The organism is Fibrobacter sp. UWH6 (assembly GCF_900142465.1).
GTDB lineage: Bacteria > Fibrobacterota > Fibrobacteria > Fibrobacterales > Fibrobacteraceae > Fibrobacter.
Genome location: NZ_FRAX01000002.1, coordinates 56,640 through 287,325 on the forward strand (window position 1 = coordinate 56,640; position 230,686 = coordinate 287,325).

A 230,686-nucleotide genomic window follows, 5' to 3' on the forward strand; every position below is an offset into this window, starting at 1 on the left:
CCAGTTTCCACGTCAGCCATGGCATGCTCTTGAACATTCTCAGCCGTCCCACCGACGGTTGCAAGGCCATGCGCAACCTGATCAAGGACTGTCACGAAACGGCCGCCAGCAAAAAGCAGTTGAGCAAGCGCGCCTTCCAGCTTTTCCGTGGTCTGGTAGAAGGCCATATTATCGAATTTGCCCCGCAAGTGGCACCGGGCTACAGCAAACTTCGCGTGAACATGGATCTGCAAGATGACTTTTCCATGAACCAGCCCCTTTCACTTTATCTACTGGATACCTTGCCCAAGCTGGATCGTGAAAGCCCCGAATACGCACTGGACGTCATTACTTTATGCGAAAGCATCGTTGAAAATCCCGAAGCCATTCTCCGCATCCAGATGAACAAGGCCAAGAACGCCCGCATGGAAGAACTGAAGGCCCAGGGCATGGAATTCAACCAGCGCATGGAAGAATTGGAAAAGGTGGAATACCCCAAGCCGTTGCGGGATTTCATTTACGACACCTACAATAACTTTGCCGAAACCCACCCCTGGGTAGACGTAAATGTGGAACCCAAGTCTATTGTCCGCGAGATGTTCGAAAACTTCAGCACCTTCAGCGGTTACATCAAGCAGTATGGTTTGCAGCGCATGGAAGCCATCTTGCTCCGACACCTGAACGGGGTTTACAAGGTGTTGGCCCAGACCGTTCCCGACAGCTACAAGAACGAGGAACTCCACGACATGGAAGAATTCCTGGGCGATATGATCCGCAGAACGGACAGCAGCCTGTTGGAAGAATGGGAAAAGATGGCCCACCCCGAAGACTACCAGAAACGTATGGACGATGCAGGCGCCACCGAAATGGAAACCGCCTTCGGTGCCGACAAGGTGGCCGCAGACATTACCTACGACAAGAAGCGCTTTATCAACATGGTCCGCCAGCGCATTTTCCAGCTCATGAGTGCATTGCAGAAGCAGGCTTTTGGCGACGTATTGGATATGTTGGCAGACGACCTTGCAGAAGGCCAAATGCTAGTGGATGGCGAAGGCAAACCCTGGACCGAAAACCGTCTGATGGAAATCATGGCAGCCTACATTGCAGAACACCACAAGTTCCGCCTGGATGTGGAAGGACGTTCCGTACACCACACCATCATTACCTACGAAGGCGAAATCATGCACGTCCAGCAGATGCTTCAGGACGAAGAAGATTTCAATGACTGGAGTATTGACTTCAAGATTGATCTAAAGGAATGCCGTGAGGCAGGCATGCCCCTCCTGAACATGGTCCGCATCGGAGAAGTCTAGAACATCGCGCCGGCGCCTAGCAGTCTTTCACGCAGCGGATAGCAAAGGCGTCGGTCTTGTAGGTATAATCGGCACCGATCTTTCCGCCACGAAATGAAATGCTGCGATATCTAGCATATTCATTTCCCATGCTGGTGGAAGTCCAGTAATAGGCAGACTTGTTCAAGTCATAAAAGTAACCCATGCTATAGCGGCCGCCAGAAGGTATGGAAGCAAAACCTACGCTATCCTTGCCCACCACGGAGCCGTAGCATTCTTCCCAGTACTCGGAAGACTTTAGCATGGTTCCCGGCAGACCGTCCTGCAAGCTTCTGCAAAATTCGCACAGTTCATGCCATTCCTCTTCAGAAGGGATGTGCCAACCTTCGGGTGCGATTCCGCGGAACCTGCCCGACGTAATCAGCGATTCCCCTTCAGCGCCCAATTCGTCTTCGTTATAGCGGGGGCTTAAATTCATGGCGGCGGCCCAGGTATAAAGTCTACCGAACTTGCCCACATTTTTTTCCACCTCGCCGTAGGCGTAACTTCCCACATCGTCGTCGGCGGCACCGCCCTTACTCACATAACGAAGGTTTTCCGCCATCCAGATTTGGTTTCCGATTTTTACCGTACTGTAGATTTCACCGTCACGTTCGTCAACTAAGGAACCATAATCGAATTTCACGCCGTTTTTCATCAAGTATGCGGCATGCTCTTCGTCTTTTACAGTTTTCGTAAATTCAGTACGGTCAAAAAACATAATTTACACCCTATTCTTTACACTATTTGAAATCTTTTCATTTCTTTTCCAATTGGACGTCCCCTATACGCAAAACCCATGCCAAGGGAGGAGAAAGACTAGAGTGAAGAGGAATTATGAGACACAAAAGAAGTATGCTGAGCGGACTGTCATTCTGAACTCGTTTCAGAATCCCATGAACGCATGAGACCCTGAGCGCCCACAGGGCGACGCAAGGCGCCATCGGCGCGATTATGATAATTCGTATCTCGTATCTGATATCTCATATCCTATATCTGGTATCCAATGTCTCGCGGTTCTGGGGTGGGGACGCTGATGGGGTCCGTCTAATTTTTTTATATTTAGGCCATGACCGCAGAAGAACTTTACAATCGTCTTAAGAGTATCCAGCCTGGCGCTGTCCTTTGCACCTATTCCATGGAAAAAGTGGAACAGATGCTTCCCATCATCAACGAAATCAACGAACTGAAGAAGGAACGTGACGCCGTCATTCTCGCCCACAGTTACGTTGCCCCGGAAATCATCCTGGGTGTTGCCGACTACGACGGCGACAGTTTCAAGCTGAGCCAGGACGCCACCAAGGTGGAAGCAAAGACCATCGTCTTCTCCGCAGTCCGTTTCATGGGTGAAACCGCAAAGATTCTGAACCCCACCAAGGACGTCTTGATTCCCGGACCCCTTACCGGCTGTAGCCTGGCCGACTCCATTACCGGAGCCGAAGTCCGCGCCCTCCGCGAAAAGTATCCGGATCACACCTTCGTCTGCTACATCAACACCACTGCCGACGTAAAGGCAAACTGCGACGTTTGCGTTACCAGCTCCAACGTGATGAAGATCGTGAGCAGTCTCGAAAACGACAAGATTGTGTTCGTACCCGATGGACTCATGGGTCAGAACCTGATCGAAGAAATGAAGAAGCGTAACATCAAGAAGGAAATCGTGCTCCACAGCGGTTGCTGCTACGTGCACGAAACCTACGATTCCGAACTGATCAACTTCTTCCGCAGCCAGAATCCGGGTCTTAAGGTGGTGAGCCACCCCGAATGCCACCCGGGCGTAGCACTTCTCAGCGATTACGTGGGCAGCACCGGTCAGATGGTCACCTACATCAAGGACCAGCCCGAAGGCACCCCGTTCCTGCTCCTTACCGAATGCGGTCTCAATGCCCGTATGCAGTACGAGTTCCCCAACAAGCGCTTTATTGGCAGCTGCAGCATGTGTAAGTACATGAAGTCCAACTCCCTGGAAAACATCCTGGAAACCCTCCGTCATCCGGAAGCAGCCCAGCATGTGGAACTGGACGAAGCCACCCGCGTCGCCGCCAAGAAGTGCATCGACGCCATGTTCTACTACGCAGCGAAATAGTTGGAAGTTGGAAGTAGACAGTAGACTGTAGACTGTTTACTGGGGTAGAGTTATGCGAGGTGCCAAACTTTAACTCATTGCTCACCTCTCACAGCCCATCGCTTTTTGAGGAAATTGATGAAGAAGTTTCTTTTTGTTCTGATTGCCGTGGTCGGTATGCTGTTTTCTCAGGCAGCTGCCGACGAGGGATACTGGCCCAAGTCCTACTTTGCAGAAGTAGGTTTCGGCATTATTGCATCTAAGGGCGACTTTAACGAAAGGTCGACTGCAATCACAGATACCGCAGGCAAAAAAGGTCTCATTCACCAGCCCGCCCTGGATTTTCTGGCAACACCCGACCTTACCATCGGTGCCAACATCGCCCAGTTCACCCTAGCCCTGAATTTCCAGTATTGGACATCCAACCAGACCTTAGCCGGTTTTTCCGATGAATCCTACACGGCAGATTCCCGCATTTGGCGTCTCGGCTTTGAGTTTACATACAACTTATTCTGGCCCGACTATTTCCAGATCGGCCTCGGCGGCGGTTACTCCTACACAAGCATCAACACTAAAAATTCTGTCTACTTCCAGGATGGAGGCGTCCAGAGTTCTGAACTGATGGGTTCTGCAGTAGGCTTTATCGCCAACCTCCATTACTACTTTACAGACCAGCTTTCCATGGTTCCGGCAATCAAGGTTTACGAAAACTGGTTCAAGAACGCATACAGCGGAAGAACCGACAATTGCGATCTGGATCCGTACCTGTGGCAGACCTTCGTGCTGGCCTCTGTCAGTCTGCAGTATACCTTCTAGACAATACATCAACCTCGGACTTTTACATTTAGAGGCCGTGCAAAAAAGGTCGTCAATTTCTATCTTTGGCGACCATGAAAACAATCTCTAGAATCGCTTTCGCTTTCAGCTGCCTCGCAGCAACCGCCAACACATTTGCCATGGACGCCAAGGGCTGGGCATCCACCTACGAATCCATGGCCGCCTTCGAAGACAAGGGCGTACTCAACGAGTATTACAACAACCGCCCCGGCTATGTAAAGCCCATTATCGACAATCTGGGCAATGTGCTGAACAGCAACTGGTATGTAAGCGCAAACGTTCCCCAGAGTCTGACATTTGAAGTGGGCATGCCCTTCTCCATCGTCCCTATCGGAGATGATGACAGAAAATTCTCCGAAACCTTTGACATCAACGGAACTCCCATGGCCTTCGATGTCCCCACCATTTTCGGCGAACACGGCAATCCCCAGGAAAACACCGGCCTAGTTTACGGTAACGAGACCTTGAACGGTCTGGGAGTTTTCACTTACCCCTATCTGCAAGTTGCAGGTAGTTTCTACCACGCACGCGTTGTCCTGCGCGGTATGTTCCTGCCCAGCATCAGCAACCTGACCAAGTTCAATCTTTTCGGTTTCGGTCTGCAGTATAGTTTCGGTCACCTGTTCCAGTATATGTTGCCTCCCGCAGCCCAGGGCCTTGACGTAAGCTTTGTCTTCGGCTACAGCACCAGCGGCATCGGCTACCGCCCCGACGAATACAAGGGCTCTCTCGACCTGGATGTTTCCGCCACCACGTTTGACGTTGTCATTGGCTATAAGCCCATCAACTTTATCGAAGTGATGATGACCTTGGGTTACCAGAGCGCCACCATGAAGTCTTCTGGCCACATGTACCAGGTTGCCGGAACAGATCCCTTCACCGGCGCTGAAATCGAAACCAACGTTATTAACCCCAACATTTCTGTAGACGGCAATAACGGTTTCAAGTTCGGCCTGGCCGTGGCCTTCCAGTTCGGTAGTTCCTTCCACCCGGTTCTCGGATTCGATTACGCCGGCAAGTCCAGCTACACAACCAACGTACTTTACTTCCGTCAGCAGTTGGGTCACGACAAGACCCCCGACGAAATCGCAAAGGAAAAGGGTTACGTTCGCGGCGCCGTGAACGAAAAGGAAGAATCCAAGGTTGAATCAGTCCAGGAAGAAGCTCAGGATTCCTACAATGAAATGAATGACTCTGCAGAACAGATTTCCAACGAAGAACCTGTCGCAGATAATTCCAACGACGATTTCGACTCCCCGTCTTACGACGATTAATCAAATAAAACAAAAAGGCACAAGATGATTACTTTCCTAATTGGCGTTGCTATCCTTATTGGCGGCTACTTCACTTACGGCAAGTTCGTAGAACACGTGTTCGGCCCCGACGACCGCAAGACTCCCGCCACCGAAAATCCCGATGGTGTGGACCGTCTGGTTCTCCCCCACTGGAAGAATATGCTGATCCAGCTTTTGAACATTGCCGGTATCGGTCCTGTGATTGGCGTGATTCTGGGCATCAAGTTCGGCGCCATCGTCTTCATCTTGCTGCCTCTGGGAAACGTGCTGGGCGGAGCCGTACACGATTACTTTAGCGGTATGGTCAGCATGCGCAACAACGGTTACAACGTGCCGGCCCTTTCCCGCAAGTTCATGGGCAAGGGTCCTTCCAAGGTGGTAATGACCTTGATTTCCGTAGCCCTGATTTTGGTGGGCGCCGTATTCACCAACACCCCCGCCCAGCTGATCAACACCCCCATCCTCGTCGGTAACGCCGTATCCCCCACCCTGTTCTGGATTGCGGTGGCCTGCATTTTCGTTTACTACTTCCTCAGCACATTCTTCCCCATCGACAAGATTATCGGACGTATCTACCCGGTGTTCGGCGGTTTGCTGATTTTAGCCTCTCTCGCCATTCTCGTGGGTATCGCCCCCAACCTGAACGTACTTGACGAAATCAACTTCAACGACTTCGGCAGCAACTTTACGCAACATCCGGCTCACCAGCCCATCTTGCCCATGCTGTTCGTAACCATCGCCTGCGGCATCATCAGCGGATTCCATAGTACCCAGAGCCCTCTGGTGGCACGTACCGAATTTACCGAAAAGACCGGCCGTCAGACATTCTACGGTATGATGATTCTGGAAGGTCTCATCGGTATGATCTGGGCTGCCGGCGGTATGTTCATCTATCACCTCCATCCGGAACTGATTACTGGCGCCAGCGGCGTCAAGGTCTTGAGCACCCTGGTTTCTACCGTGCTGCCCTTCGCCCCCATTTCTGTGCTGGTCGTGGTTGGCGTGATTGTACTTGCCATTACCAGTGGCGACACAAGCCTCCGCAGCCTCCGTCTGACCATTGCAGAACTTTTGCACATTGATCAGACTTCCGCCAAGAACCGTTTGTTCTTGACCGTTCCCATGTTCGCCATCTGCCTTGCCATTATCTTCTGGAGCAATCTGGACAAGGAAGGTTTCAACATCCTGTGGAACTACTTCAGTTGGAGTAACCAGCTCATGGCCGTCTGCAGCCTCTGCGTTACCGTGGTCTACCTTCGCTGCAAGAAAAAGAATTTCTGGATTGCACTTCTGCCCTGCATGTTCATGACTTTCATTACCGCAGATTATATCCTCTGGGTCAGCCCCACCAACTTGAAGGGAGCTCCCGTAGGTTTCGGTCTGGACTATAACACCGCAAGAGTCATGGCCGTATTCGTAGCCATCGCCCTGGGCGTTTGGCTGGTCCGTCGCGGCAAGGAACTTTCCAGGAGGAACGAATTCAACCCCGACAAGTGGGACCACGAACTGGACAAGAAGAATAACTTCAATCCGCAGTTGCGCAGAAAACAAAAGTAAGCCAACCTAAGTAAAGAGCCGTGAGCTATGAGCAGCGAGCTTAAAGCGGAAAGGTTTAAGCGGAAAGAGAAACTTTAACCTTTAAACTTTAAACTTTTAAACTATGCAAATCCAGGGGACCATTAAATCCATCACATTCCACAGTCCGCAGAATGGCTTTACCGTTTTGCGCCTTAATGAGGCGGAATCCAAGAAGGTGGTAGTGGTCACGGGAACCCTCCCGGAACTGAACGTAGGCGAGAATATAAAGTTCGAAGGAGAATGGGGACGTCACCCCAAGTTCGGCACACAGTTCAAGTGTACATCCTTTGAACTCATCGCCATGGCCGACGACAGCGACGTGGTGGCCTACCTGGGTAGCGGACTTTGCCAGGGTATCGGTCCCAAGACCGCGCAGAACATCTATGATGTTTTTGGCGAAGAAACTTTCGACGTTTTAGACAACGATCCAGACCGTTTTCGCAGCGTAAAAATTAAAGGTCTGCCCAAGGCCAAGGTGGAACTTTTCCTGGCCCGCTGGCAAGAGGCTCGCCACAGCCGCGAAACCATGATGTTCCTGTACAGCCACGGCATCGTAGGAAGCATCGCCAAAAAACTCTGGACCCGATTCGGCCAGGGGACTGTCCCCAAGATCCGCGACAATCCCTACATGCTCTGCGAGGAAGTTTTCGGCATCGGCTTTTTAAAGGCTGACGAAATCGCCATGAAGCTGGGGCTCCCCAAGGACAGTCCCACCCGTATGCAGGAAGCCTTGCTGTACACCCTGCAGGAAGCCTCCATGGGAGACGGCCACGTATTCCTCCCTAGGGAACAGTTGCTGAGCCGCGCCATCAAAAATCTGCGAATTGACATTTACGATGAGGATTCCGTAAACCGTCTTATTGACCAGTTCGACATCCTCTGCGGCAACGAAAGAATCAGACGTATAAACGACGACTGTTTCCACCCCCTCCTATTTAACGCCGAGCAGCGAATTGCAGACAACATCAAATTCCGTTTATGCAATACCGCCTACGAAGCCATCGGCGAAGAATTCGCCAACAGGGAATTACGGGACTGGGAAAGGGCACAGAAATTTTCTTTTGACCCCATTCAGCGCGACGCCATTATCCAGGCTCTGAGCCACAGGATGTTCATCATCACGGGCGGACCCGGCACCGGTAAGACCACCATTCTAAAGGGCATCCTCCATCTGGCCAGAAAGCTGGGCGACAACATCCTGCTTGCCGCCCCCACGGGCCGTGCCGCCAAGCGCATGGGCGAATGCTGTGGCGAAAAGGCAAGCACCATCCACCGCCTTCTGGAAATGGATCCGGTTTCCAGGAAATTCTCGAAAAACGGTTTGAACCAGCTGGATTGTAACCTGCTGGTCATTGACGAATTCAGTATGGTGGATACCTGGCTTGCCGCCTCTCTGTTAGACGCAATCCCCATGAAGGCCCGCATCGTCATTGTTGGCGACGCCGACCAGTTGCCAAGTGTCGGACCTGGCAACGTATTGAACGATTTACTCAGCAGCCCCGGCTTCCCCCATATCCGTCTGCAGCACATTTTCCGTCAGGCCAGCGACAACGACATCGCCGAAAAGGCAAGCAAGATTAACCAGGGAATCACCCCCACTCCCCTTGACGGCCCCAACTTTCACTTTGTCCCCTTCGAGACTCCCGAAGAATGCAAGGCCCATCTGGAGCAGTTAATCTCCACCGGCATCAAGAGCAAACTGGACATCAATCTCACCGAGCAGATGCAGGTCCTGGTGCCTATGCGCAAGGGTCCCCTTGGTATTTTCGAGTTGAACCCCTTCCTGCAAGGTTTGCTGAACCCCAATGTTCCCCGCCACAAGATGATGGGCGTCGAATGGAGCCAGGGCGATCGCGTCATGCAGGTGAAGAACAACTACGAAAAGAACGTCTTTAACGGCGACGTCGGTACAATCTGGCGCGTGGACGCGGTCAACAAGAAGATTACCGTTTTCTACGACGACAAGACCGTAGACTACGAAGACGACGAGTTGGAAGAACTGACCCTAGCCTACGCCTGCACCATCCACAAGAGCCAGGGCAGCGAATACCCGGCAGTCATCGTGGTACTGGATTCCAGCCATTACGTTATGCTCCAGCGGAACCTGATCTACACGGCCATTACCCGTGCCAAGGGCCATGTATGGATCCTCTCGGCACCCGGTTCCCTGCACCAGGCCATACGTACCATCCGTAACGCCCGCCGCTTTACCCGTCTTACCGAAAGGCTGGCTACAGGATTCTAATTTCGGGGTTAAACGAACCAAATTCCCTCAAAAGACGCTTTTTCGCCTACCATTTGACATTGTAAGAATCAAAAAACTTTTTTCTTGAACTACATTTTGCGCGGAAATGCTTTTTACAGTGCTTACATACACAGTGGTTTCACTCCTGGCAGTGTTCTGCCTTTTTTACGCATGGCTCGAAGTGCGCTTTTTCCGCGCGCTGGGTTCTGTGCGTAAGGGCGACTCCGATGTGGAACCCGCTCCAAAGGTAAGCATCCTCATTGCGGCCCGAAACGAAGAAGAAGGGATCCGCGAAACTCTTGAATCGGTCATGAAGCAGGATTACCGCGGTTTTTGGGAAGTCTGGGTCGCCGATGACCGCAGCACAGACAGAACTCCCAAAATCCTGGCCGAGTACGTCGACAAATACCCCGACAGGTTCCATGTCCTGACCATCAAGGACATTCCCGAGGGAGTCAGCCCCAAGAAGCACGCCCTGAGCCTGATGATCGAGGCCTGCAACGGCGAAATCCTCTGCCTGACCGACGCCGACTGCATCGTAAAGCCCACCTGGGTCACAGGCATCGTCGCCGAATTCGAACCCGGCATTGAACTGGTAGCAGGCCACTCCTACATTCCCACGGTCAAGGGTAAGTCTAGCGTTCTAATCTGTATGCAGGCCGTAGAGACTCTTATATATAGAGTGGCAGGAACCGCTGGCTTGGCCATGCACCTGCCCCTGACCAGTACCGGTAACAACCTGGCCTACCGCAAGAGTTTTTTCAAGAGCGTCAAGGGCTTCGAAAACGTCATCAAGATCCAGAGCGGCGACGACGACCTGCTGATGCAGAAACTGGCAGCCGACCGCCCCTGGGCCATGCGCTACTGTATCAACGAAGCCACCTTCGTTACGACTAACGGCAAGGAAACCCTGAAGGAACTTTGGGAACAGCGCAAACGCTGGGCCTCCAAGACCATATATTACACACCGAAAATCGTTTTCGTACTGAGCATGGTGTTCCTGTTCCTGCTGATGGAATGCATCGGGGCGGCCCTTTCACCGTTCAGCTTTACAATTTTCCTGGCCACAGCGATAACATTCGTCGTCAAGTGCGCCGGTGACCTGATTTTAATACTCCGGGGGCTAAGAATCTTTAGGCAGGAACACTTGATCAAATGGTGTATCCCGGTGGAGTTCATCCACGCCCCCTTCACCGTTCTGGCCGTACTCTTCGGCCTCTTCGGACGCTTCAAATGGAAGTAATCTATGGCAACAGCAAAGGCAACTGATACTACTGCGGCAAAGGCTACAAAAACTGCAAAGGCAGCTAAGCCCGCCACAAAAGCAAAGAAATCTGCAGTCCCCGTCGAAGGGAAGACTCTCATTATTGCAGAAAAGCCCAGCGTCGCCCTGGACTTGGTCAAGGTCCTAGGCCAGAAAAACTTCACCAAGGGAAACGGCGTCTACGAAAGTGACACCACCATCGTCAGTCACGCCATCGGCCATTTGGTTGAAATCGCCGACCCCAAGGAAATCGACGAACGATACAAGAAGTGGGAAATGAGCACCCTCCCCATGTTGCCGGAGAAGTTCCCCCTTTCTGCCAACCCCACCACCAAGAGCCAGCTTTCCATCCTGAGCAAGCTGATCAAGCGCAAGGACGTAACCACCCTCGTAAACGCTTGCGATGCTGGCCGCGAAGGTGAATTGATATTCTTCTACATCCTGGACTACGTGCTGAAGGGCAAGTTCACAGGCAAGACCATCAAGCGCCTGTGGATGCAGAGTATGACCCCCGCCGCCATCCAGGAAGCCTTTGACAACATGCGCGACGGCGCCGACATGGAAAACCTGAAGGCCGCCGCCATCTGCCGTAGCGAAGCCGACTGGCTTATCGGTATGAACGGCAGCCGCGGACTTACCGCCTACAACAGTTCCATGGGCGGTTTCCAGATTACCCCCTGCGGCCGTGTGCAGACCCCCACCCTCGCCATCATCGTGAACCGCGAAGAAGAACGCCACCAGTTCGTCCCCAAGAAGTTCTGGACCATCGAGGCCAACTTCGACAACAGCGGCAACAACTATCAGGGCAAGTGGTTTACCCCCAACGGCGACAGCAAGCAGAAACAGATTTTTGACGAAGCCAAGGTCCAGGAAATCCTTTCCAAGTGCAAGGGCAAGACTGGTACCATCGAAGAGACCACCGCACCCAGTTTCCAGAAGTGCGGCCCCCTGTACGACCTGACTACCCTCCAGCGCGAAGCCAACAACCGTTTCGGCTTTAGCGCCAAGACAACCCTTTCAATCGCCCAGGCCCTCTACGAACGCCACAAGGCAACCACCTACCCCCGTACCGACAGCAAGCACTTGCCCGAAGACTACGTAGGTCCCGTCAAGGCCACCCTCGGAAAAATTACAGGCTCCCTGTCCACTTTCGCACAGACCGCCCTCAACAACAACTGGGTCGTAAAGACACCCAAGGTTTTCGACAACAAGAAGATCTCGGACCACTTTGCCATTATCCCCACAGGCATCATGCCCACAGACCTGAGCGAAGCGGAACAGAAAGTGTTCAACATGATCTGTCAGCGTTTTATCGCTGTCTTCTACCCGCCTGCAAAATACCTGAACACCACCCGCGTGACCACCGTCGAAAACGAGACCTTCATTACCGAAGGCAAGATCCTGGTGGAACCCGGTTTCAAGGCCGTGTACGGCAAGGATGCAGACGACGAAGCCAACATCCCGCAGCTGAAGGGCGACAAGGCCAAGACCGTTGAAATTGAAGCCAAGGAAGACTTTACCAAGCCTCCTGCCCACTACACCGAAAGTACCCTCCTCTCCATGATGGAAAGTGCCGGTAAACTGGTGGAAGACGAAGAACTCCGCGACGCCATGAAGGAACGCGGCTTGGGCACTCCTGCCACCCGCGCAGCCATTATCGAAAAGCTAGTCACCGACAAGTACGTGGTCCGCGACGGCAAGGACATGATCGCTACGGCCAAGGCCTTCGACCTGATCAAGGTATTAAAGGCTATGGATATTGAGGCCCTCACAAGTCCAGAGCTAACTGGTGAGTGGGAATATAAGATGGAGCAGATCGAGAAGGGCAAGGAAACCCGAGAGAACTTCATGAACGGCATTGTAGAAATGACCCGCACCATGGTGAAGAACATCAAGGGCTTCAAGGAAGAAAGCACTACAGGCGAAGCAAGTTTCAGCCCGGTGAACGGCAAGAAGGTTTTCGAGACCGTCAGCCGATACACCACCGAAGATGGAATCGTCATCCGCAAGATGATCGGCGGCAAGAGACTTTCCAACGAAGAAATCGTGGAACTCCTGACCAACCACAAGATTGGTCCCCTTACCGGATTCCGCAGCAAGAAGGGCGTAGAATTTTCTGCCGTAGTTATCATCAACGACCAGAACAAAATCGAGTTCGTCTTCGATGATAACAAGGAAGGATCCGAAATTGAATTGGGCCAGCAGGTAGGCAACTCTCCGCTGGACAACTCCGCTGTGTACGAAACCATGACCGGTTACGTCAGCGATAGCTATGTAAAGAAGGAACCTAGCGGCCTGCAGCTGCCCAAGATTCTTCTCGGCAAGGAAATTCCCCTGGAACAGATCCAGAAGATGCTCTCCGGAACCGAAGTGAAGACCGAACTGATCAAGGGTTTCCGCAGCAACAAGACACACCGCACCTTTGACGCTTTCCTCTACATCGACAAGAAAGGCAAGTTAAAGTTTGACTTCCCGCCCAGAGAATTCAAGCCTCGCCGTTGGGGCGCCAAGAAGGCCTCCGCAAGCAAGAGCTCCGATGAAGATTATGTTCCGTAATGGATCGGCAAGTTCCTTACCTTAAAGGGTAACGAGCAAGTCGAGAGGTGTATGGATTTTGAAATTTAGAACAGCAGTCTTTATTGTATCAAGCGCATTCTGTGCCGTTTTCGCACAGCCGGTGCCGTCTGCCCTAGACAGTGCCGTCATGCAGGTTTCCCCGGACACGTCCCAGGATATTGTCCTGCAGGACCTTTCTGCCATGGCCGCCAAGGCCGCCGCAGATTCCGTTACCGTCAACGAGTCCGTCGCAAGTACCGGAACCGACGCAGAATCCACAGCAGGCACCACCTCCGCAGGCGCCGTCTCCGCAGAATCAGCCCCTGAATCTGCCGCAGAGCCCACTGCAACCGCAGCCACCGCAACAGAGTCCATCCAGGACACCGCAGCGGTCCCAAACCCCTACGACCTTCCCGACGCCTTGATGCCCCTATGGAATTCCATGAGCATCAAGCAAAAGGCCGCCCAGATGGTCATGGTCTATATGACCCCCGCCAGCTTCATGATCGATAATGAATTCGGCGGTATCCTTGTAATGCGCAGTCACCTTAAGGATCTGGAAAAATTCAAGGATGTCATCAGCACCATCAACGACAGCCTCGCAATCCCTCCCGTCGTCGCCGTAGACCAGGAAGGCGGACGAGTAAACCGCATCTCCAGCATCTCGCCCCAGTGGGCAAGAACTCCCAGCGCTAAGGCCATGAGAAAAATGGAGGCGGACTCTATCCAGCAACTGGCTCAGCAAATCGGAAACGTGCTGAAGGAAGCGGGAATCAACATGAATCTGGCTCCCGTCCTGGACCCGGCAAAAGACAGCCGAGGCAAGCGTTCCTTCATGGAAGAATCGGACCGCAGCTGGGGCGAAGACACCACCAATGCCTACAAGGTCCGCGCCTTCGTAAAGGGCATGGCCCAGAGCGGCATCGTCTGCGTTTCCAAGCATTTTCCCGGTTATGATTCCTGGACAAATAGCGACCACCAGATTGCCATCAGCACCACTCCCAAAAAGTCAATCAAGAAAAACGTCGCATTTTTCAACGCCCTCGCCGCAGACATTCCCATCACCATGATGAGCAGCGTCCGCTTTGTCCGCGTGTCAAACCGCCCTGCCGTTTTCGAGCCCAAGATTATTTCGCTGGCCCGTCGCATGTCACCAGAAACAGTCATCCTCACCGACGACCTGTGGGGCGTTTCACTCCGCGCCTGGATCAGTGGGACCGAACGAGTCACCAGCAAAAACTACCCCTCTAAGGATTTCAAGAAACTTGTGCAGACAGCCCTCTCCGCCGGCAACGACATGTTCATGATTACCTATCCCCAGAAAGCAGTGGAAATGGTAAAAATCCTTACGGCCATGTCCAATCAGAACGCCAAGTACAAACAGAGAATCGAAGAGTCCTGCGCCCGTATTCTTAAAATGAAATACCGCGCCGGCATTCTAAAGTAAGCGCGACGCGGTTATCAAAAAATTAGAACATCACTTCTGCTTCAGCCTTGGTAATGTTCTTCACTTCCTTCCGGATTTTTTCAGGACCTGCTTTCTGCAGGCACAGCTTCAGCAATTCCGCAGCAGCCATGGCATCTGCCAGCGCCCGGTGGTGATTAAAGTCCGGAAGATTCAAACTCATGATCAGGTTGTGCAGGCTGTAACTCCCCTGCCCCGGAAAATATCGACGGGTCAACTTTACAGTGCAAAGCCTGGGCGGATCAATCTTGATGCAACAACGACGCAATTCAGCCCGCAAAAAACGGCAGTCGAACTGAACATTGTGCGCCACGAAAATGCGGCCCTGCAAAAGTTCGGCAACTTCCTCGGCAACAGAAGCAAACTGCGGCTGCCCCTGAACCATCTCGTCGGTAATTCCGGTTAAGTTCTGCACAAAAGGCTGTATGGGCATTCCCGGATCCAGCAAGACCTGGTACGTCTTCACCACCTCGAAATCATCCAGCAGAACAATCCCGATTTCTGTAATGCGACCATTTTCCGGCGTACCGCCGGTGGTCTCCAAATCCACAACAGCAAACTTCATGAGTCTACTTTACAGGAATTTCAAATTCAATGGTTTCGCGACCGCAAACAGCCTTGGCCTTCAACACGTTTGCCTTGGGGCGAGCATAAAGAGGAGCCACCATCAAGTTCATAATCTTGCTGCTTTCGCTGGGAGTGGCGGCATCATCGCTGGCAGACTGTGTAAAGATGGGATTCTTGCCCTTGTCGTAAATGTAGAATGTCAAGTCGCGGACCATACCCTTCTTGATCTGTTCCTTGGGAACCTGGAAATAGACGATACCACCCTTGGGAACCTTACGCAGACTATCCTTGATTTCTTCTTCAGTGGCAAAGTCCGCTTCCATAGCCATGCGGACATCTTTCTTTAACTTGTCTACACTTTCGTAATCCACAGAAATCTGATACTTCACATCCTCCGGAACGGCGGTCGGGCGCACATCACGAATCTGTGCATTGTTCTGATAATATTCCCAACGGCCATTGTCGTGCAGGATAACGGTAGAGCCATTGGAAGTCTTGGCAATAATATCTTCGGCAAAGGCACCAACAGTCAAGGCCATAGACAGGGAAACAACAGAAACGAAAGCAAATTTATTCATCATAGAACCAAATATATATGAAAGTCAAAAAAAGGACTGCAAACCTTTTGAAAAAATGTTTTTATAAACAGCCTATCTCATCATGTCGCAGACTTCAGAACCGATGACACCATTCTGGATCGTGGTCATCAATAGACGCTGTTCAATATCGTCCGGCGGATCCGCAGGTCCCACAAAGGGAGCCTTACCCGAGGTCCTGTATTCCTGAACAAGACGTTCTCCAAGTGCGGCGTGCAAAGCAAGACTCGTATCGATGTACTTGAGATGGGTAGGTTCATCTAACATGAAGTTCAAGGGAGCCTTGTGGTTCAGCACACGGCTTTCGGGAACGAATTCACCGAACTCATCTTCGACGCCCATGTTTGCCACCACCAATTCCGGGCGGTTCATGATGACTGTCGTCGCCGAGATAGACAGAGCGCCCTTTACGCCAGTAGCGGTCACCAGGAAGTCAGCTTCTTCAACAGCAGCCTTTACAGCACCATCGTTAAAGCAATCCACGATAGTTACATCGTTGCGTTCCAGCACATGGCAAAAATCAGACGAAGAACTTCTGCGGTTTGTGTCGGTAACAGTTGTCACCTGCATTCCGCGACGAACTCCCTGCAGGGCGATGCCGCAACCAACCTTGCCGCTTCCAAAAACAATCAGCTTCTTATTTTCGAAATCATTATAGCCAAGTTGCTCCAAACCTCTAAAGCAACCATCACCTGTTCCCAGAATGGTTTCAATGCGCTTCACGATCCCACTATCAGCCACATACACGGGGAATTCAGACTTTTCAAAGAACTGCACACCGCTGCGAGTCAATTCCACAAAGCCCAGCTTCGGATGGCAAGAAGCGAACTGACCCGCACAATCAAGAATCAGGTCAAAATCATCAGCCACCTTACCGCATTTAATATCATCATCCGTAACAACAGGGACCCCAGATTCGGTCAGAAGTTCGACAACCGATTCATCACAAGGCATCTGGGTATCGCCTGATACCGCATGTCCCACATAGACCTGAGCCCCGCCAGCAATCAGGGTTCGGTATTCCAGGAGAGTATTCCTGTAAATGGGAGTCGCCACAAGAACCTTGAGGCCTTCAAAGGGGCGTTCACAAACCCACTGGTCCGCAAGGAAAGCCAAGGCGGGATACTCACGGGGATCATAATGTTCGTTGATAATCTCTTCAAAAAGCATGCGACAAAGTTAATAATTAGCGAACAGGTCGGTCGGCATTCGCCTCCCTATGAGGCCCGAGGTCGGTAGCTTCGCTACCTAGAGGATTGAGGAGAGTGAATAGTGAATAGTGTAAAGCTTAAAGCTTAAAGAATAAAGGAGATATCTCATATCTCATACCTCGAACCTCATTCGGTGTGATTCATAACTATATTTCCACTTGATAAAAAAGGAACTCTTATGAAACGTATTGCAAGGAAATGGATTGAGCTTAGCCTCATCATTCGTATTATCATCGGACTAATTCTTGGCGCTGTCCTCGGATTATTCGCTCCGCAGCTCAGCGCCATCGGCATTCTCGGCACCCTATTTGTAGGCGCCCTGAAAGGTGCCGCACCCATCCTGGTGTTCGCCCTGGTGGCAAGTTCCATTGCAGGAGCCGGAGAAGGAATCGGCAGCAGATTCCGCAAGGTGATTCTTCTTTACGTCATCAGCTCCATTGGCGCAGCCGCCTTGGCTGTCGCAGGAAGCGAACTATTCCCAGTCACCATGAAATTGTCCGTCTCTGCTGCAGAAGGTGCCGCCCCTAGCGGCATTGGCGAAGTTCTGACGAACCTGGTAAAGAACTGCGTCCAGAATCCCATCGCAGCCCTGGCCGGTGCAAATTACATCGGAATCCTCTTCTGGTCTATCGTATTCGGCTTGGCTCTTAAGAAACTTCCTGTAGACCATACCGTCACCGTCATCACCGACGCTTCCGCCGCCATATCCCAAGTCATCCGCTGGATTATCCAGATGGCACCTTTCGGCATTCTAGGTTTGGTATTCTCCTCCGTTGCCGAAAACGGAATGAGCATCTTCGCCGACTACGGAAAGCTCTTGGCCTTACTGGTGGGCTGCATGCTGGTAGTCGCCCTTGTCCTGAATCCCATCATCATTTTCATCACACTCCGTAAAAATCCCTACCCCCTGGTATTCCGCTGCCTTCGCGATAGCGGCATTACCGCTTTCTTCACCCGTAGTTCTGCAGCCAACGTTCCGGTGAACATGGCACTTTGCGAACGCCTGGGTCTTGAAAAGGACTTCTACTCTGTTTCCATTCCTCTGGGCTGCACCATCAACATGTGCGGTGCCGCCGTGACTATCGCCGTCATGACTCTGGCCGTAGCAAACACCCTGGGCATCCATGTGGACCTTCCCACCGCCTGCATTCTCTGCGTTATGAGTGCCATTGGCGCTTGCGGAACTTCCGGTATCGCTGGCGGCTCCCTATTCCTCATTCCCATGACCTGTTCTATCCTGGGCATCAGCGGCGACATTTCCATGCAGGCCGTAGCTGTGGGCTTTATCCTGGGCGTGGTACAGGACTCCATGGAAACCGCACTGAACTCCAGCAGTGACGTCATCTTCACCGCCACGGCGGAATATCACCACAGGAAAAAGAACTGCTTGAAGATTTAAGGTTTCGCGCAACGCAAGAAATCAAAAATTGCAAAACCTCCCGATTTTTTTCGGGAGGTTTTCTTATTCACTTTTTTAGAATAGAAATTAGATAATACACCATACAGCCTCCAACACAGAGGCCTACCCCCTAGAAACAGATTTCTACTTATCCACACTAATCAATTGTGCGTTTCCACGGCCGGGCAGGGGCTTGAAGATTTTTACCATGGCGGTAAGTTCTTCGCCGAAGGCCTTCATGTTGCAGGTAAACATGTAGTTGGTTCCCGCCATAATCTGGGTGGACACGCTCATGGGTGTAAGCTTCAAATAGCCGTAATCCTTGGTGGCTTCGGCAAACACAGCCAAGTCTTCTTCCGTGGGCTGGCGAGATTCACCATATGCGCCTACGAAATTTTTCTCATCGGTACCAGCGCGGACTGCGGCAATATGCTTTTCAATTTCCTCGGCCACATTCACTTCGGGATTGTTGGCGCGACGATTAGAAATGCCGTAGGAAAGCACCACGTTGGCGTTGGGTTCCAACTGCTTTAATTCCTTGGCACTGGCCAGGCGACCGCCGCTTCCGTAAGTACAGAAGGGCACCACCACCTTTCCGCTCAAGTCGTTAGAATCCAGGAAGGTATACATAGGCGGGGCAAAGAAACCAAACATAATGGGAGCGCCCACATAGAGCGTATCGTACTTGGAAAGATCCTGCTTGGCGTTAGCGAGGGCAGGCCACTTCTTAGATTCGCGTTCTGCACGGACAGCGGCAATGGTGCTGTCGTAAGTGGAGGGATAGGGCGTTACAAGTTGCAGTTCAATGGCATCGGCACCCAGCTGCTTTACAAATTCCTCGGCAACCTTCTTGGTGGTTCCCGTCTGGGAATAATAAATCACAGCGGTTTTCTGCGCCTTTGCGTCAGGTTCCGCAGCAGTTTGATTCTGCGCGATTTTCTGTTCATTGCAAGCGGTCATGCAAGCTGCCACCGCTACGACACCAAATACACTTAAGAACTTTTTCATATAAGGCCTCAACTTTATTTCTAAAATATAAGAAATAAAGGCAGACCTATTTTTATACAAATTAAAAAATATCTTTTTCAAAAGAGCTATCCTATTAATTTTTTTAAATTTGCCAGAACAAGTTCCTCAGTCGGCCCGTCATTAGGCAAGCGCAATCGCAACATAAATTCACGTACCGCTAGACAGAGAATCCATTCCAGCTTATGAGACAAAAGGTCAAACGTTCTATTCAGAAAGTCATCCCTTGATTCACATTCTTCTCCATCAAAATAATTTACCGGTCCATCTTTCACCATCCCCTTCACGAAAAACAAACGCATACTAAGCTGACCATTTTCGTGATAGGAGCACTCTACACCTTCAGGCAAATTTCCATTCTGTTCAACATTCCAAATTCTCGATAAAGACGGTTACTGCGATCATAACAGCGACAACGGCCTTTTTCCCAGTATTCAGAAAACGCAAGAGAGCCGTCCCTTCCAAACACAGGAACAAAGCCATCAATCACACGACCATCCCGAAAAACATGGCGACAAATCCGCAAGCCATTTTCAAAGGTCATGATTCTTGGCCCATCTAGCAAACCTTCCCGATAGGTGGCGGTACTACGCAGTGCGCCAGAGGGATAATATTCCTTGCAGGCTCCATCGCGATAGCCGTTTTTCAGAGGGCATTCAAACCATACTTTCCCATTTTCGTGGTAACGTCTTTCCATGTTGTCCATTGTAGACCTCCTTATGCCTACAATGGACCTTTCGGAAACGCTCTTTAGGTCGCCTGACAGGCGACATCAAAAAACGGAAAATATTCCGTCTTATCTATTCCGGCCACACGAAGGTGGCGTTCAGATCCTTCTCGCCGTTATCGATGAGAATATCCTGACCAGTGCAGTTCTTGTTCACCACCGTAAGGAAGTACACCCACTGGGCAATATCTTCGGGAGACGCCCAGCGCTTTAGGGGCGTTACATCCATGATCTGTTTCCAGAGTTTTGCATCATCCATGACAGGGCGGTTCAATTCCGTGGTAACGCCACCCGGTGAAATGCTATTGCAGGTGGCGCCATACTTGGCAACCCGCAAAGCCACGTTTTTCATGTAAGAAAGAAGTCCGCCCTTAGAAGCGGAGTATTCCGGAAATTCGGCACCGGAGTGAGCGGAGGCGGATGCCACCAGAAGTACCGACTTGATGCCTGCATGAAAGGCATACTTTTCTACAAAGTTGATGGAACCTTTCAGATTCACTTCGATGTCCCTACCGGAATTCTGGACGCCAGCGTTACTGATTACGATATCCATCGGTTCATCAATTGCGGGAAGCGAATCCTTGTCCGAGACATCGGCGATGTAATGTCTATATAGTTTGCTCTGGATACTTGCGGGCCCAATATCCAATCCAAAAACAGCGCAACCATTTTGCAGAAAAAGTTCCGCAATGGCGCGGCCAATACCGCAACTTGTACCGCTAATCAGGACGTTCATTTTGCAGCCTTCATGTTCAGGTATTCACGGCCCACGTCATGCTTTTCCCAGCTGCAGACCATCTTGTAGCCAATGGGGCTAATCAGAATTTCGCAAAGCAGCTCCATCACGGAACCGGTAATGGAACAGACGATCACCTGGGTCATGGTCCAACCGAAGAACACATGGCTCACCACCATGGCGAAAATAAAGTTGTCTACAAACTGGGCCACCATGGTGGAGATGTAGGAACGGAGTGCAAAATTTTTAAAGCCCGTGGTTTTCGTACTTTTGGCAATCAGGTAGTTCACAATGGAGTTGACGCCCGACGAAGTGAACATGGCAAGAGCAGAACCCAGCACCACATACCAGGAACCGCCAAATGTGGCATTCAGCGCCGCGTTGGCTACGTTCGCCATTTCGGGATTGGAATCCACGTAGCTGTAGAATTCGCCCCACATTCCGGGGGTGCGTGAAAGCAGACTGAACAAGGCGCAAGTGACCAGGTTGATAAACAGCGCCACCATGGAAACCTTCATGGCGGCCTTGGGGCCAAAGCGCTTGCAGATCATGTCCATGCAGAGGAAGGAGAACCAGCTCAGGGTAAAACCGCAATCAAGGGCCAGGTACTCCGTAGAGAACAGCTCCTTGTTGGCGAGCAGGTTCATGCAAACCACAGACAGTACAAAAAATGTAACAGCCAGGGAAGGGATATTTCTCAGGAGAACAACGAGGTCTTTCACCTCGTACTTGATTTTTTCAAATAGTGTACGCATAGTTGTTTTTTAAAGAAGGTTAGACAATGACTTCTGTATCACGAAAAATAGAAAATTTTCTATCTTTGGCGCACCATGGTTCCGCATCCCGCGGCACCCAAACTTAACCGGAGGCTAAAATGGCACTTCAATTCTACAACACCGCATCACGCAAGAAAGAGATTTTCACACTTCCTGAAGGCGTTCCCGCCGTGCGTATGTACTGTTGTGGCCCTACGGTGTACCACTTCGCCCACATCGGCAACCTCCGCACCTACATTTTCGAAGACTTCCTGGTCCGCACCTTGAACTACTACGGCTACAAGGTGAACCACATCGTGAACATCACCGACGTTGGCCACCTCACTAGCGATGGCGACTCCGGAGACGACAAGATGGAAAAGGGCGCAGCCCGCGAAGGCAAGTCCGTTTGGGACATCGCTAAGTTCTACACCGACGCCTTCATGAACGACTGGCATCGCCTGAACATTCAGGAACCCACCCGCTGGACTCCTGCCACCCAGCACATCCAGGAACAGATTGACCTGGTGAAGACCCTGGAAGAAAAGGGCTTTACCTACCGTACTTCCGATGGCATCTACTTCGATAGCCTGAAGTTCCCCCGTTACGCCGACTTCGCCCGCCTGGACGTTGAAAACCTCCGCAAGGGCAGCCGTATCGACATGGGCGAAAAGCGAGCCGCCACCGACTTCGCTCTGTGGAAGTTCAGCCCCACCGACAAGAAGCGCGCCATGGAATGGGATTCCCCCTGGGGCGTAGGCTTCCCGGGCTGGCATGTGGAATGCTCCGCCATGGCCATGAAGTACAACGGCCCGACCCTCGACATTCACTGCGGCGGTACTGACCATATCCGCGTGCACCACACCAACGAAATCGCCCAGAGCGAATGCGCCAACGGCGTAACTTTCAGCCGTTTCTGGATGCACGGTGAATTCCTCCGTACCGCCAGCGAAGAAAAGCTGGAAGACGGCACCACCGCCACTACCTTCGGCAAGATGAGTAAGTCTAGCGGCGAATTCCTCACTGTTGACTTGCTGGTGGATCGCGGTTTCAATCCGCTGGACTACCGCTTCTTCGCAGTGGGCAGCCACTACCGCAACTACCTGAACTTCACCTGGGAAGCTCTGGAAGGCGCCAAGGAAGGCCTCAAGAGCCTTCACAAGAAGACCGACGCCCTCATCGGTAAGGCAACCGAAATCAAGAGCGAAGCCGCCAAGGCATTCCAGGAAGAATTCAAGAACGCTATCGGCGACGACTTGAACATGCCCCGCGCCCTGGGTATCATGAATACCATGCTGAAGTCCGACATCGACGACGGCGAAAAGGCAGCTCTTGTCCTGGATATGGACAAGGTATTCGGCCTGAAGCTGGACGAACCCCGTCAGGACTACAAGAAGAAGGCTGACGAAGGTGCCGCTGGCGTTGACGTCGCCAAGGTGGAAGAACTGCTGGCCGCCCGTAAGGAAGCACGCACCAACAAGAACTGGGCCGAAAGCGACCGCATCCGCGACGAACTTGCCGCCATGAATATCGTGATCAAGGACAGCAAGGAAGGCACCACCTGGAGCGTCAAGGAATAAGGTTCTCCGCGTCATCCTGAGCGAAGCGCATAAGCGCAAAGTCGAAGGATAAAAAATTAAACCGCCCGGCGTTCATAGCTGGGGGTTTTCATTTTATACAAAAGAAAATTGCCCTTGGTATGGGCAATTCAAACAAACCATTGTTAATTTTACAACGCCAACGAAGTAAACTCTTTAAAGGGTAACCACCCTATTCTTACCTGAATTCTTAGCCTTGTAAAGGGCTTCGTCCACACGCACACAAATGGCGTCAATGGAATCACCCCATCTCATTTCTGTAGCACCAAGACTGATGGTCTTGCGTCCCACTTCGGGGAACATCACCTGGGCGAATCCGGTACGAACCGTTTCCGCAAACTCAACCGCTTCCTTAATACCCATATCAGGAAGCATGATCATAAATTCCTCACCGCCCCAACGGCCGGCATCTGCATCGGGAGCCTTTTCGTAGGTAGCAATCTGGATTTGCTTAGAAAGGCCCTGAATCACAATGTCACCAATCTTGTGGCCATAGGTATCGTTCACCGACTTGAAGTTGTCGATATCAATCATCACCAGCGACATAGGAGCATCGGGATTTTCTGCATGGCGTTCTGCAATGCGGCGCTGGATTTCACCACGATTGTACAAACCGGTCAAGGCATCCGTAATGGAGTTCTTGGTCATCATGTTGTACATTTCCACCAGTTCGGCAGAAGACACGTTGGTAAAGTTCGCCAAGCGGGTAATCACAGAAACCCTGCCCGCCCGTGAATCGTCATTCACCACGGCAGTCTTCATCTTGGACGTATTCGCTTCGCCTTCGCGCATACCTACCACCACAATGGACAGGTTATGCAGCTTTACAAAATTTCTTGTGCGCAGGAACTGTGCCGTCGCATAAAAACCAGAAGCCGGAGCAATGGTATCGAAGGGAACAGTTTCGTTGTTCACATCTGTTTCACCCCAGAACATTCGGCGGCCCATGCCTGAATACATGTAGATGGCATCCGGGCAGAACTTTGACAGTTTCGTCGTACCCAGGCGCACGCTATCCATAATGGATTGAGGATCGCCATAGGCAAGCTTCGTAATGATCCCGACACCCATGTCCGATGCCAAAAGCAGGGCCCCATTTTCAGAACAGGCCATAGGGCAACGCAACAGGTTCTCACCATCCTCGTTATAGAACAGGGGAAATTCCAGAGTGTTCTGGAAGAAGTAATAGTCGTTCTGGATATTCAGATATTTGGAGAAAGCTTCAAAGGCAGGCTTGCCATCCAGCTCATGAAGAACGTTCCCCTGAGCCTTAGTCACCGTAAACGGTCTACCCAGGGGTTTCCATCCAGAAACCTTGACCGTCTCCACATGGAAATTTTCACCGCCATACAGAACGCAGACGACGGACTCGTTAGAGAAGTCACAGACGTTGGAAAATACATAAGCCGGAGTTTCTTCACAAGTTTGACCTGCCAGCCCGCCAAAAACCTGGACTTCGGGCCGCATGGTACTCAAGCCATTGCAAAAACCGGTAAAGGAAAATCCGGGAGTAGCCGCAAGCATTTCTACAGCCGACACCCAGGGGCGCTTTCCAACTTCTCGGGCCAGATCTTCCGCAATAGGTTCGGCAGACTCCTCCTTCAGCACATACTGAAGAACCTCGATCCGAGTAGCGGGATCTTCAAACACAGAGCAAGTTACAGTCACAGACTCGCCCGAGAACGCGCCATCCACAATATTGCCATTACCCGAACAACCCACACAAAGGGCATCAGGGAAAAACTTGACAATGGCGCTGCAGACAATCTTCAACTGTCTAAAACCAGGCTGTTCCGAGTATATATGAAACAACAACTTCAGCTGCCTGTTTCCGCGGAAACGGGCTATATTCTGAAGTACATCACCCAGGTGTTCCGGGTTAACGTATGCAAACTGAAGCTGTTTCATCCAATATCAATATAGTTTTACTCTTGAAAAGATAACAAAAGTATTTTACAAACTACTGTTCTAATCTCCAACCGCAGTCGTTATGATATACCATTTGGCGGGTCATGCCGCCATCGATGCAGATGTTTTCGCCTGTAATGAACCCGGCCTTGTCACTTGCCAGGAACAGCACCATGTTGGAAATGTCCAGCGGGTTGCCAACGCGGCCTGCAGGCTGTTGGGTAGCGTCGGGACCTTCGTAAACAGTAAAGTCCGTATCGATCCAGCCCGGCGAAATGGAATTCACCCGGACGCCTCGCCCACCGAGGCTTACAGCCAGTGCATGAGTGAGGGCAGCAATGCCGCCCTTGGCGGCCGTATAACTTTCGGTCTGGGGCTGGCTCATGCGATCGCGGGATGAAGAAATGTTGATGATGGAAGCACCTTTTGCAAAATGTGGAGCAAAAAGTTTCGCCAAGTAAAATGGTGCGGTTACCCCTACAGCCAAGGCGTAGCTAAATTCCTCGTAGGAACATTCATCTATGCCCTTCATCAGAGGCAAGGCGTTGTTCACCAGAACATCTACATGGCCAAATTTTTCAATGACAAAGGTCGCAAACTTTTCCAGGACCTCCTTCTTGGAAAGGTCACCTACAAAGGAATCGTTTTCACGAATATCAATAAAAACAACCTTCGCACCTTCACGCTCAAATTCGCTAACGATGGTCTTTCCGATGCCGTGGGCACCGCCTGTCACAACAACTACTTTATCCTTAAAACCGTTCATCATATTTCCTTGCTTCATTCGGCTAAACGATATCTATCAGGCGAAAAAATCTGGATCAAAATATCGCCTTGATAAACCGTGTAATATACCTGTCTGACAAAAGCTGCGTTATATTTTTTTGAACCCACCATAAATGAGGAACCGCTGCTAAACAGCAAGTGGTAAGAGGTTCCACTTTTTGATCCATGGGACTTATACTTATCGACGACGAATTCCTTATGGAGTTTAGGCTCCGCCTTTAACCTTGTGGGGAAATCCAGATTAGGAGCAATAGAGGCCGAAAGGCCTATAACAGGAAACACAATGAGCGCACAACCCAGATTCCATTTTTTGTGTTTCTCTTCAAATCTTGGAAACTTGTATTTGAGGGCGATGTAAATGCAAATGGCTATTCCAAAAGTGACGGCAAGTACAGCGGATGCGTCCTGGATGATTTCATAATTTTTGTACTGAACTAGCAACTTCAAGAAGTCATTACTGATTACATACCCAAGTTCTGGTAAGGAATGAATTTTCAAACTCGTAACAAGAAAGATTACGCAACAGACCGCAATCACCGCAACGTAGGCGATAACAAAATGATCTTTTAAAACGCGATTTTTCATACCATGGTAAATATAAATGTTTTGAATCTGTCGCGGCTGTGCGAAGCCCGTAGAAATTCTATTTTGTGCAATAAGGATTGCAAATGAAAGTTTTTTACCACCTTCCCGGGCTATTCGAATTCTACGATCTGTACAAGGCGTTTTTGCCGCTGTTCCGTGAGCATCGGGAGTGGTTTTACGACTGGTGTGAAATCGGTTCCATTTATGGGGCTCCCGCCGACTGCATCTGGGGCGGCGGCCGCGTTGGCTTTGGCGACGAGCCTGCAGAACGGGTGGCGGAGCTTTTAAAGGAATATGGTATTTCTGCAAGATTGACGTTCAGCAATTCCCTGTTAAGGGAAGAACATCTTTCCGACACTCGTTGCAACGATCTATGCAAAATGTTTGAAGGAAATGCTAGTAGTGAATGCGCCGGGCAAAACTCGGACCGTGCACGAAATCCAGATAGAGACTGCGCGCAAAATGGCATCATCATTCATTCCGACTTGCTATTGAATTATTTAAAGTCAAAATATCCGGGATTCTATTTCGTCTCTTCCACAACGAAGGTCATTACGGATTTCGCGCAGTTCCAACAAGAATTGAGCCGCGATGAATTTCGTTATGTTGTTCCAGATTTTAGACTAAACAAGGAATTGGATAAGTTCGCCACGCTGTCACCAGCCCAAAAACAGAAAGTGGAATTTCTCTGCAATGAATGCTGTTGGTTCGGTTGCCAGGATCGCAAAATTTGTTACGAGAACGTGAGCCGCAAAAACTTGGGCGAAGATTGCAAGGATCATATCTGCAAATCGCCGGGTGCAAAGAAGGGCTACCGCTTTTCCGACGCCATGAAAAATCCTGGTTTTATCGGGATTGACGACATTCAAAATATTTATGCCCCCGCAGGTTTTTCACAATTTAAAATTGAAGGTCGCAGCCTCGGCAGCGCCCTCATCCTGGAATTTTTGCTTTACTACATGATCAAGCCAGAATACCAGCTGAACGTCCGCGAAGAAATTTACCTGGACAGCACGCTGGATTTATTTTAGCATAGCAGCAAAAATTCAGCCGCAAGTCGCTATACTATACACTTTATAATACAAACCAGCAAAAAAACAAAATTTTCATGTAGTAATCTTCTCCACGACCATTCCGTGGAGGTTTATATTTTAGATGTGATAAAATCTGTATTTGAATACGACGACTACCGTTCTTTCATGAGCGATTATTACCAGTGGAAAAAAAGGACTTCCGCTTTTTCCTGGCGTGAATTTGCAAAAGTCAGCGGTTTTTCATCACCAAATTATCTGAAAGTCGTTTGCGATGGTAAAAGTGGGCTTTCCAACCCAGGAACAAAACGCGTTGCAAAGGCGATGGGGCTTGTCGGGGCAGAATACGATTACTTTCAGCAACTGGTCAGATTTGGCCAAGCCAAGAAAGATGCAGAAAAAGAAGACGCCTATGCGGAAATGATCAACATTGTAAGTTCTCACCAAGTCCGTGTACTGGAAGGCGAGTCCATTTCGTTTTATGAGTCCTGGAAATATCCGGTGCTTCGTGAGTTGGTGCCCATGATGCCCGGGGCAAAACCTTCGGATTTATCCAAGGCTTGCAGAGGCGTTTTCTCCGCAGAAGAAGTCCGCAACGCACTGGCATTTCTGACCCGCGCAAGATTTCTTAGGAAAACAGCAAGCGATGTCTATGAGCAAGAGGATCGTTCGCTTCAGGCCTCTGTAGCGGCCATGCCCACGCAGGTTCGCGCCATGCACAAGGAAATGGCAAACTTTGCGAAAGACGCCATTGAAAAATATCCCGTAAGCGAAAGAAATTTTTCTGGAGCCACCATCGGAATCGATGAAGAAGATTACGCCAAGATCGTAGAGGAACTTGACGCCTGTCGAAAAAGGATTATTTCCATAGCGACAGCAAAGAAGGGAGGCAATCGAGTCTATCGAGTGAATCTGCAGTTGTTCCCTCTAACCGAAAAAATTTTAAAAGGTGAATCTGGTTCCGCAAATAAAGGATGTAAAAAAAGATGAAATTCGATAAAGTTGCCTTATTCTGTTTGCTGATTTTATTCTTGTTTGCATGTTCCGAATCAGACAAGGTTGCTGGCGGTTCTATTGAGGACCAGAATGCCGTTTCTGAGGAACGGCTTAACGAATGGTATAGCTATGGAACAAGTCTGCAAGAATCAGCCTATGCTAGAATTGATGGTGGAAAACTAGCATTAGCAGAAGATGGCTCTGGTGCGCGAGCTGAATGTACCGCAGATAGCACAAGTCTAGCAATGACATTCCTAATTCAGGAAGGGTTTGTCGTATCCACGCTTAATGGCGGTCACGTGGGAGTAAAGTGCGATTCCGCCTACAATGTCTTCAAGAGTGAATGTGAAAGCCAAGCCGGCAATGAATTCTTTACTTTAAGTAATGGCTGCAAGAATGGATCTTTCGATGGCGCTTGTCGACTTTCCAATGTACATGCAGATTCAATAAATATCCTGTTCACTCGTTTTGAAAATGCAACCGTTAATCGATGCGCAGAATTATCTAAAAAAGCTCAATCTTCAACGGGACGATTTGAATCTTTGTCGTCGTATCAGGAGCCGACTTCTTCATCGTCTAGTAGTATTGATTCTCCGATAATTACGCCTACCGATACTTCAGTTGCGGTAAACTATCACCAGACCCTTGAGCGCTATGTCTTGCAATATGTTTCCAGTGTTGATGAACTTACTTTTGACAACCATGTGATTGCCTATAACGGTTCTGCATCTATGGAATGTATAGATTTCATGAACAGTTCCTTTGATTTAACAGACAAACCTATCTTGAAGGAAATAGCCCAAACAGATATGGCAAAGTGCTTTCCAATGACGTCGAAATTAATGAGGGATGTTGCTTACGAAAGCAGGGAAAAATGCAAGTATTACGCGACTTTCGTAAATGATGGCGCACAACCTACGGGCCATGTATTAAGTAGCGTTGCAGACAACGAGATAGAATTTACTAGCATTAGCCCGGGTGGATCGTGCATGAAGAGCATGAACTATTTTCCCGTTTATTTCTTGTTTGAAGATTGCGATGGCGAAATCACTTCAATGAAACCCACAAGAAAAAATCAGATATTCAAGAGCGAAATCTGGAAATGTGAGGAAGGCAGTTATTCTCCTTCCGCAAAAGCAGCTTCCTATGGGGAATGGTTTAATGAAAGACTGATTCCTGAAGGATTTAAAATAGACACATCTGCTATTGTCGAAATGAACAGGGGTACAAATTCTACATATCGTGTTTTTAAAACGCCCAAAGAAACGGTATATGAAAAAATGGACCAAAATCAAAAAGGTTGTGTCGTAAACGTCTATCGAGAAGAGTCCTCCCTGCAACAGGTCAAGACCTTTGAAAATGGCGATAGCTATTTAACAGTAAGTTTAAGGAGCTTTGTCGAGGGACAAACTCAACCCGTTTATTCGATTAGTGGAGTTTATGGCGGCAATAAGGGAAAATGTGCAGAAGATCGTGAAGCGTTCCTTAACTTTTGCAAACAGGCCGAAGGCTTTATAGAACATAGCGTTGCGTACATTGGTCTCGGTTGCGAGGAAGATGCAGTTCTTGAGATGCATTGTGCGGCAAATGTTCCTGAGACTTCTGTAGATTATTTTGTACCAAAGCTTAAAGAAAATTGCAAATCCTGACGCTTTTGCCTACGGAGAATGGTTCAAGTCTTCTCTGCTGTAAAAACTAAACGATAACATTATGGTTGAAATAAAAGGAGTGCTAGCGCAACTAGCACGTTACTTACTAGTGGGTGGATTTGCCTTTCTAGTGGATTTTGGGCTATTCGCTTTTTGCCTGTATGTTCTAGGGTGGCATTATCTGCTTGCGAATTTCATCGGATTGGTTGCTGGTCTGGTACTCAACTATGCCCTTAGCGTCAGGTGGGTTTTCTCGGATTGCAAACGCAGGCTTGAAATGCGCAAGTCTGCAGAGTTTGCCGTATTCGCCGTGATTGGTTTTGCAGGTGTTGCGCTTAACGAACTGTTGATGGTTTTCCTGGTTGACTCGCTCCATGGGCAGGAAATGATTTCCAAGATGATTGCCGCGGCAGTTGTTTTGATGTGGAACTTCGGAGCGCGAAAGCTGACCTTGTTCCGAGAAAAAAAGGATTGACATGACCACTGAAAATGAATCCCCCAAAATTGCTGTCATCGCAGGTGCCGGGCCAGCAGGCTTGACGGCCGCATTGGAATTACTTCGCACCACAAATGTAAAGCCTGTAATCTTCGAAGCAGAAAATGCAATTGGCGGAATCTCCCGGACAGTTTGCTACAAAGGCAACAGGATGGATATTGGAGGCCATCGATTCTTCAGCAAGAGCGATGCCGTTATGGACTGGTGGCTGAACATTCTTCCCCTGGAATCCAAGGACGGACCCCATCCAGAAAAAGACGATTTGGTCATGCTTTGCCGTAGTCGGCTGAGTCGCATATTGTTCCTGCGGAAACTTTTCGACTACCCCGTAACCTTGAACGGAAATACCATTCGCGGTCTTGGATTTTGGCGAATGATGAAAATTGGTCTGAGCTATCTTAAGGTGCAGTTGCTTCCTGCCCGTTCCGAAAAGAGTCTAGAAGATTTTATGATCAACCGTTTCGGCGTTGAACTTTATAGAACCTTTTTTAGGGACTACACCAAAAAGCTCTGGGGTGTTCCCTGCAATAAAATCAGCCCGGAATGGGGCGGCCAGCGAATTAAAGGACTTTCCATTACAAAGACTGTGGTTCATGCGGTAAAGCAAATTTTCAAAAGTAATAGACACGCCATTGATAGGGATAGCGCAGATAAATTCCGTCAGAAAAATACCGAAACAAGTTTAATCGGCCAGTTCCTATATCCAAAACTTGGGCCAGGCCAGCTTTGGGAAACCGTCGCCCAGAAAATCCTTGACATGGGCGGCGAAATTGTGATGAACGCAAAGGTTGTGGGAGTAAATCGGATTGAGAACCGCGTGGTAAGTGTCGCCGTTGACAACAGTCAAGGAGTCGAGACAATTCCATGCGACTATTTCCTAAGCTCCATGCCCGTGAAGGAACTGGTGACCGCCATGGATCAGCCCAAGACTTCCGTTCCCGCCGAAGTAAAGCGGGTTGCGGAAGGACTCGTCTATCGTGATTTTATGACCGTCGGTCTGCTGCTGGATAAACTTGAAATAGGAAACATAAAGGACAACTGGATTTATGTTCAGGAAAGCGATGTAAAGCTGGGTCGCATTCAGGTGTTCAACAACTGGAGTCCATATCTGGTTAGTGATCCGTCCAAGGTCTGGATTGGCCTGGAATACTTCGTTAACGAAGGCGACGAAATGTGGACAATGTCCGATGCCGACTTCATCCGGTTTGCCATTACAGAACTGGACAGGATTCATGTGGCAAAGCCGGAGTCAGTTCGCGATTCCGTTGTATTCCGCGTCAAGAAGGCTTATCCGGCCTACTTCGGAACCTATGGCGAATTCCATAAGATTCGCGAATATCTGGACAACATCGAAAACCTGTTCCTGATGGGCCGTAACGGCATGCACAAATACAACAACATGGATCACAGTATGCTGACCGCCATGGAAACCGTAAAGTGTATTCGCGAAGGCTCCGTTGACAAATCGGATCTTTGGGATGTCAATACCGAAGAAGAATATCACGAAGGCAAAAAGAAATGAAAAATGTGCTTAAGAAAATTCTTGAAAATTTTGAATTTCGTTGCATCGTCGGCATTCTTGCGTGTTTCGCATTTTTGCAATACGGGCAAATCCGTGTAGAGAATGTGATTCTTCACCAAGGAGAAAACGACGAAAAGACATCGCTGCCGATTTCCAGAAAAATGATGCAGGGCGAAAATTTTCGCGTTAGCTTTGTTATCTCAAATCCGCTAAATCTTCACTATGACCTGAATATCATCCCCGATGATTGCGCAGAATCGCTAACGATTAACAGCGCAGACATTCCTCTGTCGGATTATTCTGGCAGATGCAATTACAGCAAGGGATTTGTGCTGGCAGATTCTGTTACCGCGCCCCACCGCGTTGGCCCTAGAACGACTTATGAACTTTCCCTGAAAAATGGTGGCGGACCCGGAGGAATCAATGTTTTTCCTAAGGGGACAGGCTTTACGGACGCCCTGGAAATCGTGATTGCAATCCTTGCGGGATTAGCTCTTGCATCCTTATGCAAACGCCGCAAGTGGCATTCATTTTTACTTCTTTGCGTCGTGTTCGGAGTATTCCTGCGATTTGCCATGTTCAGCGCCCTGCCCTACACTCAATTTGCAAATGATGTAGAAGGTCATTTGGCGTACATTCAGTATATTGCGGATAACCTTGCGATTCCTGCAGCGGATGAATGCTGGACCTGTTACCATCCACCAGTTTATTACACGGTGGCGGTACCTTCGCTTATTGCAAGTAGCCTGCTAGGATTTGCATCAAGTGCAGGCGTTCAGCTATTTAGTTTGGCGCTTTCAATTCTCGTATTGATTTGTGGTCTTGCCCTATTAAAAAAACTTGTGGATGGCAAAAGCCTGATTGTTGCCGCAGCCCTTTGGACGGTGTGGCCAACCTTACTTTTAGTCGCTCCAAGAATCGGGAACGATCAGATGTTCATTGCACTGCATGTTCTTTGTCTGCTTTCAGGCTTCAATTACATTAGGTATAGGAAAGGTTCGTCCCTTGTTTTCGCCGTGGTTTGCGCAGCTCTTGCAATCTGGACAAAATCCACAGGCTTTATCTCTTTGGCTCTTGTAATACTGATGGCTGTTGCAGGCTATCTCAAAAATCGTTCGCCAAAAAAAATTACACCAACCAAACCAGAAATCACAAGCTGGATTTTATTATTTCTAATCTTTGTTGGATTGGCCTTCGAAAAAATAATGGGCGAAGGAGGCCTAGTTTCCAACGCAAACAGTCTGCACTCGGGCTTGAAAGTCGGGAACGAAGCCGGAAACTATCTTTATTTTGATCTGAAGTCTTTCCTAACGGAACCTTATACCAGCGCATGGGCCAACGGTCTGGGCAGAGAATACTTTCTCAATTACGCCCTCAAATCTTCCCTGTTTGGAGAATTCAAACTTGTGGAAACCGCATTGGGTAAGACCTTGGCATCCTTCATTAGCGTGTCATTCCTGGGCTTGATCGTATTTGCGATTCGCGGCTGGTGGAATACAAAACTAGATGTTTACCATTGGATTCTTTTTATTCAGGGAATCCTGTTCTTTGCAGCATTGAGTTTCCTGCGTTACAAATATCCCTACGCCTGCAGCAACGATTTCCGCTACATCATGCCTGCGTTGTTGAGCTTTGTTCCCTATGTTGGATTGGGCATATACCAAAAAGAATTTTCCCTCAAGTGGAAAATTCTTGGTATCGCAACAGTACTTGTTTTTGTGGTATGTTCTGTGCTGCTGATGGGTTGTGTATTTGGATAGTAAAATTATATTTCACTCCATGGAACTTCGAACCCTCAAATACTTCTTAGCCGTCGCCCAGGAAGAAAGCATTTCCAAGGCGGCAAGCGACGTGCTGTTCGTTACCCAGCCAACACTTTCCCGCCAAATGCAAGAACTGGAAGAAGAGCTGGGCGTAAAGCTGTTTGCGCGTTCCAACAAGAAGACCATCCTTACCGAAGACGGCATTTTCTTCCGCAAGAGAGCCGAAGAAATCGTGGCCCTTGCAGAACGCACCGCAAACGAATTCAAGGTCGCAAGCCAACAGGAACTTACCGGCGACATTTTCGTGGGCGGTGGCGAAACCGACGGCATGCGAGTCATCGCAAAAGTCTTCAAGAAATTTAACGAAAAACATCCCCAAGTCCGTCTGAACCTTTTCAGCGGAAACGCCGCTGACGTTACCGAAAAACTGGACCAGGGCTTACTGGATTTCGGCATTCTCATCGAACCTGTAAACAAGCAGAAGTACGATTATCTCGCCCTGCAAAGCAAAGACACCTGGGGGCTCCTCGTCCGCAGAGATTCGGAACTAGCGGATCGCAAATTTATAAGGCCCGCAGACCTAACAAAAATTCCGCTGATTGTTTCTAGGCAATCCTTTAGGAGCAACGAATTTTCCGGCTGGCTGGGCCGCATTCCCCTGAATGTCATCGCCACTTACAACTTGCTCTTTAACGCATCCCTCATGGTAAAGGAAGGCGTGGGCTGTGCCCTTGGCCTAGACAAAATCATCAACACCTCTGAAGATAGCGAGCTGAAGTTCATCCCCCTGCACCCCGCCCGAGAAGTGGGTCTGGTGGCCGTCTATAAAAAGAACGCCGCCTTCAGTAAGCCGGCAGCGCTCTTCCTGGAAATGCTCAAGCAGGAACTGGAATAAATTCCAGTAGTTCTGTTATTTCAATAATTTTATTTTCTTTAGGAATGCTTCAACATCTGCTGTTTTCCCATGCTGCTGATCCAAGCCCTCTAAATGTTTTGCCTTGGGCGTCAACTCCACGATTTGATCCAGCGTCGTTTTCGCTTGCGTCGTCCACCAAGTGCAAAATGAAACAACCGTTTTCCCTTTGAATTCCCTGGAATGATTTTTCAGCCAGCGAATCATAGGCGTCGCCACAGAATCATTCCATACAGGTGTCCCAATAAAAAGAACATCGTAATTGGAGGGGGATACGGACGCAGCACCTGTTGAATCCAAAGCAAAAATTTCGCCGTCAACCTTTTCCGAAATTCTCTGTGCCAGTTTTTCTGTAGTTCCTGTTTGACTGTAATAGATGACCAGAGTTTTTGAGTTGGCGTTGCCTGAATTTGGGGCTGCACAAATTGCGACGCAAGCAAGCAAAAGAAAAATCAGTACTTTTTTCATAATCACCTCGAAAAATTACCAGTTTTCAAAACGGCGTCCCGTATCCATTTCACCAATCTTTTTCATTTCTTCAGTAGTCAATTCAAAGTCAAAGATATTGAAATCTTCTTTCAAGTATTTGAGAGAATCAATTCCCGGAATGGTGATGTAGCCAGCCTGAATATGCCAGCGCAAATCCACCTGAGCAGCGGTCTTTCCGTGAGCCTTTGCAATTTCTTTCAGCGTCGAATTGCCAAGAATTTTCTGGGTATTTCCGCGACCGCCCAATGGATAGTAGGACTCCACGACGGTACCATACTTGGCCACATATTTCTGGAATTCCGTATTCTGGTACAACGGATGATTTTCATTTTGAACAACAGCAGGTTTGATTTTCGCACCTGCGGTCACACGCTCAAATTCTTCCGCCGTATAGTAATTGGAAATTCCGATGGATCGAATTTTCCCTGCGGCAACGCCTTTTTCCAAAGCCTTGTAAACGCCATCGTCATTTGGCCCTGACTGATGAACAAGCATCAAGTCAATGTACCCCAAACCCAATGTTTCATTGGATTCGTCAATACCCTTTTCTGGATTACGGTAATAGCCAGGCATCACCTTGGTAGTCACGAAAACATCTTCGCGCTTTACAAGGCCATCCTTAATGGCACGGCGAACACCTTCACCTACACCCTTCTCGTTGCCGTAATATTCCGCCGTATCAAAAAGGCGATAGCCCATCTTGATTGCTTCATAAACAGCATCCGATGCAAAAGAATTGCTCATGGTCCAGGTTCCAAGACCAAGAACCGGCATTGAGTAGCCACTATTCAACTTGATTGTATTTGCAACGGTCACAGATTCACCTCCGCTGACCTGAGTTTCATTTTCCGCAGTTTTGGCAGCAACACTTTCGCTGGAGCAGCCCAGCAAAAACGCTACCGATACAGCTAGAAAACTTGAAAGAAAATTTTTCATATTCATAATTTAACACCTAGAGTTGACTCAATGTCAAATCATTTTTTATAAAAAAAGAAGGCAGCGAACCACCTTCTTTTCAAATGCATTTCGCAGCGGTTCAGGCCAATTACTTCAAATTAGCCTTGAAGAATTCGTCAAGCTTTGCGAAAGGAATCTTTTCCATGTTGTCGTAAAGATCCACGTGAGATGCGCCAGGAATTACCAAAAGTTCCTTGTTGGAAGGATTCGGGTTTGCCTTGATGCCTGCAGCGGGATTGCCTTCCACCATGTACTTGTAAGCATCCTTGCCGAAGTAGAAGGAATGAGCCTTGTCGCCGTGCATCACGAGAACAGCGGAACGGATTTCGTTGGTGTAACGGAGGAAGCGGGCGTTGGCATAAGCCTGGGTACCTGTTGCGTTCCAACCGTCGTTGGAATTGCCGGAACGCTTATGGTAACCACGAGGAGTCTTGTAGTAAGCGTAGTAATCCTTCACGAAATAGGGCGCATCATCCGGAAGCGGGTCCACAACGCCACCGGCACGCAGGTAGGAACCTGCGGCGCGATCCTTTACGCGCTGGGCTGCGAGAGCCTTGCGGCCTTCGTAACGGGCTTCTTCATTGTCTGCAGAATCGAAGTAACCGTTGCCGCCCACGCGAGTCATGTCGTATATGGTGCTTGCCACAGTTGCCTTGATGCGGGTGTCCGCGGCAGCAGCGTTCAGGGCGATGCCACCCCAACCGCAAATACCGATAATGCCGATGCGTTCAGCATCCACATTTTCCCGAGCGCCGAGAAAATCTACAGCGGCCATGAAGTCTTCGGTGTTAATGTCCGGAGAAGCCACGCGGCGGGGCATGCCGCTGCTTTCGCCAGTAAAGCTGGGGTCAAATGCGATGGTCAAGTAACCCTTTTCTGCCATGGTCTGTGCGTAAAGACCGCTGGACTGTTCCTTCACGGCGCCAAAGGGACCGGAAACTGCGATGGCCGGAAACTTACCATTTACAGCAAGGCTTGCATCCTTCGGGATGTACATATCGGCAGCCAAGGTGATGCCGAAGTTATTGGTGAAGGTCACCTTCTTATGATCCACCTTTTCGCTCTTGGGGAAAACCTTGTCCCATTCTTGAGTCAGTTCCAATTTTTCGTTCTGTGCCATAGCGGTCTCGTTTGCGGAGTAGTTGATAGTTGCGTTTGCAGCCTTTGCAGTCTGAGTTGCGTCGCTCTTGTCGCAGCAGGCGGTGAAAGCGGTTGCCACAGAGATTACTGCAGCAGCGGTAACAATTTTACCTAAGGAAGATTTCTTGAAATTCATATTCAATCCTATGAAGATGTTTTTGCAAGATACAATTTAGAACCCAAAAACACAATAAGCAAATACTTAATTTTTATGCTTTGCTATGCTTTTTAGGCATAACTGTATATAAAATCAAAGTATTTGCTATTTCAACGAAACAACGCTATATTTGTGACATGAAAAATTTGTTGAATTTTCTTTTTGCAGGCTTATTACTTCTGCCTTTGTACGCCTGCGCCGATTCCGGGTCAAACGCGGAACAAGGTTCAAACGAGGTTTCGGTTGTCGAAATGAACAAAATCAAAATCACCATCGGCTCTCAAGAATTCATTGCCACCCTAGCAGACAACGCCACCGCGCAAAGTTTCAAGGAAAAACTTCCCCTGACACTTTCCATGACGGAACTTCACGGCAACGAATACTACGTCTACCTGGATTCCGGTTTCAAGACCACAAGTTACGCCCCCGGCACCATCAAGAAAGGCGACATCAAGGTTTATGGTTCCGACTGCCTCGTCTTTTTCTACGAGACCTTCAGCAATCCAGGCTACAGCTACAGCGACATCGGGTCCTTCGAAAATCCAGACAGCTTAAAGGACGCCCTAAAAGCTGGCGCCAAGAAAATCACAATCCAAAGTTTTTAATTCACGCAGCATTTTCATGGAGACACGCAAATGAAAAAAGTTCTTGTTATTTCTTCTAGCCTCCGCAAGGGAAGCAACTCCGACATTCTAGCCAAGGAATTTGCCAAGGGCGCAAAGGACTCCGGCAACGAAGTGGAATACATTTCCCTGCAGGGCAAGAATATCGCATTCTGTCGCGGTTGCCTCGCCTGCCAAAAGAAGGGCAAGTACGTCATCAAGGACGACGCCAACGAAATCACCGAAAAAATGAAGAACGCCGAAGTCATCGCCTTCGCAACGCCCATCTATTACTACGAAATGTGCGGCCAGCTGAAGACCATGCTGGACCGCGCTAATTCCCTTTACATTAGCGAATACAAGTTCCGCGAAATCTACCTGCTAGCCACCGCCGCCGAAAATGAAAAGACCACCCCGAAGAACGCCATAAACGGAATCAAGGGCTGGATCGCCTGTTTCAACAACGTCAAGCTGAAGGGAACCGTTTTCGCCAGCGCCTCCGAGCCCAAGGAAGCCGCAAGCAACAAGGCCGCTCTCGCCGAAGCCTACAAGAAGGGATCTAAGGTCTAATGACTCTGGAAGAATTCAAGAAGGCCATGGCATCCGGCGCGCGAATCATCGCCGGAAGTGAAACCCATTTGCTCATGCACGAAATGTCCCAGCGGGCCTTGAAAATCACTGCGGAAATCAACACAGGCTATCACGAGCCTGCCGAAATCCGCAAACTATTTTCGGAACTGATTGGCGAAACCGTTGACGAAACTTTTGGGCTGTTCCCGCCCTTCAATACGGACTGCGGCAGAAACATCAAAATCGGCAAACGGGTATTCATTAACGCAGGCTGCAAATTTCAGGATCAAGGTGGCATCACCATCGACGACGGCGCCCTCATCGGCCACAACGTGGTGCTGGCCACGCTGAATCACGCTCCCGAACCGGAACACCGCGGAGATATGTACCCCAAGCCCATCCACATCGGTAAAAACGTGTGGATCGGTTCCAACGCCACCATTCTCCCGGGCGTAACCATCGGTGACGGAGCCATTGTTGCGGCAGGAGCCGTAGTAAACAAAAACGTCGCCCCCAACACGGTGGTAGGCGGCGTTCCTGCGAAGGTGATTAAGGAAGTGTAGTACTTGAAATCAAGAACATCGTGGAGAATCTGGCTAGCTCAGCGGCGAAACCGATCGCATTTTGCGACCAGTTCGTCGAATTCATTCTTGTTCAGCCGAATCATGAATTCTTCGGGGTTGACTTTTAACTAAAATTTTGTTAGATTACAGTTATTGGGTCCTAATAAGGTGAAAGCGGGCTTCATGCCATGCGTTTCGAAAGAAACCTAGCCTTATACAAGGGTCCATTTTTTATTTTACCATGGGATTCTTAGAAGAATAATACTTGAAATCAAGAATGTCGTGGACAATCTTGATTTTATCTTTCAAGTAATTATAGAATCGATATTCTTTTTTTTCATAAACACGCTGAATGGTCCAAAGAACATAGTCGGATGCCTGCAGCAAAGGTATTTCTGACGCTTGCTGAATAAAAATCCTTATTGAATTTTTGTTCTCGTAATGCCATTTGCTGCTGAAAGCGTCAATTGCAGAATCAATGGCACTTTGCATAGTGTCCTTGCGAACAACATTTCCCAATGAAGAAAAATAACAGTCAATTTCAGAATATAGGTGCAAACGATTTTCAAGCAGATTTTTAACCGCGTACTTGTAAATTTCTGTATTCTTGAATTCAAAACGCTTTCTGAAGAATTCCTCCCTTTTTTGGAGGACTACACAATAATAGGTGAAATCCAGATTTTTAAGCAAACGGAAAACCCTATCGCGAACTTCAGGGCAATCCTTTGCCGCATGAAAAGCGACTTTTGTTTTTTCCATAGAAGGAATTTCCCGTAAAAGTTCATCTTCACAAATTTCTTTATGCAAAGCGTTTAAAGACTTGGTTAGTCCCTTAGGATTCTTTGTTTCTAGGTAACCTACCATAAAAACCTTGCTTGCAACTCCACTTTCAACAAGGTTCACCCCATGATGACCCAGAATATTTGGATCCCCGGCCTCATCAAAATAATAATAGGCTTTCGCATTCTCAGTTTCTTTCATATCGCAGAAATATACCTATTTTATTTGTTTCAAGCAAGACGGTCAAGGCTTTGCTAGTTTCAGCTAGAACAATCGCTAATACAAATAAAGTAATATCCTTTAGCAATTTTCCATTGTTACTTTTCATTCCAACTGATGATTTCTTGTTCCAACTTTACATTGTTATCCAACATATACTGAACTGTTTCAACATACTTTCCGGATTTAATCAGGCCGTCCGCTTTAACTGTATCGTTCTCTACAAGCGTCTTACAATACCTTTCGTATTTCTTGAGCTGTTCAACGCCCATACAGAATGGTTGAAAGTCAATACCTGTTTTGTACTTAAGATTTTCTAATATCAAAAGTCCATCGGGATCTATATCACCAAAGTGGTAGAATTCCAATGTTTCATTTTGATTTTTAATTAGCTGAATAAATTTTCGTTTTGCAGTATTATGGTAGCCACTCAAATACACGAAGAAAGAATTATCATGTTGGACACGATTGAACGACGTTAAATTTTCAACCGTCATCAACTTTTTTTCAAAAATTTCAATCTTTGTTATTGAGTTCAGAATCGTAGACGGCAACGCAAGCGGTCTATCTCGTAAAACGCTTACAATATCCCCATTATCAAAGATAATCTTCGCATTACCTTTAAAATGCACATATGAAGGATTTGGATAGACGTTCAATTCTTCCAGGATTTTCTTTTCAAATTCTTTGATTTCCGATTCCTGAGAGGCTAGTTCATCAAAGCATCCGCTCTCTCGTAATATCTTGCATACTTGTGATCTATAAGACTTTTCCCACACTTTCGAATCATGAGCAACTTCTATGGAAAGCTCGCGTTCAAGAATTTCTTGCTGGTTATTTAAGATATAATCAAGGAACGCTACAATAATCTTTACTGATTCAAGTGGGTATAATTCTTTCTTACCTTGATAGATTCGTTCAATTTGAACATCGCAAAAGTTTTTTATAACAGCATGTTTGTCAAGGCATGATGTGTAAAAATCTAAGGATTCCTGTAAAAGAATCTTTTTCTCCTTTACACCAAGAATATTTCTGAGTTGATTCCAGACATTTTCTTCGTCAATAGCAATGATCTTGGCAATATGATTATCTTTATAAACGATATCTATCAAGCCAGACTGCTGAAGCCCCGCAACCTCTTGCTCAAAGTTCCTAACTTCATCAAGATCAGCAAAATCATCTTCATATTTCTCAAAGATCTTAGATGGTTCTACAGCAAAAGACTGACGAACAGAATTCTCACCTTTATAGCTTTTACTGTTCTCATATTTTTTTAAAAGCTTATCAAGAATAAGTTTTTGTCGCTTGTTTAAATTCATACCGCAGACTTCCTGATACCTTCTTCTGCATAGGTGTATTTACCATCAGAATACAAAGCCACCGTATTATCAATATGGCTACCGATACTGTCTATTTTTTCTGGAGGTGCAGCATAGAATACTTGGAAATGATTTTCCTCCAGGAATTTCACCATCTGCTCAATACGTTCCTTTGACAGGGCGGAGAAAGCTTCATCAATGAACGCTACACGAGCACAATTTTTTTCCTTGGGATAGAACTGCATCAAGCTGGCGGCAAGAATAATGAAGTACGGAGTTTGCTTTTCGCCACCACTTGCAGAGCCTTGCTTCTGAGAAAGATCCATCTCTTCACCATTTTTACGACGAATGCTCATGTCATAAACAAAATAGTTTCTATAGTCAGAATATTCCATTTCATCAGAACCTTGTTGTAGAATATCGTCTAGGAATTTCTGCACATCTGCGTTAAACTTATCCTGAGAAACCTTCATCGGATTGAAAAAATCCTGATTGATATAGCTTTCAAGATTATTACAAATATCAAAGAAAATTTTTCGGTCTGGTCTTTCTTCCATTTTGAATTGATAAAAATCAATACCAAAAGGAATCTTCTTCAGTTCCTTATTGATAATATCAATTTCCTCTCTAGCTTTTTCGATATTTTCCTTTAATTCTGCAATAAAATCATGGAGGAACGCATTGCGGAGCTTTGTGGAAGCGTCTTCAAGTTTATTTTTCGCCTCATCAAGTTTTGCATTGGCAATATCACGATACTCTTCTCGATAGAACCAGATGTAAGCAACACCACGTTCGTTCAAATCCTTTCCAGCAAGTTTATTGTATTCAAGTTGAATGTTTTCAAGAGTTTTTTCTTTATCATTCAAATCAGATACTGCATTTTTCACCGTCTTCTCAGCAATGACTAAAAAATTGTTTTGCTGTTTCCTCATCTGATCATACTGGTTAAGCATTTCCTGTTCTAGTTCGAGATTTTCTTGTACAAGCTTTTGATAGTCAGCCGTCTTCATGTCTATGCTTTGAATCAAATTTCGAATTGCCAGAGCATTGTTATTTTGGGAAGACTCGTTCTTTCCCAAATCTCTTTCTAAACGCGACCTTTCACGATCGAATTCATCGACTTTCTTCTCTGCCATTTCAATTTCTTGCATAGCGCGTAGCATTTCTGGGCTATTCTTAAGAATTTCGATTTCATTTACAATCTGTCCAAGTCTACCATTCAATAGCCTTATTTTTTCTACAGCCTCGAAATCATATTCATCGGGATCCCACTCAATGTTACCACACAAGCGTAGCAAATCGCTTAATTCGTTGATTTGCTCAGTAAGATTACGCAACTTTGCAAAGTGCTGTTCCCTTTCACTCTCTCTTTTTTTCAAAAGTATTTCAACAGCTTTTTCGCCTAAACAAGGATCAACATCATTAATTTTCATCATAGATGCTGCATAACTCTTTGCTAGCATGCCGTCTTTCATTAATCCACCCTTTGGGTAATCATGAAGTTCTTCGATGGTATGGCAAAGATGAATTCCATTCAGCAAATAATTGGCGTACTTTCGAGCCGCTTTATTCTTGATTTCAAGAATTTCTGCAGCAGAATCTTTTTCAATGTCACTATCCGGAATTTTATCAGACAAAACCACATTTGCATTTGTGAGTTTTTTTTCTTTAAGGATTCTCAGAGCGACATCGCAATATTCGTCATCAACAATCAAGAAATAACGTTTACGGCCAAGGAACGTTTCAATAGCCAAGCGCCAGCTTTCATCCTTGATTTCCTCCACTAATTCGGCAAAAAAGCGAACTTCAGACTTTATGGAGCGGCTGTTAAATTCTTCCTGGATAGAGCATTTTGCATTTTCAGCATCTTTTGGGAAAATAACTTTCTTAGCCTGCAAATCCTTGATATTCCGTTCAATCTCAGCAAGAGTTTTCTTACACTCATCTCTTCTATCTTCTAAACGAACCTTATTTGCAGTATACTCTTCACTAACAGTTTGAATTTGATTTCCTAATTCAATAAATTGAGTCTGCTTTTCAGAAGCATCAATTCCATCTTCCGCTAGATTCTTAAGTATTTCTTGAGATTCTTTAGAAACCGAAATGTCATTTTCAATTTGAGGAAGCAATTGTGTAATGGCAACCTGAAGATTTTTTAGAGCCGCAATAGAGGTTTCACATTCCTTAATCTTTTCTTTGCACTTCTTCAACTCTTCATTTTTATCATCCAGTGAATCACTAAGCGTTCTATTGGAATCCTTAACTTTAGTAAGATTTTCGCGAGCGGTTTCTAATTCAGTTTCAACAGTTTTCTTCTGTGACTCCAATTGTCCCTGTTCAAGTACAAACGTCTTCGACAGAAGCTCGCGCTTTTCCAAATCCTGTTTATCTTTCTGAAGATACTGATAGCTATACATCATCTTACGAATCTTCATATATTTCAGTTGTTTTTCGTAAGAAGATGTTGCTACTTCTATTCTCTCCAAAAGTTCTTTACGCTTCTGGTTATTCTCCAACACCTGAAGTGCTTCAGAATAGTGGTTTTTCTGCTCCCTCAAAGACTGCAAAGAGTTAACGTCGTTCTGAACGAGTACAGAGTCCTTCACAAACTTTTCAACATTCTTTTCTGGCTTGAAAGCCATCATCTTTAAGATTTTTTCGACATACTTCTTAAAGTCTCCATCACTTATTCGAAGGCCTAAAGCTCTTGCAATTGCAGGTTTGGCCTTTTCTCGGCCAAGCATCTCCGAAGCCTTTACAGGAATTCCCTTTCTAGTAAGATTCTTTCCGCTAGCAATGCTTAACCTTCCATTTTCAACAGATCTAAAGTTAAAATCCTCAATCTTTGCATTTTGGAAGATAAACCATTTTGATTCCGCAGAATCCTGTGCAGATCGGGATTCAATATTCACCCCAACGACAAAATCGCCTTCTGTAGGAGAATTGAATTCCATGACAATATAACTGACAACGGCATCTTTTCTAAGATATCGATCAGAGCCATTTGTCTTTCGGTCGCCATGGATATAAGCATTTACCGTTCGTTCCTTGTCGTCAGCAGCACGATTAAACTGCGTATTAGCGAATAGCAAATAAGACATTGCATCAAGAATTGTAGTCTTTCCTGTGCCATTAACACCCGTAAATAGGGTTGAACTACCTAATTCAATGCAAACATTCTGAAAACAAGACCAGTTTAATAGAAGAAGTTTCTTTGCGGTTTTACGGAATTCCATGATTATTCCTCCTCCCCTTCTGCATCAAAGTTATCTTCTACAACATCTTCGTTTTGAGGACCGGCATTCAACATTTTTTCGCGAACACCAGCGACAAATGTGGCGAATTCAGATTCATCTAAAGCGAATTGAATCGACGGATAAAGAACAATCACACGTTCATTATCCGCAGCATTCCAATTGACAAAAATCAAATTATATCTTGCAAAAAGTTGCAACGCTGTTTTAAGATTGCTCTTAATATCAAAAGCACCCTTAAACTCAAACTTCTCCAATTCCGCATTCAGTTCTGGGAAAGTCGTCGTAATTTGCTTGGAAAGTGATCCTGATTGAATCTTGTCCATATACAAGGTCCACAAACAGCAAAGAATGATGCTCTGGAATTTATTGAATTTTTGCTTTGAAACAACAACATCGGAGCTGTCATTTTGGAGCATCACAACCCCATTATCCTTCACAATAATATCAAAGCCAATCAAGTTAAGATAATCCGAGAATAGTCCTTCATTCGATTTAACAAAGAAGAACATCTTGCGGTTATCTTCATCCATATCGCGGACAATGAAGGTTTCTTTCAAAAGACGGCGGCAACATTTTTTGAACAATAATTGTTCCGAGGAAGTAAGGTCATCCCACATTTCATTAATTGTTGACATTTTTCTTTGCCCTCCAATGTCGAACCTTAAATTCTTCTGATTCAATAAAATCTTCGTCGGTTTCTACCAAATAACCATTATCGCGAGCGTAAGTCACAGCTGCCATAGACGCAAGAACATCTTTTTTCTCATTCAATCGAAGATTAGAACTGTCAATCTTTCCATTAATTGATTGGTTTTCTAGGAATTTCGCCATTAATTCCTTGGAATACGGATTATGCGATTCCTTCTGCAATTGAATTTTTTGACGTTCACGCTCTTCTACACTCATTTCGACAAGGTCAGTCTCAATATTCGATTGAGCACTTTGGTTTTTATGCGGATAGTGCAGCGATGATCTGTCTATAAATTCATAATCATGAATATGGAAGAGATACTGAATTTCATCATCTATCTTGTTCAGTTTGTCGTCTTCTAGATTCTGGACCAAATATCGAACCGTTTCTTCAACATTTCCACGGTTATCCCGGCCTTTATTTCGAAGAATTCGTTCACGAGCAACGGCAATCTTGATATACGCATTAATCTGATCCTTAATGCGTTTCATAATCTTGTTATAATCGTCATGGAGAAAACGTCTGGTGCTATCAAGCATCCTTAAAACTTTTTCTTCAGCAAAGGCTCTTGTGCAACCGTCTTCATCCATGACACTTTGGGTAAGAGATCCAAAATAACCAAGACCTTTAAATTCTTCTAACCGTCTGGATATTTTCTCACGATAGAGATGGATATTTTGTTGCTGAACAAGACGAGAATATTCCTTAATAAAGTCCCCATCGCAATATTTGATAATATTTTCAGTCAAACTGACCAGGGTTCCTTCACGGAGCATTCCCTCAATAATCTTTTTGATGGAGGTGGCGAGTTTCTTCAGAGCCGAAGACAGTTTGCGAGCTTCATCATACACCGGGGTCAAAATCAATTTATAAGGATTTTGTTCGCCTTGAGCCCAATGTTCCAAAGTATTATAAATCGTATAGATGGAGACTGAAAATTCAGAGCGAACAGGATTCTTTAGATTTTCAATAAATTGAGCCAAGGCAAGACCGTTATCCGTCATCACAATGGTCTTTTCCAATGAAGAATCATCCGTCTCTTCTTCTAGCCAACCAGCATCCACAAAACGCCGAATAATAAAATTAGCGTTGCCATTCCAATCAGATTCTACAGGAGACACTGAAGAATCATCTTCCTGGATCTCAATGTGGTTTTCTAGTAAGAATGCGGCAATCGTATCACGGACGATATCACGCACGATTCTATACGAAATTTCATCTTCAAAAAGACCATATATTTTCAGTAAAAGTTCTGAATATACAGCCCTGTTGGGGTTGCGACGACCAAGAATTGTGAAGAAATCAGCTGGAATTATGTCAAAAACACTGTGCACAACCTAAATATAACCCATTTTAGCTGTCACTTTGTGTCAAATCGGAATATTCCTTCGCTTTTATGACTTTTATGTATAACGAAAAACATCCGAAGATGTTGTTCGGATTTAAAGAGAAGAAACCGAACCAGAATATCAAATAAAAATCAATTACTTCTCAAACAGGTTCTGCGCATTTTTGTACAGGACCTGTTCTACATTTTGAGGAACAATTTCTTGCAGGTTTTTCTTTAGAATAGACAAGTTCTTTATCAGAACCGGTTCTGCGACGTAGGGATAATCCGTTCCATAAAGTAGATGGTCGGGGGTGGTAATTGTCAAAAGTTCACGAATGGTTTCTGGAGTTGCAGCCCCTGCCAAATCGTAGTAGAAAGCTTCCAAATTCTTGGCAATATCAACGCCTTTCAAATACCCGACGTTATTCATGACGGGCATCAGGCTTTGCATGCGAGGCACGGCCAGCGGCAAGAAAGAACCGCAGTGGGGCACCACGATTTTCAACTTCGGGAACCGAACCGTAATGTTGTGGCCCACCATATTCAACACCGCCCGAGAGGTTTCCGCCAGATATTCGTAGGAAGCCAGCGGCACAACAGAAGTCAATTCCTTATTTACGGCAGAAGGCTTGTGAGGGTGGGAAATGATAACCGCCCCACGTTCATTCAGCACCTTCATAAGTGGGTCAAGCGCGGGATCTCCCAAATAAAGCCCGCGGCTATTAGAGGCTAGCTAAACGCCATCGGCGTGCAAGATGTCAAGAGCATAAATGGCTTCGCGAATAGCTGCATCGACATCAGGCAATGGCAAGGTGGCACAGAAAAGGAATCGGCCTTTATGTATAGCCTTCACTTCAGCCATTTCCTCATGTATTTTGCGGATCAGCTGAGCGCTTTCAACGCTGTCACCAAACCAAGGTTGCGGCGCAGGCAATGTTAAAACGGAAGTCTGTATGCCGGCGGCATCCATAAACTTGATATGCTTTTCAAGACTCCACTGGGGAATGGGAAAATCTTCATCAAGAAGGGCGTCATGTTTTACCAGATAATCACGATAGGATTTCGGAATCATGTGGGAATGGGTATCGAAGGGCTTCTGAGCGAAAGTCATATTTGCAAGAATAAAGATTGGCAGGATTTTCAGTAAAAGCTTTTTCATACCCTCCAATACAACACCTAGAGTTAACTCAAGGTCAAGGGGTAAGACGCAAAAAAATCGCCTCACATTTTCAGCGGGCGACTTTTCAAAAAATGAATCTATGTGCTAGGGCGAAAAGTTGAATCTTATCGCACGAAGTTCATGGGCTGCCAATCTTCTTTGGCTGGTTTTTCGGCGGTGCCGGTGGCAAACTTCTTCAGCATATAAGCCATGTTGTTTGCCAGAGTGCGCATGGTCTGCATGCCTTCTGTATCCTGGGCGGATTCCGCTTCGGCACGGCCGTAGGCGATGTTCCAATACTGGGAAGTAACGATAGGCATGTTCAGCATCTGGAAAGGCATTTGCAAAGTCTGGAATGCAGCAGTTGCACCTCCGCGGCGGCAGCAGCAAACAGCGGCGGCGGGCTTACCCTGGAAATGGGCTCCGGCAGCATAAGCCATACGCTGGATCAGGGAAAGTACGGAACCGTTGGGCTGACCCCAATAAACCGGAGAGCCAACGATCAATGCGTCGCTGGTTTCCATCTTGGCGATGACTTCGTTACAGATGTCTTCGTCAAAGGCGCAGCGGCAATTACCCTTGGTCTTGCAGACGTTACAGGCGATGCAACCGCGAACAGCCTTGTTGCCGATCCATACGATTTCGCTGTCGATGCCGTTCTTCTTCAGCTGTTCTGCAGCCTCGTTCAGGGCGGTAAAAGTGTTGCCGTTCTTGCGGGGGCTTCCGTTAATCAATAAAACTTTCATCTTGTTACCTCAATTTTAAAATGGTTTCCAGTCGTTGGCGTTCCGCTCAGTTCCAACTTGATACGGAGAAGTCGGTTTTGTAAAATCCACATCGTCTTGGGAATCTTTATTTGCAGATTTCTGCGTCGCGGAATCTTGGGTGCTGCGCGATTTCTGAGTTTTCGGTTCCACGCGAACGGGAGAATTCTCTTCGCCACACTCCTTGAACTGCTCACCTTTATACTTTCGTGCGGCAAACAAGCCTGCTTCAAAAAGTAAATAGGTAGGAGCACCCAGAATCAGCTGGCTGATAATATCCGGCGGAGTCAGCAAAGCGGCCAACACAAGGATGCCCACCACCACATAAGGGCGTGCGTGACAGACTGTTTCGTAATAAACAACGCCAGAGCGAATCAGAGCGTAAGTCACCAGCGGGAACTGGAACATACAACCAAAAGCTAGCGACAGCCACAGTGCCAATGTAACGATATTTTCTACTCCAAAAATTGGCTGTAGAGTTTCGCTTTCAAAACTCATACCGAAACGCACCACCAGCGGAAAGCAAATTCCCAGGCAGAACACGACACCTGAAATAAAAAGTCCGCTAGTAATCCACACAATGGAACGAACAAATTTTCGTTCATTTTCATAGAGACCTGGCAGTATAAATTTCCAAAGATTCCAGGCAATGTAAGGAGAACAGACAACGCAATCCGTCAGTGCCGCAATTTTCAACTGCAGCAAGAATACTTCCATGGGTGAGAAATAATGAAGAGTCGCGCCGCTCTGAGCAACAAGCTCCGCGCTGAACCAGTCAAGAATATAGGACGACAACAAAAACATCGGGATAATCCCGATGCCTAGCGCCACAAAACAGTGAATCAGCGCCGTACGCAAGGCCTCCAAGTGAGAGACCAACGTCTGTTCCTGATCTTCTTTTTTCATGCAGGTATGAGCTCGGTGCTACGCACCTTTGAGGTATGAGGTCGGCGATTCTCGCCTTTGAGGTTCATTTTTTCCACCTCAAGGAGGCAAAGCCTCCGTCCCTCACAGCTCAAAGCGAAGCGACCTCAAAGGGCTTTAGCCCTGTTCCTTTTTCGCTTCAGCTTCGCCGACTTTTTCGACAGTCTTCTGCAGGTCTTCTGCTTCTTCCTTCAGGGCGTCCTTTGCCTTCTTGTATTCGTGCTGGGCACGGCCAAGAGAGCGGGCCAGTTCAGGAATGCGCTTGCCACCGAACAGCAGCAAAACCACAACAACAATCAGGATGATTTCTGGAATTCCAAGAGACATGCTAACCTCGGCACTTGTTATAGAAATTTCCGTTCAATGGAAAATTACAAAACTTCCACCAGTTTGTACTTGCGGGAACCCATCTTATGGTGTTCCATGGCGTCAAGCTGATGCAAGCCTTCGCGGGACTCGATGCGTTCCTTCAGGTCAGCAAGTTCCTTAGGCGGAAGTTTATAGACCATATCGATGCTAGCCTGGTCCACAGCAAGAATATCGGTAGATGCAAGGATACCGATGTCACGGCAGGTGGGTTCTGCGGCGCTTGTACCGGCGCAGTCGCAGTCCACGGACATACGGCGTAACACGTTGATGAAGCACATTTTGCCCTTGAAATGATCGCAGGTTGCCTTGGCGGAGTCGCCCATCAGTTCCATGAACTTGGCGCCCATAATCCAGTCGGCAGAGGCGTTCACGTCGGAAGTATTCAGGTGGACTTCACGCTTGCCAATCTGACCGCCGGCACAGCCGATAGCAATGTTTTTCATGGAACCGCCGAAACCACCCATGGCGTGACCCTTGAAGTGGGTAAATACCACCATAGAATCGTAGTTCAGCATGTGCTTACCTACATGCAGTTCCTTCAGCCAATAGCCGTCCTTCACCGGAATAGGAGTTTCGCCGTCTTCGTCCATAATGTCGACGACCGTGAACTTGGTAAAGCCATTGACTTCGAGAGCCTTGCGGTGATCTGCGGTAGTATAGCGGCCGCCCTGATACAGGGTGTTGGTCTCTACGATGGTGCTGTCGGGAATAGCCTTCTGCAAGGCTTCATCCCATTCGCGGGGAATAATGTTCGGGCCGTTGGGTTCGCCAGTGTGGAGCTTGATGGCCACCTTGCCAGAGATGTTCTGTTTCACCTTTTCGTAAAGTTTCAGAACGCCAGCGGCACTGAGATCCTTGGTAAAATAGACGGTAGACACCTTGTCCTCCTTGGAGTTTTTTGCAGGAGCAGCGTTAGCGGCGTTTGCAGCACTTGCAAGACCAGCTACAGCAACGGCACCTGCAGAAGCCTTCAGAAAATCACGACGATCCATAACGGCCTTCTTATTAGAATTCAATAATACGATACTTGCGGTTGCCCATCTTCAGAGCTTCCATGGCAGGGAGCTGATGCAGGCCTTCGCGAGTTTCGATACGTTCCTTGATATCCTTCAGTTCGCCAATGGGCAGCTTGTAAACCATGTCTACGCTGGCCTGGTCCACAGCGAGAATATCGGTGGAAGCAAGGATACCGATGTCACGGCAGGTGGGTTCGGCAGCGCCAACGCCAGCACAGTCGCAGTCCACGGACATACGGCGCAGCACATTGATAAAGCACATCTTGCCCTTAAAGTGATTGACGGTTGCCTTGCCGGATTCAGCCATGGCTTCCATGAAGCGCTTGCCGCTATTGCTCCACTTGGGGTAAAGTTCCGGCTTTGCATTATAATCCGGATCTTCCATCTTTTCGTGAATCATCTTCTTGCCCACATTGGCGTCGGCACAGCCGATGGCGATGTTCTTGAGGGAACCGCCGAAACCGCCCATGGTATGGCCCTTGAAGTGTGTCAGCACCACCATGGAATCGTAATTCACGATGTGGCCGCCCATGCTCATTTCCTTAAAGTGCTTGCCGCCAGGAACAGGGAGCATCACCGTACCTTCTTCGTCCATGATGTCCACGGGGCAGAAAGTCCAGCCGTTTACCTTCAAGGTTTCGCGATGCTTTTCGGTAGTATCGCGGTCGCTGGGATGGTAGTAGGTGTTGGTTTCCACAATGTTGGAATTGGGAATCAGGGCCTGCACAGCCTTCACCCATTCGCGGGGCAAAATGTTGGGGCCATTCTTTTCGCCGGTGTGAACCTTGATGGCCACCTTACCGGAAATGTTCTGGTTCACCTTGTTATAAAGTTTGATTAGACCTTCAGCAGAAAGATCCTTGGTGAAGTAGACGTTGGAAACATCCTTGCCCGCTTCCTTTACTTCCTGATTCTTGGGCTTACCAAAAACGGGTGTAGCCATGGCGCTAATGAGTGCAGCGGAACCTACAGTCTTTATAAAATCACGACGGTCCATTTAAGCCACCTTATGGAAACGACCCTTGGGGTCTTTAATGAGGAGCATGGCAAGCCAAATCACAAGGCCAAATGCCACAGCGGAGAAACCCAGGAAAGCGTCATTCAGCATGTCGCCTGCAGCCGGGGTGAAAAATTCAGCGCGAAGTTCTGCATATTCAAAAATGGCATCTACGAACCACATGAGGGATGCGCCCCAGTACATGTAGCACAAGGGAGAAAGACGCATCTTGTTCTCAACATCGCGGTACCAAAGAGCGGTGCAGATAATCGCTGCAAAAACAGTGATGAGAAGGGTCATTACTTACCTGCCTTTACTTCTGCAGGAACAGCCTTGTGGAACTTGCTGCGGAATGCGGTGAGGGCAGCCCATGCGACTGTTACAAGGCCGGCCATGGACGTACCTACGGTAGCGACTTCATGCCACATCTGGCTCATGGCCTCGGGGCTAGAAGCCGCTGTCAAAAACGGATAGAAGGCCTGCAGTTCGCCGTGCCAGACATGTTCAAAAGCCAACAGAACAGAACCGCCCCAAAGCATCTTGGAAAGGACCTTCAGATTCTTGCAGACAGCCTGCTTTTTGGTGGCAACCTGAAGTTCACCAGCCTGCTTGGCGGACTTGTCCGTGTGTTCCAAAACGATGGTGGTGACGGTGGTAACGATGGCTTCAGCCATGGGGGCGACAAAACAGCACATAAGTACTCCTGTATTAAAATATTTATCACTTGAAATATAATACCTAGAGTCAACTCTAATGCAAGAACTTTTTTCAAAAAAAAGGTCTAAACCCTCAAAAAATTAGGTTAGACCAATCATCTACGATACACCAAAAGTTAAAACAAGCATTATAATAGAAGATATTCAGCAAGGCAGCTAGAACGTCTTTCCTTCCAACTGTTTTGCTCAATATCGAACTCCAAAATCAAAGGCTCAGAATCTTCATTATCTTTGTAGATTACCAATTTCAATCGAGTTTCATCTCCGATAATTTTTTGCTGTACAAATATTCCCGCTCCAAGGACAGTCTCCCTAGTGTAGATATTTGCAGAATCAATTACAACTTCTTCTTGCCCTTTAAAAAACGTCCCCGTTACTTTTTTGGGGAGAGTCTTTCCATATTTGGTACTATCCAAATAAACTTGGATCATTTCAAAGTACCTTTCCAAAATTCCCTCCGAATTCAGGTCTATGTTTCCCCCAGTAATATCTGCAACCTTCACAAAGGTACTGTCGAACTTGACTATTTTCGATCTTTTCTCCACAAATATATAATAACTCTTGGCGTGACCACAATTTCCGCAATTCCACAAAAACAAGCAAGTAATGATTAGTAGTATTTTTTTCATGATCAATCAACTATGAGCCACGGAAGAATGTCAAATTGCAATATGAAAAATATAGTTATTTCCATAGCCCAATTTTTCATAGTTAGGGGTAGCCTCATAGCACCCAATTACATTTGCGACAAACATTTTATTAGACTTTATTCTACTAGGTAGTAGGACCGAAAAAAAAATCATTTTATGCAAAAAAGATTTTTCATCTCTTGTGTTAGAGTAAACTCTAGATTGTATATTTAGGGTATGAAAGATGAAAAGTTTGACGATATCGGTTTTGCAAAGCTGGATGTAAGCCGCGAGAACCGAACCGGCACCAGCGAGGCCATTTTCTGCCCCGGCAAGACCAAGGAACAACTGTTAAAGATTCTTGAAACCTTCGCCAAAAACGGGTGTTCTGTACTGGGGACAAAATGCACTAGGGAACAAGCTGATTTTGTACAAGAAATGTTGAATGGCGCATCTGGTAAAAGCGGGGCCACGAACGCACCGGCAATTCGTTACGACGAGACTTCCAGAATCTTGACCATGAAGGTTAAGAGGACCGCAAAAAGATCTGCGAATGCGAAAGTCGCGAGAGCAGGCCGTTCACTTAAAGATTCCGTAGCCGTATGTTGTGCAGGAACCGCCGACTTGCCCATCGCCGAAGAAGCCGCCCAGACCGCAGAATTTTTCGGAGCCAAGGTTGAGCGCCACTTTGACGTAGGCATCGCAGGCCTTCACCGACTTCTTTCAAAGATGGATGAAATCCGCAAGGCCGATGTCGTTATTGCTGTTGCAGGCATGGAAGGCGCATTGGCAGGCGTTATCGCAGGACTTACAAAAGCCCCCGTGATTGCAGTCCCAACCTCTGTTGGCTACGGAGCATCCTTCAACGGACTGAGCCCGCTTTTGACCATGCTGAACACCTGCGCGGAAGGGGTTTCCGTAGTGAACATCGACAACGGTTATGGCGCCGCCGTCAGTGCAGTGAGAATGTTACGCATCAAAAAGTAAAACGCAGACGAATCAAAAATTTCAATGCGACTGAGAGCGCCGCGGACTTGAAGAATTATGAAATATCTTTATCTTGATGGATCTTGTGGTATCAGCGGAAACATGACTGTTGCCGCCTTGCTAGACTTAGGCGCATCCCGCGAAAGGCTTGAAGATGCAATTCACGCCATGCACCTGGAAGGAATGCATTGTCATATTGAAAGAGGCAATTCCTACAGCATCGCAGGGATGAACTTTGACGTTCATGTCCACACCCATCACGGTGAAGAAAGCGCAGACCATGTGGACGCTCACGAAGAAGGTTACGTGGAATATCACCACGAGCATAATCACGAGCACCATCATGATCATTGCGAAGGGCATCATCACGAACATGGTCACCACCATGAGCACCGCCACCTGGCAGAAGTTTACCACATTCTAGAACATGCCGCCGGACATTGCGCAGAACACAATCCTGCCGCACCCGCATTTTCTAGCAACGCCCTGGATACCGCCAAGAAAATTTTCCGCATTATCGCAGAAGCCGAAGCAAAGGCCCACGGCGTCGCTGTTGAAGAGGTCCACTTCCACGAAGTTGGCGCCATTGATTCCATCGTCGACATTATGGCGGTGGCCGTTCTTGTTGACGACCTGCGAGAAAAATTCGGCATCGAAAAGTGCGTGGTGACAGGGCTTAACGAAGGCTCCGGATTTGTGCAGACTCAGCACGGAATGCTTCCCATTCCCGTTCCCGCCGTTGCAAGTATCGCAGAGGCCGCAGGCATCGCCCTGCACGTTACCGATACCAAGGGCGAAATGGTCACCCCTACAGGCATTGGCATCGTAGCCGCACTACGCACCAGCGAAAAACTTCCGGAGCAGTACAAAATTTTAAAGACAGGCATCGGCCTTGGAAAGCGAGATTTCGGAAGAGCCAATTTCTTGCGGGCACAGATTATTGAAGATGTTGAAGTTCGCGCCGCAGGTTGCGAAAATATTTTCATGATCGAATGTAACATCGATGATCAAAGTCCCGAGGAATTGGGGCTTGCCTTGGAAAAGATTTTTGAATCCGGTGCAAGAGACGTTCATTACGTTCCCTGCTACATGAAGAAGAACCGCCCCGCAGTGATCCTGCGAGTTCTTGCCGACGAAGAAAAGTTACCGCAAATTGAAACCGCAATTTTCCGCCACACAACGACGGTTGGCCTCAGGCGTTATCCCGTAAGCCGCACTTGCATGAACCGCAGTTTCGCTGACATTGCAACACCTTACGGAACCGTCACCGTCAAGAAATGTGAGCTGGGCGACATTGTGAAGTACAAGCCGGAGTTCGATAGCGTCAAGAAAGTTGCAGACCAAGCAGGCGTCACCTACCGCGAAGTTTCCGACGCCGCCAAGGCAAACGCAAAATTCTAAGGTTCAAAACATCAGCGACGTTTTTGTAAATCGCAGCCTACACACAACTTGCAGCTCCCGCAGTTCATAAACGTCGCAAAAAAGGGTCTCATGAATCTACAAGAAAAGAAAGAACGTCTTCAGGAAATTCTCCGCAGCTATGGCAAGGTGGCCATCGCCTATTCCAGCGGCGTAGATTCTACGTTCCTTCTAAAAGTAGCTCACGATACCTTAGGCGATAACGCCATCGCCATTACGGTAAAGTCCCTCCTGGTTTCCGCGGCGGAAATGGACGAAGCGGAAGCATTCTGCAAACGCGAAAATATTCGCCACCAATTCATCATTCACGACGAAATGTCCGTGCCAGGATTCGCAGAAAATCCACCTAACCGCTGCTATATCTGCAAAAGGCAAATTTTCTCATCCATTCAAGCCACCGTGCGAGATGAGTTCGTCGTCTGCGAAGGCAGCAATAAGGACGACGAAGGGGATTACCGCCCCGGCATGAAAGCCATCGCAGAACTTTCCGTCAAGAGTCCCCTGCGAGAAGCCGGACTCACTAAGGCTGAGATCCGCGAACTTTCCCGGGAACTCAGCCTCCCCACCGCAAGCAAGCCCTCATTCGCCTGCCTCGCCAGCCGCATACCCTACGGTCAGATCATTACAAGACAAAAATTGCAGTTGGTCGAAACCGCCGAAAAATTCCTGCAGGATTTAGGTTTCGTGCAATACAGAGTGCGCTGCCGCGAGGCCTCCCCCGCAACCTCCCTTACTGCTTCCATCGAACTTCTCCCCGAGCAATTCAATCTGTTTAAAACAAATCAAGAACTTATCATCCAGACTCTCAAAAACCTCGGCTTCGCAGAAGTTCGTCTCGACGAAAAAGGCTACCGCACCGGCAGCCTGAATGAAGCTCTAGGAATTAAGCACCCAGTCCCATAATCACAAGCCCCCTCCCCGACGCCTCTCACCGGCATCGGGGATTTTTTATTTTCAAGCCCTTTCATATCCAAAGCCCACTCCTTTTTCATTTTATTTTTTGTTATCTTATGAGATATGTGTACCGCAAAGGAACTAGAATTCTCTGTTTTTGTCATTCATAAGTTGGCCTCTGCCTGGGGAAAAACTCCAGCGGAGGTTTATGCAGTTTTGAACGATACGAAAATTCTAGACGACTATTTAATCCCCTGTTACGACACATTACACACGATGGGATCCGAAGCTGTCACGGCTGAACTGACAGACTTTGCTCGTGAACGCGGGGTTGCCGTATGATAGTCTATCATGGTTCCACAAAAATCATTGAAAAACCGCAAATCGGTTTTTCTAAAAAATATCTTGATTTCGGCGAAGGGTTTTATGTCACCACATTTCAGAAACAAGCCGAAAAATGGGCAAAGCGCAAGGCTCTTCGTTATGGTGAAAAAGCTTTCGTAAACGTCTATGACATGAGTGAATCTTTTGAACCTTTAAAAAGCCTAAACTTTGATTCCGCTGATGAAAAGTGGCTAGATTTCGTTTGCGCCTGTCGCCGTGGTGAAAATCTTAATCAGACTTTTGACATCATTTGCGGGAATGTGGCTGACGATGATGTGTTCAAGACGATTGACATGTACTTTCGTGGTCTATGGGACAAAGAAAAAACTTTAGCCGAGCTTCGCTATTTTCAACAAAACAACCAGATCTGTTTTGTGACACAGCTTGCAATTGATTCTCTTTTAAAATTCAATCGAAGCTATGAGGTAAAAGTAGATGGATAACAAAATCCTCACAGCCTTATATCGCGAGAACCTTGAGGAAGATATCATCAAGGAAGTTGCCGCATTGAAGAACATACCTTTAAGAGATGCAATGGCCCTGTACTATACAAGCAACTTGGCAAAGCAGATTGAACAAGGCATGTACGGGATTGACAATCTATCTCCGAAGTATTTAGCAAACGACCTCCTAGAAAACGGCTAATTCTTAAAAAATTTTTCTCTTGACACAATCGTCAGATTTCTGTACTTCACCAAAAGTCCACAAACCGAGCATTTTGTGGATAATTAGGAAAATTTCAAACGCCCTAAAAACTCGCATTCCAGACGGTGATCTTTCTAAAAAAAACAAGAAGTCCCCAAAGCATTTAACTTCGGGGACTTTTGTTTTGCTAGGTTCAGCCGATGCCGAGCGACCTCGGCATGACTTTCGCGACGTTCGCCTTGTTAAGCCTTATGCCTTAACAGTTGTGAAGCTGAATGCCTCTCCGTCAGCGTCGTTAGCTTCGAGGCCATCAGCGGCGGCAGCCCAGGTCAGCTTAACGGCCTGAGTCTCGCCCATGATGTAGGCTTCGTTTTCAGCGACTGCCTGCTTGAACATTTCACTGTCAGAGAACAAGGTCACTTCGATCTTGTCAGTGATGGTGTAGTTCTGTTCCTTACGGCGGTTCTGGATGCGGTTCACCAATTCGCGGGCGACGCAAGCGCGGCGCAGGTCGTCGGTGACGTTCAGGTCCAGAGCAACGGTAAAGTGGCTGTCAGCATCCACGGCAAGGCCTTCCGGCACAATGCGCTGGATCATGAGGCAGTCTGCACCCACTTCGCCAAATTCGAACTTGATAGTCTCACCACCCTGCAAAGCCTTGATTTCGTCAGCGCTCAGGCTGTTAAGCTTTGCAGAGATGACCTTCATGTTCTTGGCGTATTCAGGACCCTTGGCCTTGATACCCAGGAAGTTAGGCTTTGCAGAAAGCTTCACCAGAACGGTTTCGTCTTCCAGGAACTTCATTTCGCGAACGTTTAGTTCTTCGAGGATGAGGTCCTTCATGGTTTCTGCCACATCCTTTTCTACGGCACCGTGGGGCACCACAGTCATGCTAGCAATTGGCATACGGTTCTTTACGTTGTTCGTAGCGCGGATTGCACGGCCCATTTCCACCATGCCGCGGACCATTGCGATACGCTGCACCAGAGCTTCGTCCTTCAAGGATTCGTCAGCGCTGGGGAATTCGCAGAGGTGTACGCTAACAGGTGCGTTGGCATCCACTTCGCGAACGAGAATCTGGTAGATTTCTTCGGCCAGGAGCGGCAGGAACGGAGCAAGAATCTTGCTGAAGTCCACCAGCACCTTGTACATGGTAGCGTAAGCTGCATTCTTGTCGCCATCGTTTTCAGACTTCCAGAAACGGCGGCGGCTACGACGAACATACCAGTTGGTCAGGTCATCCACAGCGGCGATGATTGCAGGCACCACGTTGTACAAACGGTAAGCCTTCATTTCCACTTCGACCTTGGCGGCCAGATCCTGCAGGGTTGCAAGCATCCAGCGGTCCAGTTCGTTTTCGGACTTCACCACTTCACCCGGATTCCAGTTCAGCTGGCCCTTGGCGGCGTCGGCATTGTGGTTACTTACGAAGAAGCTAACGGCGTTCCACAGCGGGAGCATCACCTGCTTCACGATACCCTTCACGCCTTCTTCAGAGAAGCGCAGGTCTTCGGCCTTCAGTGCAGCAGAGTTAATGAGGAACAGGCGGATAGCGTCAGCGCCGGTACGTTCGATAAGTTCGTTGGGGTCCGGATAGTTCTTCTTGGACTTGGACATCTTGGAACCGTCTTCGGCCAAGATGATACCGTTCACGATCACGTTCTTGAAGGCAGGCTTCTGGAACAGAGCGTTAGAAAGAACAGTCAGGGTGTAGAACCAACCACGAGTCTGGTCAAGGCCTTCGGCAATGAAGTCAGCCGGGAAGCTCTTTTCAACCAGTTCCTTGTTTTCAAACGGATAGTGGCGGCTAGCATAAGGCATGGAGCCAGATTCGAACCAGCAGTCAAACACTTCCGGAGTACGCTTGAATTCCTTGCCGTCCTTCTTGATGACAATCTTGTCCACGAAGTGCTTGTGCAAGTCGTCCAGAGTTTCGCCAGTAAGGTCTGCCAATTCCTTGATGGAGCCCACAGCGATCATTTCGCCGTCGTCAGCAATCCATACAGGAATCGGGGTACCCCAGAAACGGTTACGGGAAAGGTTCCAGTCGCGGGCGTTGGCAATCCACTTACCGAAGCGGCCGCTCTTGATGTGGTCGGGAACCCAGTTCACGGTCTGGTTGTTTTCGACCATCCATTCCTTCAAAGTCTTGGTGACACCTTCTGCATTGGTAACTTCGCCATCGATCTTCAAGAACCAAGTCTTGAGGGCGCGGTACAGCAGAGGCACGCCGGTACGCCAGCAGTGGGGGTAGCTATGAACGAAGGTTTCGTGCTTGAACACGCGGCCCTGTTCCTTGAGGTAAGCGATAATGCTCTTGTCGGCTTCCTTTGCACCCAGTCCCTTCCACATGGGGACCTTGTCGGTGAACTTGCCTTCGGTATCCAGCGGGTCAAAAAGACCCAGGCCAAGAGATGCGCCCAGCTGGAAGTCTTCTTCACCGAAGGAAGGAGCGATATGCACAGCACCGGCACCGTCTTCGTCGCTAACGAAATCGGCAACGTAGATGGTATAACGCTTGGCCAGTTCTTCTGCGGTGGCGTAAGCGTCGCTAATGTGGAACAAAGCTTCGTACTTGAGACCAGCAAGGTCAGAACCCATGCACTTGTCCACAATGTTGGGCTGCTTGAAGTAAGCGCCAGCGCGTGTACCCATGACCCAGAACTTCTTGCCGTCCTGTTCTACGCAAACGTATTCGGCGTCAGCCTTCACTGCAATAGCGAAGTTGGAAGGAAGAGTCCAAGGAGTGGTGGTCCAAACCAGGATGTTGGAACCAGCAAACTTAGCGTCGTCGGAAACCAGCGGGAAGATAAGAGTCAAGGACGGGTCCTGACGGTCCTTATAGCCCTGGTTGGTTTCGAAGTTGGAAAGCGGAGTTGCAAGAGCCGGGCTGTACGGCTGGATGCGGTAGCCCTGATAGATGAGGCCCTTGTCGAAGCACTGCTTGAACACCCACCACACAGATTCCATGAAGTTCTTGTCCATGGTCTTGTAGCCCTTGTCGAAGTCCACCCAACGGCCCATACGACGAACCGTCTTGCGCCATTCACCGGTGTACTTCAGAACCTTGCTACGGCAGGTTTCGTTAAACTTGTCTACGCCCAGGTTCTGGATTTCGGCAACGCCAGCCAGACCCAGTTCGTTCTGCACCAGAGATTCAATAGGCAGACCGTGGCAGTCCCAACCGAAACCGCGGGGAACCTTCTTGCCCTTCATGGTCCAGTAACGGGGAACGATATCCTTGATGGTACCAGCCAGCAAGTGACCATAGTGCGGAAGGCCAGTTGCAAACGGAGGGCCATCGTAGAAAGTATAGGGTGCAGTTTCCGGACGGCTGTCCAGAGACTTCTTAAAGCTATCATCCTTATCCCACAATCCGAGCACGCGCTCTTCGATCTGCGGGAAGGTTTCTTCCTTTTGTACTTCGCGGAATAACTTTGCCATTGTTTACCTCGGGGCATACAGCCCCCTATTAAATACGGGCGTAAATTTAGCAAAAGGCGAACATCGTGACATTCACGCTTGCGTGAAATGGCATGATTGAGCCGTACTAAATGCAAGCAAAGCTTGTCAGATAGAAAAAACAAAAAGGGGGGCAGCCGCCCCCTCGCTCCAACTTTTGCGCAAATCAGCCTAAAAAGCAGGCCGCGCAAAATTTTACGCTACCCCCACTCCTAAGGGGACACCCCTTAAAAACCCCGATAAATTTCAATCATCAAAGCACAGGTCCTCTTCTATCATCGGCAAAGAGACAAAGTAATAGCCATCACGGCAGCCCAATCGAGACTAAACAGAAAAATCGTAATTTTGAGCGTCATTTACCAATAAACTACTTTTGTAACCGAAAAGCCACGCAGTGTCTTGCAACGAAATTGCATAAATGTGTGTTTTCCCCATTATCAAGTCGTCAACATCAAGGACATTTATACTGTCATTTTCCTCAACATCAAAATAAACCTTCCCATTCTTTACGGTTGTATCATGTATGACATAACATCCATATACAACAAACCAATCCTCACGTTCAGAATCAATTTTCCCTTCATCATAGGTATAATGATAAAGGAGGTCTTCCTTATTTTTTCTATAGAGTAATTCGTTAACGCCTTCGCAAAGAACTTTGTCGCCTATATATGCTTTAACAGACTTGACCGGCTTTGTTGAAATTACGCTAATCACCGTAATTTAATTTGTATTAATTTCATTAGCGCACTTATAAGGATCAACACACGAGACCAACATGAGCGAACAAAATGCGAATAAAATTCTGCTCTTTCTCAAAAAAATTTCTCGCATTATTTCATCCTCTCTTGTTCTAAAATTTCATTAAACGCACCCATTCCTAAGGATACCAAATCGGAATATTGCCGATCTGATTTTACCGCTACGGGCAAATATTTTCCGACAAAGATTCTGTCAATTTCATCGCTAAACATAACCCGTTCCAATGTATTTAGTAAACTGGCTTCAAAAAGACTAAAATCAAGATTTACTTCAGCATTAAGCTCTCCAATAAGTTCAATTCCCAAAGAGGTAAAAACTGCATAGGGATGCATTTCCTCATACGTCATTTGCGGATTATCATAAAAAGCAATCCACTGATTCTGTATGGCCCGAGCCAGATAGCGATAAGCGGCTCTCTTTTCAGGACTGTCTGGAATTTTCGCATCAATTAGAGAATCCAGGTCATCCCTTACACCATTTCCATCTCTGTCATAACCTAAAATTTTTATTCTCGCCGTATCTGCGGCTGTTGCAACATCGTCGTAGTGCTCATTCGATACAGAGGGATGCAATTCATCTGCATTTTCAAACGAAGAACTAGACAAGTTCCTTCCCAAAGATATTAGGGCAGCTGCTAAGACGCTCAAGAATAAAAAAATCAAGAAAGCTTTTTTCATGCCAAAAAATATAAACAAAGCACCCCCAAGGGAGTGCCGTGTTTAATGACAATGCCGTCATCTCTAGGTGTTTTGCAAGAAGGATATGATTTGTTCTTCATGTTCCGTGAAATAACCACGCCAGATTTTTTCAAGTTCATCAAGTTTGTCATCGGCAACATCGTCCAACTTAGGAATTCTTCCTTATTTTTTCTATAGAGTAATTCGTTAACGCCTTCGCAAAGAACTTTGTCGCCTATATATGCTTTAACAGACTTGACCGGCTTTGTTGAAATTACGCTAATCACCGTAATTTAATTTGTATTAATTTCATTAGCGCACTTATAAGGATCAACACACGAGACCAACATGAGCGAACAAAATGCGAATAAAATTCTGCTCTTTCTCAAAAAAATTTCTCGCATTATTTCATCCTCTCTTGTTCTAAAATTTCATTAAACGCACCCATTCCTAAGGATACCAAATCGGAATATTGCCGATCTGATTTTACCGCTACAGGCAAATATTTTCCGACAAAGATTCTGTCAATTTCATCGCTAAACATAACCCGTTCCAATGTATTTAGTAAACTGGCTTCAAAAAGACTAAAATCAAGATTTACTTCAGCATTAAGCTCTCCAATAAGTTCAATTCCCAAAGAGGTAAAAACTGCATAGGGATGCATTTCCTCATACGTCATTTGCGGATTATCATAAAAAGCAATCCACTGATTCTGTATGGCCCGAGCCAGATAGCGATAAGCGGCTCTCTTTTCAGGACTGTCTGGAATTTTCGCATCAATTAGAGAATCCAGGTCATCCCTTACACCATTTCCATCTCTGTCATAACCTAAAATTTTTATTCTCGCCGTATCTGCGGCTGTTGCAACATCGTCGTAGTGCTCATTCGATACAGAGGGATGCAATTCATCTGCATTTTCAAACGAAGAACTAGACAAGTTCCTTCCCAAAGATATTAGGGCAGCTGCTAAGACGCTCAAGAATAAAAAAATCAAGAAAGCTTTTTTCATGCCAAAAAATATAAACAAAGCACCCCCAAGGGAGTGCCGTGTTTAATGACAATGCCGTCATCTCTAGGTGTTTTGCAAGAAGGATATGATTTGTTCTTCATGTTCCGTGAAATAACCACGCCAGATTTTTTCAAGTTCATCCAGCTTGTCATCGGCAACATCGTCCAACTTGTATTTTTTACCATTTGCAGACGGCGAAAGCACATGGACATTTTCGCGGCCAATGTCAGCCATCACTTCGTAATCGCTACTCTTGCCAGAACGGGCAACCCATTCATTAAGCACGTAGCTACCCCAGCCAAGCAAGGTCTGGTTGTCTTCAACGCGAACCATCATATCCATGTCAGTATCAAAGGTAAGGATACGGTAATCGTCGCGGAAACCAGCTCTCTTCAAGCCTGCATTCAAAACCGCAATGGGAGAATTTGCCCACATGCCACCGTCGGCATACCAAGTATCGCCAAGTTTTTCAACGTCAAAGTAGGTAGGAGCACAAGTGGACGAAAGAACCGCGAACCACTTATCCACATCGGCATCGCCTCTGTCCCAAACCTTTTCTACAGACTTTTTACCATTGAGTCGAGTTGTGGGAATGAAAATCGGTTTTTCCCAATCGCTGCACTTACCCTTCATGCAGTCCATTAGAAGTTCTTTCAAGCGTGCATGATTATAAGTCGGCTTTTTAAGATCCTTAATGCGTTCCCACAAGGAATATTTCTTGAAAATATCCTTCAAGTTATCGCGGTAGAACTTACGGATCTTTTCTGCAGACATTCCCTCATCGAGGCAAGCCGCTACGATAGCGCCGGTAGAGGTACCACCAAAAGCGGCAGCATTCTTAGAAATCCAGCCTTCCCCAAGCTTCTTTTCAATTTCACACATCAGCGCAACCGGACCAATGCCCAGCGCACCACCACCATTAATAGATATAGCCAATTTATCTCTTCTCATAGCGGGCCAATTATAACATTTGTTAATACACCGTATTAACAGAATCCATACAATATGACAATTTTCTTACATCTTGTAATATTGGAAATGAAATTTTTTTGAAAAAAAAACATCCTGAGATCGTATTTTGTTCCCTAGGAATGGAAGAAAATTATGAACAGGATCATCAAAAAAGCATTTTTAGGGATTTCCGTAATCTGCGGGCTTGCTTCAGCAGCTTCCGTCAAAAGCCCCTTCGTAACAGTCCCCTGGAATGGCTATTCTGGCGCGGCCAGCTTTACCTTCGATGACGGATTCTACCAGGCAGAGCCTCTTTCCCAGATTCTCGAGGATATGCCCGAAGTCAAGGTGACTTTCTTCCTTACTAATATGGGTATGAACCTGCTTGACTACTTTGGCCCCACATACGCTGAACTTGCAAAACAGGGGCATGAAATCGGCAACCATACCAACAACCATTTCGACCTCACCTCCATTGCAGAATCCTCCCTGAAATCAGAAATTATCGATTTTGCCGGGGAACTGGAGCAAATCATGGGCTCTTATGGAGCTGAAGTGAGCGTCACATCCCACGCACTCCCCTACAGTCAAAACAGCGACATTGTTTCTAGCGTCATTGATGACCGCCATTTCATCAATCGCAGTGCAGGCGGACCGGGTAAACACGACTGGAATGTGGAACCCAACTGGAGCAATATGGATTCCAAGGTTTGGTACACCACCCCCAACGCCGAAGAAGATTTCCTCAACTCTATCGATGCTTCAGCCATGGCCCCTTCCTGGCTGATTCTTCTCAATCATGGAATCGCCGATCTTGGAGAAGGTTATATCACCCAGGATCTGATGAAGGAATTCATTCAACGTGCCGTAAAAAACAATATGTGGGTTGCCCCCTTTAGCACAGTCGGGGCCTACTACCGCGCCCACTTTACCCTGGATACCGCCAAGGCCGTTGCCGATGGAAACAATCTTACCGTCACATGGGAAATGCCCCACAAGAATATGCCCAAAAGCATTCCTCTCAAGGTCGTCATAAACGAAACTTTCGTCAGAGAAAATTTCGGCAACAATGCGAGCATCTACATCGAACAGGATGGTAAAAGAATCTACCCCGATGAAGACGGAATTTTCATTCTTGAATTCACTTCTTTAAAGGCAACCATCTACGGCTCCTCCAAGACTCCCGACACCAAGCCCTACATGGTTCGTTCCGACCTTAGAACACAAGACGATCCCTTCTCCGAAAAACACAACGTACACCCTCCTGGATGCAAAGGGAAGACGCCTTGGTAATATTACCGAATTCAAAGTCCCCGATTTTATGCCCAAGGGCCCCTACATCATCATCTCAAAGACTCCTGGATTCGCCGCCAAGGTAAGAAAGGTCATCCACTAGAGAACAACAGCTCCTCCAATCCAAAACTTTAAATTAATTTTGAAGAAACGTTTTGGATTTGACTTATGGCAAAAAAGAGTTTAGCGAAATCGGCGGTGAGAACACTCATCGCCACCTTAGGATTAACGAGTTTTAGTATGGCCGTGCCCCCTCTCACTACAGTTCCCTGGAACGGCCATGTCGGCGCCGCCAGTTTCACCTTTGATGACGCCATGGAAAATCAGGTGAAGAACCTGACTCCAATCCTGGAAGAAATGCCAGACGTCAGGGTGACCTTTTTCCTTTCAAACATGGGCGGAAACAGCCTTAGGCAAAACGGTGCAGGTTTCGCCAAACTGGCCAACATGGGCAACGAAATCGGCAACCATACCGACAACCATTTGCAACTCCCCGATCAAGATGACGCCAAGCTAAAATCGGAAATTACTGATTTCGCTACGGAAATCGAAAAAGTCATGGCCGAAAACGGAGCCGAAATCAACATCACTTCCCACGCCACCCCCTTCTGCGCCAACAACGAAAAAGTATCTGGCGAAATCAACCAGCATCATTTTATTAACCGCGACTGCGGCTGGCATGGGCGAAACGACTGGGATGTAGAACCGGAATGGTTAGGCATGGCCTCCCGAGTCTGGAATTCTTCGGAAACGGCGGACACAGAACTTCTAGAAGCGTTAGATACAGCCGCATTCATTGGCGATTTTTCAAATGCAAATCCGTGGGACGTTCAGGTAAAGGGAGGTTCCTGGCTAGTTCTGTTGAACCACGGCGTATCAGATGAAGGCGGTATGAGCATCACCCCCGAAGCCATAAAGAACGCCTTTCAACGCGCCCTAAAGAATGACTTGTGGGTAGCCCCATTTAGCACGGTAGGCGCCTACCATAAAGCACATTTTATAATGGATAAGGCAGAAGGTACCGCAAACGATAAGGAGTACAAGATCAGTTGGGAAATGCCCCACCCGCATATGCCTAAGAGCATTCCTCTCAAGGTAAAATTGAACGAAGAATTCCTGAAGGAATCCGGTTTTACTGCCGATGACAATATCGTTATCGAACAGAACAACAATGAAATTCAGCCCGACGAAAACGGGATCTACACCATTGAATTCTGCAATTTAAGTCTGACTATTAAAAAGTCGGCAGGAACATCTAAACTGAAATCCACCATTAGCACAAAACGCAAAACCGATGGCAATCACAGCGGCATTTTTGATTTGAACGGTAAGCGACTCAACACACGAAATCGCCCGAAAAATTCCACGCCTACTTTCCTTTTTCCTTAGCCTTCTTACGGCGCCAGGTCTTGAATTCGCTATATAACGTGCTGACGGTATAGACGAACAGCATAAACTTGACGGTATTCGCCGGCTGATTCAAGTTGCACATGCCCCAGGCAATGGTCATAATCGGCAGGTGAATCAGGTAAGGATAGAAAGAAGCCTTGCCCACTTTGCGTACAATTCCGACAGTGAAAAGCCTGGCCATAAAGCCCTTGCCGCTCAAAAGCGACACCAGGAACAATCCGTACAGCATCACCGGAACGGAATGGTGTGCAAAATAGTTCCAACCAGGATTGGCCTTGGGACTCATGATAAATAGGCTTCCGTAAATGGCGGCAAGTACCACAAACTGGGCTATGCCACTGACAAAATTCTTTTTCAGGTAGTCAAAGCAACCTTCATTGTACAATCTGAAAAGGACCATGCCGAAAAGGTATTCGAAAATTCGGACCGGAGCAAAAATGTGGAAGAAACGGTATTTGGCGCCGTAGCCATCAAACCAAAGATTTCCGCTAAAGCCAAAGAAAATGGCCCACAAAATTCCCGGAATAAACAGCGTGCCAAAAAGAATCCAGAGAGTACGATTATTCTGCTTGAACAACCAACGGCTAAACCAGGGCGTAATGGCATAACAGACGAAGAAGCTGGTAAGGGACCAGGAAGGTTCATTCAGTTTCATGCCCAGATCGGGAACAATGGACCATGTCAAAGTCAAGTGCAAAATCAAGCTGCGCCAGGGATGCGTCATATTGGCAAGACCCTTGCTCACACAATCTGAAACTTCACTCAAGCCCGGCAAATGGGTGTATCCGCTGAACTTCACGATCATGGCCACGAACATGAGCAAGGTCATAAAGAAGTGAAGGCGGTACAGTTTTGAAATGCGACCGAACATAAAGGGGATAACAGGAATGCGACGGTCGGGATCGCTAAACTTACTTGCAAAAAGGAAACCTGCCAGCACATAGAAAATACCAGCAGCAAACGCAGGAGCGCTAAGAATAGGCATCAGCCATTTATAGTCAGCCAAGTAGCCAAGGGCATTGGAACTGGCCAAGTGAAGCAGCACAATGTTCACGCTAGCCAACAGGCGAAGGCCATCCAAAGCGGGAAAGTAATTTTTCTTAGGCGCAGTCTTTGCAGAGGAATTCGTTACGGAATCGGTCATAATCTTACTGCTGTTGAGTGTCAGCGGAATTTTCGTTTGAAGTTGAATTTTGCGGGCGGGGAACAGCGACGTTTTCGCGAGTCACCACACTTTCGCGGGCCAACGCCGCCGTAGTACGGGTTACAGCACGACGCTGTTCACGCATACTGGCCAAAGCCTTGGAACGCTTACGGGCGGACTCCTGAAGGTCCACCGACTCATCATATTCATCTACGATTTCTCGGCCAAGAATTTCTTCAAGAACATCTTCGAGACTAACGACCCCCGCAATGGCGCCCCATTCATCCACAACGCCGACAATATGTCCACGCTGTTTCAAAAAACGGAGCAGCAACTTATCCAGAGTCAAGGAATCAGGAATCAGCTGAAGGGGACGCATCAACTGACGCAACTTAATATCTCGATGACCGTCAGCCAACTTGTTGTAGGCATCGCGCCTCAAAATCGTTCCAATCCAATTGTCCTTATTCTTTTCGTAAAGGGGAATTCGGGAGAACGGCCAGTTTCCGCGTTCGTCCAGGGATTCACCCAAAGTCTTATTGGCATCCAGCGAGAACACCACCTGGCGCGGTGTCATCACCTTACGCACGGGAACCGATTTCAGCGCAAGAATATTCTTGATCGCCAGGGACTGCTGACGGTCAATCACGTCTTCACGCAGGCCAAGGCTAACAAGGCTGTTTATATCCTCGATACTCACATCCTTCTTTTCCTCGGATTCTCGAGTCCAATGTTTCGTCAAAGTCAGACAGAGCCAGATTAGTCCAGTCCAGGAAAGAATCTTCGTAATGTAGTAGAACGGAACTGCAACTAGGGGGGCTACAATTTTGGCCTGTTTCACGCCGAGAGTCTTAGGCGTAATTTCACCAAAAAGAAGAATCAGGATGGTCAGCACAATAGGTAAGGCCACCTGACCTGCAGGAGGCAAATTCCTTACAGCCAAGGCCGTCGCCAAGGAAGCACCAACAGTATTGGCAACCGTATTCACCACAAGAACCGACGCAATATAACGGTCAATATTATCCTTTACATGGGACATATAGCGGGCCGTAAACTTCTTCTGTTTTTGCAGAAGTTCTATGGTAGCAGGAGGAACGCTATAAAAAGACGCTTCCGTCACAGAACAGAACGCAGACGCCCCAAGACACAGAAGAACTGTTATGACAATACCTAACATTATTCCATCTCCCACAAATTGGGTTCAATGGCCCACAACTGAGTCTGATTCATTTCAGTAATGAAATTCACAAAAGCCTTAGAACTAGGCATCGGCAAAGTATAAGCCTTGTCAGAATCAAGAATCATCAAATCCACATCCGTAGACTTACCTACTCCAGCAAGATCCTTTGCCGCAGCGATGGCATCATCGATACCGCCCAGCCTATGAACAAGCCCCGCAGCAACAGCCTTCAAGCCCAACATAACACGTCCGCCACCATAACTGGAATCTACCGTAGCCTGGGGAATACCAGTCGCCCTCGAAACCACGCCAGTAAAGCGGTCATAGAAATCATCCATGTATTCCTGGAGAGCCGACTTTTCCACATCGGTCCACGGACGGACAAAAGTCTCGGCATCCGCATAATCGTGAGTTTTCACCGGTTCTGCACGAAGTCCTAACTTACTCATGAGTCCCGAGGCGTCAACCTTGCCGCCATAAATACCGATGCTACCCACGATGGCCATGGGTTCTGCCACAATAAGGTCTGCACCACAGGCAATATAATAACCGCCAGAAGCACCCATATGACCAATGCTAGCCACCACAGGAATTCCCCTTTCGCTTACATGGCGAAGTGCCGCCCAAATCTTATCAGAGGCAATAGCGCTTCCGCCAGGAGACGAAATGCGGACAATCAACGCTTCTGCACCAGATCCAGGCAACTTGCGAAGAGATTCCGAAACAGATCGTTCCATGCGATTATCAATGGACCCATCAATATTCAGAACAGCAAACTTTGTGCGGGGAGTCCAACTTTCATTGAAAATCTTCTTGTCTGTAGGACGCCAGGTGCGGTAACTAGCCCAAGGCGCATCAAAACCAAAGAAAGACTTGATTGCATAGGCGGGAACCTGGTCAATATACAGCATGGTATCCACAAGCCCAGCCTTCTGTGCAGCCTTCGCCGTAACCATAGGCTTTGTAGCAAGCGTATCTAGATAGGCCACTGCAGAATCGATCGACATAGTCTTGGCGATTTTACGATTAGCAATAATCAACTCAAGAGTTTTCCACAAATCCCTATACAGGGAATCCATATTGGAACGGGCCTCCACAGACATGGAATCGGCAATATAAGGTTCTACGGCAGACTTGAATTTACCATGACGCAGGAATTCAACTTTTACACCAAGCTTGTCAAACAGACCTTTATAGAATAAGATGTTTCCGCCCAGGCCACGCCAATTCAGATGAGCCGAAGGCTCCACCACAATACGATCTGCATTGGAAGCTGCCAAAAGGACAGATGGACGAATATCATCAAGATAGGCAACCACCTTGCCCCCGCGAGCACGATGCTTCATCACACAACGGTTGATTTCATCGGACACTCCGATGTTTCCCTTATAGCCCGAAAAGTCAAGAATGACAAGACCACTAGAAGGATCGCGGAACATATGCTCAAAAAGATTGCGGACCTTCCAGATACTAATGGAACTCTTGCGGAAAAATGCAAATTCATCCTCCCGTTCAGACACTTCCATATCCAGGGGTACACGAATAATCTGGGCACTCAAACTTGAACGAGGATTGCGGGCAGAATGAAATCCCCAGGCGCCGCCCTTGGGCAACAAATCGTCATACACATGCAAGGCGAAATTGTTGTAACCCCCGATAGGCATCGAAAAACTCAGTCGATACCCGTCATCCCCATAAATGGGTAGCTTAAGTCCCCAGCGGAAACCATAAGATTCCAGTTCTAACAAGAGACGATGATTCTCGAAATTTTCAACGTCATAGCTAAGGCTGAAAAAATACCCCAGACGAAGGGTCGCTCCAAGATTATGAATTCTCTTCTGGGATTCCGGACCGATAAAAAGCAGATTATCACAGGAATAGCCAAGAGAGAGACTGCGGAAAGGGCGAATCAGGACACCAGGCGCATAACTCCACTCCGTCCCACGGAATTCAGAACTGCGGAAGGCCGTAATGCGTGTTCCCAAAAACAGGTAGCGGTTCAACCAGTCAGAACCGTGAGTTAGACTCCAACGTGATTCATCAAGCCCATCGGGCCCCTGCACATAATCAAAACCAGCAGCCCAATGATCCAAATTACCGCCGGCACGAATATTGGTAATTCCATTGTCAAAATCGTAGGAAACCAAGCCGCCCTTGGAATCAAAAGCAGGCACCCCCGCAGGGTTCCCCCAGATTCCATGTTCATTTTCCAGGGATACAAAACCCGACTCGCCAGGAATATAGGCGAAGGCCATCGAAACAAAAAAAACAATAAACACCGCAATCAATCGGGTGCTTTTCAAATAGTCAAATCCATTCTTCATAAACGCCATCACTATATAACATAAAAAATTCACGAATATGTTTTTTTCTAAATTTGCCGTGGAAAGCATAAATACAATTCCCTAACAAGGGGAGTCTAGGTATAATGGCAGACAATTTAAAGAAAAAAACCGCGCACGGAGTCATTTGGAGTGCCATAGAGAGATTTTCTACGCAGGGTGTTCAGTTCTTATTCGGCATCATCCTTGCTCGAATGCTTACACCTGCAGACTATGGTGTAATCGCCATGCTAACCGTCTTTCTGGCCATCAGTCAGACATTCATTGACAGCGGCTTTTCAAATGCAATTATCCGAAAAATTGACCGTACAGAAAAGGATATGGCCACCATGTTCTTCTTCAATATCGGTATGTCTCTGTTTTGCTATGCAGTCATATTCCTGTTGGCACCATTCATCGCGCAATTCTACGCTATGCCAGAACTCACTCTCGTTTTACGAGTTCTTGCTTTAAAGATTATCGTACAATCCTTTAACGCGGTCCAGACAACAACACTTGTCATAAGAATTGACTTCAAGAAACAGGCTAAAATTTCGCTTGTGTGCGCAGTCATTTCCGGCGCCGTAGGCATCTTCTTTGCATACAATGGTTATGGAGTCTGGGCACTAGTCATCCAGGCGCTCTTCAGCACCGTACTCATGTCTACCCTATATTGGCTTGTCGTACGTTGGCGTCCCACCTGTTTTTTCTCCAGGGAATCCTTTAAGTATCTGTTCTCCTATGGTTCAAAGTTGCTCATTTCCGGAATCATTGACACCGTCTACAACAACATTTATCCGCTTATAATCGGAAAGTACTACACCCCCGCCCAGCTGGGAGGATACTCCAAGGCCGAACATTTTGCCCAATTCCCTTCGCTCAACATCACCCGCATTCTGCAGCGAGTATCATTCCCGGTCCTCAGCAAAATGCAGAACGAACCTGAGCGTATGCGCAACGGTTATTTGAAATTTTTAAACATGTCCACCTTTATCGTATTCCCGTTAATGATGGGCCTGTTCGCACTGGCAAAACCATGTACATTACTTTTCCTGACAGATCGTTGGGAAGGTATGATCATCCTGCTTCAAATTCTTTGCCTTGCCATGATGTGGTACCCTGTACATGCAATCAACCTAAATATGCTCCAGGTTCTCGGCAGATCCGACCTTTTCCTAAAGTTGGAAATCATCAAGAAAACGGTTGGATTTACCATTCTCATCATCACCCTTCAAATGGGTGTTTTGGAAATGTGCATCGGCCAGGTCATCTCCACATGGATAAGTCTTTTCATAAACACATTCTATTCCGGTAGGTTTTTGAAAGCCGGTTTTTTCACTCAGATGAAGTTCCTGTTCCCCGCATTCCTGAATGTATCCATTATGGCAGCACTAGTCATAGGGATAAACAGCCTGCTACCTGAGAAACAGTATGCTTTGCAGATTGCAACAGGAATAGCAGTAGGTTGCATTTACTATTTTATCACCAGTTATCTCTTTAATAAGAAGACCATTGACGAACTACTAAGCATGATCAAGAGGAAATAAAATGGACAACAAGCTGATTACAGTTACCTCCCCGCTCCTCCCGTCTCTGGACGAGTTCATTCCCATGCTTCAAGACATCTGGGACCGCAAATGGTTAACAAACAATGGTCACTATCATGAAGAACTGGAAAAAGCCCTGGCAGATTACCTCGGCGTAAAATACATCAGCCTGTTCACCAACGGCACGCTGCCCCTGATTACCGCTCTGCAGGCGATGAAAATTACTGGAGAAGTGATTACCACACCCTATAGTTTTGTGGCAACCACCCACTCAATCTGGTGGAACGGACTGAAACCGGTATTTGTAGATGTTGATGAAGAAACTGGCAACATCGACCCCGAAAAAATTGAAGCAGCCATTACCCCGCACACCACGGCCATTATGCCCGTCCATGTGTACGGAACCCCCTGCAACATGAAGCGCATCCAGGAAATCGCAGACATCTATGGTCTGAAGATTATCTATGATGCCGCCCACGCCTTTGGCGTCAAAAAAGATGGTGAATCCGTATTGAAGGCAGGCGACATGAGCACCCTCAGTTTCCACGCCACCAAGGTATACAACACCATCGAAGGCGGTGCACTGATTTGTCATGACGAAGCCACCAAAAGGCGCATTGACTTCCTGAAGAACTTCGGTTTCAACGGAGAAACAACCGTGGTCGCCCCGGGCATCAACAGCAAGATGGACGAAATCCGTTCGGCATACGGCTTGCTGAACTTGAAGCAGGTGGACAGCGCCATCGAAAAACGTCAGGCCGTAGCAAACAGATATCGCGAAGCATTCAAGAACATCCCGGGAATCCGATTCCTCCAGGATATTGAAGGTGTTCGACACAACTATGCCTACTTCCCCATCTTCATTAGCGAAGAATACGGCATCAGTAGAGACGACCTGTACGCCAAACTGCAAGAACACAACATCTTCGGACGTCGTTACTTCTACCCGTTGATCAGCACATTCAGCGCATACAAAGGCCTGGATTCAGCAAATCCAGCAAACTTGCCCATAGCACACAAGCTGGCAAACCAGGTGCTCTGTCTGCCCATGTTCGCCGGCCTTGACGAAGAAGGTGTGAACAGAGTTATTGACGTCGTAGTCAACAAGAAATAGGTTTATACAATGAACATTCTTCTCACATCTGCCGGCCGCAGAACTTACCTAGTAAAATACTTCAAGGATGCACTGAGGGGAACAGGAAAGGTTTTTGCATCCAACAGCATTCTCACTTACACGCTATTGCAAGCCGATGATTACGTATTGACGCCAAACATCTATGACGACCGATACATTAATTTTCTAATTGATTACTGCAAAGAAAAACAAATCAGCGCTATCATTTCTTTATTTGACATAGATCTTCCCGTTCTCGCAAAAAATCGACATTCCTTTGAAAAAGCAGGAATAAAACTTGTTGTTTCCAGCGTGGAAGCCACATCTATCTGCAACGACAAATGGGAGACCTTTAAATTTTTATCAAATATTGGAATCAAGCAATCTCCAGCTTTTATTCGTCTAAACGACGCAAAAGACGCTCTACAGAACGGCTCTTTGAACTATCCACTTTTTTTAAAGCCTCGTTGGGGTATGGGTTCCATCGGCATATACAAAGCAGAAAACAATGAAGAGTTGGAAGTTCTTTACAAAAAACTTCATAGGGAAATTTTCAATACTTACTTGAAGTACGAATCTGCCGCCGACACGGAAAAATGCATTATCATCCAACAAGCAATCAAAGGGCAGGAATACGGCATCGAGATTCTAAACGACCTTGACGGCAACTACGTCACCGTATTTGCAAAGAAAAAAATAGCCATGCGATCCGGTGAAACAGACGTCGCAGAAACTGTACCCACCAAGCCCTTTGAAAACGTGGCAAAAAACATTTCTTCAAATATAAAGCACATTGCTCTATTAGACGCCGACTGTTTTGTTACAGAAGATGGCGACATTTATGTACTGGAAATGAATTGCCGTTTTGGAGGGCAATACCCGTTCACACACAATGCCGGCGTAAACGTTCCAAAGCAAATCGTGAAATGGTTAAATAACGAAGGCACAGACAGCAAACTCATTTGCCAAACAGACGGCGTAAAAAGTTGCAAAGAACTTTTGCCTGTCACATTCTAAAACCCAAGGATTTACAATGTTAACTATTGCAATTATCGGTGCAGGTGTAATGGCCAAAATCCTAGCAACAAGGGCCAAGGAACTTAATGTAAAAACACTTTGTTTTGCCTGGGCCAAAGGTGCCATAGCAAAGGATTCTGTCGATGAATTTCATGACATCGACATCTTCGACACAAACAGAATTATCGATATCTGCAAAGAAAAAAATGTTGATGGGGTTCTCGCCACTACAGAACTCACTGTAAAAATAGCATCTATTGTCGCGAACGCCCTCGGCCTCAATACAAGTCCTCTCGAAGTCATGGGGAACATCACCAATAAAAGTTGGGTCCGCAACAAAGGGAAGAATTTCAAATTCATCAAGCAACCATTCTATAAGGAAGTCACAAACCTTGACGAGGTCATCAAGGTCGAGTCCTTCCCAGTCATTGTAAAGCCAGCTTCTTATGGTGGCAAGCGCGGCATCACAGTCGTATTCTCGGAAGACGAATTCCAAGGAGCAATCAACTACGCCAAAGAAACTATCGGGACACGAAACAAAGACGGCATCATCATAGAGCAATTCCTTGACAAAGGGCAGGAATATTCAGTCGAGTCCCTGTCCTTCCGCAAAAAGCACTTCGTCATCCAAGTTACGCAAAAGGACAGTTCCGGCGCCCCTCATTGTGTAGAACTTGGGCATCATCAGCCGGCAGCCCTTACCGCTGAAATGCGGAAGAAAGTAGAAACAGCCATCAAGGACATGCTTGAATGCGTCGGCATTGAAAATGGACCGTGCCATACCGAAATTAAAATCATCGATGGCGAAATCTACTTGATTGAAATCAATGCAAGGCCCGGTGGAGATTGCATTACATATCCGCTCACGGAACTGAGCACCGGGTACAAATTCCTCACAGGCATAATCCTTGCTGCCTGCAATGTCTTTTACGATCCTGAATTTTACCATTCAGAACAAAAGTTCGCTGGCATCTATTTCATATCAAAACAAACAGCCCATTTAAAGCCGCTCTTTGACAATTGCGATGAAAAACCTTGGCTTTTCCAAAAGAATTTCGTTTCCGAGGAACTTCAAGAAATCACGCACAACGACGCAACACACCTTAACAGCCTAATCTACTACGCCGACAAGAAAATAGATTTGGGGGATGCATAGTTGCAAAGAGAAATTGGCGGAAACATTCCACTCAAAGAAGATGTGCTAAATCAGCAGCCATCAACAAAAGAAGTATTCGGTTGTTCGAAGTTCAAATACAATCTTTATACATTTTCTGCAAGATCCGCCCTAAACGTGTATCTCGACGAAATCTACAGCGGAGAGAAAAATGTAGTCTTGCCGATTTACACATGCGAGACATGTATAAAGCCTTTCGTTGATCACGGATTCAACATAGAATACTACAGAATCAACGAAGATTTGTCCATCAACGAAGATTCTCTTGTAACCGAACTAGAGAAAATAGCATACAACGGCATTCTCTACGTCCATTCTTATTTTGGATTTGACACGTTATCAAAAGCAAAGCCATTACTGAAGAAGCTTCGCCAGAAAAACGAGCTGACAATTATCGACGATTATACGCAATCCTGGTTAAACAAAAAAAAAGAAATTGAAGCGGACATATACCTGTGCAGCATACGCAAATGGCTATCAACTCCCGATGGTGGAGTTTTGTCTTCCGACACACAACCTCTTCAAAGCAAGAACATTAAGCCCTTTTGTGAAGAACAAGTCAACGAATATATAGAGGCGTCCCTTTTAAAAAATCGTTTTTTAGAAAATGACCCCAGTGTAGAAAAATCGCAATTCTACCCCCTATTCAAGCACACCATTGAATATTTCGAACACAAAGAGGCGTACGCACTTTCCCCAATATCAAAAGTCATCTTCGACACGGCGAATTATGACTTTGTGATTAACCAGCGAATCAAAAACGCAAAATTTCTTAGCCAAAACATAAACAACAATATTGTTGAAAAAATATTCAATGACATTCCACAGGGAATTGTACCTTTCTACTACCCTATTTACATAAAAAATGGCAGACGCGCAGACCTTCAAAAACATCTAATAGAAAACAACATTTTTTGTACTATTCACTGGACTCCGTCAAAAATCATAGCAGAAAGACCCGAAATCGCCCAAATTTACCCCAATATATTATCACTGGTTTGCGACCAACGCTACAGTACCGACGACATGACGCGATTCGTTGAAGCCATCAACAATTTCAAGTGATATTTTTTAGTAAGTTGAAAATATGACACAACAACCATTGGTTTCCATCCTCTGCGCAACATACAATCAAGAAAAATACATTGCGCAAACCATCGAGGGCTTTCTTTTACAGAAGGTTAATTTCCCTATCGAAATCATCATCCATGATGACGCCTCCACAGACGGCACCGCAAAAATCGTACGGGAATACGCAGAAAAATACCCTGACTTAATCAAGCCTATTCTTCAGACCGAAAATCAATATTCCAAAAAAGTCAGCGTCTGGAACACCTTCGTCTATCCCAAAGCTCAAGGAAAATATTACGCGGAGTGCGAAGGCGATGATTATTGGATAGACCCGAATAAATTGCAAAGACAAGTTGATTTTCTAGAAAGTCATCCTGATTACATCTTTTCTCACACGGCTTTCAAATATTACGATCAGACCAACGACAAATTTCTAGAAGATAAATCAAATCAACAGAATTTGGATATTCAGAAAAATAAGCAAAGCGATTTAAGCCTCTATATCCTAGACGCCAATCAGTACCGAGTCCAAACGGTCACCACCGTCTACAGAAGTTCTCTCTGGTCCAAGATTAACGACGACTTCGCAATAAGCAAATATTTCCTCATGGGAGATACACAGCTATTCTTCTTCGCATCGACTCTTGGTAAAATCCACTACGATCCCACAGTCACATCAGTCTATCGTCTGACGCCCAACTCCGCTTGCCACAGAGGCGAAAAGAACAAGGCTCAATACCGATTCAATCTATCCTGCGAAGAAATGCGCGTGTACCTTTCCAAGTACATCAAAGACGAAGCCATCATCCAGAAATTCAAAAAGGATTTTGGAAAGGCCCTTATTCGCTATGCTGTATTCGATCCGACATTTCGCTCTAAAATCAACGAGGGCGTCATTTCGGCAAAGCAGAAGATAGCCTTATTCTGCGCAAGACACAGCAGAATCGCCAGAAGAATCATAAAGAAGAAATGGAGACTCTAGGGAGTATTTTCATTAATCCATCTTCGTCTTCCGACGACCCACTTCCTTAAATTATTTACGGCTTCTCCATAGTTCCGAACACTATTGGAAATCCACTTGCCATGTTCATGAAGGATATCCCAGCGCTTAAAGTTGTTTTGCGCAGGTAATTCTAGGGCTTCCCCAAGAGAATCAATAATTCCCTCAGCCCCTTCAAAAATTGGGCTTAACTTTTTCCAATACCGGTCAACTGTATCTGCAAAAGCCTTATTTGAAAATAATCTTGCATTCCAATAAGCATCTCTAGTTCGCCAATTTTCGCTTAACGCAAGAGCCTCGTTATAAATTCGCATTCCCCCAAAAGCTACATCAAAATCCCAGACAGGCCCCATTTTTATCGGGAAACCATCCGACCAGGTAAAATAGACGCTGGTAAAATAATTCGCATCTGGATTTTTCGCAAATTCCTGAACCCAAAAATGTTTTGAAAAAGCGTCAATGTCAATCCATTCAGAGATTTCCTCTATAGACGCCTCTTCAACCGTCAGCAAGAATCTTTCAAACGATTCAACATGATTTAACAATTTTTCCAAAGAACTGTCCGAAGCATTTTTAGGGTAATGAATTCGGAACGGCTTATTCGTATCTAACACATTGGCAAATACAACTTGTTCTTCTTCGTTATATTTGGCGTCAAACTCCACCAGATAGGAATCCACATCTTCAGGGAGATTTACCTTATTTTTTCGGACTTCGATACTCTCTGTCAACAGGTAAACGCCCAGATATTCGCTATTTAAATAAAATTCAAAAAATTCACTTCGCGGAGAAAATTCCATTCCAATGTCAGATGCCAACCTATAAGCCAAATGATTTTTCATCAAACTTTTATCTGCATAGTTGGCGACAAGAACCCACTCCTTATTTCGAGGCATCCCCAGCATTGATTTTTTTTCTTCAAAAACGATTTTATAGCCCCGTTTCGGCATATCATTCCAGCTGGAGTTCCCACGTCCCTTGATGCGCATCTTTAACGATTCTCCCTGTGCAGAATCTTCCCCATACACACGCATGCTAGCCCATGTATAAACGCCCTTCTCAATATCACGCTCGCAAGAATCCGTCTCTATGACAATACGCTGAAGCCCAACAAAGGGATACTCAGAATTTTCAAATGGAAATTCATCTTCAAGAGCTATACTTTCTACGCAGGAAGCCAACGAAGATTCCGATGCGCCTTGACCAAAGGAATCATCATCCTGTGACGTTTCCGTACAGGACAATAGCATAAACGCTAGAAAAAAAAGGCAGACCGTTCTTAAAAGCAAACAATACCTCAAATAGATTTATGTTTCTACCCCGAACAAGCCAAAACAATAAAACTTATAATTATCTATATTAGTAATAAATACAAAAAAAAATTATGACTTTCAAACAAAAATACCAGCTATTCAAGACAGAAGTCATCCGACCGTGGATACTTTCATTTCCGAGCCGCAGAATTCGTACACGCTACCTAAAAAAGATTCTGGGAAAGATGGGCGAAGGAGTCTCCTTTCTGCGCCATGTCAAGCTGTTATACCCTAAGGGCATTTCCGTCGGGGATCGAGTCATCATCAATCAAGATGTACTTTTGGACGGCCGTGGAACGCTAGAAATTGAAAACGACACAGACATTGCAACAAATGTAATGATCTGGACCATGGACCACGACCCCAATAGTGAAACTCACGAATCCAGGGCAGGCAAGGTTCATATCGGTCACCATGTATGGATCGCTTCAAGGGCAACCATACTTCCCGGAGTAACAATCGGGAACGGAGCAGTCGTTGCATCAAATGCCGTCGTCACCAAAGATGTTCCCGCCAATGCAATCGTCGCAGGCGTACCCGCCAAAGTAATCGGCGAACGAAAGAATTCGCTCCAGTACAAGCACGACTTCCACCCCCTTTTCCGCTAGCCCATGAAGATTTATTTTGGCATTGACGAAAACGATTGTTTCAATCCGTATGTCTCGATTCTTATAAAGCGTCTAAAAGAAATAGACGACACCCTGGAAGTTGTTTCGGGAATTCAAACCTTCTGGAATGAAGAAATATTATCCTGCAACATCATACACATCCACTGGCCAGATATTCTTCTAAAGAACACAAATAGGACCCCAGAGGATCTGAAGTTACGTCTGCAAGCTATCAAGGAAAAGGGCGGCAAGATTGTAGCAACATGTCACAACATCAAGCCACACTTTGCAAAGTTTCCCTGGCAAACAGAAGCCTACACAGTGGTCTACGAATTATGCGACATGATCTTGCACATGGGGAACTACAGTCAAAACCTGTTCAAGGAATTGTATCCTCGCAGCAGACACGAAATTCTCCCCCATCATATCTATGATGACAGATACAAGGATCCCGTCACAAAAGAAGAGGCCGCAAAAAAACTTGGACTAAGCACCAAGTACACTTACATTCTATGCCTTGGAGCCTTTAGAGACCAGCAGGAACGAGATTTACTACTCGGGCTAACCGACTTCCTAAAGAAGAATTCCATCAAGATTCTTGCCCCATCATTCTTCATCGAGCGAAAGACAAAGGGCATCCGAATTTACCTGCGCCACGCAAAGACAAAGCTAAAATGTCTATTGCTGAATTTACTGCACAACATCAAGACAAGTGCAAAAATCATTCCCGAAGAGGAGATTCCCTTATTCGGAGCGATGGCAGACCTGATGCTATTGCAGCGCGTTGTCATTCTAAATTCAGGGAACGCCTCTATGGGATTCTATCTCGGCAAAGTTGTCGTAGGCCCCGATACAGGAAATGTAGGTCCGTTCCTGAAGGAATCCGGGAACCCCGTATTTGAAGTAGGCAGCAAGGAATCTCTGATATCCAGCATAAAGGAAGGCTTGGCGCAGGCTGCCGCCGGGTACGGCCAGAAGAACAAGACTTACGCACAACGGCATCTATCCAGCAAGACCATTTCTAGACAGCTTCTTGATTTTTACAAGAGTCTCCTGTAACTAATTCATTTTTCAAAAACAAGGTCTTTCTTCAAGAGGTCTTTTAGAAATCCACCGTCTTCGCGGAAAATAAAGACGCAGGGAACATCAAAGAAGAACGCCTGCTGATTGAACTTGAATGAAGCAGCTCGGAACATTGTTCCACACACAATGTGGTTTGCGGCATCATAAATAATCTGACCCACAGGATCATTTTGAAGAACTAGAATACGTTCTTTATGTCCGGAAGTCAAATGACCTGTTTTTGCCCCAACCTCCATGAGATAGGCATATTTTGCCTTTTGAGGAAGAATTCCATGATCTATCCATAGCGAGAAAATTTTTCCATGTTCAACAAATTTCGTTGTACCGATTTCACTCCAGTTTCCTTCACGATTTTCAACCTTTACCTTGAAGGTCTGACCGTCTAGACTGCGATAACCAATTCCATTATGCAGAACCATTAACGATTCAAGAGAGTCGCCAACGGCAGGAACAGACTCAAGCGAAAAATCCGTCGACAACAAGCGCTGATCCAGTGTTGTTCGGATCGGAGAATCAATTCTGCTAGAAATATCAGCCCCCAGGGCAACGACAGTGCCATTGATGAACACCCAGGTTTTCTTGGCATAGATTCCCGAACGATCAACAATCATTGTTGCGACGCCAATGTTTCCTTCACTCAAGCCACCAACAAATCGAGACTCATTAGTCACACGTTTTTCCTTCTGTTCGGACTTGTCGTAACAAGTAATCCCAGGAAGCATAGACCAATCCCATAGAGGGTAAATATCCTTAAAATCATCCGGGTGACGGTATACAGACAGGACTCCCGCCCCTAACCAAAACCCCTTCCGATTTTCACGATTGATGCTTTCGCTACCTACCGTTTTCCTTGAAGACATCTTGAGAGAGATGTAATAATCATCGGAACGGCAAACCATCAATTCTCCTCGCTCAAAGTAATGGCAACCCGAAAGAAAATTTTCTCCTTTTATTTCCTTTTTCCACAAGGAATAATCTTCCGCACGGGAGGAATCTACACTTTCCAAATTCCTGATAATATAAACGTATCCCCCTGCATTCTTGTTATCGTCCTTACGAGAAATTTCACGGCCTAGAACCATGGGATCCACCATCCCTTTCCACATCATCCAGCGATTTCCATGCAAGGCAAGAGCGCTCATTGCATCAAGTGTTTCCTGATTAAAGGCATATACCGTCCCACGACAAAAGGACGCCCACTTCGCTCCAATAGACAAAGCCATTTTCCCGTACCCGCCATTATACAACAGATTGCCATGCATAAAAAAGGAATGGTCCTTCTGGTGCCCTTCCCTACTTGTAACAAGCATGGTGGACTCAATATTTTTCAGGCCATCATAAATCAGAGAATCTCTTCGCTCCAGAATTCCACGGATAACGACCAGTTCAGAAATCCATGTTCTGTTAACACCATTCCGACTCGGCAATTCAGGGAAACATCGAATAATTTTGGTCCTCAATGAATCAGGCAATTCATCCCACAGCAACAGTGCAATGGGAGCCAGCTCCCTCGGCACACCGACTTCATTCATCCACCAATTATCGTTTACAAAATCCTCTTCGCGACTAAACCAAAAAAGCAGAGACCTTATTGCGGCCTCCTTTATTTTTAGGCACTCACTATTGGCAGTCGGTCCAGCACAGGCATATGCATAGCTTTCCGCCAACGTTCTCGTCTTTTTCAAATGTTCAATGGGAGTATGCCCCTTCTCATGATATTTGGGGCCAGACCACGTTCCGTCAGAATGTAGGTCCTCAACAATTTTCAGGGATTCTTCCGGAGGAACATTCGAGGAATAGTCCTCTCTCAAACGATCTAAAAGGGAATCCAGGTCACTAGCCATGGCCGTAGATACCGCTAGTAAAATAGCGAAAATCAGTCCACAACCATTCATACGATCCCCTATCGGGAATTTCTAAACTGACGAACTAAACTGGAGAAGCTGTGGGAACGCAACAAGGAAATCAAACCACTGAAAGATTTTTTCCAGTTCGCCTGCTTTTTCTTGGCTCGATATTCCTGCATAAAACTTTCAAAGGCGGTCTTGAAAGATACTTCGTCCCATTCCTTATCCAAATACTTATCGTACATGCAATAAAGGAAACTGTCATATATCTGGCAGCCTTTCATTCCGCTTAAACCGAAATCATTCTGCTTCAGCATGGTGTAATACTTGAAGGCCACATCTACAGAGAACGTGGAAATTTCATTTACCACATTTTTCACCACAAAATTCTTCCAGGATTTTTCAACAGCCTTCAGCTCATCAGCCCTCATGGTCTTCTGTAAAAGACCAAAGGTGTTCAAGGTGCAGGGATAGGCTATATCCGGAGAAATGGACGTAATGGAAGTCCCTGTATTGATGCGATAATGAATAAACATCTTATCGCATACGACCATCCGTTTGGCACGAACATTCGCCATGGTCGAAAAGAAGCAGTCGTTCATGCGAGCCTGTTCCTGAAACCGCAAGCCTTCCGCTTTAATGAAAGAAGCCTTATACAGTTTATCCCAGGCAGCGGTTCTGCAAAACTGGAACAAATCCTCGGCAATATCCTTGCCAGAAAAAACCGTTCCCTTGGGCACAAGACGTTCCTTCAGGGAAAACGACTTTGTGGATTGAACACCTGTTTTCTGGTCAAATGTGGCAGCCTTGCAGAACACAATGTCAGCATCATCTTTTTTTGCCGCAGTCACCATCGTTTCCAGCATATTCAATTCAAACCAGTCATCTGCATCCAAAAATGAAAGGTATTCACCTGTAGTCACCGCAAGTCCTGTGTTACGGGCATGACCTGCATTAGACGCCTCCTGTGAAACAACCTTTATGCGAGAATCGCGGGAAGCGTAATCTTCGAGAATGGCAAGAGATCCATCTGTGCTACCATCATTAACGCAAATTATCTCTAAGTCTTTCAAGGTCTGATTGACAACAGTATCCAAGCACTCCTTTAGATACTTTTCACCATTATGAACAGGGATAACAACGGAAACAATTGCGTTCATATCACACCTTCTTAAAAAGGCTCTTTATCTTTTTGCAGATTTTCTTTCTAAAGATGTAGGACTTCAAAATCATACGTACAACAAAAATTTGAACGGAACTCACACCAGCATAATTCTTATAATAATAAGATTCCGATTCAAATCGGAGCATCAGCCTCTTAGAAAAATCATAATTTTTATTTATGATTTCAGAGTGATTATGAAGAAGGTGTACCGCCGGCACATAGTGGGTTACATACCCCCTGTCATGAAGTTTCCTTGAAAGAATTAATTCCTCGGCAAATAGAAATGTATTGGGATCAAAACAGCCAACTTCTTCAAAGATTCTACGGGGAATCAGGAAAAAAGCGCCCATGACTCGGAAAACCGGATTTTGAACAAAATTTTCTTGCAAGTCACCCGAAGTCAACTTTTTAGGCAAAAAGCGAGCCAAGGGATAGCAAAGATTGTCCAACCCCCAACGTAAAAAGAAATTCTTTTCAAAATAAGGATTCTGCGGACGTCCATCCTTACCGACAATGGACGGGCCGACGATAGCCACATTCGGCTTTTCGGTCTCGGTAATCAGGGTGTCAACCGAAAGAGTATCATCAAGGACAAGCAAGTCATTATTTGTAAAAATCAGATAATCGCTTCCCAGGAACTCGCCTGCAATTTTCGCGCCGGCATTATTTCCCTTTCCATATCCCGCATTGCTAGTATTCTTCCACAAAAGCAGACGGTAGCCATCCACATTCTTTTCTTCCAGAACAGATCCATCATATTCTGTTATCGAAATAGTGGAATAGGCGCTAGACAGTTTCACGAAATTGCCATCGTCAACGCTATTATCAACGACAACAAAAGAAATTTCCGCAGGAGACTTCTTACACTTTTTTATATAGTGAGCAATGCAATTGAGCGTCGCCTCACCAGACTTGTAATCTACAAAGATAAAAGTCAGCATGAAGTTTCTCCGTAAAGTTCAAGCCATTCCTTCTTATGGGATTCCCAGGAATTTCTGGCCATGTACTGCACAGCAAGCGATTCCTTTTCGCCAATCTTACCGCTAACAAAATCAGAATACGCCTCGGCCATCTTTTCAGCAAGAATTTCCACATGTTCGCTTTCGGATTCGTAGTGATAGCCATACAGACAATCAGACTGTTTCAAAATATCCTTGACACATGCAATATCAGGGCAGATCAAAGTTTTCCCAAGAGAGAACGCCAGCGGAATCGTTCCTGAATTCAGAGAAGAACGATAGCTGTAGGGCACAGTCATAACGCACGCCGACTTTACATAGGCAGACAATTCATCATCCGGAATAAAACCAGGATTAAAGACAATGCGTTTACAGTTTCCAATCAAATTACGTATATCGGCTTCATAGGAAGCAGGTTCCACCTTTCCGCAAATCAAAAGAACAGGCAATTCCACATTCTCGTTTTCACCGAATGCTTTCATAAAAGCCTTCACCAGCACCTCTATATTCTTGTAAGGCTGGATAGCCCCCGAGAACAGCATAATCGGAGAACGTTCATCAATCCCAAACTTCTTGCGAACATCAAGATCGCTTTCAGGGTAAGACCCGTAATAATCTCCATGAGGAACAAGCTTAACCTTCCCTGCATATTTTTCAAGATGGGCAATAGTCAGAGTGTCTTCGCACATCACATGAATAACACTTGAAAAACGGGCCAGCAGCTTAAAGAGAATCTTGTTGTAAAAAGGAGTCTTTACATGAGAAACGATATTGTGAATCGTCCAGACAATACGTTTATTCTTCTGTTTCAGAGCAAGTAAAAAATAGAGTCTCTTTAAAAAGGAGAAAAAAGTCTTACTCTGATCAAACCAGTTGATGTGATAAACATCCGATTCAAACAAATTCCCAGAGCCTTCTTTCTTCATTTCTTTGTAGCTCACACATTGAAAATTGCCCGAAGACTCCAGCAACTTCGCCAGATTAAACAGGAAATGATTTGTTCTTTTTTGACATGACGGATAGAAACAAACTTTTTTCATATCGTACCTCAAAAAAGATGAAGAACTTTCGTGGGAATATATTCAACAAAGAAACGGATAACACCGTAATAGAAAGCCTTAGCCTTCATTCCTGCACGCTGGTGACGTCGGAATGCGTCTTTTACCAAAGTTGCATGATAGGCCCAATTTTCCTTGAAGCTCAGTTCATCGTAGAGGGACTGATGCTTATTCCGGATGTATGAAGTATTTTCTGACCAGTTCAGCACGTTATTAGAAACGCGAGCCTTGACATTCACCTCATCTAGACAAACCACAAGGGCTTCCGGCACAAAATGAAATTCAGCCACCTGTGCCAAACGGATGCACAGTTCATACTCCTGCCAAAAAGTCAAACGTTCATCAAAATTTCCAACTTTTTCAAGCAAATTTCTAGGGAAGAAAAGGCATGAAGTGGAAGTCACGTAAGTGGTACGGATTAGGCGAGACAAGTTCCCAGAAAATTTCTGTGGAGGAATGACGGTATGAAGAGTTTCACCTTCACTTGAAACTTTTTTGAAAGTTCTTCCACAAAAAATGACGGAGCCCGGATGTTGATCGTGGAGAGCTAACTGTTTTTCAAGCTTATTAGGAAGCCACTCATCATCATCATCAAGAAATGCAATAAACTTGCCTGTGGCCCGAGCAATACCCTGATTACGGGCATAATTTCCACCTCGTGAATCCTTGGCATCAATGCGAACGTAAACGATGCGAGGATCTACGGCATAAATTTTCTGGGTATCATCAGTAGAGGCGTCATCCACAACGATACATTCCAAATCCCCCGTGGTCTGCGACAGGGCGCTCTGAATTGCCTTTTCTAAAAGTTGACAACGATTTTTTGTCGTAATGACAACAGAAAACTTATTCACTTACAGCCTCCTCTTCAGTAATCTTCTGAGATTCACCGCTTAAACTTTCTTCCCGCATTTCGTCATCTTCTTCAACACGGCATGCGCCCATACAATACCCCATCAGCATGTAGGCAAATACGTTATTGCCGCCAATCTCACCAGACATACAGGCAGACACAAAAAAGACTACCGTAACCAGCATACCTCCCTGTCCATAGTCAAAACGTCGTCGTCTAAAGAAATAGAAGAACGCGAACAGGAACAGCAGAAAATAGGATGAGATTCCACAAAGGCCGTAGTCAATGAGTTGGAAGAAAATCACCGATTCCAGGCCACCAATTTCCTTATCGGTAACGCGGTCATTATAGGCGTCGCGCTCCATCACCGTCTTACTTGTATAACGAACCCCATTTCCATAAATGGGACTGTTCATGAAATGAACATAAGAAAACAGAAGTTGTTCCTGTCTCATCGATATGGAACTACCTTGTCCCTCGACAGAAAATTCTTCAACAAATTTATGTGCAAAATTTGCCACTGCAAACGCAAGCACAACAACGGCAAGGAACTTAATCTTAACATTGACCTTACCTAAGAAGAACAGCAGCAAACCAAGTAAAGAACAAGCAAGAGCCGTTCTTGATCCGGAAAGGCACACTAACAGGAACAGGGCACCCCATACAAACCACACCTTGTTGCGAGGCCACGGAATTCTTTTCATGCAACAGGTAAACATCATCAAGGCACAGCTCATCATACAGCCAAACGCAGAGGGATGAATCGTCGTCACGAATATTCTGTTTCGATAGCTTCTTGAAGCAGAAACGGCACTGTTCAAATCATAAAAGCCATCATAATTCGGGAACGCCTTACAAATCAGGGGGAAGATATAATTCGTACGCAGCACAAACTCGATTACACCCAGCACACATATGACAGCTACAGGATAGAACCACTTTTCCTCAATCTTTATTTCCTTAAAATACAAGCCACCCATATAGGCAACAATAAGGTAGGCATAGCTCTCCATGAAATAGCGGAATGCATTATAAAGGCCCTTCGAACCGTCCCCATTCAATACAGCAGTTCCTGCGAGAGACATCATCAACAAAAACAGAGGGATACGCAAGGGATGTTTGATGACACCATCAACCAGAGCAGAGCTATTCCTTAAAACAGCCAAGCCAAAGAAACCGTAGAGGAAAGCCTGTTGGGGAGAAATCTGAGGGCTTTGGGTAAAGCTGACGCATTGCGGAAAAAGGATAACGCTTGCAAGAATCCAAGGATAACTCTGATTCTTATTCCCAAGAATCATCATTGCAAACAAAGCAAAGAACGCCAGCAGAACCGCAACACTAATCATATTTTAACTCAACAAATCCTGGTAGCCTCTTTCCAAGCAGCCCTTCACAACATCACCTGTAAAATGAGTGCTGGCACGTTCCCAACCCGCCTTTCCCATCTTCAGTCGCAAGGCCTTATCATTAACGATAGTCTCCAAAGCCTTCGTCAGGGCAAGAATGTCTCCGGGTTCACAAAGAATTCCGCAAACTCCATCTTCAACCACTTCTGCAGTTCCACCAACGAAGGTCGAAATCACAGGCAAACCAAAGCCGAGTGCTTCAACCAAACTCATACTAAAGCGTTCTGCATAGGAAGGAAGCACAAGCAAATCATACTTGGGCAACTGTCTGATATAATCCCCATGTTTCATCCAGGGCGACACGCTGATCAGACTTGATTTCGAGGACTTTTCAACACATTCACGAACCTTGTCCACTTCACCATCGCCAAAAAGGAACAACTCCACAGGCACAGAAAAAGAAGACTTATCAAAGGCTTCAATCAAATCATACACGCCCTTACGATTTCCGAATCTTCCTGAAAAAATCACCTTCACAGGATTTTCATGCAAAGAAAGATCCTCCGGAGCACCGGCAATACTTTCGCCAGGATTCGGGATTACCACGAAATTTTCGGAAGAAGGAGACACCGATCTAACAATATCCTTCATTTCCGAAGAGAGAATGAAAATCTTTTCGGAATGAACGAAATAATCCTTCAACATTAGCTTTACAATTGAAGGCGCTCCATTGCAGAATTTATCAAACAGGCTTCCGTGAATGTGACAAACGTACTTTCGACCGCGAAGACGGAGGCAGCGGCTAATCAAATATTTGCGAAAGAAACTTCCATAACTAGAAGTGTGAATCTGAAAGAAATCAAACTGGCTCGGCGGGCAAATAAGAAGACGCAAGCAAAGCAAAAAAAGAACCGGAAGAGACTTCACAAAGGAGCCATTGTAGCTAGCAATAAAATTGCCCTCAGGCAATTTAAAAAGCTTCTTATAACTCACAAGAACAGAACTGATTCCACCCTGAACATAAAGAGCCGGCCCAATATGACAAATTTTTTCAATCATGAAAGCACCTTAATCTTCGTTTCAAAACTTGAATTTCCAGAACACTTCTTTTGTGCGTACAGCACCTTGCAAGGGACCTTTTCCCCAAAGTGTTCAGAATACCACCCCATCACAGGAGATTCTTCGCCAGACACAATACGATATTCCAGCGACGGATCCGTAGTGATTTGCACCTGACGAGCCCCGGCAACAGAGATTACAAAGACACCCTTGGAAGTTTCAACCACCTGCGCACAAGGACTTAAATGGAAGGGTATTTCCGCATCATGAGATCCGTCAGACTTTAAAGAGTCCGTGATTATAAATTCTTCCTGGTCCCGCAAGAATTCGACCTTTCGAGAATGACAGACGCCAAGCTTATCATAACCACTGTGGGTTGCAACAACAGAATCATTTTCAACCTGCAAGGCTCTGCACTTAAAATGATTCAACCACATGGTAGGTCCGGCCTGAGTGGCCTGATCCATAAAATCAACGCGGACTGTATTATGGGCAACAGTTCCCATAAAGTATTTACGCCAAACCTTGTGAGTATGATAAGTAAACGTACCCGAATCCACAACAACAGGGAAACCGTCCACATGCAAGATAATGCTCAATGCATCGGCATGACCATGTGCAGCGATACTCAAGAAGCCCAAAGGAGCCGCATCAAAATGGAGAAATGTTTCCCTTCCTCCAGCCATCTTTCTAAAAATGTAATGACCGCTTTCTGTCAGGAACACATTCTTGTCAGGATTATCGCCGTCGGCGTTCAAAGCGTCAAAAGCAGCCTTTCCCTGATTGTCAAAAATCAATTGGTTCTTATCATCCCAGCTCAAGTCGGAACGTTTTAGGGAAGCATCAGCAAAATAGGTTGCAAAAGATGTCAGCAGCGATCTAAAGTTATTGAAATGACCACCAGCATCAGGACGCAACAGGAATCCATCATCCCCATCTCCATACATGGGATAATTGTAGTTCACATCCAGCATGGCATTCAAGTAACGAGCCATCTGATGAAGGCGGTCCTTATACGACGACGACAACGGACACCCCGCCTCATCTCCCATCACGGAGGCAAGCAAAAAGAAGTCATCAATAAATTGGATGTACTCGGCAGCCTCTTCTCGATTTACGCCATCGGACACATTCTGCAAGAGAATTTCTCTTTCAAGTCCTGCCTTGGCATAAGCACGATATTTTTCACGTTTTGGAAAATCCCAGCAACATGACGCAATAAAGAGGCCAGCATATTCTGCAACAAGGTGATTATTCGCAGACGAATACAGCGACGGATGCTTCCTTGAAAATTCAATATGCTGGTTCACGAGGGGAAGCCATACTTCACGGACAAATCGTCCGAAGTTTTCGTCAGACTTACAAAGATTTTCAGCATCCAACAACTTCCAGCAATACGCCCAGTTAATTAGACGGATGTTTACCTCGATATTGCTGTACCAGTTTACCCCCCGCAAATAGGGATTCGAATCCATCCACGATGAAACATGATAGACAAATAGATCTAGTAAATCACGATTTCCCGATTCCTTAAAAAGTTTTGCAATACACGTCAGGAACAGCATGCGGTTAACTTCCCACACATGCTTGGCGCTGCCAAATTCATCGGAACGAATATTAATCTTATGGGCAAACGTTTCAGGGAACGATCTTCCCGACGAAAGATCACGATGCCAGTCTATCGGCTTATAAATATCAACAGCCGATTCAAAGATAGGATACATCAAGTGAGCATTTTCATCAGCAACCAAACGGGGCGGAACTTTCCCCTCTAAATTGCATTTTGCAACGTTTCGTTTAAACAGACGTTTATCAAGAACATGCGTGCGGAATCGCTGACCTACACGATAAAAAACCTCTTCGGGAGAAAAGGTCTTAATGCGTTGAATATACCATACTAATGACATTCTCTTTCAAAGATAGAAAAATAGAACAAGTCAACTAAAAATGGAATAAACAAAAAAACTTGAAAAAGCCCAATTTCCTTATTACATTATACAGATGATGATTGAATTAAAAAACACACTTTCCACAATATCGACAATGCTATTGACGGCATTTATTCTTTCATCGATATCCAACTGTGCAACATTTGCCTCAGACGAGGAAGACTCCTCCGAGGAACAGCGTTTACAGGATCGGGCTCACATTTCCATATCAGAAATTCAAATTCAAAATTTAGATTTTAAAGACGATGCAGGTCAATTACCTAGTTGGATCGAACTATACAACTCAAAAGATTCAACCGTCAGCCTCAAAAACGTCTACTTGACAGATAACATAGCGGAACCCGACAAATGGAAATTTTCCAGCGAGGAAATTCCAGCCAAATCATACAAAATCGTCTTCTGCGATCAAAAAGATTCAAATTTTCATACAAACTGGAATCTAGGCAAAAAGGGCGGCAGTATATATCTGCTAAATTCCAAATTTGACGTATTGGATTCAGTCACCTACCCTCAGTTGACAAACGGAATCAGTTACGGGAAAAACAATGACGGGATCTGGGGATACTTCTCAAAAGCCACCCCAGAAAACGCAAACGTAGATTCAAACTGGTATTCGGAAATAGCCAAAACCATAAATCTAAATACAAAATCCGGATTCTACAAAGATCCTTTTATCCTGCAGGCACCGACGCCATCCGACAAGGAAACCATCCGCTGCACACAGGACGGATCTGTACCCAGCAAAAATTCCCCCATTTTCAGTAAGAGTCTCCTCATCGAAAAAAACACCATCTTGCGTTGCGCCGGTTTTAAAAACGGAGCACTTACCATAAACACGACAACCAGATCCTACTTTGTCGGCGAAAAAATAAAGATGCCTGTAATCTCCGTTAGCGTAGACCCCATCTTTTTCAAGGAATCCTACTATTACGACAATCACTCATGTTCTGACCCCAACGCGGATGCCGGATATCTCAATGAAACGGAATACCCCGTCCACGTCGAATATTTCGCAAAAGGAAGTTCATCCAAGAAAGTCAGTTTTGAAATTGATGCAGGAATTTCCATTGCAGGAGGCTGCACCCGATACTACCCAAAGAAATCCGTCAACATCAAAATGAGAAAAGTCTATCAAGACGGCAAACTCACCTACACGCTTTTCGACACTCGCCCCAACAACAATAAATTCAAATCTTTCCGTCTTAGAAATCTCGGCAATCGATTCTACAAGGATTATGTAGGAGACGCCGCATTCACAAGCCTTCTGGAAGGGACAACCATAGATTACCAGCGTTCACACCCCGTAGTAGTTTTCTATAACGGCGAATACTACGGAATCCACAACATACGCGAAATATTAAACGCTGATTATATAGAGACCAACTACGGAATCAACTCAAAAACCGTAACCGTCGTAGAACATCACCGCGAAAATTTCAGCGGAAAATCAATTAAAAAATACGTTGATTTCATCAGGTACATCGCCAATTCCGATTTTTCAAGGCAAGACGAATACGACACCCTGCAAACAAAATTGGACATAATAAACTTTACGAACTACATGGCTTTTGAAATTTACAGCCTCAACGACGATTGGCCAACAAATAACGTTCGTGCCTGGAAATCAGATTCCACACGTTGGAAATACATGGCATTCGACATAGATCATGGTTTTAACCTTGATTCCTATGAATGGCAAAAAAGCAACCAGAACATATTCGACTGGATCCGAGACCGTTCAACCCCATGGTCATTTGCCAAGGTTTACACTCAACTCATTCAAAATGATGACTTCAAGAGAGCCTTCATCAATCATTCCGCCATTCTGTTTAGTCACTATCTAACCGCCGAAAAAGTTTCCAATGCAGTTAAGACGATTCTAGCCCAAATTGACTCCGACGAAATGGACCGTGACATGGAACGATTCCCTCGCTCCGTTTCTAAAGACGGCGAGGACATCATAAAATGGGCCGTAGAACGCGACAAATCCGTCATAGAAGATTACAGAAAAGAATTCAACCTAGGCAAGACCACACCTATTTCTTTCGAAGCCAAGGGAGCTGGCTACATAACCATCGACGGAATGCGGCTTCCAGAAAATCATTCAAAAACATTTAGTGGAACATTCTTTAGAGGAAACAAACTCCTAATAGAGGCCATCCCCGAAAGCGGACACAACTTTACCCAATGGGACGACGGCGTTACAGAAAATCCGCGCCTAGTTTCCCCAGAAAAGAAGTCTTCCTATACAGCAAACTTTAAATAAAAAAAGCCCTCAAAGTGAGGGCTAATTTTACTGTTAAACCTTCAGCAGCTTCTTATAGGCCCCGATAAGCTTCGGGCGTTCATATTCCCAGCTTAACTCGCTTTCGACACGCTTGCGGCCAAAGCGGCCCATTTCTGCAGCCTTTTCGGGATTTTCAAGCAACCAGAGAATCTTTTCTGCAAAATCTTCCGTGCTAGTATTCTCTGCATAAAGAGAAGCTTCCTGAGCGCTGAACTTACCTTCCTTCAAGGTGAACTGCACAATCGGCTTTCCAAACGCCATGTACTCCATAATTTTATTCATGGTAGACTTGTCGTTCATTTCAGAGGGCAGGTCCGGATTCACACACACATCCGCAGTATTCAACACATCGGCCAGATACTCGTCCGACACGCGACCCGGGAATTCCACATAATCAGAAAGACCCATGGACTGATTCATCTGACGGAGTTCTTCAAGAGAAGGACCGCCGCCCATAATGCAGAAACGGATATCCTTGCGACCTTTCTTATTTACGATGTAGTCGACAGACTGGAGCAGCAGATCAATACCTTCCTGCTTTCCCATAACGCCAATATAACCAACGAGATGCTTAAAGCCCTGCTTCACTTCAGGCTTGGCCGGGCCCACTTTCAGCTTCTGGATATTGGGACCGCTACGGACAACCGTCACATCTTCTTCCCGCTTTTTACCACGACGGATGGCAATTTCCTTGTAGGATTCATTAGTGACGATAGCGTGTTTAGCAAAATGGTACGTCAAACGTTCTACCAGGAGCATAGCCTGGTAACCCAAGCCCTTCTTACCGAACTTGGCAATCCACAGTTCCGGATTGATGTCATGATGATCAAAGAGGAACTTGCAGCGGGTCAATGCATAAAACGGGAATGCCGCAATGAAAATCAAGTCAGGAGGATTGCAGGCATGGATTACATCCTGCACGCCCTGCTTCCGGAACACCTTCAAGAGCAGTCTAAATTCATGAAAGAGAGCACAGAAATATTCCTTGAAATAATCCAAGGTTCTGTTTGCTTCAGGAAGCGGATGACGATAAATCTTGATACCGTCAAGTTCTTCGTACGCCAAGGGATACTTCTTTGTCTGGGGACAAATCACAGTAACTTCGGCACCAGCATCATGAAGCGACGTTGCTTCCTGCCAGACGCGCCTATCAAAAGGAACCGGCAAGTTTTCAACAACGATACAGACTTTCTTTCCGCACAACTCAGACATAAAATACTACCAGCAGAAGCCCTCATAATTGGGCAAGCATTCTACAGAAGAATCCTTCACACGGTCCAGATCGAAGAAACGTACGTTCGTGTACTTACGGATCATCGCAGGAATATCGGGATTACGCACGGTCACAATCACCAGGGAACTGCACTTCACCACATCCTCGGTGCAGCCCTTCAAAAGGGGCAGCAAATGAGGAATTCGAGAATTCAAATCCTTAAGGTTCGTTTCTTTTTCCAGAGCCAGGTTCAGGAATCTGTCAAAGATACGGACATTGTAACCGGACTTCATCAGAGCCTCGACCATACGAGTAGAAGCAGAATTTCTCAAATCGTCAGTGCCGGCCTTAAAGGTCAATCCAATAACGCCCACATCCTTGCATCCAGAATTCTTGACCAGTTCAACAACTCTATCGATGTGAGCATCGTTACTCTTTTCAATGGAGTCAAGGACAGGTACACTGACATCATTATTTTCAGCAAGGAACTTCAAACCCTTAAGATCCTTAGGCAAGCAAGAGCCACCATAGGCAAAACCGGGCTTGAAATAGTACGGAGAGATATTCAGCTGAGTATCCTTGCAGAACAAGTTCATCACCTGATGGCTATCGATTCCCAGAGACTTACAAATTGCGCCAACCTCGTTACCGAATGTCACCTTGAGGGCATGGTAAGAGTTATTGACAAACTTGATAATCTCAGCAACCTTTTCGGGAACTTCGGCAATTTCACTGCCAAGAGGTTCATACAAGGTACGCAAGGTCTTAACCGCAATCTCGTTCTGAGATCCAATAACGGTAATGGGAGGATTCAGGAAGTCCTTTACTGCAGTCCCTTCACGCAGAAATTCCGGATTGGAAACAACAGCAAAATCCATATTGACCTGCTTGCCGGAAATTTCAGCGATACGTTCTGAAATCATAGCGTTAGTTCCAGGAGGAACCGTACTACGGATAATGACAATATGGAACGAGTCCTTCTTCTTGAGTGCAGAGCCAATACTTTCTGCAGCGGTTATCAGATAAGAAACATCCAGATGTCCATCAGGTGCATTGGGAGTTCCAACGCACAGGAAAGACAAATCCGTATTCAAGACAGCCTCTTCGACAGACTCGGTTGCAGAAATCAACCCAGCCTTGAAGCCTTCTTCCATCAATTCATCAATGTCTCTTTCGACAATGGTCGGAAGACCCTTGGAAACACGGGAAACCTTGTTTGCATCAACATCGCAGCCCACCATCTTGTTGCCCAGTTTCGCCAAGCATGCAATGCCGACGCAACCCACATACCCAAGCCCAAAGACACTAATTGCTGCCATAAAAAATAATCCTTTTTACTCCGCCTTACCCTTACCGATACTCGTCACTTCGAAACCAATCTTGCGAAGAGCATCTGCATCCAAAATATTACGGCCATCAAACACGAAGGCAGGCTTAGCCATGGAACTGTAAATACGGTTCCAATCCAGTTCAGCAAAGCACTTCCATTCAGTGCAGACCACCACCGCATGTGCGCCCTCGGCGGCCTTATACGGATCTTCGTTAAATTCAACCTGATCCAGTACATCCTTCAGGTCACGCTTTGCATCGGGAATAGCCTTCGGATCAGTTACAACCGGCAGTGCATGTTCAGAAAGGAGGTCGCGAACAACCAGGTTTGCGGGACTTTCACGAGTATCACCCGTATTTGCCTTAAAGGCGAAACCGAAGACGGCAATCTTCTTTCCGGCGATGGTGTTGAACATGGTTTCCAGCATACGGTCCACCACGCGATGGGTCTGCCATTCGTTAATCTTTACCACGCTTTCCCAATAGGCAGCCACTTCAGGCAGTCCATAGTAACCGCAAAGGTAAACCAGGTTCAAGATGTCTTTCTTGAAGCAGGAGCCACCGAAACCGATAGAAGCCTTCAGGAACTTAGGACCGATACGCTTGTCCTTGCCCATGACAAAGGCAACTTCATCCACGTCGGCACCGGTACGTTCGCACAGGGCGCTAATGGAGTTGATGGAGCTAATACGCTGAGCCAGGAAGGCGTTTGCAGTAAGTTTTGTCAGTTCAGAGCTCCACAGGTTCGTGGTCAGGATGCGATCACGGGGAACCCAGTGGGCATAGACATCGACCAGCTTCTGGCAAGCGGCCAAGCCGGATTCAGTCTGGTGACTACCGATAAGAACACGGTCCGGTTCAAACAGATCCTGGATGGCGGTACCTTCAGCCAAGAATTCCGGATTAGACAGAACTTCGAAGTGGAGTCCCTTATCATTGGAATTCAGGATGCGTTCCATTGCGGCGGCAGTACGAACCGGCAAAGTGGACTTTTCCACGATAATTTTGCCTTCATCGGCAATTTCAAGAATATTTCGAGCGGTTTTTTCCCAGTACTGGAGGTCAGAAGCCTTTCCGGCGCCATGACCGAACGTCTTGGTCGGAGTATTCACAGACACAAAGATGATGTCCGCTTCCTTAATTGCAGCCGGAATATCGGTACTAAAGAAAAGATTACGGCCACGGGCACGCTTAACGACGTCATCCAGTCCCGGTTCAAAAATCGGGAGGTTTTCGCTATTCCAGGCATCAATGCGGGCCTGGTTAATATCAACGACAGTAACTTTTACATCAGGACACTTGTCGGCAATAACGGTCATGGTGGGACCACCGACGTAGCCCGCACCAATGCAAAGAATCTTTGTAGTAAAACTCATAATACCCCAAATTTAGAAAAAAAACGTTTTGGACACCCAAAGTGCTACCTAAAAGTGGCTGTTAGGGAGGTTATTTCCTCGGGGAGAATTGTTCGGGTAGCGTCCATGACACCATCAGCCCAGCCAGCCCACACACCACCTGACACCGGAGCAGCGGTAAGAGTCACGGGAGTGCCGGCAAAGAACTTGACAGTCATAGAGTTACGATCCAAGGACAACCCATGGACAAGGATGGTTCCATGCCCCTCCACAGATAGGGAAACCTCCGCCACCTCGCCCAGACCGAAGAATTCCTGCAGTTCCGTCACGATTACGGCCTGACGGGTTTTGGCAAAACTCTTAATCTTATCAAATTGACTACTCATGTAAGAGGATTTATGGTTCCAACGATCCTGATCCCTGGAAATTTCCGACTCAATTTCACCCATCATGGACTCGATTCGAGCAAGAATCCTACTGGACTCAAAATTCATGGAAAGGAGAGTTGTCATACGATTTATGAACGCAATTTTAAACGTCTGATTTTTAAGGAGCGTCCTTAAAAGGAACGTAGATTCCGGTCCGTTGGGCCAAGATTTGCCCTCCTCCGTAGTAGTAAAGTCAAAAATATTGCTTTGATCCGTGGAACTGCCACCAAAACCAAAGTCAGTATCGTAAATGAACCATTTCCATTTTGTTGCGGGATTTTCACAACGCCACTTCTTAAGATTGTTGGCAGGCCAGTCCCTATTATTTGCAAAAATTTCCGTCTGCATGTAATTCATCAAGTTGTCTACATCAATCTGTTCCGAAACATAGGCATAATTTTCATCCAAAGACAAATCATGATCTTCCATCCAGGACATCAAATCGGTGTAGCCAATAGCGGACCCAGCCGATGCGGCATTATCCGCCTTCAGCAAGTCAATTTCATCGGGGTCGTATCCATAATGGGTTTCGAAATAATATTCCGTAGAGCGTTCACGGATGTTGTGAATACCGTAGTACTCGCCATTGTAATAGACGATTGCGCCACGCCCTCTCTGATAGTCAACGCCAAGCCCTTCTGAAATAGAACTGGCCAAACGATCTCGAATATAGTCGTTGTTAAAATTGCTACCATTATTCCTTAACAGGAAAACTTTAAACTTAGTTAAATCCGGGAAATCAGGGAACAAGGGATAGTTCAATCTTTTGTCGCCATACTTTTCTCGGAATGTAATTGCCACGGATTTTTTTTCATTCTGACGACTGTAGTTTCCGAAAATTTTCAGTCCGGCGTTCTTGGCAAAAGCAGGAGCGCCCTGCCCCACTTCAAGTAGTTCAACAAAAACAGGAACTTCCTTGTCTTCCCAATAGTTGGCACCGTAGTGAGGTTCCGCATGTTCGGCATTGGGACCTTCCATGTAGATTCCCGTATCAGGGTCAAACAGGGAATCGGGATCGCTAGTTATAAAGACCGTCGGAACACTGGGCGTCGTTTCAAAAAGGTAAGTTCGGTTCAAGACTTCTCCAGGGAGGGCGCCCGGAATAAAGCTGGCGCAGCGAACTACAGCGGAGTTGTCCACCTTCAACGCCAAAACCAGTTGGCTATTCTCCGTAGGAACGGCTCCACCAAATTCACAGCGCACCATACTTTCCTTCGGGAACGACACTACAAACTCATCCTGGTAAAAACCTGACGGAGGCAAATCAGTCAAAGTATCCAAAGCAGGCGACCTTTCCGAAACCACATCGGAAACTGTCACACCATAAGGCGTCGCATCGGCAAAGCCCCAGCGGCCATCACCCAAAGACCAGGTCTTTTCAACAGGCAGTTTGGGGTACGCCACAGAGTCCATAATTTCCAACGCATTTTTCATCAAGTATAGCGAACCACCTTCGTTCTTGATTTTGAAGGACGTATGAGGTTCATGCCCTCTGTTTCGCGCGATGTAAGAGAAGGCCTTCACGGTCACTTCCTGCTTTTCCTGACTTTCCGGGCTCATCCTAGTTCCATAAATGATGGACAAGTCAGGGAACGTCTTCCCCGTAGGAAGCAAGGCGCGATACACCGTAGAAGAATCCCCCGTTCCCGTAAAGACCAATTCGTAACCTTTCCAGTCATCAAGTCCCGTTTGACCCAAACGGAAGGACACCTTTCGATCCCTGGTGATAAAGGCATGAAGCAAAATCTCATTGGTAGCCGAAATGTCCAGCACATCATTTTCGCCGCTACTCCTCGTCCCCACAAAGGACGAAATGGAAGACCAGCCCAGTTTCTCATTTTCGCCTAGACGCATCCGGGCGCCAAACATCCGTCCATTATTTTCCGTAAAGCACAATTTTTTCTGTCCGTCTAACGGTTCAGAATAGCTTTCTCCCGGGGGATCATTCTGGGCATCTGTCCAACTCCAGCAACCCGTTCCAATCAAGCTGATTGAATCATGAGGAGCAACAAAATCAGGCAAATTTTTCCCGGATAGATAAACCAGCATGAAGGAATCTGGCTGTAGAACCACATCTCCAAAAATCCATTTTTCAGGCTTGTCCAGTGAATTGGTCAAAGCCATTCCCTTTAGATTCACCGGTTCGCTGGAAGAATTATACAGTTCAACCCAACCGGCATCACCACCCTCATGATCATCATAGACCGTATTGATGGGATCCACTTCTGTAAAAATAATCGGGCCGCCCACATAGGAAAACTTCGGGGGTTCCGTAACCGTAGAATCTTCCGATGACGAGCTCATTTCAGATTCAACAACCTGAACACTTTTGGTTTCACCACTCTCGCTGGAACACGCTACAAACACCAAGGTCAGCATTAACACCCAGAATTCAATTACCAAAGAATTTAGGCAAATTTTTTTATAGTCTAACATAAGCATACCCGATTCAAATATATACAGAAATGCCCGCCTAAGGGCGGGACTTGCAATCTATATCACACAAGGGCAAACAGATCTTTCACGAATCATTAGGCCTTTTCGCCTTTCTTTAAACGAGGGCGACGAACCACGAACAGGGCCGCTCCCGTAAGAACAAGCGCAACAGAAATCATCTTTCCAAGAGGGAATGCCTCGCTAAAGACCAAGGCTCCCGCAATCGTAGGAACAGCAGCACCGACAGCAGCGCTGAACGGGATAATAAACAGGGCTCTACCCCGAGAAAAAGAAACTTGGGAATACAAGAAGGCAATGCCGTAAGTGACAATATAACCCAAAGTTCTAAAGTCTAGAAGAAGGACTCCCACGGAAGAAAGAGTCACATTGTCAAGGTCAAAATCCATGGCGAGGCTCTTATAGAATGCAGCCGAAATTCCAAAACCCACACCCATAATCAGGGAGTCCACCATTTCGCGATCCTTAACCCAAAGGTGAGCAACAAGGGTAGCACCGCAAACGACCCCGGCATAAGCCCACAACATAGAAACATCCTGTACGCTGGTCGCTTCGCCAAGGGATTCTACAGAATAAAGAAGGCCTACCACCACAAAGCAGATCGCTACAACAATACGGCGAGTCAAAACTTCTTTCAGAATAACAAAACCCATCAATGCCGTCAAAACCGGATTCAGCACCATCATAGGCTGCACCTGACTCAAGTCATAGCGTGCCATGGCTATGTAATAACCAATAGTCGCAAGGCCGGAACAGCTGATGCCCAACCACCAAAAGCCATTACTCAGGACGCCTTTCAGAAACTGCCAAGGATTAGACACACCACCAGTACGTTTGCCCACGGTGGAAACACCCGATTTTTCAAGGATATTTCCGCAGGCAAAAAGAAACGCGGGGCCAATGGTCAAAAGAAGAAAAAGCATGGGGAGTTAATAGTGAAGAGTGATGAGTGATGAGATTCCTTGAGTGTCATTCCGAGCGAAACGAAGTGGAGTCGAGGAATCTAGCGGTTTAGATATCAATTACGAATTATGAGTTAATAAGCTAGGAGCCTTCGGCGCGATTATTTACCTCAAAGGAGCCCCAGGCTCCGCCCTCATACCTCGTACCTGTCGCCTCGCGTCTTACAGTTCGTCGTAAATTTCCTGATAGATCCAGTAATTGCCCATGACGCGCTTTACGTAGTCGCGGGTTTCCCAATAGCTCACATCTTCAGCACGGACATCCCAAGGGAGGCCCTGGCCTGCAGCCTGCCAACGTTTGGTGGGCTTGGGACCTGCATTGTAATTGCCCAGGACATACATATAGTCATCGTTATACTCAGCCTTCAGATCCACAAGGTAACGGATGCCCAGACGGATGTTCATATAGGCATTGTACAACTGCTTCGGATCGAAGTTCTCGATATTTTCCAACTTTGCCAGGGTCTTTCCTGTAGCGGGCATAATCTGCAGCAAGCCGCAGGCGCCAACAGGAGAAGCAATTTCAAAGTTGAAAATGGATTCCTGACGCATAACGCTATACACGAAGAAGGGGTCGATGCGATCACCGGAATGGAACTTCACCTGATCGCGATAAGGAATGGGGAACAGGTAATGCAGGACGGCAATGGGCGGAGCCATAAGACGGCGACGGTCCATATTGTTCTGGAACTGACGAGCCAGACGGTAACCGGCAGCAGTTTCGCCCACTTCATAGAACAGCTGACCATATTCATAAAGGAAGTCCAGACGCTTAGCATTCTTCTTGCGAGCTTCATCGTAAAGAGCGAATGCCTGATCCGTAAAGCCATAATGGAACAAGGTCTTTATGCGGTTATAACGTTCCGGGCTATAAGTAGCGTCAGGCTTGCCCAGCTTTTGAGAGTCACGAATCCAGGCCAAAGTCTGTTCGGGCGACATGGGAATACCATGGGCATAGGGAACGTCCTTCGCATCCATCAGCTTGTATTCCACCAGCTTCATGCGACTACGATGAGCGTAGTAGGCCAGCGGGAAATCGCGGATACAATCTAGGTAGGCTTCGCGGGCCAGGGAATCCTTGCCCAATTTCATGTAGGCATCCCCCAGGAACATACGGGCGCCACTTCCACTCCAGAGGAACTGATCCTTGGTCGCATCGGTGAAAGCATCGATAGCTTCCTGCCACTTTTCCTGCTTGAAGTAGACAAAGCCAATGCGGAACTTGGCCCACTGACGCTTAACATTATTTTTGAAACGCTTGTGAGAAAGTTCGCGGTAGCAAACTACGGCGCTATCATACTTCTGATTCTGCTCGTATTCAAAGCCACGAACCCACAAATTGTTGGCGTTTTCCTTGCTGTACTTGCTTACGTCGGCCAGCAGGGAATCGAACATCTTAATTTCGCGGGCATACTTGCTAGAGTTGTTGCGAAGCAGACGCAGGGTAGACTGAATCCACAGAGGACGCATTTCCACAGAATCCAGCAAGAATCGGAACTGCTTAATGGACTCATCTTCCCGCTTCAAGCCGCGAAGAGCGACAGCGCGTTTTTCCCAAAGGTTAATTCGAGTATCCATGTCCAGGCTGCTCACAGGCAACTTGCTCTGGATAGAATCTTCAGGAAGAGCCACCGCAGATTCCGGAGACTTGGCAAGCAAGGCCGCATCAAGAATCTGAATGGAATCCAGCAAGGTCAGGCAGCTAGCAGCCTCATCCTTGGCGCAGGCCATCTTGGCGTAAGCAACCTTTTCGGGCAAAGACTCCGGAGCGCCCTGCACTTTACGCAGGCGACGAATGGCCGAGAAAGCAGAATCCTTATAAGAAGTAGAACTTGTCAACAACTGCATGTAGACGCGTTTCGCATTCTTCAGCTGCTTGAACTGTTCCAGATACTTGGCATAACGATACTTAAGGGCAGAAGCATCGTCAGACTTAGGATACTTATCAATAAAGGCCTTGATGGAATCTGCATGGGCACGATCACTCAAAGTAGAATCGGCCATGGCGGCCTCGATACGGAGGCGGCTTGCCTGACGGTCCCAGGAGGCATCCTTTTCCATGGCCTTGTTCTTCTGGAGGGTTTCGCGCATCTGCTTGAAGTCACCCTGCTGGAACTTAGCCTTGGCCATACGGAGAACGACGGCACCATCCAAGGCCGTATCACGGCCCATCAATTTGCTGTAAGCGTCAAAAGCACTATCCCACTGTTCCTTATAGAAGAACTGGGCCGCATTGGCAAAGTCACGAACATCCCTAGGCTGGGATTCGTCCAGGCTCAAGGCGCGGGCACGATCATATCGAACCACCATGTCCTGGAATCGATTTGGGGGAATCTGTTCAAGTTCTGCATACGGATTTACAGGTTCCACAGGCATAGAAGCCACAAGGCTGTCAGTTGCCTGAAAGGGCTGCGGAACGGCATTATCTATAATAGGTTTATTCTGAACAGAATCCGTCTGGACGGAGTCAACCTGAGCATATGCGCCCACTGCACACATGCTTATTATTGCAACAAAAACACCAAATTTCACTTTTCTCTTACTTCTTGCTGTTATCGGCCTGGCCCACCACACTAAGCACGCCCAGGTCTCTAATAGCCTGCGCATACTTCTTGTGAAGATAGGCGTTTACGCTTTCGGCATCGTCCATCTGAAGCACGGTCAGAGCCGTTTCCCTGACATCTTCAAAGTTGATGGATCGAATAATCTTCTTCGTAGACATGACGTTCCATGGAGTCATGGAAAGTTCATCAATTCCAAGGCCAACCAGCAGCAAGACGCTCATGGGGTCAGCACTCATTTCACCGCAAACCGCCACAGGAATACCTTCACGATGGGCGGCCTTGACAGTTTCATAAATCATGCTAAGCACCGCCGGATGGTGCGGCTGGAACATGTCTGTAATAAGTTCGTTGGTACGGTCCACAGCGAGGGTGAACTGAATCAAGTCGTTTGTACCAATGCTGAAGAAATCCACTTCCTTGGCAAGCTTGTCAACAATCATGACAGCGGCAGGCACTTCAATCATCACGCCCACCTTCACCTTGGCACACTTCTTACCTTCGGCTTCAAGTTCATCACGGCAGCGTTTGATGCATGCCTTTGCACGGCGAAGTTCCGTCATGCCAGAAATCATGGGCAGTAAAAGTCTCAGGTTGCCCTTGGTATTTGCCAGGAGCAAGGCCTTCAGCTGGGTACAGAAAATATCTTCGCGATCGAGGCACACACGAATGGAGCGCCAGCCCATAAAGGGGTTAGACTCACTCACTGCATTAATGCCACTAACCAGTTTATCACCACCAGCATCCAGAGTACGGATCGTCACTGGGCACGGAGACATTGTCTCGAGAATATAGCGATAGGCATCGCGTTGTTCATCCTGCGTGGGAGCATCCTTGCGCAGGAACAAAAATTCAGAACGATAAAGGCCAATACCCGTTGCACCGAAATCCGTTACTTTATCTGCTTCACCCGGAATTTCGATATTGGCGTGGAGGGTAATATACTTACCATCACGGGTCATAGGTTCCAGCTGTCGCATGGTAAACAGTTCGCGACGCTGGCGTTCAAAGACTTCCTGCCTTTCGCGGAAATCCTTAATGTCTTCTTCGTTGGGGTTTACGACAACCTTGCCGCTAGAGCCATCAACAATGACGACGTCCCCAGCCTTGATAATGGCGGCTGCGTTACGCAAACCAGAGACTAGGGGAATCTGGAGAGAGCGTGCAAGAATGGCCACATGGCTAGTACGGCCACCGGTATCCATGGCGAGACCGCTCACCTGCCCCGGCTTAATGGACATCAACAGGCTAGGCAGAAGTTCATGGCCAACCAGGACAACGCCTTCTTCATGAGCCACATCCTCCAGCACAGGTCCGGAGTCTTCCATGGCGGCCATCAGACGATTGTACAAATCCCTAAGGTCAGCCGCCTTGTCTCTCATGGCCGCAGAATCAATAGATTCAAAGCGGTCAATGTAAGCCCCAAGAACCACATGCACAGCCCAGCGTGCATTCTTACGGTCCTTGCGAATCTTATCGATAATACCATTTACCAACCCGGGGTCCTGAAGAATCATCAGGTGGGTTGCAAAAATCAGGCTATCCTTCATGCCTGCGCGGCTTTCGGATATTTCCTTGATCTGGGCGATTTCCTTGGCCGTCTTGCTAACAGCCTTCAAGAAAAGCTGTTCTTCGTCTGCCAGTCGACTTTCAGGAAGAGTTTCCTCTACTACAGAAATTTCTCGGTTCGAAACCGGGAAAACCCGGCCCATAGCGAAGCCGGGAGAAGCGGGAACGCCGGTCAGTACAGTGCGTCGCAACGAACCGTGAACCGGATTCAAGCCATCATTCTTAGCAGGGTTCTTCGTTGAAGTGGTCATTGAACAAACCTTCCAGCAAGGAAGCTACATTCTCTTCATCTTCACCATCGATTTCGAACTTTACTTCGGAACCAGCGGGAATAGCAAGCATCATCACGTTCAGGATGCTCTTGGCGTTTGCCTTGGCCCCTTCAAAAACGATGGAGATGTCGCTCTTAGCCTGGCCGGTAATATCAACAATCATACCGGCGGGACGCGCGTGAATACCCAACTTGTTTGTGACCACTAATGTCTTAACTATCATTTTTTCCTCAGAAAATATCCACGTTGACGTCCAGACCGTCCTGCAGAATAATACGGAACAGGCTATCAGCCGAATGAACCGTCTTCACGATGTCGTCATGCAGGGCTCTGTCGTTCAACAAAATACCGGCGGTGTTGTCCTTGGATTCCAATTTAGTCTGGACTCTTCCAACCAAATCATCTAGGTGCTTGGTCACACCTTCCAGTTCGCCAATCAAATTATTTGCGTTACCCATCACCTTATCGGTACTTGCAAACATATTGTCAATGGGAGACTTTACACCATCAATAAGGCCATTCACCTTTTCCGTCACCTGGTTCAAGCCTTCCAGACTCTTCTTCAGCTGGGGATCGGTGGTATTCAGCATAAGCATCAGACGGTCTTCCAGCTTTTCAGCCTTAACAAGCAGGGTCTTGAAACGATCCTGGAATTCCGGATTGACGATAGTCTGGTTCAGAGCCTTCTTTACAGATTCCAGAAGGACCTTGGTACTATCGCAAACTTCACCGGCAAGGCCGATGGCTTCTGCAATACCGGCGTCGAACTGGCCCGAAATGGTATCACCCGGGACGAAGTAGCTTGTGGAATCGCCGAGAATCATACCGATCTGACGTTCACCCATGATACCGATATTCTGCACTCTGATTTCGGAATCCTTGGGAATCTTCACGTCGGTACGAAGTCGGATCGTCACCACCACGCGGTGTCCAGAAAGTTCGATATTCTCGACCTTACCTAGACGAACACCGTTCACCTTCACAGGGTCATCCAGCACAAGGGTACTGACCTGGGTAAAACGCAGGTAGTAAGTGTTGAATGTTTCGCGAGGATCCTTTTCGTTCAGGAAAAATACGCCAAATACAAGAATAATGAGCGCCAGTATTACAACCAGGCCCACAGAAAAATACAGTGCAGAATACTTTTTCATTTGGCTTTTAATCTAGTTATTATTCTTCGATACGTTTGATAGGACTATTATTTTCAATGCCATTTACATGGCGATCCAGCCAATCATACAGCAAAGCGTCGCGTTCTGCCTTGGGGAGCAGGAACTTTTCGCGGCCTTCCTTCTGCATGTATACATCCAGATAGGTCATCAGCACGCCACCAGCCACAGAAACATTCATGGATTCGGTAATGCCATACTGAGGCAGCTTGAATTCATAGTCGGCATGGGCCAGGGTGTCCGGGTGGTTACCATGGAACTCGCTGCCCAGGTAAAAAGCGGTAGGCTGGCTCAAGTCCAGATCCAGAACGGAGTTGGTAGTATTGGTGCTGGCCACGGCAATCTTATAGCCCTTGGCACGAAGCTTTTCCATGCAGAGCATGCGCTTCTTGTAAAGGTAAAGGCTCATCCACTTGTAGGAACCCTTCAAGATGGACTTGTTCACGCTATAGGCGTTATCTTCTTCGATCACGTGCACATCCTGCAGGCCAAAGACTTCAGCCGTACGGATCACTGCAGAAATGTTATGGGGATCGAACAGATCTTCCAGCACCATGCAGAAATGCCTTGTACGACGGTCAACGACAGAAGTCAACAGTTCCTTTCGACGGTCCGTCACACGGGCCAGCAGGGATTCCAAGCTTTCCTTTTCGATCAAATCACTCATTTTTTTCCTCTAAAACTTGATTGTCCTTCACTATAATTGGAACTGCGTCCAAATCCTGTTTACGCTGCGCGACGCGTTCCTTCTGAACCTTTTCGAAGTCGCCTAGTTTCCAGGGCGCCCCATTCACCACGCTTTCAAAATCCAGAACATACTGAATATTATCCACTGACTTCAGGGATGCATTTTTCAGCATGGGCTCCTTGTCCCCAGAGAAATACTTGCCGGCAGCCTTCTTCACATCTCCCACAATATGGTCGATCTTTTCATTTACCACTTTCTTGAACACACCCATCTGCATAATGGAATTCAAGACGGAGTTGGCCGGGAACACAATAGCCGTTAATTTGTACTTAAGTTTCATCCTCGAAACGGGATCCATGTCCAAATAGGCAATTGCAGTACCATGCAGGGACCATTTCAAGACCTTGGCATGTCCGTATCCGAAGAACAAGTTGCGCAAGCCCAGCTTAGTACCGGCACTATCCTGCAAGGCCCAGTAGAATTCTCCAGAAAGGCTGCGGCCATTGCTGCCATTAAAGAACCGACGATTCCGATGAGTATACTCGAGGGTGTAGTTTTCATCCAGGTAAGCGTTAATCAGCTGTGCTGTAAAAGGCATATTGTCAAAGAGGTAGCTGATCACATCTTCATTTAGCGGAAGGGTCCCCTCGTTCACGTAAATCGCACGATACTTGCGTCCTAGGCGAGCGAAAACCTCATGCACCATAGGCTGCTTGGGATCAGGGTTGAAACCACGACTTACAATTTCCTTGTAGGGAGCGCAGAATTCATCGTTGTACTTCACCTTAGGCCATGGTTTCAAGTCTTCTTCGAAACAACCTTCAAAATCCACATTCAGGCAGGCCTTGAGCCCCGAGCAAAGAGAACGAACGTCATCTTCATTCCCGAGTTTTTTCTTCAGGAATTCATGTTTACCGATTTTCTTCAAGGAATCTGCCGAGATCGCGGTAACAAAAGAAGCCGCAGAATTCGTCGTTCCAGAATCCTGGGCAAACGCCGGCAACGCAAGTCCAAGGACAAGCAGTACAAAACCAGCAATTTTAAAGAAACCGGCTATCACTAGTTACGAAATTCCAGGCTATCCAGGGGGACAACGGTAAAAGGTTTAATCGATTCAAGTTTTGCCACAGGAGCCACAATGGAAACGGTCATCTTGGACCTGTCAAAGTACTTTGCCACCATGGCCTTTACCTGTTCCGGAGTCACAGCGTTGATTTCCTTGACATAATCCAGATAATGGTCAAAGGACTTTCCAAGCAGTTCGCCCTTGGCAAAAATGATTGCCGTAGAAGAAGGGCTGTCAAACAGGCTGGGCAGGCTTTCGATCAGGGATTTCTTGGCCTGGGCTAATTCTTCTTCGGTAGGACCTTCCTTGGCCAGCTTTTCCACTTCTTCAAAAATCAATTTCATGGCAAAGTCCACCGATTCCACCTTGGTCTGCAAGGCGATGGTGGTCATGGCCGTATCGCGATAATCATTACCGACGGAACTATAGACACTGTAGGCAAGACCTTCATCACTGCGGACTCGATTCATAAGACGGCTAGTAAAGCTTCCGCCGCCCAAGATGAAACTGGCCACTGCAGCCGGATAGTAATCCGCATGGGGACGCTTTACAAAAGGCTGGTTCATGGAAATGTTGGCCTGGGTAATATCCTTGTCCACCACGTAAATTCCAGGCTTGTTCAGGAAGGTCAGCGGTTCAGGCTTCGGGCGAGCTACCTTGGCAGAATCCACCTTCCAGTTCGCAAAGAATTCCTTTAGGGCAACAATTGCAGAATCCTTATCCACATCGCCAGACAAGGCGAAAATGATTTTCTTCGAAGAGTAGACACCTTCTGCCAGACGCTTCACATCGGCAGGAGTGACAGCCTTGTATTCCTCGGCGTTGGCATCCCAAAGTCTTGCGTTGGGGGCATAATTAACCTTGCTCTTCAAGGCAGACAGAACCTTAGCCGGGGTATCGTATCGACGGTCGTAGGCCGTCACATAGTTAGCCTTTATAATTTCAAGCTGTTCCCCATCAAAGGCGGGAGCCGTAAGAACCTGACGGGCCATATTCATCATGCCCGGAAAATCCTTGGACAGGCAGTTGATATCGAACATGGAGCTGAAAGTTCCAACAGAGGAACTGAGACCAGCACTAATGAATTCCAGGGAATCATCCAGGGCATGGGGAGTTATTCCACCACCGCCACCACGGCGAAGCATGGAACCCACCACGGAACTGGCCGCCTCATCCTTCAAGGAGCTAGGCACATCCGATTCATCAAAGTAGACCGTAAAGTCAACCAAAGGCAGACTTCTATCGCTAACGATATAGCCCACGATTCCCGAGGCGATTTCTACGCGGTAATCCTTGGGATGGGGAGCCACATACTGGAACTCGGGGAACTGAACATCCTTATAGCTCCCGGGAAGTTTTTCTTTTGCAGAAACTTCAACCGTTTCTACCGTTTCAGCCTTTGCAACGTCGGTCGCAACAGCGGATTCCACAGGAACCGTTTCGTCAGCCTTTTGAGTTGCCGGAGCAGAAGCGCAGGCACCAAGGGCAATCGCCAGGGAAGACACGCAAACACCGGCGGCACCATAAAAAAATCTGGAATGTCTATTAGCCATTTGCCCCTCAAGATAGCAAAAGAAACGACCGCCCATTTTTCAGGATTCAGTATTTTATAACTTTGGGCCATGTCAGGAAAAATCCGTTTCGCACCAAGCCCCACCGGCTACCTCCACGAAGGCCATCTGCTTTCGGCACTTTACGTCTGGGCCGCCGCCAAGAAATGGGACCTGCACATCCACCTGCGAATTGAAGATCACGACCAGGGAAGAGCCCGCCAAGCCTACATCGACGGCATCCGCGAAGACCTGGAATGGCTCGGTTTTGAGCACCACAGCGAAAGCATCCAGAGCGAACGTCATCACATCTACCAGGCTGTCCTGGAAGAACTTTCCCAGAAGGACCTAGTGTACCCCTGCACCTGCAGCCGTAAGCAGCTGGAGGCCGAAAATCCCAGAAGCGAAACTGGAGAAATTATCTACCAGGGGAAATGCCGAATTTTAGATGAGAGACGAGAGGCGTTTGGCCACCTTCAGGTGGGAGACAAGGAACCGGAAAATAATGGGATGGGGCTTGCGCCCCATAGCCTCAGGGTTAGAATTTCTAACAAAATAATAAACTGGAAAGACTATCGTCTCGGAGACTTCAGCGAGAATCCGTCAGAACAATGCGGAGACTTTCCCATCCGGGATCGCGACGGTTTCTGGACTTACCAATTCGCCGTCTGCGTCGATGATTTGCATCAAGGAATAACCCATATCGTTCGAGGCGAAGACATCCGCAATTCCACGGCACGTCAGATTTACCTCTCAGAATTAATCGCCAACGTCTGTGCCGATTCCACCCGCATACAGATGCCCGCCTACAAGCGCCCCTTCTACCTGCACCATGCCCTAATCGTGGATCCCAACGGCAAGAAGCTTTCCAAACGTGAGCTAGCTCACAGTATTCGGCAAGATAAGGAAGATGGCATAACCCCCGAAGCCCTCATTGGCCGAGTACTTTACAAGGCAGGCTTCCAAAATACCCCCACCCCACAGCCCCTAAATGCGGCAGTTGAACAAATAATCCATACTTTATAAAGTTTACGTAATTTTTACGCGGGGGAAAAAATTTATATTCATAGTATGGCTCAAGTGTCTCCTTCTGCAATCATATCGAAAATTCGTCAAGAAGCAGCTCTTTTTGATTCAAAAGATCGTTTACTGAACTTTTCTACCAAGGGTGACTTCCAATCTCCTCTTATTATGGAGGCTGGCGACCTTTTCTTCGAAAAGTGGAAAAATTCCAATGGCCCGCTGCCGCTGGATTCCTTCTTCCCTGTGAGCGACAAATTTAGCGCACAGCAGAAAGCTGAAACCATTGAATCCGTCTGCACCGTCCTTAAAGAAAAAGACGAAGATTTCGGCAGATCGGACCTGTACCTTCTTCTGGGCTTCCTGAAGTGGGACGGAAACGCACTTGCACCAAGCCTTTTAATCCCCCTCGATGTCGACACGACAAAGAAGACTCTCTACATTTCCAACAGGACTCCTATTGAGAACGTAGTCCTTAGGGAACGCCTCAAGGATTCCGTCCCCCTGCCCAAGGCAGGCGATGCAATCATCAATGGGCAGTTCAGCCTCTTGCTGTACTTCTCCATGTTCGAAAAGTCCATCGCATCCATGAAGAGCTGGAAGTTCACTCGTCATGGTCTTTGCCTGGGATTTTTCAACACCGGTCGACTCCTCCTGAAAAACCGTTTTGAACAGGGATGGAACGACAAGAAAATTGACACAGCCCCGGTACTTTCATCCCTTCTTCGAGAAGACGGCTTTAAGGTAAAGGAATCCATCTTCGAGGAAAAAGATTTCAATCAGGTATTCAATCCCTGTGAACATCACTTCCTCTATACCATCGATTCCCATACTAGCAAGGCAGCCATAGACGCCCTGGATCCAGAAGTAGAAGCCTACGCAATCCAGGCGCTGCCGGGCACCGCAAAGATGAAGGTTGCCGCCAACATCGTAGCCGATTCTGTCGCCCAGGGGAAGAACGTCCTTGTGGTCAGCCGCAGAGCAACCACAGCCAGGGAATTTCTGAACACATGGAAACCGCCTTTCCGCACGTTCGCCAACGTTGACCGCAATGCTGTCGCCCAGGAACTCCATAAGGCCCGCAAGGATTTTTCAGACTACTATGACGCAGTCAACAAGCCCCTGCAGCCATCCGGCATCATGCTTTCGGGCCTTCTCAAGGAATTCATCAAGGCCAGAGCCCCCAAGCAGAAATTCCCGGAGACCATTTTCCAGGGAGTGCCCGAACTTAGCTTCGAAAGGTACGAAGCCCTTAAAAAAGATCTTGCAGAGCTGACTGAGCTATACTTCGAGAAAAACGGCATCGAAGCCCGTACAGCCTTCCAAGGCGTCAAGGTTCCTAGCCTCACACCAGAGCAGAAAAACTCTCTGGCCGATGAACTGAACCGCGCCGCCGAACGGGCCAGTGAACTGGATACCATCCTCAAACGACTTCAGGAAGCAGGCCTGTTCCCCACAGGAATCTTCCTGGCCGGTCTCTCCGATATCCTTGAACTATTCAAAGACAACTTTAGCGAAAGCACACCCACCTACGACCAATGGCAGCTCCGTTCCAGCAACTGGGACGCCTACAGAGAAACATTGTCCATGCTGCCCGAAGCGGGCGACAAGTGGGTCCGCTACCGCCGTCAGACGTCCGACATTTACACCGACAATGCCGTAGACGAAAACATCCTTACCGCACGCGAAGACTTCGTTGAAAGTCAGAAGGCCACCCTAAAGGGTCTGTCAGACCGTTACCGTTCTTCTAGGCGCCAGCTCCTCCAGGTTCTCCGCAACCCCAAGGAAGTCCAGTCCGACGCCCAGCTTATCGACCTGATAGACACCCTTCTGGAACTGCAGGACAACAAGAAGGCATACAAGGAATCAGCCGTTCTGGGCAATCACCTCCTCGGAAAAGATTGGCTCTACGAACGTTCCAACTGGATTGAACTGAATACCAAGATTCAGTACTTGTACGACTTCCGCGACAAGCACAAGGACAATCCTCGTTTTGAACTGCTCCTGCAAATTCTTGAACAGTGGAGTCTCTTCAAAGACCTACAGCCCAAGTTGGGCGATCTTTGCGAAGCCGTACGCAGTCTCCAGCAAGCCATCCGCAAGATTACCAAGGAAATGAACCTAGAGGAACCTCTAGAAAGCCAAAGCATTGAAAAGTGGTTGGGCACAATCAAATCCTGGAACAAGAACTGGGATAGCTTGGACACCCATCTACAACTGTCTGCCCTTACAAAGAAAATCGCAGACTACAACTGCCCCAACCTTTCAGCATTCCTAAAGGATCCCAGCAAGGCCAATCGGGAAATCCCGCAGGCCGTAGCTCATCATTGGGCAGGCTCCCAGGTGCAGACAGCAACCAAGGTTTTCCCGGAACTGTTCTCCTTGAATCCCAAGGCACACGCCCAGAAAGGCAAGGAATACAGAGACATCCAGGACCGTTTCTGCAACGCGAACTTCAGGGAATTACACGACACTCTTCAAGCCTCGCCCGAAAGGTTGACATCCATCAGTCTCAGCGATTCTTTCTGCCTGCCTGAAGACAGACACTTTGACATCGCCATCATTCTTGATGCAGAATGCGTCTCTGTCGTAGAATCCATTCCTACCCTGCTCAGCGCAAACAAGATTATTCTTGTGGGTGACCCCCACTATCCCGCTCTGGAACCGCTCACTTACGACGCCTTCCAGGAACCGCCGATTTCTCATACGACACTGTTCCACGATAGCATTCTGTCAGCCTCTCTTCGCCAGGGCATTTCTACTCGCGAACTGTGGTTCTCGACCCAGTATTCCGACGCGACCCTGGTAAGTTTCGCTAACCAGAAAATCTATAGCCGCGGCATCAGACAATTGCCTGTTCCCAGTCGCGAAAAATTCACCGGTATCAAGCTCAAGGTCGTCCAGAACAAGGTGAATGCAATCGCACAGGCAGCCATCCGCCATGCAGAAAAGAACCCCAGCAAGACCCTAGGTATCGTGGCATTCCATCAGACGACCTGCCACGAAATCGAGGAATGCATCAAGAATATGGTGGCGGCAGGTTCCGCAACGGCACGATTCTTCACACAGCAGAATCCGGATATCCGCTATTACGTCAAGACCCCGGAACGAGCCGCGGGACGTTTCCGCGACGTGATCCTTGTTTGCGCCGAATCCGAAGGCGTTACTGGAGTCAACGGCGACAACAAGATAGCCGTCTGTTCCACTCTGGCAAAGCACGAAACCCACGTCTACATTTCCGAAACGGATCTCGCCAAGCAGGGCAATGCCAAGCACAATCTCTTCTGGGACTGGATCACCTACCTGCAGGCCAAGGACTTCACCGAAAAGAACGACCTTCATACAGCAGGGTCCGACATTCACGATTCCATCGTCGACGCCCTTAAGAAAGAAAACTTCCAGGTCGAAGACTCCTTTACCAAGGGAGGCATTCCTGTGGGACCGGTCGTGGCAGACGCCAATAATCCTAGCCGCTTCCTAGCACTCATCGAAGACGACTGCACTACGGAACGTTTCCGTGAATCCGTGGAAGACCGCGACTATATCCGTCCTACCATCCTGAAACAGACTGGCTGGAAGGTCCTGGCGCTCTGGCTCCCCTTCTGGTACATGGCAAATCAGGATGAAGTCAGCCACCTGGTAACAACGCTCGCCATCGAACAAAGTATCGCTCCGCCTCCCGCCAGCGACGAAGAACCGGAAGATGAAGACGAACTGGAAATGCCCGTCAGCGAAGGACCGCAGGTGGTGGCCTACCAGGTGCAACACCCTAAGATCGAGGGCACGCCCCACGACAAGCCTATTGCTGAACTGCCGGCTGCAGCCATTATCACCCAGCTGAAATTCTACGTAGATCACGAGGCACCGATTCACGAAGAGATCCTGATCCAGCGAATTCTGGAGCTGCATCACGTGGATCGCGCAGGTCCTGTACTCCAAAAGGCACTGACCGAAGCCCTGAACCAAGGTCTTCAGAAAAAGCGCTTCGTCAAGACCGGCCCCTTCTACTATTCCCTCAAGCCCCAGGAATTGGTTCCCCGCAACAGGAGCGGCCGCCCGGACTTCGAGAGGAACCTGGTTTTTGTTGGTCCTGAAGAACGAGCCCTGCTCCCCTCCAGCATGGACGAACACGCTATCAAACAGGCACTCGGCCTGCTAGTGTAAAAAGTCTAACGGTTATACAAGAAAAAGGTACTGCGGACAACCGCAGTACCTTTTTTAATCTTTGCAGCAAGGAATCTCACAGCCCCAAAGGTCCGACAATTCCCTTCTACTTAACCTTTACTACAAACGCATTGATATTATAGGCAGAAAGTTCGCGAGCCTTATCTTCAGCGGCTTTCTTAGTAGTCCATCCACCGCCACGAAGCTTGTAGAACGGAGTATCGAATACAACCTGGATTGCATAACCCGTGCTAGCGGAAAGCTGGGCACGACGACGCTGAGCCGCATCAAAGTCAGCAACAGCTTCGAACTGCAGCATATAGTAACCGTCAGACTTGCCGGACTTGGTATTTGCCTTAACCACGGCGGCATTCTGCTGGGAATCAGCAGAATCTCTGAGGGACGCATTCAATACAGGCTTATATTCATGGCCCCTGAAAAGGGAATCCAGATCTGTGGGTTCGGCAGCAAACGCAGCAGAAACACCCAGAGCAAAAAGCGATACAACAGCTAAAATTTTTCGCATGGAGAAAATATAATAAAAAAGGAGCGGATAAATCCGCCCCTTTTTAAAGCACTTGTTATCAAGACTTAGTTGTTCTTCTTGAAGTCTTCCCATGTGCGATCAATGGGATATGCATTCTTAGACTTCTTGATACCGAACATGGAAGTCTTGTCCTTGCGGTTTTCCTTAGAACCGTTGATTCTGACGTAGGTATCGATCTTGGTGATGTATGCACCAGTACCAACCAAGCGGCCATTATCAGAAGTCATGTTCCAACCGATGTAGTAGTTGGTGCCATGAGTAGTACAGTTCTTGCCAGCACCACCGAAGAAGTACTTCTTGTTGTGCTGGAAGTTCAGATCGTCATCGCAGTAGATCTTTGCAGAGGAACTTGCCACATAAGCACCCAGGTTGGTGAAGTATTCAACCTTGTAGTAGAAGTAGAAGTCACTCATATCAACGTCTTCGTTAGCAACCTTCTTCTTGTCGTACAGAGCCTTCATATCAGACTTGACCAAGTGACCCGGGATACCCCACTTGCTCTTGATGACCTGTTCGTTTCCGTCCAGAGAAGAGACAGGGATCGCGGTAATCGGGCTTGCGCAAGAATCAAGGAGACATTCAGCAGCATTGCCAGTGTAGGCGAAGTTCACATCGTAAACACCCACTTCGGCGTCACCGGTAACCAGCACCCAACGAGAGGGCAGACGCTTGGTTTCGTTGTAACCAGTGGGAGAGTTCCAGTGGTAATCTACGTCAAAGGAAGTACGCATTTCATTTGCACCGTAAGCGGTGGAATCCATGTTATCGCGCCAGATAAGCTTAGTCAGGTCGCCGCCCAGACGCAGGTAGTCACCAGCATGGGGAGACAGAGCGTTACTAGACGTCTTGTAAATCACGTCAATCTTGCCGTAGCCATCTTCACGAGAACTAGGAACAGGAACGATAGAAGAGGTCACCACAGTACCAGTCGGACCAGTTGCAGAAGCGAACTTGGCAACAGAGTCAAGGCTAGTTGCAGAATTCAGGTAGAAGTCGAAGGAAGTAGTGTTGGTCGGATCCAGCAAGGTCACCGGTTCAGAGAGAATCACGGTCAAGTTGTCGTAACCACTCAGTTCACCATCCTTATTCTTCTGGGAAATCACGATTGCTTCGATAGGTACAGGAGCGATACGATCCACGATGTTGCCTTCAAAGCCCTGCTTGATGTGCTTACCATTATCATCGAAGGATGCATAAGAGTAAACCTTACCGGTACCAGCAGTCTTAATGCGGCTAGAAAGGGTCAGGCCGCCAACTTCGAGGCGATTGTCGCAATAGCCAGTAGCAGCATCGAGATTCAAGCAGGAATACTGAGTCTTATTGACGATAACATTGCAGTACTTAACGGAGTCAGCCTTAAGGGTAGACATACCGTCCTTGAAGGGATAAATCGTATCCGCAGCAACAGAATCCCACAAGATGCAGATCTGTTCCGGCAGAGAGTCCTTATGAATATTGCGGTTGAAGTAGATGGCGATAGAGTCACCCACACCGTCCAGATATTCGCTAGCAACATAGTCGCTATAAATCTTCATAGCTTCAACAGGAGCACCCTTTACGTCGAAGATATCAGCAAACTGCGGCACAGGTACCGGCGGTTCACGGAAGTAAATCGGGTGGTAGTGAGCCATGATAGCATCGCTACCGTTACCAGAAATGGAGATTCTGGCCGGGTTGCTGTTAGCAGGATTTTCAGCATCATAACGATAGGTCTTACATTCATTACCGCTGCAACGGATCTGCACTCTTGCAAAGCCATTTTCGAAGGGTTCAGATGCAGAAAGTACAAGACCTTCAGATGCCACGCCGGCAGCCATAGTCAAGCCAACGTTACAATCGTCGCACTTGTAGTAGGCAAAGGAACCATCGGCCTGCTTGGAGGGCTTCAGAATAACCATGTTGAAGTCCTGATCGGTATCAGTCCAACGTTCTTCGAAACCAGGAGCGGCGGGATCATCACCAGTAATTTCCTTCCAGTTGGAATCCCTGGAATCTACGAAGGCAAGCTGCGGCAGGTAGAAGGTCAGAGACAGAGCCTGCTTACCAGATGCGGTAGAAATCTTGTAGGTTTCCATGGAGTAATTCATATCACCAAGGTCAACAGTGACATAGACGGTATCAATACCACCATCGGGGCCAAAGCTGCGAGCAGCACCCGGATCAATGGGGGTAAAGGAGCCATCTGCTTCCTTAACGAAGTACTGCAGGTAGTTCTTTCCATCAGCGCGATCAGTAGTAGACTTCAAGGTGTAGCTAACGCTTCTTGCGTCATTGGGCTTGATCAGCACGGAATCAGAGGATACCTGGATTGCAGAAATATAAACCGGGACCAAATCGCTACCCATAGCGAAGTCAACCACTTCGTACTTGGACTTTTCAACACCCATGAAGCCACAGGTTGCCTTTGTACAGGGGTTTTCTGCTTCGGTAGTATCCAGGGCGGTAGCGTTATTGAAGACAACTTCCACTTCACCCTGAGACTTGTAAGTATAAACCTTGTTCTTGTCGCCATCGATATAGGCCCAGACAGTCCAGGTTCCCGGCGGCAGAGCAATCTGTTCGTAGGTGAACTTGGGCACAGCCGGGTTAGACAGGTCAATACCCGGAATAGAAGCGTCATTGGCCAGAAGCTGTGCAGAAGAGAGATCGGCAGGGAACTTGGTACCAGCGACCAGATAGTACTGGAACTTGAAGCTCGTACATTCAGACTTATTAACGAAGTCAGCACCGCAGCATTCGATGGCCTTATCGTCACCAGAAACTGCAGCAGCACAAGAACCTTCACCAGTCTGAGTATAGCACATCTGGTATTCAGGATTCTTGGGAGTGTAGTTTTCAGTCTTTTCCTTGGTAAGGGCAGTCTTCTGCTGGATGTACATATTGGTCTTGATACGAACGTTACTCATATCAGTACGACGGTCGCAGAAGAAGATGTCAATGTCATAGGTCTTGTTAGCAACGAGAGCACCCTGAGCACCAGTAAATTCATCCAGGTTCACGTAACCAGGAGCGGCAAGGTGGGTACCACCCAGGTCCACTGCCAACTTGTTATCGATATAGACCCAAATGTCATCGTCACCGCGGAAGGAGAACTGCATACCCGGACGGTAAACGAAGTGTGCGTGAGACTCGAAGCAGAACATCTGGTTGTTCATGCCAGAAATACGGGCATCCCAGGAAGTGTTGTCATAAACGTCGGGATTGGTACCGGAGTCGAATTCGCCGGCAGCCACAGGATAAAGGTCGATATAGGGGAGACCGCTCTTGGGTTCCAGGTCAGACCAGTCGGCCACGACACCCAGCTGAGCCTTAGCTGCAGCAGAAACCTTAGCCGGAGTACCGACACCGTATCTGACGTTGCCCAAACCCTTACGAGTAGCAGCAGCAGTAGCGCAAGTACCAACACAAGTACCGAGAGTAACGGAGTCCTTAAGGTCATTCAAAATGGTAAATGCACCGGTGGGTTCGTTATAGCTATCGTATTCCCACATACCGTCAGAAGACTGGGTAAAGAGCACGTCGCGGCAATGCATAGCATTGACATTGGGAGTTTCGCGGAACATCACGTCAAAAGCTTCCTGACTTACAAAGCAGCCAGAAGCAGCATTGTAAGTCGGCTTCTTGGTCAGAGGATCCAGGAAGTCACCAACGATACCCTTGGTCACACCGATACAGGGAACAGTATTTGCAGCACCGCCACCCGGGAAACCATAGGGAGCAGAAGCCACATAGCAACCGTTAGAAGCCACAGCAGGATAAGCATCGCAAGTGAATGCGCCATGGAGGGCGGCATCGGTATCATAAAGGATTGCAGCCAAAGTATAGGAGCAGTTACCTTCGATTTCAGGGTCAACTACAGAGAAGAGCTTGCCATCCGGAGCTTCATCCGGGTCAGCAATAAAGTAAAGTCTATCTACACCGTATGCATCGAAGAATGCTTCAACGTCAATGGCTTCAAGAGTGTTGTTCCAACCGTTGACACCGATTGCGTCGGCCAACATTTCGTCGGAATCCTTAAAGAGAACAAAAGAAGTGGGAAGATCTTCGTCCATCCACACAGCGTAGTACCATCCGCACATGGTGGGGTCAACCTTGAAGGGCTTACCACCAGCGTAGGTTCCATTGTCAGAATACATGGGAACGGAGGCCTTCCATTCTTCATCGTCCGGAACCAAGATGTAGAAGTACTTGATGTTGGGCTTTTTACCGTAAGAGATAAGAGTCTTGCCGGCCTGCTTGGGGTTTTCAAGAATGTAGACATCACCCTTGCTGTTGGGGCAGGCGAAGTCACGGTTGTTCATGGGATAGTTGGGATCCTTGGCATTATCCTTCGGGATACCATTCCACTTGGCCGTCGTAATATAGCGGATCGTAGAATCCGACATCATCGTATACACGGTGAACGTGGAGTCGTAGGCTTCACCACCGATCTTGGAAAGGTCATATTCGTAATAACCAGTCGTTGCATTGTAGGTCATTACAGACGTAACCTTCTGCTTGTTATTCATAGCAGTGTAGAAAGTCACTGTCGGGGCATTATTAGCGCCCCATTCCAGAGGCGGCTGAAAATGCAGCGTACCGGAACAGCTAGACCAGGCGCTCTGCACTCCCATGAGCACCATACATGTACCCAGAATCCACTTAAAGGCTCCCGCGAGGAGAGTATTCTTCTTGTTCTTCATAGTATTATTATCCATCAATGGTTTTCCTTCCAACATTCTTTGGCATAACGGAAAGACCGGCCATTCCGAAATGCCACACCGGCTTGAAATTTATCCTTTTCTAGCGCAGAATGCCACTCATTTTTTGAAATTTAAGTAAAAAAAGCGGTACGTTCTGTATACAAATGGTGGATATGTCGCATATTCGTGCATACATCACGCAAAATCGCGATAACAAAATTTTACATTTCATTTTTAGTTGCTTTTTTGAGCAAACCCTCTCATAAATTGTTAGATTTTCATACGGAATTCCAGGAGAGATTTATGCAGGATATGGACCAGACAATCGCCACCGCTGGCAACACGATCAAGTTTCCCACAGCGGAAATGCGCCCCCACCTGATAGTCCTGTACCCGCCCACTCACTTTAAGCAGATCCCCCTGTCCAAGGGAATAACAGTCCTTGGCCGCGGAACCGACGCAAACGTTCGACTGGACGATGAACTGGTCAGCCGTAAGCACTGTCAACTTTACTTTGACGGCCGTTTCGTTACTGTTTCCGACATGGGCAGCACCAACGGAACCTATGTAGACGGCAATCCGGTCACCACCTGCAAGCTGGAATCCGACAATAGACTGCAAATCGGAAAAATGGTGCTGAAGGTCGATTATAAGGACCCCACCGAAGAAGCTTTTGACCAAAAACTGTATGAAGCCGCCACGAAGGACCCCCTGACACAGATCAACAACCGCAGAACCTTCATGGACCGCAGCCTGGGAGAACTGGCCCTGGCCCGCCGCAATAACTATTACGTCCACTGCATCATGCTGGACATCGACCACTTCAAGAAGGTCAACGACACCTGGGGACACCAGTGCGGAGACGCCATTCTCAAGGAAGTGGCCACCATCATCAAGGATGAAAAGCGAGAATCCGACCTTCTTGCCCGCTACGGCGGTGAAGAATTCGTGCTGTTACTCTCTGGCGTAGGTGTCGAAGACGCAAAGAAAAGTGCCGAACGTTTCCGTTCTGCCATCGAGCGTCACCATTTTTCCTGGAAAGACACGATTGTTCCCGTGACAATCTCCCTAGGTTTGTCAAGCAGACAGGGAGAGCAAATCGGTAAAATGGAAGATCTGATAGCCTCAAGCGATAAACTTCTCTATATCGCCAAGGAAAACGGCAGAAATCAGGTGGTTTCCGAGTAAAGCCCTCCAAATCTTGCCTTACAGGGAGCCTTTTTCTAAATTGCGCTCCCGAAATGACAAAAATACACTCAGAAAGACTGAATTCCTTCGGAACAGCCAGCATCCCCAAGCTGGTTTTGCAGTTTTCCGTTCCCGCCATCATCAGTATGGTGGTCAATGCACTATATAATATAGTGGACCGTTTTTTCGTAGGTCAGGGCGTGGGCAGCCTGGGCATCGCAGGCATCACCCTCTGCTTCCCCATCGCCCTATTCATTATGGCCATGTCCATGATCGTGGGCGTAGGCGGCAACACCCTTTTCTCGATCCGTCTGGGCGAAAAGAAGTACCAGCAGGCAGCCATCATCCTGAACAACTCCTTTGTGCTGCTTATTATAATGGCAGTGGGAGCCTTCGCCTTTGGCGAAATCTTCATGGAACCCCTCCTCAGGCTGTTCGGCGCCAGCGACCAGACCCTCCCCGTAGCCAGCAGCTACATGCGCATCATCTTGCTGGGTGCAGTTTTCCAGACCGTGGCCCCGGGCATGAACCACTTCATCCGTTCTATGGGTCACCCCAAGACAGCCATGTTCCGCGAAATTATCGGCGCCGTCACTAATGTGGCACTGGACTACATCTTTATCATGCGCCTCCACTGGGGAATCGAGGGCGCCGCCTGGGCAACCATCTGCTCCCAGCTGGTCAGCAGCATTCTCATCACCCAGTTCTTCCTGAAAAAGAGTACGCCGGTGAAGATCAATCGACGCTACATGAAGTTGCGCGCCCCCTTTGTGCGCAAGATCTACATTCTGGGCCAGCCTCCTTCTGTAATGCAGATTTGCAACAGCCTCATGAACGCAATTCTCGCCTGGAGCCTGACTACCTACGGAAACAAGAGCATTGAAGCCACCTCCACCATGTCCGGCGGCGACATGGCCATTTCCGCTTTCGGCATCCTGAACAGCATCGTCTCTATTATCGTGCTGCCCCTGCTTGGTTTTGTAAACGGAACCCAGCCCATCGTGGGGTACAATTACGGAGCCAAGCTCTACACCCGAGTCAAGAGCGTGGTCAAGTTTGCCTACCTTTACGCCATGATTTTCATGGTTCTGGCATGGGCTTTGGTCCAGTGGCAGGCCCCCGCCTTTGTAGCCCCCTTCGCCCCAGGCGACCTGAGAATGCAGGAAGTGGCTGCCAAGGCATTGCGCCTGTTCACCTGCACAATTTTCATGGTCCCGTGCGGTATGATTGCAGGTAGCTTTTTCCAGGGAACCGGAAAGGCAGGCAAGTCTATGTTCCTAAACGCTTGCCGTCAGCTGATCCTGTTCATCCCCTTCTTGATGATCCTCCCGCTGTTCTTCGGCCTAACCGGAGTTTTCTGCGCCCAGCCCGTAGCCGACGTGGGAACCGCATTTATCGGTTTGTATATGCTCCGTAAGGAATGGAAGCGAATGGTTTAACCAGCAATCCGTTGAACTAATTAAACGTTTATCAATAGACATGCAAAAAGCCAGCGCCTTTGCGCTGGCTTAATGTTTATCTAAACCGTTAGATTGTCTTTACTTGAACTTCACAATTTCATGGTGACGGCCGGAACGGACAACGAAGGTACCCTTGCTAGGAGCGACCACCTTAGTCTCGCTCGTTGAAACGGTCCCAGAAGCTACAACAGATCCAAGCATATCCATCACCTCGTAGGATTTGGGCTGAGATGCGATCTCTTCGTTAAAGACAATCACGAAAGTAAAGGGAGCAACCATCTTTACGCGGAATGTAGGTTCAGCATAATTGCGGTCTTCATCATCCTTTTCATCACTGCTGTCATTCTTTCCATTTTCCTTAGAACTGGAGCTGGAAGGATCGACATTGCCGTTACCGTTTTCTGCTCCTTCAGGATTCTTACCATCTTCGGTAGCAGAAGCAGATGAACCGGCAACAGGATTTTCTTCGGAACCGCCATTGCTGTTAGAAGAGCCGTCCAATTCGCCTCCGTTGGAACCACTATCGGAGCTGCTGATTTCTTCTTCGAAGGTTCCATTTTCATCAATGGTAAAGGTCATGATCTTCTTTGTAGATTTATTGATTTCAATAAAGATGCTCCAACGGCCGGGAGCCAGCTTCATCTTGTCATAATAGATCATAGGTACCGAGGGATCAGTCAGATCAATGCCACCCACGTTCACTTCACCGGCAGTCAACATCTTTGCGGTAGACTTATCCAGGGTTCCTCCGCTTACTAGATAATAAGACGGAGTCAATCCCAGGGAAGCAAGTTCATTACCGCAAGTTTCTACGTTCTCACCACCATTCAGGGCAGCAGCGCAGGATCCGCCATTGCTTACGCTATAGCATACACCATAAGTGTAAGTTCCGCTGGCAGTTTTTTTCTTGCTCACCGTTAGACTCTTCTTCTGCTGAAGATACATATTGGTACTGATACGGATGTTACTCATATCGGTTCGACGGTCACAGAAGAAGATGTCGATATCGTAAGTTTTTCCAGCAACGAGATTACCCTGAGCCCCCTTAAATTCATCCAGGTTTACATAACCAGGAGCAGCCATATGGGTTCCGCCCAAGTCAACAGCGAGTCGGTTGTCGATGAACACCCAGATATCATCATCGCCGCGGAAGGAGAACTGCATACCGGGGCGATAAACGAAGTGGGCATGAGACTCAAAGCAGAAGTGCTGATTTCCCTTGCTCTTTATGCGCAAATCCCAAGACAGATTGTCGTACACGTCAGGATTCGTTCCCGAATCAAACTCACCAGAAGCCGTGGGGTACAGGTCAATATACGGAAGCCCCGTCGTAGGTTCGATGTCGGCCCAGTTTTCCACTTTACCCAACAACGAAATTGCAGCGCTAGAAACATAGCTCAGTGAACCAGCACCATATCTCACATTTCCGAGTACGTTACGGAGTGTAGCGGCAGTGGCGCAGGTACCAGTACATACCCCGGCAGCAACAGAATCCTGAAGGTCATTCAAAATGGTAAATGCGCCAGTAGGTTCATTCTGACTGTCATATTCCCACTTGCCGTCTGCTGTCTGAGAAAAGGGCACATCGCGACAATGCACGGAATTAACGCCCGGAGTTTCGCGGAACATCACGTCAAAGGCTTCCTTACTGGGGAAACAGCCACTGGCAGGATTATAAGTCGGCTTCTTGGTAACAGGATCCAGATTTTCATTGACGATACCCTTGGTCACACCGATACAGGGAACAGTATTTGCAGCACCGCCACCCGGGAAACCATAGGGAGCAGAAGCCACATAGCAACCGTTAGAAGCCACAGCAGGATAGGCATCACAGGTAAAGGAACCATGGAGAGATGCATCGGTATCATAGAGAACAGCCGCCATGGAATAGGTACAGTTACCCTCAATTTCAGGATCATTCAAGGAAATCACCTTGCCATCGGGGGATTCGCCCGGATCAGCAATAAAGAACAGTTCGTCAACGCCATAGCCTTCATACAATGCGGCAGAAGCGATAGGAGTCAACTTAGAAGCGCCCCATCCATCAATACCAATTGCATCATCAAGAGATTCATCTTCAGCCTTGAAGAAAATCAGATTTTCAGGCAGTTCTTCATCCATCCACACTGCGTAATACCAGCCGCACATATCGGGAGCGACCTTCAGATACTGGCGGTTTTTATAGGTACCATCACCGGAATACATGGGAACGGAAGCCTTCCACTCTTCATCGTCGGGTACAAGGACATAGAAGTACTTGATATCAGGCTTTTGGGAAGAAATCAAAGTAGATCCAGGCTTCTTGGGATTTTCCATCACATAGACATCGCCGTCATCTGTCGGACAGGGAATATCAAGATGGCTAGGAATAAGCATAGAATACATAGATTCGTAGCCGTTCCATTTAGACGCAAGAACATAATACAGTTCAGTACGGCCATAAGCAGAAGATCCCGAATTGACCTTAACCATATGCTGGATACCAAACTTTTCCTCAGGGCTCGAATACACGCTTTGATTTACCTTAATATCATAAAAACCGGTAGCCGAATTGAACATGTCTTCTGTAATGGCAAAAGTCTTGTTCAAAATGACGACATCCATTGCGCCAGACCATTCAGCCGGTTTCTGAAAATGAATTGTTCCAGAACATGTGGCGAAAGCACTTTCGGAGCAAGCAAAAATCGCAGCGACACTCAGCAAACTTTTAATAAACTTCTTCATGTCACCCTCCTATTACAAGAACCAGAAGGTTAAATTAAACTGTCCCTGCCAAGTCTTGGGCGCATCATCAGCATCGTTTAAGGCAGTGATACCCATAACAAAACGCAAGCTCATGTCAAGGGCCTTTGTACCGATGTACTTCGTGGAACCGACACCAATGACTGCATCCATTTCAAACACATCGCTCACGTCATGTTCGCGGAAAGTCTGCTTTCCGAAATCATCTTCGATAACAGTCTTACTCTTGGAATAAAGGGCGAAAGACGCCTGGGGGCCCACTTCCAGGAAAGCCACATTCGGCAAGGCGAAACGAGCCAATACCGGCACATCGATACGAAGCTGCTTGACGTAATATTCAATGGTCATGTCTGACTTTTCGGGAAGTCGATCAGAATCATCCCAAGTAAGAATCACAGATATGTCCGCTTCGCTGCTTGCATAACGATAAGCCCCGCCCACTTCCACATGGACACCGGCAAATTCACTGGGCATGTACAGCACGCTAAGGCCGGCATTATAACCAAGACCCCAGAAATTGCCCAGAATATCATCGGCCCCGGAAGTCTTGATGGAATAGCCCGAAGCACTCTTACCGAGGGAACCGAATCCAAGCTTTGTGTCGTAGAAATCGTTATAGGTTCCAGCAGCAAATACACCCGCGAAGAATTTCTTGCGGTCATCATTTGCGGGAACAGACGAAGTGGAGTTGACCGCAGGTTGTGAACCAAAAGGAACAAAGCTATCGCCATCCTGTGCAGCAGGAACGGCAGCAGGTGCCGCAGCATTTGCATTCCCAGTAAAAGTCCATTGCAGTCCTTCTTGCTGAGCCGCAGCAGGAGCGGCAGTGGCAGGAGCGGCCGCAGTTTTAGATTCGGCAGAGGGAGCCGGGGCGGGAGCTGCCTGACTAGGAGCAGCCGGTTCCGCAATTTCTACAAAACCGTGATCCTGAGGTGAGGGAGGCACAGGCGGAATTTCATCCTCCTGAACCGCCACAGGCGCAGGCAACGCTTCAGCGGGAGCAGCATTCCCATCGGCAACGGCACCCGTTGCAGGAGCGGCGGGCTCATCATCCCATCCAACATCAGCAGAATCCCAGTTTCCCTGGGCAAAGGCGGAAGCAAAGCAAATTCCCAGCAGGGCCATCAGTCGCTTCATATCTTCTCCTTAAAGTTAAAAGTCAACTGTACCCAGTTGACTCCCATCATTATTAAAAAATTTTCTTGGCGTCGGTCAGTTCGCCACCCTTTTCGTGGAACAGAACCAAAGTACCGCCACCCATCTTCCGGAATACGGCAGTCAATCGGGTCACCACATCGGATTCCTCGAAGCCGATCTCATTGGCAGCGGTTTCGCCAATGACCAAACCCACAGCTACCATCTGAGGAGAAACCCTACGCAGGTAGTTCAGCAAGTCTTCGTCGCTATTCAGGATATCTGTTGCGGTAGGCTTTTCCAGTTCAGCGGGATCACGCATGCTCACCAGCAGCGGATACATTTCGTCAGAAACCATCTGCTTGGCGTTCAAGTACAGCGTATTGCCAACAAAAAGGCTAATGGAATCGTTCAGGACCTGACGGACTTCGACAACCACGTCACTCTGGACAGCCATTTCCTGAATTTCCAACTTAGAAGGTCCGCAAGCCACAAGGGCCATAGACAGGGCGGACAGCAAAACAATCGCAAACTTCTTCATGATTCCTCCTATAGAGTTTGCGAGAATATAAGAAAATTATAATAAGCCTCAAAGACCTATTCAAAAAACATCCCCCTCACATCCTTTTATTTTTCGAGGATATGCAAAGCCCTTTCAATCAATTCCGGCTTAAGATCGAACACCCGGCTCAAAGTTTCCACGCGATCGGGCACCTCAATCCGTTCCATACGGGAGCCATTGGCATCTCGGGTTACCAGATTTCCCTTCTGGTAATAGTACTGCACGCCCCGTTCGCGGTCTAGGCGGTTCAGCACCGGATAAGTCATCATTTCCCTATAAAAACTTTCGTTCCAGTGCTGCTTAAATTCCTCTACAGAAACGCCCTCCACCGGATAGTCAAAACGCAATTTCATGGGAGCGCCCGCACCCCCAGTCCAAAGGGACATGGCGTCGGCAGAAGGACGGTCCAGACGGACGCAGTTAGGAACCAGCGGAAAGAACGCAGTTCCCGTTCCAAAGGGAGGCGGCTGGGGAATCGGCAGCGGATCAAAAATCAAGTACCCCGGATCAAAAAGATATTCCGTTGCAGGAGCCAATGGAGACGACGTATTGTCGGGCAGAATCAACGCGCAATGGATATTCCGTTCCTTACGTTTATGGCCCATGACCAGGCGAGGCTTAAAACCCATATCCACAAAAACCTGATACAGGTGCCAAGTCATGCTAAAGCAGGTGCCGCCACCCATCCAGGCGTCCACATCGTTCTGAAAACTATCGTCCAGCTTCTGGGCGGCAGACGAACTTCCCGTCTGTTCAAGACGGATAATCTTCGTCAGGTTCTCGTAAGTCACCTTTGATAGTTTATCGCAAATTTCGCGAATCTTTTTCCACTGTTCAGAAGTCATTTTTTACGGACAGTTAATTTTCGATTTATGGGGTAAAGTTAGAAGTGTACCGCAAACTTTATAAAAACAATAAAAGGCCGTCTACACCAAGAACCGTAACACAAGCCACCACGGCAACGCCAACAAGACCCGCGCCAAACAAGGAAGCCACCACGGCAGCCACAAGAGCGCAGGCGCCAGAAAGTTTGCTATCGGTTGAATAGAATATGGCAGGGACAGTCATGGCCGCAAGAACCGTGTAAGGCACATAAGCCAAAAAGGAACGCCAGAACGGGCTCTTCAATTTTGACTTCAGCAGCACAAAGGGAACGGCGCGCAAAAGGTACGTCACCACAGCCATCACCGCCAGATACATAAAGTATAGCTTCAAGTTCATGTTTCAGCCTCCTCATCCTTGACAGGAAAAAGAGCCGCGCAAATCAGGGAAGCGATCAAGGCGCAGATGATAATGGCAAAGCCCACGGTAACACCGCTTAGGGCCGGCACAAACTTAAAGGCGAGACTACAGCCTATCGCGATAGCCACAGCAAGCATCGTCGGCTTATGTGCCTTCATCTGGGGAACCACGATGGCAATGAACATACCATACAGTGCAACCCCCAGGGCATTAGTCACAATAGCCGGTAAAATTTCGCCACATATGGCACCAGACAAAGTTCCCAGGGACCAACCTATATAAGGCAAGGTGGCCAGGCCCAAAAAGTAAATCGGGGTGACCGGTTCCTTCTGTACCATGGAAACGGCATAAATTTCGTCGGTAATACCCATGGCCAGGAACAATCGCTTTCCAGTACCGAAACTAGGCGCCACCTTCTGGGAAAGGGAAATGGCCATCAGGCTGTAACGCAGATTGATAAAGAAAGTCGCAATAGCCATTTCGATGAATGTGCCTGCCGCATCAGCCATAATCTGCAAACCGGCAAACTGCCCTGCAGAAGTCAAGTTAGTCATGGAGATCAAGGTGACCAGAGGCCAAGTCAATAATTTGGACCCGGCAATGCCAAAAGAAAAGGATACGGCAAAATATCCAATTCCAATGGGAAGTCCGTCTTTTACACCTTTCGTAAATTTCATGAGGCCAAATATACAAAAATGCCCGCTATTTCTAGCGGACACTTCGTCTAACAAATTTAGGGAATGAAGATTACTTCAGCATGATGCGCTTGGTCATGTTGGCAGAGCCAGCACGGACGCGTACGATGTAGCTACCGCCAGCCAGAGTTTCCAGGGCAACATCGCAATTGACGTTGCGGAGACTCATCATGGGGCGACCCTGCATATCGAACACATCAACATTCACAAGGTCAGCACCACCAATCTGGAGGGTACGGCCATGGAGAGCCACAGACAGCGGATTAGCAACAACGGTATTCAGAGCGACGGTAGAAGCAGAAGAGCTGGGATCCTTGCTATCGCTGCTTGCCGGCGGAACAATCTTGAGACCATCGCACTTGAAGTTATCCACATAGAGGTAGTTGGGTTCAACTTCAGCCTTGATTTCCCAGTGGAAAGCAGAAACCAGAGACTTATCCAGAACCACTTCAGCACCCCAGCCATCCTGTTCCAGGTCAGACCAGGCGATCTTGGCAGTAGTCCAGGAGGTAGAAGCCTTCATAGCAACCATATGGCGGTCATAATCAGTCAGAGCGCCCGTGCCATCACCCTTGAGGACAGCCTTGAAGTTATGAGCGGAACCGATGTAGTCGTAAGAAATTTCGGTGCAGCTGGAAAGATCGTAGGCTTCATCTTCTTCGCCCAGGTTCAAACCGAGAGCCACATAAGGATCATACTTGTTATCACCCTGATCCAGAACGACATCCTTAAGGCCAGCCATAGTGGTGGAACCGTTGGTTGCCGGGAAAATTACCACATAGCCACCATTTTCAGCGTCTTCTTCGTTAGCGAAGGTAGATGCGCCCTTGTCGCCCTTATCGTTGTAAGCGAACCAGTAGCCACCAGTGTAAGCCTGGTTGTCGCCATCTTCGAAGTCATCCACTACGCCTGCGGGGGTAGCAACAGTTGCGCTGCTTCCTGCTGTTGCAGAGCTGGAGGAACCGTTCTGGACAGCAGAGCTAGAAGAGGCACCCGCAGCAGCAACGGTCAACTTGACAACGACCTTTTCACCATTGATGGTCAGAGTTTCAGACTTGGAAGATGCCCATTCGGGAACAGTTCCAGAAATGGTTACGGTACCGTTCTTTTCTTCAATTGTCAGGAAGGACAGGGCCCAGTCGCGACTGAAGGAAGTTACGCCGGTAATAGTAACAGTAGCGAAGGTACCGTTCGGAGCAACAGTCTGTTCCAGGTTACCGGAAACCTTGTAGCCGGCAGCGGTAGCACTGGAGCTATTAGCCACAACGGTGCTAGAGGAGGAGTTGGTAACGACGGTACTGGAGGAGGAATTGCCAACGACAATGCTAGAGGAGGAGTTGGTAACGACGGTAGAGCTAGAGCTATTGTTCAAAACAGTAGAGCTGGAGGAATTACCGGTGGTAGAGCCGGAACCAGCAACAGGCTTGATGGCCAGACCGTCGCAACGGACGTCGTCAATGTAGAGATAGTTGTAGGTGGGAGCGTCATAGGTCTTGTTAGCGTTTTCAATACCCTTCACTTCCCAGGTCAGCTTGTTAATGGTGTTCAATGCGGTAGAAATGCTGAAGTGAGTTTCCATTTCTGCCTTGCCCCAGTTTTCCTGGTCCAGATCTTCCCATGAAATTTCGGCCTTTGTCCAAGAACTCTGGGCCTTGAAGGCAATCTTATGGTAGTTGAAGTTTTCAACCTTGGAGGACTGAGCCTTGAAATTGTGTTCGGCACCCTTGTATCGGTAGCTGATAGACTTGCAGGAGGACAAGTCATAATCGGATTCGTCCTTGTTCAGCTTCACGCCGAGAGCTACATAAGGAGCATACAGATTCTTACCCTGAACCAGCTTAATGCCCTTGAGAGCCAGCATGCCCTTAGTGTCATCACCCTTCACCACAACCTTGAAACCGTCAACACCATCTTCATCCTTTTCAGGATCGTTGGTGATGGTAGATTCGCCGGCACCGTTATCGTCCTTGGAGTCATCGTAGGCATACCAGACGCCACCGGTAAAGGCATACTTGTCGCCATCTTCAAAGTCATCGATGTAGTCGGTATAGCCTGCGGCCATAGCGCTGCTGGAAGCAGTAGAAGAAGAGGTATTCGGAGTAGAACCATTTACCCACGGGGCAGTCTTGTAGTTGTTCTGCAGCTGATTGTAGACATACTTACCAGAAGCAGAATAACCGTCTACGCTCCAGTTGGAAGGATTGGTGTAGTTACCCTGATTCATGAATGCGGAAGAGGTTTCGCCCTTGTTACTTACAGACCAGTTGCACCAGGAAATCTTCTTGCTATCCAGGTAGGTCATCCATTCATTGGACTTGGATTCGCTGACGGTACCGTCGCCGCTAGCTTCGGTAGTTCCCCATTCAGTAACAAAAACAGTCATACCATTCTGGAGAGCGGTATTGACACGACTCTTGAAGTTAGAGTAGCCGCTGTATGCACCATCGGAAACACCATGTTCCGTAGCGTAGAAATGGAACGTTACGGCATAGTTGTTGTCGTTAATGTCACCTGCGCTAACCTCTTCGGGATGAGCGGAGTACTGGCTGTTACCCACAATGACCAGATTGTCAGCTCCACCATTTTTACGGATCACCGGAATGATTTCATTGGCGTAATTCTTGATAGTGTTCCACATCTTTTCGCCGGTGGGTTCGTTGAACACTTCGAAAATGACGTTAGGATACTTACCATATTTGGAGGCCATATGGGTGAAGAATTCCTTGGCCTCTGCAACTTCATTCTGAGCGTTGTGAGAATGGTAGTCGATAATGACGTAGATATCGTTACTGATGGCAGCGTCAATGACGGTTTCGTCCAGAGACTTCCAATTGCTATTCAAATTAGTGCCGGTACCATGGGCGACACGGATAATTTCAATTTTCCAGTCGCGAACCAGGGCGTCAATAACGTTCTTCTTATAGAAGTTGTAGCCCACATCCCAGGTATCCCAGAACATGCTCATACCCTTCAACTGAACCTTATCTCCGGTATTAGCAGAATACAGGGCGGCATTTTTTGCCTGAAGTTTTCCGTAGTAGCTTACGGGTCCGGCAAAGGCTGCAGCTGCCATTACCAAGAGAGACACTAATAATTTTTTCATTTGAACATCCTTTGTTAATACACCAATCCCAAGGATCCGGCTCATTATAGATTTACAAAGGACAAAACTCAATACATATTTTGTTTACGTAATAAAAAAAACGTATACGGAGGAATACACCCCCGCCTCCAGAATGAAAAAAGCCCCGCTTTTTACAGCAGGGCGTTTTTAAGGGCTTTTGGAATTCCCCTTTTCAAGACTACATCATTTGACGGCTGGGTGGGAGTCTGGGGGCGGGTCTGCGCCCCGCCTCCAGAATGAAAAAAGCCCCGCTTTTTACAGCAGGGCGTTTTTAAGGGCTTTTGGAATTCCCCTTTTCAAGACTACATCATCTGACGGCTGGGTGGGAGTCTGGGGGCGGGTCTGCGCCCCGCCTCCAGAATGAAAAAAGCCCCGCTTTTTACAGCAAGGCGTTTTTAAGGGCTTTTGGAATTCCCTTAATTAGTTTTCGTTGTTGCGCATTTCGGTCTGTTCGCGGTCCATAGTGTGCTGGAGGTATTCCTTGAAGTCACGGTCGATGTTCACGCCGTCGAAGTCAAGGTCATCGTTTTCCAACACGAACACTGCAGACGGGTTATCGAGCCAGCCGACCACGTCCACGCCTTCGAGCTTCATGGACTTATCGCCAGCAGCCTGAGCGACGTATTCGATCTTGGACTTAGCGACCCAACCCTGACCGCAAGAACCCTTAACGAGCACTTCGGTATCACCATCCTTAACGATGGTCAGTTCTTCGTTGAAGCCAGCGGTACAAACAACAGCGCCGCCATCCTTTTCCTTGGTCAGATCAACGTCGCCAAGCTTGGACTTCACCTTCTTACCTGCGGCGAAAGACATTCCGACCATCAGGGCAAGAGCAATCAACAATACCTTCTTCATATTCTTCCTCAGAAACAGGGTAAAATTCAATTATGCGATAGGAATATACCTTTTATTTTTCCCTTTTGTCATAATTTCTTTTAAATTTTTGCCGTATGAAGAAGATTTTACTTTGTTTTACCCTAATTTTGGCCCTCGCAGCCGGTTTTGGAGCCTATTCCATCAACTCTAGACTCCAGGAAACGGCCCAAAACAAGACTTTAACCCTTATCGAAGTGCCCAAGGGCAGTTCCCCCACCAAGATTTTCCAAATTCTGCAGAAGAACGGAATCTGGTCTGATGAACTGGCATTCAAGATCATCTGCCACAAGCAGAAGCCCAATCTCAAGGCCGGTTGGTTCGAAATTCCCGCAGGTCTTACCCTTCCCCAGGTCCTGGCCATTATCGAAAGCGGCAAGAACGCCGTAAAAAAAGTGACCATTCCCGAAGGCCGAGCCAGCTGGGAGATTCCCGCATACCTGAAAAAGGCATTCCCCAACCTGGACGAGGACCGCTGGAACAAGTTGGTCCAGGACCCGAAGTTCGCCCAAAGCCTGGGCCTCGAAGCCAAGACTCTTGAAGGCTACCTGCTCCCCGACACCTATCCCTTCGCCATGGACGCCAACGAAGAGACAATTTTGAAGCAGATGGTTGCCGCAAACCTGAAACTCCGCGACGAAATGCTCAGCAAGCCGCAGGCCATGTGGAAAACCCTGGGAACCTGGCACCGTGTTCTTACCCTGGCCAGCGTCGTAGAAGAAGAAACCGGCATTCCCGAAGAACGCCCCCTTATTGCAGGAGTCTTCCACAACCGCCTCCGCATCGGCATGCCCCTGGGCGCCGACCCCACCGTGAGGTTCATCTTCAAGAATCTGACCGGTCCCATCTATAAGAGCCAGTTGAACAGCGACAGCCCCTACAACACCCGCAAGTTCAAGGGACTGATGCCCGGCCCCATCTCCAACCCCGGACGCAAGGCCATCTACGCCGCCCTGAACCCGGCAAAGACCGAAGCCCTCTACTTCGTGGCCAAGGACGACGGCTCCATGACACACTTCTTCAGCAGCACCCTGGCAGACCACAACAAGTACAAGGACGTCGCCGCAAGAAACAGAGGCGAATAAGTCCCTACACAATTGTAAACACAATTCCCTTTTCACCCGCTAGCAATGGCCTCACGCCATTGCTACGTTTGTTATATGCAAGTCAAAGACCGCTCCCTGCTCAGCCTATCATGGCCCCTGTTCCTCACATTTGGAATCGCCACATTCCAGCCCATGATGGACAGTTGGTTTCTCTCTAGAACTTCTGAAACCGCGGCGGCAGGCGTAGGAGCCCTCGGTCCCCTGCTAGGAGCGTTATTCATGGCCATTACCGCGTTCTCCCAGGCGGGCGCAAGTATCGCTTCCCAGTTCCTCGGGGCAGAGCGCCCCCGTCAGGCTGGCACCACCCAGACCATGGTCCTCATAGGGAGCATCCTGCTGGGCATCGCCTTCATGCTCATCATCATCCCCCTAGAAGGAAACATCGTCCGATGGATGGGACTCTCCGGAGAGGCTGCCGGATACGCCCAGGAATTCCTTCACGTAGTCGCCTTCGGTTTCGCCTTCAGGTCCCTGCAGACTACACTGACCGCCCTCATAGCTACCAATGGTCTAACCACCTGGAACTTGCTTGGAAACATTATCACCATCATTTCCAATGCGGCCATGAACGTCGTATTCCTGAACGGTTACTTCGGACTTCCCTGCATGGGCGTAAAGGGCGTGGCACTAGCCACCATGCTTTCCTGGGCGATTTCCTCTGGCATCCTGTTCTGCATCTTGCGCTATAAGGTTCACCATAAAATTAGACGTACCGATTTTAAGCGTTCCCGTATTATCCTTCCTGATTGGATCCGTATCGGTTTCCCCGCAGCCGTGGAGCCGGTCAGTTTCCAGATGTTCCAGGTAGTCCTTACAGCCATTATCGTTCACCTGGGAATCGTGTCCATGACCGCACGAATTTTCAGTGCCAACTTCGCCATGTTGGCGGTAATCCTTAGCGTGGGTCTCAGCAGCGGCAACCAGATTCTGGTGGCCCATCTGGTAGGAGCCCACGATTACCAGATGGCCAACCGTCGACTGCACCAGAGCCTTATTGCAGGTTGTTCCAGCGGGCTCATCGTCGCTATCATCGTCGCCCTCTTCGGAACAGAGTTGCTATCCCTCTACACCAACGACCCCGAGGTTCAGAGACTGGGCAAAATCTGCCTGTGGTGCGACGTTCTGCTGCAGCCGTTCAAGGCAGCCAACATGACCATAACCTCAGCGCTCCGTGCTTCAGGAGACTCCAAGTTCCCCGCCATCGTAGGCACCGCCATGATGTGGACTTGCGGCCTGGGAACCGCACTATTCCTCGGATTCACTTTAGAACTGGGCCTTGCAGGAATTTGGTTAGGCATGGCCGCCGACGAATGCTACCGCTCCATTGTCAACTATATCCGCTGGCGCGGCGGAAAGTGGAAAAACTTCGGCGTTGTATAAAGCAAAAGGGTCTCTCGCGAGACCCCTTTTTTACGTCATACATTTAGAAAGAATAATTGCCGACACGGATAAAGTAACTGTAATCCGACAGATTCCTCAACTCTTTAAACGAATCCTTGTCAACAATTCTATTCAATCCCATATACAGGACCATTGACTTGTAGACGAACCTTACCGCAGGTTCAACCACAAACTTATCTACATCAAGTTCTGCCAAGGGGCTGTCTTCAAAGTCATGGTAATAAGCAGCAAAAATCCAGGCACCTAGATGTTTTCCATGGACTCCACCATTAGCTCGCAACATACCATATTCGTGGGAAGACAACTCACGGTTATACCATTCCGTCGACCAAGGGGTTGCCTGAGCATGCAGACGGTAAGCCAAATCCAGCGGGCCGCATTCGAACGACTTGGGGGAAACATAGCCGAAACCATCTTCGTGATAGCGTTCAATTCCACCGGCAACACCAATACCCAGCGATACGTTGGGGTGAGGCGAATAGACCAGGCGACCATCAACAAGAATCTTCCAATAGATCGGCACAAGGTCCATGATGTCAAATCGATAACCGATAGATTCCATACCAGCCATCACATCAACACCGGCACCATCTTCAGCAAACCACCCAGATTCACCAGACGATTCATAAGAGTAATGAAGCATGGGAGAAACCGGGTATGTTACGACTTCACCATTTCTATAATGCAAGGTGTCCAGCTCATAGGTCCTGCTTCCAAAAAGAAATTCTGCAGCAATCTTCTGGCGAGAATCTATTTCGTAATACATGGACAAGTTCAGATCCATACGTTCTTCATGGCCGACTTTTAAATTCCAGGGAAGACTGTTGTAATATGACCGCAGCGGTTGCAATCTAAGGAAAGCGAAATCCAGAGAAACGCCCCAACCGAGTCCCAACAATTTGGAAATATCAAGACGAGGCATCACACCATAGGAATTTCCACCCCAGAATCCAGCCAGAGTCAATTGCAGTTCCACATGATCAACATAGCGAACAGAGCCTTCGGCATAGGCTTGGGGGCCAACTACGTTCGAGCCAAAACCGCCCACAGCAAGATCAAAAGTCGGATGCGATACCGTCTCTACAAACAGATCCCCCGTTGCACCCATAAAGAAATCCAACGAGTCATAAGCCGGATTTTTCAGAATAGCTCCGGCAAAATCACGAGGGCCAGCCAAACCCGTATCCGCCTCGTTCCAGTAAGACCGCACAGCTGCATGAATAGACGAACGTAAACTGTCTAGCGACGGAGAAAAACGGAACCAGGATTTTGCAGCCGGTCTACGTCCATTCCCATAATCCACCTTGCGGGAGGACAACGCCGGGTGAGAAGTACGTCGCTGTTCTACGGCAGAAAAACCCGCCTGAATCCAGGCATTACGAGAAGTGTCAGAAATGGCATGGGAGCGAATTATCACCCCCGGCTGATTGGACAGCTGCGCAGATTCCATCTTACGAAGCAACCGATTCCGCACATCTCCGACAGGGGGATTTCTAAGAGGATCCGCAACAACGATAATAGACAATTCATCTAACCGATCTTCTGCAGGCAAGGCGTAAAACGGACAAAGTTCACCGGAAGCCCGCTTAACAGAAACATCACCATCGTTCCACCACAACGGCAGGGACTTTATGATTTCATCAACAGAACCCGAACGAAATTCCGCCGTGGCGTTCTCATCGCAACCCACCAGCGAAAACGGGCGTGCATATTGAATCGGCTGTCGATACAGACTTTCCTGAAACCTCAACTTGGCCAAAGCTCGTCCAGAAGGAACGGAGTCTCTCACAAGGGGCTTTCTATTTTGAACAAGGTGACCGTCATCAGTCCTTGAAACAGAAAATCTTTTTCTCAACGAAGGAATTCCATCTTCCGACAAGGCCCATTCAAAAGCGTCACCACCTTCCTGCGAAAGGCCGGCGGTTTCCGCAGTCAAATTACGTCCCACATAAGGAGCGATGGTAGAGTCCAGCATGATTCTCTGGATTTCATCTGGAGACACCCCCTTCGCCCACAGGGCACCAACCCAGGCGCCCCATGACGTAGCCACGACAGAATCCACAGGAATTCCAAATTCTTCTATAGCATACAGAACACCTAGATGATACCAGGGAGAATGATCTCCACCTCCTAAATACAATACATTCTTGACCGTTTTAGGCAACGCCGGAGTCACCACTGCAGAAGAATCATTCACAATGGAGGCAGACGAAACAGAATCAGACGAAACCGGGCCCGCCAAAGCCGAATCCGTCGCAACGGAATCCATGACCGCGGAACCACGGGAAACAGAATCTACGGAAGAGGAATCCGTAAGAGCCATTTCCTGTGTTTCATCAAAAGGTAGCACGCCTTCCTGAGCGAAAGCTTCCGCTCCACCCCAAAAGGACAACGACAAAAAGGCGGCAATAAATGCCGCCCCGTTTAAAGAGCAGAATGCGTTAAGCCATGCGCGCAGGGTTAGCCGCATACTTAGCAGCCTCCTCTTGCGTTACATAACCGGCTTTTACTAATTCCACAAGGCAGTCATCCATCAACAACATGCCGTCGGCGGCAGAGGCCGCAATAATCGAGGGCAGGGTATAATGTTCGCCATTACGGATTCTTGATGCCACGTTCTGAGTACCGTAAAGAATTTCCCATGCAGGAACAGCACCATTACCTTCTGCGGCAGGAACAAGACGTTGCACGACAACGGCCTTGAGAACCGAAGCCAACATGTTACGAGCCAACCCGCGATTTTCCGGAGTTTCCGAAGAAAGCAGAGCCTCCAGCACGCCAACCGTATTGCCCGCAGAAACATTAAGGACAACCAGGGCGCCGGCTTCCGCAGCTTTCAGAATAGGAATCAAGGACATGCCTTCAAAATCCCCAAGCCAAATCAAATCAGTGCCGCTACGAAGTGCCTGGGCAATCTTGCTCTGGACATCACCTCGGGAGTCTTCAAGCACAAGGCTGTCGCCTCTTTTTACCTTCAGCTCTTCCTTGGGATTCAAAAGGCTAACACGCAAAATTTTGGATTGGCACAAGGCAGACACATAAGCGGTAGCTGTAGTTGTCTTGCCGCTACAGGCGGGACCGCCAAACACAACAAGACCGCCACTCAAGCTGAGAAGGCTAGACAGCATTTCAGGAACGCCAAGGGCAGAAAAATCCGGGCAATCCTCAAGAACGGGGCGGAACACCGCCGTATTCCCGAGAGCGGCACGGCAGTAGCGAACTCTCCAGCGGGAATTGCACCAGGGGCCACCAAGAATCATTCCGGACTCTCCGTCCATAGATCCCAAAAATTTTCTAAGCGTTCCAAATTCCGTTGCCGGAGCATCGGGAATGGCACAAACCTTGCCAGCCAGGCGAACCGCAGCAGGAGCACCTTCGGTAACAATCACTTCACTAGCTCCGACCTGCAGAGCGTAATCCAACAGAGAATCAATTTCTGTAGCCATCACAAACCTCCATTAATTTGTCGGACGATAAGAAGCGAAACGACGACTATCGCAAGCACGTTTCCAAGCTTCTGCACCTTCAATGTAACCAGATTCAACGCACTTCTGCAAGGAATCATCCAAGGTAATACCCTGATCCTTCTGGCTCGAGATTGCCGCAGCCACCTGAGACACATCACCACGGCGTAACAAGTTGGCCATGGGAGAAGTCATCTTCATCGCTTCTGCAGCCAGGATCAAGCCCTGATTCTGGACGATGGGAATCAAGTGCTGAACGATAACACCCTTAAGCTGGTCAGCCAGAGTATTGGCAAAAGCAGTACGGTTGCTTTCGGGAACAGAAGACAGTAATCGAGAAAGCAGGGCGTGTACATTATTGCCATCCGTTACGGCAAACACCAGAGCGCCAGAATTAGAGGCACGCAACAGCAAGTCCAGTTCCTCGGCTGTTTCCAGGTGATCAAATAAAATTACATCGGCACCGCTGGCCATGGCGAGTTCAACGCCTTCAATACCAGAACGCACATGGAGTCCCACTTCACGTTGAGCGATGGCACCACGAGGATTCTCCAGGAGACGTTCAATGGGCTTTTCAATCGTCTGGATGTATACATCACGGTTTGCGGCAATAGTCGACGCAAAAGTCGTCATGGTCGTGGAACGACCACTTGCTGCAGGGCCCGCAATCAAGACAAGACCGCTTGTCAAATCCGCAAACTGGTTACAGAATGCCGGCAGATACAAATTCTCAAGGCTTGCAACTTCCGAGGGAATCACGCGAATGGAAATGCTAGGCGTGGTTCCGTTCCAGGTAACCGTAATGCGGGCTCGACCAGCACCCGCAAGACCAATAGTCTTGCTGAAGTTCTTGCCGACAATAATCTTGTAACCGTCAGAGAAACCCACAACAGCTTCATTCAGGCGGTCGTTGATGCGATCCAGATCCAGAACAGCTTCCGACGCAACGAACAGCCCACCGGATTGACGCATCACAACGGGACGGTTTGCAAACAGGTAAATATCCGTCGCATTAAACTTTCGGGCGAACGCAATCAGCTGAGACAAATTCGTCATTGGACGGATGGTCTCGGGAGCTTCAACTGCCTTACCCTCTCCAGTAGCCACGGCAAAACGAGCCGGCAACTTGCCATCATCCTCATCTTCGGCATTTTCATCATATTCTGTCTGAACCTGCACCGTGCTGATACTAGTAGCCTCAAGCCCCGTCACAGTCTCCACTTCCATATTGGTCGTAGAAGTCGTTTCTCCGTAAGGATTATTGCCTTCAATCTGAAGACCACCGGCATCATCCGAGGCAGAAGCTGAAGATTCACCAGGCTTCGAAGCCATAGTCCGCATAGACGGTGCGGAAACCTTCGCCGAGGTTGAAGATGCGGGAGCTTCCGCAGCAGGCGCAGCAGCATTTTCGGCAGCAGCCTTGGCTTCCAAATTCTTGACGAAGGCCAAAAGTTTGATGTACACAGGAGGCTGTAATACCCCGGCATCAACCAATACCTGGCCAATATCCTTCTTGTCTGTAATTTCGCCCCAATGGGCCTGAATCTGAGCCTCGGACACCACCTTATTGTGAACGAGGACCTTTGCCATATACTGATTTCTCATAGGAAATCCCTCCGGCTAAACCACCAGCTAGCGATGGCCAAGAAAACACCCACATAGCCAACGGCGTACACAGAATTCCAGAATACATACATATCCGGAAGAGCCACGCCATGAACCACGTAACTTGTAACATTATAACGATAAAGGCCCGGGAAAACCGCGTGAATGACAACGGCAGCCTTTTCGAAAACTGCAGTAGAAGCCCCACTCATCTCGCCCATACGGCTAGCAAAGCGGACCTGTTCCAAAAGCTGATTGCTCAAGTGTCCCGCAAAATAGACACCCAGGGTAAACAGGGCGCTAAGCACAGTGCTGCTAAAGCTGCTGAACAACAAGGCCACCGCAATGACCACAGCCATCTCGCAGAAAATCAGGTAGATCGCAGTAAGCAGACTCAAAGTCGGCTCAGACCCGGTAGCCAGAAGCATCAGATAATAAATGCAAGTCAGGAGAGCCAGATGCACAGCCACCACAGCCAGCAGCCCAAAGTACTTGCCAACAATAAAGGAAGCTCGACTAATGGGCTTAGACAACAAGGTCAACACCGTACGTCCCTTGATTTCCTTCTGCACCAGGCTGATACCCACAAAAATGGAAATCAGGAGACCAGAAAGGCTCATAACAGAAAGGGTTGTAGACTTGATCACGTAAGAGCGGTCAAAAACAGACCATTCACCAAGCACAATGCTGAACAAAGTGAGCGCGATAGCCAAGAAACCGATATTATAAAGAATCTTGTCGCGAATGGATTCGCGGAAGGTATTGAGGGCAATAACGCCAATATGCTTAAACGTCTGCACGGGCAATCTCCTCTGTCAAAATATCTTCAAGACTGGGGCGCTTGTGTTCCATGCGTTCCACAGCGATTCCCTTTTCTAGGCAGTAGCGCAAGAGGCGATCACGAGCGGCCTCATCAGCACAAATGCATTCCTGAGGATGACCTGCAGGGGTTACGCCCTCGGGCAACTCCGACTGGAGGATACCCTGACGGGTACGAACGTGGTATTCAACGCCGCAAGATTCCGTAATCTCGTCTACGGTACCTTCACGAACAATCTTACCATCTACAATCATGGCCACACGATGGCTGATACTTTCCACATCGCTGAGCAAGTGGCTGGAGTAGAAAATCGTTACCCCATCCTGGTTCAGCTGCTGGATTGCACCACGAACGTCACGACGGCCCATAGGATCGAGGCCGCTCATAGGTTCGTCCAGAATCAAAAGTTTGGGCTTACCGAGAATAGCCTGGGCAATTCCTACGCGCTGCATCATACCCTTTGAATATGAACGGAGGCGGCGGTCAATCCAGTCCTTGTCGGCATGCAAAAGTTCCAAGGCCCACTGAATACGCTTATCCAGTTCAACCCCATCCAGACCAACAAGCTTGCCATAGAACTTCAGAAGTTCTCGTCCAGTCAAGTAATCATAAAAATACGGCTGTTCAGGAGAATAGCCCAAAAAGGTACGACTCTTTACATCGCGGGGGCTAATACCGTTCACCAGCACCGTTCCGGAATCAAAATTCAAAAGACCGGTCAGCACCTTGATGGTGGTAGACTTTCCGGCACCGTTAGGGCCAATAAAACCATAAATTTGACCCGGTTCCACAGAAAAGCTCACGTCCTTAAGGGCGAGCTTCGGTTTCATCAAGAAACCACTGCGGTAGGTCTTGTGCAAATTCTCAATTTTTATCATAAAAATCTCAATCTAGTCTCGGGGACCAAAAGCCTTTTCTTCGGCCTCTTCAATCATGCGGCGACGTCGCTCCGCCTTTTCCTTCTTATTGATGACGAAATAAATGGCAGCACCAACAAGATATACCACAACGCCAGAATAGAAAATAGGATTGATCGACTGACCTTCAAGGCCAGGAAACAAATTCAAAATTACACTATGCCCAAACAGGCTTAGCAGTACAAACACGATGCCAAGTCCACGAAGTACATAGGTCGCAATCACAATTTTTCGCATTTTAACCTCAATAACACCGCAATTTGCTTGCGGCTCTTTTCTTCCTTGAAAAATACACTTTTAAAAAAAGGATTGCAAACGAGAACATCCCTGAAATATGGGGAAATCGGGCAAAAAACTGCAAACTGGATAAAAATCCCCGGTCTGCCGCGAGACCGGGGATTAAGGGTTTCGATTGGAGGAGAACAAAGAACCTGTTTTCTAGATCCGTCACACGACGCTATAGAGAATAATGGCAAGTACCTGGCCACTCAAAATACGGAGCAGCATTGTTAACGGATACACAGAAGCATAGCCCACATTTACAGCTTCACTTCCAGAAAGGCCATTGGCAAAGGCAAGTGCCGGAGGATCGGTCATGGAACCAGCGATGGCACCGCACAGGCTCAGGTAATTTACCTTGAAAACCAGCTTGCCCACAATACCCGCAACCATCAAGGGGATAAAGGTTATAAGTGCGGCAAGTCCCATGTAGTAAAAACCATCTCCCTTCAGTAACACGTCAAAGAACTTGATACCGGCATTGAGACCGACGCAAGTCAAGAACAAAGTAATACCAAGTTCTCGAAGCATCAAGTTTGCGCTTGCCGCCATAAAGAAATTCAGAGGGCCAATCTTACGAACTCGGGAAAGGATGATGGCAATAACCAGCGGGCCACCAGCAAGACCAAGTTTCAGCGGGGTCGGCATTCCAGGAATGGTCAGGGGAATAGATCCAACGATAATTCCCAGGAAAATTCCAACGAAGGCGGGAATAATTTCGGGATGTTCAAGAGCCTTCAGGGAATCACCCAGGAGCTTTGCTGCAGCATCTATACTTTCGCGAGGACCGACAACAAGAATCTTATCGGCAAATTTCAGACGGAGATCCAGACGACCCGTAAACTTGAATTCACCACGCACGACACGGCTTGCAGTCACACCGAAACGTTCAAGAGCCAGTTCGCCCAAAGATTTGCCCAGGACTTTCTTATTGGTCACAAGGATGCTTCGAGTTTCAAACTTGGAATCGTTTTCGGTAATCGGCTTCGACAGGCGGGTACCGATAATCTTTTCCATTTCGGCAACTGCTTCAGGGAAGCCCACAATGTGGAGGCAGTCGCCCTGCTGCAATTCCACCTTACCGTCGGGCATAGAAACATTGCCGTCGCGAAGGAGACGGGTAATAACAACGCCACTGGAGCGGATTCCCGGAATTTCCTTAATCTTGGAACCCAACAGATTCTTGTTATCCAGAGAAAGGCTGCAAGAAACGATATCCTTGCGGGTCGCTGCGATTTCAGAAGCATAATCATCTGCAGACTTTTGCGGATCCTGTCTGAAGAAGATTCGAATAAGAATCATGACCAGAATGATTCCGAGAACGCCAAACGGATATGCAACAGCGTACCCAATGCCCGTCAGGGATGTGTCTGCCCCGGCCGCGACAAAGGCTGAATTTGCGGCTCCTAGGGAAGGCGTATTTGTGACTGCGCCACAAAGCATTCCAATGAGCACGGGTACGTTGTTATGCATATCCGTAAAGAAGTAAAGGCAGAGGGTGACAATCACACCCATAAGCACAACGCTTACCGCCAAAATGTTAAGTACAAGGCCGTGGCGGCGGATGGAGTCAATAAAACCAGGCCCCACCTGCATACCAATGGTGTAGACAAAAAGAATCAAGCCAAATTCCTGCATGAAGTGCAGAACATTCGGTTCAATGCGCAAGCCCACATGGCCCATCAAGATACCGACAAACAGGGCTCCCGCGCCGCCCAGGCTAACACCCTTGACCTTGATCTTTCCGATCATAAGGCCCACGGCAGCGGTGAAAGAGAGCACAACAACCTGCTGCGCTACAGAAGTACCGATAAAGAGATTAATTAGCCATTCCATATGTTTGATTGTATATTGATAAATGTTTAAGTGCTACTTCTTGATGCAACGAACAGAGTAGGCGATACTCTTGCTGAAATGTTCGTAGGAGATAGAATCATCCTTGATTCGAACCATAGTTCCGCGGGCATCGTCATAAGAATCTGCAGTCCAGAAGCTGGCGCTGACACCTTCATCGGCAAACTTACCGTTACTAGCATAGCGATAACCGGCATTCAAGACATTAAGAACCTTAAGATCAACACCTTCAAAATCTGCCTGAGACGGCAAAGCCCAACCATCGGGACAAATTGTATTGGCGGACTCATAAGGATAGAGACGTCCATACTTTTCGCAGTTTTCATGATTGCTTCCATAGCAGAAGCTAGAATCAGAATCAAAGCGAGCCAGGTTTTCTGCCATCCAGACCTTATTACCAGTCTTTACGGTCTTGTAAGTTTTTTCCTGGCAAGTAAGAGTATTTGCAGACTCATTATAGTTGCAGGCATTGGCCTTGTCACAGGCGGTGAAGGTAAAGGCGGCAAAGGCTACAACGGCCATGGCAGCAACAAACCTGAGCTTCATAAATCAATCTCCTTAAGAGTTTTTTGACGATTAGAATTTTAAGAGCTCTTTTTACGGCGCCAAATCTAGAATCAACATTCCAGTTTGACTAATAATTTCTTCATATCACATTGATAACTTTTTTTGATGATTACATAAAACTTTCATCAAATTTTATGATATTTCAATAATTAAATATTATCAATTAAAAACCTAGGAAATAGAAGACATAAGTTTTATATTTATTATTGATGGAACTGACTCAGCTTAAATACTTTCTAGAAGTGGCACGCACTGAGCACGTCACTCAAAGCGCAAAAAACCTTTGCATCGTCCAGCCAGCTCTCACCCAAGCCATACACAAATTGGAAGATGAGCTCGGTGTAGCGCTCTTCAAGACATCCGGCAGAAACATCAAACTTACAGAAAGCGGAAAATTCTTTTACGAAAAGATGCTCCCCCTTTACGCCAACATGATGGAGCTGCCCGAACAACTGCGAGCCACAGCCAACAAGCAGAACAACAATGTCAAGCTGAACGTTCTTGCGGCATCAACATTAATTACAAATGCCGTCATTGAATACAAGCAGAACAATTCCGACATAAACGTAGACCTTATCCAAAATGAAGAAACAAACATTTTCGACATTTGCGTAAGGACATACGCCACCTACAAACCGGAACTGGATAATACAAATAGCGACAAGACTTTCGTCCATTCCGAAAAAATTTTCTTGGCCGTTCCCAATACAGCCCAATACAAAAAGCTTAGTTCCATTTCCCTTCTCGATCTAAAAGATGAAAAATTCATCAGACTCTACGGATCCAAGCAATACCGCAAAATCTGCAACGAACTTTGCGACAGAATCGGCTTCCACGCCAATGTCACTTTTGAAAGCGACAACGCAACCGCAATCAAGGAAGCGGTCGCCGCAGGTATCGGAGTGGGATTCTGGCCAGAACTTTCCTGGGGAAAGATGGATCACAAAAAGATTAAGCTCCTTGAAATTACGGACACCGAATTCAAGCGAGATATCGTGGTTTCCTTGCGACGCAACAAACAGGACAATTCCAAGACGGAACAATTCTACAACTTCTTGACGAAATACATTCAGCAGAAGCAGACCCGCAAACGGAAATAGCAAATCGTTCAAACAATCTCATCCAAAAAAAGTGCTCCACCTTGGTGGAGCCTTTTTGATTTTATACAACGTTTTGCAACGTTAGGTATGTTAACCCTTAGTATGAATCGCAGCAGAGAATTCAGCAAGGAGTTTCGGGTCCTGGACCTTTTCCCACAGGGTGCCCGTCACGATGATATTTGCACCGGCAGCAACACGGACAGCAGCCGTTTGCGGATCCTTAATACCGCCACCAGTAATGATGGTCATTTCGGTTGCCTTGCGGGTGTAGGCAATATGTTCTACAGGAACGGGCTCTTCGGCGCCACTACCTGCTTCCAGATAGACATAGCGCATGCCCATGAGTTCTGCGGCAATGGAATTCACCATACTGAGCTTAGGCTTGTTAGCAGGTACCGGCATGGTATTGCTGATATATTCAACTGTAGTACGCTTGCCACTATTGATCAACTGATAAGCCGTAGGAATGGCTTCCATGTTCAGGGCACGAACCAAGGCACCACCACGAACCTGTTCATCGATCAGGTAGTTGGGATTGCGGCCACTAACCAAGGTCATGAACAGCATGGCATCAAAACCAGGAACAACTTGAGAAGCGCCACCCGGGAACAGGACAACGGGAAGATCCACATTAGCCTTAAGAGCAGCCACCTGTTTCGGCAAGGTGAAATTACCCAAATAGGAGCCGCCTACCAGCAGCAGGTCTGCGCCATTTTCAGCAGCCATGGCACCAGCCTTCACAAAGGCAGTCTCGTCTGATGTATCAGGATCCAGCAGCACAGCAAACAACGCACCGCGCTTTTCGATTTCTGCATTCAAACGAGCTTCAGTCTTACCGATTTTCATAACACGCCTTAAAAGTAAAAGTACAGGTTCAATATAGAACTTTTTACCTTTCTAGCATACTCCTTTCGCGTGCAACACGCCATTTAGAGAGTTTTAATGGACTCTCACAGAAGAACCGCCAGCACGAACCAGATAGCTTCCCTGACCAAGGTTTTTCAGACCAACCTTGCGACTAAAGCCTCGACGGACCTCGACCCCATTCAAATCAAAAACAGTCCAACGCATATCTCTTGAAAGTTCTACGGTTCGTGTAGTTCCATCATAGTGCATACCAGCAACGGATTTCACAGCAGAAATTCTTTCTAGAGAATCGCCCTCGGCTTCAGCCGCCTTAGAAAATTTGATGTTCCCGACCAGCAATTCCCCAGATAATCCAGAAGCAGTTACATAGAAATCCTGCACGCCTTTCAGCTCAGGCAAATCGGAGCACTTTACGCTAACCCACTTGGAATCCCCACAAGACGTGGGAAGATCGCACTTGGAAATTTCATCGCCCTTTTTGCTTTCAGTTCTAATGGAAAGTGATCCTCCAGCACAATTCTTCACTTCTACATGAACAGCAGGACCTGTAATAGAATCCGTAATGACATTCTCATAAATGGCGTAACCGCCATCCTTGATTGCCATCTGGTCATTTTCATCTAGGCGAAGGCGAATACCATTATCAAATCCATTTGCAGGAATGGTATCGCGAATAATGCGGAGGAAGTCCAGTCGATCCAGTTCCCCATAGCTTTTACCCTTGGTAATTTCAACAAAGTTACTGCCACGTTTCAATTTGGCGGGAATATAGACCACAGACTTTTCTGGGAATTCACCCCAGGCTCCAGTAATGGGCAGCTTCACTTCGCGGGTCACGCCGTTAACATCCACAAAGTGGGAGCCTTCATCGGTCCAGTCATTGGCGTAACGATAGCGGATCAAGTAATCGCCAGCCTGAGGTATAATCATCGGCAGACGAATACGGCTGTCAGGTTCATTGATGTAGCCAACATACTCGCCGTTGGAAGCCTTGGAACTGCTTGAGATTTCCACGTTGCTGAGAATTCCATGTTCCGCTTCGGCACTCAAATAACGTCCCAGAAACGGCTGACCGAGTTCAGGCCAGTTGTCTTCCGTATAGACAATGTCGCGAACCTGGATCTTAGCTCGACCAGTATCGTTCTTATCGTAGTAATGATTCACAAAGCGCTGACGATTAATATCTTCAAAAGCTTCGCCACCGGCAGGTCCATAATAGCGTCCGTAGCGTTGCAGCAAAATGGTGCCACCACCTTTCAGGGCCTGATTTCCGGAACGGTCCAAGTAAGGTCCCGTAATGGAATTAGCGCGGTTCACAACAGTCTTGTAGGAATTTCCATCAAGGTTAGCACCTGTCTTGCAGCAGTTATCCCAAGCCGTAAACAAGAAGTACTTGCCATTATGTTCAATGAGGCTAGCCCCTTCTACACCGGCACCACCACGGTTGGCGATATTAATTTGTTCCGCCCCCTTGGCCACCTTGCCTGTTTTCTCGTCAAGTTCAATGATGTGGATTCCCGTACCCCAGGAGCCAAAGGCCATCCAGACCTTGCCTTGAAGGTCCTTTAGCACCGCCGCGTCAATGGCATTATAAGCGTCGTTCTTTACGGTATGAATCACCTCGCCCTGGTCCGTCCAACCATAACCAGGTTTCGTGGGATCGATTTCCTTGCTGGACATAAAGCCCATACCGGAAGAACGGATCCCCATTTCGGAACCGCAATAGTACACGCGGTATTCGCCACCAATGAAATGTATATCCGGCGCCCAGATATCGATCATGTTTGGCGCATAGGTATAAAGCCATTTCTCGAACTGGGGCATGGCAGGTTCGCCTTTTTTCCAGTTCAAGGCATCTTCGGAAGTCTGCATCAGCAGATGGTTGTCCGTAGTCATCAAGGCGTACCCGTCTTCATAACGGATAATGTCCGGATCATGGCCGGCCCACTGAGTTTCCTTGGCATACCAGTCAGCAGCCACGGCAGAAGAAACTGTAGATAAAAATGCCAACGCAAAAGCAGGTGCGTTCTTGGTGTACCCAAATCTCATATAGTCCATCCTTTCCCTAATCCACAAATAAATATAAACAAAAAAGAATCGCTAACCTGTAAATCCATGCAAAAAAAACAGACCCCCGCATTTCTGCAGAGGTCTTGTTTAGTAGGAAGTAAAGAGTGAACAGTTATGAGCGTTGAGCTAGAGTTAGGCGCCTTCGGCGCGATTATTTACCTCAAAGGAGTCCCTCATACCTCGTACCTCATACCTGCTCTCTCGTCTAATTAGCCCAGCTTTGCACGGATCCAGTTGTTGGCGTCCTTGATAGCTGCGGAAATCTTTTCAGGTTCACGGGTACCGGCCTGAGCACGGTCCGGACGGCCACCGCCCTTACCGTTACATGCTGCGGCAAGATCACGGACCATGTCGCCAGCCTTGATGCCCTTAGCCTGAACATCCTTGCCCACGATAACGGCGATGGAACCAGCACCGTTTACCTTGTTAGCAATGACAGCCACGGCACCCTTGTCCAGCTTGTTCTGGATACCGTCCAGGAGTTCCTTGTACTTATCTTCCGGCATATCGAATTCGCGAACGTAGAGCATGACACCCATGACGTCGAGGCCGCCATTCAGAACGTCGCCAGCGATCATTGTTGCCAGTTCCAGCTTCACGGACTGGAGAGCCTTTTCAAGGGACTGTGTCTTTTCGAAGGACTGCTGGATACGATCCAGAACTTCGGCATCCTTACAACGGAGACGATCGCGGAGAGCATTTACAATCTGAGCACCAGCGCGAAGCATAGTCATAGCACCGCGGCCAGTAACAGCTTCGATACGGCGGACACCAGCAGAAACGCTGGATTCAGAAATGATCTTTACCATGCCGATGTTACCGGAATTGGAAACATGCAAGCCACCGCAAAGTTCCTTGGAGAATTCTTCACCGCTTACGCCCATCTTCACAACGCGTACGGTATCGCCGTACTTTTCGCCGAAGAGAGCCATAGCGCCAGAAGCCTTAGCTTCGTCCACGCCCATGACGTCGGTGTGAACCGGCAGGCATTCCATGATCTTTGCGTTCACGATGTCTTCGACCTTCTGAATTTCTTCAGCGGTCATGCCATTGAAATGAGTAAAGTCAAAGCGGAGGGAATCCGGAGTTACCAAGCTACCCTGCTGCTGTACGTGAGTGCCCAGCACTTCGCGGAGAGCGGCCTGAACCAAGTGAGTAGCGGAGTGGTTGCGACGGATGTCCATGCGACGTTCGTTGTCGACGGTAGCCATGAACACACCACCCATGGTCTGTTCGTTAGCTTCACCCTTCACCACCTTGGCGCGGCAGAGAGCGGTGTCGTTCACCTTGACAGTATCAAATACGCTCAGTTCCAGGTCGGCAGAAACCAGCATACCCTTGTCGCCAACCTGGCCACCCATTTCGGCGTAGAACGGGGAAGTTTCAAGAACGATGGAAAGAACGCCCTTGTCTTCGCGGTAGCGGACAACCTTGGTTTCGCAGGCGGACAGTTCGTAGCCTACGAAGTTGGTAGAAGCTTCGGAATACTGAGTCCAGCCTTCGGTACCCATGGTGTTGATGCCCTGCTTCATGTTGGCGCGGGCACGTTCCTTCTGTTCTTCCATGCACTTTTCAAAACCGGCTTCATCAATGGTGAGGCCCTTTTCTTCGGCGAGGATGCCAGTGAGGTCCGGCGGGAAGCCGTAGGTATCGTAAAGCACGAAGACCTTGTCACCCGGCACAACCTTGGCAGAACCCATTTCGGTAACGATGGCTTCGAAACGTTCGAGACCTGCATCCAGAGTCTTGATGAAGCGGTCTTCTTCGCTCTTGATCACTTCGGTCACGAAAGCCTGACGCTGACGGATTTCGGGGAAGGCTTCGCCCATGGTATCAGCAAGAACCTGGACCAGCTTGTAAATGAAAGCTTCCTTCTGGCCGAGCAGGCGAGCAAAACGGCTTGCACGGCGGAGGATACGACGGAGCACATAGCCACGACCTTCGTTAGAGGGCAGAGCGCCATCAGCAATAGCGAAGGAGACTGCGCGGATGTGGTCGGCAATCACGCGGTGGGGGGTGCCGTTTTCGTCGTCAGTGTAAGGTACGCCGGAAAGTTCGGCAACCTTGGAAATAATCGGGGTGAACACGTCGGTGTCGTAGTTGCTGCGCTTGCCCTGGAGGATAGCGCAGATACGTTCGAAGCCCATACCGGTATCAACGTTCTTGGCCTTCAGCGGAATGAGGGAGCCGTCGCTGATACGTTCATACTGCATGAACACATTGTTCCAGATTTCGATGTAGCGGTCGTTTTCGCCGTTCACGCCCAGGATAGGATCCTTGAAGGTTTCCATCTGGGTAGCAAGGTCGCCGCGGTCGTAATGAATTTCGGAGCAGGGGCCACAAGGACCGGTGTCGCCCATTTCCCAGAAATTGGAGTGAGCGTCGAAGCGCATGATGCGGTCATCGGGAAGACCGGAAACGTCCTTCCAGATCTGCCATGCTTCGTCATCATCCTGATAGACAGTTGCAAAGAGACGTTCCTTGGGAAGCTTCCAGACTTCGGTCAAGAGTTCCCATGCCCAGGCGATAGCTTCCTTCTTGTAGTAGTCGCCGAAGGACCAGTTGCCCAGCATTTCGAAGAAGGTGTGGTGGTAGTTGTCGCGACCCACAACGTCCAGGTCGTTATGCTTACCGGAAACGCGGAGGCACTTCTGGCTGTTGCATGCACGCTTCCAGCCCTTGGGATTGTCACCCAGGAAGATGGCCTTGAACTGGTTCATACCAGCATTGGTGAACATCAAGGTGGGGTCATCGTGAGGAACCACGGGAGAGCTACGGACGAACAGATGATCCTTGCTCTCGAAGAACTTAATAAAAGATTCGCGCACCTGCGCAGAAGTCATAGTAGGCATATTGTGTCCCTTATTGTTTTTTCGGCGGAAAAGATAGAATTTTAGCGCACGATTTCGAGGACTCTTGTTCTAGGGATGCATATAAAAATGCCCCGAGTCTTCTCGACGCAGGGCATTATCTAGAGAGGATTCAACAAGAAGGGCTTTTACTTGGCTTCGCGAGTCATAAGAAGCTTGCAGTATCCATCTTCCACGACCAAGTTTTCCTTTTTCAACATGACGTGTTCCATTTCCCAGTTACCGGCAGACCAGCGAGAGGCATCCAGTTCACCGTCAAAGTTGTCAGTCCAGGATTCAGTGAAGGTCTTTGTTGCAGTGTCGTAAGAATAGACTCGAACATAGTCAATCCACTGAGCGACCGGACCATCAGCCAATTCTGCGCCAGTAAACTTGCCAACCCAGGATGCACTCTTGGAAGCCCACAAGTTGAAGCGCAAGGACTGTTCCTTAGTCATAAATTCGACCTGTCCCTTAGTCATTCCCAGAACATCACGACGGACCTCGACACTATCAATTTCCCAGGAAATATATTCCGGAGTCCAGACCATGGCAAATAGGTGGAAATCTTCAGTAGCGTTGAAACCAAAGCCAGTCTTCGTTTCGGAAGTTTTCTTAGGATTCTTACGGCCACCTTCCACATCCGCTTCACGGGTAATCAAGTTAGCCTGCCACATGCCGGGATTAACACCAAGAACTTCAATATCAATTTCATTCCAGGGTTCATCGCCCAACATATAGGACGGATCATAGTAAAGGAACATGGAACTTACAGAACCAGGAATAGAGACCATCTTCATTCGAGCCTCAAAACGACCATATGTAAACTGATCCTTTCCAGTCAGTTCAGCCCCGTAATAATTATAGCTGTCAAAATCGGCCACTTCGACGGAAGCGTTGTTTGCATAGGTATTTTCAATCGTCAGGCGATAAGGTTCAGAAACCACCGGAGTTTCGCCGGGAGTCACAGGAGTTTCGCCAGGGACCACAGGGGTTTCACCAGGAACCACGGGAGTTTCGCCAGGGACCACAGGGGTTTCACCAGGATCCACGGGAGTTTCGCCAGGATCCACGGGAGTTTCGCCAGGATCCACGGGAGTTTCACCGGGAACTACGGGAGTTTCGCCAGGATTTGCGGGATCGTCCACGTTTCCAGAGGGATTCATAACAGCGCCCGAATCTGTCGGACTAGAGCTATCATCGGAACATGCAGTAAATGCGCAGAACATTACGCCTGCAGTGAGGAAGGGGAGAAGGATTTTGGATTTCATGTTGTACCTCGCTGTTTCTTACATGATTTAATATACCCTTCTGTGCCGCTAATAGCCAATAGACTTGAATATCAATAATAAATTTAGTGTATCAACAGAATCAAAATATCTAACTTTTAAAAACAAAAAAACGCGGAACACGTCCGCGTTTTTTTGCTTTGACAAAACCCGTTTGTCAGCCCTTAACAGAGTCAGACATAGAGAACATGGGCATGTACATTGCAATAAGCAAGCCACCCACGGCACCACCCAGGAACACGATGATCAAGGGTTCCATCATGCCCACCACGCCATCCACTGCGGCATCCACTTCTTCGTCGTAGAAGTCTGCAAGTTTCAGGAGCATGCCGCCAAGGTTACCGGTCTTTTCACCCACGCCCGTCATCTGAATCACCATGGGCGGGAACAGGTTGCATTCGGCCATAGGTTCCGCAATGGATTTACCACCAGCAATACCGATGGAAATTCGACCGATGGCACGTTCCACAACTTTATTCGAAACAGTAGAGGCCACAACCTTCAAAGAATCCATCACAGACACACCAGCATTAAGCAAGGTGCCCAAAGTTCTAGCAAAGCTTGCAGTCGTGGACTTGATCTGAAGGTCTCCTAGCTTAGGAATTTTAAGCATCAGACCATCCCAGGCATACTTCGCCTTAGGAACTTTCATCGCCAACTTATAAGCCACAATGAGAATGACCACAAAAATACCCAGGAGCAAACCATTATCGCGCAAGAAGTCAGAAATGTTCATCACCACCTGAGTCGGAGCAGGAAGTTCAGCATCAAGAGCGGCGAACTGAGCGGCGAAGGTGGGCACCACGAAAGTCATAAGTGCAATCACCACCAAGATACCCACGATGATCAACATGACCGGGTACGTCAAGGCTTTCTTCACCTTACGCTTCAGACGTTCGCCGTTTTCAAGAGTTTCGGCCAAACGGGCAAGAATGCCATCCAGAATACCACCAGCTTCACCTGCGGCCACCATGTTGGTATACAAGGTCGTAAAAACCTTAGGGTGCTGCGTCAGCGCATCAGCCAAGGAAGAACCACCGTTAATCGACTGAGTCACCTTATGGATCACAGTTTTCAATTCAGGATTTTCGCACTGTTCTTCCAAAATGTTCAAGCACTGAAGCATAGGAAGACCGGCAGAACTCATAGACGAGAACATACGGGTAAAACGAGAAATATCGGCGGGCTTAATGCCAGAACCAATATTGATCTTGATTTCCATGGGCTTCTTTTTCAAGCTCTCGATAATCAAGCGGCGACGCATCAAGAGGGCTTCAGCTTCTGCCTTATCCTTCGCCTCAATGGAGCCTTCAAATTTATTACCGGCGCTGTTGGTCGCCTTATACAGGAATTCTGCCATAACTTACTACACTCCTTCCTTCACAAACAGCTGTTCCAGCTGATCCGGGCTGGGGGAACGAGACAAAGCTTCAAAGCGGTCCACCTTACGATTCTTAACCAAGTCGCAAAGACACATGTTCATGGTATTCATACCGAACTTCTGACCAATTTCAATCATGGATTCAATCTGGTGAACCTTGTCGTCACGAATCAGTGAACGGATACCCGGTGTGACGTTCATGATTTCGTATGCCATTACACGGCCACCGCCAATCTTCGGTACCAAGGTCTGACAAACAACGCCCTGAAGCACAAAGGAAAGCTGAGTTCGAACGGTCTGCTGTTCACCCTTGGGGAAAGCATCCACCACACGGTTAATGGTCTGCACACAGGAGTTGGTATGCAGGGTTGCGAAAGCCAAATGGCCCGTTTCAGCAATGGTCAATGCAGCACGAATAGTTTCAAGGTCACGCATTTCGCCGATAAGCACCACGTCAGGGTCCTGACGGAGAGCCATCTTAAGTGCGCTAGCAAAGCTTACGGTATCACTTCCCACTTCGCGCTGGTTAATCATACAGTTCTGATGCTTGTGCAAAAATTCGATAGGATCTTCCACAGTCAAAATGTGATCGTGACGTTCCTTGTTAATCTTATCGATCATTGCAGCCAGGGTAGTAGACTTACCAGAACCCGTAGCACCGGTCACCAGCACAAGGCCAGAGGGACGCGTCGTAAATTCAGCCAGAATTTTCGGAAGGCCAAGATCCTTAAAGGTCTTGATTTCCAGCGGAATAATACGCAAGGCAATCGCCACGCAACCACGCTGCAAATACGCATTGGCACGGAAACGAGCCAAGTTCGCAATACCAAAGGAAAAGTCGCATTCCTTGTTCTGTTCAAAAGACTTCTTCTGACCTTCGTTCATCAAACTATAGGTCATTCGCATAGTTTCATCCGGTTTCAGCTTGGTTTCACCAATAGCCGTAAGATTACCATGCAGACGAATAAGAGGAGGAGCTCCTGCTGTCAAATGCAAGTCAGAGCCACCACGTTTCACCATTTCAGCGAGAAGATCTTGAATATTGTATGCCATATCCAAGAATATAACATTATGTGCAAGTTTTTTTCACCCTATTTTTATCAAAATTCTTCCAAAAAACACTATTTTAAGGATAGTAGAATGAAAAAGTCTGGTTCCATAATAAAAATGATAATGTTTTCGCTGGCCACCTTATTGGTAGCCTGCGGTCATGATTCATTCCAGACCATGCCTTCAAAAATTTCAGACTTCAAGGGGATCCTCATCGGGCAAAAGGACAGCATCACAAGCTATCGGACGCAAAAAGGAGAGGCAACCCTTATAGTCCTTACGGCATCATGGTGCCCCGCCTGCCAGGCAGAAGTTCCCAGCCTCAAGGAAATTTCCCTAGACTACACCAACAGGGGGCTTAAAATTCTGCTTATCAGCGAAGACGACTCCCCCACTATAGCAGCCCGATACAAAAAGAAGGCGGAACTCCCCTGGACAATGATTCACTGGAATTACGACATCATGAACGCCTTGGGAAATCCAGGCGTCCTTCCAGTCAGCTACCTCGTCAACCAACAAGATAGTATCGTCAAAGTGAACGTGGGCATTTTCGACAAAAAAGAAATGCGATATCAACTAGATAAAATTCTGCGCTAGGCAACAGGGCTGGGGAACAAAATCACATCGGCGATTTCTTCCTTACCCATGGCAAGCATAAACAAACGGTCCAAGCCCAACGCGACGCCAGAACAGGCAGGCATGCCTGATTCTAGACCGGCCAAGAAATGTTCGTCGATCGGAGGCAGAGGCTTACCCATGGTCTTGCGGATTTCCAGGTCAGCATCAAATCGTCTGCGTTGCTCCACAGCGTCTGTCAGCTCGGTATATCCATTACAAAGTTCCACCTGATCTACAAACAATTCAAAACGCTTTGCCCAGGTGAGTCCTTCAGAATCCACATAGGTTTGAGCGAGAGCTGCCTGAGAGGGCGGATAATCCAGAATAAATTCAGGTCCGTTACTTGCAAGAGCCGGTTCAATTATAAAGACCATCAGATAATCCCACCAGTCTTCGCGGGACATGGACTGCATTTCGGGAACAGGAATTTCGCGAGTGCGGCAAGCCTCGGCAAAGTCCCCGAGATTTTTGCAGAAAGGGTCAACGCCGGCATAATTTTTAAAGGCATCGATCCAGCGGGTGCGACGAGCGTTTATGGGCTTTCCGAGAATTTCACTTACCAAAGCTTCCACTTCGTCCATCAGTTTTTCTTGAGGCCAGCCAACGCGGTACCATTCCACCATACTGAACTCATTGTTATGATGGCTTCCGAATTCATCTTTACGGAAAGATTTTGCAATCTGGAAAATGTCGCCGAACCCGGCAGCCAGCAATCGCTTCATGTGGAATTCGGGGCTAGTCATCATGAAACGCAAAGGCTCACCAGCGGCACCCACCTGAAAATAATCCAGCTGGGGATCCGTTCCACCAGCGTTAGAAAGAGTGGGCGTTTCTACTTCAAGAGAACCTCGAGCAGTAAAGAATTCGCGGACCTTGTTCATCAGGGATTGACGTTTCAGCCAATTCTCTCGAGAACAGGTGGGAGCAAACGAAACGGGAGCCTTACCATCCATCATATTATTCTTCCGTAGAAGCGGCATCACCGCCGGCAACAGGATTCATGACGCAACGGACAGACATGGAGAAAGCCTTGTCCACTGGCATAGAGGAAACTTCCTTATCGGTGCTGAACATAGATCGAGCCACACCGCGGCCATCACCAACGTCAGCATCAGTCCAGAAGTATGCGCCCTCACCCTGAATGACAGAGATGTTATTCTTGTTGACATAACCGCCAAAGAGAACGGTAAAGGCGTAATCGTCAGAGCCATTGCTACGAAGTTTTTCGGCAGCTACATTGGCACCGCCGGCATAAACTTCCAGCATTTTCCATTCGTCATCAGTAGAAAGGTGAGAACCTTCGGGGCAAGCCGCCTGAGCTCCATCATAGGAATAGAGACGTCCGAAGACCTTGCAGTTCTCTTCTTCTCCGTCATAACATTTAGACTTGTCTTCCATGACGTAAGCCAAGTTCTGTACAAACCACTTGGTACCATTAATGTCCTTCACCTTGTAGCTCTGGTTATCACGCGGATCCACAAATGTTTCAAAAACAGGGCAACGGGCTTCAAGTTCCTTGGAAGCTAGGATGGAATCCACCTGAGGTTGCCACATATAGCAGAAGCGGAAAAGCTCGCCACCGGGAAGAGCGGAACTGTCGGCCTTGTGCCTGTCAGCCCACTGGTTCACGTAGGAAACGCTGATTACAGAAGAATCGGGAATCGAAAGACCCTTGGCATTAGCCTGCATCAATTTTGCAAAAGGTTCCGCAGCGGACATGGGGACTTTCCAGAAGCCATCCACGATTCCATTACGGAGAGCCTCGTAAAGGGGAGACGGTTTAGAAATGGTGATCACCGTATCCACATAATGTTCGGGAACAGCATCGCAAACCGGTTTATGCTCCACGCCACGCAGGGTATCTGCCTGAGCCCAGCATTCCTCGATGCAAGCCTCGCGAGCCTTACCTTTCTTCGCGCAAGGAACCCAGAGGGTCGTGTCCACCTGTTCCTTCACAGGCTTCGCGTAAGCCTTAGTTTTCAAGGCGGACTTTGCCACGGAACCAAGAGTTTCAATGGCATTTGCATTTCCTGCCGTAGCATCGGCAATCAATTTGTTGGTCACCTTGAGACATGTTTCCATGTCCTTGCCATTGGAGCAGGCCTTGACACCATAGCCATACACAAACTGGTTGGGGCAACTTTCAAAAGATTCACCAGGCATGGCCTTAAAAATCTTTTCATAAACTTTTACGGCATCGTTGGGGGAAAGTTCACCGCAGTAAATTTCCTCAACTTGACCTTTTTTCACCATCTTCTGCACAGTAGCCACATCGCCTGCATCCACAGCGTCACGAAGTTCCTGTTGGGCAAAAGCAGTCGCTGCAAAAGACAATGCAAGCCCGGTCATAACAAAAATGTTTTTACGTCTATAAACCATACCAATAACCCTTTAATTTTTTTCAGCCCCAAATATACAAAACACGGCTCTATAAGACATCAAAACAATTCTAAACATTTTTCAATTTCTATTTTTGGACATATGATTGATGTAAAGTTTGATGCAGAAAAAATCCGTAGCGAATTTCCCATGCTCGTGGCAGGTGACAAGGAAGCTAAACCCCTGGCATTCCTGGATAGCACCGCCACCACCCAGAAGCCCGCATGCGTTATCGATGTCATGAACGACTTCTACCGAGAACACTACAGCTCCGTAAAGCGCGGCGTCTACCGTTTGAGCGCACGCACTACCGAGGCCTACGAAGCCACCCGCAAGAACATCGCCAAGTTTATAAACGCCAAGAGCGAAAACGAAATCGTCTTTACCCGCGGCACCACCGAAAGCATCAATCTGGTGGCCTGGAGTTACGGACGCAAGTTCTTTAACGAAAGCGATGAAGTTCTCATTAGCGGATTGGAACATCACGCAAACATCGTCAGCTGGCAAATCGTTGCCGAAATGAAGGGTGCAAAAATCAAGGTCATCCCGGTAAAGGACGATGGAGATTTGGATTTGGGTAAGCTACCGGAACTGCTAACCGAAAAAGTAAAGATGGTGGCCGTAACCCATGTAAGCAATGCCGTGGGCACGGTAAATCCCATCAAGGAAATTATTAAGACCGTCCGCAGCAACGCTCCCCAGGCAAAGATTTTGATTGACTGTGCACAGAGTTCTTCCCACCTAAAGATTGACGTGCAGGAATTGGACTGCGACTTCATCGCTTTTAGCGGACACAAGATGTACGGACCCACAGGAATCGGCGTTCTTTACGGTAAGTACGACGTGTTAGATTCTATGCCACCTTGGCACGGCGGTGGAGAAATGATCAAGAACGTCACCTTCGAAAAGACCACTTACGCAGATGTCCCTGAACGTTTTGAAGCAGGCACTCCCGCCATCGCCGAAGTCCTTGGTTTGGGCAAGGCTGTAGAATGGATTCAGGAAATTGGGCTGGACAATATCCGCGAACATGAAGAAAAGATTGTTGCATACGCTCTTGAGCAATTGGCAACCATCCCGCAGATCAAGGTGCTCGGCAACCCCAAGAATCGCGGAGCTTTAATCAGCGTAACTCTAGACGGAATCGCCGTCAGCGACGCCGCCATGATTCTCGATGAAGAGAACGTCGCTGTGCGCAGCGGCCACCACTGCGCTCAACCGGTCATGGACCGGTTCGGCGTGGATGCCACCCTCCGACTTTCCTTTGGCGTTTACACTCTAGAACGAGACGTAGACAGGTTCATCGCAGGAATTAAACGAGTCATTAGACTGTTCGCTTAATTAAAAAAGATTCCCCGACACCATAGGTGTCGGGGTTTATTTTCACTTCTAGATTATCTAATTCTGTTTTTTCCCTACGCCCGCGGAAGGTCATCTCGGCGCTACAACCCTGTTTGTAAAAAAAAAATACACAAATTATTTTTTTGCAGACGAATCATTTCTTGTTTCTTAAATTCATCCTCAATTTTTTAAGGACAAAGGAATGAGAATGAAGGCGCACTGTATACAGCTTGCATTTGTGGCCATAGTTTGTGCAAAAGCATTTGCAGTCAATTTCCCGTATTCAGAATGGAACTTGGCAAACTATGAAGGTGCGTATGCCACGTTTAGTGACGGACTTGTGTCTGTTGCGGATGGAGGTTCTGACTATTGGAATGTTCAATTGACTCGCAGGAATGTTGAACTTCAGGCAGGAAAAACCTATGAGCTGAAGTTCTTCTTGCAGGGCGTGGGAGCTCGTCGTTATACGGAGATCCGCATTGGCCGAGACGGCTTCCCTTATGATGCATTTGCTGATTTCGGTGAAGTTGTCGCTAGCGTGAATGGTCGTGAAATCACCAAGACCTTCAAAATGAATTCCGGCAATGTCAGCAACGCTCGCCTAGAATTCAATTTTGGCAAGAGTTCCGGGCTGGTTTATTTCTCGAACGTCAGCCTGAATTGCCTTGATTGTGGCGCCGTCCCCGTAGTCTCTGTTGATCCCAGTGGTAAATTTTCCTCTGCGACCGCCTTGAATTACGTTGTCGTTGCTGAAGAGGTTGATCTTCGAGACGCGTCCATGGCCTTGGGCAATATCTTTGGGACTAAACTTGAACTTGGCGTAGAATCGGTTGTTTACGGCGATGTTGATGCATCAAGAGAATGTTTCTTGCGCGACCGTTCCCGGGTTGATGGAAATTTGCGCTATGTGGTTCCGTGTACAGAACAGAAGAATGTCGTTGCAAAGAGCATGAGCTTGGCAAGGGTAGAGAAGCCTATTGTTGGCCTGCCTGAAGTTGGCTATGGTGTGGCTCCGGTATCCGTTGGTCTGGACGAAACAATATCACTCCCTCCAGGTAAATACGGGGTGTTTTACGCCAATGCCCGGGCAAAGGTGCGCCTTTCTTCAGGCGTTTATTCCTTCCAAAAGATTTTTATCGAGCCGGATGTCGAAATGAATTTTGATCTGAGCTCTGGACCGATTTCCATCTCCGTTGCTACGGATGTTCGTTTTGGTGACCGAAACCATCTTGACGTTTCTGGTGGCAATCCGAGCGAAATTTCTTGGAATATTGCTGGATCTACCGTTGATTTTGGTACTGATGGCAAGTATTTCGGAAAATTTATTGCTCCTGCTGCTTATGTGCGTATTCCGTCCAGATCTCACCTTGTTGGCGGCGTTTATGCTGCAAAGTTCCTGATGGAGCCGCAGTCTACGGTTTCTCAGGAACCGCGTGCAAATGAAATTTCCCATAGTGAAGAACACTTTGGTCCTTTCTTCAATCCGGGAATCTTCCGTTACAAATCAGTATTGCCGGTAACAGCATCTTCTGTCGAAATGTTTGTGTATGTTGAAAATGCTTCGTATAAGATTAATGGAGCAAAGAATACAATCGTAGCCCTTCCATCTTCAAACGGGACGGTGAAAATTTCTGTGGCAAGAGATTTGATTTCTGGATTCCCTGCGGAGGCTTTCAGAAGTAGTTACGTTTTTGACTTTTCGAAGAGTGCTAACTATAGGATTTTCTGGAATCCTCAAACTTCGTGTAAGCAAGGCTGCGATGGAGCAAGTCTTGCAACCGCAGTGGATGATTTTGAAAAAGCCGTGGCTATCGCTCAAGCTACCGGTCGAGAAATCAACTTGCCCAAGGGATTATGGGACGTATCCCAAAATTTCAGCGAAGGAGTTGTTCCCTGGAAGGTCGGATTTGAACTTGTAGGATACACCGAAAGTATCTGGAATCTTGGCTCAGCAAATAATTTGCCGATAATTTTCTTGGGAGAAAATACTCATATTCAGATTGAGGGTAAATCCCCGCGATCTTTCACCGGCTTTATGATCGGGAATGGCTCCAACGAAGAAAACGGCGGTGCTATAGCGTCCAATGCTCAAAGTTTGAAACTGAAGAATATTTTGTTCTCGGGCAGCAAATCAAATAAAAATGGAGGTGCAATTTACTCTTCCGGCGACGTCAATATTGAAAACATCCACATTAAGAATAATTATGCAAAGGAAAATGGTGGTGCGATTTATGTTGATGGAACTCTGAATGCAAAAAACGTGGTCATGAATAATAACTTTGTTGGAGGGAATGGAGGTGCAATTTACTCTTCCGGCGAGGCTAAGGCACAGAACGTTATATTGTGCCAGAACTTATCCGATAAGGATGGTGGTGCATGGTACGCTGCCGGAGGCTCCGTAAAAATGAGCAATGGAACTGTATTTGGGAATACAGGAAAACAGGGCCATGCAGCAATAGGCGGCAACGCTACTGGTGAAGTGTACAATTCGATTTTCTGGAAAAATATCGATGCAACTTGTTCCGTCGAAAAGTGCAAGAAGGAACTAAGCTCTTCGATTTCCGTTCATCACTCCATTACGGAGACCGTTTATAACGGCACAGGCAATATTGTAAAGGATCCTCTGTTCTTTAACGAAAGCACCCCTGCAGGGGACAAGGACTTTATGGATATGACTGCAGGATTGACTCTACAGGACGCTTCTCCCGCAATAGGGGCTGGCATCAAGGATGACTTTGTTTTGGATGCGGACATTCTGAATTTTGAAAGAGTAGAAAAAATTGATGTTGGCGCGTATATGTGGTATGATTTGAATTCGGATTATGTTTCGGGGCAATTCATAAGAGGCTATTTCAAACCAGCCTTTAAGCAATATCCGGTTTTTTCAAAATTAGGCGATAAGTACGATATTTTTGAAAAGGGTAACGGAAGATATGCAAGAGTTTTGAGAAAAAAAGTACCTGTTTCTCGAGTCAAGGACATTTCAAAATTGGTTATAGAATTTACGTTGATTGCTGCAGATGGTTCTCCATACAAAATTAATCCAATACGAATCCCTTTTTTCAAAAGCGATGAAAAAGATGGCTTCGCATACTTCCAGACAATCGTAAAAGACCCTGCAAGTCTTGGTTATTCACCAGAGAATCATGGAAGAATGTTGATTTATACGTCTGATTATGGTAAGGTGGGTGAATATGGGGACGTTCAGGTCGTTCCTCTGTTGAATCAAGGCGATATATTGAAAGGAAAGGTTGTAGAATGGTAGGAAAACTATTATTTTATTTTATTTTTGTTATTTTAATTTCTTGTTCTACAGGAACGGATACAGATGCAGGTCATGCTGATGTGGTTGTTCTTGAGATTGTATATGATGATTTGGACAATCCCTCATCATCGTCTGATAATGGCCCCAAAAGAAGACATTCTTATTCCGGATTCTACAAAACGAATAATTTTAAGTGGGGTGTTGAATTAGCGAGTCTGTCCGAAAAAAGAGTACTGACTCACGCGTCCTATACATCTAGTGAAGAAGCTTCAATGGAATGGTATGTCAGATGGAGTGTTCCTAGTATTTTGGAAGAATCAGAAAATTACAATGTTGTTCAAACATCGAATGAATATGAATATTTTCTATGCGATGCGTCTCAGGAAGATATTGATGCTTCAAATTCTAATTTAATTCCAATCACTGGTGATATTTGCCGTATTGAAGAAAATGAAATTGAGAATGGAGAGAAGACATGTGGTATAATTGATTTGCGTGATTTCAGCGCATACAAAAAAATAGGATTGTGCCAATCATATGAAGACGGCCCCACAGTTTTACTGGCTGCAATAGAACCGCACGTATACGAACAAAGAAATATTTCTGTTAAAAATATAAAATTTGGAAAAACATCTACAAGGCCGTCAGATTTTAATGAAAAAGCTGTTGACACGTTTAGGAGTGCTGTCGTGAACATTGAATTTGAAGACGTAGACTACGACATTTCAAAATTGAAAGAAATTGGCTTAGACAACGAAACTTATAGAAACGTAACAAACAGTTCTGGTGGATTTATATTCATTGCAGCCGGCGCGGAGAATAGTAGGTGTTATAAAAACATAAAAGATGATATTGAATATTTGAAAGAGTATACAAATAGGTATTTATTTCGCGACAATTCAATGGGAAATATGGCATCTGCGCTCGTATGGTCTGGAGCCCATCCAGTTCAGTATTGGACTTTTGAAAAAGATGGATCTATTTGTTATGAAGGTTTGTTAGATTATCCAAAAAGAACGGGACAAGAGTATTTCATAGGAACAATAAATTCAAGAAAAGGGCAAGAATGCGGTTTTTTACTAGGGGAAAATAGAAAGATTCGATTTAACACTTCTTCCGGCTCGTGGGAGATTTACGGAGCCTATGGTGAAGATAAATGGTCTGACGACTTTTCCGAGATAGACCACGAGTGTCACATTATGTATGATCCGACTTCTAAAGATTGCGTATTGGATAGACATATTCCTTCAACATCAGTAGCCCTTACAAGTAATTTAGGTAGCGGCTTTATAGCTATTTCGAAAGAAATGAAAAATAGCGTCATGTTGCACGAATTAGGACATACCCTAAAGCTGAGTGATACCGACCAAGACAATAATTTAATGTTCTATAAACAACAATCTACACTTACAGCCAATCTCAGATATACTAAGATTAATGTTCGTGAAAATGATGAATTCGATATTTTTAACATGGAAGAATCTCAATGGAATTGTTTACACAACGATGCCGACTGTGCAGCGCCGTATTAAGGAGCAGATAGAATATGAAATATGTTTTGATTATACTCTTGTCGTTAATTACGTCAAATTTATTTGCAGCCGAAAAATGCATTTTTGATGCATTGGGAAATTGTAAAAAAAATGAGCAACCCAACGAATCAGTAAAAAAAATAGTTCGCGAAAATGGAACAAAGAAGTATTACGTTTCTCCCTATACATATGCAGAAACAAACCAAAAGAAAGAATATCAAAAAATAGCACCTCGTAAGTCTGTAGGAAAAAAAAACTGGTATGAGGTTGACTGGAATCAGGGGGTAAAACTTTGCCCACAGAAAGATCAAAGGGGGCGTGTGAAAGACGGAATATGGAAAGTACGAGGTTCGTTCCATGTAGATTCCATGAATTGCGCTTTCATTGAAGGATCTCCTTACACCCGCAGCATCCTCGCCTTGTTCGCCCAGGACACAAATGACTTGGCCCAGGCTGATTCAAGTTGGATTTTGGTGAATCAAACTATAGTGGAATTGACAGGAAAAAATTACAAAGTTTGGAAAAGTGAAGTTTGGGATAGGCATCGCAGAAGTGCAAGTAAATTCATTGAGGTTTCGTTGAATCAAGATTTGATTGTCGATAAAACTGAACTTCGTGTAAAAGATGTCTTGTGGCTGAAGAATGGCCGATCCAGAATTCGGTTTAAAGCGACCAACATTTACTATCCTGATCAAGACCCACTTAACATACTGGATTATCCGGCTCCGTCTGATATGGATATGTTGGAATATTCCTATTGGCGGTCTCAGGAAGACGGACTGGTCGACGTTTATAATACGGTTCCTGTAGAATCCGTAGACACCTCGAAAATCCTTTACGCAAGGAGCCGTAGCGATTTCTTCGTTAAAGTTTTTGATTCTACTGCCAATGGATATAGACTTCCCTTTGAATACGAATGGAGTGTCTTGCAAAATGGCGGAAAATCTACTGTTTTCTTTTGGGGCGATGATGCTGACGAAAAAGAATTGTCAAAGTATATGGACATAAAGCGAGGCGTTGGTCAAGAATTATGGGGTGTTTATCCTGTAAAACAGTTTAAACCCAACCCCTTCGGCTTGTACGATGTCTACGGGAATGCTGAAGAAGTTTACATGTATGCTGGCTCTCATGGGATTGCGTGGGGATACACTTGCGAAGGCTACGATACCATGAACATGGATATCGGACCATCCTGTGATTTTATAAACAAGTACAGAAGTAGAGTTCGAGGAACCAAGGACACATGGGTGCCTGTCGGTCAAAGCGGCTATCGTCTGGTCCGTAAGCTAGAATAAAGACCTTGTTAAAGAAAATACTTCTCGTAAGTCTATTTTTCCTTGTAACCTTTTCTCATTGTGACGAAAGGTATAAGGACAGGCTTTTTGAGGTAAGCGTAACCAGGGATATCTTTTTTCAAACGATATCCCGTTCCTATGCAAAAGCATATGGTGTCCGCCTTGGAGTCGGGATCAGGTTTGTCAACTAATGTTACTCCAGTCCTGCATTTTTATCAAAACGCCTCCGATCTAAAAAAGCAAAACCTACATTTTTATTTATACAAACCTAAAACGACACGTCGTAGCAAACTGTTCGATATTGCGATTCATTAGCTGCACGAGGATTCTTGGTAGCCAGCATTGAATACCGGCAAGGTATCGTTCTTCAAACAAAAAAAATGTGTTACTTGTTGATAGTTCTAATTTTAAACGAGCTGTCTCATGGGGAGCCGTTCTTGATTTAAATATGGTCAATAGGAAAAAATTACCTATTTTGTTGGTTCATGGTTCAGACGACCCCGTGATTCCTTTTAAGCATGGCGCGACGATGAACATGGACTCGTTAAAAGAAGATGCCGTTTTCCCTGGTTACAGGAATATTCGGTCATTTTTTTCAGTTCGTTTGAAAGTCCTGTTTTTTATAGTGGCAGCAGCCTAGATTCCGTACTTGTGCAAAATAGTATTTCTCATAAAACATTGTTTCTTAAAGGGGGGGGCATGAATTGTATAACGAAAAGATTATCTAATTCTGATTCTTCCCTGGGATTTACGATATAGGTCAGGGATGGAATCCCCAAATTTCTTGACATAATCCGCAAGAACATCTGTATCAGTCGCGACATTGCCTATGAGAATCTTACTGGTCTTGAAGGCAGTAATCTCAGTCCCCTTCTTGGCTACATAAGAAGATGTTCCTACCGTATAGAGGCGTTCTAATTCTATGGGCGCAAAGTTGCCGGATTCATCTTCAATCTGAACATCCCCCACCTTCATTTTAGAAGAAGAATTTATTTCGTAACGAAGGCCTGACACCTGCAAAAATCCACCAAATTCTTCAGGATAATTTTTTGACCCCTGCTCCAGGGCCTCCACAATCTGACGTCCTGTAGCTTCAATCTTACAAATATCATTGAAAAAAGGAGACGCATCAAGAATGCTGTGGTAAGTAACCGCCCCCTGCGCAATCCCCCGGCGGATACCGCCTCCATTAGCAAGGCCAATCTGCGCACCAGTTGCAGTTCGGTAAGCATCGGCAACTAAATCTCCCAAATTGGTTTCGCCTTTCCGAACAAAACGTTCCCCACCCTTGTTGATGGTCAATTCAAATGGAGCCAGAGACAATTTTCTTTCAAATAGGTTTGCTTTCAATTGACTCAAACTATCTACAACAGCCTTCACTTTGCGGTTTTCTAAAACGGAACTATCTACAGAAATCAAGGTTGAATGAAAGCGACCATTACGACCTATGTCCAGTTTACCAATATGCGAAAATTGCGTTCCAGTCTGACTTAGCAATACGGAATCGCCCTTAGCGTTAACCACCCACATTTCTTCAACGACAGAATGCATGTGGCCATCCAACACGGCATCGATTCCGTCCGTATTTTCAATGAGGGATATAGAAGTTACCTTAGAATTTAGAGGGGGCAGCTCTCCTAAGTGAGAAAGAACAACAACATAGTCAGCGCCTTCCTTTCGAGCCTCATTCACAGCATTTTGAACAAGATTGTAGATTTCATTTTCATGAAAATGATAAAGAAGTTTTCCGTCATCATCATAAAACGCGTATGATTCCGAGACCAATGTTTCAGGGGTAAGCACCCCCACGAAAGCTATTTTCCTGGAACCAGCGTTCCTTATTACATAAGGTTTAAAAACAGGCGTAGTGGAACCGACTTTTGAAAAATTCACATTGACAATGTCCGCCTTCACATCTCTACTCAATTTCATCAAACGATCAACAGAAAAATCAAATTCATGATTGCCAAGAGTCACCACATCATAACCCACAGCGTTCATTAAATCTACGGAAAAGGTTCCCTTAGATATGGAACAAAAGGCTCCGCCCTGCAAAAAATCACCCGACGAAACCGTAAACACATAAGCCGTATCAGCAACAGCATCACGAATGCCAGACAATTTCACATAGCCATCTACAGCGCAGTGGACATCGTTATCGTAAATAATGACAATGTTTTTTTCGGGGGGCTGTGAAGTACAACCGAACAGTGCAAAAGAAATCACCCAAACCAGCAGCAACGTCATTTTTGAGATGGCTTTCATTTGCAGAAATATAACTAGATTTCGGGCATACCAGGAGAGCACATGTCAGAACAACAAGAAACTGTTCATATTCACATTAAGTCATTAGGACGAGCCGTGGAATTTCCGGTAAGAAGTTCCGAGACCTGCATGAAATGCAAGGGTACAGGCAAGAAAGACAAAAGGCCCTGCCCCTATTGCTGCGGCTCGGGACAGATCAAGATGCTGGATTGCATTCACTGTAGCGGAACAAAGGTCGCCACCAACGGAACAACCTGCAAGGGCTGCAAGGGAGAAGGCATTCTCTCCGAAGTCAATACTCGAGAATTTTTGGACGCCCGCCAGTTCTGTGAAAACTTCAAGAAAAATCCCGCACGCACCATTTTGATTTGTCTCGCCTGCCTGCTGGTCCTGGGCATCTGCGCGCACATCATTTCTGGCTACGCATTCGTTTACTTCATGTTCCTAAAAACCTGGCCCTGCTACATTTCTCTTTTGGTAGGCCTGGGCGCAGGTTTTTACGTTCTGGTTTGCCTCAATAAGATGAACAAGGGTTCCTATCTGACCGCAACAACAAAAGGCTTAATCAGCGCAGGTGTCATCGCCGTTTGGATTGCCGCCATCGCCATTCCCGGCCCCGTTACAGGGCGCTACTGGTGGATCGAAAAGGAAACCAAGAATACCATGAGCAGGGCACTCGCAGAGCAAGGCCTCGCCTGCCAAAGCGTAAAAGTTGACCACGCCAACGGTGATGATTACCATGCAATAGCAACGCTCTCTAACGGAAACGATATTAAAGTGATTACACATTTCAAGGAAGAACGCGGACACGGCAACAAAATTGCGTACTCAATTTACGTGGAACCTGTAAAGCAATAAGCTTAAAGCATAAAAATACCCCGGCACTTCACAAAAAGTGTCGGGGATTTTTCGTTAGGCGCTTCGGCTCCGCTCAGCGACCTTCATAGCCGATAAAGTTCATCTTAATAGATGAACATCATCTCTCTGTACTTGGGCAGGGGCCACATTTCGTCGGAGACGACCTTTTCGAGAGCATCTACAATCTTGCGGGTTTCTGCCATGGCAGCGAGAATGCCTTCATGTTCACCGGCGAGAGCGATTTCAATCTTGGAGATTGCAGCAGTCAAATCGCGGCAGCCTTCACCCAGAGACTTCACGTAAACATCCACACCAGGGAAGCCCTGATTTAGAGCCATTTCGTTAGTCTTGAGGGCACAGGAGTAAGCCTCCACCACCTTGGGCAAGATAATATTCTTGGCCATGTCGCGGCAGATTTCACCTTCGATGCGAACGCGCTTGTGGTAATCTTCCACGTTCACTTCGTAACGGGATTCCATTTCCACGCGGTTCATGACACCATACTTTTCAAAGAGGGCAATGTTGGCTTCGTTCTTCAGAGCTTTCAACGCTTCCAGAGAAGTGCGGATGTTGGGAAGGCCGCGGCGTTCTGCTTCGGCAATCCATTCGTCGGTATAGCCGTTACCGTTGAAGATGACACGCTTGTGTTCCTTCACGATCTTCTGCAGAATCTTCTGGAGACCGGTGTGGAAATTCTTGTCATCCAACTTTTCCAGCTGTTCGGCAATCATGTCGAAAGCTTCAGCAACAATGGTGTTCAGCACAACGTTAGGTTCGGAGCAGCTCTGGCTAGAACCCGGTGCGCGGAATTCAAACTTGTTGCCGGTGAAGGCGAATGTACTGGTACGGTTACGGTCCGTAGCGTCGCGGGGCAACGGCGGCAAGCTGTCGGAACCAAGTTTCATGGCACCGGCCTGCTTACTGGACTTGGGAGCACCCTGTTCCAACTGTTCAATCACGTCCATGAGCTGATCGCCCAAGTACATGGAGACAATGGCTGGAGGTGCTTCGTTAGCACCGAGGCGGTGATCATTACCAGCGCCTGCAGTAGTCATGCGGAGCAAGTCAGCGTGAGAATCCACAGCGTAGATCACTGCGCAAAGAGTGGTCAGGAACACTGCATTTTCGTGAGGGTTGGTACCCGGATTCAGCAGGTTCGCGTTACCGTATGAAACACTCCAGTTGTTGTGCTTGCCTGAACCGTTCACGCCAGCGAAAGGCTTTTCGTGAAGGAGGCAAACCAAGCCGTTCTTGTCGGCCACATTGCGAAGCACTTCCATCACTTGCATGTTGTGGTCGCAAGCCAGGTTCACTTCTTCGAACATGGGAGCCAATTCAAACTGTGCGGGAGCCACTTCGTTGTGGCGGGTCTTTGCGGGAATGCCTAGCTTCCACAATTCCATTTCAACTTCGTTCATGAAGTTTAGAATGCGGGCGGGAATCGAACCAAAGTAGTGGTCGTCCATCTGCTGATGCTTTGCAGGAACAGCACCGAACAGAGTGCGGCCAGCCTGGTACAGGTCCGGGCGCTGCAGGTAAAAACGCTTGTCGATGAGGAAGTATTCCTGTTCAGCACCGAGAGTAACAGTGGTCTTCTTCTTACCAGCCTTGAAGCAGCTCATGAGGCGTTCGGTAGACTTGGAAAGAGCCTGCAGGGAGCGGAGCAGCGGAGTCTTCTTGTCCAGAGCTTCGCCCGTGTAAGAGCAGAATGCAGTAGGAATGCAGAGGGTGGCTCCGTTACCGTGACGCTTGATGAAAGCGGGGCTAGTGGGATCCCATGCAGTATAGCCACGAGCTTCGAAAGTGGAACGGATACCGCCGCTGGGGAAAGAGGAAGCATCCGGTTCGCCCACGATCAGGTTCTTGCCGCTAAAGACCATGATAGCATCGCAGCCACCGAGGCCATCCGGTTCCAGGAAGGAATCGTGCTTTTCGGCGGTGGAGCCGGTAAGGGGCTGGAACCAGTGAGTAAAATGAGTAGCGCCGCGATCCATGGCCCACTTCTTCATGGCATGGGCAACTTCGCCGGCGATGTTCGGATCAAGGGGAGCACCCTGTTCGATGGTTGCAAGCAACTTCTTGCAGATATCCTTGGGCAGGTAAACCTTCATGGCGTTGGCGTTGAAAACGTCTTCACCGTAGTAATCCACATTGACGGTTTCGGCAGGCTTCACCGGAGCGGTCTTTGCCTTGGCGATTTCGTCGATGGTATTCTTTCTATAGGTGCTCATAATGTTTTTCCTTGTGTTCGGTTCCGCGTTGCGAAAACCGTTGTGAAGGCAAAATTAGGAACATCATAGACGCATTTCATCTGTTTTTTTTATAAAAAAGCCTTCTTTTCATTACATTTTTGTAAAAAAGGTTAGATTTTTTACGTTTTAGTAAAACATCAAACAAAAATTATGTATATTTACGGCGTCATTTGAGATTTTTTCTCTCCTAGAACATGCTGCACCGAGGGCAGAGTACTCCTAAAAAGTCCCTCGGTGCAGCAATTTTCATAACGGGCCACCCCGAACGGGACCGAAAAGCCAAAAGGACAGCGAGTGGATTTTAACGCGCTAAAGACATCAGCTTTTGTCGAAATAGCGGACGTTCTCAAGACCGTCCGTAAGCGCGATTTGCAACTTGCAGAAGTCCAAAACATCCTTCAAAAGAATTTTAGCGTCGCAGAAAACCTCCACAACGAGGAATGCAATAAAATCCGTGACGTCATAGAAGGTAGATCCGGTGAACTCATTGGAAACACCAGCGAAATGCGCGAAGTTTCCAAGCAGGTCAAGCAAATCGCCCCCACCATCGCCGTCGTCCTCATCCGCGGAAACGCGGGCACCGGCAAGGAATACGTGGCGCGCGCCATCCATCAGACCTCCGACCGAAAGGACGGCCCCTTCGTCACCCTGAATTGCGATTCCCTGAACGATTCCATCGCCAACAACTTCGAAACGGAACTTTTCGGCTACGAACGAGGAGCCTTCACAGGCGCCACCAACCGTCATTTGGGAAAGGCAGAACTTGCCGCCCGCGGCACCCTATTCCTGGACGAAGTCGGCAACCTCTCCCCCACCGCCCAAAAGAAATTACTCCAGTTCATCCAAGGGCAAAGCTTCAGCCGCCTCGGCAGCAACATCGTCCAGCACACCGACGTCCGCATCATGGCCAGTACCGGGAAAAATTTGGAAGCCATGATGCAGCAAGGGCTGTTCCGGGAAGACCTCTATTACCGTTTAAACATCTTTCAGATTAACCTGCCCGACTTAACCCAAAGAAAAACGGACATTCTTCTTTTGGCGGACCATTTCATCGCCAAGATGAACTTGAAATACGGTAAGAAAATCCTTCGTCTGAGCTCCCCCGCCATCGACATGCTCCTGAGCTACCACTGGCCGGGCAACGTCCGCGAACTGGAAAACTGCATTGAACACGCCTGCCTCGTCACCACTGACGTGGCAATCAACGCCTACGACTTGCCACCAACACTACAAACAGACGTCACTAGCGGTTCAGCCCTTTTACCCGAAGGAACCGCCTCGCTAGAAACGCTTTTGGATTCCTACGAAAAAGAAATCATAACCGAGGCCCTCCGACGCAACAAGGGCAACATGAGCGCCGCCGGCAGAGATCTAGACATCAGCCCCCGCGTAATGCACTACAAGATAAACCGTCTTGGAATCGAAATAGACAAAGGCTAGACCTAGCGATAGAACGTTTTTATAACTTTACACTATTACATCAATTATCTAAATTAGCGGCGTAAACATAGTTTTTGTGCCCTGAAAAGCCTTAGAGAGAACTCCGGTGAAAATCCGGGACGGTCCCGCCGCTGTATGGGAGTACGAAACCGGCATAATTTCAAAACCAGTGGAAGGTAGCCAATCCCTCTGCGAAGGAGCCGGAAGTAGGACGATCCCCGAGTCAGAAGAACTGCAAAAACGGAAAACTTGTAGAGGATCGATGCGAGAGACATCCAACCCAACAACCGCAATAGATGCGGTTCGTTTTTGCGTTATGCAGAAAACACGCCAAACGCTTTTTGCGTTTACGTTTTTTGCGTTTGCCTTGGGTGTAATCACTAGCATCACAAACGCAGCCGAAATACAGTATTTAGGGGTCTCCGAAATTGTCGAACCTCCCCCAACACCCGCCGATGTAGCCCCCAGTTACGAAGAAATCAAGCCCGACTCCTGGGAAGGCCGCGGACTTTCCGCAGCGGAAGTCCTTTCTGCACTCCCCGGCATTCAAAGTTACAAGCAAGGCGGTATGGGCAGCTTCCAGACCGTAAGTATCCGTGGCGTGGCGGCAAGAAACGTCTTGATTTGCATTGATGGAGTTCCCGTCAACGACGCAGGTGGCGGAGCAGCCGATTTAGGCGTCATCGACTTAAACAACATCGAAAAAATCGAAGTCTACAAGGACCGCGTCCCCGCAAAGTTCGGCGGAGCAGGTCTCGGCGGAGCAATCAATTTCGTTACAAAATCAGCCATCCGCAAAAACGGAAGCAAAGGCACCACAGGGCGCATTCTCGCAACCATCGGTTCCCACAATTCTTTCGAAGGTTCTGCACAAGTTTCCGCAAGTCCCAAGGACAGCATTCAATTTTCCGCGACACTTTCCGCACGGCACAGCGACAACGATTACGAATTCCTGAATCGAAACGGAACCGCCTACAACACGGATGACGATTTTACCGACAAACGGGAGAACGCCGAGTTCACGGAATACTCCGGAAACCTGCAATACCGCATACTTCACAAGGGTGACTTCTTTTCTACGATTTCGGCCAGCGTCACCCATACCGAGTCAGGCAACCCGGGACACGAAAGTTCACAGACCAAGGTGGCCGAGTTCGTAGGCGACAACGCACAGGTTTCCTACCGTTTAGAGGCACCCATTTTGTGGCAGAGTCTCTTGCTAGAAGCTGGCGTTTCTGGGAAATTTGAAAAAAATGTTTCTGCATCCTATTACCCCCTGGATTACATCGGCTACAGTTACCCCGATTTTATCCACTACGGTTTAGCAGGATACCGACTGATTCCTGAACTCACCGGCACGCTGATTCTCGACCGTTTCGAGAGTTCCGTACGGCTCGGCGCTTCCGCTGAAAAATGGGAAGCTCGCGGAACTATCAAGGATTTTGGAATTGCACGTTATACAGGTTCCATCGCCGCCAACGGAGAATTCGCCCTTACGAAATGGCTAAGCCTCTTTGCAGAGGGAAACATTCTCAAGACCAATGACGAAATTGATGGCGGAAAGTTCCTTATGCCTACAGGCACGGCAATTATCAGCGATGCGGAAGATCGAGACCTTTGTTTCGCAGGAATGGTCCAGGCAAAATTCGGCAAGAAGGACGGTTGGTTTGGCGGAAACATCAGCATCGGTCGTTATTATAGACAACCTCAACTGATGGAACTTTACGGTGTGTACCAGGGAGTGCTTTCCAATCCCAAGTTGAAAGACGAAACCGCTGTTCGTTTTGAAGTTGGCGGATTTGTACAAAGTCCTTCCAAAAAAAGCACCCTACGCGCCACTTACTTTGACACTCAATTGGAAAATGGAATTTTCTGGACCGTCAGCACAAACACAATGAAGGCTTTCAATGTAGATGACGCCAGTATTCAAGGCATCGAGCTGGAATTAAACAGCAGGCCCGCCAACTTCTTCGAGACCACAATCCGCGGCACAATCCAGGATCCAAGGGACGAAAGCAAGGTAAGAATGTACAACAGCAAGATTTTGCCAAGCGAACCCGTACACAGCTACTATGTTGAAGGAAAGTTCTATTTGCCGCTGCACTTCGACTTGGCTCTTGACGTAAACTATAGAACTCGGATTTACACAGACAGGTTAAACAAAACAAGGCAGCCCCCTGTCGCCAGGTATAACGCAGCACTGGGCTTCGCCCCCTGGGAAACCACCCGTTTGATTTTAGGCATTACAAATATTTCAGACGAAACCTACACAAACATTTTTGCCCCGAACCCCACTCCGGGTAGGGAATGGCATTTCACTCTTTTACAAAAATTCTAACCTCCAAAACATTTCCCGTTCAAACCGGGAATGTCAACCCCCAAAAAAGGAAACGACATGAATCGCAAGATACTCACCCTCCTTACAGCAGCAAGCTTCGCCCTATTCTTCGGCGCCTGCGGCGACGACAACAGCGCATCCAGCAACGGTCCGGAAATTTCCTGCCTTGACAACGAGGACTGCCTAGACGAAGACCTTTCCAGTGCCGACGACGAGCCCACCTCTTCTAGCAGCAAGAAGGGCGACGCCAAGTCTTCCAGCAGCGTAAAGGATAGCAAGGACGAAAATAAGTCCAGTTCCTCCGTCAAGAAAGATAATGATGAAGGCAAGTCTAGTTCTTCTGAAACAAAGGACGACAAATCTTCCGATAGCAAGAGTGAATCCTCCAACAGCAAGGGCGATTCTTCTTCAAGCGAAACTCAGGAATCCAGTTCTTCCGAAGCTTCCGAATCTTCCTCCAGCGAAGAAGTAAAGCCTGTTGAATACGCAAACACCACCCCGAACCTGGCCGACCTTGAAGTTTCCGGCGACACTCTGTTCGCTGTGTTCCAGCGCCAGAACGCCGACTACAGCATTACTCACAATGGTCTGCTTGCCATGTATAAGTTGAGCGACGGCACCCTTTTGGACACCATCCAGCTTGCCACCAAAAATCCTTCCGCTGTGAAGGTTGCAGGTGGCAATGTCTATGTGGCAACCGCAGGTGCTTATGGTGCAGGCTACAGCCTCCCCGCCGACAACAACCGCGGCATCGAAAAGGTTGACCTTTCCAAGAAGACCTCCAGCCTCTTCATTGCAGGAACAAAGTTGGGCGGTGGCGTCAACGATTTCGTTGTAGATGCCAAGAACAGCAAGGGCTATGCCTTGATTTATAATGCCTACGGAGTCACCCCGAAGATTGTGGAAATCAACCTTTCTGCAGGTTCTGTCATCAAGACCATCGGCGAAAGCGAGCTGAAGGATCCTGAAGGCAGTCTGGAATTTGACGCCACCAAGGGTATCCTCTACATCGGCGAACGTTTCCTGGACTGGGACACCTTCGAAATGCACAACAACGTCTATGTCTACGACGGAACCACTCTGGAATACATTTCCGATCTCGATCCCGAACTTGAAGAATATCGTCAGCCCTACAGCATCAAGGCAATCAACGGCGTTCCCTATGTATTCGTTTCTGACTACAACACCGGTGCACTTTATGTTGATTACGCAGATTCCGAATCCGACGGTACCGACTTCTACCAGGATTCCAGGCTGGCCGCAGTAAACGGCGAGCTCTTCCTGATGGAACGTGGCGATGCAGCTACCATCGCAAAGATCAACACCGCAGACGGTTCCGCTACATGGCAGTCCATCGCCTCCGGCAAGAATCCCTACGACATGGTCGCCGCAAGTGCCTCCACCGCATGGGTCGCCTACTACGGCTCTCCCGTTTTGGAACTGATCAGCACCTCCAACGGTTCTTCCGTGAAGCTGATCGACACCAAGGAATTCTGCGCCGTCAAGGTTGCAGACTAATTGCATAGACCCAGGTAAAACTGGTTAGGAGACAAGGAGGCCCTTCGAAAAAATCGAAGGGTTTCTTTTTATTCAGAACGAACCGCCCTGCATTATTCTCAAAAATACGCTTTGTAAGTTAAACATCATCTTTTTGTAGCAAAAACAATGATGTTTGACCGATTTTTCGAATCCATTTAAGAATTTCGACTTTGACGATTTCCACCAAAAAGGTACATTTGGCCCAAATAACATTAAACTAACCACTTGGCGGTTTGAACCCGCTAAAGAAATATCATTATGAGTCTAAAAATCGTTGTACTTGCTAAGCAAGTTCCTGACACACGAAACGTGGGTCCCGACGCCATGACGGAACAGGGTACCATCAATCGTGCTGCCTTGCCTGCAGTCTTCAATCCTGAAGACCTGAATGCATTGGAACAGGCCCTCCGTCTGAAGGACCAGTTCCCCGGCTCCACCATTTCCGTTGTGACCATGGGTCTTCCCAAGTCTGCAGAAGTCGTTCGCGAATCTCTCTATCGCGGCGCTGACGAAGGCTTCGTCGTTACCGACCGTACCCTCGGCGGTGCAGACACCCTGGCTACCAGCTACACCCTGGCTCAGGCCATCAAGAAGGTTGGCAACTACGACATTATCCTCTGCGGCCGTCAGGCTATCGATGGCGATACCGCACAGGTCGGTCCCCAGATCGCCCAGAAGCTGGGCCTTACCCAGGTGACCTACGCCGAAGAAATTCTTTCTCTCGACGAAAGCGCTCGCAAGGTCGTTATCCGTCGTCTTATCGACGGTGGCGTTGAAACCGTGGAAGCACCGCTCCCGCTGGTCGTGACCGTTAACGGTTCCGCAGCTCCCTGCCGCCCCCGCAACGCAAAGCGCGTCATGAAGTACAAGAACGCAACCGCAGTTGCCGAACGCGCTCCCGAAGCCGCAGAAAAGTATGCAGCCCTTATCGCAGAAAAGCCCTACCTGAACATTGCTCAGTGGGGTGCTGCCGACATCGAAGCAGATCCTGCCCAGATCGGTAAGGCCGGTTCTCCGACCAACGTGAAGGCTGTGAAGAACATCGTGTTCAAGGCCAAGGAAAGCCGCACCCTCACCGCTAGCGATGAAGATGTGGAAGGCCTGATCAAGGAACTCTTAGAAGGAAAGATTATCGGTTAACCTATGAATAACGTATTTGTATATTGCGAAATTGAAGGGACTACCGTTAAGGACGTTTCCCTCGAACTGCTCTCCAAGGGCCGTAAGCTGGCCGACACCCTGGGTGTCCAGTTGGAATGCATTTGTGCCGCCTCCGGTATCGACGGCATCGAAAAGCAGGTTTTCCCCTACGGTGTCGACAAGGTTCATGTGTTCGACGCTGAAGGCCTCTTCCCCTACACCACCAATCCCCATGCTTCCCTGGTGATCAACCTGTTCAAGGAAGAACAGCCCCAGATCTGCCTCATGGGTGCAACCGTGATTGGTCGTGACCTTGGCCCCCGCATTTCTGCCGCCACCCACAGTGGTCTGACTGCAGACTGTACCGAACTCGAAATCGACAGCTTCGAAATGAGCATCGGCGGTGTCAAGAAGTTCTACGAAAATCAGCTTTGCCAGATTCGCCCGGCTTTCGGCGGTAACATCGTTGCTACCATCGTGAACCCGGAACACCGCCCGCAGATGGCTACCGTCCGCGAAGGCGTGATGAAGAAGGAAATCAAGGACCCGAACTACAAGGGCGAAGTCGTAAAGCACGACGTTGCCAAGTACGTTCCCGAAGCTGAATACGTGGTGAAGGTTCTGGAACGCCACGTTGAAGCCGCCAAGAACAACCTGAAGAGCGCACCCATCGTGGTCGCCGGTGGTTACGGCATGGGCTCCAAGGAAAACTTCGACATGCTGTTCGAACTGGCCAAGGAACTCCACGGCGAAGTTGGCGCAAGCCGCGCTGCAATCGACGCAGGCTTCGTTGCCGACCATGACCGTCAGATCGGTCAGACCGGTCTCACCGTTCGCCCCAAGGTTTACATTGCTTGCGGTATTTCCGGCCAGATCCAGCACATCGCTGGTATGCAGGATTCCGGCATTATCATTTCCGTGAACAATGACCCGGACGCTCCGATCAATGCAATTGCTGACTACGTCATCAACGGCAACGTTGAAGAAGTGGTTCCCAAGTTAATCAAGTACTACAAGGCAAACAACAAGTAGGTGAAGCTCTATGGCAAATTTTTATACTGACCATCCAGAGATTAAGTTCAATATTGAAAGCAGCCCCTTGATGAACCGCATTGTGGAACTCAGGGAAAATGGCTTTGCTAATGAAGAAAAGTCCGATTACGCTCCGGCCGACTACGCCGACGCAATCGACAACTACAACAAGGTTTGCGAACTGGCTGGCGACATCGTTTCCAACGTGATCGCTCCCAACGCAGAAGCAGTTGATGCAGAAGGTCCTCATTGCGAAAACGGCCGCGTCCGCTACGCAAGCAAGACTTACGAAAACCTGGAAGCTACCGTAAAGGCAGGCCTTTGCGGCGTTACCATGCCCCGTCGTTTCGGTGGCCTGAACTTCCCCGTAACTGCTTACACCGCCATTAACGAAATGATCGCTGCCGGCGATGCAGGTTTCGAAAACATCTGGTCCCTTCAGGACTGTATCGAAACTTTGTACGAATTCGGCGATGAAGATCAGCGTTCCCGTTTCGTGCCCCGCATCTGCGCCGGCGAAACCATGTCCATGGACTTGACCGAACCCGATGCCGGATCCGACCTGCAGCGCGTTATGCTGAAGGCAACCTACAGCGAAACAGACAAGTGCTGGTACCTGAATGGTGTGAAGCGCTTCATCACCAACGGTGACTCCGACATTCACCTGGTTCTTGCCCGCTCTGAAGAAGGCACCAAGGATGGCCGCGGTCTTTCCATGTTCATCTATGACAAGCGCGACGGTGGCGTCGATGTTCGTCGTATCGAAAACAAGATGGGTATCCACGGTTCTCCGACCTGCGAACTGGTTTACAAGAACGCCAAGGCAGAACTCTGCGGCCGTCGCAAGTTCGGTCTCATCAAGTACGTGATGGCCCTCATGAACGGAGCCCGTCTCGGTATCGCTGCACAGGCAGTGGGTATCAGCCAGGCTTCCTACGACGAAGCTCTCGCCTACGCCAAGGACCGTAAGCAGTTCAACCAGGCTATCATCAACTTCCCCGGCGTCTACGAAATGCTTTCCAACATGAAGGCTCGCCTGGACGCTGGCCGCGCCCTCCTTTATCAGACTGCTCGCTACGTCGACATCTACAAGTCTCTTGAAGATATCGAACGCACCCGCAAGCTCACTGACGAAGAAAAGGCTGAACTGAAGCTGTACAACAAGTTGGCATCTGCCGGCACTCCGCTCACCAAGGGCATGAACGCCGAATACTCCAACATCAACAGCTACGACAGCATCCAGGTTCACGGCGGTTCCGGCTACATGCTGGAATACGCTTGCCAGCGCCTCTATCGCGACGCTCGTATTACCTCCATCTACGAAGGTACTACCCAGCTCCAGGTTGTTGCAGCCCTTCCGCACATCACCACCGGCACCTACACTTCCATGCTCGACGAACTGGAAGCAGCCGCTGTTGCACCGGAATTCGAAAGCCTCAAGGCCCGCGCAAAGGCTATGGACGACAAGTTCAAGGCAGCCATCGACTACGTCAAGGCCGCTGAAAACAACGAGTTCCTGGACCTCTGCAGCCGCCGCCTGTACGAAATGGCCGGTAACTGCGTCATGGCACAGCTCCTCATCCGCGACGCTTCTGCAAACGCAGAACTGTTCGGCAAGAGCGCCAAGGTTTACCTGAACCTCGCTGAAGCAGAAGTGATGAAGCACTCCAACTTCATCATGGGCATGACTGCAGAACAGATCGCTGACTACAAGGCTTAATCGCTAGATGTCATCCTGAATGAAGTCGCGAAAGCGACGAAATGAAGGATCCAGCATTTAAAAGACCTTGACTCGCAAGAGTCGGGGCCTTTTTTCGATAGATAGTTAGCTATAACGAATCAAGCAAATCATTAAAAAGCTGTTCGCCAATATGTCGTCCGCTAGAACGCAGAGCATCTACAACACCGCGGATTTCATCTGCAGAAATAAAACTCTTTTTGTAGGCTGCGCGAAATATACCGATTGTCCCCATTATGTTGAAGCCGATATTTTTTGCAATTTGTCGAGCACGAACTTCATCAAGAAGCACAAGGTCAGCCTTTATTCGATCCGTAAGAATCAAGGCTTCGCTTTCACCGAGATCAAGCCCTGTAGTACGTCTAAAAAGAGAAACCTCATCCGGATTGACATCCTGAATTCGAATGAATTCACAGCCCCGGACTTCATTCGCTTCTTCATAAAAATCGGAATTACTCGTTAGCTCAGCAAATACACCTTGAGGGATATAAACAACCCCAAAAAGTTTTTGAAGCAAATCTAATCGGTTGATTTTAAGAAGCGTTATAAGAGGAGTCGTATCAGATACAACTATCATACTTGAGCGGTCTCTTTTGCAACAAGGCGCTCGTATGTGGCAACATCTTCCTCAACCTCGCTCCAGGCCATATCAATATAAGGAATACCTTCCTTGGCGTACAGTTCAATAAGTTCCCACTTTGTGATGCCAAGAATTTCGGCTGCTCGACCATGGGATATGGTAAGGTTCTTTATAAACGGATGCAACATCATCGCTAACTGAACAAGTCCATCACCCGACTCGCTCGTAATATACGGTTCCATCGCCACGGGAACCTGAAGCTGAACAGTTGTCATTTCCATAGAAATACCTCACCACTCAATATACAATATTATCGAACACAGCGCAAGACGCATGCATTCCTTGTTACCGATAATAGCGGAAGCTCTTTGAATGCGATAAGGCCGGTATGATTTTAGCAGCGATACTACCTGTAATATTCTTCAGGTGTTTTTCCGTAGAATCGGTTAAAGTAATCGGAAACGCCATTCCAATCAGGGTAAACAGTATCAACGGTCTTCCCAAGTAAATTAAGCTCTTCACGAATTCTTGTTTTTGCACTATACGGGATACGGATTTTGGCAAGGCGAATTTCAGTACCTTTGTTAGATTCTAGAGTGGCCAGATGAGTCTTGTCACCATCTATGCCAAAGAGAAGGAAGGCCCCCTGCTGCGACTTGATTCTTGGATTATCCAAAAGCGGATGAACGCAATAAATGGACTCCATATTATCCTTTTTTATCCATGGTCCAAAATAGGATTTTTCCGCCCTTATTTCATGCAACAGATGTTTGATGCTGTCGTCCTCATTAAATGCGGTGCGAGCCGCTTCCTCTGTGGAACCAGACAAATGCCTTATATCAAGGTTATCATAATTGTAAAGCGCAATATTTGAAATCACGCTCACTACATCGGAATGCCAGTTGCGAACAGAATCCTTGTGAATTTCATAAACGAGTACGACAGAATCGCAATTATCACCCACCTGAGACTTCGGATCATTATAAAGAGCGAAGAACAAGGATTGCAGAGAATCCAAAGAAACATCCAGCAAACGGGTGCGAATTCCATAATGCTGCATCAAGGAAAGCTTTTCAAAAGTCGTGGAGCAGCCTGCAAATTCATGAGCCAACCTGCGTTCGCATTCCCGGAATAGCGTAGATTCCCTATTGCCTTGTAGCCAGCCATCTCGCGCAATCCCCGGCGTTCCCGCTGACGTCCCATAATCCTGAGGCTCACCACGAAAATAGAGTTGAACATCTTCGCGATATCCCTCTACACCATAGCGCGTAAAGGTTTTTAGCACTTCTAGGTAATCGGCTACAGAATAGATGTCGTAATAAGCAGACATCAAGGAACCTCTACTTCCGTGATTGAATATTCAGATTCAGATTTTTCTGAGGCAAAGCGTCCTTCAATCGTCAGTTTTAACGGTTTCTTGTTGAGCATCGCCATGGCAAGGAGAATTCTTGCGATTTCACAATCGGTTTTAATTGAATACGGTTTGCCAAGTTCCAACAGTTTGGAATTTTCGACATTTCCGTTATTTTCCAAAAGATTAAGAATTTCATCCTTTGACTTTTCGTAACGATGTTTGCCAACGCCGTTGAGAACGACCTTACCTTCGGAGATAATCTTAGTGACAATTGCGGTTATGGAGTATTTCACAAGATGTTTACTAGCGTTCGACTTTTTACTCATTTCACCCTTCTTTATTATTACTGACATTTTGACAGGGCCGCCTGGCCTTGCGGCTTGGCGGCGGTTTTGGGCGGGGGCGCTATGCAGCCCCGCCGCTAGGCTACCCACTGACCGTGGGGTGCCTAGTTAGAGTCCTGGAGACAACGAACGGAGTAACCGAAGTACTTACTGTAGTTGAGCATGCTGGCATAAACGTAGTAGTAGTGCAAGAACATGTAGTAGGCGGAGTAGCTACCGCTCCCGCTCTGAGAGGCAGACCAGAAGTAGGCGTAGTCGCCGGCATCGTAGAAATGGCCACTGTTGCTTCTGTAGCCTGCAGGGAGCGCGGAGAAACCGTAATCGTCAGTTCCATTACCACTTTTCCAGCCATAAGTTGATTTCAGTTTAGTCGCTGCAACACTGGAACCAACTGTTTTCATTAGAGTTTCAAATTCAGAACTACTTGGTAAGTGCCAGCCCTCAGGGCATACGCCACGGACCACCCCACTAGCGCTACAAGTTTTATCATAGCCACACCCCTTTCCTGTAGTAGAGAACACTGCCGCCGAATCCATTGCCGCAGCCCAAGTATACAGACGACCGTACTTGGCACAAGAGTCTGGATTATTGTTATAACAATAACTTTTGGCAGTTCCCTCATTATAATCATAGTTCAAGTTCTCGGCCATCCAGGTTTGAGACCCAATGGTCACTGTTCTATAAGTTTTATTATCTCGAGAATCCTTCACAATTCCAAATCTATTGAATATCCATTGATCCGAACACACCCACCGTTCTTCAACAGATTCATCAGATAATGTTGTAATTATTTTTCCTTGCGTATAACTTGTACAACCTAATTCCAGGTTAATTTCAGTAGCCGTTGCCGTTCTAAAGGAACCGTCATCACAGACATACTTGTTATCGGCATTTACAGCCCCGCTAACAATTGATCCATCCTTAGAGCAAGTGTAACCATAGGTATCGTATTCCAATGCGGTTGCTCTTGTCCAAGAGCTAGACTTACAGATATAATAGACACTCCCTGTTTCCGATACAGTCCCAGCATTGTAACTTGTACAACCTAATTCCAGGTTAATTTCATCAGCCGTTGCCGTTCTAAAGGAACCTCCATCACAGACATACTTGTTATTGGCATTTACAGCCCCGCTAACAATTGATCCATCCTTAGAGCAAGTGGAACCATAGGTATCGTATTCCAATGCGGTTGCTCTTGTCCAAGAGCTAAACTTACAAATATAATAGACACTACCTGTTTCCGATACAGTTCCATCATTTTTCGTTGTACAGGAGCCTAAGGCACATTCTACGATACTAGCAGTATTCCACTTGCCGTTCCTGTACACATACTTGGCGTCAGTAACGTTACCTTTCTTAACTTCGCCGGTAGTTCCCGACGACCAGCCGTAAGTATTTGCTTGCAGAGTGGTCAGGATTTTCCATTGGGTGCTTTCACATACATAATAGGTTCCCTGCTCATTTACAATTGTCCTGGCATTACTTGCAGTACAAGATCCTAAAGTACTTTCTACGGTACTAGCGGCATTCCACGTGCTGTTCCTGTATACATACTTGGCATCAGTAATGTTACCTTTCTTAACTTCGCCGGTAGTTCCAGCGGTCCAGCCATAAGTATCAGCTTCCTCCAAGGTGGCCAAACTATTCCACTGGGTATCTTCACATACATAATAGGTGCCTTGGTTATTTTTAATTGTCTTAACATCACTTGCCGTGCAGGAACCCAGCGCACTTTCAACAGCATCGGCCTCAGTCCAGGTTCCATCACGATATACATACCTAGCATCTGTAACATTGCCTTTTTTGACTTCGCCTACTGCACCGGCGGACCAGCCATAGGTGTCATACTCTATAGTCGTTGCTTTTTCCCAAATGTTAGATTTGCAGATGTAATATACATTGCCCGTCTTGTCCACGGTTCCAGATTTTGATGCCGTGCAGGAGCCCAAGGCATCTTCGACGGGATTTACCTCAGTCCAGGCTCCGCCACGATACACATACTTGGCATCCGTATAGGCACCCTTCTTGACTTCACCGGTTTCGCCTGCGTCCCAGCCGTAGGTATCGGCCTCCAGATTCGTAATCTTTTTCCAACTTGAAGATTTGCAGAGGTAATAGCTATTGACATTCTTGCTGTACTTATTTTTATTCTGCGCAATGACTCCGGAGCGGACACTGGTGCAGCCGCCCAGACCGTACACATTGTTCCAGAACATTTCCACCTGAGCCTCAAACCTCGGAACATCCAGAATATTCCAGGACTTCACATTGGCACGGATTTCGTCTCCATCAATTTCGGTAGCAAAGTCAGCCATTACGGCCTTGGTAGAATCATCTTCCCAAGATCCGTCCTTTTCAATATCCGCAATAAAACGATCTATGGCGATTTTGATTTCCGTATCGGATCGATCGCCCAAAAACAGCAGGTTCAACATCATGAGGCTTGCGTTGGCGTAGTCCACATTGTCGTCTTCGCTATCTTCGAATACACTTAAATCTTCGCTATACTTGACTGTTGTCGGAAGTTCAAAGGCGGTCATGATTTCCTGGTCAGCCTGTTTCTTTGCGGCATAGACACTATAACCCTTACGGACCAGATACATGGCGCGTTTGTATTCCAGGTGAGTCAACAGGTTTATATTCACCTTGGTGCGAGAATCCGTTTTCAAATCGGTGAGGACAAACAGACTGATGGAATCCTTGGAGTATTCGCCAGTGACCTCATTCCTGTACTGACCACGAACTTCCACGCCGGCATAGGGAGAAATCAGGTTCACATTGGGAATAACGAAGTCGCCCTTGTTACTGCTGATTTCGTCTTCGTAAACCATTCCAGTCGGGTCCAGAGTTTCTTCGGAAAGTTCCCTCAGATAAACCGGAGAGCCAAACTTGAAGGGGCCCTTCTGAGCCACACCCAGGATGGAACGTTTCTTGACCACAAGATTTTCGTCTGTATATTTGTCCTTGTTGAAAGAACTGCTAGATTTTTCGCTTTCACTCGGAATGACACTTGAGGAACTAGCATCTATGGAACTGCTAGATTTTTCGCTATCGCTCTGAATGACACTTGAGGAACCGGGTGCCATAGAGCTACTGGATTTAGTTTCGTCATCAGAATCATCCGATTCGGAGAGGTCGATCCAGGAACCGTTTCTGCAAAGGTAGTCTGTCAGTTTTTCGGCTACATAAACGGTATCGCCTTCGCGCTCGCTGGTACAACGCCCCATTTCAACAAGAGTAGCCACTTCGCGACCATTATCCTCGTTATCCGCCTTTGACGAATTGCCGGAATCATCACCGCAAGCGAACAAAGCCGCAGCACTCAAAATGGCGGCACCTACTTTCAGCAAGTTCATTGCCACATGTTTCATTTCCGCATTCTTTTTCAAAGACATAACAGCCTCCATCGATTAAAATCCTATGGAGTTTTGCCTTGTTCAACAATGTAGAGCGTCAATTCGTATGGAAAAAGGACGTGGGTCGCGACATTTACCTAAACGGGGCTCTCGACAGCCTCAACACGATAAACGCAAACGACCCACGCCCCGAAAGGGCTGTTGTCCATGGCTTGTACAGCCAAAAGACCAGCTTGAAAAAGCCGGCACGACAAACTGAAACATACTGCAAAAAAGCAGTATGCTTGCGTGAGCGTTCGCCTTGTCCCCGTGTTGTGAAATGGTCGAGATTTCGTTTAGAGAACAAGAGCAAAAACTCTATTTTCAACAAAAATAAATTAAAAAAACGTTTTTTCGCACAGAAAAGTTTACAAAAGCCTTGGTTTTCCACAGTTTTAAGCAAGAGCGGATGGATGGGACAAGCCAGGCGTTGCGGGGCGGCGTTTGAGCCCCGCAGAGGGGGTAGCGGAAGACCCGGCCGGGTGGGTTTCGAAACTTTATTCCCGAAGGGAATGATTATAGGGACGGGGACGGGGCTGCAGCGAGGGGGAGACCTCCCCCACCACCTGCGAACTGGTCTATAAGAACGCTAAGGCAGAACTCTGCGGCCGTCGCAAGTTCGGATTTTATAGGTCCCGGCGTCTACGAAATGCTTTCCAACATGAAGGCTCGCCTGGACGCTGGCCGCGCCCTCCTTTACCAGACAGCTCGCTACGTTGACATCTACAAGTCTCTTGAAGATATCGAACGCACCCGCAAGCTTACCGACGAAGAAAAGGCTGAACTGAAGCTGTACAACAAGTTGGCATCTGCCGGCACTCCGCTCACCAAGGGCATGAATGCCGAATACTCCAACATCAACAGCTACGACAGCATCCAGGTTCACGGCGGTTCCGGCTACATGCTGGAATACGCTTGCCAGCGCCTCTACCGCGACGCTCGTATTACCTCCATCTACGAAGGTACTACCCAGCTCCAGGTCGTTGCAGCTCTTCCGCACATCACCACCGGCACCTACACTTCCATGCTCGACGAACTGGAAGCAGCCGCTGTTGCACCGGAATTCGAAAGCCTCAAGGCCCGCGCAAAGGCTATGGACGACAAGTTCAAGGCAGCCATCGACTACGTCAAGGCCGCTGAAAACAACGAGTTCCTGGACCTCTGCAGCCGCCGCCTGTACGAAATGGCCGGTAACTGCGTCATGGCTCAGCTCCTTATCCGCGACGCTTCTGCAAACGCAGAACTGTTCGGCAAGAGCGCCAAGGTCTACCTGAACCTCGCTGAAGCAGAAGTGATGAAGCACTCCAACTTCATCATGGGCATGACTGCAGAACAGATCGCTGATTATAAGAAGGCATAATCACGTCTAGGAGTCATCCCCGCGAAGGCGGGGATCTCGCAAAACTTAAAAGACCTCGGCAGAAATGCCGGGGTCTTTTTTTGTACGCCGCATACTTAAGTAAATATCCGCAACTAATTTAATTTGCGGACGTTTACTTGACAAAAATAATAAAATCAGGTATATTTTCTTACAGGTAAGGTTCACATGTTCTACAGTTACGAAGATTGCATATCCAATTACGGTTCCAACCACTTTCTTGAGAAAGCGCTTCGTAACGGCAAGTTGTTTAAAGTAGAAAACGGGATTTATTCGGACTCTTCCACATGGCGGGAATTAGCCCTGGTAGCCTTCAAAAACAAAGACGCAGTCTTCACTATGGAGAGTGCATTTTATTATCACGGTTTAACCGACGTCGTTCCAGAACACTACACTTTAGGAACCGATCGCGATTTCACAAAAATCCGAGACCAAAGAGTACACCAGTATTTTTTTCCAGACAATCTTCTAATGCTCGGCGTCGAAGAAAAAGAGGTTAACGGAGTTTCAATAAAAATCCACACAAAAGAGCGACTGCTAATCGAACTAATACGTCGTTCAAACAAGTTGCCTTTTGACTACTACAAAGAAATCATGGGCAACTACAGGAATAAAATTTTTGAACTTGACGAGGAATGGTTCGAGGACAATGTTCCTAAATTTCCGGGATCAAAGAAAATTATGAATGCGATTAGGTTGGAGGTTTTTTGATGATCAGTCTTGAGGAAGAAATTCAGAAGTGCGTAAGCCAAGGCTTTGCAGAAGAACAAGCCATTGCTAAAGTAGGGCAAGATGTCATTCTGTACGCAATAAGCCGAAGCCACCTGAGTGAAAGTATAACCGTCAAAGGTGGCGTCGTAATGAGAGAATTGTCGCACAACAACCGCCGAGCCACGCAGGATATTGACATTGATTTCATTCGTTACTCCCTCGAGGAAGATTCCATAAGATCATTTATCAAGACATTGAACAATATTGATGGCGTATCTGTTTCTTTGGTAGGCCAGATGGAAGATTTGAAGCAACAGGATTACCACGGCAAACGGGTGTTCTTGAAATTATCCGATTCATTTGGCTTTGAAGTAACTAGTAAAGTCGACATTGGAGTTCATAAGCACATTGACATTTCGCAAGAAGAGTTCTGTTTCGACATTGCTTTGCAAAATGATTGCGTAAGCCTTTTAATAAATTCAAAGGAGCAGATGTTCTCCGAGAAATTACGTTCCTCGTTAAAGTTCGGCATTCATTCTACACGTTACAAGGATGTATTTGATTTGTTCTGGCTATCCAGAAACATCAACAAAGAAAAATTGCGAAGCTGCATGAATGAATTCATCTTTTCCGATGCGGGAATGAAAGAAAACTCAACGAGTGATGTCATCAAGAGAATCGAAAAGGTTTATGGAGACAAAAACTTTAGAAGACAAGTTGTCCGTTCAAAAAAGAATTGGCTCGACATTGATGACGACATGGCTTGTGACGGTCTAATTGAATTTTTGCGTACGCTGTAAGTTTATCGAGCGAACGAGAAAAGACCTCGGCAGAAATGCCGGGGTCTTTTCCACGAGTTCTTTATTCTACTGGTAATTGAAACGACATTCTTCCTTATAACTTTTTCACCGCATGTAAATCCCATTTTTTCACGTCACTTTACATAACTCGGCGACAGCGTACACTCCCACTCATCTCCCACATATTCACACTCATAACCTTCTTCCAGACAAATAACCTCTCCGCCAATTTCTTTCTTAAAAAATTCTTCATCGCATTCAAATTCATTAGAGCCAATTGCGTGAGCATTCATCGGGAATATTATACATTCACTTCCATTCTTCTTATAAAAGCCTTCCTCACAGTCAAATCCCTGCAAATTATTTTCATGGGCATTCGCTGGCAAGTTTTCACATTCTTTTTGATTTTTCTTATAATACCCCTCATCACAGTCAAATCCCTGCGATTCATTTTTGTGAGAATTTGCAGGCAAATTCGCACACTCATATTGATTTACTGAATACTCTTTTTCACCGCAGTCATAAGGTTTCCTGCAATATCTAAAATTTCCGATTTGTACATCATCAAAACCGTCATCACATGCATATCCAATAGAGTCAAGTCGATGAGCATTTTTCGGCAAGGATGCACATTCATATTGTGCTACAGAGTATTCTGCATCTTCACAAATATATGGCTTTCTGCAATACGGGATTTCGTTAATCTCGACTTTGTCAAAGCCATCATCGCATTCAAATCCAATCTTCTTATTCTTCTTTCGACGAGCATTTTTGGGAAGCCCCTGACATTCATATTTACTGACGAAAAACTCATCTTCACTACAGTCATAGGGCTTTATACAATCATAATCTTCGTAAAGCTTAACTTTATCAAACCCTTTTTTACAAGTAAAACCCACACCCTTGTTCTTCTTTGCATTTTCAGGAAGTTCTGCGCACGTCCATTTATCTACAGCATATTCAAATTCACCACAATCATAAGGCTTGCGACATTCTCCATCCTGATAGAAAAATCCCTTCTCACAGTTTTGCACCATGTTACCATTTTCATCAACATTATAATTTTTCACGCAGCGCAAATAATTTGCAGAGGCTCCTCGATACACACGAACCGGACCTATTTCAAAATTATACCGATCTCTATATGCAGAATAATACACTACAGAGGCATCCTCAGCCTCTGTGGTAGAGAACGTCTCAATATGTTTAAAATCCTTATATAGATACCTTAGAGGGAACTCTCCTCTTTTTCCTGTTTTAAAAAAACGCGCCGCCGCTGTTGGGTCATCCTCTACATACCCCCTATAATATTCGGCACCAAGAATCATCAATTGACCGCCATATTTCAATCCAAACATTTTAGATGTTTCAAAACTTTCGCCTTCATTATAGGCAAATTCGCTAAGGGAATCAAATTCAGCAACTGTGGGAACATGCCATCCACTTGGGCAAATCCCCTGATGCATTCGCTTTACATAATCATTAACATTTTCGTCATCATATGCTTTTTTTGCAGGTAGTTTCATTGCGGTATGCCACGGATACATTCGACCAAACTTTTGGCAATTACTTTCCTTACCGCCAAAACAGTAGGATGGAGATGCCTTGTACTTAAGATTTTCTGCCATCCACGTGTATTCCCCGATTTTAATGGTTTTATACTTCCTGCCATCGCGATTATCAACAAGAGTTCCTGCAATTGAACAAGTAACACCCCAAAAGAGTAATGACACCAATAGTCGTTTTACAAACATACTCAGCACCCTTTAGTCACCAAAGAATTAGTTAAACAAGCCCCTGGAAGCGAGTTCAAAGTTGCAACTTCCAGGAGCCTTTTTTAGAAATAGATTTTATTTAATGTTGAGACATTTTTTGAAATTGGAAACATCTTCTGTTGGCTTTCCCGGCTTTTTGTCTCCGTGGATTCCTTCAATGGAAAATGTTGTTGATAGTTTCCTTACATTCAATAAATTTTTGTTGGCGTCCTTACACTTTTGTATAAGCAAAGTTTCGCAAGAATCTATTTCTTCTGGGCAACTTTTCCGATTGTTCAACACAACAAAATAGATTTGCAGCCCTGTTTTCGTTGCACAAGCAAGAAAGTCATTGAGCATAGCCTTCTTGTGCGTTGAAAAACACTCGTCCTTGAAGGAGGTGTTCGTTTTGCCAACATAAATCGGAGTAGACCCTTTTGTCACAGCATTTGCAAAAACATAGCAGCCTTTCTTATTAGCATACTCAGAGAAAGGTGCTGATCTCCATAATGCGGCATTAACATCTTTCAACTGAGAAATTGATACCGAGCCTCCCTTAATTTTCTTTGGAGCAGTGGGAACAGGGATAGGACCATGAATGGTGAATTTCACTGACATTAATTATTCCCCTTTTTTTCTGAATCAGCAAGACAACGAACTGATAAACCATCATTAAATGTGTGCCTCCCAAAAGAAGCAACATCCAAATAATCAAGCAATTCCATTGCTTCAGCTTTATCGTTCCTTGAATCTGTCGTCCAAAAATAGGCCGATTTCCCAAAATCATTTTTTACTGTTGAACCAGAAGGCAGAGCATTGAACCCTAATTCATCCAAGCCATTTTTCTTAGGCCAATTAGTTTTTGATTTCAAAATACTAGCATTGTTGTCAACATAAGCAAATAGTACTCTCCACTCATCTTTTGATGGGATATGCCAACCCATTGGACAAAGATCTTTGATTTGATTCCAAGAATAAAGCCTTCCATACTCCTTACAATTTCTTTTATCGTTTGCATAGCAAGAACTTCCTTTTTCGTTATACGCCAAATTTTCAGCCATCCATTTTTGATTTCCTATGGTCACTGTTTTATACACCTTTTTATCACGTTTATCTTTAAAGGTTCCTACAGCAACAGCATCAATTTCATAGTTTTTCATACAACGAATTGGTTCAGCAACCCAATCCGCCTGGGTTTCATCAAGTCTGCTTACCCAGTTATCATTGAAAAAGAACCATTTATAATAGTATTTTTCATTATGTGTAGATGTCCAAAATGCAACAGCATGTCCATTCGGATCAAATCGGTCAATTTTATTCTCAGATAATTGAGCATTACCAACAGGAAGCACATTAAAACCTAGTTCATCCCATCCATTATTACTCTCCCACCCACTTCTACTCTTCAATTTTTCACCGCTATCATCTCCAACAGCCCAAAGCAACCGTTTTATTTCATAACGAGAAGGAAGATGCCACCCAGCAGGGCATGCCTTTTCGGCATCTTCCCACTTATATAGCCTGCCATATTTCTCACACTCCAAAGGATCATTATTGTGACAATAACTATTTTTTGTTTCAAAGTTTAGGTTCTCCGCAAGCCATGTTTGTTGATTTATTTGTACAGTTTTGTATTCTTTTTTGTCTCTGCTGTCTACAAATTTACCTTGTATCACAGAGTACTTTTCTTTACTTGTTGGAGATGATTCTTCTCCTTGAATGCAACGAACTGTCATTCCAAAATAACGAGATTTTGCACATTTTGTTTTTTGAGGATCTAAGTCATCTATTGTGGTACACAAGGCGTTACCCTGATCATCACTCGATTCTTTTGACTATGTCCAATAATACGATATCCCTTCCTTATCGAAATTTCCATAAGGATCCCTAAATCCAACTGTGTAAGCATTAAAATTTGGAGCGGATACCTGATAACCTATTTCGGGAACATCATCATCCCACAAATATAACCTATCCTCATTTTTTACAAGTGTTTTAAGAGTCATCCAATCACTACGCGACGGCAATCTCCATCCTTGTGGACATGCATTTAAAGCTGCACGCCATGTATAAAACCGGCCTAGTTTCGCACACTCTTTGTCATCATTATGATAACAGAAACTATTGTGAGTATCAAAGTTCAAATTTTCCGCCATCCAAACTTGATTCTCTATCCGAATAGTTTTATATGTTTTACCATCTCTTGGATCATCTAAATTCGGAGCAGAAACAACTTCTGCAAATGTAAAAGCAACAAAAGACAAAGAACAAATTGAAATTATTTTATTCATCATATATTCTCCTTTGAAATTCATTTAATCTTTCGTTTTGCAGGCATGTCAAAAAGAATTTTGAATGCTGCCAGAAATTCAATTGCATCTGCATAAGTCCAAATGGAAACAATAGCTTGACTAGCTTTCCATTTCCCCTCGGAATCGTAACCAACAAACTTTACGACATAGTGATTTTTTATCCATTGAAACCTAAACTCTACAGAATGCCACCGTTTCGAATAAATACTGAAAGACTTACGACTATCGTCAAAACCATACCCCTTTTCATTCGCAACATCCTGAAATGTTTGACGAATTTTCTCTCGTAAATTTTCGATTTCTTTTTTTTCTTCAGCCACAGAAACCTCCATTGTATACACCTATGAAGTTCACCCTCATTCATCAAAGAGCCACATCAATTTTCAGGAAATAAAAAAGGACGCAGGTCGATGCATTTGCCTAAACGAGGCTCTCGACAGCCTTTAGACGACAAACACAAACGACCCACGCCCCAAAAGGGCTGTTGCCCATGGTCATACGACCAAAGACCCGCTTAAAAAGCCGGCACGACAAACTGAAACATACAGCAAAAAGCGGTATGCTTGCGTGAGCGTTCGCCTTATTCTCGTCTAAGGAAATGGTCGAGATTTCGTTTAGAGAACAAGAGCAAAACTCTATTTTCCACAAAAATAAATTAAAAAAGTAGTTTTCGCACAAAAAGTTTACAAATGCATTCTTTTTTTGGGAACCTGGACCAAAACGTTTCAAAAAACGTTTTTCAGACAATATGATAATCTCAAGAATACGGACAAGCAGGGCATTGCGGGGCGGCGACTGAGCTCCGCAGAGGGGGTAGCGGAAGACCCGGCCGGGTGGGTTTCGGAACTTTATTCCCGTAGGGAATGATTGTAAGGGCGGGGCCGGGGCTGCAGCGAGGGGGAAACCTCCCCCACCATCATAAGCTCACCAAGGGCATGAATGCCGAATACTCCAACATCAACAGCTACGACAGCATCCAGGTTCACGGTGGTTCCGGCTACATGCTGGAATACGCTTGCCAGCGCCTCTACCGCGACGCTCGTATTACCTCCATCTACGAAGGTACTACCCAGCTCCAGGTTGTTGCTGCCCTTCCGCACATCACCACCGGCACCTACACTTCCATGCTCGACGAACTGGAAGCAGCCGCTGTTGCACCGGAATTTGAAAGCCTCAAGGCCCGCGCAAAGGCTATGGACGACAAGTTCAAGGCTGCCATCGACTACGTCAAGGCCGCTGAAAACAACGAGTTCCTGGACCTCTGCAGCCGCCGCCTGTACGAAATGGCCGGTAACTGCGTCATGGCTCAGCTCCTCATCCGCGACGCTTCTGCAAACGCAGAACTGTTCGGCAAGAGCGCCAAGGTCTACCTGAACCTTGCTGAAGCAGAAGTGATGAAGCACTCCAACTTCATCATGAACCTGACTGCAGAACAGATCGCTGATTATAAGAAGGCTTAATCGCTGATTGGGATTGCGCGGACATAGCGCCGCGCGGTTCAGCACGTCATCCTGAATGAAGTCGCGAAAGCGACGAAATGAAGGATCCAGCAAAACTTAAAAGACCTCGACTCGAATGAGTCGGGGCCTTTTTTGCATCTTGATGATGAATACGGTTTCATAACAAGCTGCCCAAAATAGTTCATCTATTTTAGGTAGAATGAGTTGATTAACAGCGCTACTTCACTTTACTTAGGAGAGCTTGAGCGGCGGCGCTGGCAGCGGCAGCCTCACGCATACGCTTACGGGCACGGGAGCCGGGGCGATTCTTGCCGATGGTACGGCGGTTCAGGTTGTCGCCTTCGAAACCATTCTGCGGAACGGAACCATTTTGAGAACTGGGACGGTTCTGCGGGTTGGAGGCGCCTCGAACCTGTTCCGGCTTGCGACCGAATTTTTCCGCACGATTGCCACGGCGCTCTTCTCGAGACTGACGAGGCTGTTCACCATTTTCGCGGGCCTGTTCTGCAGCGCGGGCGTTACGCTTGTCGGCCTGGTGCTTACGCCAGTCGAACTTTGCGGGCTGTTGGCCTTCGCCGCGATTTTCTTCGCGACGGTCGCCCTTCTGACCACGAGGTAAACGTCCGCGAGCATTACGCATTTCGCTTTCAGGAGTTTCCTTCTGCTGTTCAGGCAACTTTTCGTAAATAGCCTTGTCACCTTCGGGAACCTTCACCTTGGTCAGCTTTTCAATGGCACGCAGATCCTGTTCTTCATCGGGAGCGCAGAAAGAAATGGCGACGCCTTCCTTGCCAGCGCGAGCCGTACGGCCAATGCGATGCACAAAAGTTTCCGGTTCGTTGGGCAGGTCATAATTGAAGACGTGGGTCACATCATCCACATCAATACCGCGAGCAGCAATATCCGTTGCCACCAGCACGCGGATACGTTCATCCTTGAAATTGCCAAGAGCTTCCTGACGACGATTCTGGCTCTTGTTGCCGTGAATGGCGGCGCACTTGACACCAGCCTTTTCCAACACACGAACAATTTTATCAGCGCCATGCTTGGTGCGAGTAAACACCAGCACCTTCTTCATCTCTTCATGAGAAGCAAGAAGTTCCTTCAACAGGGCGCCCTTGCGACGCTTATCAATGCGGTACAGTTCCTGGCGAATTCGTTCAATGGGAGTGCTCTGGGGAGCCACTTCCACACGAACCGGATTTGCACTGAGGATCGTTGCAGCCAGGTCAGAAATTTCCTTAGGCATGGTGGCGCTGAAGAACAAGTTCTGACGCTTGCCCGGAAGCACGCCCACCACCTTGCGAATGTCGTGAATGAAGCCCATATCCAGCATACGGTCAGCTTCATCCAAAACGAAAAATTCCACATTCTTGAGGGTCACGGCATGTTGGCCAATCAAATCCAGCAAGCGGCCCGGAGTTGCCACCAGAACATCTACACCGCGAACAAGAACGTTCTTCTGCTTCACATCGCTAACGCCACCGAAAATGCAGGCAGTAGAAATAGCAGTATACTGGGCATACTGCTTAAAGCATTCCTCCACCTGAATTGCCAATTCACGAGTGGGCAGCAAAATCAGGGCGCGACAAGTTTTAGGCTGACGGAACTTACCAGAGTCCAGTAAGCGCTGCAGAATAGGGAGCGCAAAGGCTGCGGTTTTGCCCGTTCCCGTCTGGGCGATACCCAGCAGGTCCTTACCCTCCAGCAAACTGGGGATGGACTGTTCCTGAATGGGAGTGGGGGTTTCGTAGCCTACAGTGCGAACAGCACGCTGCAGCGGATTTGCCAAAGGAAGTTCTTCAAATTTCATATTAAAGTCAAATGTAGAAATTTGAAGTCCAACCTATATCTTATCGCACCATCACACGAGTAGAAACTCCATTGACGCGAACCAAATAGTTCCCTGCGGAAGTCAGTTCAACAATGTGGTTTACACCGCTGATTCTGTCCTGGGCCACAATCTTGCCCTTCATATCAACAACGAGCATCTTGTCGCCCTGCTTAGCGCCAACAATGTTCAGAGTGCGACCGCTAACAGAGACACCAAAGTGACGTGCCACAGCAATGTTCTTCATGCCAGTGGAAGCATCCACAAACTTGGCCACATACACACCGTCAGAAAGAACCCACTTGTCAAAGACGTAGTCCACACCCTTCTTGGTGTAGCCTTCGGGAGCAACACCCATCAAGGCACGCTGAACGACCTCATCCGAATTTTCTACGTCGTAGTTGAACACCACTTCCATTTTTCCGGATACATCGCCAGCCTTATAATGGACAGTCTTCTGGAACAGGGCATAGAAAGTCTTTCGGCCCTTGGCTTCGGCACCGACAAACTTTACCCTGAGACCAGCGTAATCCTCAGTTTCATACCAACCCATAAACTTCCAGGATTCATCATCCTTGATGGAAGCAGATGGGAGCTGCACACCTTTACCAAGAACGTACTTTGAAACGTCGCTGGAAAGAACCGCATTTGAAGGCATCACATAGACAATCTTGTATGCCTTTGAATAAACAGGCACATAATTGCCGTATTCATCTTTTTCCCACTTACCATCAAATTCATTACCAACAGAATCCTTGTCACCAACGACAGGAACGACAATGCTAGAATCCTTCTTGGAAATTTCGGCCACAGCATCGTTAATCTTCTGATTGACATCATCATCAGAATCATCCTTGTCAATAACAACGCTGATAGCAGTGTTTCCAATGACTACGACAATCTCCTTTTCGTAAACAGGAACATAATTGCCATCATCATCCTTCTTCCATTCGCCATTGAATTCGAAACCATCTTCAGATTCAGGAACTTCAATCTTGGGATCATGATTATTCAAGGTTTCTTCAATCTTCTGCTTAATTTCTTCGTCAGAAGCATCCTTGGGAACAACAACTTCAATGGTATCCTTGCCAACAACAACTTCAATGACCTTGCTGTCATCAGGTACAACATATACCGGAGTGTACTTGTCGTCGCCATCGGCGTCTTCCCACTTGCCGTTGAAATCACGACCAGCTTCATCCTTGGCAGGAACAACAACGGCAGGATCAGTCTTGGCAGCCTCAGCTACAGCGTCATTAATCTTATCGCTGATGTCATCGGCGCTATCGCCCTTCTTGATGTCAACGGGGATGTCCTTGCCTGCAACTTCAGCCTGGACAGTCTTTTCGTAGACGGGTTCGTAATTGCCATCCTTATTCTGTTCCCATTCGCCATTGAACTGGTAGCCATCTTCATCCTTGTCGCCAACGACAGGCTTGGTTACGACTTCGCTAATCTTCTGTTCAACTTCTTCGTCAGAAGCATCCTTGGGAACAACAACTTCAATGGTATCCTTGCCAACAACAACTTCAATGACCTTGCTGTCATCAGGTACAACATATACCGGAGTGTACTTGTCGTCGCCATCGGCGTCTTCCCACTTGCCGTTGAAATCACGACCAGCTTCATCCTTGGCAGGAACAACAACGGCAGGATCAGTCTTGGCAGCCTCAGCTACAGCGTCATTAATCTTATCGCTGATGTCATCGGCGCTATCACCCTTCTTGATATCAATATCGATTTCCTTACCAGCAACAACCACCTTGATTGTTACAACATCATAAACAGGAACATAATTACCGTCCTTATCCTGTTCCCATTCGCCATTGAACTTATAACCATCGCCATCCTTGGCGGGAACTACAATTCCGGCATCCTTCACAGCATCGTTAATTTTCTGATTAACGGTTTCCTTAGAATCATCCTTTCTGACGGTAACATCAACTTGAGAACCACCCACTACAACATGAATATTCTGGTCTTCACGAGAAATGGCATCGTATTCGGGAACATATTCGCCACCATCTTCCTTCCAATGACCATTGAATTCATAAACGAAATCATCATCGGAAGGTTTTTCGGGAACCTTCAAGTCAGAATTCGGATCACGGAGCAGTTCGTTAATCTTTTCTTCAATTTCATCCTTTGAAGCATCTTCACTTACAGTGACCGTAATCTTATTTCCTCCGAGATTAACCGTCACATCAATCGTTTTCTCGGTCCACACAGCCGTATAGGAAACATTTTCTGCAGGCATCGTTTCCGGGACACTCGGATTCCAACCAGAGAAAGTATAATGTTCCTTTTCAACAACCGGAGCATTCAAGGAAGTTCCATATGAAACTTCACCAGCTGCAGTTCCTGCCGTTGCAACACTGCCACCTTCAAGATTCCAAGCCAATTTAAACTTCTTGGGAGCAACATCGATTGTCACCACAACATTCTTCTTCGGCATCACAAAACTTGTCGTCTTCGTATCTAACGTCACATCACTGGAAGACACTTCAGTAATTTTATATCCATCATGAATCAACATTGTGGGATACTTGACATTCACATCGGAAGCGCTAGACACATCTAGGTACCTAGCTTCCAGATATTCAGCAGCGTCAGTCGACGCAGCGCCAACAATCTTGAAAGTAACGGCATACAACGTCAAAGCGCTTTCATCCCAGGCAGGATACAACGTAACAGATGCATTTCCCTTATAGTAGCTTTCAAGATCATAGAACTTTTTACCACCATCAGAAAGAGACCAACCAATTTGATTGACTGTCGTTTGTACAGAGCAATTTTTACCATCCTTATCACATTTGTAGACATTTCTCGTGAAGACTTTTCCAGCCAACTTAACGGAATCCCCGTGATTCACCAATTGTGCGGCAGGAACTTCACCGACGCCATCAGTACCTTCGGCATAGTAGACGTAGTAGGATTTCACACTCCACTTGGCATAGAATTTCTTATCACCAAAGGAACCGGTAAGAATCGTCTTAATGGCTTCGCCATTAAAGTCAGCATTGTCATACCAGCCAATAAAATCATAACCATCCCTGGACGGAATCTGCAAAATAATGTTTGCAGATTCAATCGTATAGGACACAGGATTAGCAATATTATTCACGCCATTTTCACCCAATTCATAAAGAATGGCGTAGCTGACGGGAACCCACTTTGCATACAATTTCAAATCATTCAAAACCGTTTTTTCGAAATCATAAGGCAAGCCCTTGCCATCGGCAGAGGTGTACCAACCATCAAACTTATAACCATCAGCAATTGGATCTTCGGGTCTAAAAGCCGTTGAATGTTCCTTCACACGATCAATAGCCGGAGTTTCACCATGTCCATTCACATCATAGATGACGGAGTAATAAACTATCTTCGTCTCTTCCCAAACAGCATAAACATTAACATCACCCTCAGCCGCACCAAGGCTCTGAACATCAACAGCATCACTTGTCAAAGCCCAGCCCTTGAATGAGAAATACTTCGTATCTTCTCCGGTGCCTTCAGGAGCTCTAGAGGGAATTTCAATATCAGAAGAGACAATCACAGACTGTTTGGCAACTTTCTTAGCCAGTTCAGTCTTGTCACCAGCAAACTTACCACCATTAGAATGGAAGGTCACGGTTACATAGTCTTCCCACACGGCATACACCGTGCTAGAGCCAGACACCTTGCCCAGACTTTCATCCGGTTTTGTAGCAGAAGCATTCAAAGACCAACCGAGAAACTTCTTCTCGTCGCAAACAGGTTCCGTAATACCGGTAGATGTAATCGGACTATCAAACTTCAAAGCCTTGGAAGTAATAGCACCTGACGGGAATGCACAACCTGTACCGGCAGCGAAATAGATCGTGTACACAGTATTGTCAACATTATCGTTGGAAATACCGGTATTGGTGATATTGTCCGATCCGTTAGACCAAATACATTTTTCGCCACACCCTTCATTCAAATTTTCAACGGTTTCTGACGTATTTACATCAGGAAGACCTACACCGCTACCGGAACCGTTATCTTCGTTTCCGACAGGTTTATCAACAGTCTTATTGTCATAGTAGCTGTTCGCAATCGATCCTGTACCCCCGTTTTTCTGCCCCACAAGGCCGCCCAACGTACCATCGCCAGCATTGTAAACGCCATTGCCCCCATACACGCAACGTTCAATTTTTGCATTGCTAAGGGTTCCTGCAACACCGCCCACAAAGCTTGCGTTACTCAAGTTATGAATTTCAACAGAACTCAAGCAATCCTTTATCGTACCAGCTGTTGCATAGCCTGTTATACCACCAACACTCTGAGCCAAACCATCTGTAACAATAGAGCCGGAGGCATAACATCCACTGACCGTACCATCTTCCTGCCATGCGACAATAGTACCCACACTAATGGGGCGGCTTCCTCCTCTTTCCTGTATACCCGTAGCCTTAATTTCCACATTTTCAAGAACCACATTTTCAATCACAGCTTCTGTCGTTATCACACCGAACAGGGCCACATTCTGATCATCACTATCGATTTTCAAATTACGGATAGGATATCCCTGGCCATTAAAATTACCAACATACCGACGACCACTATTTTCATTACCCATCGGCTCAAAGTTTTCGGTACAGGTCATATCAATAGGACCAGTCACAATCGCATTAAGCCCGGCATTGGGGAAGGACGCAGATTTCGTCATAAGGGAGCCTTTTTTCTGGCAATTATTGTCGCCATACACATAGTCATAACCAGACGGGCAAACAATCGTGTTTACCAAACTGGAAAATTCCACCAAGTTTTCGCACGTTGCAATGACCTTGTACGTTTTACTACTGACCGTGGTATCTTTAAGCGCAGCAAAAGACTGACCTACCAACAGCAGGACAAACAAAACAGACAAAAAAACACAATTAAGCGATTTCATAAAAAAAGCGCCTCCATTTACGTTAAAAATAAGCATTTACCCCCAAAATAGGGAGCAGCCACCCATTATATGTGACCAATGACACCCAAGAAGCACTCCAATTTGGAATAAACGAGTCAAATTCATCAAAAATAAGGGATAAAATGCGGTAAAAAGGACATTTTCTCGAAAAAACATTTGCACGACAAGCCAACATTGCGTAAGTTTAGTGGTAGTTTTTGCTTATCTCGGGAGTTTTTTCAAATGGCTTTAATTCGAAAAATACTGACATTCTTGGCCTTCATGGCTGCGGTCGTCTTGGCTGCGCCATCTATGCCGGCAACATCTGTGGAGAAGACACAGAAGGTTCTACAGGCAAAGTCCAAGACATCAAAGAGTGCCAAAAAGGCAAAGAAATCCAAGAAGAAGAAAAAGAAAAAAGAACAGGCAGAACAGGCTGTCGAGACTGCTGAAGAAGAATCCGCAGCAGAATCTTCTACAGAAGCCGTTGAAGATAACGCCGAAGAACAGACCGCCGAGGCCGAAGTTCCGCAGGAAGAACAGTCTGACCTTGAAAGTGCATTTGAGGAAGTGCAGTCCAGTGTCGCACCGGAACAAGCACCCACTCCCCCGGCAGAATCCGCACTTCAACCTGTTGCAGAACCGACTCCGCAACCTGAGGCCAAGCCCGCAGCACAGCCCGCCCCTCAACCGGCTGCACAGCCCGCAACACAAGCATCAGCACAGCCAGCAGCCAAGGCAACTGCAGTTAATCCGGCGGTACTGAACACGAAGCCCGGTCAGCAGACATTTATCCTGAGAGGCACCTCGACACAGGCGACCACTGCAGCAGTTGCAGACACAGCAAACAAGGTTGAAGACGAGACTCTCACCGAAAAGAAGACTTACGCCAACCGCTTCAAGGCCATGCGCAAGAAGAAGAGCGTCGCGGAATACGACAGCACCCAGAACGCCATCAGAGACAGCATCGCCTCGATTACCTACAACTTCGGTCTTTCCTTTATCGGAGGAAGAGCCAAGGACAAGCGTTTGGGCAATCTCGAAGAAAACAGCGACTGGGACGGAAACTTTGGCGTATATCTTTTCTATCGATACTACTTTACCAGTTTCTTTGCCTTGCAGGGACGCCTTGGCGCCATATACCGTTATGCAAGATTCACAAAGAATGACGAAATCAAGGACGGAATCACATACAAGGAAACCCAATTTGACGTCAACAACAAGCTTACCGTAGACTATCATGACATCGCCGTTGACGCTCCTCTTACACTGAAACTCGGAGCTCACACCGGCCACACAACGTTCATTTTCCTCAGCCTTGCAGGGGATATCACAAAGTCCATTTTCGACCAGATCAATACAACTCGCGAATATACCGTAAAGCATCCGTCCAAGGAACTGAAGAAAGACCTGGCCGTTCTTGAAAGTAAAGGACTTTATCCGGCCTACGAAAACTACACTGTTGAAGGTAATTTCTACATAGACGACTGGGAGTTCAGCAGTTGGGCCGGCGCAGGCATCGACTGCAAATACATCTCTGTCGAATACCAGGTACTCCTCGCTGCTGGTTCCACCAAAGACAATCATAGATTCCACGCCATTAACCATGGTGGCATGCCCTCATGGCGCGTAATGGTGGATTTGAGTCTAAAGTAAGGAGGAATTATGAGATTTAATTTTATCAAAAAACTTCTTGTAGCATCTGCAATTGCATCTACCGCCGTTATTTTTTCCGCCTGTAGCGAAACAAGTGTTATCGAGGCCGAAAATGAAATTCTTAGCGAACACAAGGGTCCTAAAAAAGGTCTCCTGGATTCCCTGGAAGCCAACTTGGGCCGCGTAGATCTGTATAACTGCCTGGCAGCCTACAGCAAGGAACGCTGCTCCAATTTCTACAAGAAATTCGGTTCCTACGACTGTCCGCAGATTTCCAATCCGTACTACAACGACAAGGGCGAATACACCTACGACGATGGTCCAAAGGACACTACGGGCAACGTCACGCCGCAAGATACTAGCAACGTGACACCCAAGGATACCGTTGTGGAAGTCTACTACCTGCAGGAAAACAAGAACATCACCATTACGCTGAAGTCCTTTAAGCAGAAGTCAGACAAGGCCAGCAACCCGATGGTTCGTTTCAAGGTTGAACTGTACAGCGACAGCGTCAAGGCGAACACCCTTTCAACGGGAGTGCTACCCCTAGAACTTGAAGAAAAGAAATGGCGCGATATGACTTCCTTTGACCCCATTTCGGTTGTCCGCGGCATTGACGAAATCAGGATTTGCCCCGTCGTTATCAGCCAGACAGGCGATGACGAAGAAGACGAAATCGTCAGTTCTGGCCGATGCATGTCAGCAAAGGATATCGGATACATCAAGGATACGGAAACGTTCCTAGATGACGAAGATAACGACGATTACGCCATAACCTGGGAAGCAAAACTTTACTAAAAGCAAAAAGGCATTCCGCGATAAAACGGAATGCCTTTTTTAGTTACTTTGAGCAGTTACTTCTTGGACAGTTTCTTCAGCAGTTTATTGACGTCTTCAAAGCCTTTCTGGGCTTCGTCAGCGGCAATAGCGGCACCAGCGATAGTTCCCTGGATAAACACCTTGAACAGCAGGGACTGAACATCCACATCGCTCACTTCTTCCTTGGAGAAGAAAGCTTCCATTTCGTCGGCGGCATTTTCGAAGTATTCGCTCTTGAGAGCTTCGACAACAATGGCACCCATGGCCGGGTTTGCATTCAGTTCAATGTCAAAGCCTTCGGATTCTTCAGCTGCAGCAGGCTTTGCAGCAGCCTTCGGAGAAGCCTTCTTTGCAGCGGGCTTTGCGGCAACTTTCTTTGCTGCAGTTTTTGCAGGAGCTTTCTTGGGAGCAGATTTAGCAGCGGACTTTTTTACAGCCATAATTCATTCCTTTTTTGAAGTTCTTTATTTTCAATTTAAACAAAAAATCTTGAGACCGAACGGACTTTATACAAATAGCATAAACAAATCGCAATTTGTATAAAAAATCCCCGATTGATCGGGGACTTTTTAGCTAGATCCTTCGCTCTACGGGCTCAGGATGACACGCTGCGCGTGACCGCTTACTTCTGCAGATTCAGGCTTGCGTTTGCAGCGCCGTAAAGGCTGATGCTATAATCCTTGATCACGTACACAGGAATCTTGTTCAGAAGCGGGCGGATGTTGGGGTTATAGTTCTTTTCGAAGTACTGCATGAACAGGTTATCGCGTTCCAGCCAGCGCAGATCCTTCTGTACGGTACCGCCAGCCAGGTAGAAGCCACCCAGCGGGAGGAACAGGGTTGCAGCGTCGCTAGCAAAGCGGGCCAGCATCTTTACGAACAGGCGCATCATTTCGGCGGCCACCGGATCGTTGTCGCTGGCGCGGGAAATGTACTTGGGGCGATCGTTGGGTTCGGTCTCTTCGATCTTCTGGAAGTATTCGTTGTTCGGAACGCCGCGGGTTTCCTTCCACCATTCGTACATGTTGCGAAGACCCATACCGGAAACCAGAGGTTCTACACCGGGAACAACGCCAAGCTTCTTTTCCATGTAATCGTGGAATTCCTGGGAGTCCTTGTCGAAAGGTGCGAAAGTAGAGTGGCCACCTTCAGAAGAAGCGGGAATGTACTTCTGACCGTCGAATGCCAGGAAGCCAACGCCCATGCCGGTACCCGGACCAATCACAGCCTTGGTTGCTGCCTGGGGAGCGGGAGTGGATCCGTCGGTGTGGACCAGCTTGTGGATCTGTTCCGGATCGTCCACGTCCAGAGTGGGGATACCGTAGCTGATAGCCATGAAGTCATTGATCACGAGAGTGGGAATGCCCGTTGCAGCAGAGATGGCATCGCCATCCACAGACCAAGGGAGGTTGGTCATGACGCACTTGTTATTGGCAACAGGACCGGCAGCGCTAATGCAGATGTGGCTCACCTTAAGGTCAGCGCGAGCTTCTGCAGCCAGCTTAAGGGTTTCGCGGATGGGAGCATCCAGACCGTCAATGTCTTTGGAGGGACATACGGTTTCGAGAATCAAGGTGAACTTTCCATCCTTGTAGCCAACAACGCCAAGGTTGGTGTTGGTACCGCCGATATCGCCAGCCAAAACCAGACGATCAAACTTTGCATCAGGATTACGCCATTTAATTTCCATAATAAAACTCCGAGTTTACGGTAAATAATTTACGCCTTTTAATCTAGTATAAGATTAGACGTTCCATGTTTAACGAATAAAATTTTCCCTTATAAATAGATGTTTTTTGGGCCCTACGTTCTTAATTATTGTTCTTTAAACAGCGGAGAGACCAAGCCCAATTCTTGAAAGCCGCAGAGCCCTTATAATACTTCAGGGTCTTGTAATCGGTGGAATAGCTAAAGAACACCACATAGACTCCGGTATTGTACGTTTCGTTAACACTCCAAAGGCGGGAATCCTGGCCAAAATACGAAGGGTAAACTTTTGAATCGTAATAAATGAAACTTCCTACAGGCAGTATATTCAGCCCTACAGAGTTAATTCCCTTCGGAATTTCAACTTTCACACGGTCATCGCCAGAACCCATCCAACCATAGCCATCGACCCACAAGCTATCAGACTTCAGGTGTTCGGATATAGAATGCGAAGAATCGGGGTCTATGTTGGTATAAATGTAATCTTCGAGGGCATACCATTCATGGTGATTGGGAACGTGCCAGCCGTTGGGGCAAGCTCCCTGATATTCCTTGGTTGTATCCACCACGGTTCCTACGGCACTAATCTCATTATACTCATCAGGGATATTCATGGCACTAGCCCATCTGTACACACGGCCGTACTTTTCACAATCGCCCTGAGTAAAGTCATCGGGACTCGTGGCGATACCGCCAGCACACCAGCTGCTATCAACGGCGTAGTTTAAATTTTGAGCCATCCAGGTTTGATTACCGATGGGGATGCTGCGATAGAACTGACCGTCACGATCATCCACAAAATATTCGTAATTGAATTTACCCATACGGACGTAGCGATCGTGAAGTTTGTTCTTATAACAGATCTTCTTGGCCTTGTCGTATACAGTACCGCCGCAGGCAAGGACCGCCACATCATTCACGCAGGTCGCACTATCGGGATTATAGGTTTTGCCTCCGCACAGGGGATATACGTTACCCATATAACAGAATTGGGACTTTTCATCAAACTTATGATTGGCGCATTCCTGAAGAATTTTTTCTTCCGCAAGGTAAAGAGTATCTAAAATCGTGTCACGGGCGTAAACCGTATCACGAAGATAAAGTGTATCACGGACAACTACGGTATCACCATCTAAAACCAAGGTGTCTTTCTTGGTCACCACAACGGTATCGCCCTTCACGACCAAGGTATCTTTCTTGGAGACCACTACGGTATCGCCATTTTTGATAACGGTATCCTGTTTGGTTACAACGACCGTATCACCTTTTACGCGAATGGTATCACCTTTTATGTTGACGGTGTCTCTTACATAGACAGTATCTACACGACTCTGTTCATCCTGAGAACCGGACGCACTGGTGGAATCCTCGCAGGCAAAAAAGAACATCGCAAGAAGTGATGTGACATAAATAAAAGGTACACGAGCGTTCCTCATGGGCAAACTCCTTTTTTCTCGCTAAAAATTAGCATTCCTTACCTGCAGATTCCCAAATCATTTGACAAAATCGGGGCTGAAAACGATAATCAAATAGAACAATCCTTTTTTTATAAAATATATTGCCCACTATGCTTCACTTAAAATTCGCACTGAATCTCGAGAACCTCGCCGACGAAATGATCGACGCCATTTCCACCAGCTGGAAGAACCCTTTCGTATGTCCAATAGTCGTGTTTCCGGATCCAAAACTGGAACAGTGGTTCAGGCTCCGCTGGATTCAGAAGAAGGGCGCTCTGGCTGGCCTCAGCACCATGATGATCGACCGATTCCTCATGGAAATTCTGGTGGGTGACGACAACAGCAAAAAGAAGCTGACGGCAGATATGCTGTGCAATGTGATTCTCGCCTATCTGAAAATGGAAGAAGGTGGATCCTACAATTACGAAAAGCTGGGCGACGAAGTCCGTCGGTACTTGATTGTGGAAGACGCAGACGGCAAGGGCAAACTGGACGAGACCCATCTTTTTGATTTCGCACAGAAAATCGCCACATTGTTTTTGGAATACGAGACGAGCCGTCCCAGAGATTTTGTGAAGAACGCCGATGGCAGTGCAGCCGATGGGATTCTCGATAAGTGGAAACAGGGCGATTTACAACCTTTCTTTACAGGCAACCGCAATGGAGACGTGGCGGTCCGCGAAAAATGGCAGCAGAAATTGTACTCCGCCATTTTTCACCAGCACGGTAACAAGGACTCCCTTCTCACCCGCGTTTTCAAGAAAGAGGCAGAACGCAAGAATGATGACCAGATTACCTATCTGACCATCCCTTTCCTTTACTACAGTTGCTTCGATGAAAACGGCATCGCCAAATTCCATCTGGAAAAAATCAAGGACCAGCCCCTGTTCATTTTCGGTCTATCTGGTATGGGGCAGTTCTACCGGGTGATTCTTCATAAGTTTGCCGAGGAGCACGACGTTTTTGCCTACATCCAGAATCCCTGTATGGAATTCTGGGAAGATATTGCCAGCGATAAGATTGTTCGCAGGTGGGTTGCATCTAACGGTTCCTGGAACGATGAAAATGGCAACGAACTGAACAGCGTTAAACGCCGCATGGATGTAAATCTTGGCGAAGCGGGAAATAGCGTTGCAGAAGTCAGTGCGACCGATCCAGACGACATCCCAGAATATCAGAATCTCGCCGAAGAGGAGTCCGAAAACACACTGCTCTGCACCTGGGGAAGATCCGGCCGCGACAACATCAAGTTGTGGTGTCAGGCCGCAAATTACGATTTCGATTTTGACGCAAGCAATGGGAGTGCTTCATCGGCAAGCGACTTGCCCCAGGACACCCTATTGCATAAATTGCAGTACGCTATCGCCAACCGAACCAACATTATCGGCGAAGGGGCAACAGAAGAGAACAGCCTAACATTAACGGCAGCTCCCACAAAAATTCGTGAAGTGGAAGCTTTGCATTCCAGCATCTGCAAACTTCTGCAGAGCGGAGCCCGCATCAATGACATTCTGGTAGTTTCACCAGACTTGGATAGTTACCGCACAGCCATCAAGACCGTATTCGACCAGACTCCCGACCGAAAGGTTTCTGACGTGGCAGGCCATAACAATTCCGGCTACCTTCATATTCCATTTTCCATTGTTGATTCACCGGCCCACAGCTCTTTAACCGAAACCGCCCTACAGGATCTGTTCTCTATTTTAGAGGGAAACTCCATTGGACGTCCCCAGTTCTTTAGCTTGATGCGCAATCCTGTAGTGCAGCAAACCCGCGGCATCAAGGAAGAGGAAGTTAACGATTGGGAAACCTGGATTGAAGAAACCAATGTTTATCGCGACCGCAGTTCAAAGAAACAGGACTGGCTCGACGGAGTCCGCCGACTGCTTTTGGCCAAGATGACAAAAAATCTGGTGAAGTTCTCTGGCGAGGAAGACTCGCTAAAACCGTACTCCGATATGGCCACCAGCAACAACGCCAGCCTTTGCCGCTTTGTAGAAGCCATTAACGATTTAAGAGACTGGATTGCCTTCGGTTCCCAAGGAAAAATTGCGGATCTTAATAAGCTGAACGATCACCTAAACGGATGGCTCGCCATGACTGGCGCTCCCGAAGGTCTTGGAGGAGAAACCATCATCTTCAAGCGAGTGACGGAATCCGTGGAAAATCTTCACTACCAGCTGGATACCGGCATTGAGGCCATTTCATGGAAAATTATCGAGCAGAGTCTGATTACGGCAGCCCAGGGATCCGCATATAGTTGCGGTAACCTGTTCGTGAATGGCATAACCTTCATGAAATTCATCCCTAACCGAATCATTCCTGTAAAGCACCTGTTCTTTATTGGTGGAGATTCCATCAACTTCCCTGGAGCCAAGCAGCAGAACACTTTGGACTTACGTAAATCCTGCCGCCCCTGGCCTGGTGATGGCTCCCCTATCTCCAAGCGACGCTACGCCTTCCTCTGTCAGCTCATGAGCGTAAGCGAAAGCTTCCATATTAGCTTTGTCGACCAGGACATTAAAAAGGATGCGGAACTTTACCCCACGTCCGTCGTCAATGACATCCAGAAATTTCTTTTGAAGAATGGCATCGCATGGAAAAAAAAATCAATCTCGCTGGACGAGACCCGCGACACTACAGAACTATTTACGCCCAGAAGCCTCCGTAACAAAAAGGCTTACGTAGACATGGTCCACGACGGAAATGCCAAGGCCCGCACCAACATAAAAGTTCGAGGTGACGAGTCTACTGACATCAAGAACATTGCCATCAAGATTCCCGAACGAGTTTCTCTGTTCCAGTTGTGCAAATTCCTGGAAGACCCATTTGAGTTCCGAATCGGCCTGATGATGATGGAGCAAGATGATGACGATCCCGAAAAAGAATTTTTTGAACCGATTTTCTTTAACAAGTTGGAAGAAAGCAACTTACTGAAAATGATGCTGGCAGCAGAACTTTCGGGCAAGGAAGACGAACTGGAAAAATTCAAGAGGGATAGTCAGCTGAAGGGCAAGATGCCCGACCAGATTTTCAGTGAAAAAATCTGGAAAGACCTGAACGTAAAAAAGAACCTTATTCTTTGCCAGATGGGCGAAGAAAAAATTCAGGAACTCCGCAACGGCTGGACGTATAAAGACCGTTTGCAAGATCTGCAATTATTGCGTGGTGACGGAACCAAGTGGAACCTTTCCGGAACCATGGACTGGTGCAACAACAAGGAACTGGGAGATGTTACCGAAATCATTTCTATAACAACATCTAACAGCACTGCCGATAAAATCAATTTCAGTAAATACTTAAGCCCGTATATCAAGGCCTTGGCCCTTCTCGCCCTTAAATGCGAAAAGCATCCGGACTCGGCAAATAAGGAACAGACCATTGGCATTTCCATTTATTCTTGCGACGAGAATATCGGTGGCCCTGCAACAACATCTGTAAAAATGTCACCCGTTCAAGCTAGGGAAATGCTGGAACGTATATACAGCGAAGCCTACGGTTGCGAAAAGACAAGGAAGATGCCTTACAGTAAGGCTGTCCCCGCAGACCTTCTTGACACAATCAAGGAAAGCGACGATATATATGAGTACAGAGGAAAACTATTGGATGGTCCCTGGTCCTACTTCGGCAAGAAAGCACTTTTCGATCCGGTAAAGGATGTGGGATTCGATTCCGAGAATTTCAAGGAGCAGTGGGCAGAAGCGAAGGCCAAGATGAAGTCCCTTATGGAAATCAAGGCCTACGAAAAACCGGAAAAGCCTGCTAAAACAGCAAAGGGAACAAAATCCGCAACGAAGAAGGGGGCATAAGGTGAGCGACACATTGAAAAGTTTCAATCTGAAAAATTTTGATCCGAAACACAGCCTCTTTATCGAAGCGTCAGCAGGGACAGGCAAAACCTATACCATTCAGCTCATGGTATCCAAGCTGATTAGTCAAGGCACGCCTCTCAAAAAGATTCTTATCGTCACCTACACCGAAAAAGCTGCGGGTGAGTTAAAGGACCGTATCCGCAAAAAGATTAACGAAGTCCTTGAATTCAAAAAAATCAACAAGGATGACTCTGACGAACCGGAACTTTCCAAGGACGTATTGTCCCTTTTTGCCAAGGCAAACCAGGATGTTGACAACGCAGCGATCTTCACCATCCACTCCTTCTGTCAGAAGGCCTTGAAGGAATACGCCTACGACGCGGGCCGCCCCTTTGATATGGGTATGATCGATGATGCCGCGGTTACCACCTTGGTAGAACAGTATATTCGCGACCAGTGGGTCAATGACGAAAAATTCCAGAAACTTCTCGCATCTGAAAAAACAGAATCTTTGACCAACCAGTTAACGGAAACCATTGTCAGCGCCATCAACAACTATAAAGGCTGTTGTAAAAAAGGCGAAATCATTCCGTTAGACGGGCCCAGTCTTCCGAAAATCAATGGTCAGGAGGTCCCCCTAAGCGCTCTTGAAAAAATTTCTAAAGCCACCTGTTATAACGATTTGAAGTGTATTCCCGGTTTTGAAGATGAGCTGACTTTTTTCGACAGCGTTTCTAATACAGAAAAAAGAGCCACGGAGTTCACCGAAAAAATCAAGTCATGGACCAACGAAAGTCAGGACCTTCTTTTTAACGGCCACTCATTCACAACAAAATCATTCTCCGAGACAACCCTTCCCCATTTCAATGCAATCAAGGAAATCAAGGAACTGATCAAGAGCGCCCCAAAACACCTTTATCGCGCCCAGTACGAGGAATTTCTCTGCAAGCAGATTCCCATACTTTTTGACAAGTGGCAAAAAGCAAAGAAGGATGACAAAAGGCAATCCTTTAACGACATGATTCTTTCGGTACATAAGGCTATCACCGAAAGTGACAATCTCAAGGAAAAATTGCGTCAGCAGTTCAACTTCGCCATCATTGATGAATTCCAGGATACCAATAAACTGCAATGGGATATTTTCCGCACAATCTTTTTGAAAGATCAGGGCAAGGCCGTCGAAGGTCATTCCATTTTTGTGGTAGGCGATCCAAAACAATCCATCTATAGTTTCCAGGGAGCCGACGTAAACGTCTATAAGGAAGCGATCCTGGAAATCAACAACGGAACTTCTCTCAACAACAACTTCCGTTCTACAACGGGAATCATTGAAGGTTGCAACGAACTGTTCAAGGGAAGTTTCTTTACTCCTGCAGAAAGCTCTCCCGAACTGGTAAAATTCCAACCATCTGGTGCTCCTACCAACGAAAGCCAAGTTAAAGTTCCGCCTATGATAAGCGGCAAGGAAGTTGCACCGATCTGGATTAGCGAAAACGAAATTTCCAGTCTGAATTTCGCACGTTCCGCTGTGGCAAAAATCGTAGACTGGTGTTCCTTCGAAAACGGAAAGACCAAGCTCCAGGTTTTCGACAAGAAAGATTGTCGCAAATACCGCAACGTTTCCTTCAAGGACTTTGCCGTACTGGCCCGTACTCGCAGCGAAATGGAGGTCATGGAAGATTCACTGCGACACGCAGGCATCCCTTTCAGTCGTTACAAAGACAACAACCTGTTTAACAGCCGTGAATGTGCCGAATGGATAGCCCTGTTCCGTGCCTTGAATGCTCCGGATTTTTCTGCATGGAACCGTAAACTTTTAAGTGAAGTTCTCATTACCGATTTCTTTAAGACGGTCTTTACCAAAAAAGACAATTCTTCTGAAGATCACAGCATGGATGAACTTCATTATGTTGACAGCAAGGTTTTTGACGACCCCAATAATAGGGAACGCAAACTGCTGAATGTCTGGCGAGACTTGGCTCTTAAGCGTCGATACGCCGAAATGCTGGAGCGTATTTATAGCGACACCCAGATTGAGCAACGTCTAATGGATATTTCCAAGTTGCAAAATTTGGCGAAGCTCCGTCAGATCGGAAACTACGCCGTAGAATTCCTTTATAGCCACAACTGTTCCCTGGAAGATCTAGTCCGTCACTTGGAAGGACTGGCTGCATTCCGTGATGACGCCGACGATGAAGACGGAAGCCTCGTTGAAAAGGGAACCGACTACGATGCCGTTCAGGTCATGACCATTCACGCCTCCAAGGGGTTGGAATTCCCCGTGGTAATTTCTGTGGCAGGATTCAAGGGCGTGAATAATCTTTCTAGAGGTCCCTTCCTGTATCATGACGACAATGGAATCCATTTGGGCTTAGGCAGCGACGCCAAGGAAATTCGCAAGGCAGAAGAACTGGAAGAATGGAAGCGTTTGTTCTACGTGGACTTTACACGAGCATCATCTATTCTAATGCTACCTCGCTACGAAAACTGGACCAAAAAGGACAAGAGCGGAGCCATTATTTCTGTTAAACCAGAATTCAAGTTTCTACATGATTCCCATAAGGAATTTTGTGAAAATGCCGTATGTATCGAAAATGCTGAAAACAGCGTTTTTGAATATCCCTGCTACACAATTCTAAAAACAGACAGCGATTGGAGCATTGCCGAAAAGAAAAAACTCGTACGGGAATATATTCTGCAGCCATTAAGCAAAAACAGTTCCTCTGCGGAATCCACAGACAATATCGAAGAGCTGATTCAGGAACAAAAAGGCATCATGGAAGACCTGCAGAAGCATGTGCCTCAGGCCTGCATTATGCAGTATTCCTACTCATCCCTTTCGGGCAAGGCCGACAACGGCATCAGCAACGAAGACGATACTCCCATCGATCAAGACGGCAACGAAGAATCTTCTGTGGCTGATGTTGCAGGCAAGAACAAGGTCTCCATCAAGAGTATTGATGTCAATGCACTAGATTGTACCCTTGCCTACGAGGAATCTCGCGATTATCAGAGCCACTACGAAGAAAATCTAAAGAAGTTCCCTCGCGGAAGCAAATTGGGTAACGCCATCCACCATGTCTTTGAACGAGCCAAGTTCTTTGAAATCGGACAACAGCTCCCTACTCTAGAAAGTGCCTTGGCAGATTCCAAATGCATAAATGTCGTCGAAGAAGAATTCAAGAACGAGGCATTGCCTATTTGGAATCACAAGAAGGAATGGACTGACATCGCCATTGCCTACTTGTGGAATACACTGAATGCAAAACTACCCGCCATCGCAGGAAATTGCGCTACAGGAGAATTTTTCACCCTAACAGAAATTCCTCTGGAAAATCATAAGGCTGAAATGCAGTTCAACCTGAATGCAGGAACCTCCGAAGAGCTCCGCAGATTCTGCAAGGGTTTTATCGATTTGATGTTCGTGCGAACTGATGCCCAGGGCAACAACCTCTACAGCATTCTGGACTGGAAATCCGACGTTCTGGAGGAAAATCGCTATACGCCAGAAGCCTTAAAGGAACGCGTTGATGCAGACTATTCCATTCAACGAGTGCTATACAGCTACTGCCTTATTCAATGGCTGAAACAGTTCTATGGAGAAGGTACTGCAGAAAACCTGACTGAAGAAGAAATTTTCAACAAGCATTTCGGCGGCATCTACTACGCATTTGTCCGCGGCACCCAGGGCGGAACAGGCAAGGGAATTTACGCCCAGACCTGGAAATGTTATGACGATCTTAAAAATGCCTATGGCGAAATCAAAAAATTGATGAGCAAGTAGGAGGCAACATAATGAACTTTATTGAAACAGAAAACTTTGAAGATTTCTACAACGCATTAAAGGAAATGCGTGGGATTTCCGCCATCGACAAGCACCTTCTCTCTTTGCTGTTTGACATTCAGCCGGATATCAGCCTGAAGGTACAGAAGTTTCTCGCTCTCTGCTTTTCGTTGCTGGACGATGGCAATACCCGCCTGCCTCTTATCGCCGAAGAATTTTTTGAAATGTGGTCCAAGAAGTGGCAAGGCCTTGTGCAATTGAGCATCAGCGCTTCTGAAACAGAAATAGACGAAAACAACTTCCACGCACCGCAGGAATTTTTGGACATTATAGACGCGGGAATCTCCGAATTCAAGAGCCTAAAATTTTCTGAAATCGTAGAAGGACGCCTGGTAAACGAAGCCATTGACAATGATAACTATTCTAAGCCATTTATCATCACCACCGGCGTAACGCCCTACCTTTATTTTGCCAAGCATTTCAATGCAAAATGTCTCATTGAAAAGTCGGCAGCACTTCTGTTCAAGAACGGCAGCAACCCTTCTGCTACATCAATCAAGAAATGCATTGATGAAATTTCAAAAATTAGAAAGCCTATAAACGGTAAACCATTCCTGGTCAATGAACAACAGGCAACGGCAATCCTTCGCGGACTTTCTGAGAATTTGATTATTACAGGTGGCCCGGGTACGGGTAAAACCACCGTGGTTCTCTACATCCTGTGGAAGCTATTGCAATCTAACAGCGATATGCTGGACTGGTCTATCTATTTGGCAGCCCCCAGCGGCAAGGCTGCAGACCGTATGCGAGAAAGCCTTTCTGATGGTCTTTCCGCCATCAACGACGAAATCCGTGAAAGCGAAGAAGGCGCTCCCATATTCAAGAAGCTGAAGGATCTGGAAAGCAGCACTATTCACCGTTTGCTGAAATTCTCCCGAGAAAAAGGCGACTTTCATTACAACAAGAATGAACAGTTTTCCAAAAATTCCATCTTCGTCATTGACGAAGCCAGCATGATCGATATTGAAATGTTCGCCGCCCTGTTGCAGGCCATTCCCGAAGGTGCACGCCTCTTTATTCTTGGTGATCCGTACCAGTTGCCCTCTGTGGATTCGGGAGCAGTTCTGGGAGAAATCCTAAAGGCCAAAAACAGCGCTCGCAACTTTACTGTCAAACTAGAAATATCAAACCGTTTTACCGATGATTCCCTCATCGGACGCCTGGCTCACGAAATCAAGACTGTAGCCGAAACCAAGGACATCGGCAACTTCAAGCCCCATAATTTCCTGTTGCATCCGGCCCTCTGTTCCGAAGGCGATACAATGTCTAGTGCAGACAACGGTTCCGAAAAGATGAAGGACTTGGTTTCATATTACCGACTGGAATCCGAAAGCGAATGTAAGACCGCCAAAAAGATCGAAGAAAAACGCATCGAAAAAATCGTAAATGCCTGGGTCAGCAACTTCAGCAAACTTTCCCAGTTAGCAGAACAGGTTCACCCGAACAAGGCCACTGGCGAAACAGAACTCCGTGATGAACTCTGGAACTTGAGCCTCACCCAGCGCATGCTTTCGGCAGAACGTCGCGGCCCCCGCGGTGTTGAAAACCTGAACAAGAAAGCTTGCAGTAAACTCCGCAGCCTCTGGAAGAAATCCAAACAGACTGCGCGAGAAACAGAACCCACCGAAACTATAGCCATTCAGGATTCCGGATATTTCCCCGGTCAACTTTTGATTATCACCCAGAACCAAGAAATGTACAAGTTGTACAATGGTGATACCGGTATTGTAGTTTTTGATGGGCATACTCCCTACCTGATGTTAAAAAAAGCGCCACCTCAGGATTCCAACATACAAAGGGACAACTATGTATTCTATCCCATTGCGGTTTTGCCAGAAGAAGCCATTGAAAGCGCCTTCGCCATCACCATCCATAAATCCCAGGGATCCGAATACAAACATGTAACCATGTACCTCCCAAAGCAGAAGGGCCACCCCCTATTAACGAACCAAATTCTGTATACGGGCATTACCCGCGCCAAGGAATCTGTAACCATAATAGCCTCCCCCGAGACCTTCAAGGCGGCTTGTTGCACGGTCACCGAACGCGAAACAGGGATTGAGTTGTAGTTTTTTCCAAAAAAAAGGCATTTTTACACTTCGTTGTATTTTTTTCAACGGCATTTCTCAACACCCGGTTTCCAGAGTGGCATTATGTAACTACTTTTGTTTAGATTTATGAACATGCCCGAAGTATTAGAGTATCTAGAGTATCGTGAGTTTTTGAGAGATTGGTTTGTCGAAACGAAAAAAGACAATCCTTTCACCTCATACCGCTATCTTGGCCAGAAGACCGGCGTTGACCCGGCCTGGCTTGTTCGCGTGTTCCAGAAAGAGGGACACCTGAACGAAAGCACCTTGCCGGTGTTCATCCGCCTTTGCGGACTCGACGACCGCCGTGCGGAATATTTCAAGACACTTTACCGCTTTAACAAGACCAAGGCAAAGCAGGCTCTTTCCGAACTGTACTACCGCCTTATGGAATTGCGCTCCCTGGAAACCCGAGTGCTCTCTACACCGGAACTTTCCTACTTCGGCAGCTGGGCATGCGCAGCTCTACGCGCCCTTATCGGCATTACCAAGGACACCAGCGACATCAACAAGCTGGCATCCAACCTGAATCCCGCCATTTCCCAGGATGAAGCCCGCAACGCGTTGGGCGTCATGAAGCAGCTGGGCCTGGTGGTACCCGACGGCAACGGCGGATGGAACATTACCGACCAGATTATCAGTACCGGCGGCGAAGTCAAAAGCACCGCTGTCCGCGACTTCCATAGACATACCATGGAACTGGCCCTGGAATCTATCGACCGCCACAAGCCCGAAGACCGTGACATTTCCAGCGTGGTATTTACCGCAGACGAGTCCGATCTGCCGGAAATCCGCCACCGCATCGAGGAATTCCGCCGCGGACTTCTGCAGTTCGCCCGCAAGAGTGAACGCGCCGACCGAGTTTACGCACTGAATATCGCCATGTTCCCCCTCTCCAACAAAGTGGATGACCCTTGCACGGGTTCCGAGCCGCCAAAGAAGGAGGGATGATGGAACTATTCGGAAAAAATTTTTATTTTTTGGGTATGAGCAAGTCCTATAGAACATTGGCAGTTACAGCAGTCCTTGGCTTTGGCCTCGGTCTTTCTGCATGTTCTGACGACAAGGTTGCAGGCGGCGGCCCCTCTGGCACCGAAGCCGGAAACGCCATTACCGCACAGATTTTAACAGCCGACAAGACTCCTGCCGCAAGAGCCAAGGTTAAGCTTGTAGAAAGCGCAAGCCTCGAAGGTTCCAAGGATGCCTACACCGCCGAAACCGATAAGAACGGTCAGGTAGTTGTTGAAGGCGTTGCCAGCGGCAGCTACATTCTGGAAGCCTCCCTCGAGGGCAAGGCCATCCAGACAAAGGTCAAGGTTTCTGACGCCGGAGTAGATCTTGGAACAGTGAACCTGGCCGATATGGCAACCATCAACGGTTTCCTGGGTTACATCGATGAAGGAACCATCAAGGTTCGCGGCCTCGACCATTCCGCAAAAGTTGTCAACGGCGAATTCGTTCTGGATTCCCTGCCCGCCGGTCATTTCGACCTGGTGTACATTCCCAACGAAAAGGCAAAGGATACCACCAGCACATACCTGAAGATTGATGCAGGTAAGGAATCCTCCACTAGCACTTTTGCCAACGAACGCCAAGCCTTGCTTTTGGACGACTTCGAAGACGGCAACAACCAGCATCGTTTTGGTCCCAAGTATTTTGGTCCCAGTGATGGCGGCTGGTGGTTCCAGTCTCATCATTCCAATGTCATCATCGATGCAGGTACCGAGATTGTCGTTGCAAAAGGCGATACCAGCGAATACCTGAAGATGTACGACGACGGTGAACAGCGTCTGTTGCACGTCACCTTCAATTTCGACACCTTGCGCGACACGAACACCGACGACAAGGGCGCCCTGCTGGTCTACCCCTGGGCTAATGTGGGCGTCGGCATCGGCAGTAACGACAAGTCTATCTGTTACGACCTTTCTTCCGTCGATTCCATTAGCTTTAAGGTTAGAGGTACTGGCAGCTATTACTTCATCATCGAAGACGAAGTACACAAGAAGCCTACCGACGGAAACGGTTCCATCACCGTCGAAAACAAGTCCTACGGATTTAAGGAACTTTCTGACGAGTGGGAAACTGTTACCGTGGCGACCGCCGACATCGTCGACGAAACCAAGGGTAGCCTCAGCTGCGTCACCATCTTGACCTGGCAGTTCACTAATACGGTTGACTTCTGGATGGATGATGTCAAACTGATTGGTGGCGACAGACAGAGCATTTGGGAAAAGTAATGACAGACAACGCAGTTCATGCGGTAACATCTAATCAAGACGGTCTTTACAAAAATCTAGACGAAACGGTTCGCAAGTATATTGCGACCCGTTTTTTGCGTCCTATAGCCGACCATACCCGCGAGGCTTTTGGGGTCGCAAAGGACTACGTCAAATCTTTTTACGAGAAGAATGGGAACAAGGTCTCTGGCAACGCCGAAGGGTTCCGCATCGTTCTGGATTCGGGCTGTGGCGCAGGTGAAAGCACGCTACATCTGGCCCGACGTTTTCCAGGCATTCCTGTCATCGGAGTGGACAAGTCTGCAGTTCGCCTGAACAAGGCCGGTAACGAGCACCAGCAACAGGCCGCAGGCACAGACCAGCCCGCCAACGCATTCTGGATCCGAGCCGAACTTCTGGATTTCTGGCGTCTAGCCCAGGAAGAAGTTCTTGCAGGCAACTGGATCATCGAACATCACGCCGTGTTCTACCCCAACCCCTGGCCCAAGGAAAGCGAAGCCGGCAGACGATTCCATCTGCACCCCATCTTTCCTACGCTGCTGTCCCTGAGTCCCGTTACGGAACTTCGTACCAACTGGGACATCTATGCACAGGAATTTGCAGAAGCAGCCCGCATCGTGAACACTTCAGCCACTGTCGTTTGCGAATCCTTCAATCCCGAAAATCCGGAAACGGCATTCGAGCGAAAATTCAAGGAAGCAGGCCAGCAACTCTGGCGAACTCTAGTCCGCAAATAGAATTCCCAAATTGAGTTCAAATAGAAAAGCGGGTTCACTCAAATGGTGAACCCGCTCTTTTTAAAAGTTAGCGGTACTAGACCTGCAGAACCCTATTATTTACGGTCCCTAGTCCAGGCCAGGAAACCCTTGGTTCCACGGGTAAACTTCACTTCGATTTCGGCACCTTCCCTAACAATGAATTCGGTAAGGCCATACTTGTCGCCATCGGTACGACCCCAGTCGTATGTATAGCCCAGACGTGTCCAGGGGAAACCGCCTTCGCGCCTATAGGCCTGAGAGCGAGTCTTGTCGAACCACTTCTTGAACCACATGGCGCTTTCGCTACGGTCTTCTTCGAAAGAGCTGGGGAACGCCACGTTCATCACGTCATTGGTGGGATCGGGAACAAATGCCGGACGGAACACATCCTTCACGGGGACCCAGAATACGGTAAAGTAAGTTCCGTCAAAGTCAGGAGCCTTGCCCAGGAGCTGCTTCAGGCGCAAAGTCCAGTTGTTCACGCCATCCTTATTTTCGTTGAACCACTTCATGAATTCCTTGTCGGTAAAGGCCCACACGAAGTCCTTCTTCAAGGTCATGATCTGACCATCCTTGAACTGGTCCGGATCATTGTGCCAGGTCACCAACATCACCTGAGTGTTGTCGCCGCTCAAGGTAGCGACGCTGGAATTCTGGTCCAGGTTCACCAGGGGCTGAATGTCATCGCTAGTCAACTTGGGAGCGCTCTTCAGTGCTGCTTCATATTGGGCATCAATCAAAGAATCGCGATTGACGAAGGAGACCACGTTACCCTTGGTATCGATAATATCGCAGTAAGGAACATTATCCGGATTCAGGGCCACCTTCTCCTTCTCAAACTGTTCCTGCAACAGGGCGTCATTGTGAGAGAACAGATTGTCATTTTCCAGGAAGGAAATCACAATCTTGCAGAAGCCGTCATCCGGAATCTTTACGGCAATAGGGAACGGACGCTTGCCATTATCGGCAGTATCCAGAACCAGCTTGTTATCGTTTTCACCGCAAGTATATTCGTAGGAATAAAGAGTTGCAACGCCGGGATTCATTTCGTTCACAAACAGGTTGTCCTGTTCGCTGCTCCAACCGGATTTTACCAGGATTCGCTTGTCGCCCAAAGTCATGTATTGGGGATTCACATCGCTGCAATAAAAAGCGGCCTGGCGAAACACGCCAATCACGCCGGACTTATTCTTGAAGGACTCCGGATCCTTGACCTTGAAACCGCCGGCACATGCCATCAGTGCGGCACCCGTCACGGCCACAGCGGACAAAGCACAAATACTCTTTGCAAACTTGTTCATTTTCTTCCACCTTAAAAAAATCGGTGGCAAATATAGAAATAACGGGATGTCTATTCAAATGCGGCAGCCTTGATTGGGGCGAAGAAGGCATCCAAATCCTTGGGCTCTTTCTTATACCAGGCGCCACCTCTATCAAAATCCTTGTCCCGCTGATGCTTGTCAATATTTCCGAAGCCTGAGCCAATAGTCCAAAGTTCTAGAACTTCGGCGGAATCTTTATACAAAGTAATAACCGTTTCGGCACGAGACACAGTAGAACCAGCAAAAGTTTCAAACGTGGGGTTCAGCAACATTTTTTTGAATTCCACCAGCTGCACAGAATCAAGCACCACCTTCTTAGAAGCTACGCGAACCTCTTTCTTACAATCCTCATTGCAGTTAAAAATCACTTCGGCCCGGTTGCAGTCTCGTACAAGTTCACTAAGCGGTGTTCCAAGAGCCGTATCGGCCGGGAAAATCAGTTCGTTCAAAAGTTCCATCGTTACGGCAACCTGTTTTTTTACAGAATCGCCCAACTCAAACACGTTACCGTCTCTGTCTACTTCATACAGGATCTCAGAAGAATCAGCATCCCGTTTCCCATGTCTTTTCTTGAATTTGGGAACAGTCATTACTTCGGTCTTTTCAGATTTTTCAGTAACCATGTCAGATTCGATTTTGCAACCTCTAAAGGGAACGCCCACATCCTTCAGGAATTTATTAATCTTATGCAATCTGGGAGTACTCCAGTATCCCACCGAACCTTCTCGGTTAAACGCAGTGGTAAAACGGAATCTGTCCAGGGAATCCGCACCGCGATACAAAGTAATATAGGTACCCTCTTTACAGTCAGATTCGAGAGTATCCTGCGGATGTTCATAAAGAAGACCGACACGGAGTATCTGTACAAAGTTCTGGTACAACCGACCATCAATTATCTTGTTACGTTCAATTTTACCAAGGCCCGCCGCAGTCACTTCCATTCGGTCCGCTTTTTCAAGGGCTTCAGGGAAACTCAATTTTTGCGGGGCAATCCCCTTTTCACGAGAACTGATAAACTGGTAAAGTGACACTCCCAACACCAATACAAGAGCCACAGCAACAAGAACTTTCACGAAAGACTTCATATTTCCAAATATAAAATAGATGTTCCGCAAAATAGGACGTTAAACCTTATTGAACATTCAAAATGCATAAGTGGACTTTTTTGAATTTTCTATCTTGTACCTCGTAAAGAAATATCAAAAAGAGGTCAATCATGACGTTTGAAGAAATCTACGCGCTGGTTTGCGAGCGCAAGAGAACCATGCCCGAAGGCAAGAGCACCACTGAACTCTTCAAGAAGGGTGCTCACGGTATCGGCAAGAAGCTGGTGGAAGAAGCCGGCGAAAGCTGGATGGCCGCCCGTTACGAAACTCGCGACGACCAGTGCCTGGAACTTTCCCAGGTTCTGTACTATGTGGCCTGCATGATGGCAGAAAAAGGTCTCACCCTCGAAGAAGTGTACGCTAAACTATGATTAAAGTAGCTCTCCCGAACAAGGGCATGCTCTTTGAACCCACCCAGGAACTTCTGAAGGCCTGCGGTTACAAGGCATCCAAGCCCTACAAGACTTTGACCCAGATCGACACCAAGAACGGTATCGAATTTTTCTTCCTGCGCCCTAGCGACATCCCCATGTATGTGGGTCGCGGCATCATCGACGCAGGTATCACCGGCATCGACTTCAACGCCGAAGCCAAGAGCCCGGCTGTCAAGGTTCTGGACCTGCCCTTTGGCGCTTCCAAGATGTGCGCTGCAGTTCCTAACGAAAGCCCCATCCAGACTCTGGACGAACTGAAGGATTCTACCATCGCCACCTCCTTCCCCAACATTGTTGAAGGCTACTACAAGAAGCCCATGAACTTTGTGGTTCTGGAAGGCGCTGTGGAAATTTCCGTAAGCCTCGGTGTTGCAGACGCCATCGTCGACGTGGTGGAAACCGGTACCACCCTGAAGCAGGCTGGCCTTCGCATTATCGGCGAACCGCTGTTCCGCTCCAACGCAGCCCTCTACTGCAACCCCCAGAAGACCGACCTGGAAGAAGTGAACACCCTGATCCGCCGCATCCAGGGTAAGCTGGTCGCACAGTCCTACATGATGATCGAATACGACTGCCCCGCAGACGTTCTCGACAAGGCTGTAGCCCTGACCCCGGGTCTCGATGCTCCTACCGTTGCCAAGCTCCACGGTCGTGACTGGTACTCCGTAAAGGCCATGGTGCCCCAGGAAGATGCCAACGCCATCATGGACAAGCTCTGGGACGCAGGCGCACGCAGCATCCTGCTCTTCGGTATCAAGTCCGCCCGAATTTAACGCAACGAGGTCGCCTTACTCCGTAAGGCTTTGAGCAATGAGGTCGTGCCTCCGGCACTTTGAGTGAAAGCATGGCGCTTCGCGCTCTTTTTAGGGCGCCCTCGGCGCGATTGTTCAGCTCATACCTCAAAGCGAGCTTTGCGAGCGACCTCGCACCTCACGTCTCTCCATGGAATCACTCGCTTATTTAGCCCGTCAGCCGATCCTTGACCGCGATGGCAAGGTGTGCGCCTATGAGTTACTGTTCAGAGATTCTCCGAACAGCAGTACGGCTGTTATATCCAGCGACTTGCTGGCAACCGCACAGGTGTTGGAGAACGTACTGAACAACATCGGCATCCAGCGTCTGGTCGGCAGCAGCAAGGCTTTTGTCAACTGCAGCCGGAACATGCTGCTGGACAATTTATTCGGCCTGCTGAATCCTAAATATTTCGTTCTGGAAGTTCTCGAAAGTGTAGAAGTGGACGATCGCGTCATCGAAGCCATCGAGGAGTATAAGTCCATGGGTTTCGAAATCGCCCTGGACGACTTTATCTTCGAAGAGAACTTCATCAACCGCTTCGCCCCGCTGTTCCCCTACGTCAGCTACATCAAGATGGACGTTGTAGAAAACAGCCTAGACAGCATGAGCAAGGCCGCCGCCTTCTTCAAGGCAAGGAACATCAAGCTCCTAGCCGAAAAAGTCGAAGACGAAGAAACCTTCAAGCGTTGCGTAGAAGCCGGTTACGATTATTTTCAAGGGTTCTATTTCGCCCGACCCGAAATGGTCACCGGTCAAAAAATTGACGCCACATCTACAGCCATTTTGCAGTTGCTCCAGCTATTGCGGATCCGCCCCACTCTAGAAGAACTCTGCAGCAACTTGGACAAACATCCGGAAATTGCCGCAAACCTTCTAAAGTTCGTCAATTCCGACAGCCAGGCCCACGACCATATAGACAACATAAAAGATGCAGTCGTCTGGGTTGGTATGCGCCACATTCAGGAATGGTTGCTGCTCATGTTATACGCCAGACCGGAAAATAGCCTATGATGGTAGAACCACAAAGTCTTGAAGCTCTCATTGGGGAATTTTCAGGTCTCCCCGGCATCGGGCAAAAGACAGCCCGACGCCTGGCCTACCACATTCTCACCCGCAAGCAATCCGACGTGGAACGCTTCGCCGAGAACCTGGTGAACGCCATTACCAAAGTTCATCATTGCCCCAACTGCTACGCCTTTACCGACGAAGACCTCTGCCCCACCTGCAAGGCCAGGGCAGGAGCAAAGTCCATCTGCGTCGTAGAAAAAAGTTCAGACATCATCCCCTTTGAAAAGTCAGGCATTTTCCGCGGACTTTATTTTGTACTGGGGGGAGTCATTTCTCCGTTAGACGGTATCGGTCCCGAGGCACTCCACTTAAACCAACTGGTCAACCGCATCAAGACCGAAGGGATCGAAGAACTGGTCCTGGCATTAGGTTCCAGCCCCGAAGCTGACAGCACCGCCCTCATGATCGACCGCATGCTCAACGGAGTCAACGTTAAGCGTACCCGCCTGGCCCGCGGCATCCCCATGGGCAGCGATCTTGAATTTGTAGACGAAGTCACCATGTTAAGAGCCTTCGAAGGAAGAGTAAGCCTATGAGCGCACCCGTAAAGCACCAAGCCCCCGTTGAAGTGGGCGGCTTCACCGTCACCTCGGCAGTCTTTGTAACGGCAGCCGTAAACATGAAAGGGCTTCCCGAGGAACGCCTCCCTCAAATCGCATTTCTTGGACGATCCAATGTGGGAAAATCTTCCCTTATGAATGCACTTATGGGCAAGAACGGACTGGTCAAGGTCAGTTCTACCCCCGGAAAAACCCGCGAAATCAATTTCTTCAAAGTCAACAACAAGTTTTTTCTAGTAGATTTACCAGGTGTAGGCTACGCAAAGGTCAGTTCGTCCAAAAGCGAGCAGATGTCCACCGCCATTCGAGACTACATCGCAAAATGCAAGGACTTGAAGGGTCTGGTCTATCTGGTAGACATCCGCCACGGCGGACATGACGTAGACATCGACGCCGTGGAAAATATCCGCGCCGCAGGATGCCCCGTGCTGATCGTTGCCAGCAAGCGCGATAAGGTCAATCAGTCTGAACTTGCCAAGGGACTTCGTTCCATCAAGGAAAAGTTCGGTCTTGAATCTAACCCTCTTTGCGTGAGCTCCCTAAAAAAATTCGGTCTTGACCAGCTCTGGACTGAAATTCTTGAAGCAATGAACCAAGGCGAAAAGGTCTAGTGAGAACAAAGAGATCAAAAAACTGGCAGAAGCTCAGCCCCCCGGCAAAGATATTCCACTACCTGGGAATGTTCTTGCTGCATCGTACCTTTGGGCAGCAGTGCGCTCTTTTCTGGAACGCCATCACCAGTCTTTTCTCTCGCAACCGTAATTTCAAGACAGACACCAAGAATATCATCACCCAGACGTTCTTTACCGGCGTAGAAATTTTTCCGGTATTGTTCGTCGTGGCCACCTTGTTCGGTACAGTCGTCATCATCGAAGTAATCTCCCTCATGGGCAGGATGGGTTTCTCCGATGTGGTTGGAAGTCTGATTGTTATTGTAATCATCCGAGAATTAGGGCCCATTCTTACGGCATTCCTTATCGCTGGCCGAAGTGGATCCTCGCTGACCACATACATCGGAAGCATGGTCATTAATTCGGAAGTTGATGCGCTGGCCACCATGGGTGTGGACCCGATTCGATTCCTTGTTATGCCGGGCCTTTTTGGTGGATGCATCGCCCTGTTTTTCATGAACATCATCTTCAGTGCAAGCGCCATCTGTGCAGGGTTCCTCGTAACCAAGGCCATGATCGCCCTCACCGGAAATATCATCAACATCCAGCTGACCTGGGATTATCTGACCACTGAAATCCTGAGCGCACTGACCCTTACAGATTTCGTCTATATCATAATCAAGCCTCTCGTTTTCGGGGCAATCATTACAACCAACGCCTGTTACCAGGCACTGAATATTCCGCGAGACATCCGCCAGGTCCCCAAGGCCACCTCCCGATCCGTTATCAAGTCCTTCCTGTATATTGTGTGCGCAGACGTAGTGCTTTCTATATTCTATTTCGTCGACTACATGAACAACATCAACTCGATTATCTAATGATTGACGAAGCTTTAAGAATGGAAGATATTCACCTGTCCTACAACGATCTGGCAGGAACGATTTTCTCAAAGCCCCGAGCCTTGGGATTCTTCAAGAAAGTTGAAGACGACCCCCAGAAAGAGTTAGTGACCGGAGCGAATCTTACCGTGACCCGTGGCGACACTATTTGTATCGGTGGTGGATCCGGTCAGGGAAAAAGTGCCATTCTGCGAATCATTGCAGGGTTGGTGCGCCCCACCAAGGGGAACCTATATTATTTTGGTGAATACATCCCACCGGAACGTCTAACGGCACTGGAAGTGGCAAAACGTCAGGTAGGACTGGTTTTTCAGAATGGAGCCCTCATTTCCAATCTGAAGGTGCGAGATAACATCGCCCTCCCCCTGCGATACCACAAGATGGGCTCACCCGACGAAATCGACGAAAAGATCAACATGGCCATGGACTTGATGCGAGTCCGTGAAGAAGCAGACCTTTACCCGCACCAGCTTTCTATGGGTATGCAGAAGCGCGTGGCCATCGCAAGATCCTGGGCCATGGACCCGAAGCTCCTTTTGATGGATGAACCTACCGCAGGTCTGGACAACTACAATCGCCGAAACCTGTTGCCTCTGATCGACAACATGCGAATGCTGTTTAAGACAACAATCATCATCGTGACCCATGACTTGCTGATTTCTAAAGAATTGGATTGCAATATTTGCTTCTTGCACCGCAAAGTTCTTACGGAACCCAACTCCTTTGAATACTGGAGAACCTCCAACAGCGAAATCTCCAGGGAACTGTTCCGAGACCTAAGAACAAGCGGATAAGAGGCGCGAGGGCGGTCGCCTACGGCTCCTTTCATCGGTGAGTTTTGAGCCGAGAGCAATGAGCTAGATAATCGCGCCGAAGGCTCCTAACTTTAGCACATAACTCATCGCTCATAACTCTTCACTATTCACTCCCAACTATTCACTGTTCACTATTATGTTCCTTCCTTTACCCGATGACTTTCACGCCCATCTCCGTCAGGGCGAACTGATGCCCGGCTATGTCCGCGACCTTGTTGCACAATTCGGCCGTGCCATCATCATGCCCAACACCATGCCCCCCATGACATCTGCCGCATCCATCAAGGAATACAAGCAGCAGATTCTTGAAGCCGCCAAGAGTGTCCGCCCGGATTTCCAGCCCCTCATGACCTTCAAGCTGAATCCGAACTACACCGAACAGGATCTAAAGGACATGATGGCAGAAGGTGTCGTGGCAGGCAAGTACTATCCTGCAGGCGTCACCACCAACAGCGCCGACGGAATCAGTGATTTCGAAGCCGTATTCCCCGTAGTGGCCATGATGGAAAAACTGGGCCTTATTCTCTGCGTCCATGGTGAAGAACCGGGCGAATTCTGCCTGGATCGCGAACCCGCATTCATCAAGCGCGTGGAAACTCTGGCCGAAAAATTCCCCAAGCTGAAGATAGTCTTTGAACATCTTTCCAGTGCAAAGGCCGTAGAAGCCGTAAAGCGTCTGCCCGCCAATGTGGCAGCCACCTTTACCGTTCATCACCTGATGATGACTCTGGACGATGTGATTGGCGACGCCCTGCGTCCCCACCACTTCTGCAAACCTCTGCCCAAGCGCCCCGAAGACCGCGCCGCCATTCGCGAAGCCGCATTTAGCGGCAATCCCAAGTTCTTCCTGGGCACCGATTCCGCTCCCCATCAGCAGGGTAAGAAGGAATGCCCCTGCGGTGCCGCTGGCGTCTATAGCGCCCCCGTAGCCATCCCGCTTCTCGTGCAGGAATTTGACCGGGCAGGTGCATTGGACAAGCTAGCCAATTTCATCGCGGGCTTCGGTGCAGACTTCTACGGACTTCCCCGAACCACCAGTCAAATCGAAGTGGTCAAGGAAAACTGGACTGTTCCCCAGGTCGTCAACGGAGTGGTTCCCCTGGCAGCCGGCCAAACCTTGGAATGGAAGTTGAAATAAGCTAAAAAACATCTAGTACGGGACCCTTGATGACGCAGGGGTCCCTTTTTTTATGTAGATTGTCTACAAGAGAACAAGGACCCATCGCATCACAACATTAAGGTTCCAATTATGGCTTTTGTATCTTTTATTAGAGCAATACTTTATTACCTGACCATCGCCGTTTCCCTTATCATCATCGGCGTCCCCTACATGCTTTTCCGTGGTGGACTTTTGGGTCAATGGCAAGAATGTACCCGTGTCTGTATCACCTATTTTAACGTACTGTTCAAGATTTTTAGAATCAAGCTGAACGTGATCGGCAAAGAAAATATCCCCGAAGGTACCAATTTCGTTATCGTGTCCAACCACCAGAGTTTCCTGGACATCAACGTTATCTGGCCGGGCATCATCATTAGCTCCTTTATCGCCAAGGGCGAACTTTGGAACATCCCCATTTTCGGATGGGTCCTCAACCACGTAGGTTGTATCCCAGTAAACCACAAGGATCCCAAGAAAAATGCCGG

The 230,686-nt window shown here is 47.5% G+C and carries 181 protein-coding genes, 1 pseudogene and 1 riboswitch (2 of these 183 only partly in view); of the genes and pseudogenes, 78 read left to right on the top strand and 104 right to left on the bottom strand.

Annotated features, from left to right (window positions below):
- Window positions 1–1,292, top strand: the final stretch of a protein-coding gene (locus BUB73_RS02165; RefSeq protein WP_073283256.1) for a DEAD/DEAH box helicase. The gene continues 1,303 nt to the left of window position 1, outside the view; only the last 1,292 of its 2,595 coding nucleotides appear in the window; its start codon lies beyond the left edge, outside the window; its stop codon occupies window positions 1,290–1,292.
- Window positions 1,293–1,308: 16 nt separating this feature from the next.
- On the opposite strand, the gene BUB73_RS02170 is transcribed toward BUB73_RS02165, so the two are convergent.
- Entirely contained in the window at window positions 1,309–2,031 is a 723-nt protein-coding gene (locus BUB73_RS02170; RefSeq protein ID WP_073233420.1) for an FISUMP domain-containing protein, read from the bottom strand.
- Between the two features lie 348 nt (window positions 2,032–2,379).
- Between BUB73_RS02170 and nadA the strand changes: the two genes are divergently transcribed.
- The 8 genes from nadA (at window position 2,380) to BUB73_RS02210 (ending at window position 14,597) form a co-directional block, all read left to right on the top strand.
- Window positions 2,380–3,396: a quinolinate synthase NadA gene (gene nadA / locus BUB73_RS02175; RefSeq protein ID WP_073233418.1), complete on the top strand. Its 1,017-nt coding sequence runs from the start codon at window positions 2,380–2,382 to the stop codon at window positions 3,394–3,396.
- A gap of 117 nt (window positions 3,397–3,513) precedes the next feature.
- A complete protein-coding gene (locus tag BUB73_RS02180) occupies window positions 3,514–4,191 on the top strand; it encodes a hypothetical protein (RefSeq protein WP_073155393.1) in 678 nt (225 codons plus the stop codon).
- Window positions 4,192–4,265: 74 nt separating this feature from the next.
- The gene (locus tag BUB73_RS02185; RefSeq protein WP_073283259.1) at window positions 4,266–5,486 is read left to right on the top strand and encodes a DUF6588 family protein; all 1,221 of its coding nucleotides are present in this window, start codon (window positions 4,266–4,268) and stop codon (window positions 5,484–5,486) included.
- A gap of 24 nt (window positions 5,487–5,510) precedes the next feature.
- Entirely contained in the window at window positions 5,511–7,064 is a 1,554-nt protein-coding gene (locus BUB73_RS02190; RefSeq protein WP_073283262.1) for a carbon starvation CstA family protein, read from the top strand.
- A gap of 103 nt (window positions 7,065–7,167) precedes the next feature.
- Window positions 7,168–9,330, top strand: a complete 2,163-nt coding sequence (locus tag BUB73_RS02195) for an SF1B family DNA helicase RecD2 (protein ID WP_073155385.1) — start codon at window positions 7,168–7,170, stop codon at window positions 9,328–9,330.
- A 106-nt stretch (window positions 9,331–9,436) separates the two neighbouring features.
- Window positions 9,437–10,573 (top strand): glycosyltransferase, encoded by a 1,137-nt coding sequence (locus BUB73_RS02200; RefSeq protein ID WP_073155383.1) that lies wholly within the window; start codon window positions 9,437–9,439, stop codon window positions 10,571–10,573.
- Window positions 10,574–10,576: 3 nt separating this feature from the next.
- The gene (locus tag BUB73_RS02205; protein ID WP_073155380.1) at window positions 10,577–13,150 is read left to right on the top strand and encodes a DNA topoisomerase III; all 2,574 of its coding nucleotides are present in this window, start codon (window positions 10,577–10,579) and stop codon (window positions 13,148–13,150) included.
- 58 nt (window positions 13,151–13,208) lie between these two features.
- Complete coding sequence (locus tag BUB73_RS02210; RefSeq protein WP_158535527.1) at window positions 13,209–14,597, top strand: glycoside hydrolase family 3 N-terminal domain-containing protein; 1,389 nt, start codon at window positions 13,209–13,211, stop codon at window positions 14,595–14,597.
- A 22-nt stretch (window positions 14,598–14,619) separates the two neighbouring features.
- Here the strand turns inward: BUB73_RS02210 and BUB73_RS02215 are convergent, their stop codons facing one another.
- The 3 genes from BUB73_RS02215 to BUB73_RS02225 all read right to left on the bottom strand — a co-directional run bounded on the left by BUB73_RS02215 (window position 14,620) and on the right by BUB73_RS02225 (window position 16,948).
- Window positions 14,620–15,180, bottom strand: a complete 561-nt coding sequence (locus BUB73_RS02215; RefSeq protein ID WP_073233406.1) for a 3'-5' exonuclease — start codon at window positions 15,178–15,180, stop codon at window positions 14,620–14,622.
- Window positions 15,181–15,184: 4 nt separating this feature from the next.
- Entirely contained in the window at window positions 15,185–15,763 is a 579-nt protein-coding gene (locus BUB73_RS02220; RefSeq protein WP_073283268.1) for a hypothetical protein, read from the bottom strand.
- 69 nt (window positions 15,764–15,832) lie between these two features.
- Window positions 15,833–16,948 (bottom strand): Rossmann-fold NAD(P)-binding domain-containing protein, encoded by a 1,116-nt coding sequence (locus BUB73_RS02225; protein WP_073283271.1) that lies wholly within the window; start codon window positions 16,946–16,948, stop codon window positions 15,833–15,835.
- A gap of 219 nt (window positions 16,949–17,167) precedes the next feature.
- Between BUB73_RS02225 and sstT the strand changes: the two genes are divergently transcribed.
- Entirely contained in the window at window positions 17,168–18,388 is a 1,221-nt protein-coding gene (gene sstT / locus BUB73_RS02230) for a serine/threonine transporter SstT (protein WP_073233400.1), read from the top strand.
- Window positions 18,389–18,532: 144 nt separating this feature from the next.
- Here sstT and BUB73_RS02235 read toward each other — a convergent pair whose 3' ends face one another.
- From BUB73_RS02235 to BUB73_RS02255, 5 genes are all read right to left on the bottom strand, one after another.
- A complete protein-coding gene (locus BUB73_RS02235; protein ID WP_073233398.1) occupies window positions 18,533–19,396 on the bottom strand; it encodes a flavodoxin in 864 nt (287 codons plus the stop codon).
- 86 nt (window positions 19,397–19,482) lie between these two features.
- Window positions 19,483–19,764 (bottom strand): toxin-antitoxin system YwqK family antitoxin, encoded by a 282-nt coding sequence (locus tag BUB73_RS02240; RefSeq protein ID WP_139259087.1) that lies wholly within the window; start codon window positions 19,762–19,764, stop codon window positions 19,483–19,485.
- Window positions 19,749–20,120 carry a toxin-antitoxin system YwqK family antitoxin gene (locus tag BUB73_RS02245; RefSeq protein WP_073155355.1) on the bottom strand — a complete coding sequence of 124 codons (372 nt, stop codon included), beginning with the start codon at window positions 20,118–20,120 and terminating at the stop codon, window positions 19,749–19,751. Before BUB73_RS02245 ends, BUB73_RS02240 begins: the two co-directional genes overlap by 16 nt.
- 94 nt (window positions 20,121–20,214) lie before the next feature.
- The gene (locus BUB73_RS02250) at window positions 20,215–20,877 is read right to left on the bottom strand and encodes an SDR family NAD(P)-dependent oxidoreductase (RefSeq protein ID WP_073155353.1); all 663 of its coding nucleotides are present in this window, start codon (window positions 20,875–20,877) and stop codon (window positions 20,215–20,217) included.
- Window positions 20,874–21,632, bottom strand: coding sequence for a VUT family protein (locus tag BUB73_RS02255; protein ID WP_073155351.1), 759 nt, complete (start codon window positions 21,630–21,632; stop codon window positions 20,874–20,876). The genes BUB73_RS02250 and BUB73_RS02255 overlap by 4 nt, the downstream gene beginning before the upstream one ends.
- Window positions 21,633–21,751: 119 nt before the next feature.
- On the opposite strand from BUB73_RS02255, the gene cysS reads away from it, so the two are divergent.
- Window positions 21,752–23,212, top strand: a complete 1,461-nt coding sequence (gene cysS, locus BUB73_RS02260; protein ID WP_073283276.1) for a cysteine--tRNA ligase — start codon at window positions 21,752–21,754, stop codon at window positions 23,210–23,212.
- A gap of 174 nt (window positions 23,213–23,386) precedes the next feature.
- Here cysS and BUB73_RS02265 read toward each other — a convergent pair whose 3' ends face one another.
- From BUB73_RS02265 to BUB73_RS02275, 3 genes are read right to left on the bottom strand one after another with little or no spacing between them, the layout of a single operon-like run.
- Entirely contained in the window at window positions 23,387–25,138 is a 1,752-nt protein-coding gene (locus tag BUB73_RS02265; protein ID WP_073233390.1) for a sensor domain-containing diguanylate cyclase, read from the bottom strand.
- A gap of 52 nt (window positions 25,139–25,190) precedes the next feature.
- Complete coding sequence (locus BUB73_RS02270) at window positions 25,191–25,904, bottom strand: SDR family NAD(P)-dependent oxidoreductase (protein ID WP_073283597.1); 714 nt, start codon at window positions 25,902–25,904, stop codon at window positions 25,191–25,193.
- Between the two features lie 14 nt (window positions 25,905–25,918).
- On the bottom strand, window positions 25,919–26,509 hold the full coding sequence (locus BUB73_RS02275; protein ID WP_073283279.1) for a hypothetical protein: 591 nt from the start codon (window positions 26,507–26,509) through the stop codon (window positions 25,919–25,921).
- A gap of 83 nt (window positions 26,510–26,592) precedes the next feature.
- On the opposite strand from BUB73_RS02275, the gene BUB73_RS02280 reads away from it, so the two are divergent.
- From BUB73_RS02280 to BUB73_RS02310, 7 genes are all read left to right on the top strand, one after another.
- Window positions 26,593–27,540 carry a hypothetical protein gene (locus BUB73_RS02280; protein ID WP_073155339.1) on the top strand — a complete coding sequence of 316 codons (948 nt, stop codon included), beginning with the start codon at window positions 26,593–26,595 and terminating at the stop codon, window positions 27,538–27,540.
- 126 nt (window positions 27,541–27,666) lie between these two features.
- Window positions 27,667–28,530: a TIGR02147 family protein gene (locus BUB73_RS02285; RefSeq protein WP_249269381.1), complete on the top strand. Its 864-nt coding sequence runs from the start codon at window positions 27,667–27,669 to the stop codon at window positions 28,528–28,530.
- Window positions 28,527–30,185, top strand: coding sequence for a hypothetical protein (locus BUB73_RS02290; RefSeq protein WP_073283282.1), 1,659 nt, complete (start codon window positions 28,527–28,529; stop codon window positions 30,183–30,185). The genes BUB73_RS02285 and BUB73_RS02290 overlap by 4 nt, the downstream gene beginning before the upstream one ends.
- A 61-nt stretch (window positions 30,186–30,246) precedes the next feature.
- Window positions 30,247–30,660, top strand: coding sequence for a GtrA family protein (locus BUB73_RS02295; protein ID WP_073233382.1), 414 nt, complete (start codon window positions 30,247–30,249; stop codon window positions 30,658–30,660).
- Window position 30,661: 1 nt separating this feature from the next.
- Window positions 30,662–32,203 (top strand): NAD(P)/FAD-dependent oxidoreductase, encoded by a 1,542-nt coding sequence (locus BUB73_RS02300; protein WP_073283285.1) that lies wholly within the window; start codon window positions 30,662–30,664, stop codon window positions 32,201–32,203.
- Window positions 32,200–33,963, top strand: a complete 1,764-nt coding sequence (locus BUB73_RS02305) for an ArnT family glycosyltransferase (RefSeq protein ID WP_073283288.1) — start codon at window positions 32,200–32,202, stop codon at window positions 33,961–33,963. The genes BUB73_RS02300 and BUB73_RS02305 overlap by 4 nt, the downstream gene beginning before the upstream one ends.
- Window positions 33,956–34,861 carry a LysR family transcriptional regulator gene (locus BUB73_RS02310; protein WP_217650908.1) on the top strand — a complete coding sequence of 302 codons (906 nt, stop codon included), beginning with the start codon at window positions 33,956–33,958 and terminating at the stop codon, window positions 34,859–34,861. Before BUB73_RS02305 ends, BUB73_RS02310 begins: the two co-directional genes overlap by 8 nt.
- Before the next feature lie 15 nt (window positions 34,862–34,876).
- Here the strand turns inward: BUB73_RS02310 and BUB73_RS02315 are convergent, their stop codons facing one another.
- From BUB73_RS02315 to BUB73_RS02325, 3 genes are all read right to left on the bottom strand, one after another.
- Window positions 34,877–35,347, bottom strand: coding sequence for a flavodoxin family protein (locus BUB73_RS02315; protein WP_073283293.1), 471 nt, complete (start codon window positions 35,345–35,347; stop codon window positions 34,877–34,879).
- 15 nt (window positions 35,348–35,362) lie between these two features.
- Window positions 35,363–36,310 (bottom strand): aldo/keto reductase, encoded by a 948-nt coding sequence (locus BUB73_RS02320; RefSeq protein ID WP_254794995.1) that lies wholly within the window; start codon window positions 36,308–36,310, stop codon window positions 35,363–35,365.
- A gap of 103 nt (window positions 36,311–36,413) precedes the next feature.
- The gene (locus BUB73_RS02325; protein ID WP_073283602.1) at window positions 36,414–37,445 is read right to left on the bottom strand and encodes an alpha/beta hydrolase; all 1,032 of its coding nucleotides are present in this window, start codon (window positions 37,443–37,445) and stop codon (window positions 36,414–36,416) included.
- Window positions 37,446–37,873: 428 nt separating this feature from the next.
- On the opposite strand from BUB73_RS02325, the gene BUB73_RS02330 reads away from it, so the two are divergent.
- The 3 genes from BUB73_RS02330 to BUB73_RS17870 are packed head-to-tail and all read left to right on the top strand — an operon-like array spanning window position 37,874 to window position 39,357.
- The gene (locus tag BUB73_RS02330) at window positions 37,874–38,227 is read left to right on the top strand and encodes a cyclophilin-like fold protein (protein ID WP_170932321.1); all 354 of its coding nucleotides are present in this window, start codon (window positions 37,874–37,876) and stop codon (window positions 38,225–38,227) included.
- 30 nt (window positions 38,228–38,257) lie between these two features.
- The gene (locus BUB73_RS02335; protein WP_073283298.1) at window positions 38,258–38,794 is read left to right on the top strand and encodes a flavodoxin family protein; all 537 of its coding nucleotides are present in this window, start codon (window positions 38,258–38,260) and stop codon (window positions 38,792–38,794) included.
- Window positions 38,794–39,357, top strand: coding sequence for a sugar O-acetyltransferase (locus BUB73_RS17870; protein ID WP_073283301.1), 564 nt, complete (start codon window positions 38,794–38,796; stop codon window positions 39,355–39,357). Before BUB73_RS02335 ends, BUB73_RS17870 begins: the two co-directional genes overlap by 1 nt.
- 231 nt (window positions 39,358–39,588) lie before the next feature.
- Here the strand turns inward: BUB73_RS17870 and BUB73_RS02345 are convergent, their stop codons facing one another.
- The 15 genes from BUB73_RS02345 to BUB73_RS02410 form a co-directional block, all read right to left on the bottom strand.
- On the bottom strand, window positions 39,589–40,338 hold the full coding sequence (locus BUB73_RS02345; protein ID WP_073283304.1) for a DUF3800 domain-containing protein: 750 nt from the start codon (window positions 40,336–40,338) through the stop codon (window positions 39,589–39,591).
- Window positions 40,339–40,454: 116 nt separating this feature from the next.
- Complete coding sequence (locus BUB73_RS02350) at window positions 40,455–41,675, bottom strand: Wadjet anti-phage system protein JetD domain-containing protein (protein ID WP_073283307.1); 1,221 nt, start codon at window positions 41,673–41,675, stop codon at window positions 40,455–40,457.
- Window positions 41,672–44,911: an SbcC/MukB-like Walker B domain-containing protein gene (locus BUB73_RS02355; protein ID WP_073283310.1), complete on the bottom strand. Its 3,240-nt coding sequence runs from the start codon at window positions 44,909–44,911 to the stop codon at window positions 41,672–41,674. The genes BUB73_RS02350 and BUB73_RS02355 overlap by 4 nt, the downstream gene beginning before the upstream one ends.
- Window positions 44,912–44,913: 2 nt before the next feature.
- Complete coding sequence (locus BUB73_RS02360) at window positions 44,914–45,567, bottom strand: DUF4194 domain-containing protein (RefSeq protein WP_073161575.1); 654 nt, start codon at window positions 45,565–45,567, stop codon at window positions 44,914–44,916.
- A complete protein-coding gene (locus BUB73_RS02365) occupies window positions 45,554–46,957 on the bottom strand; it encodes a Wadjet anti-phage system protein JetA family protein (protein ID WP_073283313.1) in 1,404 nt (467 codons plus the stop codon). The genes BUB73_RS02360 and BUB73_RS02365 overlap by 14 nt, the downstream gene beginning before the upstream one ends.
- A gap of 150 nt (window positions 46,958–47,107) precedes the next feature.
- Entirely contained in the window at window positions 47,108–47,659 is a 552-nt protein-coding gene (locus BUB73_RS17915; protein ID WP_349292376.1) for an amidohydrolase family protein, read from the bottom strand.
- A gap of 27 nt (window positions 47,660–47,686) precedes the next feature.
- Window positions 47,687–48,112, bottom strand: coding sequence for an amidohydrolase family protein (locus BUB73_RS17920; RefSeq protein WP_199505709.1), 426 nt, complete (start codon window positions 48,110–48,112; stop codon window positions 47,687–47,689).
- 125 nt (window positions 48,113–48,237) lie between these two features.
- Window positions 48,238–48,858, bottom strand: a complete 621-nt coding sequence (locus BUB73_RS02375) for a flavodoxin family protein (protein WP_073233338.1) — start codon at window positions 48,856–48,858, stop codon at window positions 48,238–48,240.
- A gap of 15 nt (window positions 48,859–48,873) precedes the next feature.
- Window positions 48,874–49,782 (bottom strand): twin-arginine translocase subunit TatC, encoded by a 909-nt coding sequence (gene tatC / locus BUB73_RS02380; RefSeq protein ID WP_073283315.1) that lies wholly within the window; start codon window positions 49,780–49,782, stop codon window positions 48,874–48,876.
- Between the two features lie 135 nt (window positions 49,783–49,917).
- Complete coding sequence (locus BUB73_RS02385) at window positions 49,918–50,127, bottom strand: Sec-independent protein translocase subunit TatA/TatB (protein ID WP_073157447.1); 210 nt, start codon at window positions 50,125–50,127, stop codon at window positions 49,918–49,920.
- A 44-nt stretch (window positions 50,128–50,171) separates the two neighbouring features.
- Window positions 50,172–51,161, bottom strand: a complete 990-nt coding sequence (locus tag BUB73_RS02390) for a DUF362 domain-containing protein (RefSeq protein ID WP_073283605.1) — start codon at window positions 51,159–51,161, stop codon at window positions 50,172–50,174.
- A 13-nt stretch (window positions 51,162–51,174) separates the two neighbouring features.
- Complete coding sequence (locus tag BUB73_RS02395) at window positions 51,175–52,182, bottom strand: DUF362 domain-containing protein (RefSeq protein WP_073283318.1); 1,008 nt, start codon at window positions 52,180–52,182, stop codon at window positions 51,175–51,177.
- Entirely contained in the window at window positions 52,183–52,482 is a 300-nt protein-coding gene (locus BUB73_RS02400) for a hypothetical protein (protein ID WP_073233329.1), read from the bottom strand.
- The gene (locus BUB73_RS02405) at window positions 52,482–52,877 is read right to left on the bottom strand and encodes a hypothetical protein (protein ID WP_073283321.1); all 396 of its coding nucleotides are present in this window, start codon (window positions 52,875–52,877) and stop codon (window positions 52,482–52,484) included. Before BUB73_RS02405 ends, BUB73_RS02400 begins: the two co-directional genes overlap by 1 nt.
- A 149-nt stretch (window positions 52,878–53,026) precedes the next feature.
- Window positions 53,027–53,527, bottom strand: a complete 501-nt coding sequence (locus BUB73_RS02410) for a hypothetical protein (RefSeq protein ID WP_073283324.1) — start codon at window positions 53,525–53,527, stop codon at window positions 53,027–53,029.
- A 237-nt stretch (window positions 53,528–53,764) separates the two neighbouring features.
- Here BUB73_RS02410 and larB point away from each other — a divergent pair, with 237 nt between their 5' ends.
- From larB to BUB73_RS02440, 6 genes are all read left to right on the top strand, one after another.
- Window positions 53,765–54,514 (top strand): nickel pincer cofactor biosynthesis protein LarB, encoded by a 750-nt coding sequence (gene larB / locus BUB73_RS02415; protein ID WP_083539606.1) that lies wholly within the window; start codon window positions 53,765–53,767, stop codon window positions 54,512–54,514.
- A gap of 57 nt (window positions 54,515–54,571) precedes the next feature.
- Window positions 54,572–55,915, top strand: coding sequence for a nickel pincer cofactor biosynthesis protein LarC (gene larC, locus BUB73_RS02420; protein ID WP_083539607.1), 1,344 nt, complete (start codon window positions 54,572–54,574; stop codon window positions 55,913–55,915).
- A gap of 90 nt (window positions 55,916–56,005) precedes the next feature.
- Window positions 56,006–56,836, top strand: coding sequence for an ATP-dependent sacrificial sulfur transferase LarE (gene larE, locus BUB73_RS02425; protein WP_073283329.1), 831 nt, complete (start codon window positions 56,006–56,008; stop codon window positions 56,834–56,836).
- A gap of 114 nt (window positions 56,837–56,950) precedes the next feature.
- Window positions 56,951–57,169 (top strand): DUF3791 domain-containing protein, encoded by a 219-nt coding sequence (locus BUB73_RS02430; RefSeq protein ID WP_073283332.1) that lies wholly within the window; start codon window positions 56,951–56,953, stop codon window positions 57,167–57,169.
- Window positions 57,166–57,654 (top strand): DUF3990 domain-containing protein, encoded by a 489-nt coding sequence (locus BUB73_RS02435; protein WP_073283334.1) that lies wholly within the window; start codon window positions 57,166–57,168, stop codon window positions 57,652–57,654. The genes BUB73_RS02430 and BUB73_RS02435 overlap by 4 nt, the downstream gene beginning before the upstream one ends.
- The gene (locus tag BUB73_RS02440; protein ID WP_073283337.1) at window positions 57,647–57,856 is read left to right on the top strand and encodes a hypothetical protein; all 210 of its coding nucleotides are present in this window, start codon (window positions 57,647–57,649) and stop codon (window positions 57,854–57,856) included. The genes BUB73_RS02435 and BUB73_RS02440 overlap by 8 nt, the downstream gene beginning before the upstream one ends.
- A gap of 249 nt (window positions 57,857–58,105) precedes the next feature.
- Here BUB73_RS02440 and ileS read toward each other — a convergent pair whose 3' ends face one another.
- The 5 genes from ileS to BUB73_RS02465 all read right to left on the bottom strand — a co-directional run bounded on the left by ileS (window position 58,106) and on the right by BUB73_RS02465 (window position 64,702).
- Window positions 58,106–61,300, bottom strand: a complete 3,195-nt coding sequence (ileS, locus tag BUB73_RS02445; protein ID WP_073283339.1) for an isoleucine--tRNA ligase — start codon at window positions 61,298–61,300, stop codon at window positions 58,106–58,108.
- A gap of 342 nt (window positions 61,301–61,642) precedes the next feature.
- Entirely contained in the window at window positions 61,643–62,035 is a 393-nt protein-coding gene (locus tag BUB73_RS02450) for a hypothetical protein (protein ID WP_073157478.1), read from the bottom strand.
- Between the two features lie 116 nt (window positions 62,036–62,151).
- A complete protein-coding gene (locus BUB73_RS02455; protein WP_139259088.1) occupies window positions 62,152–62,757 on the bottom strand; it encodes a hypothetical protein in 606 nt (201 codons plus the stop codon).
- Window positions 62,758–63,160: 403 nt separating this feature from the next.
- The gene (locus tag BUB73_RS02460; RefSeq protein WP_139259088.1) at window positions 63,161–63,766 is read right to left on the bottom strand and encodes a hypothetical protein; all 606 of its coding nucleotides are present in this window, start codon (window positions 63,764–63,766) and stop codon (window positions 63,161–63,163) included.
- 63 nt (window positions 63,767–63,829) lie between these two features.
- A complete protein-coding gene (locus BUB73_RS02465) occupies window positions 63,830–64,702 on the bottom strand; it encodes a patatin-like phospholipase family protein (RefSeq protein WP_073233302.1) in 873 nt (290 codons plus the stop codon).
- A 168-nt stretch (window positions 64,703–64,870) separates the two neighbouring features.
- On the opposite strand from BUB73_RS02465, the gene BUB73_RS02470 reads away from it, so the two are divergent.
- Window positions 64,871–66,010, top strand: coding sequence for a polysaccharide deacetylase family protein (locus BUB73_RS02470; protein WP_073283345.1), 1,140 nt, complete (start codon window positions 64,871–64,873; stop codon window positions 66,008–66,010).
- Between the two features lie 240 nt (window positions 66,011–66,250).
- Entirely contained in the window at window positions 66,251–67,399 is a 1,149-nt protein-coding gene (locus BUB73_RS02475) for a polysaccharide deacetylase family protein (RefSeq protein WP_073283348.1), read from the top strand.
- Here BUB73_RS02475 and BUB73_RS02480 read toward each other — a convergent pair.
- The 3 genes from BUB73_RS02480 to BUB73_RS02490 are packed head-to-tail and all read right to left on the bottom strand — an operon-like array spanning window position 67,380 to window position 72,068.
- Window positions 67,380–68,564, bottom strand: coding sequence for an acyltransferase family protein (locus tag BUB73_RS02480; protein ID WP_073157492.1), 1,185 nt, complete (start codon window positions 68,562–68,564; stop codon window positions 67,380–67,382). The genes BUB73_RS02475 and BUB73_RS02480 overlap by 20 nt on opposite strands.
- 4 nt (window positions 68,565–68,568) lie before the next feature.
- Window positions 68,569–69,741, bottom strand: a complete 1,173-nt coding sequence (locus BUB73_RS02485) for a hemolysin family protein (RefSeq protein ID WP_083539609.1) — start codon at window positions 69,739–69,741, stop codon at window positions 68,569–68,571.
- Entirely contained in the window at window positions 69,741–72,068 is a 2,328-nt protein-coding gene (locus BUB73_RS02490; protein WP_073283608.1) for a S49 family peptidase, read from the bottom strand. Before BUB73_RS02490 ends, BUB73_RS02485 begins: the two co-directional genes overlap by 1 nt.
- A gap of 104 nt (window positions 72,069–72,172) precedes the next feature.
- Here BUB73_RS02490 and BUB73_RS02495 point away from each other — a divergent pair, with 104 nt between their 5' ends.
- From BUB73_RS02495 to BUB73_RS02520, 6 genes are read left to right on the top strand one after another with little or no spacing between them, the layout of a single operon-like run.
- Window positions 72,173–73,612: a lipopolysaccharide biosynthesis protein gene (locus BUB73_RS02495; protein ID WP_073157495.1), complete on the top strand. Its 1,440-nt coding sequence runs from the start codon at window positions 72,173–72,175 to the stop codon at window positions 73,610–73,612.
- Window position 73,613: 1 nt separating this feature from the next.
- A complete protein-coding gene (locus BUB73_RS02500; RefSeq protein ID WP_073233294.1) occupies window positions 73,614–74,726 on the top strand; it encodes a DegT/DnrJ/EryC1/StrS family aminotransferase in 1,113 nt (370 codons plus the stop codon).
- A 9-nt stretch (window positions 74,727–74,735) separates the two neighbouring features.
- Window positions 74,736–75,743 (top strand): ATP-grasp domain-containing protein, encoded by a 1,008-nt coding sequence (locus BUB73_RS02505; RefSeq protein WP_073157500.1) that lies wholly within the window; start codon window positions 74,736–74,738, stop codon window positions 75,741–75,743.
- A gap of 16 nt (window positions 75,744–75,759) precedes the next feature.
- The gene (locus BUB73_RS02510) at window positions 75,760–76,899 is read left to right on the top strand and encodes an ATP-grasp domain-containing protein (protein WP_073233290.1); all 1,140 of its coding nucleotides are present in this window, start codon (window positions 75,760–75,762) and stop codon (window positions 76,897–76,899) included.
- Window positions 76,900–77,982, top strand: a complete 1,083-nt coding sequence (locus tag BUB73_RS02515) for an aspartate aminotransferase family protein (RefSeq protein WP_073157506.1) — start codon at window positions 76,900–76,902, stop codon at window positions 77,980–77,982.
- Between the two features lie 22 nt (window positions 77,983–78,004).
- Window positions 78,005–78,970 (top strand): glycosyltransferase, encoded by a 966-nt coding sequence (locus BUB73_RS02520; RefSeq protein ID WP_073233288.1) that lies wholly within the window; start codon window positions 78,005–78,007, stop codon window positions 78,968–78,970.
- On the opposite strand, the gene BUB73_RS02525 is transcribed toward BUB73_RS02520, so the two are convergent.
- Window positions 78,967–80,277 (bottom strand): CotH kinase family protein, encoded by a 1,311-nt coding sequence (locus BUB73_RS02525; RefSeq protein WP_139259090.1) that lies wholly within the window; start codon window positions 80,275–80,277, stop codon window positions 78,967–78,969. The genes BUB73_RS02520 and BUB73_RS02525 overlap by 4 nt on opposite strands.
- A 209-nt stretch (window positions 80,278–80,486) precedes the next feature.
- On the opposite strand from BUB73_RS02525, the gene BUB73_RS17875 reads away from it, so the two are divergent.
- On the top strand, window positions 80,487–80,909 hold the full coding sequence (locus BUB73_RS17875; protein ID WP_073157920.1) for an acyltransferase: 423 nt from the start codon (window positions 80,487–80,489) through the stop codon (window positions 80,907–80,909).
- A 3-nt stretch (window positions 80,910–80,912) separates the two neighbouring features.
- Complete coding sequence (locus tag BUB73_RS02535) at window positions 80,913–81,968, top strand: glycosyltransferase family protein (protein ID WP_073233284.1); 1,056 nt, start codon at window positions 80,913–80,915, stop codon at window positions 81,966–81,968.
- Between the two features lie 5 nt (window positions 81,969–81,973).
- On the opposite strand, the gene BUB73_RS02540 is transcribed toward BUB73_RS02535, so the two are convergent.
- The 8 genes from BUB73_RS02540 to BUB73_RS02575 form a co-directional block, all read right to left on the bottom strand.
- On the bottom strand, window positions 81,974–83,887 hold the full coding sequence (locus BUB73_RS02540) for a polysaccharide lyase family 8 super-sandwich domain-containing protein (protein WP_073157516.1): 1,914 nt from the start codon (window positions 83,885–83,887) through the stop codon (window positions 81,974–81,976).
- Window positions 83,888–83,895: 8 nt separating this feature from the next.
- Window positions 83,896–84,999, bottom strand: a complete 1,104-nt coding sequence (locus tag BUB73_RS02545) for a glycosyltransferase family 2 protein (protein WP_073157519.1) — start codon at window positions 84,997–84,999, stop codon at window positions 83,896–83,898.
- 1 nt (window position 85,000) lies between these two features.
- The gene (locus tag BUB73_RS02550) at window positions 85,001–85,945 is read right to left on the bottom strand and encodes a glycosyltransferase family protein (RefSeq protein WP_073233280.1); all 945 of its coding nucleotides are present in this window, start codon (window positions 85,943–85,945) and stop codon (window positions 85,001–85,003) included.
- Window positions 85,939–86,889, bottom strand: a complete 951-nt coding sequence (locus BUB73_RS02555) for a glycosyltransferase (RefSeq protein ID WP_073157524.1) — start codon at window positions 86,887–86,889, stop codon at window positions 85,939–85,941. The genes BUB73_RS02550 and BUB73_RS02555 overlap by 7 nt, the downstream gene beginning before the upstream one ends.
- 122 nt (window positions 86,890–87,011) lie before the next feature.
- Window positions 87,012–87,875, bottom strand: coding sequence for a glycosyltransferase family 2 protein (locus tag BUB73_RS02560; protein ID WP_073157527.1), 864 nt, complete (start codon window positions 87,873–87,875; stop codon window positions 87,012–87,014).
- Window positions 87,868–89,220 (bottom strand): O-antigen ligase family protein, encoded by a 1,353-nt coding sequence (locus BUB73_RS02565; protein WP_073157529.1) that lies wholly within the window; start codon window positions 89,218–89,220, stop codon window positions 87,868–87,870. Before BUB73_RS02565 ends, BUB73_RS02560 begins: the two co-directional genes overlap by 8 nt.
- A 3-nt stretch (window positions 89,221–89,223) precedes the next feature.
- Window positions 89,224–90,279 (bottom strand): glycosyltransferase, encoded by a 1,056-nt coding sequence (locus BUB73_RS02570; RefSeq protein WP_073157532.1) that lies wholly within the window; start codon window positions 90,277–90,279, stop codon window positions 89,224–89,226.
- Window positions 90,276–92,030 carry a heparinase II/III family protein gene (locus BUB73_RS02575; RefSeq protein WP_073283355.1) on the bottom strand — a complete coding sequence of 585 codons (1,755 nt, stop codon included), beginning with the start codon at window positions 92,028–92,030 and terminating at the stop codon, window positions 90,276–90,278. Before BUB73_RS02575 ends, BUB73_RS02570 begins: the two co-directional genes overlap by 4 nt.
- Before the next feature lie 292 nt (window positions 92,031–92,322).
- Here BUB73_RS02575 and BUB73_RS02580 point away from each other — a divergent pair, with 292 nt between their 5' ends.
- Complete coding sequence (locus BUB73_RS02580) at window positions 92,323–94,494, top strand: CotH kinase family protein (protein WP_256374931.1); 2,172 nt, start codon at window positions 92,323–92,325, stop codon at window positions 94,492–94,494.
- A 33-nt stretch (window positions 94,495–94,527) separates the two neighbouring features.
- Here the strand turns inward: BUB73_RS02580 and BUB73_RS02585 are convergent, their stop codons facing one another.
- The 12 genes from BUB73_RS02585 to BUB73_RS02640 all read right to left on the bottom strand — a co-directional run bounded on the left by BUB73_RS02585 (window position 94,528) and on the right by BUB73_RS02640 (window position 111,134).
- Complete coding sequence (locus tag BUB73_RS02585) at window positions 94,528–95,727, bottom strand: glycosyltransferase family 4 protein (protein WP_073233270.1); 1,200 nt, start codon at window positions 95,725–95,727, stop codon at window positions 94,528–94,530.
- 6 nt (window positions 95,728–95,733) lie between these two features.
- Window positions 95,734–97,047 (bottom strand): nucleotide sugar dehydrogenase, encoded by a 1,314-nt coding sequence (locus BUB73_RS02590; protein WP_073157544.1) that lies wholly within the window; start codon window positions 97,045–97,047, stop codon window positions 95,734–95,736.
- A gap of 15 nt (window positions 97,048–97,062) precedes the next feature.
- The gene (locus BUB73_RS02595) at window positions 97,063–98,433 is read right to left on the bottom strand and encodes a nucleotide sugar dehydrogenase (RefSeq protein WP_073157546.1); all 1,371 of its coding nucleotides are present in this window, start codon (window positions 98,431–98,433) and stop codon (window positions 97,063–97,065) included.
- 44 nt (window positions 98,434–98,477) lie between these two features.
- Window positions 98,478–101,276 (bottom strand): CotH kinase family protein, encoded by a 2,799-nt coding sequence (locus BUB73_RS02600; protein ID WP_254794997.1) that lies wholly within the window; start codon window positions 101,274–101,276, stop codon window positions 98,478–98,480.
- A 95-nt stretch (window positions 101,277–101,371) separates the two neighbouring features.
- Entirely contained in the window at window positions 101,372–102,217 is an 846-nt protein-coding gene (locus tag BUB73_RS02605) for an EamA family transporter (RefSeq protein ID WP_073283363.1), read from the bottom strand.
- 201 nt (window positions 102,218–102,418) lie between these two features.
- Entirely contained in the window at window positions 102,419–104,788 is a 2,370-nt protein-coding gene (locus tag BUB73_RS02610) for a lytic transglycosylase domain-containing protein (RefSeq protein ID WP_249269427.1), read from the bottom strand.
- A 7-nt stretch (window positions 104,789–104,795) separates the two neighbouring features.
- Complete coding sequence (gene ptsP / locus BUB73_RS02615) at window positions 104,796–106,637, bottom strand: phosphoenolpyruvate--protein phosphotransferase (protein WP_073157558.1); 1,842 nt, start codon at window positions 106,635–106,637, stop codon at window positions 104,796–104,798.
- Window positions 106,609–106,881 (bottom strand): HPr family phosphocarrier protein, encoded by a 273-nt coding sequence (locus BUB73_RS02620; protein ID WP_073157561.1) that lies wholly within the window; start codon window positions 106,879–106,881, stop codon window positions 106,609–106,611. The genes ptsP and BUB73_RS02620 overlap by 29 nt, the downstream gene beginning before the upstream one ends.
- Window positions 106,882–106,888: 7 nt before the next feature.
- Complete coding sequence (locus BUB73_RS02625; RefSeq protein WP_073157563.1) at window positions 106,889–107,809, bottom strand: MlaD family protein; 921 nt, start codon at window positions 107,807–107,809, stop codon at window positions 106,889–106,891.
- A gap of 19 nt (window positions 107,810–107,828) precedes the next feature.
- Window positions 107,829–108,494: a TrmH family RNA methyltransferase gene (locus BUB73_RS02630; protein WP_249269426.1), complete on the bottom strand. Its 666-nt coding sequence runs from the start codon at window positions 108,492–108,494 to the stop codon at window positions 107,829–107,831.
- Window positions 108,487–109,575 (bottom strand): hypothetical protein, encoded by a 1,089-nt coding sequence (locus BUB73_RS02635; protein WP_073283368.1) that lies wholly within the window; start codon window positions 109,573–109,575, stop codon window positions 108,487–108,489. The genes BUB73_RS02630 and BUB73_RS02635 overlap by 8 nt, the downstream gene beginning before the upstream one ends.
- Complete coding sequence (locus tag BUB73_RS02640; RefSeq protein ID WP_073283611.1) at window positions 109,575–111,134, bottom strand: M16 family metallopeptidase; 1,560 nt, start codon at window positions 111,132–111,134, stop codon at window positions 109,575–109,577. The genes BUB73_RS02635 and BUB73_RS02640 overlap by 1 nt, the downstream gene beginning before the upstream one ends.
- 69 nt (window positions 111,135–111,203) lie before the next feature.
- Between BUB73_RS02640 and BUB73_RS02645 the strand changes: the two genes are divergently transcribed.
- Together BUB73_RS02645 and BUB73_RS02650 are read left to right on the top strand one after the other, a co-directional pair.
- The gene (locus tag BUB73_RS02645; protein ID WP_073157579.1) at window positions 111,204–112,157 is read left to right on the top strand and encodes a glutamate--tRNA ligase family protein; all 954 of its coding nucleotides are present in this window, start codon (window positions 111,204–111,206) and stop codon (window positions 112,155–112,157) included.
- Window positions 112,158–112,202: 45 nt separating this feature from the next.
- A complete protein-coding gene (locus tag BUB73_RS02650; protein WP_073283370.1) occupies window positions 112,203–116,315 on the top strand; it encodes a DUF3320 domain-containing protein in 4,113 nt (1,370 codons plus the stop codon).
- 106 nt (window positions 116,316–116,421) lie between these two features.
- Here BUB73_RS02650 and BUB73_RS02655 read toward each other — a convergent pair whose 3' ends face one another.
- Together BUB73_RS02655 and BUB73_RS02660 are read right to left on the bottom strand one after the other, a co-directional pair.
- The gene (locus tag BUB73_RS02655; RefSeq protein ID WP_073283614.1) at window positions 116,422–116,841 is read right to left on the bottom strand and encodes an SPOR domain-containing protein; all 420 of its coding nucleotides are present in this window, start codon (window positions 116,839–116,841) and stop codon (window positions 116,422–116,424) included.
- A 65-nt stretch (window positions 116,842–116,906) separates the two neighbouring features.
- Window positions 116,907–121,559, bottom strand: a complete 4,653-nt coding sequence (locus BUB73_RS02660; protein ID WP_073283373.1) for a fibro-slime domain-containing protein — start codon at window positions 121,557–121,559, stop codon at window positions 116,907–116,909.
- Between the two features lie 288 nt (window positions 121,560–121,847).
- On the opposite strand from BUB73_RS02660, the gene BUB73_RS02665 reads away from it, so the two are divergent.
- The gene (locus BUB73_RS02665) at window positions 121,848–122,732 is read left to right on the top strand and encodes a GGDEF domain-containing protein (RefSeq protein WP_083539612.1); all 885 of its coding nucleotides are present in this window, start codon (window positions 121,848–121,850) and stop codon (window positions 122,730–122,732) included.
- 53 nt (window positions 122,733–122,785) lie between these two features.
- The gene (locus BUB73_RS02670) at window positions 122,786–124,171 is read left to right on the top strand and encodes an MATE family efflux transporter (protein WP_073283376.1); all 1,386 of its coding nucleotides are present in this window, start codon (window positions 122,786–122,788) and stop codon (window positions 124,169–124,171) included.
- A gap of 99 nt (window positions 124,172–124,270) precedes the next feature.
- Here the strand turns inward: BUB73_RS02670 and BUB73_RS02675 are convergent, their stop codons facing one another.
- The 8 genes from BUB73_RS02675 to BUB73_RS02710 all read right to left on the bottom strand — a co-directional run bounded on the left by BUB73_RS02675 (window position 124,271) and on the right by BUB73_RS02710 (window position 134,549).
- Window positions 124,271–126,916, bottom strand: coding sequence for a fibro-slime domain-containing protein (locus tag BUB73_RS02675; protein WP_073283379.1), 2,646 nt, complete (start codon window positions 126,914–126,916; stop codon window positions 124,271–124,273).
- A 12-nt stretch (window positions 126,917–126,928) separates the two neighbouring features.
- On the bottom strand, window positions 126,929–128,071 hold the full coding sequence (locus BUB73_RS02680; RefSeq protein WP_073283381.1) for an outer membrane beta-barrel protein: 1,143 nt from the start codon (window positions 128,069–128,071) through the stop codon (window positions 126,929–126,931).
- Window positions 128,072–128,123: 52 nt separating this feature from the next.
- Window positions 128,124–128,609 (bottom strand): hypothetical protein, encoded by a 486-nt coding sequence (locus BUB73_RS02685; RefSeq protein WP_073157595.1) that lies wholly within the window; start codon window positions 128,607–128,609, stop codon window positions 128,124–128,126.
- Window positions 128,610–128,695: 86 nt separating this feature from the next.
- Window positions 128,696–129,475 (bottom strand): hypothetical protein, encoded by a 780-nt coding sequence (locus BUB73_RS02690; protein ID WP_073283384.1) that lies wholly within the window; start codon window positions 129,473–129,475, stop codon window positions 128,696–128,698.
- A gap of 58 nt (window positions 129,476–129,533) precedes the next feature.
- Window positions 129,534–129,851: an AzlD domain-containing protein gene (locus tag BUB73_RS02695; RefSeq protein WP_073157601.1), complete on the bottom strand. Its 318-nt coding sequence runs from the start codon at window positions 129,849–129,851 to the stop codon at window positions 129,534–129,536.
- Window positions 129,848–130,549, bottom strand: a complete 702-nt coding sequence (locus BUB73_RS02700) for an AzlC family ABC transporter permease (protein ID WP_073233248.1) — start codon at window positions 130,547–130,549, stop codon at window positions 129,848–129,850. Before BUB73_RS02700 ends, BUB73_RS02695 begins: the two co-directional genes overlap by 4 nt.
- A 70-nt stretch (window positions 130,550–130,619) precedes the next feature.
- The gene (locus BUB73_RS02705) at window positions 130,620–133,670 is read right to left on the bottom strand and encodes a cellulase family glycosylhydrolase (protein ID WP_170932347.1); all 3,051 of its coding nucleotides are present in this window, start codon (window positions 133,668–133,670) and stop codon (window positions 130,620–130,622) included.
- A gap of 441 nt (window positions 133,671–134,111) precedes the next feature.
- Entirely contained in the window at window positions 134,112–134,549 is a 438-nt protein-coding gene (locus BUB73_RS02710; RefSeq protein WP_073157933.1) for a hypothetical protein, read from the bottom strand.
- 95 nt (window positions 134,550–134,644) lie between these two features.
- On the opposite strand from BUB73_RS02710, the gene mltG reads away from it, so the two are divergent.
- Entirely contained in the window at window positions 134,645–135,652 is a 1,008-nt protein-coding gene (gene mltG / locus BUB73_RS02715) for an endolytic transglycosylase MltG (protein WP_249269441.1), read from the top strand.
- A gap of 75 nt (window positions 135,653–135,727) precedes the next feature.
- A complete protein-coding gene (locus BUB73_RS02720) occupies window positions 135,728–137,053 on the top strand; it encodes an MATE family efflux transporter (RefSeq protein ID WP_073157610.1) in 1,326 nt (441 codons plus the stop codon).
- Window positions 137,054–137,096: 43 nt separating this feature from the next.
- Here the strand turns inward: BUB73_RS02720 and BUB73_RS02725 are convergent, their stop codons facing one another.
- The 8 genes from BUB73_RS02725 to BUB73_RS02760 form a co-directional block, all read right to left on the bottom strand.
- Window positions 137,097–139,544, bottom strand: coding sequence for a patatin-like phospholipase family protein (locus BUB73_RS02725; protein ID WP_083539614.1), 2,448 nt, complete (start codon window positions 139,542–139,544; stop codon window positions 137,097–137,099).
- On the bottom strand, window positions 139,516–140,520 hold the full coding sequence (locus BUB73_RS02730; RefSeq protein WP_073233242.1) for an ATPase, T2SS/T4P/T4SS family: 1,005 nt from the start codon (window positions 140,518–140,520) through the stop codon (window positions 139,516–139,518). The genes BUB73_RS02725 and BUB73_RS02730 overlap by 29 nt, the downstream gene beginning before the upstream one ends.
- 12 nt (window positions 140,521–140,532) lie before the next feature.
- A complete protein-coding gene (locus BUB73_RS02735) occupies window positions 140,533–142,143 on the bottom strand; it encodes a type IV pilus twitching motility protein PilT (protein WP_083537908.1) in 1,611 nt (536 codons plus the stop codon).
- A complete protein-coding gene (locus tag BUB73_RS02740) occupies window positions 142,140–142,943 on the bottom strand; it encodes an ABC transporter permease (protein WP_073157621.1) in 804 nt (267 codons plus the stop codon). The genes BUB73_RS02735 and BUB73_RS02740 overlap by 4 nt, the downstream gene beginning before the upstream one ends.
- The gene (locus BUB73_RS02745) at window positions 142,930–143,841 is read right to left on the bottom strand and encodes an ABC transporter ATP-binding protein (RefSeq protein WP_073283392.1); all 912 of its coding nucleotides are present in this window, start codon (window positions 143,839–143,841) and stop codon (window positions 142,930–142,932) included. The genes BUB73_RS02740 and BUB73_RS02745 overlap by 14 nt, the downstream gene beginning before the upstream one ends.
- A gap of 12 nt (window positions 143,842–143,853) precedes the next feature.
- Window positions 143,854–144,117: a hypothetical protein gene (locus BUB73_RS02750; RefSeq protein WP_073157627.1), complete on the bottom strand. Its 264-nt coding sequence runs from the start codon at window positions 144,115–144,117 to the stop codon at window positions 143,854–143,856.
- Window positions 144,118–144,327: 210 nt separating this feature from the next.
- Window positions 144,328–145,995, bottom strand: a complete 1,668-nt coding sequence (locus BUB73_RS02755; RefSeq protein WP_073157630.1) for a putative transporter — start codon at window positions 145,993–145,995, stop codon at window positions 144,328–144,330.
- A 33-nt stretch (window positions 145,996–146,028) separates the two neighbouring features.
- Complete coding sequence (locus BUB73_RS02760) at window positions 146,029–146,559, bottom strand: FISUMP domain-containing protein (RefSeq protein WP_073157633.1); 531 nt, start codon at window positions 146,557–146,559, stop codon at window positions 146,029–146,031.
- Window positions 146,560–146,789: 230 nt separating this feature from the next.
- On the opposite strand from BUB73_RS02760, the gene BUB73_RS02765 reads away from it, so the two are divergent.
- The gene (locus BUB73_RS02765) at window positions 146,790–147,680 is read left to right on the top strand and encodes a LysR family transcriptional regulator (RefSeq protein WP_073157636.1); all 891 of its coding nucleotides are present in this window, start codon (window positions 146,790–146,792) and stop codon (window positions 147,678–147,680) included.
- A 90-nt stretch (window positions 147,681–147,770) separates the two neighbouring features.
- On the opposite strand, the gene BUB73_RS02770 is transcribed toward BUB73_RS02765, so the two are convergent.
- The 6 genes from BUB73_RS02770 to BUB73_RS02795 form a co-directional block, all read right to left on the bottom strand.
- A complete protein-coding gene (locus BUB73_RS02770) occupies window positions 147,771–148,526 on the bottom strand; it encodes a phosphoglycerol geranylgeranyltransferase (protein WP_073157638.1) in 756 nt (251 codons plus the stop codon).
- Between the two features lie 93 nt (window positions 148,527–148,619).
- Window positions 148,620–150,596 carry a family 43 glycosylhydrolase gene (locus tag BUB73_RS02775; protein ID WP_073283620.1) on the bottom strand — a complete coding sequence of 659 codons (1,977 nt, stop codon included), beginning with the start codon at window positions 150,594–150,596 and terminating at the stop codon, window positions 148,620–148,622.
- A gap of 230 nt (window positions 150,597–150,826) precedes the next feature.
- Window positions 150,827–153,469, bottom strand: a complete 2,643-nt coding sequence (gene alaS, locus BUB73_RS02780; RefSeq protein WP_083539615.1) for an alanine--tRNA ligase — start codon at window positions 153,467–153,469, stop codon at window positions 150,827–150,829.
- Window positions 153,470–153,615: 146 nt separating this feature from the next.
- Window positions 153,616–154,737 carry a glycoside hydrolase family 16 protein gene (locus tag BUB73_RS02785; RefSeq protein WP_283160648.1) on the bottom strand — a complete coding sequence of 374 codons (1,122 nt, stop codon included), beginning with the start codon at window positions 154,735–154,737 and terminating at the stop codon, window positions 153,616–153,618.
- A gap of 175 nt (window positions 154,738–154,912) precedes the next feature.
- On the bottom strand, window positions 154,913–156,115 hold the full coding sequence (locus BUB73_RS02790; RefSeq protein WP_073157647.1) for a type II secretion system F family protein: 1,203 nt from the start codon (window positions 156,113–156,115) through the stop codon (window positions 154,913–154,915).
- Window positions 156,116–156,121: 6 nt separating this feature from the next.
- On the bottom strand, window positions 156,122–157,189 hold the full coding sequence (locus BUB73_RS02795; RefSeq protein WP_073157650.1) for a type IV pilus twitching motility protein PilT: 1,068 nt from the start codon (window positions 157,187–157,189) through the stop codon (window positions 156,122–156,124).
- Window positions 157,190–157,276: 87 nt separating this feature from the next.
- Here BUB73_RS02795 and BUB73_RS02800 point away from each other — a divergent pair, with 87 nt between their 5' ends.
- Window positions 157,277–157,783 carry a TlpA family protein disulfide reductase gene (locus BUB73_RS02800; protein WP_073157653.1) on the top strand — a complete coding sequence of 169 codons (507 nt, stop codon included), beginning with the start codon at window positions 157,277–157,279 and terminating at the stop codon, window positions 157,781–157,783.
- On the opposite strand, the gene epmA is transcribed toward BUB73_RS02800, so the two are convergent.
- Entirely contained in the window at window positions 157,780–158,760 is a 981-nt protein-coding gene (gene epmA / locus BUB73_RS02805) for an EF-P lysine aminoacylase EpmA (RefSeq protein WP_249269440.1), read from the bottom strand. The genes BUB73_RS02800 and epmA overlap by 4 nt on opposite strands.
- Before the next feature lies 1 nt (window position 158,761).
- Window positions 158,762–160,183: an FISUMP domain-containing protein gene (locus BUB73_RS02810; protein WP_073283397.1), complete on the bottom strand. Its 1,422-nt coding sequence runs from the start codon at window positions 160,181–160,183 to the stop codon at window positions 158,762–158,764.
- A 102-nt stretch (window positions 160,184–160,285) separates the two neighbouring features.
- Here BUB73_RS02810 and BUB73_RS02815 point away from each other — a divergent pair, with 102 nt between their 5' ends.
- From BUB73_RS02815 to BUB73_RS02830, 4 genes are all read left to right on the top strand, one after another.
- Complete coding sequence (locus tag BUB73_RS02815; protein ID WP_073283400.1) at window positions 160,286–161,524, top strand: aminotransferase class V-fold PLP-dependent enzyme; 1,239 nt, start codon at window positions 160,286–160,288, stop codon at window positions 161,522–161,524.
- Window positions 161,525–161,726: 202 nt separating this feature from the next.
- Window positions 161,727–164,789 carry a carbohydrate binding domain-containing protein gene (locus BUB73_RS02820; protein ID WP_083539616.1) on the top strand — a complete coding sequence of 1,021 codons (3,063 nt, stop codon included), beginning with the start codon at window positions 161,727–161,729 and terminating at the stop codon, window positions 164,787–164,789.
- On the top strand, window positions 164,783–166,321 hold the full coding sequence (locus BUB73_RS02825) for a hypothetical protein (RefSeq protein WP_073283406.1): 1,539 nt from the start codon (window positions 164,783–164,785) through the stop codon (window positions 166,319–166,321). The genes BUB73_RS02820 and BUB73_RS02825 overlap by 7 nt, the downstream gene beginning before the upstream one ends.
- Window positions 166,322–166,335: 14 nt before the next feature.
- Window positions 166,336–167,616 carry an SUMF1/EgtB/PvdO family nonheme iron enzyme gene (locus tag BUB73_RS02830; RefSeq protein ID WP_073283408.1) on the top strand — a complete coding sequence of 427 codons (1,281 nt, stop codon included), beginning with the start codon at window positions 166,336–166,338 and terminating at the stop codon, window positions 167,614–167,616.
- Window positions 167,617–168,336: 720 nt separating this feature from the next.
- On the opposite strand, the gene BUB73_RS02840 is transcribed toward BUB73_RS02830, so the two are convergent.
- The gene (locus tag BUB73_RS02840) at window positions 168,337–169,881 is read right to left on the bottom strand and encodes a bifunctional metallophosphatase/5'-nucleotidase (protein WP_249269438.1); all 1,545 of its coding nucleotides are present in this window, start codon (window positions 169,879–169,881) and stop codon (window positions 168,337–168,339) included.
- 42 nt (window positions 169,882–169,923) lie between these two features.
- On the opposite strand from BUB73_RS02840, the gene BUB73_RS02845 reads away from it, so the two are divergent.
- Window positions 169,924–170,739: a hypothetical protein gene (locus BUB73_RS02845; RefSeq protein WP_139259091.1), complete on the top strand. Its 816-nt coding sequence runs from the start codon at window positions 169,924–169,926 to the stop codon at window positions 170,737–170,739.
- 104 nt (window positions 170,740–170,843) lie between these two features.
- On the opposite strand, the gene BUB73_RS02850 is transcribed toward BUB73_RS02845, so the two are convergent.
- Window positions 170,844–172,970 carry a glutamine synthetase III family protein gene (locus BUB73_RS02850; protein ID WP_073283417.1) on the bottom strand — a complete coding sequence of 709 codons (2,127 nt, stop codon included), beginning with the start codon at window positions 172,968–172,970 and terminating at the stop codon, window positions 170,844–170,846.
- Between the two features lie 315 nt (window positions 172,971–173,285).
- On the opposite strand from BUB73_RS02850, the gene BUB73_RS02855 reads away from it, so the two are divergent.
- The 6 genes from BUB73_RS02855 (at window position 173,286) to BUB73_RS02880 (ending at window position 182,200) form a co-directional block, all read left to right on the top strand.
- On the top strand, window positions 173,286–174,431 hold the full coding sequence (locus BUB73_RS02855) for a sigma-54 interaction domain-containing protein (RefSeq protein ID WP_073157666.1): 1,146 nt from the start codon (window positions 173,286–173,288) through the stop codon (window positions 174,429–174,431).
- A gap of 57 nt (window positions 174,432–174,488) precedes the next feature.
- Window positions 174,489–174,686: riboswitch (cobalamin riboswitch) on the top strand.
- A 112-nt stretch (window positions 174,687–174,798) separates the two neighbouring features.
- On the top strand, window positions 174,799–176,769 hold the full coding sequence (locus BUB73_RS02860) for a TonB-dependent receptor (RefSeq protein WP_158535533.1): 1,971 nt from the start codon (window positions 174,799–174,801) through the stop codon (window positions 176,767–176,769).
- A gap of 57 nt (window positions 176,770–176,826) precedes the next feature.
- On the top strand, window positions 176,827–178,287 hold the full coding sequence (locus tag BUB73_RS02865) for a LolA-like protein (RefSeq protein WP_073283423.1): 1,461 nt from the start codon (window positions 176,827–176,829) through the stop codon (window positions 178,285–178,287).
- Window positions 178,288–178,566: 279 nt separating this feature from the next.
- Window positions 178,567–179,448 carry an electron transfer flavoprotein subunit beta/FixA family protein gene (locus BUB73_RS02870; protein WP_073238642.1) on the top strand — a complete coding sequence of 294 codons (882 nt, stop codon included), beginning with the start codon at window positions 178,567–178,569 and terminating at the stop codon, window positions 179,446–179,448.
- A 3-nt stretch (window positions 179,449–179,451) separates the two neighbouring features.
- The gene (locus tag BUB73_RS02875; protein WP_073157676.1) at window positions 179,452–180,480 is read left to right on the top strand and encodes an electron transfer flavoprotein subunit alpha/FixB family protein; all 1,029 of its coding nucleotides are present in this window, start codon (window positions 179,452–179,454) and stop codon (window positions 180,478–180,480) included.
- A gap of 10 nt (window positions 180,481–180,490) precedes the next feature.
- Window positions 180,491–182,200 (top strand): acyl-CoA dehydrogenase family protein, encoded by a 1,710-nt coding sequence (locus tag BUB73_RS02880; RefSeq protein WP_073283426.1) that lies wholly within the window; start codon window positions 180,491–180,493, stop codon window positions 182,198–182,200.
- Between the two features lie 109 nt (window positions 182,201–182,309).
- Here BUB73_RS02880 and BUB73_RS02885 read toward each other — a convergent pair whose 3' ends face one another.
- From BUB73_RS02885 to BUB73_RS02905, 5 genes are all read right to left on the bottom strand, one after another.
- The gene (locus BUB73_RS02885) at window positions 182,310–182,795 is read right to left on the bottom strand and encodes a PIN domain-containing protein (RefSeq protein ID WP_073283428.1); all 486 of its coding nucleotides are present in this window, start codon (window positions 182,793–182,795) and stop codon (window positions 182,310–182,312) included.
- Complete coding sequence (locus BUB73_RS02890; protein ID WP_073283431.1) at window positions 182,792–183,079, bottom strand: UPF0175 family protein; 288 nt, start codon at window positions 183,077–183,079, stop codon at window positions 182,792–182,794. Before BUB73_RS02890 ends, BUB73_RS02885 begins: the two co-directional genes overlap by 4 nt.
- 125 nt (window positions 183,080–183,204) lie before the next feature.
- A complete protein-coding gene (locus BUB73_RS02895) occupies window positions 183,205–184,128 on the bottom strand; it encodes an FRG domain-containing protein (RefSeq protein ID WP_073283434.1) in 924 nt (307 codons plus the stop codon).
- Window positions 184,128–184,478 (bottom strand): hypothetical protein, encoded by a 351-nt coding sequence (locus BUB73_RS02900; protein ID WP_073283437.1) that lies wholly within the window; start codon window positions 184,476–184,478, stop codon window positions 184,128–184,130. The genes BUB73_RS02895 and BUB73_RS02900 overlap by 1 nt, the downstream gene beginning before the upstream one ends.
- A 122-nt stretch (window positions 184,479–184,600) precedes the next feature.
- Window positions 184,601–187,891 carry a fibrobacter succinogenes major paralogous domain-containing protein gene (locus BUB73_RS02905; RefSeq protein WP_073283439.1) on the bottom strand — a complete coding sequence of 1,097 codons (3,291 nt, stop codon included), beginning with the start codon at window positions 187,889–187,891 and terminating at the stop codon, window positions 184,601–184,603.
- A gap of 564 nt (window positions 187,892–188,455) precedes the next feature.
- Here BUB73_RS02905 and BUB73_RS02915 point away from each other — a divergent pair.
- The 3 genes and pseudogenes from BUB73_RS02915 to BUB73_RS02925 all read left to right on the top strand — a co-directional run.
- Window positions 188,456–189,251: pseudogene (locus BUB73_RS02915) on the top strand (acyl-CoA dehydrogenase family protein); the annotation flags it as partial.
- A 186-nt stretch (window positions 189,252–189,437) separates the two neighbouring features.
- The gene (locus BUB73_RS02920) at window positions 189,438–189,980 is read left to right on the top strand and encodes a type IV toxin-antitoxin system AbiEi family antitoxin domain-containing protein (RefSeq protein ID WP_073283448.1); all 543 of its coding nucleotides are present in this window, start codon (window positions 189,438–189,440) and stop codon (window positions 189,978–189,980) included.
- Window positions 189,980–190,780 (top strand): nucleotidyl transferase AbiEii/AbiGii toxin family protein, encoded by an 801-nt coding sequence (locus BUB73_RS02925; RefSeq protein ID WP_073283451.1) that lies wholly within the window; start codon window positions 189,980–189,982, stop codon window positions 190,778–190,780. Before BUB73_RS02920 ends, BUB73_RS02925 begins: the two co-directional genes overlap by 1 nt.
- 134 nt (window positions 190,781–190,914) lie before the next feature.
- Here BUB73_RS02925 and BUB73_RS02930 read toward each other — a convergent pair whose 3' ends face one another.
- The 5 genes from BUB73_RS02930 to BUB73_RS02950 form a co-directional block, all read right to left on the bottom strand.
- Entirely contained in the window at window positions 190,915–192,534 is a 1,620-nt protein-coding gene (locus BUB73_RS02930) for an FISUMP domain-containing protein (RefSeq protein WP_073283453.1), read from the bottom strand.
- Between the two features lie 96 nt (window positions 192,535–192,630).
- Window positions 192,631–193,152, bottom strand: coding sequence for a hypothetical protein (locus tag BUB73_RS02935; RefSeq protein WP_073283456.1), 522 nt, complete (start codon window positions 193,150–193,152; stop codon window positions 192,631–192,633).
- Complete coding sequence (locus BUB73_RS02940) at window positions 193,152–194,336, bottom strand: FISUMP domain-containing protein (protein WP_139259092.1); 1,185 nt, start codon at window positions 194,334–194,336, stop codon at window positions 193,152–193,154. Before BUB73_RS02940 ends, BUB73_RS02935 begins: the two co-directional genes overlap by 1 nt.
- Before the next feature lie 33 nt (window positions 194,337–194,369).
- Window positions 194,370–194,828 carry an FISUMP domain-containing protein gene (locus tag BUB73_RS02945; protein ID WP_170932300.1) on the bottom strand — a complete coding sequence of 153 codons (459 nt, stop codon included), beginning with the start codon at window positions 194,826–194,828 and terminating at the stop codon, window positions 194,370–194,372.
- A gap of 17 nt (window positions 194,829–194,845) precedes the next feature.
- Window positions 194,846–195,166: a hypothetical protein gene (locus tag BUB73_RS02950; RefSeq protein WP_139259093.1), complete on the bottom strand. Its 321-nt coding sequence runs from the start codon at window positions 195,164–195,166 to the stop codon at window positions 194,846–194,848.
- Between the two features lie 543 nt (window positions 195,167–195,709).
- Between BUB73_RS02950 and BUB73_RS02955 the strand changes: the two genes are divergently transcribed.
- The gene (locus BUB73_RS02955; RefSeq protein ID WP_073283468.1) at window positions 195,710–196,306 is read left to right on the top strand and encodes an acyl-CoA dehydrogenase family protein; all 597 of its coding nucleotides are present in this window, start codon (window positions 195,710–195,712) and stop codon (window positions 196,304–196,306) included.
- Window positions 196,307–196,523: 217 nt separating this feature from the next.
- On the opposite strand, the gene BUB73_RS02960 is transcribed toward BUB73_RS02955, so the two are convergent.
- Together BUB73_RS02960 and BUB73_RS02965 are read right to left on the bottom strand one after the other, a co-directional pair.
- Complete coding sequence (locus BUB73_RS02960) at window positions 196,524–198,119, bottom strand: DEAD/DEAH box helicase (protein WP_073283471.1); 1,596 nt, start codon at window positions 198,117–198,119, stop codon at window positions 196,524–196,526.
- A 40-nt stretch (window positions 198,120–198,159) separates the two neighbouring features.
- Entirely contained in the window at window positions 198,160–203,028 is a 4,869-nt protein-coding gene (locus tag BUB73_RS02965) for an InlB B-repeat-containing protein (protein WP_073283474.1), read from the bottom strand.
- A 267-nt stretch (window positions 203,029–203,295) separates the two neighbouring features.
- Here BUB73_RS02965 and BUB73_RS02970 point away from each other — a divergent pair, with 267 nt between their 5' ends.
- Together BUB73_RS02970 and BUB73_RS02975 are read left to right on the top strand one after the other, a co-directional pair.
- Window positions 203,296–204,708, top strand: a complete 1,413-nt coding sequence (locus BUB73_RS02970) for a hypothetical protein (RefSeq protein WP_139259094.1) — start codon at window positions 203,296–203,298, stop codon at window positions 204,706–204,708.
- 9 nt (window positions 204,709–204,717) lie between these two features.
- On the top strand, window positions 204,718–205,506 hold the full coding sequence (locus BUB73_RS02975; RefSeq protein WP_073283479.1) for a hypothetical protein: 789 nt from the start codon (window positions 204,718–204,720) through the stop codon (window positions 205,504–205,506).
- Window positions 205,507–205,562: 56 nt separating this feature from the next.
- On the opposite strand, the gene BUB73_RS17150 is transcribed toward BUB73_RS02975, so the two are convergent.
- The 3 genes from BUB73_RS17150 to BUB73_RS02990 all read right to left on the bottom strand — a co-directional run bounded on the left by BUB73_RS17150 (window position 205,563) and on the right by BUB73_RS02990 (window position 208,670).
- Window positions 205,563–205,967, bottom strand: a complete 405-nt coding sequence (locus tag BUB73_RS17150) for a hypothetical protein (RefSeq protein WP_083538295.1) — start codon at window positions 205,965–205,967, stop codon at window positions 205,563–205,565.
- Between the two features lie 182 nt (window positions 205,968–206,149).
- Window positions 206,150–207,217, bottom strand: coding sequence for a glucokinase (locus BUB73_RS02985; protein ID WP_073157710.1), 1,068 nt, complete (start codon window positions 207,215–207,217; stop codon window positions 206,150–206,152).
- Between the two features lie 121 nt (window positions 207,218–207,338).
- A complete protein-coding gene (locus BUB73_RS02990; protein ID WP_073283482.1) occupies window positions 207,339–208,670 on the bottom strand; it encodes an FISUMP domain-containing protein in 1,332 nt (443 codons plus the stop codon).
- A 131-nt stretch (window positions 208,671–208,801) separates the two neighbouring features.
- Between BUB73_RS02990 and BUB73_RS02995 the strand changes: the two genes are divergently transcribed.
- The 6 genes from BUB73_RS02995 to BUB73_RS03020 all read left to right on the top strand — a co-directional run bounded on the left by BUB73_RS02995 (window position 208,802) and on the right by BUB73_RS03020 (window position 221,411).
- Window positions 208,802–212,500 (top strand): exodeoxyribonuclease V subunit gamma, encoded by a 3,699-nt coding sequence (locus BUB73_RS02995; protein ID WP_073283485.1) that lies wholly within the window; start codon window positions 208,802–208,804, stop codon window positions 212,498–212,500.
- 1 nt (window position 212,501) lies between these two features.
- Complete coding sequence (locus BUB73_RS03000) at window positions 212,502–216,287, top strand: UvrD-helicase domain-containing protein (protein ID WP_249269362.1); 3,786 nt, start codon at window positions 212,502–212,504, stop codon at window positions 216,285–216,287.
- Window positions 216,288–216,298: 11 nt separating this feature from the next.
- Window positions 216,299–218,416 (top strand): ATP-dependent DNA helicase, encoded by a 2,118-nt coding sequence (locus tag BUB73_RS03005; RefSeq protein WP_073238000.1) that lies wholly within the window; start codon window positions 216,299–216,301, stop codon window positions 218,414–218,416.
- A gap of 114 nt (window positions 218,417–218,530) precedes the next feature.
- Window positions 218,531–219,388 (top strand): TIGR02147 family protein, encoded by an 858-nt coding sequence (locus BUB73_RS03010; protein WP_073157948.1) that lies wholly within the window; start codon window positions 218,531–218,533, stop codon window positions 219,386–219,388.
- 35 nt (window positions 219,389–219,423) lie between these two features.
- Window positions 219,424–220,674, top strand: a complete 1,251-nt coding sequence (locus BUB73_RS03015; RefSeq protein ID WP_139259095.1) for a carboxypeptidase-like regulatory domain-containing protein — start codon at window positions 219,424–219,426, stop codon at window positions 220,672–220,674.
- Window positions 220,674–221,411 carry a tRNA (guanine(46)-N(7))-methyltransferase TrmB gene (locus BUB73_RS03020; protein WP_073157724.1) on the top strand — a complete coding sequence of 246 codons (738 nt, stop codon included), beginning with the start codon at window positions 220,674–220,676 and terminating at the stop codon, window positions 221,409–221,411. The genes BUB73_RS03015 and BUB73_RS03020 overlap by 1 nt, the downstream gene beginning before the upstream one ends.
- Before the next feature lie 95 nt (window positions 221,412–221,506).
- Here BUB73_RS03020 and BUB73_RS03025 read toward each other — a convergent pair whose 3' ends face one another.
- A complete protein-coding gene (locus BUB73_RS03025) occupies window positions 221,507–222,733 on the bottom strand; it encodes a hypothetical protein (protein ID WP_073283488.1) in 1,227 nt (408 codons plus the stop codon).
- A 50-nt stretch (window positions 222,734–222,783) separates the two neighbouring features.
- Entirely contained in the window at window positions 222,784–223,839 is a 1,056-nt protein-coding gene (locus tag BUB73_RS03030) for a hypothetical protein (protein WP_073283490.1), read from the bottom strand.
- Between the two features lie 131 nt (window positions 223,840–223,970).
- On the opposite strand from BUB73_RS03030, the gene hisE reads away from it, so the two are divergent.
- The 9 genes from hisE to BUB73_RS03075 form a co-directional block, all read left to right on the top strand.
- Entirely contained in the window at window positions 223,971–224,231 is a 261-nt protein-coding gene (gene hisE / locus BUB73_RS03035) for a phosphoribosyl-ATP diphosphatase (RefSeq protein ID WP_073157733.1), read from the top strand.
- A complete protein-coding gene (hisG, locus tag BUB73_RS03040) occupies window positions 224,228–225,067 on the top strand; it encodes an ATP phosphoribosyltransferase (RefSeq protein ID WP_073238009.1) in 840 nt (279 codons plus the stop codon). The genes hisE and hisG overlap by 4 nt, the downstream gene beginning before the upstream one ends.
- A 169-nt stretch (window positions 225,068–225,236) precedes the next feature.
- Entirely contained in the window at window positions 225,237–226,100 is an 864-nt protein-coding gene (locus BUB73_RS03045; RefSeq protein ID WP_073157739.1) for an EAL and HDOD domain-containing protein, read from the top strand.
- Window positions 226,097–226,693, top strand: coding sequence for a recombination mediator RecR (gene recR, locus BUB73_RS03050; RefSeq protein WP_083538296.1), 597 nt, complete (start codon window positions 226,097–226,099; stop codon window positions 226,691–226,693). Before BUB73_RS03045 ends, recR begins: the two co-directional genes overlap by 4 nt.
- Complete coding sequence (gene yihA / locus BUB73_RS03055; RefSeq protein ID WP_073157742.1) at window positions 226,690–227,328, top strand: ribosome biogenesis GTP-binding protein YihA/YsxC; 639 nt, start codon at window positions 226,690–226,692, stop codon at window positions 227,326–227,328. Before recR ends, yihA begins: the two co-directional genes overlap by 4 nt.
- Window positions 227,328–228,206: an MlaE family ABC transporter permease gene (locus BUB73_RS03060; protein WP_073157744.1), complete on the top strand. Its 879-nt coding sequence runs from the start codon at window positions 227,328–227,330 to the stop codon at window positions 228,204–228,206. Before yihA ends, BUB73_RS03060 begins: the two co-directional genes overlap by 1 nt.
- Complete coding sequence (locus BUB73_RS03065) at window positions 228,206–229,021, top strand: ABC transporter ATP-binding protein (protein ID WP_083538298.1); 816 nt, start codon at window positions 228,206–228,208, stop codon at window positions 229,019–229,021. The genes BUB73_RS03060 and BUB73_RS03065 overlap by 1 nt, the downstream gene beginning before the upstream one ends.
- Window positions 229,022–229,178: 157 nt before the next feature.
- Window positions 229,179–230,180 carry a dihydroorotase gene (gene pyrC, locus BUB73_RS03070; RefSeq protein WP_073157746.1) on the top strand — a complete coding sequence of 334 codons (1,002 nt, stop codon included), beginning with the start codon at window positions 229,179–229,181 and terminating at the stop codon, window positions 230,178–230,180.
- A gap of 111 nt (window positions 230,181–230,291) precedes the next feature.
- On the top strand, window positions 230,292–230,686 hold the 5' portion of the coding sequence (locus BUB73_RS03075) for a lysophospholipid acyltransferase family protein (RefSeq protein ID WP_073238012.1). Its footprint extends 358 nt past the window's final position; 395 of the gene's 753 nt are visible here — the first part of the coding sequence; it begins with the start codon at window positions 230,292–230,294; the stop codon falls past the right edge of the window.

What these genes read in the sequence shown, in the direction of transcription:
- BUB73_RS02625 (WP_073157563.1), bottom strand. Translation starts at nt 107,809, where the DNA reads ATGAAAAAGTATTCTGCACTGTATTTTTCTGTGGGCCTGGTTGTAATA.
- BUB73_RS02765 (WP_073157636.1), top strand. Translation starts at nt 146,790, where the DNA reads ATGGAACTGACTCAGCTTAAATACTTTCTAGAAGTGGCACGCACTGAG.
- BUB73_RS02955 (WP_073283468.1), top strand. Translation starts at nt 195,710, where the DNA reads ATGATTGTAAGGGCGGGGCCGGGGCTGCAGCGAGGGGGAAACCTCCCC.
- BUB73_RS02220 (WP_073283268.1), bottom strand. Translation starts at nt 15,763, where the DNA reads ATGATGAATAAATTTGCTTTCGTTTCTGTTGTTTCCCTGTCTATGGCC.
- BUB73_RS02815 (WP_073283400.1), top strand. Translation starts at nt 160,286, where the DNA reads ATGATTGATGTAAAGTTTGATGCAGAAAAAATCCGTAGCGAATTTCCC.
- BUB73_RS02870 (WP_073238642.1), top strand. Translation starts at nt 178,567, where the DNA reads ATGAGTCTAAAAATCGTTGTACTTGCTAAGCAAGTTCCTGACACACGA.
- BUB73_RS02665 (WP_083539612.1), top strand. Translation starts at nt 121,848, where the DNA reads ATGCAGGATATGGACCAGACAATCGCCACCGCTGGCAACACGATCAAG.
- BUB73_RS02185 (WP_073283259.1), top strand. Translation starts at nt 4,266, where the DNA reads ATGAAAACAATCTCTAGAATCGCTTTCGCTTTCAGCTGCCTCGCAGCA.
- BUB73_RS02360 (WP_073161575.1), bottom strand. Translation starts at nt 45,567, where the DNA reads ATGTCAACAATTAATGAAATGTGGGATGACCTTACTTCCTCGGAACAA.
- BUB73_RS02925 (WP_073283451.1), top strand. Translation starts at nt 189,980, where the DNA reads ATGATCAGTCTTGAGGAAGAAATTCAGAAGTGCGTAAGCCAAGGCTTT.
- larE (WP_073283329.1), top strand. Translation starts at nt 56,006, where the DNA reads ATGAATCTACAAGAAAAGAAAGAACGTCTTCAGGAAATTCTCCGCAGC.
- BUB73_RS02985 (WP_073157710.1), bottom strand. Translation starts at nt 207,217, where the DNA reads ATGGAAATTAAATGGCGTAATCCTGATGCAAAGTTTGATCGTCTGGTT.
- BUB73_RS02875 (WP_073157676.1), top strand. Translation starts at nt 179,452, where the DNA reads ATGAATAACGTATTTGTATATTGCGAAATTGAAGGGACTACCGTTAAG.
- BUB73_RS02480 (WP_073157492.1), bottom strand. Translation starts at nt 68,564, where the DNA reads ATGACCGATTCCGTAACGAATTCCTCTGCAAAGACTGCGCCTAAGAAA.
- mltG (WP_249269441.1), top strand. Translation starts at nt 134,645, where the DNA reads ATGAAGAAGATTTTACTTTGTTTTACCCTAATTTTGGCCCTCGCAGCC.
- BUB73_RS02810 (WP_073283397.1), bottom strand. Translation starts at nt 160,183, where the DNA reads ATGGTTTATAGACGTAAAAACATTTTTGTTATGACCGGGCTTGCATTG.
- BUB73_RS02700 (WP_073233248.1), bottom strand. Translation starts at nt 130,549, where the DNA reads ATGAAATTTACGAAAGGTGTAAAAGACGGACTTCCCATTGGAATTGGA.
- BUB73_RS02390 (WP_073283605.1), bottom strand. Translation starts at nt 51,161, where the DNA reads ATGGATCGTCGTGATTTTCTGAAGGCTTCTGCAGGTGCCGTTGCTGTA.
- BUB73_RS02475 (WP_073283348.1), top strand. Translation starts at nt 66,251, where the DNA reads ATGGCCGTGCCCCCTCTCACTACAGTTCCCTGGAACGGCCATGTCGGC.
- BUB73_RS02270 (WP_073283597.1), bottom strand. Translation starts at nt 25,904, where the DNA reads ATGAACGGTTTTAAGGATAAAGTAGTTGTTGTGACAGGCGGTGCCCAC.
- BUB73_RS02535 (WP_073233284.1), top strand. Translation starts at nt 80,913, where the DNA reads ATGAAGATTTATTTTGGCATTGACGAAAACGATTGTTTCAATCCGTAT.
- BUB73_RS17150 (WP_083538295.1), bottom strand. Translation starts at nt 205,967, where the DNA reads ATGGCTGTAAAAAAGTCCGCTGCTAAATCTGCTCCCAAGAAAGCTCCT.
- BUB73_RS02825 (WP_073283406.1), top strand. Translation starts at nt 164,783, where the DNA reads ATGGTAGGAAAACTATTATTTTATTTTATTTTTGTTATTTTAATTTCT.
- BUB73_RS02850 (WP_073283417.1), bottom strand. Translation starts at nt 172,970, where the DNA reads ATGAGCACCTATAGAAAGAATACCATCGACGAAATCGCCAAGGCAAAG.
- BUB73_RS02790 (WP_073157647.1), bottom strand. Translation starts at nt 156,115, where the DNA reads ATGGCAGAATTCCTGTATAAGGCGACCAACAGCGCCGGTAATAAATTT.
- BUB73_RS02290 (WP_073283282.1), top strand. Translation starts at nt 28,527, where the DNA reads ATGAAATTCGATAAAGTTGCCTTATTCTGTTTGCTGATTTTATTCTTG.
- BUB73_RS02800 (WP_073157653.1), top strand. Translation starts at nt 157,277, where the DNA reads ATGAAAAAGTCTGGTTCCATAATAAAAATGATAATGTTTTCGCTGGCC.
- BUB73_RS02595 (WP_073157546.1), bottom strand. Translation starts at nt 98,433, where the DNA reads ATGAGTTTTACTACAAAGATTCTTTGCATTGGTGCGGGCTACGTCGGT.
- BUB73_RS02720 (WP_073157610.1), top strand. Translation starts at nt 135,728, where the DNA reads ATGCAAGTCAAAGACCGCTCCCTGCTCAGCCTATCATGGCCCCTGTTC.
- BUB73_RS02455 (WP_139259088.1), bottom strand. Translation starts at nt 62,757, where the DNA reads ATGAAAAAAGCTTTCTTGATTTTTTTATTCTTGAGCGTCTTAGCAGCT.
- BUB73_RS02350 (WP_073283307.1), bottom strand. Translation starts at nt 41,675, where the DNA reads ATGAATTTAAACAAGCGACAAAAACTTATTCTTGATAAGCTTTTAAAA.
- BUB73_RS03010 (WP_073157948.1), top strand. Translation starts at nt 218,531, where the DNA reads ATGCCCGAAGTATTAGAGTATCTAGAGTATCGTGAGTTTTTGAGAGAT.
- alaS (WP_083539615.1), bottom strand. Translation starts at nt 153,469, where the DNA reads ATGCCTACTATGACTTCTGCGCAGGTGCGCGAATCTTTTATTAAGTTC.
- BUB73_RS02325 (WP_073283602.1), bottom strand. Translation starts at nt 37,445, where the DNA reads ATGGCACAGAACGAAAAATTGGAACTGACTCAAGAATGGGACAAGGTT.
- BUB73_RS02840 (WP_249269438.1), bottom strand. Translation starts at nt 169,881, where the DNA reads ATGAAAGCCATCTCAAAAATGACGTTGCTGCTGGTTTGGGTGATTTCT.
- tatC (WP_073283315.1), bottom strand. Translation starts at nt 49,782, where the DNA reads ATGAAAAAAGAAGATCAGGAACAGACGTTGGTCTCTCACTTGGAGGCC.
- BUB73_RS02265 (WP_073233390.1), bottom strand. Translation starts at nt 25,138, where the DNA reads ATGAAACAGCTTCAGTTTGCATACGTTAACCCGGAACACCTGGGTGAT.
- BUB73_RS02970 (WP_139259094.1), top strand. Translation starts at nt 203,296, where the DNA reads ATGGCTTTAATTCGAAAAATACTGACATTCTTGGCCTTCATGGCTGCG.
- BUB73_RS02205 (WP_073155380.1), top strand. Translation starts at nt 10,577, where the DNA reads ATGGCAACAGCAAAGGCAACTGATACTACTGCGGCAAAGGCTACAAAA.
- BUB73_RS02600 (WP_254794997.1), bottom strand. Translation starts at nt 101,276, where the DNA reads ATGTTAGACTATAAAAAAATTTGCCTAAATTCTTTGGTAATTGAATTC.
- BUB73_RS02620 (WP_073157561.1), bottom strand. Translation starts at nt 106,881, where the DNA reads ATGATAGTTAAGACATTAGTGGTCACAAACAAGTTGGGTATTCACGCG.
- BUB73_RS02295 (WP_073233382.1), top strand. Translation starts at nt 30,247, where the DNA reads ATGGTTGAAATAAAAGGAGTGCTAGCGCAACTAGCACGTTACTTACTA.
- BUB73_RS02730 (WP_073233242.1), bottom strand. Translation starts at nt 140,520, where the DNA reads ATGGCTACAGAAATTGATTCTCTGTTGGATTACGCTCTGCAGGTCGGA.
- larC (WP_083539607.1), top strand. Translation starts at nt 54,572, where the DNA reads ATGAAATATCTTTATCTTGATGGATCTTGTGGTATCAGCGGAAACATG.
- BUB73_RS02900 (WP_073283437.1), bottom strand. Translation starts at nt 184,478, where the DNA reads ATGAGTAAAAAGTCGAACGCTAGTAAACATCTTGTGAAATACTCCATA.
- BUB73_RS02655 (WP_073283614.1), bottom strand. Translation starts at nt 116,841, where the DNA reads ATGCGAAAAATTTTAGCTGTTGTATCGCTTTTTGCTCTGGGTGTTTCT.
- BUB73_RS02540 (WP_073157516.1), bottom strand. Translation starts at nt 83,887, where the DNA reads ATGAATGGTTGTGGACTGATTTTCGCTATTTTACTAGCGGTATCTACG.
- BUB73_RS02275 (WP_073283279.1), bottom strand. Translation starts at nt 26,509, where the DNA reads ATGAAAAATCGCGTTTTAAAAGATCATTTTGTTATCGCCTACGTTGCG.
- BUB73_RS02725 (WP_083539614.1), bottom strand. Translation starts at nt 139,544, where the DNA reads ATGCGGCTAACCCTGCGCGCATGGCTTAACGCATTCTGCTCTTTAAAC.
- BUB73_RS02750 (WP_073157627.1), bottom strand. Translation starts at nt 144,117, where the DNA reads ATGCGAAAAATTGTGATTGCGACCTATGTACTTCGTGGACTTGGCATC.
- BUB73_RS03005 (WP_073238000.1), top strand. Translation starts at nt 216,299, where the DNA reads ATGAACTTTATTGAAACAGAAAACTTTGAAGATTTCTACAACGCATTA.
- BUB73_RS02335 (WP_073283298.1), top strand. Translation starts at nt 38,258, where the DNA reads ATGAAAAAAGTTCTTGTTATTTCTTCTAGCCTCCGCAAGGGAAGCAAC.
- ptsP (WP_073157558.1), bottom strand. Translation starts at nt 106,637, where the DNA reads ATGACCACTTCAACGAAGAACCCTGCTAAGAATGATGGCTTGAATCCG.
- BUB73_RS02695 (WP_073157601.1), bottom strand. Translation starts at nt 129,851, where the DNA reads ATGAACTTGAAGCTATACTTTATGTATCTGGCGGTGATGGCTGTGGTG.
- BUB73_RS02315 (WP_073283293.1), bottom strand. Translation starts at nt 35,347, where the DNA reads ATGAAAAAAGTACTGATTTTTCTTTTGCTTGCTTGCGTCGCAATTTGT.
- BUB73_RS17920 (WP_199505709.1), bottom strand. Translation starts at nt 48,112, where the DNA reads ATGAAAAAGCTTTTACTGAAAATCCTGCCAATCTTTATTCTTGCAAAT.
- epmA (WP_249269440.1), bottom strand. Translation starts at nt 158,760, where the DNA reads ATGATGGATGGTAAGGCTCCCGTTTCGTTTGCTCCCACCTGTTCTCGA.
- BUB73_RS02375 (WP_073233338.1), bottom strand. Translation starts at nt 48,858, where the DNA reads ATGAAAGTTTTATTGATTAACGGAAGCCCCCGCAAGAACGGCAACACT.
- BUB73_RS02755 (WP_073157630.1), bottom strand. Translation starts at nt 145,995, where the DNA reads ATGGAATGGCTAATTAATCTCTTTATCGGTACTTCTGTAGCGCAGCAG.
- BUB73_RS02820 (WP_083539616.1), top strand. Translation starts at nt 161,727, where the DNA reads ATGAGAATGAAGGCGCACTGTATACAGCTTGCATTTGTGGCCATAGTT.
- BUB73_RS02330 (WP_170932321.1), top strand. Translation starts at nt 37,874, where the DNA reads ATGAACAAAATCAAAATCACCATCGGCTCTCAAGAATTCATTGCCACC.
- BUB73_RS02630 (WP_249269426.1), bottom strand. Translation starts at nt 108,494, where the DNA reads ATGAGTGATTTGATCGAAAAGGAAAGCTTGGAATCCCTGCTGGCCCGT.
- BUB73_RS02195 (WP_073155385.1), top strand. Translation starts at nt 7,168, where the DNA reads ATGCAAATCCAGGGGACCATTAAATCCATCACATTCCACAGTCCGCAG.
- BUB73_RS02485 (WP_083539609.1), bottom strand. Translation starts at nt 69,741, where the DNA reads ATGTTAGGTATTGTCATAACAGTTCTTCTGTGTCTTGGGGCGTCTGCG.
- BUB73_RS02650 (WP_073283370.1), top strand. Translation starts at nt 112,203, where the DNA reads ATGGCTCAAGTGTCTCCTTCTGCAATCATATCGAAAATTCGTCAAGAA.
- BUB73_RS02225 (WP_073283271.1), bottom strand. Translation starts at nt 16,948, where the DNA reads ATGCTTTTTGAAGAGATTATCAACGAACATTATGATCCCCGTGAGTAT.
- BUB73_RS02760 (WP_073157633.1), bottom strand. Translation starts at nt 146,559, where the DNA reads ATGAAGCTCAGGTTTGTTGCTGCCATGGCCGTTGTAGCCTTTGCCGCC.
- BUB73_RS02675 (WP_073283379.1), bottom strand. Translation starts at nt 126,916, where the DNA reads ATGAAGAAGTTTATTAAAAGTTTGCTGAGTGTCGCTGCGATTTTTGCT.
- BUB73_RS02545 (WP_073157519.1), bottom strand. Translation starts at nt 84,999, where the DNA reads ATGAACGCAATTGTTTCCGTTGTTATCCCTGTTCATAATGGTGAAAAG.
- BUB73_RS02895 (WP_073283434.1), bottom strand. Translation starts at nt 184,128, where the DNA reads ATGTCTGCTTATTACGACATCTATTCTGTAGCCGATTACCTAGAAGTG.
- BUB73_RS03045 (WP_073157739.1), top strand. Translation starts at nt 225,237, where the DNA reads ATGGAATCACTCGCTTATTTAGCCCGTCAGCCGATCCTTGACCGCGAT.
- BUB73_RS02990 (WP_073283482.1), bottom strand. Translation starts at nt 208,670, where the DNA reads ATGAGGAACGCTCGTGTACCTTTTATTTATGTCACATCACTTCTTGCG.
- BUB73_RS02830 (WP_073283408.1), top strand. Translation starts at nt 166,336, where the DNA reads ATGAAATATGTTTTGATTATACTCTTGTCGTTAATTACGTCAAATTTA.
- yihA (WP_073157742.1), top strand. Translation starts at nt 226,690, where the DNA reads ATGAGCGCACCCGTAAAGCACCAAGCCCCCGTTGAAGTGGGCGGCTTC.
- BUB73_RS02555 (WP_073157524.1), bottom strand. Translation starts at nt 86,889, where the DNA reads ATGAAGAAAGAAGGCTCTGGGAATTTGTTTGAATCGGATGTTTATCAC.
- BUB73_RS02505 (WP_073157500.1), top strand. Translation starts at nt 74,736, where the DNA reads ATGAACATTCTTCTCACATCTGCCGGCCGCAGAACTTACCTAGTAAAA.
- BUB73_RS02745 (WP_073283392.1), bottom strand. Translation starts at nt 143,841, where the DNA reads ATGATAAAAATTGAGAATTTGCACAAGACCTACCGCAGTGGTTTCTTG.
- BUB73_RS02645 (WP_073157579.1), top strand. Translation starts at nt 111,204, where the DNA reads ATGTCAGGAAAAATCCGTTTCGCACCAAGCCCCACCGGCTACCTCCAC.
- BUB73_RS02770 (WP_073157638.1), bottom strand. Translation starts at nt 148,526, where the DNA reads ATGAAAATCGGTAAGACTGAAGCTCGTTTGAATGCAGAAATCGAAAAG.
- BUB73_RS02785 (WP_283160648.1), bottom strand. Translation starts at nt 154,737, where the DNA reads ATGAAATCCAAAATCCTTCTCCCCTTCCTCACTGCAGGCGTAATGTTC.
- BUB73_RS02690 (WP_073283384.1), bottom strand. Translation starts at nt 129,475, where the DNA reads ATGACTTCTGAACAGTGGAAAAAGATTCGCGAAATTTGCGATAAACTA.
- ileS (WP_073283339.1), bottom strand. Translation starts at nt 61,300, where the DNA reads ATGGCAAAGTTATTCCGCGAAGTACAAAAGGAAGAAACCTTCCCGCAG.
- BUB73_RS03020 (WP_073157724.1), top strand. Translation starts at nt 220,674, where the DNA reads ATGACAGACAACGCAGTTCATGCGGTAACATCTAATCAAGACGGTCTT.
- BUB73_RS02495 (WP_073157495.1), top strand. Translation starts at nt 72,173, where the DNA reads ATGGCAGACAATTTAAAGAAAAAAACCGCGCACGGAGTCATTTGGAGT.
- BUB73_RS02435 (WP_073283334.1), top strand. Translation starts at nt 57,166, where the DNA reads ATGATAGTCTATCATGGTTCCACAAAAATCATTGAAAAACCGCAAATC.
- nadA (WP_073233418.1), top strand. Translation starts at nt 2,380, where the DNA reads ATGACCGCAGAAGAACTTTACAATCGTCTTAAGAGTATCCAGCCTGGC.
- BUB73_RS02345 (WP_073283304.1), bottom strand. Translation starts at nt 40,338, where the DNA reads ATGAAAGAAACTGAGAATGCGAAAGCCTATTATTATTTTGATGAGGCC.
- BUB73_RS02905 (WP_073283439.1), bottom strand. Translation starts at nt 187,891, where the DNA reads ATGTCTTTGAAAAAGAATGCGGAAATGAAACATGTGGCAATGAACTTG.
- BUB73_RS02670 (WP_073283376.1), top strand. Translation starts at nt 122,786, where the DNA reads ATGACAAAAATACACTCAGAAAGACTGAATTCCTTCGGAACAGCCAGC.
- BUB73_RS02685 (WP_073157595.1), bottom strand. Translation starts at nt 128,609, where the DNA reads ATGAAGAAGTTTGCGATTGTTTTGCTGTCCGCCCTGTCTATGGCCCTT.
- BUB73_RS02500 (WP_073233294.1), top strand. Translation starts at nt 73,614, where the DNA reads ATGGACAACAAGCTGATTACAGTTACCTCCCCGCTCCTCCCGTCTCTG.
- BUB73_RS02865 (WP_073283423.1), top strand. Translation starts at nt 176,827, where the DNA reads ATGAATCGCAAGATACTCACCCTCCTTACAGCAGCAAGCTTCGCCCTA.
- BUB73_RS02305 (WP_073283288.1), top strand. Translation starts at nt 32,200, where the DNA reads ATGAAAAATGTGCTTAAGAAAATTCTTGAAAATTTTGAATTTCGTTGC.
- BUB73_RS02660 (WP_073283373.1), bottom strand. Translation starts at nt 121,559, where the DNA reads ATGGATAATAATACTATGAAGAACAAGAAGAATACTCTCCTCGCGGGA.
- BUB73_RS02510 (WP_073233290.1), top strand. Translation starts at nt 75,760, where the DNA reads ATGTTAACTATTGCAATTATCGGTGCAGGTGTAATGGCCAAAATCCTA.
- BUB73_RS02570 (WP_073157532.1), bottom strand. Translation starts at nt 90,279, where the DNA reads ATGATTGAAAAAATTTGTCATATTGGGCCGGCTCTTTATGTTCAGGGT.
- BUB73_RS02280 (WP_073155339.1), top strand. Translation starts at nt 26,593, where the DNA reads ATGAAAGTTTTTTACCACCTTCCCGGGCTATTCGAATTCTACGATCTG.
- recR (WP_083538296.1), top strand. Translation starts at nt 226,097, where the DNA reads ATGATGGTAGAACCACAAAGTCTTGAAGCTCTCATTGGGGAATTTTCA.
- BUB73_RS02395 (WP_073283318.1), bottom strand. Translation starts at nt 52,182, where the DNA reads ATGGACCGTCGTGATTTTATAAAGACTGTAGGTTCCGCTGCACTCATT.
- hisG (WP_073238009.1), top strand. Translation starts at nt 224,228, where the DNA reads ATGATTAAAGTAGCTCTCCCGAACAAGGGCATGCTCTTTGAACCCACC.
- BUB73_RS02585 (WP_073233270.1), bottom strand. Translation starts at nt 95,727, where the DNA reads ATGTCTGAGTTGTGCGGAAAGAAAGTCTGTATCGTTGTTGAAAACTTG.
- BUB73_RS02520 (WP_073233288.1), top strand. Translation starts at nt 78,005, where the DNA reads ATGACACAACAACCATTGGTTTCCATCCTCTGCGCAACATACAATCAA.
- BUB73_RS02920 (WP_073283448.1), top strand. Translation starts at nt 189,438, where the DNA reads ATGTTCTACAGTTACGAAGATTGCATATCCAATTACGGTTCCAACCAC.
- BUB73_RS02890 (WP_073283431.1), bottom strand. Translation starts at nt 183,079, where the DNA reads ATGGAAATGACAACTGTTCAGCTTCAGGTTCCCGTGGCGATGGAACCG.
- BUB73_RS02845 (WP_139259091.1), top strand. Translation starts at nt 169,924, where the DNA reads ATGTCAGAACAACAAGAAACTGTTCATATTCACATTAAGTCATTAGGA.
- BUB73_RS02930 (WP_073283453.1), bottom strand. Translation starts at nt 192,534, where the DNA reads ATGTTTGTAAAACGACTATTGGTGTCATTACTCTTTTGGGGTGTTACT.
- BUB73_RS02640 (WP_073283611.1), bottom strand. Translation starts at nt 111,134, where the DNA reads ATGGCTAATAGACATTCCAGATTTTTTTATGGTGCCGCCGGTGTTTGC.
- BUB73_RS02590 (WP_073157544.1), bottom strand. Translation starts at nt 97,047, where the DNA reads ATGGCAGCAATTAGTGTCTTTGGGCTTGGGTATGTGGGTTGCGTCGGC.
- BUB73_RS02460 (WP_139259088.1), bottom strand. Translation starts at nt 63,766, where the DNA reads ATGAAAAAAGCTTTCTTGATTTTTTTATTCTTGAGCGTCTTAGCAGCT.
- BUB73_RS02405 (WP_073283321.1), bottom strand. Translation starts at nt 52,877, where the DNA reads ATGTGCTGTTTTGTCGCCCCCATGGCTGAAGCCATCGTTACCACCGTC.
- BUB73_RS02885 (WP_073283428.1), bottom strand. Translation starts at nt 182,795, where the DNA reads ATGATAGTTGTATCTGATACGACTCCTCTTATAACGCTTCTTAAAATC.
- BUB73_RS02440 (WP_073283337.1), top strand. Translation starts at nt 57,647, where the DNA reads ATGGATAACAAAATCCTCACAGCCTTATATCGCGAGAACCTTGAGGAA.
- BUB73_RS02995 (WP_073283485.1), top strand. Translation starts at nt 208,802, where the DNA reads ATGCTTCACTTAAAATTCGCACTGAATCTCGAGAACCTCGCCGACGAA.
- BUB73_RS02880 (WP_073283426.1), top strand. Translation starts at nt 180,491, where the DNA reads ATGGCAAATTTTTATACTGACCATCCAGAGATTAAGTTCAATATTGAA.
- BUB73_RS02735 (WP_083537908.1), bottom strand. Translation starts at nt 142,143, where the DNA reads ATGAGAAATCAGTATATGGCAAAGGTCCTCGTTCACAATAAGGTGGTG.
- BUB73_RS02565 (WP_073157529.1), bottom strand. Translation starts at nt 89,220, where the DNA reads ATGATTAGTGTTGCGGTTCTGCTGGCGTTCTTTGCTTTGTTTGCAATG.
- BUB73_RS02710 (WP_073157933.1), bottom strand. Translation starts at nt 134,549, where the DNA reads ATGAAGAAGGTATTGTTGATTGCTCTTGCCCTGATGGTCGGAATGTCT.
- BUB73_RS02775 (WP_073283620.1), bottom strand. Translation starts at nt 150,596, where the DNA reads ATGAGATTTGGGTACACCAAGAACGCACCTGCTTTTGCGTTGGCATTT.
- BUB73_RS02410 (WP_073283324.1), bottom strand. Translation starts at nt 53,527, where the DNA reads ATGAAAAAAATACTACTAATCATTACTTGCTTGTTTTTGTGGAATTGC.
- BUB73_RS02470 (WP_073283345.1), top strand. Translation starts at nt 64,871, where the DNA reads ATGAACAGGATCATCAAAAAAGCATTTTTAGGGATTTCCGTAATCTGC.
- BUB73_RS02605 (WP_073283363.1), bottom strand. Translation starts at nt 102,217, where the DNA reads ATGCTTTTTCTTCTTTTGACCATTGGCCCCGCGTTTCTTTTTGCCTGC.
- BUB73_RS02490 (WP_073283608.1), bottom strand. Translation starts at nt 72,068, where the DNA reads ATGAAGAATGGATTTGACTATTTGAAAAGCACCCGATTGATTGCGGTG.
- BUB73_RS03065 (WP_083538298.1), top strand. Translation starts at nt 228,206, where the DNA reads ATGATTGACGAAGCTTTAAGAATGGAAGATATTCACCTGTCCTACAAC.
- BUB73_RS02170 (WP_073233420.1), bottom strand. Translation starts at nt 2,031, where the DNA reads ATGTTTTTTGACCGTACTGAATTTACGAAAACTGTAAAAGACGAAGAG.
- BUB73_RS02960 (WP_073283471.1), bottom strand. Translation starts at nt 198,119, where the DNA reads ATGAAATTTGAAGAACTTCCTTTGGCAAATCCGCTGCAGCGTGCTGTT.
- BUB73_RS03025 (WP_073283488.1), bottom strand. Translation starts at nt 222,733, where the DNA reads ATGAACAAGTTTGCAAAGAGTATTTGTGCTTTGTCCGCTGTGGCCGTG.
- BUB73_RS02975 (WP_073283479.1), top strand. Translation starts at nt 204,718, where the DNA reads ATGAGATTTAATTTTATCAAAAAACTTCTTGTAGCATCTGCAATTGCA.
- BUB73_RS02190 (WP_073283262.1), top strand. Translation starts at nt 5,511, where the DNA reads ATGATTACTTTCCTAATTGGCGTTGCTATCCTTATTGGCGGCTACTTC.
- BUB73_RS02180 (WP_073155393.1), top strand. Translation starts at nt 3,514, where the DNA reads ATGAAGAAGTTTCTTTTTGTTCTGATTGCCGTGGTCGGTATGCTGTTT.
- BUB73_RS02355 (WP_073283310.1), bottom strand. Translation starts at nt 44,911, where the DNA reads ATGGAATTCCGTAAAACCGCAAAGAAACTTCTTCTATTAAACTGGTCT.
- BUB73_RS02795 (WP_073157650.1), bottom strand. Translation starts at nt 157,189, where the DNA reads ATGGCATACAATATTCAAGATCTTCTCGCTGAAATGGTGAAACGTGGT.
- BUB73_RS02550 (WP_073233280.1), bottom strand. Translation starts at nt 85,945, where the DNA reads ATGCTGACTTTTATCTTTGTAGATTACAAGTCTGGTGAGGCGACGCTC.
- cysS (WP_073283276.1), top strand. Translation starts at nt 21,752, where the DNA reads ATGGCACTTCAATTCTACAACACCGCATCACGCAAGAAAGAGATTTTC.
- BUB73_RS03015 (WP_139259095.1), top strand. Translation starts at nt 219,424, where the DNA reads ATGAGCAAGTCCTATAGAACATTGGCAGTTACAGCAGTCCTTGGCTTT.
- BUB73_RS02430 (WP_073283332.1), top strand. Translation starts at nt 56,951, where the DNA reads ATGTGTACCGCAAAGGAACTAGAATTCTCTGTTTTTGTCATTCATAAG.
- BUB73_RS02300 (WP_073283285.1), top strand. Translation starts at nt 30,662, where the DNA reads ATGACCACTGAAAATGAATCCCCCAAAATTGCTGTCATCGCAGGTGCC.
- BUB73_RS02680 (WP_073283381.1), bottom strand. Translation starts at nt 128,071, where the DNA reads ATGAAGCGACTGATGGCCCTGCTGGGAATTTGCTTTGCTTCCGCCTTT.
- BUB73_RS03030 (WP_073283490.1), bottom strand. Translation starts at nt 223,839, where the DNA reads ATGAAGTCTTTCGTGAAAGTTCTTGTTGCTGTGGCTCTTGTATTGGTG.
- BUB73_RS02705 (WP_170932347.1), bottom strand. Translation starts at nt 133,670, where the DNA reads ATGAAAAAATTATTAGTGTCTCTCTTGGTAATGGCAGCTGCAGCCTTT.
- hisE (WP_073157733.1), top strand. Translation starts at nt 223,971, where the DNA reads ATGACGTTTGAAGAAATCTACGCGCTGGTTTGCGAGCGCAAGAGAACC.
- BUB73_RS02250 (WP_073155353.1), bottom strand. Translation starts at nt 20,877, where the DNA reads ATGAACGTCCTGATTAGCGGTACAAGTTGCGGTATTGGCCGCGCCATT.
- larB (WP_083539606.1), top strand. Translation starts at nt 53,765, where the DNA reads ATGAAAGATGAAAAGTTTGACGATATCGGTTTTGCAAAGCTGGATGTA.
- pyrC (WP_073157746.1), top strand. Translation starts at nt 229,179, where the DNA reads ATGTTCCTTCCTTTACCCGATGACTTTCACGCCCATCTCCGTCAGGGC.
- sstT (WP_073233400.1), top strand. Translation starts at nt 17,168, where the DNA reads ATGAAACGTATTGCAAGGAAATGGATTGAGCTTAGCCTCATCATTCGT.
- BUB73_RS17875 (WP_073157920.1), top strand. Translation starts at nt 80,487, where the DNA reads ATGGGCGAAGGAGTCTCCTTTCTGCGCCATGTCAAGCTGTTATACCCT.
- BUB73_RS02580 (WP_256374931.1), top strand. Translation starts at nt 92,323, where the DNA reads ATGCTATTGACGGCATTTATTCTTTCATCGATATCCAACTGTGCAACA.
- BUB73_RS02935 (WP_073283456.1), bottom strand. Translation starts at nt 193,152, where the DNA reads ATGTCAGTGAAATTCACCATTCATGGTCCTATCCCTGTTCCCACTGCT.
- BUB73_RS02245 (WP_073155355.1), bottom strand. Translation starts at nt 20,120, where the DNA reads ATGGACAACATGGAAAGACGTTACCACGAAAATGGGAAAGTATGGTTT.
- BUB73_RS02200 (WP_073155383.1), top strand. Translation starts at nt 9,437, where the DNA reads ATGCTTTTTACAGTGCTTACATACACAGTGGTTTCACTCCTGGCAGTG.
- BUB73_RS17870 (WP_073283301.1), top strand. Translation starts at nt 38,794, where the DNA reads ATGACTCTGGAAGAATTCAAGAAGGCCATGGCATCCGGCGCGCGAATC.
- BUB73_RS02235 (WP_073233398.1), bottom strand. Translation starts at nt 19,396, where the DNA reads ATGAAAAAGTTCTTAAGTGTATTTGGTGTCGTAGCGGTGGCAGCTTGC.
- BUB73_RS02215 (WP_073233406.1), bottom strand. Translation starts at nt 15,180, where the DNA reads ATGAAGTTTGCTGTTGTGGATTTGGAGACCACCGGCGGTACGCCGGAA.
- BUB73_RS02385 (WP_073157447.1), bottom strand. Translation starts at nt 50,127, where the DNA reads ATGTCTCTTGGAATTCCAGAAATCATCCTGATTGTTGTTGTGGTTTTG.
- BUB73_RS02255 (WP_073155351.1), bottom strand. Translation starts at nt 21,632, where the DNA reads ATGCGTACACTATTTGAAAAAATCAAGTACGAGGTGAAAGACCTCGTT.
- BUB73_RS02320 (WP_254794995.1), bottom strand. Translation starts at nt 36,310, where the DNA reads ATGAATATGAAAAATTTTCTTTCAAGTTTTCTAGCTGTATCGGTAGCG.
- BUB73_RS02945 (WP_170932300.1), bottom strand. Translation starts at nt 194,828, where the DNA reads ATGATGAATAAAATAATTTCAATTTGTTCTTTGTCTTTTGTTGCTTTT.
- BUB73_RS02400 (WP_073233329.1), bottom strand. Translation starts at nt 52,482, where the DNA reads ATGACCCTTCTCATCACTGTTTTTGCAGCGATTATCTGCACCGCTCTT.